General features: G+C 43.3%; 171 protein-coding genes and 1 tRNA gene (2 of these 172 only partly in view). 93 read left to right on the top strand and 79 right to left on the bottom strand.

All coding sequences use genetic code 11. From position 1 onward, the window contains the following. Positions 1-973: the 5' portion of a nucleoside recognition domain-containing protein gene (locus tag KO473_RS05355; RefSeq protein ID WP_005822610.1), read on the bottom strand. It extends 260 nt beyond the left edge of the window; only the first 973 of its 1,233 coding nucleotides appear in the window; it begins with the start codon at positions 971-973; its stop codon lies off the left edge, out of view. Between the two features lie 106 nt (positions 974-1,079). On the opposite strand from KO473_RS05355, the gene KO473_RS05350 reads away from it, so the two are divergent. The 5 genes from KO473_RS05350 (at position 1,080) to KO473_RS05330 (ending at position 8,119) form a co-directional block, all read left to right on the top strand. Further along, complete coding sequence (locus KO473_RS05350) at positions 1,080-1,778, top strand: DNA alkylation repair protein (RefSeq protein WP_005822612.1); 699 nt, start codon at positions 1,080-1,082, stop codon at positions 1,776-1,778. Positions 1,779-1,970: 192 nt separating this feature from the next. Then, positions 1,971-2,999 (top strand): Holliday junction branch migration DNA helicase RuvB, encoded by a 1,029-nt coding sequence (ruvB, locus tag KO473_RS05345; protein WP_005779612.1) that lies wholly within the window; start codon positions 1,971-1,973, stop codon positions 2,997-2,999. Positions 3,000-3,014: 15 nt separating this feature from the next. Beyond that, a complete protein-coding gene (locus KO473_RS05340) occupies positions 3,015-4,511 on the top strand; it encodes an oligosaccharide flippase family protein (RefSeq protein WP_005822615.1) in 1,497 nt (498 codons plus the stop codon). A gap of 2 nt (positions 4,512-4,513) precedes the next feature. Further along, a complete protein-coding gene (locus tag KO473_RS05335; RefSeq protein WP_005779608.1) occupies positions 4,514-5,881 on the top strand; it encodes a TIGR00341 family protein in 1,368 nt (455 codons plus the stop codon). Between the two features lie 51 nt (positions 5,882-5,932). Next, complete coding sequence (locus tag KO473_RS05330) at positions 5,933-8,119, top strand: S46 family peptidase (protein WP_005822618.1); 2,187 nt, start codon at positions 5,933-5,935, stop codon at positions 8,117-8,119. A 9-nt stretch (positions 8,120-8,128) separates the two neighbouring features. Here the strand turns inward: KO473_RS05330 and KO473_RS05325 are convergent, their stop codons facing one another. The 6 genes from KO473_RS05325 to KO473_RS05300 all read right to left on the bottom strand — a co-directional run bounded on the left by KO473_RS05325 (position 8,129) and on the right by KO473_RS05300 (position 14,919). Continuing rightward, a complete protein-coding gene (locus KO473_RS05325; RefSeq protein WP_005822620.1) occupies positions 8,129-8,992 on the bottom strand; it encodes a DMT family transporter in 864 nt (287 codons plus the stop codon). 646 nt (positions 8,993-9,638) lie between these two features. Beyond that, on the bottom strand, positions 9,639-11,549 hold the full coding sequence (locus KO473_RS05320; RefSeq protein ID WP_005822622.1) for a DEAD/DEAH box helicase: 1,911 nt from the start codon (positions 11,547-11,549) through the stop codon (positions 9,639-9,641). 94 nt (positions 11,550-11,643) lie between these two features. Continuing rightward, positions 11,644-12,699 carry a tyrosine-protein phosphatase gene (locus tag KO473_RS05315; protein ID WP_005812323.1) on the bottom strand — a complete coding sequence of 352 codons (1,056 nt, stop codon included), beginning with the start codon at positions 12,697-12,699 and terminating at the stop codon, positions 11,644-11,646. A gap of 176 nt (positions 12,700-12,875) precedes the next feature. Continuing rightward, positions 12,876-13,796: a carbohydrate kinase gene (locus KO473_RS05310; protein ID WP_005779597.1), complete on the bottom strand. Its 921-nt coding sequence runs from the start codon at positions 13,794-13,796 to the stop codon at positions 12,876-12,878. Then, positions 13,784-14,389 carry an SIS domain-containing protein gene (locus KO473_RS05305; RefSeq protein ID WP_005779596.1) on the bottom strand — a complete coding sequence of 202 codons (606 nt, stop codon included), beginning with the start codon at positions 14,387-14,389 and terminating at the stop codon, positions 13,784-13,786. The genes KO473_RS05310 and KO473_RS05305 overlap by 13 nt, the downstream gene beginning before the upstream one ends. Beyond that, complete coding sequence (locus KO473_RS05300; RefSeq protein WP_005812321.1) at positions 14,389-14,919, bottom strand: TIGR00730 family Rossman fold protein; 531 nt, start codon at positions 14,917-14,919, stop codon at positions 14,389-14,391. The genes KO473_RS05305 and KO473_RS05300 overlap by 1 nt, the downstream gene beginning before the upstream one ends. 128 nt (positions 14,920-15,047) lie before the next feature. Between KO473_RS05300 and KO473_RS05295 the strand changes: the two genes are divergently transcribed. Continuing rightward, on the top strand, positions 15,048-16,268 hold the full coding sequence (locus KO473_RS05295) for a pitrilysin family protein (protein WP_181996014.1): 1,221 nt from the start codon (positions 15,048-15,050) through the stop codon (positions 16,266-16,268). 168 nt (positions 16,269-16,436) lie between these two features. On the opposite strand, the gene KO473_RS05290 is transcribed toward KO473_RS05295, so the two are convergent. Beyond that, positions 16,437-16,811 carry a hypothetical protein gene (locus KO473_RS05290; protein ID WP_005812317.1) on the bottom strand — a complete coding sequence of 125 codons (375 nt, stop codon included), beginning with the start codon at positions 16,809-16,811 and terminating at the stop codon, positions 16,437-16,439. 165 nt (positions 16,812-16,976) lie between these two features. Continuing rightward, positions 16,977-18,134: a DUF5009 domain-containing protein gene (locus KO473_RS05285; protein WP_122130123.1), complete on the bottom strand. Its 1,158-nt coding sequence runs from the start codon at positions 18,132-18,134 to the stop codon at positions 16,977-16,979. A gap of 110 nt (positions 18,135-18,244) precedes the next feature. On the opposite strand from KO473_RS05285, the gene KO473_RS05280 reads away from it, so the two are divergent. Further along, positions 18,245-18,775 carry a GNAT family N-acetyltransferase gene (locus KO473_RS05280; RefSeq protein WP_122130124.1) on the top strand — a complete coding sequence of 177 codons (531 nt, stop codon included), beginning with the start codon at positions 18,245-18,247 and terminating at the stop codon, positions 18,773-18,775. Between the two features lie 134 nt (positions 18,776-18,909). Here KO473_RS05280 and uxuA read toward each other — a convergent pair whose 3' ends face one another. From uxuA to dapB, 6 genes are all read right to left on the bottom strand, one after another. Then, positions 18,910-20,115 (bottom strand): mannonate dehydratase, encoded by a 1,206-nt coding sequence (uxuA, locus tag KO473_RS05275; protein ID WP_122130125.1) that lies wholly within the window; start codon positions 20,113-20,115, stop codon positions 18,910-18,912. 84 nt (positions 20,116-20,199) lie between these two features. Continuing rightward, positions 20,200-21,012 carry an SDR family oxidoreductase gene (locus KO473_RS05270; protein WP_005779582.1) on the bottom strand — a complete coding sequence of 271 codons (813 nt, stop codon included), beginning with the start codon at positions 21,010-21,012 and terminating at the stop codon, positions 20,200-20,202. A 129-nt stretch (positions 21,013-21,141) separates the two neighbouring features. Beyond that, complete coding sequence (locus KO473_RS05265) at positions 21,142-21,786, bottom strand: WbqC family protein (RefSeq protein ID WP_032541098.1); 645 nt, start codon at positions 21,784-21,786, stop codon at positions 21,142-21,144. A 62-nt stretch (positions 21,787-21,848) separates the two neighbouring features. After that, positions 21,849-22,784, bottom strand: coding sequence for a signal peptidase I (lepB, locus tag KO473_RS05260; protein ID WP_032541096.1), 936 nt, complete (start codon positions 22,782-22,784; stop codon positions 21,849-21,851). A gap of 6 nt (positions 22,785-22,790) precedes the next feature. Continuing rightward, positions 22,791-24,275, bottom strand: coding sequence for a S26 family signal peptidase (locus tag KO473_RS05255; RefSeq protein ID WP_005779578.1), 1,485 nt, complete (start codon positions 24,273-24,275; stop codon positions 22,791-22,793). Positions 24,276-24,279: 4 nt separating this feature from the next. Further along, positions 24,280-25,008 (bottom strand): 4-hydroxy-tetrahydrodipicolinate reductase, encoded by a 729-nt coding sequence (dapB, locus tag KO473_RS05250; protein ID WP_005812312.1) that lies wholly within the window; start codon positions 25,006-25,008, stop codon positions 24,280-24,282. 95 nt (positions 25,009-25,103) lie between these two features. Between dapB and KO473_RS05245 the strand changes: the two genes are divergently transcribed. After that, positions 25,104-26,372: a DUF2851 family protein gene (locus tag KO473_RS05245; protein ID WP_032541095.1), complete on the top strand. Its 1,269-nt coding sequence runs from the start codon at positions 25,104-25,106 to the stop codon at positions 26,370-26,372. Between the two features lie 93 nt (positions 26,373-26,465). Continuing rightward, positions 26,466-27,026, top strand: a complete 561-nt coding sequence (locus KO473_RS05240; RefSeq protein ID WP_005812309.1) for a DUF4348 domain-containing protein — start codon at positions 26,466-26,468, stop codon at positions 27,024-27,026. Between the two features lie 299 nt (positions 27,027-27,325). Here the strand turns inward: KO473_RS05240 and KO473_RS05235 are convergent, their stop codons facing one another. Together KO473_RS05235 and KO473_RS05230 are read right to left on the bottom strand one after the other, a co-directional pair. Beyond that, positions 27,326-28,261: a tRNA-dihydrouridine synthase family protein gene (locus KO473_RS05235; protein WP_122130126.1), complete on the bottom strand. Its 936-nt coding sequence runs from the start codon at positions 28,259-28,261 to the stop codon at positions 27,326-27,328. A gap of 6 nt (positions 28,262-28,267) precedes the next feature. After that, complete coding sequence (locus KO473_RS05230; protein WP_005812304.1) at positions 28,268-29,488, bottom strand: hypothetical protein; 1,221 nt, start codon at positions 29,486-29,488, stop codon at positions 28,268-28,270. A 230-nt stretch (positions 29,489-29,718) separates the two neighbouring features. Here KO473_RS05230 and KO473_RS05225 point away from each other — a divergent pair, with 230 nt between their 5' ends. Then, complete coding sequence (locus KO473_RS05225; protein ID WP_005779568.1) at positions 29,719-30,360, top strand: carbohydrate-binding family 9-like protein; 642 nt, start codon at positions 29,719-29,721, stop codon at positions 30,358-30,360. 97 nt (positions 30,361-30,457) lie between these two features. Here KO473_RS05225 and lpxA read toward each other — a convergent pair whose 3' ends face one another. The 5 genes from lpxA to KO473_RS05200 form a co-directional block, all read right to left on the bottom strand. Continuing rightward, positions 30,458-31,228 (bottom strand): acyl-ACP--UDP-N-acetylglucosamine O-acyltransferase, encoded by a 771-nt coding sequence (gene lpxA, locus KO473_RS05220; protein ID WP_005812302.1) that lies wholly within the window; start codon positions 31,226-31,228, stop codon positions 30,458-30,460. A gap of 19 nt (positions 31,229-31,247) precedes the next feature. After that, positions 31,248-32,639 (bottom strand): efflux transporter outer membrane subunit, encoded by a 1,392-nt coding sequence (locus KO473_RS05215; protein ID WP_005779564.1) that lies wholly within the window; start codon positions 32,637-32,639, stop codon positions 31,248-31,250. A gap of 16 nt (positions 32,640-32,655) precedes the next feature. After that, positions 32,656-35,859, bottom strand: coding sequence for an efflux RND transporter permease subunit (locus KO473_RS05210; RefSeq protein WP_005779563.1), 3,204 nt, complete (start codon positions 35,857-35,859; stop codon positions 32,656-32,658). A gap of 21 nt (positions 35,860-35,880) precedes the next feature. Next, positions 35,881-37,041 carry an efflux RND transporter periplasmic adaptor subunit gene (locus KO473_RS05205; protein WP_005812297.1) on the bottom strand — a complete coding sequence of 387 codons (1,161 nt, stop codon included), beginning with the start codon at positions 37,039-37,041 and terminating at the stop codon, positions 35,881-35,883. Between the two features lie 340 nt (positions 37,042-37,381). Next, positions 37,382-40,489, bottom strand: coding sequence for a glycoside hydrolase family 2 TIM barrel-domain containing protein (locus tag KO473_RS05200; protein WP_005812290.1), 3,108 nt, complete (start codon positions 40,487-40,489; stop codon positions 37,382-37,384). 105 nt (positions 40,490-40,594) lie between these two features. Between KO473_RS05200 and KO473_RS05195 the strand changes: the two genes are divergently transcribed. Both KO473_RS05195 and KO473_RS05190 read left to right on the top strand, forming a co-directional pair. After that, positions 40,595-42,517 carry an Ig-like domain-containing protein gene (locus KO473_RS05195; RefSeq protein WP_005822637.1) on the top strand — a complete coding sequence of 641 codons (1,923 nt, stop codon included), beginning with the start codon at positions 40,595-40,597 and terminating at the stop codon, positions 42,515-42,517. Next, positions 42,453-43,334 (top strand): DUF3108 domain-containing protein, encoded by an 882-nt coding sequence (locus tag KO473_RS05190; RefSeq protein WP_032530739.1) that lies wholly within the window; start codon positions 42,453-42,455, stop codon positions 43,332-43,334. The genes KO473_RS05195 and KO473_RS05190 overlap by 65 nt, the downstream gene beginning before the upstream one ends. Here the strand turns inward: KO473_RS05190 and KO473_RS05185 are convergent. From KO473_RS05185 to KO473_RS05165, 5 genes are all read right to left on the bottom strand, one after another. Further along, complete coding sequence (locus KO473_RS05185) at positions 43,324-43,728, bottom strand: PaaI family thioesterase (RefSeq protein WP_005779558.1); 405 nt, start codon at positions 43,726-43,728, stop codon at positions 43,324-43,326. The two genes, KO473_RS05190 and KO473_RS05185, sit on opposite strands and share 11 nt — an antisense overlap. A gap of 110 nt (positions 43,729-43,838) precedes the next feature. After that, on the bottom strand, positions 43,839-45,314 hold the full coding sequence (cysS, locus tag KO473_RS05180) for a cysteine--tRNA ligase (RefSeq protein WP_005812284.1): 1,476 nt from the start codon (positions 45,312-45,314) through the stop codon (positions 43,839-43,841). Between the two features lie 554 nt (positions 45,315-45,868). Further along, positions 45,869-46,705: a Cof-type HAD-IIB family hydrolase gene (locus KO473_RS05175; RefSeq protein WP_005822640.1), complete on the bottom strand. Its 837-nt coding sequence runs from the start codon at positions 46,703-46,705 to the stop codon at positions 45,869-45,871. Positions 46,706-46,768: 63 nt separating this feature from the next. Then, positions 46,769-47,446, bottom strand: a complete 678-nt coding sequence (locus KO473_RS05170) for a response regulator transcription factor (RefSeq protein WP_005822642.1) — start codon at positions 47,444-47,446, stop codon at positions 46,769-46,771. 9 nt (positions 47,447-47,455) lie between these two features. Further along, positions 47,456-48,808 carry a sensor histidine kinase KdpD gene (locus tag KO473_RS05165; protein WP_216035089.1) on the bottom strand — a complete coding sequence of 451 codons (1,353 nt, stop codon included), beginning with the start codon at positions 48,806-48,808 and terminating at the stop codon, positions 47,456-47,458. Between the two features lie 358 nt (positions 48,809-49,166). Between KO473_RS05165 and KO473_RS05160 the strand changes: the two genes are divergently transcribed. From KO473_RS05160 to KO473_RS05140, 5 genes are all read left to right on the top strand, one after another. Continuing rightward, positions 49,167-50,552, top strand: a complete 1,386-nt coding sequence (locus tag KO473_RS05160; protein ID WP_005822648.1) for a radical SAM/SPASM domain-containing protein — start codon at positions 49,167-49,169, stop codon at positions 50,550-50,552. Further along, complete coding sequence (locus KO473_RS05155) at positions 50,549-50,893, top strand: hypothetical protein (protein ID WP_005812276.1); 345 nt, start codon at positions 50,549-50,551, stop codon at positions 50,891-50,893. The genes KO473_RS05160 and KO473_RS05155 overlap by 4 nt, the downstream gene beginning before the upstream one ends. Then, entirely contained in the window at positions 50,890-51,561 is a 672-nt protein-coding gene (locus tag KO473_RS05150) for a nucleotidyltransferase domain-containing protein (RefSeq protein WP_005822650.1), read from the top strand. Before KO473_RS05155 ends, KO473_RS05150 begins: the two co-directional genes overlap by 4 nt. Positions 51,562-51,565: 4 nt before the next feature. Further along, positions 51,566-51,859, top strand: coding sequence for a hypothetical protein (locus KO473_RS23350; protein WP_005822653.1), 294 nt, complete (start codon positions 51,566-51,568; stop codon positions 51,857-51,859). Positions 51,860-52,064: 205 nt separating this feature from the next. Next, positions 52,065-53,345 carry a kelch repeat-containing protein gene (locus tag KO473_RS05140; RefSeq protein WP_005822654.1) on the top strand — a complete coding sequence of 427 codons (1,281 nt, stop codon included), beginning with the start codon at positions 52,065-52,067 and terminating at the stop codon, positions 53,343-53,345. A gap of 52 nt (positions 53,346-53,397) precedes the next feature. Here KO473_RS05140 and KO473_RS05135 read toward each other — a convergent pair whose 3' ends face one another. Next, positions 53,398-54,690 (bottom strand): retropepsin-like aspartic protease, encoded by a 1,293-nt coding sequence (locus KO473_RS05135; RefSeq protein ID WP_005822656.1) that lies wholly within the window; start codon positions 54,688-54,690, stop codon positions 53,398-53,400. Between the two features lie 665 nt (positions 54,691-55,355). On the opposite strand from KO473_RS05135, the gene KO473_RS05130 reads away from it, so the two are divergent. Both KO473_RS05130 and KO473_RS05125 read left to right on the top strand, forming a co-directional pair. Continuing rightward, complete coding sequence (locus tag KO473_RS05130) at positions 55,356-56,156, top strand: hypothetical protein (protein WP_005822658.1); 801 nt, start codon at positions 55,356-55,358, stop codon at positions 56,154-56,156. 34 nt (positions 56,157-56,190) lie between these two features. Next, positions 56,191-57,525, top strand: a complete 1,335-nt coding sequence (locus KO473_RS05125) for a carboxypeptidase-like regulatory domain-containing protein (protein WP_005822660.1) — start codon at positions 56,191-56,193, stop codon at positions 57,523-57,525. 10 nt (positions 57,526-57,535) lie between these two features. On the opposite strand, the gene KO473_RS05120 is transcribed toward KO473_RS05125, so the two are convergent. Then, positions 57,536-60,577, bottom strand: coding sequence for a DEAD/DEAH box helicase (locus KO473_RS05120; protein ID WP_005822663.1), 3,042 nt, complete (start codon positions 60,575-60,577; stop codon positions 57,536-57,538). 54 nt (positions 60,578-60,631) lie between these two features. On the opposite strand from KO473_RS05120, the gene mnmA reads away from it, so the two are divergent. Continuing rightward, the gene (mnmA, locus tag KO473_RS05115; protein WP_005812267.1) at positions 60,632-61,723 is read left to right on the top strand and encodes a tRNA 2-thiouridine(34) synthase MnmA; all 1,092 of its coding nucleotides are present in this window, start codon (positions 60,632-60,634) and stop codon (positions 61,721-61,723) included. A 55-nt stretch (positions 61,724-61,778) separates the two neighbouring features. Here mnmA and KO473_RS05110 read toward each other — a convergent pair whose 3' ends face one another. After that, complete coding sequence (locus KO473_RS05110; protein WP_005779518.1) at positions 61,779-63,290, bottom strand: GH3 auxin-responsive promoter family protein; 1,512 nt, start codon at positions 63,288-63,290, stop codon at positions 61,779-61,781. 169 nt (positions 63,291-63,459) lie between these two features. Here KO473_RS05110 and KO473_RS05105 point away from each other — a divergent pair, with 169 nt between their 5' ends. After that, positions 63,460-64,470: an ATP-dependent 6-phosphofructokinase gene (locus KO473_RS05105; protein ID WP_005779516.1), complete on the top strand. Its 1,011-nt coding sequence runs from the start codon at positions 63,460-63,462 to the stop codon at positions 64,468-64,470. Positions 64,471-64,488: 18 nt separating this feature from the next. Here KO473_RS05105 and rnc read toward each other — a convergent pair whose 3' ends face one another. The 3 genes from rnc to KO473_RS05090 are packed head-to-tail and all read right to left on the bottom strand — an operon-like array spanning position 64,489 to position 66,880. Further along, on the bottom strand, positions 64,489-65,361 hold the full coding sequence (gene rnc, locus KO473_RS05100; RefSeq protein ID WP_005812257.1) for a ribonuclease III: 873 nt from the start codon (positions 65,359-65,361) through the stop codon (positions 64,489-64,491). A gap of 4 nt (positions 65,362-65,365) precedes the next feature. Further along, positions 65,366-66,628 carry a beta-ketoacyl-ACP synthase II gene (fabF, locus tag KO473_RS05095; protein ID WP_005779512.1) on the bottom strand — a complete coding sequence of 421 codons (1,263 nt, stop codon included), beginning with the start codon at positions 66,626-66,628 and terminating at the stop codon, positions 65,366-65,368. A gap of 15 nt (positions 66,629-66,643) precedes the next feature. After that, a complete protein-coding gene (locus KO473_RS05090; protein ID WP_005779510.1) occupies positions 66,644-66,880 on the bottom strand; it encodes an acyl carrier protein in 237 nt (78 codons plus the stop codon). A gap of 98 nt (positions 66,881-66,978) precedes the next feature. On the opposite strand from KO473_RS05090, the gene purN reads away from it, so the two are divergent. Beyond that, a complete protein-coding gene (gene purN / locus KO473_RS05085; RefSeq protein WP_032537628.1) occupies positions 66,979-67,605 on the top strand; it encodes a phosphoribosylglycinamide formyltransferase in 627 nt (208 codons plus the stop codon). A gap of 128 nt (positions 67,606-67,733) precedes the next feature. Here purN and pdxB read toward each other — a convergent pair whose 3' ends face one another. Next, complete coding sequence (gene pdxB, locus KO473_RS05080) at positions 67,734-68,777, bottom strand: 4-phosphoerythronate dehydrogenase PdxB (RefSeq protein WP_005822669.1); 1,044 nt, start codon at positions 68,775-68,777, stop codon at positions 67,734-67,736. Positions 68,778-68,909: 132 nt separating this feature from the next. Between pdxB and KO473_RS05075 the strand changes: the two genes are divergently transcribed. Further along, complete coding sequence (locus KO473_RS05075) at positions 68,910-69,626, top strand: glycosyltransferase family 2 protein (RefSeq protein ID WP_005779502.1); 717 nt, start codon at positions 68,910-68,912, stop codon at positions 69,624-69,626. Between the two features lie 4 nt (positions 69,627-69,630). Next, complete coding sequence (locus KO473_RS05070; RefSeq protein WP_005822673.1) at positions 69,631-71,085, top strand: glycosyltransferase; 1,455 nt, start codon at positions 69,631-69,633, stop codon at positions 71,083-71,085. Here the strand turns inward: KO473_RS05070 and KO473_RS05065 are convergent. Then, entirely contained in the window at positions 71,076-71,957 is an 882-nt protein-coding gene (locus KO473_RS05065; RefSeq protein ID WP_005822675.1) for a glycosyltransferase family 2 protein, read from the bottom strand. The two genes, KO473_RS05070 and KO473_RS05065, sit on opposite strands and share 10 nt — an antisense overlap. 33 nt (positions 71,958-71,990) lie before the next feature. Further along, complete coding sequence (locus tag KO473_RS05060) at positions 71,991-72,842, bottom strand: alpha-1,2-fucosyltransferase (RefSeq protein WP_005822677.1); 852 nt, start codon at positions 72,840-72,842, stop codon at positions 71,991-71,993. A 273-nt stretch (positions 72,843-73,115) separates the two neighbouring features. On the opposite strand from KO473_RS05060, the gene KO473_RS05055 reads away from it, so the two are divergent. Both KO473_RS05055 and KO473_RS05050 read left to right on the top strand, forming a co-directional pair. After that, a complete protein-coding gene (locus KO473_RS05055) occupies positions 73,116-74,135 on the top strand; it encodes a glycosyl transferase family 90 (RefSeq protein ID WP_005812245.1) in 1,020 nt (339 codons plus the stop codon). Positions 74,136-74,152: 17 nt separating this feature from the next. Continuing rightward, entirely contained in the window at positions 74,153-75,067 is a 915-nt protein-coding gene (locus KO473_RS05050; protein ID WP_005822680.1) for a glycosyltransferase family 8 protein, read from the top strand. Between the two features lie 21 nt (positions 75,068-75,088). Here the strand turns inward: KO473_RS05050 and KO473_RS05045 are convergent, their stop codons facing one another. Then, positions 75,089-76,087, bottom strand: coding sequence for a glycosyltransferase (locus KO473_RS05045; RefSeq protein WP_005822682.1), 999 nt, complete (start codon positions 76,085-76,087; stop codon positions 75,089-75,091). Between the two features lie 143 nt (positions 76,088-76,230). Between KO473_RS05045 and KO473_RS05040 the strand changes: the two genes are divergently transcribed. After that, entirely contained in the window at positions 76,231-77,397 is a 1,167-nt protein-coding gene (locus tag KO473_RS05040) for a glycosyltransferase (RefSeq protein ID WP_032537629.1), read from the top strand. 38 nt (positions 77,398-77,435) lie between these two features. Here KO473_RS05040 and KO473_RS05035 read toward each other — a convergent pair whose 3' ends face one another. After that, complete coding sequence (locus KO473_RS05035; RefSeq protein WP_005822686.1) at positions 77,436-78,434, bottom strand: glycosyltransferase; 999 nt, start codon at positions 78,432-78,434, stop codon at positions 77,436-77,438. Positions 78,435-78,659: 225 nt separating this feature from the next. On the opposite strand from KO473_RS05035, the gene KO473_RS05030 reads away from it, so the two are divergent. Next, positions 78,660-80,495, top strand: coding sequence for an ABC transporter ATP-binding protein (locus tag KO473_RS05030; protein ID WP_122130129.1), 1,836 nt, complete (start codon positions 78,660-78,662; stop codon positions 80,493-80,495). A gap of 227 nt (positions 80,496-80,722) precedes the next feature. Here KO473_RS05030 and KO473_RS05025 read toward each other — a convergent pair whose 3' ends face one another. Beyond that, positions 80,723-81,358: a viroplasmin family protein gene (locus KO473_RS05025; RefSeq protein ID WP_005779394.1), complete on the bottom strand. Its 636-nt coding sequence runs from the start codon at positions 81,356-81,358 to the stop codon at positions 80,723-80,725. 120 nt (positions 81,359-81,478) lie between these two features. On the opposite strand from KO473_RS05025, the gene KO473_RS05020 reads away from it, so the two are divergent. The 10 genes from KO473_RS05020 (at position 81,479) to KO473_RS04975 (ending at position 93,136) form a co-directional block, all read left to right on the top strand. Further along, the gene (locus tag KO473_RS05020; protein WP_005779392.1) at positions 81,479-82,081 is read left to right on the top strand and encodes a nitroreductase family protein; all 603 of its coding nucleotides are present in this window, start codon (positions 81,479-81,481) and stop codon (positions 82,079-82,081) included. A 599-nt stretch (positions 82,082-82,680) separates the two neighbouring features. Then, a complete protein-coding gene (locus KO473_RS05015; protein ID WP_122130130.1) occupies positions 82,681-83,220 on the top strand; it encodes a shikimate kinase in 540 nt (179 codons plus the stop codon). Between the two features lie 147 nt (positions 83,221-83,367). Next, complete coding sequence (locus KO473_RS05010) at positions 83,368-85,866, top strand: tetratricopeptide repeat protein (protein ID WP_122130131.1); 2,499 nt, start codon at positions 83,368-83,370, stop codon at positions 85,864-85,866. 7 nt (positions 85,867-85,873) lie between these two features. Further along, on the top strand, positions 85,874-87,640 hold the full coding sequence (locus KO473_RS05005; RefSeq protein ID WP_005779385.1) for an HSP90 family protein: 1,767 nt from the start codon (positions 85,874-85,876) through the stop codon (positions 87,638-87,640). 8 nt (positions 87,641-87,648) lie between these two features. Next, on the top strand, positions 87,649-88,728 hold the full coding sequence (locus KO473_RS05000) for a hypothetical protein (RefSeq protein WP_122130132.1): 1,080 nt from the start codon (positions 87,649-87,651) through the stop codon (positions 88,726-88,728). 57 nt (positions 88,729-88,785) lie between these two features. Further along, on the top strand, positions 88,786-90,678 hold the full coding sequence (speA, locus tag KO473_RS04995; protein ID WP_005779381.1) for a biosynthetic arginine decarboxylase: 1,893 nt from the start codon (positions 88,786-88,788) through the stop codon (positions 90,676-90,678). 133 nt (positions 90,679-90,811) lie between these two features. Then, positions 90,812-91,585, top strand: a complete 774-nt coding sequence (gene argB / locus KO473_RS04990; protein WP_005822695.1) for an acetylglutamate kinase — start codon at positions 90,812-90,814, stop codon at positions 91,583-91,585. A gap of 61 nt (positions 91,586-91,646) precedes the next feature. Continuing rightward, positions 91,647-92,156 (top strand): RNA polymerase sigma factor, encoded by a 510-nt coding sequence (locus KO473_RS04985; RefSeq protein ID WP_005822698.1) that lies wholly within the window; start codon positions 91,647-91,649, stop codon positions 92,154-92,156. Next, entirely contained in the window at positions 92,146-92,655 is a 510-nt protein-coding gene (locus KO473_RS04980; protein WP_032537728.1) for a hypothetical protein, read from the top strand. Before KO473_RS04985 ends, KO473_RS04980 begins: the two co-directional genes overlap by 11 nt. A 4-nt stretch (positions 92,656-92,659) precedes the next feature. Then, the gene (locus KO473_RS04975; protein WP_032537630.1) at positions 92,660-93,136 is read left to right on the top strand and encodes a DUF4252 domain-containing protein; all 477 of its coding nucleotides are present in this window, start codon (positions 92,660-92,662) and stop codon (positions 93,134-93,136) included. Positions 93,137-93,323: 187 nt separating this feature from the next. Here KO473_RS04975 and KO473_RS04970 read toward each other — a convergent pair whose 3' ends face one another. Together KO473_RS04970 and KO473_RS04965 are read right to left on the bottom strand one after the other, a co-directional pair. Further along, positions 93,324-94,103, bottom strand: coding sequence for a head GIN domain-containing protein (locus KO473_RS04970; RefSeq protein WP_005822704.1), 780 nt, complete (start codon positions 94,101-94,103; stop codon positions 93,324-93,326). Positions 94,104-94,121: 18 nt separating this feature from the next. Beyond that, a complete protein-coding gene (locus KO473_RS04965; RefSeq protein WP_005822706.1) occupies positions 94,122-94,856 on the bottom strand; it encodes a head GIN domain-containing protein in 735 nt (244 codons plus the stop codon). Positions 94,857-94,976: 120 nt separating this feature from the next. Here KO473_RS04965 and KO473_RS04960 point away from each other — a divergent pair, with 120 nt between their 5' ends. Next, positions 94,977-95,675 carry a SprT family zinc-dependent metalloprotease gene (locus KO473_RS04960; protein WP_005822709.1) on the top strand — a complete coding sequence of 233 codons (699 nt, stop codon included), beginning with the start codon at positions 94,977-94,979 and terminating at the stop codon, positions 95,673-95,675. Positions 95,676-95,872: 197 nt separating this feature from the next. Here KO473_RS04960 and KO473_RS04955 read toward each other — a convergent pair whose 3' ends face one another. Further along, positions 95,873-96,271, bottom strand: coding sequence for a hypothetical protein (locus KO473_RS04955; RefSeq protein ID WP_005783889.1), 399 nt, complete (start codon positions 96,269-96,271; stop codon positions 95,873-95,875). 227 nt (positions 96,272-96,498) lie between these two features. Here KO473_RS04955 and KO473_RS04950 point away from each other — a divergent pair, with 227 nt between their 5' ends. From KO473_RS04950 to KO473_RS04860, 19 genes are all read left to right on the top strand, one after another. Next, positions 96,499-97,479, top strand: coding sequence for a GntR family transcriptional regulator (locus KO473_RS04950; protein WP_005822716.1), 981 nt, complete (start codon positions 96,499-96,501; stop codon positions 97,477-97,479). A gap of 72 nt (positions 97,480-97,551) precedes the next feature. After that, entirely contained in the window at positions 97,552-99,324 is a 1,773-nt protein-coding gene (gene fucI, locus KO473_RS04945) for an L-fucose isomerase (RefSeq protein WP_005822718.1), read from the top strand. An 18-nt stretch (positions 99,325-99,342) separates the two neighbouring features. Then, positions 99,343-100,497 (top strand): lactaldehyde reductase, encoded by a 1,155-nt coding sequence (fucO, locus tag KO473_RS04940; RefSeq protein WP_005822720.1) that lies wholly within the window; start codon positions 99,343-99,345, stop codon positions 100,495-100,497. After that, positions 100,494-101,132 (top strand): class II aldolase/adducin family protein, encoded by a 639-nt coding sequence (locus KO473_RS04935; protein WP_005779358.1) that lies wholly within the window; start codon positions 100,494-100,496, stop codon positions 101,130-101,132. The genes fucO and KO473_RS04935 overlap by 4 nt, the downstream gene beginning before the upstream one ends. Before the next feature lie 20 nt (positions 101,133-101,152). Continuing rightward, on the top strand, positions 101,153-102,565 hold the full coding sequence (locus KO473_RS04930; protein ID WP_005822727.1) for a rhamnulokinase family protein: 1,413 nt from the start codon (positions 101,153-101,155) through the stop codon (positions 102,563-102,565). Between the two features lie 11 nt (positions 102,566-102,576). Continuing rightward, entirely contained in the window at positions 102,577-103,908 is a 1,332-nt protein-coding gene (fucP, locus tag KO473_RS04925; RefSeq protein ID WP_005822729.1) for an L-fucose:H+ symporter permease, read from the top strand. A 13-nt stretch (positions 103,909-103,921) separates the two neighbouring features. Continuing rightward, a complete protein-coding gene (locus KO473_RS04920; RefSeq protein WP_005822731.1) occupies positions 103,922-105,025 on the top strand; it encodes a hypothetical protein in 1,104 nt (367 codons plus the stop codon). Between the two features lie 170 nt (positions 105,026-105,195). Continuing rightward, positions 105,196-106,347, top strand: coding sequence for a 6-bladed beta-propeller (locus KO473_RS04915; protein ID WP_005822733.1), 1,152 nt, complete (start codon positions 105,196-105,198; stop codon positions 106,345-106,347). After that, complete coding sequence (locus tag KO473_RS04910) at positions 106,347-107,561, top strand: 6-bladed beta-propeller (RefSeq protein WP_005822735.1); 1,215 nt, start codon at positions 106,347-106,349, stop codon at positions 107,559-107,561. The genes KO473_RS04915 and KO473_RS04910 overlap by 1 nt, the downstream gene beginning before the upstream one ends. Positions 107,562-107,698: 137 nt before the next feature. Then, positions 107,699-108,166 (top strand): ribosome assembly cofactor RimP, encoded by a 468-nt coding sequence (gene rimP / locus KO473_RS04905; RefSeq protein WP_005783918.1) that lies wholly within the window; start codon positions 107,699-107,701, stop codon positions 108,164-108,166. Between the two features lie 2 nt (positions 108,167-108,168). Further along, positions 108,169-109,431, top strand: coding sequence for a transcription termination factor NusA (nusA, locus tag KO473_RS04900; RefSeq protein ID WP_005822737.1), 1,263 nt, complete (start codon positions 108,169-108,171; stop codon positions 109,429-109,431). A gap of 120 nt (positions 109,432-109,551) precedes the next feature. Beyond that, entirely contained in the window at positions 109,552-112,602 is a 3,051-nt protein-coding gene (infB, locus tag KO473_RS04895; protein WP_005822740.1) for a translation initiation factor IF-2, read from the top strand. A 74-nt stretch (positions 112,603-112,676) separates the two neighbouring features. Beyond that, on the top strand, positions 112,677-113,180 hold the full coding sequence (locus tag KO473_RS04890; RefSeq protein ID WP_005812179.1) for a CvpA family protein: 504 nt from the start codon (positions 112,677-112,679) through the stop codon (positions 113,178-113,180). A 5-nt stretch (positions 113,181-113,185) separates the two neighbouring features. After that, entirely contained in the window at positions 113,186-114,640 is a 1,455-nt protein-coding gene (gene sufB / locus KO473_RS04885; RefSeq protein WP_005779339.1) for a Fe-S cluster assembly protein SufB, read from the top strand. Beyond that, positions 114,640-115,386, top strand: coding sequence for a hypothetical protein (locus tag KO473_RS04880; protein WP_005812177.1), 747 nt, complete (start codon positions 114,640-114,642; stop codon positions 115,384-115,386). Before sufB ends, KO473_RS04880 begins: the two co-directional genes overlap by 1 nt. 23 nt (positions 115,387-115,409) lie before the next feature. After that, the gene (gene sufC / locus KO473_RS04875; protein WP_005779335.1) at positions 115,410-116,162 is read left to right on the top strand and encodes a Fe-S cluster assembly ATPase SufC; all 753 of its coding nucleotides are present in this window, start codon (positions 115,410-115,412) and stop codon (positions 116,160-116,162) included. A gap of 8 nt (positions 116,163-116,170) precedes the next feature. Next, positions 116,171-117,514, top strand: coding sequence for a Fe-S cluster assembly protein SufD (gene sufD / locus KO473_RS04870; RefSeq protein ID WP_005779333.1), 1,344 nt, complete (start codon positions 116,171-116,173; stop codon positions 117,512-117,514). Between the two features lie 11 nt (positions 117,515-117,525). After that, positions 117,526-118,737: a cysteine desulfurase gene (locus KO473_RS04865; RefSeq protein ID WP_005822747.1), complete on the top strand. Its 1,212-nt coding sequence runs from the start codon at positions 117,526-117,528 to the stop codon at positions 118,735-118,737. Between the two features lie 261 nt (positions 118,738-118,998). Further along, positions 118,999-119,319: a heavy metal-binding domain-containing protein gene (locus tag KO473_RS04860; RefSeq protein ID WP_005822750.1), complete on the top strand. Its 321-nt coding sequence runs from the start codon at positions 118,999-119,001 to the stop codon at positions 119,317-119,319. A 150-nt stretch (positions 119,320-119,469) separates the two neighbouring features. On the opposite strand, the gene KO473_RS04855 is transcribed toward KO473_RS04860, so the two are convergent. The 6 genes from KO473_RS04855 to KO473_RS04830 all read right to left on the bottom strand — a co-directional run bounded on the left by KO473_RS04855 (position 119,470) and on the right by KO473_RS04830 (position 131,360). Beyond that, a complete protein-coding gene (locus KO473_RS04855) occupies positions 119,470-121,668 on the bottom strand; it encodes an alpha-N-acetylglucosaminidase (protein WP_005822757.1) in 2,199 nt (732 codons plus the stop codon). Positions 121,669-121,770: 102 nt separating this feature from the next. Next, entirely contained in the window at positions 121,771-123,621 is a 1,851-nt protein-coding gene (locus tag KO473_RS04850) for a RagB/SusD family nutrient uptake outer membrane protein (RefSeq protein WP_122130133.1), read from the bottom strand. A gap of 10 nt (positions 123,622-123,631) precedes the next feature. After that, on the bottom strand, positions 123,632-127,024 hold the full coding sequence (locus KO473_RS04845; protein WP_122130134.1) for a SusC/RagA family TonB-linked outer membrane protein: 3,393 nt from the start codon (positions 127,022-127,024) through the stop codon (positions 123,632-123,634). A gap of 165 nt (positions 127,025-127,189) precedes the next feature. Further along, positions 127,190-128,338, bottom strand: a complete 1,149-nt coding sequence (locus KO473_RS04840; RefSeq protein ID WP_122130135.1) for a FecR family protein — start codon at positions 128,336-128,338, stop codon at positions 127,190-127,192. Between the two features lie 49 nt (positions 128,339-128,387). Next, a complete protein-coding gene (locus KO473_RS04835) occupies positions 128,388-128,966 on the bottom strand; it encodes an RNA polymerase sigma-70 factor (RefSeq protein ID WP_122130136.1) in 579 nt (192 codons plus the stop codon). Positions 128,967-129,200: 234 nt separating this feature from the next. After that, positions 129,201-131,360 carry an alpha-galactosidase gene (locus KO473_RS04830; RefSeq protein ID WP_122130165.1) on the bottom strand — a complete coding sequence of 720 codons (2,160 nt, stop codon included), beginning with the start codon at positions 131,358-131,360 and terminating at the stop codon, positions 129,201-129,203. A gap of 241 nt (positions 131,361-131,601) precedes the next feature. On the opposite strand from KO473_RS04830, the gene KO473_RS04825 reads away from it, so the two are divergent. From KO473_RS04825 to KO473_RS04815, 3 genes are all read left to right on the top strand, one after another. Further along, positions 131,602-132,156 (top strand): hypothetical protein, encoded by a 555-nt coding sequence (locus tag KO473_RS04825; protein ID WP_005779307.1) that lies wholly within the window; start codon positions 131,602-131,604, stop codon positions 132,154-132,156. A 121-nt stretch (positions 132,157-132,277) separates the two neighbouring features. Then, positions 132,278-134,482, top strand: coding sequence for a sodium-translocating pyrophosphatase (locus KO473_RS04820; RefSeq protein ID WP_005779303.1), 2,205 nt, complete (start codon positions 132,278-132,280; stop codon positions 134,480-134,482). Between the two features lie 580 nt (positions 134,483-135,062). After that, positions 135,063-135,668, top strand: coding sequence for a ribonuclease HII (locus KO473_RS04815; RefSeq protein WP_005822775.1), 606 nt, complete (start codon positions 135,063-135,065; stop codon positions 135,666-135,668). A gap of 11 nt (positions 135,669-135,679) precedes the next feature. Here the strand turns inward: KO473_RS04815 and KO473_RS04810 are convergent, their stop codons facing one another. Further along, positions 135,680-136,606 carry a magnesium transporter CorA family protein gene (locus tag KO473_RS04810; protein ID WP_005779298.1) on the bottom strand — a complete coding sequence of 309 codons (927 nt, stop codon included), beginning with the start codon at positions 136,604-136,606 and terminating at the stop codon, positions 135,680-135,682. A 287-nt stretch (positions 136,607-136,893) separates the two neighbouring features. Between KO473_RS04810 and gpmI the strand changes: the two genes are divergently transcribed. Genes gpmI through KO473_RS04795 form a run of 3 tightly spaced genes read left to right on the top strand, consistent with a single transcriptional unit; the run spans position 136,894 to position 142,013 of the window. Beyond that, the gene (gene gpmI / locus KO473_RS04805) at positions 136,894-138,408 is read left to right on the top strand and encodes a 2,3-bisphosphoglycerate-independent phosphoglycerate mutase (protein WP_005812161.1); all 1,515 of its coding nucleotides are present in this window, start codon (positions 136,894-136,896) and stop codon (positions 138,406-138,408) included. 60 nt (positions 138,409-138,468) lie between these two features. Further along, positions 138,469-139,050: a DUF3109 family protein gene (locus tag KO473_RS04800; RefSeq protein WP_005779295.1), complete on the top strand. Its 582-nt coding sequence runs from the start codon at positions 138,469-138,471 to the stop codon at positions 139,048-139,050. Continuing rightward, a complete protein-coding gene (locus KO473_RS04795; RefSeq protein ID WP_005822776.1) occupies positions 139,047-142,013 on the top strand; it encodes an AsmA family protein in 2,967 nt (988 codons plus the stop codon). Before KO473_RS04800 ends, KO473_RS04795 begins: the two co-directional genes overlap by 4 nt. A 95-nt stretch (positions 142,014-142,108) precedes the next feature. Here the strand turns inward: KO473_RS04795 and gyrB are convergent, their stop codons facing one another. From gyrB to KO473_RS04780, 3 genes are all read right to left on the bottom strand, one after another. Further along, positions 142,109-144,067 (bottom strand): DNA topoisomerase (ATP-hydrolyzing) subunit B, encoded by a 1,959-nt coding sequence (gene gyrB / locus KO473_RS04790; RefSeq protein WP_005779291.1) that lies wholly within the window; start codon positions 144,065-144,067, stop codon positions 142,109-142,111. Positions 144,068-144,247: 180 nt separating this feature from the next. Continuing rightward, positions 144,248-144,502 (bottom strand): 30S ribosomal protein S20, encoded by a 255-nt coding sequence (gene rpsT, locus KO473_RS04785; RefSeq protein ID WP_005779290.1) that lies wholly within the window; start codon positions 144,500-144,502, stop codon positions 144,248-144,250. 39 nt (positions 144,503-144,541) lie between these two features. Further along, a tRNA-Glu gene (locus tag KO473_RS04780) sits at positions 144,542-144,613 on the bottom strand. A gap of 298 nt (positions 144,614-144,911) precedes the next feature. On the opposite strand from KO473_RS04780, the gene recO reads away from it, so the two are divergent. Further along, positions 144,912-145,640 carry a DNA repair protein RecO gene (gene recO / locus KO473_RS04775; protein ID WP_005779289.1) on the top strand — a complete coding sequence of 243 codons (729 nt, stop codon included), beginning with the start codon at positions 144,912-144,914 and terminating at the stop codon, positions 145,638-145,640. Between the two features lie 165 nt (positions 145,641-145,805). On the opposite strand, the gene KO473_RS04770 is transcribed toward recO, so the two are convergent. The 16 genes from KO473_RS04770 to KO473_RS04695 all read right to left on the bottom strand — a co-directional run bounded on the left by KO473_RS04770 (position 145,806) and on the right by KO473_RS04695 (position 163,506). Next, positions 145,806-146,255, bottom strand: coding sequence for a GatB/YqeY domain-containing protein (locus KO473_RS04770; protein WP_005822777.1), 450 nt, complete (start codon positions 146,253-146,255; stop codon positions 145,806-145,808). A gap of 83 nt (positions 146,256-146,338) precedes the next feature. Continuing rightward, complete coding sequence (gene ftsZ / locus KO473_RS04765) at positions 146,339-147,649, bottom strand: cell division protein FtsZ (RefSeq protein WP_005779287.1); 1,311 nt, start codon at positions 147,647-147,649, stop codon at positions 146,339-146,341. Positions 147,650-147,675: 26 nt separating this feature from the next. Further along, positions 147,676-149,106, bottom strand: a complete 1,431-nt coding sequence (ftsA, locus tag KO473_RS04760; protein WP_005822778.1) for a cell division protein FtsA — start codon at positions 149,104-149,106, stop codon at positions 147,676-147,678. 76 nt (positions 149,107-149,182) lie between these two features. Then, the gene (locus tag KO473_RS04755) at positions 149,183-149,923 is read right to left on the bottom strand and encodes a cell division protein FtsQ/DivIB (RefSeq protein WP_005779283.1); all 741 of its coding nucleotides are present in this window, start codon (positions 149,921-149,923) and stop codon (positions 149,183-149,185) included. Between the two features lie 31 nt (positions 149,924-149,954). Beyond that, positions 149,955-151,349: a UDP-N-acetylmuramate--L-alanine ligase gene (murC, locus tag KO473_RS04750; protein WP_005779282.1), complete on the bottom strand. Its 1,395-nt coding sequence runs from the start codon at positions 151,347-151,349 to the stop codon at positions 149,955-149,957. After that, on the bottom strand, positions 151,346-152,488 hold the full coding sequence (gene murG / locus KO473_RS04745) for an undecaprenyldiphospho-muramoylpentapeptide beta-N-acetylglucosaminyltransferase (protein ID WP_005822779.1): 1,143 nt from the start codon (positions 152,486-152,488) through the stop codon (positions 151,346-151,348). The genes murC and murG overlap by 4 nt, the downstream gene beginning before the upstream one ends. A 1-nt stretch (position 152,489) precedes the next feature. Beyond that, on the bottom strand, positions 152,490-153,785 hold the full coding sequence (locus KO473_RS04740; RefSeq protein WP_005779278.1) for an FtsW/RodA/SpoVE family cell cycle protein: 1,296 nt from the start codon (positions 153,783-153,785) through the stop codon (positions 152,490-152,492). Positions 153,786-153,843: 58 nt separating this feature from the next. Continuing rightward, a complete protein-coding gene (gene murD, locus KO473_RS04735) occupies positions 153,844-155,178 on the bottom strand; it encodes a UDP-N-acetylmuramoyl-L-alanine--D-glutamate ligase (protein WP_005812148.1) in 1,335 nt (444 codons plus the stop codon). Between the two features lie 140 nt (positions 155,179-155,318). Beyond that, the gene (mraY, locus tag KO473_RS04730; RefSeq protein ID WP_005779275.1) at positions 155,319-156,587 is read right to left on the bottom strand and encodes a phospho-N-acetylmuramoyl-pentapeptide-transferase; all 1,269 of its coding nucleotides are present in this window, start codon (positions 156,585-156,587) and stop codon (positions 155,319-155,321) included. Positions 156,588-156,671: 84 nt separating this feature from the next. Next, positions 156,672-158,129 (bottom strand): UDP-N-acetylmuramoyl-L-alanyl-D-glutamate--2,6-diaminopimelate ligase, encoded by a 1,458-nt coding sequence (locus tag KO473_RS04725; protein ID WP_005822780.1) that lies wholly within the window; start codon positions 158,127-158,129, stop codon positions 156,672-156,674. A 17-nt stretch (positions 158,130-158,146) separates the two neighbouring features. Beyond that, the gene (locus tag KO473_RS04720) at positions 158,147-160,246 is read right to left on the bottom strand and encodes a penicillin-binding protein (RefSeq protein WP_032531123.1); all 2,100 of its coding nucleotides are present in this window, start codon (positions 160,244-160,246) and stop codon (positions 158,147-158,149) included. Between the two features lie 27 nt (positions 160,247-160,273). After that, on the bottom strand, positions 160,274-160,615 hold the full coding sequence (locus KO473_RS04715) for an FtsL-like putative cell division protein (protein WP_005779267.1): 342 nt from the start codon (positions 160,613-160,615) through the stop codon (positions 160,274-160,276). Positions 160,616-160,643: 28 nt separating this feature from the next. After that, positions 160,644-161,558: a 16S rRNA (cytosine(1402)-N(4))-methyltransferase RsmH gene (gene rsmH, locus KO473_RS04710; protein ID WP_005812144.1), complete on the bottom strand. Its 915-nt coding sequence runs from the start codon at positions 161,556-161,558 to the stop codon at positions 160,644-160,646. Between the two features lie 20 nt (positions 161,559-161,578). Continuing rightward, the gene (mraZ, locus tag KO473_RS04705) at positions 161,579-162,031 is read right to left on the bottom strand and encodes a division/cell wall cluster transcriptional repressor MraZ (RefSeq protein WP_005812142.1); all 453 of its coding nucleotides are present in this window, start codon (positions 162,029-162,031) and stop codon (positions 161,579-161,581) included. Positions 162,032-162,137: 106 nt separating this feature from the next. Next, positions 162,138-162,638: an HU family DNA-binding protein gene (locus KO473_RS04700; RefSeq protein WP_005822781.1), complete on the bottom strand. Its 501-nt coding sequence runs from the start codon at positions 162,636-162,638 to the stop codon at positions 162,138-162,140. 361 nt (positions 162,639-162,999) lie between these two features. Continuing rightward, positions 163,000-163,506: an RNA polymerase sigma factor gene (locus KO473_RS04695; protein ID WP_005779258.1), complete on the bottom strand. Its 507-nt coding sequence runs from the start codon at positions 163,504-163,506 to the stop codon at positions 163,000-163,002. 602 nt (positions 163,507-164,108) lie between these two features. Between KO473_RS04695 and KO473_RS04690 the strand changes: the two genes are divergently transcribed. The 4 genes from KO473_RS04690 to KO473_RS04675 all read left to right on the top strand — a co-directional run bounded on the left by KO473_RS04690 (position 164,109) and on the right by KO473_RS04675 (position 168,880). Then, on the top strand, positions 164,109-166,268 hold the full coding sequence (locus tag KO473_RS04690) for a TonB-dependent receptor (protein ID WP_005822783.1): 2,160 nt from the start codon (positions 164,109-164,111) through the stop codon (positions 166,266-166,268). Next, on the top strand, positions 166,265-166,753 hold the full coding sequence (locus tag KO473_RS04685; RefSeq protein ID WP_005822784.1) for a DUF4625 domain-containing protein: 489 nt from the start codon (positions 166,265-166,267) through the stop codon (positions 166,751-166,753). Before KO473_RS04690 ends, KO473_RS04685 begins: the two co-directional genes overlap by 4 nt. A 264-nt stretch (positions 166,754-167,017) precedes the next feature. Further along, entirely contained in the window at positions 167,018-167,836 is an 819-nt protein-coding gene (locus KO473_RS04680) for a 1-acyl-sn-glycerol-3-phosphate acyltransferase (RefSeq protein ID WP_005812123.1), read from the top strand. A gap of 30 nt (positions 167,837-167,866) precedes the next feature. Continuing rightward, complete coding sequence (locus KO473_RS04675) at positions 167,867-168,880, top strand: GNAT family N-acetyltransferase (RefSeq protein WP_005822786.1); 1,014 nt, start codon at positions 167,867-167,869, stop codon at positions 168,878-168,880. Here the strand turns inward: KO473_RS04675 and KO473_RS04670 are convergent. After that, complete coding sequence (locus KO473_RS04670; RefSeq protein WP_032531048.1) at positions 168,852-170,180, bottom strand: deoxyguanosinetriphosphate triphosphohydrolase; 1,329 nt, start codon at positions 170,178-170,180, stop codon at positions 168,852-168,854. The two genes, KO473_RS04675 and KO473_RS04670, sit on opposite strands and share 29 nt — an antisense overlap. A gap of 101 nt (positions 170,181-170,281) precedes the next feature. Between KO473_RS04670 and dut the strand changes: the two genes are divergently transcribed. From dut to KO473_RS04645, 5 genes are all read left to right on the top strand, one after another. Further along, positions 170,282-170,716, top strand: coding sequence for a dUTP diphosphatase (gene dut / locus KO473_RS04665; RefSeq protein ID WP_005822787.1), 435 nt, complete (start codon positions 170,282-170,284; stop codon positions 170,714-170,716). 30 nt (positions 170,717-170,746) lie between these two features. Continuing rightward, complete coding sequence (locus KO473_RS04660) at positions 170,747-172,504, top strand: tetratricopeptide repeat protein (protein WP_005822788.1); 1,758 nt, start codon at positions 170,747-170,749, stop codon at positions 172,502-172,504. A gap of 8 nt (positions 172,505-172,512) precedes the next feature. After that, the gene (locus KO473_RS04655; protein WP_371820589.1) at positions 172,513-173,088 is read left to right on the top strand and encodes a DUF4292 domain-containing protein; all 576 of its coding nucleotides are present in this window, start codon (positions 172,513-172,515) and stop codon (positions 173,086-173,088) included. Next, entirely contained in the window at positions 173,085-174,398 is a 1,314-nt protein-coding gene (locus KO473_RS04650; protein ID WP_005822790.1) for a murein hydrolase activator EnvC, read from the top strand. Before KO473_RS04655 ends, KO473_RS04650 begins: the two co-directional genes overlap by 4 nt. A 70-nt stretch (positions 174,399-174,468) precedes the next feature. After that, on the top strand, positions 174,469-178,458 hold the full coding sequence (locus KO473_RS04645; protein WP_005822792.1) for a hybrid sensor histidine kinase/response regulator transcription factor: 3,990 nt from the start codon (positions 174,469-174,471) through the stop codon (positions 178,456-178,458). 311 nt (positions 178,459-178,769) lie between these two features. Here KO473_RS04645 and KO473_RS04640 read toward each other — a convergent pair whose 3' ends face one another. The 5 genes from KO473_RS04640 to KO473_RS04620 form a co-directional block, all read right to left on the bottom strand. Then, the gene (locus KO473_RS04640) at positions 178,770-179,846 is read right to left on the bottom strand and encodes a family 43 glycosylhydrolase (protein WP_005822795.1); all 1,077 of its coding nucleotides are present in this window, start codon (positions 179,844-179,846) and stop codon (positions 178,770-178,772) included. Between the two features lie 192 nt (positions 179,847-180,038). After that, positions 180,039-181,205: a glycoside hydrolase family 76 protein gene (locus KO473_RS04635; RefSeq protein WP_032536501.1), complete on the bottom strand. Its 1,167-nt coding sequence runs from the start codon at positions 181,203-181,205 to the stop codon at positions 180,039-180,041. Positions 181,206-181,490: 285 nt separating this feature from the next. Further along, positions 181,491-183,275, bottom strand: coding sequence for a glycoside hydrolase family 2 protein (locus KO473_RS04630; protein ID WP_122130139.1), 1,785 nt, complete (start codon positions 183,273-183,275; stop codon positions 181,491-181,493). 116 nt (positions 183,276-183,391) lie between these two features. Then, positions 183,392-185,428 (bottom strand): beta-L-arabinofuranosidase domain-containing protein, encoded by a 2,037-nt coding sequence (locus tag KO473_RS04625; protein ID WP_101604150.1) that lies wholly within the window; start codon positions 185,426-185,428, stop codon positions 183,392-183,394. 36 nt (positions 185,429-185,464) lie between these two features. Then, positions 185,465-187,528, bottom strand: a complete 2,064-nt coding sequence (locus tag KO473_RS04620) for a beta-L-arabinofuranosidase domain-containing protein (RefSeq protein ID WP_122130140.1) — start codon at positions 187,526-187,528, stop codon at positions 185,465-185,467. 277 nt (positions 187,529-187,805) lie between these two features. Between KO473_RS04620 and KO473_RS04615 the strand changes: the two genes are divergently transcribed. The 3 genes from KO473_RS04615 to KO473_RS04605 all read left to right on the top strand — a co-directional run bounded on the left by KO473_RS04615 (position 187,806) and on the right by KO473_RS04605 (position 193,431). Further along, a complete protein-coding gene (locus KO473_RS04615; protein WP_005822801.1) occupies positions 187,806-188,912 on the top strand; it encodes a family 43 glycosylhydrolase in 1,107 nt (368 codons plus the stop codon). Positions 188,913-189,013: 101 nt separating this feature from the next. Then, on the top strand, positions 189,014-190,828 hold the full coding sequence (locus tag KO473_RS04610) for a glycoside hydrolase family 2 protein (RefSeq protein ID WP_005779224.1): 1,815 nt from the start codon (positions 189,014-189,016) through the stop codon (positions 190,826-190,828). 95 nt (positions 190,829-190,923) lie between these two features. Continuing rightward, a complete protein-coding gene (locus KO473_RS04605; RefSeq protein ID WP_122130141.1) occupies positions 190,924-193,431 on the top strand; it encodes a glutaminase domain-containing protein in 2,508 nt (835 codons plus the stop codon). A 148-nt stretch (positions 193,432-193,579) separates the two neighbouring features. Here the strand turns inward: KO473_RS04605 and KO473_RS04600 are convergent, their stop codons facing one another. The 3 genes from KO473_RS04600 to KO473_RS04590 all read right to left on the bottom strand — a co-directional run bounded on the left by KO473_RS04600 (position 193,580) and on the right by KO473_RS04590 (position 200,312). Continuing rightward, positions 193,580-195,979 carry a TonB-dependent receptor plug domain-containing protein gene (locus KO473_RS04600; protein ID WP_005822804.1) on the bottom strand — a complete coding sequence of 800 codons (2,400 nt, stop codon included), beginning with the start codon at positions 195,977-195,979 and terminating at the stop codon, positions 193,580-193,582. A 164-nt stretch (positions 195,980-196,143) separates the two neighbouring features. Beyond that, positions 196,144-196,551 (bottom strand): hypothetical protein, encoded by a 408-nt coding sequence (locus KO473_RS04595; RefSeq protein ID WP_005822805.1) that lies wholly within the window; start codon positions 196,549-196,551, stop codon positions 196,144-196,146. A 140-nt stretch (positions 196,552-196,691) separates the two neighbouring features. Next, positions 196,692-200,312, bottom strand: coding sequence for a glycoside hydrolase family 38 C-terminal domain-containing protein (locus tag KO473_RS04590; RefSeq protein WP_005822806.1), 3,621 nt, complete (start codon positions 200,310-200,312; stop codon positions 196,692-196,694). A 344-nt stretch (positions 200,313-200,656) separates the two neighbouring features. On the opposite strand from KO473_RS04590, the gene KO473_RS04585 reads away from it, so the two are divergent. The 14 genes from KO473_RS04585 (at position 200,657) to KO473_RS04520 (ending at position 224,321) form a co-directional block, all read left to right on the top strand. Further along, positions 200,657-203,860: a TonB-dependent receptor gene (locus tag KO473_RS04585; RefSeq protein WP_005822807.1), complete on the top strand. Its 3,204-nt coding sequence runs from the start codon at positions 200,657-200,659 to the stop codon at positions 203,858-203,860. 7 nt (positions 203,861-203,867) lie between these two features. Then, positions 203,868-205,754, top strand: a complete 1,887-nt coding sequence (locus KO473_RS04580; protein WP_032537634.1) for a RagB/SusD family nutrient uptake outer membrane protein — start codon at positions 203,868-203,870, stop codon at positions 205,752-205,754. 19 nt (positions 205,755-205,773) lie between these two features. Next, the gene (locus KO473_RS04575; protein ID WP_005822809.1) at positions 205,774-206,481 is read left to right on the top strand and encodes a DUF3823 domain-containing protein; all 708 of its coding nucleotides are present in this window, start codon (positions 205,774-205,776) and stop codon (positions 206,479-206,481) included. Between the two features lie 93 nt (positions 206,482-206,574). After that, complete coding sequence (locus KO473_RS04570) at positions 206,575-206,997, top strand: hypothetical protein (protein ID WP_122130142.1); 423 nt, start codon at positions 206,575-206,577, stop codon at positions 206,995-206,997. Between the two features lie 91 nt (positions 206,998-207,088). Continuing rightward, positions 207,089-208,066 carry a family 43 glycosylhydrolase gene (locus tag KO473_RS04565; protein WP_005822811.1) on the top strand — a complete coding sequence of 326 codons (978 nt, stop codon included), beginning with the start codon at positions 207,089-207,091 and terminating at the stop codon, positions 208,064-208,066. 681 nt (positions 208,067-208,747) lie between these two features. Then, positions 208,748-209,866, top strand: a complete 1,119-nt coding sequence (locus KO473_RS04560; RefSeq protein ID WP_005822812.1) for a glycoside hydrolase family 76 protein — start codon at positions 208,748-208,750, stop codon at positions 209,864-209,866. Positions 209,867-209,894: 28 nt separating this feature from the next. Further along, positions 209,895-212,057: a hypothetical protein gene (locus KO473_RS04555; RefSeq protein ID WP_005822814.1), complete on the top strand. Its 2,163-nt coding sequence runs from the start codon at positions 209,895-209,897 to the stop codon at positions 212,055-212,057. A gap of 26 nt (positions 212,058-212,083) precedes the next feature. Then, complete coding sequence (locus KO473_RS04550; protein ID WP_005822815.1) at positions 212,084-214,564, top strand: glutaminase domain-containing protein; 2,481 nt, start codon at positions 212,084-212,086, stop codon at positions 214,562-214,564. 118 nt (positions 214,565-214,682) lie between these two features. After that, positions 214,683-216,968 (top strand): GH92 family glycosyl hydrolase, encoded by a 2,286-nt coding sequence (locus KO473_RS04545; protein ID WP_122130143.1) that lies wholly within the window; start codon positions 214,683-214,685, stop codon positions 216,966-216,968. 43 nt (positions 216,969-217,011) lie between these two features. Next, positions 217,012-218,478: a glycoside hydrolase family 125 protein gene (locus KO473_RS04540; protein WP_122130144.1), complete on the top strand. Its 1,467-nt coding sequence runs from the start codon at positions 217,012-217,014 to the stop codon at positions 218,476-218,478. A 142-nt stretch (positions 218,479-218,620) separates the two neighbouring features. Continuing rightward, positions 218,621-219,757, top strand: coding sequence for an aldose epimerase family protein (locus tag KO473_RS04535; protein ID WP_216035088.1), 1,137 nt, complete (start codon positions 218,621-218,623; stop codon positions 219,755-219,757). Positions 219,758-220,122: 365 nt separating this feature from the next. After that, the gene (locus KO473_RS04530; protein WP_032536448.1) at positions 220,123-221,091 is read left to right on the top strand and encodes a glycoside hydrolase family 43 protein; all 969 of its coding nucleotides are present in this window, start codon (positions 220,123-220,125) and stop codon (positions 221,089-221,091) included. A 738-nt stretch (positions 221,092-221,829) separates the two neighbouring features. After that, positions 221,830-222,876 carry a hypothetical protein gene (locus KO473_RS04525; protein WP_122130146.1) on the top strand — a complete coding sequence of 349 codons (1,047 nt, stop codon included), beginning with the start codon at positions 221,830-221,832 and terminating at the stop codon, positions 222,874-222,876. Between the two features lie 65 nt (positions 222,877-222,941). After that, positions 222,942-224,321 carry a PepSY-like domain-containing protein gene (locus tag KO473_RS04520; protein WP_032541666.1) on the top strand — a complete coding sequence of 460 codons (1,380 nt, stop codon included), beginning with the start codon at positions 222,942-222,944 and terminating at the stop codon, positions 224,319-224,321. Here KO473_RS04520 and KO473_RS04515 read toward each other — a convergent pair. Beyond that, positions 224,313-225,290: a substrate-binding domain-containing protein gene (locus tag KO473_RS04515; RefSeq protein WP_044299818.1), complete on the bottom strand. Its 978-nt coding sequence runs from the start codon at positions 225,288-225,290 to the stop codon at positions 224,313-224,315. The genes KO473_RS04520 and KO473_RS04515 overlap by 9 nt on opposite strands. Before the next feature lie 210 nt (positions 225,291-225,500). On the opposite strand from KO473_RS04515, the gene KO473_RS04510 reads away from it, so the two are divergent. After that, positions 225,501-227,588: a glycoside hydrolase family 127 protein gene (locus tag KO473_RS04510; protein WP_032531064.1), complete on the top strand. Its 2,088-nt coding sequence runs from the start codon at positions 225,501-225,503 to the stop codon at positions 227,586-227,588. Between the two features lie 28 nt (positions 227,589-227,616). After that, the gene (locus KO473_RS04505; RefSeq protein ID WP_181996011.1) at positions 227,617-230,016 is read left to right on the top strand and encodes a family 16 glycoside hydrolase; all 2,400 of its coding nucleotides are present in this window, start codon (positions 227,617-227,619) and stop codon (positions 230,014-230,016) included. A gap of 369 nt (positions 230,017-230,385) precedes the next feature. Here KO473_RS04505 and KO473_RS04500 read toward each other — a convergent pair whose 3' ends face one another. Continuing rightward, positions 230,386-230,686: the 3' end of a M20 family metallo-hydrolase gene (locus tag KO473_RS04500; protein WP_032531066.1), read on the bottom strand. The gene runs 761 nt beyond the window's last position; 301 of the gene's 1,062 nt are visible here — the last part of the coding sequence; its start codon lies off the right edge, out of view; the stop codon is at positions 230,386-230,388.

Below are 230,686 nucleotides of genomic sequence, written 5' to 3'. Positions count from 1 at the left end.
TCGGCAGTGCACCTACAAAACCGGTGTCAAGTCCACAGAATGCCACAATGGAGCCGATACCTCCAACGAGTATATCCATAGCCCCCGAAGTACGGAAAACCGCGATTCCAACGAGGAATGCCACCAGGTAAGGAATGATGCGGACTGCTGTGGTGAAGCCTTCTTTGGCACCTTCTACAAAAGAATCGTATACGTTGATTTTTCTTCGAATGCCTGTGCCGATAAATAATATGATGACAGAAAACAGGATCACATTGGCTGTCAAGGTGGAATAAATTCCCATATCTTCGCGTGAAAGCGTAGCCGTCAGGTAAATGATTCCGCCAAAAAAAAGGCTCAGGCAACCCATAAGTGTCAATATCGCTTTGTTTATCAGATTGATGCGCTGGGAAATACTGACAGCGATGACTCCTACCAGTGTGGAGATAAAGGTACTTAGCAAGATGGGGATGAAAATATCCGTTGGCTGTGCAGCTCCCATCTGTGCCCGGTAGACCATAATGCTGATAGGGATGATGATCAATCCGGAAGTATTAATCACCAGGAACATAATCATGGGGTTACTGGCGGTGTCTTTCTTAGGGTTCAGTTCCTGTAACTCTTTCATGGCTTTCAGTCCCATGGGGGTAGCGGCATTGTCGAGTCCCAGCATATTGGCAGACATATTCATAAAAATAGAACCCATGACTGGATGTCCTTTCGGAATGTCCGGAAACAAGCGGCAGAAGACCGGACTCAGCCAGCGTGAAAGGGCATTGATCAGTCCGCTGTTTTCACCGATTTTCATTATTCCGAGCCAAAAGGACAAGACACCGGTGAGTCCGAGGGAAATCTCGAATGCTGTTTTAGAAGAGTCGAAAGTAGAATTGATAATCTCCGTGAATATTTGGGTATCGCCGAAGAACAGGAGTTTGCAGACGGCAACTACGAAAGCAATCACAAAGAACGCAATCCAGATATAATTTAGAACCATAAATATGCCCGTTAATTTTCCTACAAAATTAAGAATATGTTTCTATTCATTGTGGCTTTTTTGCCTATTTTTGTCAGGATGTAACTTTATAAACTCAATTGTCTCGATGAAATCGATAGAAATTCAAAAGGAGCTGGAGACTTATGTTGATCCGGTGAAGCGGGAATATCTTCCCGGATTCTTTAAAACCGGAAAAGGGCAGTATGGCGAAGGTGACAAGTTTCTTGGGGTAGTAGTGCCCAATACTCGTATTGTGGCTAAAAGGCATAAGGACATCCCTTTTGAGGTAATGGCTGAATTGCTTCAGTCGGAGTGGCACGAATGCCGGTTGTGTGCATTGCTGATGATGGTGGAACGGTTTAAAAAGTCCGACGAGAAAGAGCGGGAGGCTATCTATCGTTTCTATCTGTCTCAAACGGAACGTATTAACAACTGGGATTTGGTAGACCTGTCGGCTCCTTATATTGTAGGCGAATATCTGAGAGATAAATCACGTGACGATCTTTATCGGCTGGCTAAGAGTAATCTGCTGTGGGAGCAGCGCATCGCGGTAGTGGCTACTGTTACTTTGATCAGAAATAACGATTTCACCGATATTCTTCGTCTGGCAGAGTTGTTGTTGCAGCATAAGCACGACCTGATGCAGAAGGCTATAGGCTGGATGCTCCGTGAGATGGGAAAGAAGGACCGGGACTTGCTGTTGCAATTCTTGGATAAATACAGGATGGTGATGCCACGAACTATGTTGCGTTATTCGATAGAAAAACTGACGGAAGCCGAACGAAAATATTACATGAAGCGTTAATTGGGGCATTGCAGGATTGGCTACAGGGATCCGGGGAACCGAGAGATTTAATCTCTTGCTTATAGGGATGTCATCCTCTGTGAACTCTGTGTCCTCTGTGGTGAACTTCTCGTTTCAAAGGAAAAACTCTGTGAAACGCTGTGCTACTCTGTGATGAAATCTATATCTTTGCTACCTATTTATAAAAAAGAAATGGAAGAAGATTTTAATATACGGGATCATCAACTGACCAGCAGAGAACGGGATTTCGAGAACGCCCTCCGTCCATTGAGCTTTGAAGACTTCAACGGGCAGGACAAGGTGGTCGATAATCTCCGCATTTTTGTCAAGGCGGCTCGCCTGAGGGGTGAAGCACTGGATCATGTATTGCTGCATGGACCTCCCGGATTGGGAAAGACTACTTTATCGAATATTATCGCTAACGAGTTGGGTGTGGGATTTAAGATAACTTCCGGACCGGTACTCGACAAACCGGGTGATCTGGCCGGGGTGCTGACCAGTCTTGAACCGAATGACGTGTTGTTTATCGACGAGATTCACCGTCTTTCACCGGTAGTGGAAGAATATCTCTATTCGGCCATGGAGGACTATCGTATCGATATCATGATCGATAAGGGGCCCTCGGCCCGTAGTATCCAGATTGATCTGAGCCCGTTTACACTGGTGGGGGCAACAACCCGCAGCGGTTTGCTGACGGCTCCTTTGCGTGCCCGTTTCGGTATCAACCTGCATTTGGAGTATTATGACGACGATATATTAAGTGGCATTATCCGCCGTTCGGCAGGTATACTCGACGTGCCTTGTTCGTCTCAGGCAGCCGGTGAGATAGCTTCAAGGAGTCGTGGAACCCCTCGTATAGCCAATGCGCTGCTGCGCAGGGTGCGCGACTTTGCACAGGTGAAAGGTTCTGGGTCTATCGACACGGAGATTGCCAACTATGCGCTTGAAGCACTGAACATCGATAAATACGGACTGGATGAAATTGATAATAAGATTCTCTGCACCATTATTGACAAGTTTAAGGGTGGCCCGGTGGGATTGACAACGATTGCCACTGCCCTGGGTGAGGATGCTGGAACGATTGAGGAAGTATACGAGCCATTCCTTATCAAGGAAGGGTTCCTGAAGCGTACTCCCCGGGGACGTGAGGTGACGGAACTGGCTTACAAACATCTTGGGCGCAGCCTTTACGATAGTCAGAAGACACTGTTTAATGATTAGATACACAAAAACAACATGGCCGGATTAAAGTCATTGGTAAAAGATACAGCCCTGTATGGGCTGAGTAGTATGGTTGGTAGGTTTCTGAACTATCTGTTGGTGCCGTTATATACAGCGGTCTTACCTGCCGCATCCGGCGGATATGGGGTTGTCACCAACGTATATGCCTGGGCGGGGTTGATTATGGTACTGTTGACGTTCGGGATGGAGACCGGTTTCTTCCGTTTTGCCAATAAGTCGGAAGAAGATCCGGCAAAAGTATATGCCAATTCATTGATTTCGGTAGGAGGTATTTCACTTATCTTTGCCGTCCTTTGTCTGACATTCCTTCAGCCTGTCTCTAATTTTCTGGACTATGGCGATCATCCTGACTTCATCGGGATGATGATAGTGGTCATGGCGCTCGATTCTTTCCTGTGCATCCCGTTCGCTTATCTGCGTTATAAAAAGCGTCCCATTAAATTTGTTGCCATTAAGTTCGTTTCCATCATTGCCAATATCGTTCTGAACCTGTTCTTCCTGTTGCTTTGCCCGTGGTTGCATGTGCATTTTCCCGCATCGGTGGATTGGTTCTATAATCCGACCTATCTGGTAGGGTACATCTTTGTCACCAATCTGATAACAACCTGTTTGCAACTTTTTTGCCTGATTCCCGAGCTTCGTGGCTTTGCCTATCGGGTGGACAAGGCACTGTTGAAGCGGATGCTTGTCTATTCTTTTCCGATATTGATTTTTGGCCTGGTAGGCATTTTGAACCAGACGGTGGATAAGATTATCTATCCTTTCCTCTTTACCGATCGTCAGGAAGGGCTGGTGCAACTCGGTATTTACGGTGCTGCCACCAAGATTGCCATGGTGATGGCTATGTTCACTCAAGCTTTTCGTTATGCCTATGAGCCGTTTGTGTTTGGTAAGCAAAGAGAAGGAGACAATCGCCGGATGTATGCCCAGGCGATGAAGTATTTCCTTATTTTTGCCTTGCTTGCCTTTCTGACAGTCATGTTCTATCTCGATATTTTGCGTTATATGGTGGCACCCGATTATTGGGCTGGACTTAGTGTGGTAGCCATCGTGATTGGCGCGGAAATATTCAAAGGCGTCTATTTTAACCTCTCGTTCTGGTATAAGCTGATCGATGAAACTCGTTGGGGAGCTTATTTCTCCATGGTCGGATGTGCTATTATCGTCGGAATGAATGTACTGCTGGTTCCCATTTACGGATTCGTGGCCTCGGCATGGGCTTCGGTAGCCGGATATGGGGTAATTACGGTTCTGTCTTATTGGATCGGACAGAAAAAATACCCTATCCATTATGACTTGAAGCACCTCGGTATGTATGTGTTGCTTACAGCAGTGCTCTATGCGGCAGGAGAACTGGTACCTATTCAAAATGTGGTACTTCGCCTGGCTTTCCGTACCGTTTTGTTACTGATATTTGTGGCTTATGTTATCCGGACGGATTTGCCATTGAGCCAGATTCCTGTGATTAACCGATTTATTAAGAAGAAATAGTTATGAAGGCAGACAATCGAAACATTTTTGCCGTTAAGGCATTTCTCAGAGAATATCTGGACCTGAGAAAGGACAAAGACAACGAACTGGCAACGGTTGATTCCATCCGGAAAGGTGTGGAGTTCAAAGGGGCTAACCTCTGGATTCTGATTTTTGCTATCTTCATGGCCTCACTCGGACTGAATGTCAATTCGACGGCCGTCATTATTGGTGCCATGTTGATTTCACCGTTGATGGGACCAATCATGGGAGTGGGGCTATCGGTAGGGCTGAACGACTTTGAGTTGATGAAACGCTCTCTGAAAAGCTTCCTGATTACTACGGCGTTCAGCGTGACGACGGCTACTATTTTTTTCCTGTTTACTCCCATTGCCGAAGCGCAGTCGGAGTTGCTGGCACGCACGTCACCGACAATTTATGACGTTTTCATCGCACTTTTCGGCGGACTTGCCGGAGTGGTTGCCCTTTCTACCAAAGAGAAAGGAAATGTAATTCCGGGTGTTGCCATTGCTACTGCATTGATGCCACCTCTCTGTACGGCAGGTTATGGGTTGGCTTCCGGCAATCTGATCTATTTTCTGGGAGCATTCTATCTCTATTTCATCAATTCCGTATTTATCAGTCTTGCCACGTTTATCGGTGTACGGCTGATGCACTTCCAGCGGAAAGAGTTTGTAGACAAGAACCGTGAAAAGAAGGTACGTCAATATATCGTATTCATCGTGATTCTGACTATGTGTCCGGCTATTTATCTTACGATGGGAATTATACGGAGTACCTTTTTCGAGACGGCGGCCAATCGTTTTGTCTCCGAACAACTCAACTTTGATAATACCCAGGTTCTGAATAAGAAGATCCATTACGAAGGAGATTCATGTGAGATCCGTGTCGTGCTGATCGGTCCGGAAGTGCCGGAAGCTTCCATCGCCATTGCCCGCAGCAAGATGAAAGACTATAAACTGGAAAATACGAAGCTGATTGTTTTGCAGGGAATGAACAATAACGATGCGATGGACCTCTCGTCAATTCGTGCCATGGTAATGGAAGATTTCTATAAGAATAGCGAGCAACGTTTGCAGGAACAACAAGTCAAGATAACCACACTCCAGAAGAGCCTTGAACGATATAAGTCTTACGATGAGATGAGCCGGAAAATCATTCCGGAACTGAAAGTACTGTATCCTTCGGTGACGGCTTTATCTATTTCGCATACGATTGAGACGACGGTCGATTCGATGAAAACAGATACAATTGCACTTGCCGTGCTGAAGTTTACCCGCCATCCGAAGAACGATGAAAAGGAGAAAATCAGTGCGTGGCTTCAGGCGCGGGTAGGAGCCAAGAAACTCCGGTTGATTGTTGAAGAATGACGGGAAGCATATGGCCGGAGAAAAGAAGATGAATAAACATGATTAATATAAATGAATAGAAACAAAGTAATTAACTCTTTCTGTAGCAGAAAGAGATGGGGGGAAGTTCTGTGTCTGGTTTTGCTTTTTCTCTACCCGGCTTCATTGCATGCCGATGAAGGTATGTGGATGCTGGGCAATCTGAATAAAGAAACCCGTAAAGCGATGAAAGAACTGGGATTGCAGATGCCTGCCGACCGGCTTTACAGTACGAAGCGTCCGTCGCTGAAAGACGCTGTGGTCAGTTTCGGAGGATTCTGCTCGGGAGTAGTCGTTTCCGAGGATGGCCTGGTATTTACCAATCATCACTGCGGGTTCAGCAGCATACAACAACATAGTTCGGTTGACCACGATTATCTGAAAGACGGGTTCGTGGCGCATAGCCGGGAAGAAGAGTTGCCCAATCCCGAGTTGTATGTCCGCTTCCTGCTACGTACAGAAGACGTTACCCGCCGGGTCCTGAAAGCTACAACACCTGGTATGACCGAAGCTGAACGAGGTTTAGCCATCGATTCGATGATGATATTAATAGGGGATGAAGTCTCGAAAAAAGACTCCACATTGGTTGGCATTGTAGATGCTTATTACGGAGGCAATGAGTTTTGGCTTTCCGTTTACCGCGATTTCAACGATGTGCGTCTGGTGTTTGCGCCACCATCCTCTATCGGTAAGTTCGGATGGGATACGGACAACTGGATGTGGCCCCGTCATACAGGCGATTTCTGTGTCTTTCGCATTTATGCCGATAAGGAGAACCGCCCTGCGGATTATTCGCCCGATAACGTGCCCTATCACCCCGAATATGTAGCTCCGATTACGTTGGATGGATATAAAGAAGGTTCGTTTTGCATGACGTTGGGCTATCCCGGCAGTACAGAACGTTATCTTTCTTCGTTTGGTATCGAGGAAATGATGAACGGGATGAATCAGGCTATGATCGACGTCCGCGGAGTGAAACAGGCCATTTGGAAACGTGAGATGGACCGGAGAGATTCTATTCGTATCAAATATGCGTCGAAATATGACGAAAGTTCCAATTACTGGAAAAACAGTATCGGGACCAATAAAGCCATACGTAAACTAAAGGTGCTGGATAAGAAGCGTCAGGCGGAAGACGCGCTCCGAAAGTGGATTCAGAAGACTCCGTCAGAACGGGAGAAGTTGCTGCACCTGATGTCGTCGCTCGAACTGAACTACAAGGATCGTAAAGAGGTGAACCGGGCGATGGCCTATTTCGGAGAGTCGTTTATTAACGGTCCTGAATTGGTGCAATTTGCGCTGACCATCCTGAACTTCGACTTCGAAGCGGAACAGAAGCAGGTGGTGGCTCAGCTCCAGAAGTTGCTCGATAAATATGCAAACTATGATGTGACCATTGATAAAGAAGTGTTTGTAGCCATGTTGAAGGAGTATCGGAGCAAAGTGGACCAGGCATATCTGCCCGATCTTTACCAAACCATAGATACGCTTTACGGAGGCAATGAGCAGATGTATGTTGATTCATTGTATGCTCATTCTGAGATCACTTCTCCACGCGGCTTGAAGCGTTTCCTGGAGCGCGATACTACTTTCCATATGGTTGATGACCCTGCAGTTTCGCTCGGCATTGATCTGATTGTGAAATTTTTCGATATGCGTAGTCAGATGGCTGAGGCTTCTGATAATATAGAAAAGGACGAACGCGAGTTTAATGCCGCCATGAGAAGGATGTATGCCGACCGCAATTTCTATCCGGATGCCAACTCGACAATGCGGCTGAGTTTCGGTACCATAGGCAGCTATTCACCTTATGACGGTGCCGACTATGACTATTATACCACGGTAAAGGGAATTTTCGAGAAGGTAAAGGAGCACAGTGGTGACCCCGACTTTGCTGTACAGTCGGAGGTCCTGTCCCTGCTGGCATCAGGTGATTTCGGACGTTATGCCGACGAGAAGGGAGATATGAATGTATGTTTCATCTCAAACAATGACATTACGGGTGGCAATTCCGGCAGTGCCATGTTCAACGGCAACGGTGAATTGCTGGGGTTGGCATTCGACGGGAATTGGGAAGCGATGAGTAGCGATATCGTTTTCGAACCCGAAGTACAACGCTGTATCGGGGTCGATGTACGATATATGCTCTTCATTATCGAAAAGTTCGGAAAAGCAAGCCAGCTGATACAAGAACTGAAAATAGAAGACCGAAAGGAGTAAGCCCTTACCCTAACGTCTCAGTATGATTACGATTACTGCTGAGATTATGAGCAGAATGCCGATTCCGATGCTCCGGGTAAAGGGTTCGCCGAACATAAAGATACCTACACAAACAGCTGTTACCGGCTCCATGGCTCCAAGTACGGAAGTAAGCGTGGAGCCGATGCTTTTTACGGCCTGTACTAATGCCAGGTTAGAGATTACGGTTGGAATCAATGCCAGCAGCAACAGATTTCCTCCCGTATGCCAGTCGGGAATAGCTTGAATACCCGTGGTCGCGCCTATCCCCACCAGCAGGAAAAGCGCACCGAACAGAAAAACATAGAAAGTAAGCCTTAGCCCTTTCATCTGTCCGATCTTGAGTTGACTCACCGTAACCAGGTAAAGCGCATATCCCAAAGCCGACAGGAGAACGATGAACAATCCGATAGCAGTAATTCCACCGGAACTGTCGCCGTAAGAAAGGCAGGAGACACCGACTACGGCAAGAGCGATGGCAAAGAAGCGCCAGGCTGACTTCTTTTCGCGGAAAAAGATCATCATAATCAGCGTGGTCAGTACCGGATACATGAAATGGATGGTAGTGGCTACCCCGCTTGCCATGAATTTATATCCCCAGAACAAGAAGACTGCGGACATCAGATAGAGGAAGGCAAGTAGCGACAGCGGAGGGATTTCTTTGCGGCTGATACGGAAAGACTGTTTGTCGAGCAACAGGATACATCCCAAAGCTAAGCAGGCGAACAGGAACCGATAAAACAGGATGGATTCGAAGTGCATTCCCTCACGCATGGCAGGGATGGTGAAAAGAGGAATCAGCCCGAAGGAGGCCGATGAAAGCAGACCGTAAAGGAAACCATTAAATTTGTTCATACCCGAAAACTATTACCTGTTTTTTTTAATTCACGCAAAGGTAGTGTTTTTGGGGACAATATAAATAAGAGAACCCTGACTTAATCTTTTCTTATCATTTTGACTTTTTGCTTTTCTGACCCTCCCAGAATCGTTTATTTCGGGCCTCTCTCCGGTCGGTGTGAAAAAAACGTCCGGAATTTGCATTAGGCTCGCGATGTGCTGTCTTTGATTCGATTGATCTGCTTTCTCTTTTTAGGAGTATGCTGGGTAATTACAAACAAATAGTTTCTTAATCTCTTTGTTTGAGCTCTTTTTGGTAGTTTCCGGTTGCTGCTCTATTGAAATGAACCAGCTTGTGAACAGAAGCTTTTTCGGAAAAAGTGGGAATAAAGAAAGTCTCTTCCTCCGATGGAGTAAGCATTTGCTCCGGATGGAGTAACCTTTCGGGGGAAATGCAGGTTGCATTTCGTCCGGAAGCCTGCTCTTCGGAGTGAGAAAGCCCGGCTCTTCACCCCGCTCAGACCGTTGCTAAGTGAAGTGAAGAGCCGGGCTTTCATCCGGCTTCTCTCCGAAAGAGAAATTTTATAAGAAAGGGAAGTAAGCAGGGAACGGCTAATCTGGTCTTTTTGAAAGTTGACAGGCCGTTCTTCCTATCTTTTTGTCCTTAGCTCTTCTTGGGTTTTCTTCTTGCCCATCCCTCTTCGCTGAAGTCGGGTTCGGCATCTTTAAAGAACTGCTTCCATTCATCTTTACCTTTGGGACCACGTGCTGCGGAATATCCGCGTTCCTCGCGGCTGGGCTTTTGGGCTTTCCGGGTGTCCGCCTGTTTTCCGTCTTTACCGGCTCTGCCTTTATCCTTGCGGTCGGCCGATGCGGCTGTATTTCTTCCTTTGCCGCCCTGGTCACTGCCTTCATTCCGTTTTCCGCGTCCTCTGCGTTCCGTAGGTGCCTCTTCTCCGGCAACCTCTACCGTAACCTTGCGTCCGTTCCAGTTTGTCCGGTTCAATGCTTTTACTACGTTCTGCGCTTGTTTCTCTTCTACTTCGAAGAACGAGAAGTTCTTCATCAGGTCGATACGTCCCAGTTCCACTCTTCCACGGGTGTTATTGTTGAGCAGGGTAATCAGTTCATGGGGGAAGAAGTTATCCATCTTACCCAGGTTGATGAAAAGTCGGGTGAAGCCCGGTTCTGCCTGGCGGCCACTCTTGCCGTCACGGCTTTTTACGGCACGTTCGCTGCGGCTGTCTGTCGGCACCTCTATTTCTTCACGATTGCGATAATAATCCACGAACCGGTTGAACTCGTGCGATACCATGCGCTTGATAAGGTCCTCCTTGCTCAGCCATTCCAGTTTACGATAAATTTCGGGCATGAAATCGTTAATGTCTTCCTCGTTTACCTTTACTTTTTCAAGGTCATCAATCACTTTAAGAAGCTGTTTCTCGCAAATCTGTTTGCCGGTAGGCATTTCGCCGGCAATGAACTTCTTGCCGATGATACGCTCTATTTCGCGCATTTTTCCCTTTTCACGCAGGTTGATAATCGCAATCGATGTACCTGTCTTACCGGCACGTCCGGTACGTCCGCTGCGGTGTGTGTAGCTTTCCGTATCATCCGGCAACCCGTAGTTGATGACGTGTGTCAGGTCGTCTACGTCCAGTCCGCGTGCGGCAACGTCTGTGGCTACCAGTATCTGGAGGTTGCGAATACGGAACTTCTGCATCACCGTGTCACGCTGTGCCTGCGAAAGTTCTCCGTGCAGTGAATCGGCGTTATAGCCTTCCTGCATCAGTTTATCGGCAATCTCCTGGGTCTCTTTACGGGTACGGCAGAAGACGATACCGTAAATCTGCGGATAATAGTCTACGATGCGTTTCAGTGCAGCATATTTATCTTTTGCGTGTACGGTATATACCACATGCTTCACATTGCTCGTACTTTCGTTTTTGCGTCCGATGGTAATCTCTTTTGCATCGTGAAGGTAGTTCTTCGAAATACGGGCTATTTCGGGGCTCATCGTAGCCGAGAAAAGCAGTGTGTTGCGTTCCTGCGGAACATCGGCCAGGATAGCGTTTATGCTCTCTGTAAAGCCCATGTTAAGCATTTCGTCCGCTTCGTCCATTACCACGTTGGTGACAGTGGCAAGCGATACTGTTTTGCGTTCCATCAGGTCGAGCAGACGTCCCGGTGTGGCAACAATGATGTGTACACCCCGTTTCAGGCTGCGTATTTGGCTGTCGATGGACGAACCACCGTATACGGGCAATACTTTCAGCCCGTCAATGTATTTGGAGTAATCGTTCAGATCGCCCGCTATCTGGAGGCAAAGCTCACGTGTAGGGCATAGAACGAGTGATTGGGGGATTCTGTTTTTTACGTTAATTTTTTGGATGAGGGGCAAGCCAAACGCTGCGGTCTTACCCGTTCCTGTCTGTGCAAGAGCTACTACATCATTGTTCTCTCCTAAAAGGTATGGAATCACTTCCTCCTGTACCGGCATGGGATTCTCGTATCCCATCTCTTCAATAGCTTTACGTATCTCCGGAGAAACGCCAAGCTCTTCAAATGTCTTCATTAAATCTCTGTATATCTTTATATTCGGGTGCAAAGATACGGATTAATTGTGAATTACGAATGATAACAATAAATAATGATGGACAAAAAATGCGTTATTCCAGCAAGATGTTGCGTAGTCTGTGTGTGTCCTCGGGCTGCAGACCGATTGCTTTCTGCAGATAAGTGGATACATCACCGTATTTGCGCTCTATCTCGTCTTTGGCTGCATTAAGGAAATCTTCTTTTGCCGAGAAAAGAGTGGTAATGGCCTCCTGCGAGTTGGCGGGCAGGTTATAAGCGTACTTGGACGCTTTGGGGATATTAAAGTAATCGTTGCTCAGACGGTAATCTTCCATAATGATATCCCCATTAATATCTAAAGCAGCCAGTATCAGGGCAGATACGATGCCGGTCCGTCCTTTTCCCGACGAGCAGTGAATCACTACCGGATAGCTGTTTTTGTCGAGCAGGATGTCGAATATTTCCTTGTATTCCTTCTGGTATTTTACCACCAGTTCGCGGTTCATCCCTTCCACCATGTGGTAAATGGTATCCGTCTTGATCTTCTCTTGTTGTATGCCGTGCAGGATATGTTCCATATCACCCGTACTGATAGGGATATGCACCACATTGAATCCTTTTTGCAAAGGAGGTGTATTATGGAGTTCGCTTTCGGAGCGCAGGTCCAGAATGGTTTTGATGCCCAGATTCTGTAGTTTTCTGAAGGCAAAGCAATTCAGGCTGTCTATCTGTGCCGAACGGTAGAGCTTGCCCCAGCGTACGTGCTTTCCTGTAGCGGATTTGTATCCTCCCAAGTCGCGGAAGTTCTGTATGCCGGGCATATTTACATTGCGGGGAGCCACTTTTACACGGTATTTGTCATTGAATACCATTGTATAATAGGAGCGTTTGGAAGGATCGTTGGTCACAATCGTTATCCGTGCGTCAGAGATGTTAGCCATAGCGACGGGATTGTCTTCGGGTATGAACTCCGGATTGTCGGATGCATATACTTTCACCTGCCCCTTGATGAGAGGGGTTGTTTCCCATTTAAGAATACAGTTTCCTATATTATTCTCTTCGCAAACCACCGAAATGTTAGGAGACATATCTGTGCACGAAGGCAGAATAAGTAAAATAGTTAGTAAATTGAACAGGTTTTTGTACATAGTTCGTATTTGTCTGAGAGCACTATTTGCAAAGATATGGATTCTTGTTACATGGTATAATTACTTTGCTATAATTAGACAACGTTAATAGTAATTAGCTACGGGCTACACGCTACGGGTAATTATGCCGGATGATGCACATTTACTTGTTGCTTGTAGCTCGTAACTGACAAGCATTAACGGTAGTTTGCCGCAAACTCCTCCGATACGGAGTTGCTGAAACTCTTGCAGACTTCTGCGGAGAAATCCTGACCGCATTGTATCACCTTATCCCAGGTCTCCTCACTCAGATTTTGCAAGTCGCGGTAACGGACATCATATTTTAACATGCCGTAGATCAGGCCGGCATTGAAGTTGTCTCCTGCACCGATGGTACTGACTGCTTGCAACGGGGTGACAGGATACTCTTTCGATATTGTGTTGGTACGCAGCGAGATTTTCTCCGCTCCGGCTGTACAAAGGAATAGCGGACAATAGAACTTGATTTTATCCTTGTAGATCTTCTCTGCGTCTTTGATTCCGTACATGTAATAGAAGTCTTCCAGAGATCCCCTTACGATGTCGGCATATTCCAGATTCTCGATAATGGTTGGAGCTAACTTCATAGCCTCGTTCTTATGTGAAGAACGGAAATTGGGATCATAATATACAATCGCTTTTTTCTCTCTCGCTATGTCCAGCAGTTCCAGAATCTTGTCGCGTAAAACCGGATTCAGGGCATAGTATGAACCGATGACAATGATATCATCTTCGTTGATGGGAGGGAACAAAACGTCCAGCCGCTGTTTGGGATAGTCTTTATAGAAGATGTATTCCGCGTCGCTGTGTTCGTTCAGGAAAGCCAGGGATACGGGCGATTTGCCATCCGGGAACACATTGACGTGATCCGTCGGGATATGATTGTCACGCATGAATTGCAAGATGATGTTTCCAACATGGTCGTTGCCCGTTTCGCTGATGAAACATACATTGACTCCCATGCGTCCTAAAGAAACGATGCCGTTGAAAACAGAGCCTCCGGGAACGGCTGCCGAAGGCTGGTCGTTCCGGAAGATGATATCGAGTATAGTCTCTCCGATGCCGATTACTTTACGCATAGTTTTCTTGATTTTTCACCCAGATAACCACCGTGATGGCGTTTGGAGTATTCTTCGATAGTGAATTCAGTCCTTTTCATTGTTTGTACCACGAGGATATCGCCGATGACGGTCATTACCGTAGTCGAGGTAGTAGGGGTCATACCCAGTGTACAAACCTCGGCAGGGTGCCCTGTACTCAGGCATACATCTGATTCGCTGGCAAGCGGACTGTCGGGGTTTCCGGTGATAACGATGAATTTAAGGCCCGGATTCAGGTTGTGGGCCAACTGCGTTAACTCTACGATTTCACGGGTTTTGCCCGAGTTTGAAATCAACAGCAACAGGTCGTTCTCTTGCAGGATGCCCAGATCGCCATGTTGCGCTTCGCTGGGATGCAGGAAGACAGAGGGAATACCGGTCGAACAAAACGTAGTGGCGATGTTCATCGCTATTTGTCCGGCTTTACCCATGCCGGAAGTTACAAGTTTGCCTTTTTTTCTGTGTATTTGTTCCACAATCAACTCAACCGCCTTTTCGTAGGCATTGGTCACGGGAATATTCAGCACGGCTTGTGCTTCCTTTTGCAGGAGTTCTTGAATCGATTCAATCATTATATCTTAGTTGTTAATTCATTAAATGTGTTTGCTACTTCATAATAGGAGGACAGCGGATGGCGGGCAAATCCTCTTGCCTGTAATTCGCTGAGTACGGCAAGCAACGGGCTATAAAAACCATTTGCGTTGTAGAAGATCACTTTCTTCTGGTGATAACCGATGGAAGCGGCTGCCATGACATGAAATACTTCATCCAGCGTGCCGATACCGCCGGGGAGAGCCACCAATACATCCGACTGTTGCAGGATGATATCCTTGCGGTCACTCAGATTGTGTGTGCGGATCATTTCATCGAGATATGTACTCACTTTGCCGTTCTCTTCAAGTTTGGAGGGTACTACACCGATGACACGTCCCCCGCTTTCTTTGACTGCCTTTGCCACACATTCCATGAGTCCGAGGTTGGCACCACCGTAGATAAGTGTCTTGCCGTTTCTTCCCATCCATTCGCCAATCTGATGGGCTGCATCGAAGAATGTCGGGTCGATGCTGTCGGACGCGGAACAGAAAATTCCTATCTTTTCCATAAGGGTTATTGATGTTATAGCTTACAAATATCTGCAATTTTCTATAAACGACAATAAGTTTTATTGTATTTTTGTATCCTCAACCTAACTTAATAGTAAGAATGAAGCAGTTAAGTACCCGTGCAGAAATGCAATATAATATACATACCCTGTCCAACGGTCTTCGCATCATCCATGAGCCTTCGCTTTCAAAGGTGGCTTATTGTGGATTTGCCGTAGATGCCGGCACCCGTGATGAGGCTGAAAACGAACAAGGAATGGCCCACTTTGTGGAGCACCTGATTTTTAAAGGTACCCGGAAACGGAAGGCATGGCATATCCTGAATCGTATGGAGAATGTAGGAGGCGACCTGAATGCATATACCAATAAGGAAGAGACGGTGATCTATTCGGCATTCCTGACCGAACATTTTGGGCGGGCACTGGAATTGCTGGCAGATATTGTTTTTCACTCCACTTTTCCGCAGAACGAGATAGAAAAGGAGACGGAAGTGATTATCGACGAAATACAGTCATACGAAGATACTCCTTCGGAGCTTATTTTCGATGACTTTGAAGATATGATTTTCCGGAATCATCCGTTGGGACGCAACATTCTGGGCAGGCCGGAATTGCTGAAGCAATTCCGAAGCGGGGATGCGGTTGCTTTTACTTCCCGGTTCTATCAACCTTCCAATATGGTATTCTTTGTTTTGGGCAACTTCAACTTTCAGAAAATAGTCCGCCAAGTGGAGAAACTGTTGGCAGACCTTCCGTTGATTGGAGTCGATAATCACCGTACTCCGCCTCCCCTTTACGTACCGGAGCATCTGGTTGTCCATAAGGAGACCCATCAGGCGCATGTGATGATTGGCAGTAGGGGATACAATGCTTATGATAATAAACGCACCGGCTTGTATCTGTTGAATAATATTCTGGGTGGTCCGGGGATGAACAGTCGCCTGAATGTTTCTCTCCGCGAGCGAAGAGGATTGGTCTACACTGTGGAGTCCAATCTGACATCGTATACGGATACGGGAGCTTTCTGCATCTATTTTGGAACCGATCCTGCGGATGTGGATACTTGTCTGCGGTTGACTTACAAAGAACTGAAAAGGATGCGGGATGTGAAAATGACCTCTTCGCAGCTGATGGCTGCTAAAAAACAACTGATCGGGCAGATTGGAGTTGCTTCGGATAATAATGAAAATAATGCGTTGGGGATGGCAAAGACCTTCTTGCATTACCACAAGTATGAATCATCCGAATCTGTTTTCCGGCGAATCGAAGCATTAACTGCAGAAGGGTTGCTGGAGGTAGCCAATGAGATGTTCGCAGAGGAATATCTTTCTACACTGATCTACAGATAAGAAGAAAAGGAAGAGGGTGCATCTGAGGATTGACATTACTATTAGACACACAATTAATACTTATATAAATCTTTACGATGCACTCTCTGACCTTGGAATATATAAACTAAAAAAACATCATAATCAGGGCTATATCGAATCGCATAGACACCCGTAGTACAGAAAGTGCTAAATAAGAATATGCCTGAGCGCAAATACATAGTATTTTGGTGCAGGCTTAACTCTGTTATGAAGAGTATAAAAAGAAGTGTATTCTTTGAATGTTATTAATTTCTGAGAGTCCGTCTTGGCAGCCGGATGGAGGTTATTGCTTTGTTTATACGGGTTGGCCGAATCCGAAACAGCCTTTTTGACCAGTATCCCTTGATTAAAGTCGAATAGGTCGTGTCCTGAGTTATCAAAAGAAGGTATGTTGTGAGTATGGCTTTTTACGGCAGTAGTGACTGTCACCCCGTTATTGGCGGGTTGTAGAGCACTGCTTTTCTGGGTACCGAATACCAAAAATAACAGGCATAGCATTAATAGTTTGATGTATGCTGTCATAATTGGCGGCAAATGTATGGATTAATACGGATCTTTACTTCGGGTGGCTTTGCTTTTTCTCGGGTTATTAATTATTTTTAATAATAGGAGATTGAACCGTCCAAAGGAGCTGACCGGCAGTGGGGCCATTAGTCACCTTGGATGGTTCAGTCTGCGGAGTTTGATTTATACTTTTAGTTTAATCTTAGCTTTGACCAGTAATCCTGTGATACCGACAATAATCAGTGAGAATATGGCCGATTTCATTAATCCCGGTATGCCGCTACCCAATGCGGTGGGGTAGTGTAATCCAAGTAGTTGTTGCATTGCATACCAGATATATGGAATGATATAGCAGGTAAGGGTTGCGGTTCCTGCCGGTTTGATAATATCGAACCAGCCGGTTTTGCCTTTTATGTCAGTCAGCCAATAGAAGAAGCCGAATGACGGGAAGAAAGCTGCCGTGCAGAAGAAGAACCAGCTTGGAGTGGCTTGTATCTTTGAGATAATCCAGAAAGGATGTGAGGCAAAGCCGGCTGCCAGCATAAGGAGGCCCAGACCGCATAATATCTCTATAAACTTTCCGGGGCGCTCGGGGCTGGCATATTTTTGCATCAATAGTGAAGTTAGCATGCCCGATATTCCGAATGCGTGTAATGTCATATCACTTGGTATGAATGGAAGCGGCAGGACGTCTGCATGATTCAGCAATGCCAGAATGATAAACAGTACCCAGACGAAAAGGTTGCGTACCAGGCTTTCCCGGGTAAATAAATATACAGAGGCACAGATTACATAGGTCCAGCCAATAAGGCCCAGAATTCCCCACCATTTCTGCTGGAAAGGTGCTCCATGAAATCCTTTGTAGAGGATCAGGAAAGTCAACAGTAAAATACCTGCTGTCTTCATTCCCGTATAGAGATATTTTTTTCGGGTGGTTATCGGTTTAGGGTATACTCCCCAGATCAGGAAGAAGCCAATCACCATAATGATAGAGAACCAGGGATGGGAGAGTCCTGCCACTCCTCCGCTGTTTACAGAGAAAAGTCCCATAACAACCAGTGCCACGGTTCGCCAGAAAATATGCATAATCACTTGGAGCGGTGAATCGCCCTTTTGGTATCGGTTTTGTACCGCAAACGAAATAGACATGCCCATGCAGAACAGGAAAGCCGGGAAAATAGTATCGGAGAAGCCTAACATGTCTTCTGTCATTGCTGCGTGTCCAAGCCAATGGGGGATGTTTCTGAGTCCGGGAATATCATTCACAAAAAGCATAAGGAACATGGTGAGTGCACGGAATACATCGACCGCAGCGACTCGTTGAGGGGATGAGGTTTTCATAATGTGTTAAATTAATCAGGGGTTATGCTCACAAAGATAGCGTAAAAATGTTTAAAGTCTGCTGTCTTCCGGCTTATTCCGCTTATCTTTGCCTGAAAACCTAAAAAATTATGATGATATTAAGCCGTATTACGAGTGCTGACGATTCACGTCTGAACCGTTTGATTCCTTTGTACGAGGAGTCTTTTCCCGAAAGTGAGAGAAGAAAAATCGGGCAGTTGAAACGAATGATTGAGAACCATACCCCCATGTATTTCAATGCTATTGAATGTGATGGAGAGTTGAGTGGAATGTTTGTATACTGGGATATGGGTGACTTCTACTATTTGGAACACCTGGCTGTATTCCCGGAAATGCGGAATAAAAAGATAGGGCAGCAGGTGCTTGATTATGTGGCCGGACACCTGAAAGGACTGCGCCTGCTGGAAGTAGAGCCTACGGAAGATGAAATGACTACCCGGCGCGTGAACTATTATCAGCGTAACGGATACAAGGTGCTCGATAAAACCTATGTACAGCCTTCTTATCATGCTATGGAGAACGCCTGTCCACTTTGGATTATGGGAAATGAAGATTCTCCCCGACTGTCTGAACAGGTGGAAAGAATTAAAGAGGAAGTGTATAGGCAGCAGATAGGATGAGGCCTTATAAATGTGTCAAAACTATCGCTGGCTCCACAGAAAAACAGAGATCGAGTAGGTCTCGGTCTTAATTTCTGTGTTAATCTGTGGAGGCAGCGGTGGGTGAAAAGGTCTTTTACTGCCTTTTCGTGTTTTTAAAAGATTGATTTTGCAATTCCCATTTCCAGTCCTCTTAGCTCGGCAAGTCCGCGCAGGCGTCCAATGCAGGAGTATCCCGGATTGGTTTTCTTCTTTAAATCGTCTACCATTTGGTGTCCATGATCCGGACGCATGGGGATAGATACTTTTCTTCTCTGTTGTAATTCAAGGAAAGCTTTCATGACCCGGTACATATCTACGTCTCCTTCCAGGTGGTTGGCTTCGTAGAAATTTCCTTCGGAATCTCGCTGAGTGCTTCGGAAGTGGACAAAATTGATACGATCGCCGAATTGTTTCATCATACCTTCCAGGTCGTTGGCACTGCTTACTCCAAGTGATCCGGTACAGAGACAGAGCCCGTTCGATTCATTAGGCACAGCATCGATCAGTGTCTGAAAATCGGCCGCACAACTCATGATACGCGGTAAACCCAGAATGGGGCAGGGTGGGTCGTCCGGATGAATCACCAGCTTTACACCGGCCTCGTCTGCTACCGCAGTCACTTCTTTCAGGAAGTAGATTAAGTGGGCACGTAGCTTATCCGCGTCGATACCTTTGTAACGATTCAGTTCCTGTTGAAACTGCTCCAGCGTGAAACTCTCTTCCGAACCGGGAAGTCCGGCAATCATATTACGGACAAGGAGTTGTTTCTCCGTTGCGTCCATCTGTTCGAAACGAATTTTTGCTTTGGCTTTTTCTTCATCGGTATAGTCGTTCTCTGCACCCGGCCGTTTCAGTAAGAAAAGATCGAAAGCGATAAAAGCGGCACGTTCAAAACGAAGTGCTTTGGAGCCATCGGGTAGGGTATAGGCAAGATCGGTGCGAGTCCAGTCGAGTACGGGCATAAAATTGTAGGTAACGATATGAATGCCACATTTACCGAGGTTACGTAAGCTCTCTTTGTAGTTTTCGATGTATTTTCTGTAATCGCCTGTCTGGGTTTTGATGTGTTCGTGTACCGGGACACTTTCTACTACCGACCATCGCAGACCGACGGATTCGATCAGTTCCTTTCGTTTCATAATTTCTTCTACAGTCCATACTTCGCCATTAGGGATGTGGTGGAGAGCGTTGACAATTCCCGTAGCTCCGGCTTGTTTAATGTCCCAAAGGCTGACAGGATCATCCGGTCCATACCAGCGCCAGGTTTGTTCGGAAAGAAAGAGTTTATTCTTTGATGAAGTGATATAAGGTTGATTCATAAGTCATTTTTTACTTTTGAAAGTAGGTTTAATCATTCTGTTTGTTTTACCTCTGGGGAGGGAAGATGTATGGGAGAGGCCTCTTTACATTGCAAAAGCATTGAATCCGCCGTCCACTATGGCCACAGTGCCCGTTACGAAGCTTGCTGCGTCGCTGATCAGGTATTGTATTGTGCCGCATAACTCTTCAGCGCGTCCCATACGTCCGAATGGGGTTTGGCGGATGACATCCTGTCCCCGTTGAGTATATGTTCCGTCCGGATTGGTTAGTAAAGTGCGGTTCTGCTCTGTCAGGAAGAAACCGGGGGCAATGGCATTTATACGGATTCCTTCACCAAACTTTTTGGCAATTTCTGTGGCCATAAATGCGGTAAAGTTGGAAATGCCTGCTTTGGAAGCCGAATAACCGGCCACACGTGTCAAAGGCCGGAAAGCTGCCATTGAGGAGAAATTGACAATAGCTCCGCTTTTCTGCTCTGTCATCGGTTTTAGAAATACTTGTGTCGGCAATACGGTACCGGTCAGATTAAGATCCACTACCTTCTGAAATTCATCTATTTTCAGATCGAAGATGTCACTTGCCGGTGCAATCGTAGCTCCCGGCATATTGCCGCCTGCCGCATTGAGCAATGCGTCTACCCGCCCATAAGCTTTCAATATATCTGCCAGGTTCTGTTCAAGGATGTTCCGGTCGAGTACATTGGTTGCCAGGAACAGAGCTTCGCCCCCTTTGGCGCATATTGTTTTTACTATCTCGTTGCCCACTTCGGCTTTACGTCCGAGGATAACGACTTTGGCACCTTCTTCTGCCAGATGGACTGCAATTGTTTTTCCCAATACTCCTGTTCCACCGGTAATGACCACTACCTTATCTTTTACACTAAATAAGTTTGCCATACTATTATATTTTAAGTTTAAACTTCTTCTTCTATAGCTCCGTTATCGCACACGCAGCATGCAAATATAGTTATAAAGTTGATGGAACGGTTCAAAAAAGGAAGGAAATTAATTTTTGGTCAACTCCTTTTATCGGGGATTGGCTATTGTTTGTTGCAGTATTAACAAACTTTCCGGTCCCATATTGAATAAGAGGTCGATGATACTCAGGTTGGGCAGGAATCCGTGGCGGGTTTCGAAAACCTGATAGTAAGGTTGGGGAATAAATTCCGGATCGGCTTGGCGGAAATTCTTTTTGGGATGGATGGCTTCCCGGAAGTCTATTTCGTTCGGGGCGAAGTCCGCTTTATATTCGGTGGTTCGTTCCGTATCAGGTTGTATATCTATCAGCTTGCATACAAGCCGGCACAATTCTTCATTGAAATCTGTGAGGAATTCATATTTCTTTTCATAGAAAGGGCGAAAATCGTCTTTATAATATTCAAAAAAAGGGGTGCTGTTATAGGCCGATTCCATTGCATTCCAGTGCAGATGCCTCCAGTTGCCATGGTCGGAAATCCGGATATCCTTCATCGGACATTTCGGGTTTTCCGGTTTTACGGTAGGAACAGAAAGTGCCAGTTCTCCCTCCGGACCTGCAATAGTACAGCGGTTCCGGTAGGTCTGTTTCATGTAATGATCGTGCTGCTCGATGAATATTTTATCGTAATTCAACAGTTTACTATAATATTCTACGGGTGCCAGATAGGCAGAAGAGAGATAAGCGACTTTCATGGGTAGTTGATACTTTGTGATTACTTGGTTGCTGATATATAATTTGTGGTTTGTGGGACTGACTACTTCACCGGTTGGAAGAATCGGTTCCAGCGGTATCCGTTGAAGATTCCCGTATGGTCTTTCTTTGAGAACCAGATTCGCGAAGCTTTCCCAATGACATGATCTTGCGGCACAAAGCCGAACAAGCGGGAATCGGAGAGATTTACCGAGTTATTGGAAGCCATCCAGTAATAATCTTTGGTAAAATAGCAATGCTGTGAAGGGTGACCTTCAATGTAGAGCGTATCGTTCCGGATTTCCGCTTGTTTGCCTTCATGCAACACCAGCGTATTCCGCAACAGGGTCCTGTTCCACGGATAAACTCTGACGGCCTTTCCCTTGCCAGGGATGATGAGCGGTTTAGTTTCTTCCTGCCGGCTTTGGCTCAGAGGTTGTATCCAGCTTTTTCCGTTCATCGCCTGTTCAAGCAGATAATATTCGTAACGGCTGAAGCTTCGTACATTCTTGCCTTCATGCTGCCCCATCAGTTCATTGGAGCCGATGGAAAGAATGGAAAGTAGTGAGTCTAACTGCTGTTCCTTGGTCTGTGGATAAGTGTAGAGTTGTTTCCGGTCCGGTCCGAGTTGTGTGTTGCGGTCTACTACATTGAATAGTGAATCGATAAGCAAAGTATCTCCCGGTACACCGATACACCGGCTGATATAGATTTCTCTCCGGTCGATGACCGGTTCTTTGATAGCCGCGGGATTATTGAATACGACGATGTCGTCTTTATCAATGCGCCTTGGATTCCAGCGGTGGTAGGAGAACAGTGACATATAAGGTGCCCGAAGTCCGTAGCTCCACTTATTGACCAGAATACGTTCGCCTTGGAAAAGGGAGTTCTCCATGCCCGATGAAGGTATCAGGCATGAGGTAAAAGCAAAGCCGCGGAGCAATAATACGATAACTATTGCTCCGGCAAATGCTATAATCCATTTAAATCCCTTTCTCATTACTACTTAGTCTACCCACTTAAAGATGCGGTTCCAGCGGATTTTACCGTCAAACCAGCCACGGTCTTTATCCAATGACAGCCATACGACGATCGGTTTACCTACTACGTGGTCTTCGGGTACGAATCCCCAATAACGGGAATCAGCCGAATTATGCCGGTTATCACCCATCATCCAGTAATAATCCAACTGGAAAGTATACTGGTCTGTCTTCACACCGTTAATGTAGATTCCGTCTTCTTTCTGTTCCAGTTTATTGCCTTCGTAGGCAGTGATGCAACGTTCGTAGATAGGCAGATTATCCGGAGTCAGCGTGATAGTGGCTCCCTTTGCCGGAATCCAGATAGGGCCGTAATTGCTGCGGTTCCAGTGAGTATATAAATTCAGAGGATACATGTCTCCGGCATAATCTTCCGGCTCTATCACGATTTTGCTGATCAACTTTTTGTTGGCGGACAGAGTATCATACATTTTTTTTGTGAGCGGAAGGTGATATACAGGATTCAGCCTGCCTTGGGCGTTTCGTCCATCCATTCCTAACTCAACCAACCCTTCTTCATAACCTGCTCCTTCGGGAGTTAATCCCTGGTCGGCTTTACTGATCCCCAGTTCGCGGAACATCTCTTCTGTGATATACGGACCCGTAGTTTGCACAAAGTAGTTGAATTGCAGGTTCTCAGGGTTTTCTATTGCCTTCCCGTCAATCATCACCTGACCGTTGATAATTTGGAGTGTATCGCCCGGCAGCCCTACACAACGTTTTACGTAATTCTCCCGGCGGTCCACCGGACGGGTGACAACTTTGCCATACCGTTGGGGATTGGACATTATTTCTTTTCGTCCGGCATTGTAATATAAATCGTATACTGTTTTCTGTTGTTCCCGGGTCAGACTGTCCATATTGATCGGATTCGGATAAATCTGCTTCCCGATGTTGTATGCCAGTGTATAAAAGTCGGCATCCGGAAAGTTCAGCGCAACAGTGTCTCCTGCAGGGAAGTTAAACACTACAATATCGTTCAGTTTTACTTTACCGAACCCGGGCACACGTTTGTATTTCCACTGAGGCCACTCAATGTACGACTTGGTGTTCAGTATCGGCAGTGTATGCTGTGCCAATGGCATCGATAGCGGAGTATTCGGTACACGGGGACCATAGCTCATCTTGCTTACATACAGGAAGTCTCCCACCAGCAATGATTTTTCCAGTGAGGAGGATGGGATCTGATAATTCTGAAAGATATAGATGTTCACGAAATATACTGCCACCAAAGCGAAAACGATGGCATCTACCCAACTCATTACGCTTCGGACAGTCGGGTTCTTTGACTTCTTCCAGAATGACCAGGGGATTTTCTTGGTAATGTAAACATCGAAAATAAAAGGAACCACAATCAGTCCCCACCAGCTTTTCACCCAGATCAGAAAGATCAGATAAAGAAGAATGGCAATGGAACACTTTATCCATTGAGTACGTGTTGCTTTTCTCATGATGTTAGTCTTTTAAGAATGGGAATAAATCGCTCATACCCAGATAGCCTTCATGGGTTGCTGTGTATTCTGCGGCAAGTACCGCACCCAAAGCAAAACCTCCCCGGTTTTTGGCATCGTGGGTGATGGAGATACTGTCCGCCTCCGAATCGTAACGGATGGTGTGGATACCGAATACTTCGCCTTCACGGATGGAGTGAATCGGCAACTCGTTCGCTGAGTGTGCTTCCTCTTTTACCCAAACGTTTTTACGTTCCATGTTTTCAAGAATACCTTCTGCCAGCGTGATGGCCGTTCCGCTTGGTGCATCGAGCTTGTGCACGTGGTGGGTTTCACTCATGGTCACGTCATATGCTGGGAACTGGTTCATTATTTTAGCCAGATACTTATTGACTGCCGAGAAGATGGCTACGCCCAGGCTGAAATTGGATGACCAGAACAGGGTTTTTCCACCTTTGCTGCATAGTTCCTTTACTTCATCGCCGTGCTCTGCCATCCATCCGGTACTGCCCGAAACTAACTTTACACCTGCTTTGAAAGCTCTCATATAATTGCTGTAGGCTACCATGGGATTAGTGAACTCAATAGCCACATCTGCCGATTTAAACGCTTCGGATTCGAAATCATCCTGATTATTGATGTCGATAATGCTGACAATTTCGTGTCCGCGACTGAGGGCTACTTTTTCGATTTCCCTGCCCATTTTTCCGTAACCTATTAATGCTATTTTCATTGTTTTACTGACTTTATAGACTTTATATCCAAAATATTAGTCGCAAAGATAGGATTTTTATTACATTTGTCGAGCACATTAACGTCTTGTTAACAATGGAACACCTCCTACACTATGTGTGGAAACACAAAATCTTTCCTCTTCATGAACTGCAAACAACCACCGGGCTGCCTGTTGAAGTGATTGATACGGGACTGCCGAATCCTAATGCAGGCCCCGATTTTTTTAATGCCAAACTAAAGATTGACGGTACGCTTTGGGTAGGTAATGTCGAAATACATGCAGTCTCTTCCGATTGGTTCCGTCACGGGCATGATCATGATATAGCCTATGACTCAGTGATTTTACACATTGCCACGGAAATAGATTGTGAGATATACCGCACCAATGGTGAACCTGTCCCGCAACTCCGGTTGGCTTGTCCCCGCCGGGTGAAGGAACATTATGACGAGCTTTGCCGGGCAGACGTACATCCACCTTGCTATTCGATCTTGGAAACTCTTTCCAAACTAACGGTTCATTCCTGGCTGACAGCTTTACAGACCGAGCGTTTCGATCAGAAGAACCAGACCATATCCCGGCGGCTTCAGCGCTGCAACCAACATTGGGAGGACGCCTTTTTCATCACGCTGGCACGTAATTTTGGTTTCGGACTGAATGGAGATGCTTTTGAAGCCTGGGCGAATCTGCTTCCGTTCCGCTCCATCGATAAGCATCGTGACGACCTGACACAAGTGGAGGCTTTCTTCTTTGGACAGGCCGGTTTGCTGGAGGGAGAACCTGTTGACGATTATTTCAGTTGGATGCAGAAGGAATTCCGTTATCTGCAACATAAGTTTGAACTTCCGCCGGTGATGAATGCTTCTTTGTGGCGTTTTCTCCGTCTTCGTCCCGGCAATTTTCCACATGTGAGGCTGGCACAACTGGCTTCCCTATATTACAAAGAGCGTTCCCTGTTTTCACGTGTCATGGAAGCGCAAACCCTGAAAGAGTTAAAGTCGATCTTCTCCGGTCATACTTCTGCTTATTGGGAGGAGCACTTCATGTTTGGCAGGACCTCTCCCCGGAAGGAGAAAAGCATCGGTTCCGGTGCAAGGGAACTGATCATTATCAATACGGTCATACCTTTTCTGTATGCTTACGGTTTGCATAAGGCAGACGAAAGGTTGTGTGAACGCGCAGCTTCATTGCTTGAAGAGTTGAAAGCTGAAAACAACTACGTCACCCGCATGTGGAGCGAAGCCGGAATTCCTGTCCGGACAGCAGCGGACAGTCAGGCGTTGTTACAGTTACAGAAGGAATATTGCGACAAGAAGAAATGTCTTTATTGCCGCTTCGGATATGAATACCTGAAACATAAATAATTCTGTCCTTCCCGATTGGATATTAGGAAGATATATTATCTTTGCCCGCTGAAAATGCGGGGTGGGATTCCCCGTCTTAATAACCCATTCATTATGAAAGTGAAAAGATTTGTGCTTTGTCTGTTTATGCTTACCCTGATGGGAGGCATTTGCTTTATTTCCTGTGGAAATACTTCGAAAGCGAAGGCAGAGAGTGCCGCTACTGCGGAAACGGCTGATGAACCTTTCCAGACGTTTCTGAAGAAGTTCACCTCAAGTGCTTCTTTCCAGTATACCCGTGTGAAGTTTCCGTTAAAAACTCCCATCACTCTGATGACGGACGATGGAAATAGCGAGAAAACCTTCCCCTTTACACAAGAGAAATGGCCGTTGCTGGATGGCGAGACTCTAAAAGAGGAACGCATTACCCAGGAGGAAGGAGGAATCTATGTTTCTAAATTTACGGTGAACGAACCTACCCATAAAGAGTTTGAAGCTGGGTATGAGGAGTCGGAAGTTGACTTACGTGTGATATTCGACTTGATTGACGGTAAATGGTATGTAACCGATTGCTATACCGGGTGGTATGGATACGATCTGCCGATTGACGATCTGAATGAAACTGTGAAGCAGGTGAAAGAAGAGAATCAGACTTTTAAAGAATTGCATCCATAGAGAATCTGGTATCAGGGGGAGGATCACTCAGGGACTCCCTCTCTTTTAAAGAAAAGATAGGTTACTGCTCCAAGATATGCAAGTCGACTAACATCGCCGTGTACTGGTCAAGATTTTACGTACCGGAGTAAATGGTTTTACGTACCGAGGTAAATGGCTTTACATGCCGACGTAAAAGCCTTTACATGCCGGGGTAAATGCTTTTACATCGAAAAGAAAATACAGGTAAATATAATTTGCTGACTATCAGTGATAATGAAACGGATGCCAAACTACGCATTGTCCGGATGAACTTTCTGTCAGAATACCGAACGGACGGCAATGTTGTATTTGGTGAGCGTAGTGCTTTTATGGATAGCTTTCCAACTTTTCCGGTCGATCTGTGGAGCCAGATACTCCCAGAATGTTTTCATCTTGGTTACCAGTTGCGCTTCGCCACCTTGTATCTGCTCTTCATAATGAAGTAAAACGGCTGTGTGCAGTGCCTTAAGCTTTTCATGCCACTCTTCGGGAGAAAGCTTTCTGCCTTCTTTGTACTCCCAGCCTAATGCAGGGTTTGTCAGTAATCCGCGTCCGATCATCACTCCGGCAAGGCTTGGGAACCTGTCGGTAATGCGGTGGATGTCTGTTACGGTCAGGATATCTCCATTATAGACTACAGGATGTCTGCATGCTTCGTAGAAAGAGGTAAATCCCTCCATGTCTACCTCGCCTTTGTATTGCTGGATGCCCAACCGGGGATGGAGTGTGATTTCGGTCAGGGGAGCAGCGTTAAGCAACGGTATCAGTGACAGGCATTCATCCGGTTTTTCCCATCCCAGACGCATCTTTACCGAAAAGCGTATGTCGGGAAATTGTTCCGTTTGTTTTAGCAATGCCTCCACCTTGTCGGGATAAGGCAGCATGCCGGACCCGCATTGTCGTTTTGCCAACATCGGGAAAGGACAGCCGAGATTGATGTCTATCTCCCGATAGCCCTGTTCGATGAAGAGGGCGATCATACGCTCTGTTTTATCCGCTTCGGAGGCTATGAGTTGCGGGATAAGGCGGGCCACCCGGTTGTTTTCGGGTAGAATGTCCCGAACGTCTTTGTGGCGGAACTCTCCCCGGTCTACTCGTACAAAAGGAGTATGATAGACATCTATGCCGCCGAAAACGGCGGCATGGGCATTACGATAGGCTGCCTCAGTATATCCCTGAAGCGGAGCGAAGTGGATAGGTAATGTATTATTCATCTGTTTTTAAAACATAAACATGGCTACACCTACGATACGGTTGTTACCGATGGAATGCGTATCGATGATTTTGCCGTTTTTAAGATTCAGTGAACCGTAAGCAGCGGAAGTATAGGTATATTCCACTCCAAATTTCCAGTGATTGACGTTGTATGTCAGTTCGGCTCCGGCAGTTACTACCTGGTCTACATTGGTTCCTGTTCCGTACAGTTGACCGGATGCTAAAGCATCACTTGTCCCCAGATTCTTGACATATCCCAGGAAGATGCCCGGTTTCCATTTTTGTCCGTATACAACGTTCAGCCATGAACTGGATACCCGGATCGGTGTATATTTCTGTTCTCCGGTCTGCTTATCGATCGATTTGATTCCGAATCCACCGAGCATCGAAGTTTGTGTCAGATTAGAGCCCAATACGGTTTTGGCCCCTACAAACCAGTCTTTATTGCTGTATTTTACATGTCCTTCATAAGATAAAGTGGTGATGCGTTCGTTCACTTTATAAACTTTATCATCTATTTTAGACTCTGTACGGGGTTTCAGGGAGAGAAGTTCTATGCCTGCTCCGGCTATCCATCCGTTGGCTTTATAATCGAGTCCCAGATAGAATTCGGGGACACAGCTGTTCTTTATATAAGCCTGGCTCTTGCCGGCAATGCCTTGCGATAAATACTGCGATTGCCAGATTGCGGCTCCTGTCAGTTGGAATCCCTTATGTGTATAGCGATAGCGAATTTGAGGGGCACGGCTGAATGGCTGGAAAGGTGCACCCACCGAAAGATTCAGTATTTGTGGTGATACATCACCGAACAGCGGATGCCAGGTTTGGCCGAGTAAGAGAGCTGAACGTCCCCAATCCAGGTTCAGGTAGGCATGGCGTAAGCGGATGGTGGAGTAGGAAGTTCCTGAGCCGCGGAAGTCCACTTCTACTTTGGCAGAAGTCATGGCACGTCCCAATTTAGGGCCGGCTACGTCTATTCCCAGGCGGGTATATAAGGTATAAAAGCTACCGTTGGCAGTTGCGTTCAGGTCCTTGCCGTTTTCATCGAGTACTTCGTCTTTGGGATACATGTAAAACAATCCGTCTACTGTCTCTTCGTTAGCACGGCTGTTGTAATAAAGGTCTGTGCGAATCTGTCCGTAAAACTTATAACTAAAGTCTTTCTTTTGAGCAAAACTGCTTACTGCCATCATCAGGCAGGCAGATAAAATTAGATGCTTCTTCATTTTTTGTGTTATTTGTTAGATACAATGGGGATTTACCCGTTGAAGTTATTATCTTAAATCAATGTAAGATGGTTGTTTCACGCTGCAAAGGTAAGGAAATCATCTGACTGACCATGAAAAAGGATAGCCGAAAGTAAACGTTTTCGGAAAAGGTTGTAAAATAGCACCGGATGGAGAATGAAATACTGGAATAAAGTATATATTTTTGCAAGATAAAAATAGAATAGACCATGAAAGTAAAAAAGATCAGTATTGCTAATGTGGAGGTCGATGCACTTCCCGAATTACTGGATAAAGAAAAGATCGGTTTCCAGACTATTGATAATGTGAATTGGGAAGCTTATCCTTATCGTCCGAAAGTGGAGTTCCGTATAGCCCATAGCGATGATGCTGTTTTGTTGCACTTTAATGTGAAAGAGGCCAGTGTGAGGGCTAAGTACGGAGAGGACAACGGGTCTGTGTGGACGGACTCTTGCGTGGAGTTCTTTTCTGTGCCTGCCGGTGACGGTATTTATTATAACATCGAATGCAACTGTATCGGGACGATTCTTATAGGTGCCGGAGCAGAACGTAACGACCGGGAGCGTGCCTCTCAGGAAGTGATGGATCAGGTAAAGCGTTGGGCCAGCCTGGGACGCCAGCCGTTCAATGAACGCATTGAAGAGTGTAACTGGGAAGTGGCGCTGATCATTCCATATACAGCATTCTTTAAACACAATATTACTTCTCTGGACGGAAAAACGATTACTGCGAACTTCTACAAATGTGGAGACGAATTGCAGACCCCGCATTTCCTTTCATGGAATCCGATTAAAATAGAGAAACCGGATTTCCATCGTCCCGATTTCTTCGGTACCTTGGAGTTTGAATAGAATGAACCTGCCCGTGTAAAAGCATGGAAAATAATAAAAGAAAGGTGTAGCCATCCCAGGATGACTACACCTTTTCTTTATCGGCAGATGATTGTGCCTATTTTACGATTCCACGTTTTGACTCCTTGACGAATGCAACGATATTTTCTATCTCTTCGCTCATGGGAACCTGGTCTACAATTTTTTGTACTGCATCCTGCAGGCTGAAATTGCCCTGATAGATCAAACGGTAAGCATTGGCAATATGTCGCAAGACCCTTTCGCTCGTATTTTTATGTTGTTGTAATACTACAGCGTTTACTCCGTGATATTCTACCGGATTTCCGGCCATAATAACATAAGGAGGTACGTCTTTTGATATGCGGCAACCGCTCTGAATCAACGTCCATTGTCCTACATGGCAATATTGATGGAGTGTGACGTTTCCACTCAGGATCACGCAATCGTCCAAGGTACATTCTCCGGCAATTGTAGTACCGATACCGGCTACGCAATTGTCACCGATTTGTACGTCATGACAGACATGAACCTTGTCCATCAGGAAGTTGCCGTTGCCGATCTTTGTGGCGTTTCCGCCGAAAGTGGCCCGGCTGATGACTACATTCTCGCGGATATGATTGTTATCACCGATGATCAGTGAACTTTCTTCTCCTTTGTAATGGAAATCCTGTGGCTCCGCTCCGAGTACGGCGTGTTGATGCACTTTGTTACCTTTTCCCAGCTGCGTGCCATTCAGTATGCTGGCATAAGACATAATGATGCAGTCGTCCCCTATTTCGACATTATCTTCAATGTAAGCGAACGGTTGAATGGTGACATTCTTACCGATTTTTGCCCCGGGGGCTATCGATGCTAATGGACTAATCATAATTGTATTGTATTTAAAGTTAATCTTCTCTTCCGCCGCCTAATGCCTGATAAAGGCTTACTACAGCCTGCATCCGGTCGAAAGTATCGTTTACCTGAGATAAACGGGCACTGAGCAAAGATTGTTCGGCCGACAATACCTCCAGATAAGTAGACGTCCCTAATTTAAACAATTCTTTTGTATATTCAGATGCTTTCTCTGATGATTCCACTTGCATTTTGCGGGAAGCTGTTTTTTCGGAAGCACTCTGATACTGGTACAGTGCATTGCTTACTTCACTTCCTGCATTCAGTATACTCTGTTGGAAGGCCAGTTTAGCTTCTTCCTGTTGTGCCTTGGCTATCTTCAGACGGGCGATGTTTGCACCCCGGTAGAACAACGGCTGAGTAAGTGAACCAAGTACGGATGCCAGCAGTTTACCCGGGTTGACAATGGCGCTACCGGCACTGTTGGTCCATCCGGCTGACCCACTGATTGTGATCTGCGGATAGAAGGCGGCACGGGCTGAGTTTGCATTGTAATAAGTGCTGGCCAGAGCCATTTCGGCTGCTTTTACATCCGGACGGTTAGAAAGTAGCTGCAAAGGAACACCTACTGAAAACTCTTCCGGCAATTGCTGTTCTTCAAGGACTCCCCGTTGAATAGTCTGCGGCGCCTGTGCCAGCAGCATAGACATGGCATTTTCGGTTTCGCGGATACTCTGCTGAATGGCTGGGATAGAGGCCAATACTTGTGCATAGGCAGCTTTGCTTTGTTCCACTCCGGCAGAGGTCGTGTTGAACATGGCGGCATCCTTCATAGCTTGCATAGTTTCAACATTACGTTTCATGATGTCGGCGGTCTGTTCGGTGATGTCGAGCTGACGGTCGAGCATTAATAACGTGTAGTATGTATTGGCAATTCCCGAGATGATCTGGGTCTGTACAGCTTGGCGATATGCTTTCGTTTGTAACAATGCTACTTGTGCACCCCGTTTGGCATTCAGCAGTTTGCCGAACAAATCGATCTCCCAACTGGCAGTTGCAGGCAGTGAATAAGTTTTCGTTGCCGCATGTTTGTCGAAACTGCTGATGGTTCCTTGTGGTGACAATCCGAGTGAAGGAGCATAAGCCAAGCGGGCTGACATCAGCGATGCCTGTGCCTCTTTCACTTTCAGTGCGGCAGTCAGCAGGTCAGTATTGTGAGTCAGTCCCTGTTCGATTAACGCTTGTAACTGAGGATCTGTGAAGACCTCTCTCCAAGGCAGATTTCCGAAGTTGGCAGTATCGGATACCAAAGTATCGGCAACAGATACTGTATCCCGGTAAAGCCCGGAAGCTTCTATATCCTTAGGTCTGTCATATGATTTATAGATGTGGCAGCTGCTCAGGAGAGCAGTTGCACACAACATACCTATAATTTGTTTCTTCATATTCTTTTCTTTATTCCTATTTAGCGTATTGTTCAATTTCTGTTTCTGCATCTGTATTATCGATGTCTTCCCATTCGATAGGTTTCACCTTCTCCTGTAAATACTGGAAGAGAACGAACAAAGCAGGAACCACAAATATCTGGCATATCATACCGATAAACATACCGCCTACCGCAGCTGTACCCAAAGCACGGTTACCATTGGCACCTACTCCCATGGCAAGCATCAACGGAATCAAACCTACTACCATTGCTAAAGAGGTCATCAGAATAGGACGGAGACGTGCACCTGCTCCCAATACGGCAGCCCAGGTGATGCTCATACCCATCTTACGACGGTCGAGGGCAAATTCGACAATCAGGATCGCATTCTTTGCTAACAAACCTATCAACATAATCAATGCAATCTGCATATAAATGTTGTTGGTAGCTGCTCCCAAAATAGGGATGATATTATTGGCCAATCCCATCAGGTGGGCAAAGATGAAGCTGCCTGCCAGACCGAAAGGAATAGAAAGCAATACAGCCAATGGTAAAATATAACTTTCGTACTGGGCACTCAGCAACAAATAAACGAATACGAAGCAAAGAACGAAGATCATAGCTGTGGAGCTGCCACTAGAGCTTTGTTCTTCGCGGGTCATACCCGAGAATTCATAGCCATATCCTGTAGGTAAAGTCTGTTCGGCTACTTCCTGCATTGCCTGGATGGCTTGACCGGAACTATAGCCGTCAGCGGGAGAACCGTTGATGGTCATAGCGGTAAACATGTTGAATCGCTTGATATTATCCGGTCCGTAGATGCGCTTAATATTCATAAACTGAGTGATAGGCGCCATTTCGTTACCATTACGTATCTTGATTGACTTCAGCGACTCGAGGTTGGTGCGACTGTTCGGTTCCGCTTGAATCATTACGCGATACATTTTACCGAAGCGGTTGAAGTTTGAAGAATACAAACCACCGTAGTAGCCTTGCAAAGTGGTCAGAATATCGTTAGGTGATAGTCCGGCTTTCTTACAGGCAGCTGCGTCGATGTCTATCATGTATTGCGGGAAGTTCGGATTGAACGATGTTTGCGCTGATTGAATTTCGGGACGGGCCTGCAATTTAGAGATGAAATCCTGAGCCACCTCATAGAATTTGTCAAGGCTACCTCCCGTTTTATCCTGTAGGTTCATCTCAAAACCGTTGGACACACTATAACCCGGAATCATCGGTGGAGCGAACAACAGTACACGGGCGTCTTTAATCACTTCACGAGCTTTGAGGTATAACATGCCCGAAACAAAGTCTGAACGTTCTTTGATGGATCGCTCATCCCAGTTTTTCAGTTTACAAATAAATGAACCGTAGCTGGGTCCCTGTCCTGCTATGAAGCTATAGCCTACAATCATCGTACGGCTGTCGATTGCCGACTCTGAAGCTATCAGGCTGTCTACCTGTTGCATCACCGCTTCGGTACGTTCTTTAGAACTACCCGGGGGCATGTCGACAACAGCCATGATGGTACCTGTATCTTCATTCGGAACCAAACCGGTCGGGGTGATATTCATCAGGAAAATCATCAGGGCAAAGCCGGCTACTACCGCACTGATTGTAAGCCAAGGTTTCTGGATGAAGAATAGTACCCTTTTCTTATATTTTTTCAAAATCGTATCGTATGCCGCATTGAATGAAGCATGGAAACGTTTGGCAAGCGTCACTTTTTCTTTTTTGTTCGGATCGTGTGGTTTCAGTAGGATGGCACACAGTGCAGGACTCAATGTCAAAGCATTCAAGGCCGAAAGTGCAATAGCGATAGCCATTGTCAGACCGAACTGGCGATAGAATGTACCGGAAGTACCGGACATGAAACTTACCGGAATAAATACAGACATCATTACCAATGTGATAGAAACGATGGCACCTCCCAATTCATTCATGGCGTCGATGGAAGCCAGACGGGCTGATTTATAGCCTTGGTCAAGTTTTGCATGGACGCCTTCCACGACGACGATCGCATCATCGACCACAATCGCTATGGCAAGTACCATGGCACATAGTGTCAGAAGGTTGATACTGAACCCAATCAGATATAAGACAAAGAACGTACCGATCAATGCAACCGGGATGGCAATAGCAGGAATCAATGTAGAGCGTAGATCCTGCAGGAAAATGTATACCACAATGAATACAAGAATAAATGCCTCGATCAATGTCTTGACTACCTCATGAATAGAGGCGAACAAGAAGTCATTGGCATTCTGTGATACATTTACTTTGACGCCCGGTGGGAAGGTAGAAGCTGATTTATCCAGTAAGGCGAGGATGTCGTTGATAATAGCTGTCGCATTCGAACCGGCTGTCTGGAATACGATGATGGTTACTGCCGGATGCCCGTTCACTTTATTGGTAAATCCGTAAGTCAGACGTCCCAATTCTACACTGGCGATGTCTTTCAGTCGAAGTACCTGTCCGTCTTCAGTAGCACGGATTACAATATTCTCAAATTCTTCTTGACTTTGCAGGCGCCCCTTGTATCTCAGAGTATATTGAAAAGTCTGGTTACCCTCTTCACCGAATGCTCCCGGAGCAGCCTCAATGTTCTGTTCGGCCAACGCTGCGGAAACATCGGTAGGCATCAGGTGATATTGGGCCATGATATCCGGTTTCAGCCAGATACGCATTGAATAGTCTGCACCAAGCACCATGGCGTCACCTACACCCGGTACGCGCTGCACTTCCGGCACCAGATTGATCTTGGCATAATTTTCCAGAAATTCGTTATCGTATTTGTCGTCGGAACTATATAAAGAGAATACCAGCAACATACTGGTCTGCCGTTTTGAAGTGATGACGCCTACTTTGGTTACTTCGGCGGGCAGCAGACCTTGTGCTTTGGCTACACGGTTTTGAACGTTTACCGCGGCCATATCCGGATCGGTGCCTTGTTTAAAGTATACGTCAATACGGGCTTCACCGGTATTGGTTGCTGTGGAACTCATGTACATCATGTTTTCCACACCGTTGATTTGCTCCTCCAGCGGGGCGACTACACTGTTTAATACCGTTTGTGCATTAGCACCCTGATAAGTGGTCGAAACGCTTACCGTAGGTGGGGCAATATCCGGATATTGGGAAATAGGCAGCGAAATCAAGCCCAGAATACCCAAGATTACTATAACGATGGAGATCACCGTAGATAGTACCGGACGATTAATAAATCTATCTAGTTTCATATTTAACTTGCTATGCTGATTTTATTTTCCTTGTTTTTTCTCTTCAAGTGCTTGTTGGAAATTGGCTTTAGCCTGTTCCGGAGTAACTGGTTTGATTGCCTGTCCGTCTTTCAGGGTGCTGGCATTATCCAAGACCACTTTTTCACCAGCTTTCAAGCCGGAAGTCACTACGTAATCGTGTCCGTTATCCACATTGAAAACATTTATTTCAGTCATCTTTACAGTATTGTCCGGCTGCAATACGAAAGCAAATTTCTTGTCTTGTATTTCCGTTGTAGCTTTTTGCGGAATAACAATTGCATTTTCCAGATGATAGGGTACGATCAGGTTGGCCATACCACCGCTTCTCAGCAAATGTTCTTTGTTAGGGAAAGTGGCCCGAATACTTACTGCTCCGGTATTTTGGTTGATGACACCACTAATGGTGGACATTTTACCTTTATCGGCGTAGGTGGTTCCGTCCGATAGCTCAAGCCCTACCTCCGGATAAGACTCTACAGCTGAAATCTGAGAACCGTCTTTACGTACCAGTGCCAATAGATCTTTTTCAGTCAGTGAAGAGTAGACATACATTTCGTTAATGTCCGAAACGATGGTCAGCGGAGTTTGGATAGAAGGGCTGACAAGGCTTCCCAGACGATAAGGAATTGTGTTGACAATACCATCTGAAGGGCTTTTTACATTGGTGAAGGTTAAATTTTGTTCTGCACTTATCAGTTGTGCCTGTGCGGAAGCCAGTTGTGCTTTGGCAGATGCCAGAGAGTTTTCTGCCATCGCCAGGTCGTAATCACTGATGATATTCTTTTTATTCAATTCACGTTTGTTGTTCACTGTGATTTCTTGTGTGTTCACTCCGGCTTTTGCAGTAGCTACAGCTGCTTTGGCCGAACGGACAGCGGCTTCATATTGTACCGGGTCGATGATGAACAATATCTGTCCTTTGCGTACCATAGAACCTTCGTCTACGCAAACTTTTGTGATGAATCCCGATACTTGCGGACGGATTTCTACGTCTTGTTTACCTTTGATAGTGGCCGGATAGGAACTCTTCAGATTTACTGTAGTGGGTTGCAGCACCTGCACTGCGCATTCCGGGGTTCCCCCGCTCAGGTCAAATCCCTTTTTGCCGCAACTCGACAGGAGGGCTAAACAAAATGCAAATAAAACAATTTTACTTTTCATACCTTCTTTATATTCAATTTATAATGATGTCCATTTTGTGGTAATGTGATTTATCGTGCTAACCCTTCAATGATAAGGGAGAGAAAACCGAATGTACTTAATCAGTTTTCTGCGCAAAAGTACTCTTTTTTCCATCTTGATGTTCTTTGAATAGCTGTTTTTTAACTATGTTTTTCTCTAATTAATATAGGTGTTGCGTAAAAAGCTGTCAAAAGGTATCTGTCATTCTCGTTGGAAAGACTGCATAAGTGGAGCGGGAGAAGGTATATATAAAAACAGTGATCCGGAACACTCCGGATCACTGTTTGATTGTTGCTTTGAGGAGCTTCTTTTTAATTCCTTACATGTTGACTTTATGACGTACAGGTGTCAGGATGAAACTGAATTCATAATCCTGATAAGGTACGCGGTACTTTTCAAGCGGAAGTGTTCCCCAACTGTTGACACATCCTAATCCCATCTGCACCTTGTCAATGCACAGATTGGTGAAAGGAGCTTTCGGCACTTCAGGAGAGTGACGTTGGTCTTTCTGTGCTCCGTCATCCAAAGATTCGATGCTGTAGTTCAGGGCAGAAGCAGAGAAAGGAGTATCGCCTACGAACTGCAAGCCGTTTCCGCTGACGTTCAATACTCTCCACCAACGTAAATCGGTCTTGGTTCCGGTTTCCTGCGGTCGGATATATGGATAGAATTGTTCGGCAACTGTCTGGCGATATTTGCCAAGCATGGTAGAGTGATTACGGTCGGCGTAATTTTCTATCGGACCGCGGCCATAATATTCTACTTCATTAAAGTTCTCGGGCATTTGCATTTGCATGCCAAAGCGGAACATATCAGAAACTTTCTCTTCTTTGCCGGCTTCCATCTTTTGAGTTACTTTGATGGCGCCTTCATTGTTGATGACGTAAGTCAGGAACAATTTACCCTTTACGGCTTTCATGTCATATTCTGCCTGAATAACCGCCTGCTCGTTTTCAATATTCTGTTTCAGAGAAGTTAACTTCAGTCCCGGATTTTTCCATACGGCATACCGGTGCTGCAATCCTGCTCCATAGTCGTTGTCGGTAGGAGCACGCCAGAAGTTGGGAGTCAGTTGGGCTCCCTGATTCAATAACTGTATGCCGTCTGCTTCGTAGCGAGAAAGATAGCCATTGTGTTTATTGAATTCAATAATGAAGTTTTCACCTTCTACAATCAGGTAGTTATGATCGTTATCTTTGATAACCGGTACATGAACGGCAATGTTAGATGCCTTCCGGTTCTTTAATTCCGGAGTTTGGGCTTTGTACGGACGGATGGTCAACTGGTCATATGCCACTGTACTTCCTGCCGGCATCAATGTTTCGGCGGATTTCAGTTTGTAAGCTACGTTGAGTAGCAGTTCTTTGCATGGGCAGATATTTTCCGTATTCAGATTCAGTTTAAGGGTAGCTGTTTGTTGTGGAGCCACGTTCAGGTCCTGAATCACTCCGGCTTGCATTACTTCGCCGTCTGCCAGTAATTGCCACTCCATATAGTATGCAGACAAGTCGCGGAAGAAGTTTTCATTATATACTTTTATTTCTCCTTTGGCAAGGTCTGCGGGAGTGGTCCAGATGGACTGATAGAAATATCCTACTTCATGGGCATGCGGATTCGGACGGCGGTCGGGACTGATCAAACCGTTATTATTAAAGTTATTGTCCGAAGCGTCATATTTATTGAAATCGCCGCCGTATCCGTAAATATCTACACCGTCTTTATTCTTCCAGTGGTTGGCTTGGTCAACAAAGTCCCAGATGAATCCGCCCTGGTATTTCGGATATTTACGTATCAGATCCCAATATTCTTTGAAACCACCCTGTGAGTTACCCATGGCGTGGGCATATTCGCACTGAATCAGGGGTTTGTCTATGTTGCCTTCACAATATTTCTTGCAGGCATCATAATCGTAATACATCGGGCAGAAAATGTCTGTGAACTGATTGGTGCCTGCCTGTTCGTATTGTACGGCACGCGTTTTGTCTTCATTCTTGATCCATGTGTAGCATTGTTCGAAGTTCGGACCGTATCCGGCTTCGTTCCCTAAAGACCAGAAGATGATGGAAGGATGGTTATACCCTCTTTGTACGTTGCGTTGGTTACGTTCCAGATGTGCTTTTTTATAAGATGGATTTTTGGCAAGTGTCTCTTTGCCATATCCCATTCCGTGTGATTCTACATTGGCTTCCGCCACTACGTAAATGCCGTATTGGTCGCAAAGGTCGTACCACAGATTGTCGTCCGGATAGTGACAGGTACGCACGGCATTGATGTTCAGCTGTTTCATTCGTAAGATGTCTTGCAGCATGCGCTCACGTGAAACAACATATCCGCCGTCCGGATCTATTTCATGACGGTCGGCGCCTTTGAAAAGCACCGGCTGACCGTTTACCAGGATTTGTCCGCCTTTCAGTTCTATTTTGCGGAAACCTATTTTGACCGGGATCACTTCCAAGGTGGTATTGTTACCACTTTTCAATGTTGCAGTCAATGTGTATAAATTGGGTGTTTCTGCGGTCCATTTTGCGGGATTGTCTACGTTCATGCCAACAGACTTTTTACCGTTTCCGCTAACTTGGGCTGTGGCTACGTTTTTCCCTGTCGGATCTGCCAGATTCAGTTCTACCGTTCCGCTTCCGTTCAGGTTGAGTGCTATATCCAGTGTACCGTTTGTATAATTGGCGTCCAAATCAGGCGTTACACGGATGTCCTGAATATATTTCTTATTGCGGCTGTATAGGTAGCAGTCACGTCCTACTCCGGAATAGCGGAAAAAGTCCTGATCCTCCAGATATGTTCCATCACACCAGCGGAATACTTGGAAGGCGATCAGGTTTTTACCGGGTTTCAGATAATTGGTCAGGTTAAATTCGGCTTCCAGTTTACTGTCTTCGCTATAGCCTACATATTTACCGTTGACCCATAAATACATATTTGAGGTTACCGAGCCGAAGTGAGCGAATATCTCTTTTCCTGACCATTCGGCAGGGATGATGATCTCTTTCCGGTATGAACCTACATGATTGTTTTCTATGGGTACAAAAGGCGGGTTGTTTTTGTATTGGTTTCTCCAGGCATAACCTACATTCACATAAATAGGATCACCATAACCGTTCATTTCCCATACACCGGGAACTTTCATTTGTCCCCATCCTTTGTCGTTATAGTCAGTCCGGTAGAAGTCGGTCGGACGTGCATCGGCATCTTTCACCCAGTTGAAGTTCCAGATTCCGTTCAGGGTTAAAAAGTTACTTGAGTTTTCTTTGTCAGCTTTCGCTGCTTCTTCACTTGAAGAGTAAGCAAAGTAATTGGTGTGCATCGGTGCACGGTTTACCGCATTAATTTCGGGGTTTTTCCATTCGTCATGTTGAGCCATGGTTGCGAGGCTACATATCGCCAGGCAGCAAGTCAGCAGTTGTCTTTTCATGGGGTTAATCTTATTAGGTTTGTAAATTGTTGGTCAAAGATACGTTTTTTGTCTTGTCAAGCAGACTCTTTTTGAATAAATTAGTGTAAAGTATAGCATTAATTAATGGATAAGGTTTATTTTTGCAGCATGTTAAAAGACAGTATACATAGAAAAAAACGATTCATCCGTAGTCTGTTGGGCGTCGCTATTTTGATGGCTACTCTTTATTCTTGTGCCAGTATGGGGCGTCCGGATGGAGGACCTTTTGATGAAACGCCACCCCGCTTCATCGGCAGTGCGCCGGCAGCAGGAGCTGTAAATAATAAAAAGTCAAAGATTGTTCTTGATTTCGATGAGTTCATTAAGCTCGAGAAGGCTAATGAAAAGGTAGTGGTTTCGCCCCCCCAATTGCAACAACCCGAAATAAAACCCGGAGGAAAGCGGATCACCGTAAATCTTCTCGACTCTTTAAAACCCAATACAACTTATACTATCGATTTCTCCGATGCCATTGTTGATAACAATGAAGGTAACCCGCTTGGTAACTTTGCGTTTACGTTCTCTACGGGAGCTTCCATTGATACGATGGAGGTGTCGGGCACATTACTTGAGGCTTCCGATCTGGAGCCTATAAAAGGTATGTTAGTGGGGCTTCATTCCAACCTGAATGACTCGGCTTTTACCAAATTACCTTTTGATCGTGTGGCTCGCACCGATAGTCGTGGGCATTTTACGATTCGTGGAGTTGCACCGGGTAAATATCGTATTTTCGGTTTGATGGATGCCGATCAGAACTTTTTCTATAATCAGAAAGCCGAAGCTGTAGCTTTCAATGATTCATTGATTATTCCCCGCTTTGAAGAGAGAATACGTCAGGATACCACATGGGTCGACTCACTGACTATCGATACTATTGTTGAACAGAAGTATACTTATTACCTGCCCGATAATATTGTGCTCCGTTCGTTCAAAACACCTTCTGTTTCACAATATCTGGTTAAGAGTGAACGCCTTACTCCCCAAAAGTTTTCTTTGTATTTTTCGGCTCCGGCGGACTCTTTACCTGTACTGAAAGGACTGAACTTCGATGAAAAGGACGCTTTTATTGTAGAAAAAACATTCCGTAACGATACTATCCATTATTGGATACGCGACTCGTTGCTCTATAAGCAGGATACGCTTACGTTGAGTTTGAACTATTTGTACACAGATACGTTAAATCAGTTGGTCCCACGTACAGATACGCTGAGGTTGGCTGCGAAGAAAGTGAAGAAAGAAGAACCTAAAAAGAAAAAGAAGAAAGACGATGAGCCCGAACCTACCAAGTTTTTGTCGGTAAATACTCACGCGCCTTCATCTATGGACGTATTCGATTATATTACCCTGACTTTCGAAGAACCGGTCGCGCGCTTTGACAGTGCCGCTATCCATCTTCGACAGAAGGTAGATACGATATGGACGGATGTTTCTTTTGAGTTCGAACATGATTCACTGGATGTGCGCCGCTATAATCTCTATTATGACTGGGAACCCGGGGGAGAGTATGAGTTTGCCGTTGACTCTACAGCTTTTCATGGTATTTATGGTTTGTTTACCAATAAAATAAAACAAGCTTTCAAGGTTCGCCAGATCGAAGAATATGGTAACGTGTTCCTCAATATAACCGGAGCAGATTCTATTGCTTTTGTCGAACTGTTGGATAATCAGGATAAAGTGCTTCGACGGCGTCCGGTGGTTGACGGGAGGGCGGAGTTCTATTATCTGAATCCCGGCAAATATGGAGCCCGGTTGATTAATGACACCAACGGTAACGGAGTATGGGATCCCGGTGACTACGAAAAGGGTATACAGCCGGAGATGGTATACTACTATCCGCATATCATTGAATTTAAAGCGAACTGGGATGCCACTCAGGACTGGAATGTGACGGCTGTGTCTCTGGATAAGCAAAAGCCGGACGAACTTAAAAAACAGAAACCAGATGAAGACAAGAAGAAAAAGACCCGAGATAGTCAAAATGCTAACCGTAACCGCCGTAACAATTAGGCGGAAAGAGTTGGTATGTCTTATTATTGCTCTGCTTTTTGCTTTCCCATTGTCGGGTAACGCACAATGTGAAGCGAAAAACGATGCGTTTAAATCCGGTGAGCACGTCATGTACGAACTCTATTTCAACTGGAAATTCATCTGGAAGAAAGTAGGCTTGGCCAGTCTGACTACCAATTCCACAACGTATCATTCCGAACCTGCCTATCGGGTCAATCTGCTGGCCATCAGCAGTAAGGAAGCCGATTTCTTTTTTAAGATGCGGGATACCTTAACGAGTGTCATGACGGAGAAACTCGAGCCACGTTATTTCAGGAAAGGTGCCGAAGAAGGAAAACGTTATACCGTTGATGAGGCCCGTTTTTCTTTCCGTAACGGGATGTGCTACGTCAACCAGAAACGGGTGCGTAAGGATGGGAGTGTCACAGAGACAGAGCAAAGCGATACCCGGTGTATTTATGATATGTTGAGTATTCTGGCGCAGGCCCGTTCGTTCGATCCGAAAGATTACACCGTCGGCCAACGTATTCAGTTTCCGATGGCGACAGGGCGTAAGGTAGAAGAGCAGACCCTCATTTACAGGGGTATCAAGAAGATTACTGCCGAAAACGATACGACCTATCGCTGTCTGATATTCTCACTGGTAGAGTACAATAAAAAGGGAAAGGAGAAAGAGGTTATAACGTTTTATGTAACAGACGACCGGAATCATCTTCCGGTACGGTTGGATATGCACCTTAACTTTGGTTCGGCCAAAGCATTCCTGCGGAGTGTCAGCGGTTACCGTCATCCCCAGACCTCTATCATTACAAAGTAAACGGAACTTCGTCTTTTTTTCGGAATACGCTTGACTCAAAGGTGGCTATCAGCCTGCCTTCCTGATCGGTTACATCTATCTGATAGTAACCCGTGCTGCGTCCTGTATAGCGTTCTCGTGCTTCGGCATAAAGCGTGTCGCCCGGTCCGCTGGCCCGTAAGAAGGTGATGTTGGAAGAAAGGGAGAAGGCCAGTGTGCCGTGTGAATTGGCTGCCGCTGCCAGTGCCAGGTCAGCCAAAGTAAAGATGGCACCTCCCTGTGTCCGTTGTCCTGCATTCAGATGTTCGGGCTTGATTTCCAGTTTTGCTTTACTGTATCCTTCCCTTATTTCAATCAACTCTACACCTGCGTTGGTGGCAAAAAGGTCATTTTTAAAGAATTCTTGTGCTGTCATTTTAATATCTGTTCCGATTTATTACAAAAGGACGCGGAGTATACAGAAAAAGTTATCAGTCCTGTTCCCTCCGCGTCCTTTGTGGTGCTTTTAAATAATTTTCTGAGATTTTATTTATTCAGTTTCCACTCAAATCCGTCCTTAGTATCTTTAATTTCGAATCCCAGTGCAGTCAGTTCGTTGCGGATCAGGTCACTCGTAGCCCAGTCTTTGTTAGCTTTTGCTTTCACCCGCTGTTCCAGCAGCATATCGACCACTTTCCCATAAGCGGCTTCACGTCCGTCCGACGAGCCGATTTCTTCTTTCAGGCCCAGGATATCGAAGCAGAATGTATGGAATACTTCTTTCAGTTCTTTCAGGTCATCGGCAGAGATGGTATTGTTTCCGGCAATGATATTATTGATCATCTTGGCTCCGTCAAAGAGATGTGAAATCACAATCGGAGTGTTCAAGTCATCATTCATCGCTTCAAAGCATTTCGTGCGCAAGCTTTTTACGTCGACGTTCGAAGTAGCTGCAGGAGTGATTTTCTCCAAACCATCCACTGCTTCCATCAGTCGGCTCAGTCCTTTTTCTGCTGCCTGTAATGCTTCGTTGCTGAAATCCACCGGACTGCGGTAGTGTGCCTGCAAGATAAAGAATCGTATGGTCATCGGGCTGTAAGCCTGAGTCAGCAATTTGTGTGAGCCGCTGAAGAATTCATCCAGCGTGATGAAGTTTCCGAGACTCTTGCCCATCTTGGTGCCGTTGATGGTGATCATGTTGTTGTGCATCCAGTAGTGAACCATATCGTCACCCTGTGAAGCTACCGACTGTGCGATTTCGCATTCGTGGTGCGGGAAGATAAGGTCCATGCCTCCTCCGTGAATGTCGAAGTGTTCGCCCAGATACTTACGTCCCATGGCTGTACACTCGGCATGCCAGCCGGGGAAACCGTCACCCCATGGCGAAGGCCAGCGCATGATGTGTTCCGGTTGTGCCCGTTTCCAAAGGGCAAAGTCGGCAGGATTATGTTTTTCTTCCTGTCCGTCCAGTTCGCGGGTTGTATTCAGTACATCGTCCAGATTGCGTCCCGAGAGTTTACCATAGTGGTAGTCTTTATTGTATTTGGCTACATCGAAGTATACCGAACCCTGGCTTTCGTATGCATAGCCGGCATCCAGAATCTTTTTTACCAATTCGATCTGCTCGATGATATGTCCCGAGGCATGTGGTTCAATGCTGGGGGGAAGTACGTTCAGTGCCTCCATGGCTTTATGGTACCGGTTCAGGTAGTATTGCACTACTTCCATGGGTTCCAGTTGTTCCAGACGGGCTTTCTTGGCAATTTTATCTTCCCCTTCGTCTGCGTCATGTTCCAGGTGGCCTACGTCGGTAATGTTACGCACGTATCGCACTTTATAGCCCAACCGGGTGAGATAACGGAAGAGTACGTCGAACGTGATGGCCGGACGGGCATGTCCCAGATGTGCATCGCCATATACCGTCGGTCCGCAGACATACATGCCCACATGTGGAGCGTGCAAAGGCACAAACAGCTCTTTTTTTCTATCTAAAGTGTTGTAAATCGTCAGTTGATGTTCCATAACGTTTGAGATTTATTCTGTTTTAAACCACAAAGTTAGAATAAATAATTTGAATTGGGACGTGTTCTGCCGGATTATTCTCTGTAAGTATATGTGTCTGATGTAAGATCGGACCATTCATACGAAAAATGCATTCCGATCTTCCATCTTCCACCTTTTTCTGTTTATTTGTCTAATTATCAACGAAATGAATGGGTGGAAGATAGCGTTTTCAAGCCGTTTATCTTCCACCTTTATCTTCCATCTTCCACCCACTGTTTTTGATGGATAAGGTATTGATCTGTAATTGTATATAGCGTGTTATCTATCTGTTTATGCCGTTTAAAGCATTTCCTTTTCCTTAGTATCTTTAGTGAAAATGGTCCGGACTTTATCTCGTCCCGCATGCCCGGGCCCATAAGCCCGCATACCTGTGCCCATGAGCCCGCATACCCGGGCCCACCGGCCCGGGTATACGGGCTGAGATAAGTTTAGTATGATGAATGATAATATACTTATATATAACGCGTTAATATCATGGAGAAATCAACTTGCTTTCTTATTAATTTCTGTGTTTAAGCTGTTGTCTCCCCCTTCTCGGGTGCTTTTGTAAAGAACTTGTTTACGACCGCAGCTACACCGTCCTCCTCGTTGCTAAGGGTAATGTAGTCGGCGGCTTTCTTTACCGGTTCCTGTGCATTGCCCATGGCTACACCCAATCCGGCAAATTGAATCATTGAAAGATCGTTGTAGCCGTCGCCTACAGCCACCATCTCTTCCCGGTTCATGTTCAGCTTGTTAAGTAAGACAGATAAAGATTGTGCCTTGTCTATTCCCTGTGGCACCAGTTCGAGGAAGAAGGGCTCCGAGCGGTAAACATTCAGTTGACCTTGCAGTTCTACCGAAAGTTCGGCTTCAATGGGAATCAGACGATGTGGCTCACCCACAATCAAGCACTTAGGAAGCGGCAGACGGATATCTTTCAGAAAATCCTTGGAAGGATATATCTGCATTTTATTGAGGAAAGCCTCTTTCCGGACATACACGTCATCGGGATATTCAGTGATGATATATTGCCGGTCGTAAGTCAGGATAGGGAGTTGGTTGCGTGTGGCGCATTTGTATAGCCGAGGTATCACTTCGTCCGGCAATACATTGGCATAAACGATCTCTCCGGTACTCCAGTCAATAATTTCTCCGCCGTTATAGGAGAGGATAAATCCGCCGAACTCCTTCATGTGCAGTTCGTCGGCCAAGGGTGCAATACCAAAGGTGGGACGTCCCGATGCAAGTATCAGTTTCACACCCTGTTGTTGTACACGTATCAGTGCTTCTCGGTTGCGTGGAGTTATCTCTTTTTTAGCGTTGGTCAGTGTTCCGTCCAAGTCGAGTACGAGGAGTTTGTATTTCATCAGTCGCTTTTGTTTGGGTTTTGAGGGTGCAAAGGTAGTGGTTTTTCTGAGATGAATATTGAATTAACTTAGATTTACTGAGAGCTTATAACCATTTCTGGGTATAGTTACGAGTTCTATGGTAGGGTCAATAGACAGGTATTTGCGTAGTTTTGATATTAAATTATTTATTCCTTGTTCATTTCCATTTGCTTTCCCCCATAGTTCTTCTTCTATTTGCCGACGTTCAACAAGTTGTTCTTTATAAGCAACCAAAAGTTTAAGTAGTTTGTATTCTGCTTCGCTCAGTTGTTTAATAACTTTCAATTCTTTAGTGCATAGCAATTGGGTGTCTGCGTCTAATAAAAGAGAACCTATCTTTATTTGATATGGATGTGAAATTGCATATCTCTTGATATATGCAATTAATTCATCAATTTCAAAAGGTTTTTTCAGATAAGCTACTGCACCTGCACTTAGTGCTTGGACTATCAATTGGCTATTTGTGTGTGAAGATATAAATAATATAGGAGTATTAGGGGCTATTGCCTTCAATTCCGGTACAGCCTCAATGCCATTTTTATTTCCGATTTCTACGTCGAGTACGATCATGTCTGGATGTGTTTCAACGATACAAGCCTTTGCTCCGTTTAGTGAAGTTTGATAAAGGACTTCATAACCTTCTTCCTGCAGAATCATGGTATATATATGTCCAAGTGCGATATCGTCATCAATAAAAAAAATTTTGAGTTTTTCTTCCATCTTTTTATCTTATTTTGAAATATAAAAAGTAAACGTACTTCCTTCATTTTCTCGACTTCTTAACCGTATTTTTCCACCGTGTGCCTGAATTATATATTTAACGTATGACAATCCTATGCCATATCCTTTCTGGATTTGCGATGTTTCTCGGGGAACCTGATAGTACTGACTAAATATCTTCTTTTGGTATTTAGGAGCGATTCCCCAGCCATTGTCTTTTACTTCTATTTGTATGCCTTGACTAATTTCAACTATTTTTATTTGTATTTTCACTCCATCATTAGAGTACTTCAGAGCATTTTCTATTAGGTTCTTTATGGCATTCTCTATGTAGAGTTGATCAGCTAAACACTCTATGTTTGATGACTCGTTCACTATTTCAATACTATGTGGTTTTGAACTTAAGTCTATACAGATATTTCCGATGGCTGTTTTAATTACTTCTTCTATGTTTATTTTTGTCTTTTGTAAAATGATGTGCTGTGTTGTACCTCTGGCACAGATTAATATGGACTCAATTTGTGTTGTTAAGTGTTTGGCTCGTTTGATAACTTCGTTCATTAGTTGTTTCTTTTTGTGGTCTGATTCATTTTTTGTGAGCCAACAAGTTAGAGTTATAAGTGCATTTAATGGTGATTTTAGATCGTGGACTATTCCATTTACACTTGCTTCGCGATTTTTTAATATTTCGTTCTTTTTACGAATGACGGTTAGCTGAAAAATAAGGCATCCTAATACTATAGCGACAATCAATATGGATGCTATTAGAGAATAGAGCATTTGAGATAAGATCGTGTCATTGGGAAGTCCTGATTCTATTTGTATGTAGAGGAGTCCTTTGGTGCCAATTGGCTTTTGGTTTGTAATGATTTGAAAATGGGATTGTAGATGAGCGTTTCCAACAGAATCTATTATTTGTTTTTCTTTATTACGTAGAGTAATATAGTGATTAATGTTTAGGTCGTAGAGTTCATCTTGAAAAAGACTATCAATGATTGATAGAATCGGAGGTTTTTGAATCGCTAGTAATCTATCTTGCTTAATTTGTGTAAGGAGTTCAGAGACGTTTCGTGCTACTCCATTTTGTTCTAAATGCACTAAATCAATGGTGTCTCCTTTATATCCGGCTCGTTCTTCTTCGGACATATATTCAACAGATTTTATAAAGATTGTAGAGTGCTTTGATTGTTCTATATGCATGGAACGAAGGCCTACTTCCTTTTCGATGGCGTTAAGAAATGCTTTATTTATTTTTTCCGTATATTGATTCTCATATTTCTGATACATACTGTTTATCCAGAAAACTTGAAGAAGGATTAAGGCTATAGAAGCTAAGATGGTAAGCAGTAGTTCTTTTTTCATGATTTTTTTTGTTTGAAGTGTGACAAAGATATAAATAGATATTTAATTGATGAAAGAAATGGTTTCTAATAATTTATATAATTAAAAAATATAGTTTTGAGTATATAGGTATTAGGTGTTTGTTATAAAGAATTAAAGGATATTGCACTATGTTTGCAACATACCAAAATTATAATAAGATGGAAAAAATATTAGAAAAATTGTCACCAGAAGAATTAGATTCTATAAAAGGTGGAACTTGGGTTTTGACTGATACGGGATGGGTTTGGATTGAAGGAACAATTTAAAATAGTAGTGCCGAGATCCAGAAATTTGTGAGTGATGAAATTCCAATACTATAATCTTATAATAAAATAATATGAGAACATCATCTTATAATATATTAGTGAATGTAGATAGTAAGCTAAACTTATTCGCTATTTTAAACGGATATACTCAAGCTTTTGACATAGTAAATGAAGATGTTTATTGGGCTCTGAAAACTGGACAAAAACTGGAAGACTTGCCTGATGTTATTCTAAGTAAATTGAAGAAAAGAGGATATGTGACACCATTAACAAAAAGTGAAGAAATAAAATTGGTTCAAGGTCTGTCCGATAGAGCTCGTGAGAATCATTTATTTCAAAAATATAATTTTCATTTTATAGTTTCATATGCATGTAATTTGAGGTGTATATATTGTTATGAAGATAATATATTAAATGGGTGTAATTCTTTATCTAAGAGGACGATGACTTTGGAACAGGTTGATAAAGCCTTTGAAATAATTACTGAAAAGGATAAGGTAAATCAAAGTTCTAAAACAATAGCATTGTACGGAGGGGAGCCCCTTTTAAGAGAAAACTATGATGTCATATCATATATAGTGGAAAAAGGAAAGCGGATTGATCATACTTTTAGGGTTACTTCTAATGGATATGATATAGATGCTTATGCTTTTATGTTACAAAAAAATAGTAATTTATTTTCGTTTCAGATAACTGTTGATGGAGTTGAAGAAATTCAAAATCAGAGAAAACCTCATTTTAAGAATAGCGATTCTTTTATGAAAATAACTAATAATATTGATTTTTTATTAAAGTGCGGTATTCCTGTTAATGTGCGGATAAATTCTGATTTGTATACAATCAATAAGATTCATGACTTACTCAGTTTTTTTGAAGATAAAGGGTGGTATAAATATAAAAATTTCAGAGCTTATTGTGCCCTTTTACGTCAGGAGGTTGATGTTAAACAACAAATTCAACATTCTCAAATGGGGCAGTTGGATTTATTGAAATACTATAATGATAAAATAAAGAACAAAGAGATAACTGAACGAAAGATCTTTTGTCAAGACTGTGGGACTTTGGCTCTGTTGAAAAATTTATTATTGAATAGAAAACATTCATATAAGGGGAGTTTCTGTGGAGCTCAGACAAATAATATTATTTTTGATCCTTTTGGAGATTTATATTCTTGTTGGGATGTAGTTGGTTTGCCAGAACATAGGGTTGGAAGATATATACCTGATTTTTGTATTGATGATACTAAATCGATTAAATGGTTTGGCCATAGAGTTAGCGATACAAAATGTATACAATGTAAATTTGTACTTTTTTGTGGTGGTGGGTGTTTGGTCAGATCTTTAAGAAAATCTGGTGAAATAAGTTTTGGAAATTGTAATGAGTATCCACAAAGTTTCAAATATTTGATGAAAACAGTTTGTAAGGAGATTCTAGAGAATAATTATGATGTTTTATGAAGGTGGATATTTCTACTATTGTTATGTTGCTGACGGAAGAGGATCTATTAGAAAAATGTGCTATTTCTAATTTCGAGTTTTGTATAGAGAATGTATTGAGGTATATAGAGAATAGAGATTTATTTAATCCTGACTTTTTTTTATTTCAATTGGAAAAGCAAACTGTGAAATTATTAAATTGTATTGAATCGGATTTGATAGATCAATCTAGTGCTATTCGCCTTCGGGGATTATTGCAAGAAGATTTTTCAGAAGCATCTGTTATTTTATTATTAGATATTCTTGAAGATATGAACTATAAAAATAGGAAGAGACCAATAATTGTGAAGAAAATAAGATGAAGCACATAGAAATTGCACATGAAATTATTGATTATTTGCATTTAGTTTTTCCGAATGATTCCATAGCCATAGCAGGTTCTGTTGCAGATGGAACTTTCAAAAAGAATAGTGATATTGACTTACTATTATTGTCAGAAAGACTGAAATGTTCATATGCGGTGAGCTTTTTATATAAAGGAAAGAGTATCAGTATATTTGTGTTTTCTAAGGCTTGTATTCGACGGAATATGGATAAATATTTATATAGTTATCATAATATGCCTCTAAGATATGTCTATTCTTCGCAGTGTGTATATGATAGTGGAAATATGTTGAATGCTATATGTTGTGAAATAGATGATGCTTGTTTGAAAAGGCAATTGTTCAAGAGTATATTATCCAGAGAAATAAAAGATCATATTTTACATCTATTGAACAGAAACAATTTAGATATTATTCATAGAAAGGAGGTGTTGTATTTGGTTGTAAATAAGATAGTTACTCTCTTTGTCCTGAAAGAGTATTCTAACAAGGTTACATCTAAGATAGAAGGACGAGATCCTTTTACTTTGATTAAAAAAAAGGATGCATATTTATATAATTTGTTGAAAGTGTGTCTACCTTATCATGGTAATTCATTGTTTTTGATGCGCTATTATTTTGAAAATTATATATTAATTAATTATTGAAATCATGAAAAAAGATAAAATGTTTTCATTAAATACTCAAATAGTTGAGTTTAATGATGAGATGGGTCTTGAAGAAAGACTTGAGTTATTGAGTATGCAAGATCTGCAAAACATGAGAGGCGGAGGAGATTGTACTTTAATGGACTCTTGCAAGTGTGCTTTACAAGGTATGACAATTTGTCCAACGGAAAGTTGTGATCCTTATTTTGTTGGTTGTGGCATTGATGAACATCAAGGATGCAATTCGGATTCTTTTTGTTTAGGAGATGACTTTGATCATTGTATGGCAATGACATAATCGGGTATCTATATTATTAAAGTGTATAAAAGATAATTTCTATATTCCTCTTGTGCATCTTTGCTGACAGGCATTTATTATTTATATATGTATGTCCCCTCAGCTTGAATATATGTTGCTAAATATAGGTAGTTAACCTTGGATCATTGCATTGGAACCTATAAATGTTATGGTTCAAGGTTGATTTTTATTTAATATTTGTTATATGAGAAGTCTGTTTTTAATATTCTTTTTTTGCTATGTAACTGGGAAAGCCCAGGACAGAGCGTGTGTCGTGAGTGAAAAGGATAGTATTCCTCTTTCAAATGTATATATCTGTTTGAAAGATAGGAGAGTCATAGCTATCAGTGATGAAAAGGGTGTGTTCTCATTAGAGAAATATGATTCGTTGTCATTGAATGATACTTTATATTTTTCTCATATTAATTATTTGCACAAGAAATTGTCTTATGGTGATTTAATTAAAAATAGATGTACCGTTTTTTTGATAGAGAATAATCGGGTTTTGGAAGAAGTATCTATTTTTAGCAATAGGCATTTAAATCGCTTTTTGCATTATGAAATATTGTCTCCATTGAAAAGAGGAGTCTATTCGTTTGCTTCGGTCTTGGTAGATGGGCAGATTTATATTGTAGGAGGGAGTACGTCGTGCGGTCCCTTTCAGAGTAATATACGTTCTACTCTATTTTGGGAAAAATATAGTAACATGATGTATAGATATGATATCAAGCAAGATAAGTGGGAGACGATCAGGCATAAGTTTAGAGAAAGGGCATATCATACGGCGGGTTATTATGATGGAAAAATTTTTATTTTAGGGGGAAAGAGATTGTCTGAAACCAGAATTGTTGATTATCTGGATAATGCAATAGAAATATATGATATTAAGCGTGATACCGTTTGGACAGATTATACTAATCCGCATCAAGCGACTCTATTGGGATCCGTTGTGTATAAAGATAATATGATTGTTTTAGGCGGTGTTAAAAAGGTTTTGCAAAATAATGAAGGAGTCTATTCGGATGAAATGCATTTATGGAATTTAAAATCCGGCTACTGGTATGAGTTGGGAAAAATGCCGATTAGGCAAGCTCCTGATGCAATTCTGGTTGATCATTGTATTTATTTAATCGGAAATAGTAACGGTGGCGGCTGGAGTATTGAATGTTATAACTTATTGACAGGCGCATGGACCAATGCCGGACATTTGTTATATCGGCTTGGCTGGCCCAGTTTAGCTTATCATAATGATATAATTTATATTTTTGAACAAGGTGTTGTGCAGACGTTCAATATAAAAAGCAGGCAAGTTCGTTCGTATATGATAGATCTGAAATTGAAATCTCCAGCTTTGTATTACTTTGATGGGAAATTATATATTTTGGGAGGATTTTATATGGGAGATCCCTCGCGCAATGTATATAGTATTGATCTGAAAGAATTTGATAAAACAGAAATCGATTATTATTATAACAATAAAAGGTAAGCATTCGGTGAATCCTGTCTATTGTATAGAAACTGAACTTTATTGTTTTTTCTTATTCTACCATTATTATCATATTTTTAAAATCTAAAAGTATCTCTTTGCAATTTTTGAAACAGTCAACTCCTAAATAGCCATTGTATTTGCGATTAGCATTCTTCATGATAGAAAACTTATGCATATTTGTTTTGTGTTTATCAATAATTAAAGGGAAATCAGATATTGAATAGCTTTTATTAACTATAAATCCACTTATTCCACCAGCCTTGACAGAATCTTCTTTAAGTTTTAGCTCTCCCAATTTATCTTTATTTTGTTGATAGAAATCATAATTAATATATCCTTCCATAGTCATACCTGTATCACAGAATAAAAGTAAACGAAGATTATTATAGAAAGCTTCTACTCCAACACTACCCATGAAATTAATCATATTAGAAGGTCGTTTTTGGATATTTAAATCTTGTGAAAGAGATGGGAATATTATTTTCTGTTCTTTAGGGTATATTATTGTTTGACCTATAGCTTCCATGAAAGGATTACCTAATACAGCTTCCATAATATATACCAACGAATCTGTTTTGGGAAAAATATTGTCAAGTATATTAACTTTTACATTAGTGTAGGTAATATTACCTATTCTGAGTGTATCTACAACTCCCACTTTTGAATAGACAATGTCACCTGATATACCTGTTATGGACATGGAGTCTGCTACAACCTTTATGTGGTGCTTTTTTGCAAATGAGGTCGAAACCATATGAATTGCTGCTCCGGTATCAAATATAAAAGGTTCTTTTGTTCCATTTATTTCTACTGGAATGTACCAATAGTGTTTTGCACCTTTTATGTCTGTAATCATGTCTATAATAACTTCAGAGTTAGGAGATTGTCTTATGACTTCGCTCTTAGGCGTATTGCTTAGATTTTTGTACCCTTTGTAGTAATTATATATCATTGTCTGCATTTCTGCGTCTTTATCGTAGTCGTTCACTTTTTTTAGAGTTTCAGCAGCCTCTTTATATTTTCCTATTTTAGATAATTGTTCCGCCTTTATTATTGTATAAGCTATAACCGCAGATGAACCCAAATCTGCTGAATAGTTATTTAATAAAGAATCAAGTAGGCTTATAGCCTCATGTGGTTGATTAAATGCGCAATTTATACCAGCTTCAGCCATTAATCCTATCATTGGATATGCTAAACTATCCTTTATAGTAGGATAGACCCTTTTTAGTTCCAAATAATCGTACGTGTTGATCAAATCTGCAACTTTTTGATCAGTATATTGAGCATATGATGAAAAACATAGACTCAGAATTACTAAAATCAAGCTTGTTCTTTTCATAATATTATGGTGTTGTTTACAAATATGGTAAGTCTTATAGATGATAGCAAATATTCTTTTCCAAAATTTGTTAATCTTGTTTGGGGTGCTTGAAGTATTTTAAATTAATATGGTAGAATATTTATTTGGATTTTCTTTTGATTAAGAAGGACCGAAATGAATATATGTTATAATACCCGGAAAATAAGAAAATAGAATGCTTCCATATAAAAAACACGTTATAATGAAGAAAAATTTAAGCAAACAATAAATAAATTAGAAAAAACTAAAGATGAAATCTTAGTACTAAAGCAACATTATAAGAATATATTCAATAATAACTTTGATTATTTAATCGAATTAAAAGCCAAGTACTCTGAAAGTCTCATTGATCTTGGAGAATCTTCTTTAGCTAATCCCCTGCATTGTACTTTCACTTTGAAGAATATTGGTGAAAATTTTAGGAAAACCATCACAGTATATTGTAATGTTCCTGATTCTCCTCTATGGCTGAAAATAACTGGAGATGCTCAATGATTTAGAGAGGATAAAAAATAAAATGATTGGTATAAGGCTGTTTCAAATGATTTCTTAGATGATAATCCTCTAAAAAAGAAGAAAATAAGTTCTTCCTAAACAAAAAAAACATATATTTGTCGGATAAGTAACTATAAAAATACAAAAACATGAAAACTCAGGCATTACGAAGCAATCTATGCTTTATTTTACTGGCGACAGCCTTTCTGTTAGGTATGGCGGGCTGTGATAAGGAGGAATCCGATCCGTTGAGAATCGGGGATGATTCATTTAATAATATTGAAAATGGTGTCTGGACTGCTTATTATCCGAATACAAATCAGACGTGCATCACCATTTATGGTGGGGAAAGACCTTATACGGTAAGTAGTAATTCTGATATCCTCAAAGTGAATATGGATAAATTCCCGAATGCTTTCAACTACGAAATTCTGGGCGTTGGCGATGCGGAAGTGACAATTACCGATGCGAAAGGAGAATCTGCAGGTCTCAAAGTGAAAATAGATTATCGGTCTGATAAAATGAAGATTGTTAAGCTGGATGCCTATGTAAAAGGCGACGGGATGACGGTGGCTGCACAAAAGGAATTGAAAGAAAAAGCTTTGGCTTCCATTCCTGTAAAAGTAGGGGGTGGTTATCGATTTATATATACAAAGGATCAAGGAGGAACTGCGTATGTCTATCCGGATAAATACGGCGAGAAATATAAAGAGGGGACTTTTACCCGTAGTTCTTTTGAGGTGGGGAATAGTTCATATCGAAAATATGAAATAAAGTTGGATGGCGTTGAAAGGACGTATATTGTTCAGAGGTATTATCCATTACAGACAAGGAGCGAGGCTATGGTGCCTTATGGCTTTTACGAGAATCTCCTGGATCAGTTTACAGATGAATACCCGGAAGTGGAGAGTGTATATACAGTGCAGGTGATCAGTGCAGTATCTCAATAGGGTAGGAATACCATGGGACTTAATTTGAAATCGGATGAAAAGTCATGTATGTAAGTTTACCGTTGTTTTATTTCTTCTCAGTTATACGGCCTGCCTGTCGGCACAGATAAACGGGAAGATACTGGATGCAAAGACCGGGCAACCTCTGTCCGGAGCGAATATTTATTCGGATAAGGGGGTGAGCATTACCATGTCTGATGAAAAAGGTGAGTTCATCATTAAAGACGGAGAACTTCTGCAGGGGATTGATACAATCTGTATTTCTTTTGTGGGCTATCTGACCAAACGCTTTCCTGTAAGGGATTTATTGAAAAAGAAAAACTCTATCTCATTGGAAGAGGCGCCGATAGAATTGGAGGAAGTGACTGCTTATGGAGTCAGGAAGTTCTATTTGCGTGTGCCGTATACGCAAATATCTTCAATGCCGGTACCTTTATATTCGTTTGCAATGGTCCCATGCGGAAATAAATTATACGTTACGGGTGGAGACCGGTCGCAGGTGAAACCTCCTACTGACTATGATTTGACAGGTTCCGGTGGACTTCCCACAGGATTTATTTATGAAAAGTATAGTAATAGAATATATATTTATGATATTACATCGAATACTTGGACTGTTTCAGGCCAAAAGTTGAGGGAGCGTGCTTATCATTCGGCCCTTTACAATGATGGGAAAATCTATATTATGGGTGGGAAACGTTTTTCAACTAATCGGAAGATTGAGTATCTTGATGAGACGGTAGAGATATATAATATACATCAGGATACATTATTAACAGACCCAGTGAATCCGCATCAAGCCGCTTCTGCTGCTGCGTTTATTTATGATAATGAATTAATAGTCTTTGGAGGATCTACCTATCAGGCAGAAAACGGATGGCAAAAATATTCAGATAAGATACACATGCTTGATTTGAAAAAAGGCATTTGGTATAAGGTAGGAAAGATGCCTTTAGGAATGGAAACAAATGGAATTCTTATGGGTCATACTGTTTTCTTGTTTGGTGGATATCGACAAAGGCCCTTATCGGCAATACTCACTTATGATCTGACTACCGGTATTTGGAAGAATAGAGGAAATTTGTGGTTTTCAATAAGTAAGGCGGCTATGACTCGTGGTGGGGATAAGGTTTATATTCTGGAGAACGGTGTGATACAGGTTTATAATCTTTGTAGCAATGAGGTAAAAGCTTATCAGATTGATTTGAATTTAAGGGCAAGCGGGCTGTATTGTACGGAGAACAAGTTGATTATTGTAGGAGGATGCACTGAGGATATGGATGGCAAGCTGGGAGATGCAGGTATTTACGAGGTGCAATTGTCTGATTTTGAACGTACGGAGTTACATCTGATAAACCGGGAAAAATAGAGGGGGAAGTTTACAAAAGTCCCGCCCACTCCTGGTTGGTTAGTGTGGGGAGCTGATCTGTTTCTGTGATGAAAGTTTCCGCCAGTTTTCGTTTTTCCTCTTGTAGCTGTATGATTTTCTCTTCTATGCTTCCTTGCGTGATGAAACGGTAAGCAATTACTTGTTTGTCTTGTCCGATACGGTGCGCGCGGGCAATGGCCTGTGCTTCGGCTGCCGGGTTCCACCAGGGATCGATGATGAACACATAGTCTGCTTGTGTCAGGTTGAGGCCCACTCCTCCGGCTTTTAGTGAGATAAGGAAAGCTTGTATTCTGGGGTCACGGCTAAAGCGTGCAATCTCTTCCGGGCGATTGGTAGAAGAGCCTGTTAGAAGAGCATAATCCCATTGACGTTTACGAAACTCATCGGCCACCAATTCCAGATGTTTAACGAAAGAAGAAAAGATCAGGACCTTATGGCCTTCGCTCCGGAGTGTTTCGAAGGTCTCTATAATCAGGTTTAGTTTACCGGATTCACCGATGAAACCGGGTAAAATCATCTGCGGATGGCAGGCGAGTTGCCTTAAACGGAGAATCCCGTTGAGTACTATGAGCGGTTGCTGACCCTTCTCTACGGTCTGTTCCAGCAGAATGTTCCGGAGACTGTTCTTTTCATGTTGGTAGAGCTCGTTCTGTTTCTTTGCCATGTCGCAATAAATCACTTCTTCGGTTAATGACGGTAGTTCCGGAGCTACTTCCTGCTTGCTTCTGCGTAGTATAAATGGGGAAATGAGTTGTCGTAAACGAAACTTCATCCGTTCGTCACCTTGACGGATGGCGTTGACGAACTGTTTGCTGAACGCTGTCTCGTTTCCTAAAAGTTCAGGCTGTAGAAAATGAAACTGTGCCCAAAGATCCTTCAGGGAATTCTCAATAGGAGTTCCTGTCAGAATTAGCCTGTGTTTACTTTGTAATTGTATCGCTGAACGGAATGTAAGTGATTCGCTGTTTTTTATGTTTTGACTTTCATCGAGAACTATGTACTCAAACTTATATTGGGATAAAGTCGCAATATTATTGCGCATCGTGCCATAAGTGGTAAAGACCAGATGATATTGGTCGAAGTGCTTTGACAAACGATTGATTTCATTGGTGGAGTTTCCGTTATATTCCGTTATTGACAGGCTGGTAAAACGGGATGCTTCCCGTTTCCAGTTATGCAAAAGCGAGGTAGGCACAACAATAAGGGTGGCATGCAGACGTGGTGTCTGGCTTTTCTTTTGATTTAGTACAGCACATTGCAAGTCGTTTTGTCCGCTTCGGGAGGCGTTGAGGGCTTCGGTTTTTACCGGAAAAAGTGATAACTGCCCCTTTTCATCGAAGAAAGCTTCCTTTTGCACAGGAGAGTCTTGGGTGTTTTCTTTCTCTTCCAGGCTGTTTGTTTCCTGATTTGTTGAGGCGGCTGTTCCCGGTTTGTAGATGTATTGTAAAAGTGTAAGAGTTTGCAAGGTCTTTCCAAGGCCCATATCATCGGCCAGACATCCTCCGAATTTTTCGAGGTATAGGTTTGCCATCCATGAGAAACCTTTCTGCTGATAGGAGCGAAGATTGGCCTTGAGCCCTGCAGGTACAGGGATTGGTTTCTCCAATCGGACGCCGGTTGCTATACCTGGACCTTTTTCCAGGATCGATTTTATTACACCCACAAAAGGACGCTTCAGTCGGATGTTCTTACCTGATTCTTTACCTATCTCAAGCAGATTGGCGTATTTGGTGAACCATTCTTCGGGGAGGAGGATAATGCGTCCGTCAGAGAGGGGATATTCCCTGTTGTTGTCCAGTATATTTTTGCGGAATCGGCTAAAGGGAATTTTCTGATTGTCTATGACGACATTGATATGTAATTCGAACCAGTCGGGGCCATCTTCGTAATCCTGTTCTATCCGGATATCCGGAAGATAGTATGGCTTCTTGTGCGTATCACTTGATAAGATAAACTTTTCCAGTAGCATTTCCCGGTGACGGCTGACCCACTCGGTAATGTTTTTTTCGGGAGCGATAGGCGATAGTTTGAAATGGGAATCACTGACACATTGTAATCCGGCTTTTTGAAGCAGACGGATTGCCTGCTTCTCGGCAGTTGAGTTACGTTGGAAATAGTGGATGACAGTTTGTCCATTCTCTTGCTCCCGGAAGATGATTTTCTTGATTCCATCGGAACCATGAGGTGAAAAAGTCCGGTCTCCATAACGAAAATCAAGCCGTAACAAAGTATCATTATAGATTGTATCTTCAAGGTAGAGATAAGCATCACACGGACGTCTTTCTCTGATCACTTTGACTCCTTGAATATTGATTTCATGGTAATATGCAAGGGGAATCATGATATTGTCTATGTATTTTTCAGTCAATGAAGCGTCCACGCTGATACGTTCTTTCTTGGTGAAAGGCAGTAAGCGTGAGGCTTCAATATGGGGGACAGTGAATAAATCCATACCCAGCAATAAGGTGGCAGGATTGGAGGTGAGGACAGTGACAGGTTTTTGTTCCATCAGTGAAACCGGCAGGTCGTCATAGTAGCATTGCAGTTGATAGCTGAAATGTTCCTCGGTTACTTTAAAAGAGAAATGGGCTTCTAAATCGTGGGGATGGACACGGTATGCATGGTGTTCATAGAGTTGCTTGCTTCCACTTGGTTTCTGATAAAACGGAAGTTGCCTGGTGCGTATCAGTTCTAACATCTCCAACAGTTTCTTCTCTATGAAAGGACGGATTTGTTCTTTAAGTTTGTTATTGTCCTCGGCCAGTTTGCGGAGGAATTTAGGGACTGTTTTTTCACGGGAATAGACTCCCATCAGATATTTTTCAGTATAATGAGAAGCAATGTCAATGGCTTTTTGTTCTGCTTCATTCATTTTTTTGATCGCATCGGGAGAGGCATGGAAAGCTTGTTCGATCACTTCCAACGTGTTGTCAGGGGTTCGGCTGACAGTGTAGGGGATGAGTAATATCCCCAGAACAGGGTGCTCTACGAGTACAATGACAACTTGGTTGGTGGAAAGTGCTTTTTTCATTCTGTCCGGTTTGGAAGGTCAAAGATACGGGATTTTATGTAATTTTGCGGTATGATGGAGGAAAACAAACGAGTCTTATTGGGAATGAGCGGTGGTACGGATAGCTCTGTGGCTGCCATGCTATTACTTGAAGCCGGTTATGAAGTAACGGGAGTTACCTTTCGTTTCTATGAGTTTAATGATTCTACGGAATACTTGGAAGATGCCCGTGCATTAGCAACTCGCTTAGGTATCGAACATATCACTTATGATGCGCGCGAGATTTTCCGGAAGAAAATTGTTGATTACTTTATCGATGAATATATGGCCGGACATACTCCGGTCCCCTGTACTCTTTGCAACAACTGGTTAAAATGGCCTTTGTTGGCCAAGATTGCCGATGAAATGGGTATTTTCTATTTAGCTACCGGTCATTATGTGAGAAAGAAATGGATGGACGGAAGCTATTATATTACGCTTGCCGCAGATCCGGATAAAGACCAGTCATTTTTTCTGTGGGGATTAAAACAGGATATTTTGCAACGTATGTTGCTTCCGATGGGTGAGATGACTAAACCTGAAGCACGTGCTTATGCTGCCGGAAGAGGTTTTGAGAAAGTTTCAAAAAAGAAAGATAGCATCGGGGTTTGTTTCTGTCCACTTGATTACCGTAGTTTTCTGAAAAAGCATCTTTGCGATGCGGGAGGTGACAGGAGCAATAAAATAATCCGGGAAGTGGGCAAAGGCAGATTCCTCGATGAAAGCGGCAATTTTATTGCCTGGCATGAGGGATATCCTTTTTATACTATAGGGCAACGCAGGGGGTTAGGCATCCAACTGAACCGTGCTGTTTTTGTAAAGGAGATCCATCCTGAAACCAATGAAGTGATATTGGCTCCTTTAAAGTCCCTTGAAAAGTCAGAGATGTGGTTGAAAGACTGGAATATAATCAACGAATCCCGCCTGCTGGGCTATGATGATATTATTGTGAGAATACGTTATAGGAAACAGGAAAACCATTGTTCTGTCACAATCACTCCGGAGGGATTATTACATATACAACTACACGAACCTTTGTCCGCCATTGCAGAAGGACAAGCAGCCGCTTTTTATAAGGATGGTTTGCTGTTGGGAGGAGGGATTATAACGATGAATGATGAACGATGAATAGTATGCGGATAGCACACAGCCCATTCATCGTTCATCGTTTATCGATTATCGTTCATTGTTTATTCAAAGCAATCATTTCTTCAATGTAGTCTCTTGTATTGCTGAGTCTCGGTACTTTATGCTGACCACCTAATTTCCCTTTTTGAGCTAACCAGTCATGGAAAAGTCCTTTGCGTGCGACAATCACTTCCAATGGTTGGAGAGCGATATCTTTCCATCGTTTTGCTTCGTAGTCGGAGTTTACTTCTTTCAGTGTAGTATCCAGTACCGCCGCAAATCTTTCGATGGAATCGGGCATTTTGGCAAACTCAATAAGCCATTGATGACGGCATTTGGCATTTTCATCCATAAATACGGGGGCAGCGGAATATTCGCTGACTTGGGCACCAGTTTCAGCACATGCTTTGGCAAGCCCTTTTTCTGCATTATCTACGATCAGCTCTTCACCAAAAGCATTGATGAAGTGCTTGGTACGTCCTGTAATGACGAACTTATACGGATTCTTTCTGGTGAATTTCACAGTATCCCCGATCATGTACCGCCATAATCCGCAGGAAGTGGAGATCACCATAGCATAATTTTTATTTAGCTCTACTTCTTCAAGGCAATAGGTGCGGGGATTCTCTTTTTCCACATCCTCCAAAGGAATAAATTCGTAGAAAATACCATAGTCAATCATCAATAACATAGATGGGTCGGAGAAATCGTTTTGTGTCCCGAAATAGCCTTCCGATGCATTGTAGGTTTCGACATAATGCATTTTAGAAGAATGAATGACTTGCTTATATTGTTCACGGTAAGGGGTAAAAGCGACGCCTCCATGGAAGAATACTTCCAGATTGGGCCATACTTCTTCCAAGGTCTGCTTGCCTGTTTTTTCAAGAATACGTTTGATTAAGACCAGCATCCAGGAAGGAACACCCGAAAGATTGGTTACATCTACCGGTATGGTGCTGTTGGCGATAGCTTCAATTTTGGTTTCCCATTCGTCCATTAATGCTATTTGCTTGCTTGGCACACGTATCAGGTTGATCAGCGGACTTACATTCTGGATCAATATGGCTGAAAGGTCACCTACCAGACTATGGTTGGAGTTCAGGTTCGGACTATGGCTGCCTCCCAGAATCAGTCCTTTACCGGAAAAAAAACGGCTGTCGGGATTCATGCGGAAGTAGATTGCGGCCGCGTCTTTTCCTCCCCGGTAATGAATATCCTGCAAGGCCTCTTTGCTAACCGGAAGAAACTTGCTTTTATCGTTTGTGGTGCCCGAGGATTTTGCAAACCAGCGTATTTCTGAAGGCCACAATAGGTTTTGTTCGCCTGCACGGAGACGTTCCACATAGGGCTTTACTTCTTCGTAGGTTTGTATGGGGAGTCGGTTTTTAAAGTCTTCGTAATTGCGGATAGATTTATAATCATACTTCTTTCCCCATTCAGTATTTTCTGCCTGTTTTACGAGACGGGTCAATACCCGGTGCTGTATATCTCCGGCTTGTGTATCATAAAGATCTATGGCTTTTAAACGGGAATCAAATACTTTGCTTATAATCTTTGTAATATTCATTGCTCTTTAACATATAATGTTTAGTCGTGCAAAAATAGCCTTAATTATCTTTTTTTTCTATCTTTACGACGGAAATAATAGTTAAAAGTGAAGATATGTCATGCTTTTGCAGACAGATGGGTAACTTTTTTCTTTTAAATACGTAATATTCAATAAAAAAAGAGCAGCAATGAAGATCGGAATTCTTACATCCGGAGGAGATTGCCCCGGCATAAACGCTACGATTCGCGGGGTGTGTAAAACGGCCATTAATCATTATGGAATGGAAGTTGTGGGGATTCACAGTGGTTTTCAGGGATTGCTGACGAAAGAGGTAGAATCGTTTACTGAAAAATCCTTGTCCGGATTGTTAAACCTGGGTGGTACTATGTTGGGAACTTCACGCGAGAAGCCGTTCCGTAAGCAAGGTATTATTTCGGATGTGGATAAACCGGCGCTGATACAACGTAATATTGCTGAATTGGGACTTGATTGCGTGGTGTGTATCGGTGGAAATGGTACGCAAAAGACTGCCGCAAAATTTGCAGCGATGGGAATTAATATCGTTTCTGTTCCTAAGACGATCGATAATGATATCTGGGGTACGGATATCTCTTTCGGATTCGATTCGGCAGTGAGCATTGCTACAGATGCTATCGACCGGCTTCACTCTACGGCAAGCTCTCACAAGCGGGTGATGGTAATCGAAGTGATGGGGCATAAAGCAGGATGGATTGCTCTATACTCGGGTATGGCAGGAGGAGGAGATGTAATCCTGGTTCCGGAGATACCTTATAATATAAAAAATATAGGGGATACTATTTTAAATCGTTTAAAAAAGGGGAAACCTTATTCGATTGTGGTCGTTGCCGAAGGTATCCAGACTGATGGGCGTAAGCGTGCTGCCGAATACATCGCCCAGGAAATTGAATATGAGACAGGTATTGAGACGCGTGAAACGGTGCTTGGCTATATTCAGCGCGGTGGCTCACCTACACCTTTCGACCGTAACTTATCTACCCGAATGGGAGGGCATGCAACGGAGCTGATTGCTAATGGGCAGTTTGGACGTATGATTGCATTGAAAGGTGATGAAATATCTTCCGTTGCATTAGAAGAAGTGGCCGGAAAGTTGAAATTAGTGACTGAAGAACATGACCTTGTTGTACAAGGGCGCAGGATGGGAATATGCTTCGGATAATAATCGGAGGTGTTTAGATTATATACTGATATTTTCAGTTGATGTTATTTTATCAACTTGCGGAGATTCCTCTGTCTGGTTTATTTCAGGATCGTCGGGTGTATCTTCTGTGGAGATATTATTCTGTACTTTGGCTTCTTGTACACCTGCCATGAACTCAGGATCTCCTTTGATTTTTTTGAGGGCCATCTGTGCGGCATTCTGTTGTGATTCCTTTTTGGAGTATCCTGTACCGGCTCCTCCGAGTATGCCTTCAATCCGGACTTCTGTCTGAAACACGGGATTATTCTCTTTGTCAAGGAACTGTTCTATTAATTCGAAAGAAACTTCCATCTTGTTTTTCTGGCTCCATTCAATCAGTTTAGACTTGAAGTTCACCTCTTTGCGTGAGAGTTTGTCCAGATCTATATAGGGCTCGATGATTTTCTTCTGCATAAACTGTTTGCAACATTCATATCCCCGGTCAAGATAAATGGCTCCAATAAAAGCTTCGAACGCATTCCCATACATATAGCTGTTGTGGGAAGAAGAACGTGTAGAATATTTGATAAGTTTGTCCAGGCCTATTTCGACTGCCAGTTTATTTAATGTTTCACGCTGAACTATTTTAGAACGGGTGTTTGTCAGGAATCCCTCTCTTTTACCTTCGAAATGTTGATAGACAATATCCCCTACGATGGCGTCAAGAATGGCGTCACCAAGGAATTCCAGGCGTTCGTTGTTCAACGGACGTCCTTTCTCCGAACGTACAGCTGTCGATTTATGCAGGAGAGCCTGCTCGTATAGCCGGATGTTGCGTGGATAGAATCCAAGTATGCGATAAAAACAAAAATAAGACTCTCTATCCTTACAGAACAGGAGCCTTATCTTATCTATTTTATTACGTAACACGACTTTATTCAGCGTATTTCTTGAAGATTACACAAGCATTGTGACCACCAAATCCGAATGTATTCGAAAGGGCAACGTTAACTTCACGTTTCTGTGCTTTGTTGAACGTGAAATTAAGGTTATAGTCGATGTTCTCGTCGTTATCACCTTCGGCATGATTGATAGTCGGAGGAACGATGCCGTTCTTGATGGCAAGGATACTTGCAATAGACTCTACCGCACCGGCAGCACCCAACAAGTGACCTGTCATTGATTTGGTTGAACTGATATTCAACTCAAAAGCATGTTCGCCAAATACTTCCTTGATTGCTTTGGCTTCCGATATATCACCCACCGGAGTGGATGTACCGTGAACGTTGATGTAATCCACTTCTTTAGGATCCATTTCTGCATCTTCCAGGGCATTCATCATCACCAGTTTTGCACCAAGTCCTTCCGGATGAGATGCTGTCAGGTGGTGAGCGTCAGCAGACATACCTACACCGGCTACTTCTGCATATATTTTTGCGCCACGGGCTTTTGCATGTTCAAGTTCTTCAAGAATCAGACATCCTCCACCTTCACCCATTACAAAACCGTCGCGGCTCGCGCTGAACGGACGAGATGCTGATTGTGGTTCGTCGTTACGAGTTGACAATGCATGCATAGCGTTGAAACCTCCTACACCGGCTGCTGCGATAGCGGCTTCCGAACCACCGGATACAATCACGTTTGCCTTACCCAGACGGATCAGGTTGAATGCATCGGCGATGGCGTTAGTAGAAGTTGCACATGCAGAACAAGTTGCGTAGTTCGGGCCGTGGAAACCATACATAATAGAAATCTGTCCGGCAGCAATATCTGAAATCATCTTAGGGATGAAGAACGGATTATACTTAGGACCGTTTTCTTTGTGAAGGGCATAATTGCTTGTTTCCTCCTCAAATGTACGTATACCACCGATACCGGCACCAAAAATAACGCCGATTCTGTTTAAATCCTCATTTTCGATATCAAGACCCGAGTCTGCAACCGCTTCTTTGGCAACGGCAACGGCATACTGTGTGTACAAGTCCATTTTACGTGCCTCTTTGCGGTCGATATATTGAGTTACATCGAAGCCTTTCACTTCACATGCAAATTGAGTCTTGAATTGCGATGCATCGAAATGAGTAATAGGTCCTGCTCCACTAACCCCGTTCACGAGGTTTTCCCAAAATTCCGGGACAGTATTGCCAACAGGAGTAATGGCGCCCAGACCTGTTACTACAACTCTCTTTAATTCCATACTGATGAAATCGAATTACTTAGCGTGTTCTTCGATGTAAGCTACAGCATCCTGTACTGTGCCAATCTTTTCAGCTTGGTCATCAGGAATAGAGATACCGAATTCTTTTTCGAATTCCATGATAAGTTCTACAGTGTCAAGAGAATCAGCTCCCAGGTCGTTAGTGAAGCTTGCTGTTTCTGTAACTTCTGATTCTTCTACGCCCAATTTATCGACGATAATCGCTTTCACTCTTGATGCAATTTCAGACATAACTTTAAGTTTTTAATTAATAATTAGTTTTATTTCTTTAAATTTGCGGTGCAAAGGAATAAATATTTATCGTCCTGCGCAAATTTTTGATTAAATAAATGCAATCTTTTGCACATTTTTCACTGTTTTGTGCACTAAAAGGTCTGATTATGGAGAAAAACATCGCTATTTTTGCTTCCGGCTCTGGTACAAATGCTGAAAACATTATCCGGTATTTCGAGGGAAATGATTCAGTCAGGGTAAAATTAGTTCTTTCTAACAGGAAGGACGCGCATGTTTTGGAGCGTGCACATCGTTTAGGAGTGCCCTGTAGGGCTTTTCCGAAGTCTGATTGGGAAATAGCGGAATCCATCTTGGATTTGCTGCGTGAACATCAGATTGACCTGATAGTGTTAGCCGGCTTCTTGTTGCGTATACCGGATGCACTTTTGCATGCTTATCCTAATAAAATTATAAATATTCATCCGGCTCTTTTACCTAAGTTTGGGGGAAAGGGGATGTATGGCGATCGGGTGCATGAGGCGGTGGTAATGGCAGGAGAGTCCGAAAGTGGTATTACTATACATTATATAGACGAGCATTATGATGAGGGAAGTATCATTTTTCAAGCTAAATGTTCAGTACTTCCCGGAGATACCCCTGCGGAAGTGGCTAAAAAAGTTCATGCATTGGAATATGAATGGTTTCCCAGGATCATAGAACAAACCGTAAATACCTTCTTATAGAGCTGGTTTTCTGAGGAAATGTTTTATAGTATCGTATGAGGTTGTGTCGAAACTCTTTTCACCACAGCCTCATGCGATATTTAATATCCTCTTATTGAGGATCGGCATTATCAGGGTTAAATAGTAAATCAACCGATATTAATCTTATATGCTCCTTCTTCTCTCCTTAATGGGTAATCTCCCCGGAGTTGTTCAAATAGCTTCGGATGGGTCTTTAGTGTATCGCTGTCCCGTCGGGGATCGTAAATTTGCAGGGAGGCCGCTTCATAAGTTGTTGCGGAAATTATTTTGTTTTCCGGTTCCGGAGGAACAATCTGATAGCCGGCTTCAATCCGGAAGAACCGGCATAAGGCTTCAAGTGACATTCGGGTTGCGTTTGCTTTTCCGTCTGCGGAATATCCGGCGATGTGAGGAGTGCCTATAATTACTTTCTCTAATAATTTAAGATTGATATCCGGTTCATGTTCCCATACATCAATGACAGCATCGGACAAGGTACCTGACTGAAGAGCATCGAGCAGTGCCTCTGTTTCGATAACTTCACCGCGTGAGGTGTTCATGACTATCGCCCCCTTTTTCAGTGAACGGAAGAAGTGCTTGTCTGCCAAATGATAAGTTTTATATTTTCCCTCCTTATATAAAGGTACATGAAATGTGATTATGTCACACTCTTTGGCTATATTCTCTAAAGTAGTGAACATTGTGCTTTCTTCTTTTTCTGCTCTGGGAAGATCGTTCAGCATTACTCGCATTCCTAATTTTCGGGCTACATCAGCTACTTTGCTTCCTACATTTCCTACGCCTACGATGCCAATGGTCATTTGATGCAACTTCATTGCATGGGTTTGTTGTAAAATGAACAGGGCAGATTGGATATATTGTGCAACGGATGCCGAATTACATCCCGGGGCATTGGTCCATGTGATACCTGCTTCCCGGCAATAGGCTGTGTCGATATGATCGAATCCTATTGTAGCGGTTGCGATAAATTTTACTTTGCTTCCGGCAAGCAGTGGACGGTTACAATGCGTACGTGTGCGGATAATTAATGCATCGGCATCATGTATCAGTTCCGGGGTGAAATCTTTTCCCGGAGCATATACTACTTCATCGGCTATTTGCTCAATAGCCTCTTTGATGTAAGGTATTTTGTTGTCTACAATAACTTTCATGATTGATCAGGGGTTTGCATGCAAAGGTAGGAAATAAAAAGCAGGAAAGATTGGCTATATGGAAAATATTGCATAGATTTGTCCGGTAATGCGCATTACGATAAGTTTGAACTTAGACAATTTATATCAATAATGAAGTGTATCCACATTATTACTCCGGTAAAAGATTCTATTGAGTTGACGTTGCAAACAGCTGAGGCTATTTTAAAATCAGATTTCACCGTTCCTTTTCATTATACTATTTATAATGATTTCAGCACCGATGAAAACACGAAACGACTGAAAGAAGCATCCCTGGCGATGGGATTTGAGTTAATTAATCTGTGCGAGATCACTTCTCATCCTTCTCCCAATTATTTGCTGGTGCTTCAGATGGCACAAGAAAAGGCTGTTGCCGCTGAAGCAGGCTTGCTGATCGTTGAATCTGATGTAATTGTGAAAAAACACACTTTGCAGGCTCTTTTTGATGGTGCGCGGTCCAGAAAAAACTGTGGAATAGCTGCTGCTGTGACAGTAGATGAGAACGAGGTAATTAATTATCCCTATTTATATGCGAAAGGCAAAGAAAATCAGGTGTTTCCGGAAAAGAAACATCTTAGTTTCTGCTGTTCTTTGCTGACAACCGACTTTCTGCGTGCTTTTGATTTTCATTCTTTGAATCCGGAAAAGAACTGGTTTGATGTAACTATTTCCCATCAGGCACTTGAAAAAGGTTTTGTCAATTATCTGTTTACTACTTTGACTGTATGGCATCGCCCGCATAGTAGTCGTCCATGGAAACAGTTGAAATATACGAATCCGCTTAAATATTACTGGTTGAAGTTCACTAAAGGATTGGATAAAATTTGATGGTATGGCAAAGCCGTTAGTATCTGTAGTTATTCCTGTATATAATATGGAGGAGTTTCTGGAGGAGACACTGGATTCTGTCCTGTCTTCTGATTATCCGAACTTTGAGGTGATTGTGATGGATGATGGTTCGAAAGACCGTTCTCTTGAAATTGCCGAAAGCTATAAGTCCCGGTATGAAAATGTAAGGGTTTACACACAAGTAAATAGTGGCGTTGCCACGGCTCGTAATCATGCTATTTCTAAAGCAGGTGGAGTATATATTTTGCCGGTCGATGCTGATAATCGTATTAGTAAAGAATTGATTCATTCTGCTGTAGATATACTGGAGTCGGATCCGGAAGTAAAAGTGGTCTGTCCACGTGCCGAGTTTTTCGGAGACCGTTCGGGCGAATGGGTATTACCACCTTTCTCGCTATCATTGCTTGCTCGTAAAAATATGATGGATACTTGTGCTGTTTACCGTAAGTCCGAATGGGAAAGAATTGGAGGATACTGTGCGGAGATCGTGGCTCGTGAAGATTGGGAATTTTGGATCTCAATGTTAAAGGATGGAGGAAAGGTTGTAAAGTTGCCGGAAATAGGTTTGTTTTATCGGGTGCGCGAACAGTCTAAACGTGTTACTGACCGTTTGCTAAAAAAGCATGTGATTGACGTTCTAAATAGACGGCATCCTGATTTCTTTGAGCGGGAATTGGGAGGGCCGTTACGTTATCAGCGTTCCTGGTCAAGGTTAATCAATCGGATTTCCCGAATAATCCACCCTCGGAGAGTCTTCGTTGGAGATGATTTTCAGGACTTATCCTCTTTTGTACGTGTATTACCTGTGCATTTTGAGAATGGAGGAACGTTGATATATGAAGGAAGAAATAAATTGAAAGAGTTTGAAATACATGGTAGAAAGTTGATAGTGAAGTCATATCAACTTCCTCACCTGATTAATCGAGTTGTTTATAATTCTTTTCGTGCCTCTAAAGCCCGCCGTTCTTATCAATACGCACAGATGCTGCGTAAAGCAGGTATTGGCTCTCCTGCTCCTGTTGGATTTTATTCTACGGGAACATGGTTGTTGTTTGGCCGTAGCTACTTTGTGAGCCTAAAGTCCGAATGTCCTTATACGTATCGTAATCTGTTAGAGGAGACTTTTACCGGTGACAAAGAAAAGGTGTTACGTGCTATAGCCTGTACCACAGCAGCTTTACACGAAAACGGTTTTCTACATAAAGATTACTCGGGAGGGAACATTCTTTTTAGGGAAACGGATAAAGGCATTGAAGTGGAAATCATTGATTTAAACCGCATGCGTTTTGGTAAAGTCGACATAGAAACCGGTTGTAAGAACTTTGAGCGCTTGCCCGGAACACACGAGATGTTTGTTATCTTGGCAGATGAATATGCCAAAGTGAGGGGATTCGATGCCGATAGATGTCTGGAACTGATTGAGAAGAGTCATTTATGACGCATTGATTGAGACAACCCTTTGCCTAAGATTATGGTGGGCAGTATATACCAACGTCTGAAGTGGAAACATAATTTGATTATAATGATCCATTTATATATGATATAGAATAAAAAATTGGAATGCTTTTTATATACATATAATTTTGAAATAAACCTTTCTTTGTAAGCCAACGCATAAACTTTTGTAGATTCACCTTGGAGGTGTAAAAATCTATAGGTTGGCAGAACCGTTGACTGATAGTTGTGATAAGATAACCTTGTACAGATATCATACTCTTCATAATAGAGGAATATATTAGTATCAAAGCCTTTGATTTTGAAGAAGACTTCTGAAGGAAACATCATAAATGCTCCGTTGATCCATGGAGCATGTATAGGAAACTGGTATACTTTCTTTTTTCGTTTGGGGTAGCGGGCGGGACATAATCTTTCCGGGATGTCGTTTCCTAAAATCTCATATAGAATACCGATTGGATGATTGAATGAGGGTACTGCCTTCAGGTGTTTGTTGTATTGCTGTGGTGTAATGCATCCTGTTTGAGGATTTTCTTTCAGGTAGTTGCATAATGGGCTAATGCAGTCCTCTAATAGCTCAGTGTCATTGTTTAGAAAGCAGAGGTATTTCCCTTGGGCTATGTTTGCGCCAACCATATTCCCTGCCCCGAAACCACTGTTTATTTTGTTGCGTATAATAGTAATTTCCTGACCGGAAAGATTTTCAGTAAGGTGTTGATAGTCTGTTTCCTGGCTGGCATTGTCGACAACTATTATTTCGTAAGTGCCATTAGGCAGGTATTTGTGTATACTGTTAATGCAGTTTAGGGTTAATCGGGAGGTATTATAATTCAGGATGATAATTGATACTTTCATAGTGGTATGGGGTTTATTTAATTATTATTGGGGTTATATATCTATCGAAATCCAGCTTTCCGGAAGTATGTGAGGTGTCTTCTTGACGTTTGACCAGCGTGAAGGTGCGATAACAGTTTTATCCTTATAGGCATTTAGCCATGCTCCCCACCAACTGAAACTGCTGTTGGCTATTATATTATGACGACACAGGCTCATCAACATCATGTCCTGCCAACTGTCAGGGCCCTTATTCCAAGATATATATTGATGGGGTAAATGATGTATCTTCAAATGTGCTTTCGTCCATTCCACATCATCAGAAAAGATATGGAAGAATGCTTTCGGTTCTTTTTTTAGTATGATTGAGATTGCCTTTTGATAGTATTCTTCTGTGCATATATTTCCATATTTTATTTCGTTTTTGACTGATGTGTAATCTCCTCTTCGGATATGAATTGATACGCTCGAACGTTGTTCTTTAATTATCTTTGCCCATTCTTTCGTTCTGAAATTGGCATTTTCTATGTTGAAAGAAAAAATATCTCTTATGGTATCTGAAGATTCTTTGAAGAAGAGCTCAGATTGAAAGAATCCTTTGTAATATACTAATGGCCATCTTTTATGTTGTATGTATTTATGAATGGATAATTCTTCTTCGGATTTTTCTCGTATAATCGAAAAGAATGCATACACAATTACTCTTTTAAGCCATTTATGGGCAGATATTGTTTGGGGACGGATCGAAAATACATCTTCCAATTCATATCCGTTATGTAATTTATATTTCTTCATTTCAGACATATCTATCCGAAGCTCCGGAAATATTGTTTTCATTTGTATATAGAAGGCGTAAATGAACATTTGATTCCCTAATCCGCCTGTCATTCGTACTAATTTCATCATTCTTTGTTTTGATATGTTTTTTTAAACGTACGTTTAAAAAACATCATATTTTAACCTGTTATTTATTTTTATATGTTGTGAAATATGGATTATATTGTATGAGGTGTAAAAGGCTTATTAAAGGTTTGTTTAATCTTTATCTCCGGTTTTCTTAATAAAAAACTGTAATTAGTTTTTTCAAGTAGAAAATAAGTCTTATTTTTGTTTCATTAAACGTACGTTTAATGAAACAAAAATGAAGCTGAAAGACGTTTAGCTTAACTGCTTAATGATATGAATGATAGTCTTTTATATAAACTTTCCAGTGGCAAGCCTCCTAAGTTTATTTATTTTATAAGTAATACTTTGAAGATGCTTATTCCGAATGCTTTTTATCGGTATAAGTTGAAAAGTACATTGGCTCAATTACAGTATCGTTCGGATAAAGACTATATCGAAGAGAGAGTGAATTATTATAATAAGCTGTCTTCTCCTTCTTCTTTGCCGGAAAAGTCTTTTATAAAGAATGAATTTCGGTATTTGATCTTTTTAGGGACTCTTGCGGACAATAAAAAATCTCTTTTTCATACCGCATATTTTTTTGATACCAGGGAATATACCCGTTGGTTTAAACAATCTCTTCGGTGGGGATATTGCCCGGGCGATGTATATTTTACTCCGGAATTCCCGTCTATTGTGAAAAGCCGTTTACTGACCGATTCCAATGATAACTCTGTTGTTATGAAACTGGATAAGTTCAGGCATTTTATGTTTGTAAATGATACAATGCCTTTTTCTTCTAAAAAGGATATGGTTATCTTCAGAGGGAAAATACGACGAAGCCGTACCCGTAAATTATTTTTAGAGATGTATATGGACCATCCGATGTGTGACTGTGGAGTCGTTGGTAAGGATGAGGGAGTACCGGACGCATGGATGACTCCTAAAAAAACGATTCGTCAGCATTTGGATTATAAGTTCATAATGGCATTGGAGGGGAATGATGTTGCATCAAATCTGAAATGGGTAATGTCTTCTAACTCGATAGCAGTGATGCCGCGTCCCACTTGCGAAACTTGGTTTATGGAAGGGAAATTGATTCCTAACTATCATTATATTGAGATTAAACCCGATTTTACGGATTTGGAGGAACGGTTGAAGTATTACATCGAACATCCGGAAGAGGCTCAACAAATCATAGAGCATGCTCATGAATATGTGGCTCAGTTCAGAAATCCTCGTCGTGAAAAGTTAATATCGCTGTTGGTTCTGGATAAATATTTTCGGATGACAGGTCAAAATATTGAAGATTGATAAAACTCTATTCTCCTATGATACATATAGCATGTAATATTGACTCTAATTTTACGGTACACTGTGCAGTAACTTTGGTTTCACTGTTCGAAAATAACCGTGAATCTGAGTTTTGTATCCATATTGTGGCCTCTACACTGCCTTCTGAAGATAAGGAAGTACTAAAAACAATAGCAGGTCGTTATGGCAATGAAGTACGCTTTTACTTTCCTCCGGAAGACTTGTTGCATAATTTTTCTATCAAGAAGTTTGGTAAGCGCATTTCTATGGCCACTTATTACCGTTGTATGTTCTCGGCCATTTTACCGGAAGAGGTGGATAAAGTGCTTTATCTGGATTGTGATATTGTTATTCTTGGAGATATATCAGAGTATTGGAATACAGATATGAGTAATTATTCGGTTGCTTGTGTCGAAGATATCGGCAGTAATGAAGATGAACGTTATGATATCTTGAAATATGATAAGTCATTCTCTTATTTTAATGCGGGAGTACTACTTATCAATTTGCGCTATTGGCGTGAGCATAAAATAGATGAACAATGTGAACAGTATTTTTTACGATATCCCGAGCGTATCCGCTTTAATGACCAGGATCTTTTGAATGCTGTTCTGCATGAATCTAAACTTTTTGTTCCCTTGAAATGGAATATGCAGGATGGTTTCTACCGTTATGGGGCGGATAAAGGAGTGAAAGATAAGAAGCAATTGCATCAACAATTGCTCCATCCTGTTATCCTGCATTATACTAATAAAAAACCCTGGAATTATGATAGCATGCATCCTTTGAAAGGAGAATACTTTAAGTATCTGGATATGACTCCCTGGAAAGGCAAACGACCTTTATCTACTTTTAAAGCTCGTTTGTCCTGGTGGTTGAAGTTGCTTCCTTATGCAATGCGGTTCCGTAAGCCCAAGTATATGAAGCTGTAAATACATTGATCAAAGCATTTGCTATCTGTTGCGTCTTTTTTGTACAATTTTCCGGTACATAATCATTCCAATTGTATATAGCTTGAAATGATTATATATGCAGTATCGTCTGATCGCTTTTGATAATCCGATGTCTTTCAGACTGAGATAGTCATAATGGTGACAAATCTCCATTGTAGCTGCAATTATTTGGTCATTAAGGGGGGAAGGCCTCATGATGATGATATGATTGATTAAGTGGAATGCTTTTTTTAGTAGTTTTAATGGCTTTTCCGATATAGCTTGTTGCTGTTTGACAAATTGGTATTGATCGTGCAGGGCCTGAACTAACTGAAACTCTTTTATTGGATTAAATGTTGTATTTGTGAGACTGCCTGAACGGATCCTATAATGATATTTAGGTGCTTGTATCAATACGGTTTTGTTAGCTCTATAAAATATCTTGTAACTGAGAGCAGCATCTTCAAAACTTTTTCCTACAGGAAAGCGGAGGTTATTGAATAGTTCCCGTTTATATAACTTTTCCCAAACATAGTTTCGTATAATCTTATCTTTGATGAGAGCCATCATGGCATCTTTGTGGTTAAATGTGATTATCTCTTTAGATTCAAAAACAGCTTTTGTCTTGGTTCCATATTCTATATAGTGTGCACAGGCAGATATGTCCGCCTGATACTTATTTAGAAGATTATAAAGCGTTTCGTACATATCATTTTCAATCCAATCATCACTATCCACAAAACCTATAAAATCACCGGATGCAATGTCAAGACCCGCATTACGAGCGTCACTTAATCCTCCGTTCTTTTTGTGTATGACTTTGATTCTTGTATCCAATTTAGCAAACTTATCACAAATAGCAGGGGACTCATCTGTCGAGCCGTCATCAACGATGATTACTTCTAAGTGAGTATATGTCTGGTCTAAGACCGATTGAATGCATTGGCTTAAAAAGGGGGCTACATTATATACCGGAATAATAATACTTATTAATGGAGACTCATCGATTTTTTTCATCATTAAGTAGTTTATTTAGTTAAGTCTAGGATAGTTTTTACATATATGGATGCAAATATAGTATAATAGTAGTACATATGTGCTCTTTTAACCTAAAAAATGTAAATGTAATCCGTTTGTTGTCTTGCCTATACATACTTTTGTATATGATAAAGAGAAGAATTTTATTTTTTCATAGTGAGTTTCCTGCTGGAGGAGCTGAAAGAGTTACAATGGATATTGCCGATTTTGTAGCTCAATATGGCTATGAAACATATGTTATTACACATCAGATTAACAGTGGAAGTTATTCCAATATTAAGGTTATTGAGTTTCAAGGTGGAGGCGATGTTGACAGTCAGGAGAATGCTGACTTTATCATTCATACTCTCAACTCGTTGAAAATTGATATCTTTATTCTGCCTATTTGTCTTTTAAGCAGGTTGGATTTTATTAAAAGTAAAGTTGATAGTAAATTGATCTTTGCTTGTCACAGCATTCCTTTCTGGGAAATAACAGCCCGTCTACATAGGAGAAGGGGTAGAGCGCGTGGTTCTTTCTTTAAAATGTTGGAATGGGGGTTATTAACTTATCCAAAGATAGTATGGTTAAAGAAATATGACTCTTTTTTTATTAATCAATATAAGTTTGTTTATGATCAAGTTGATGCTTTTACTGTTTTGTGTGAGGAATATAAACAAATACTGCTTAATAAAATGGGAGTATCACTTGATGAGCAGAAAGTACATGTTATATATAATTCTGAGAGACAATGTCCGAATGTTAATTTGAATAAGAAAAAGCAGATTCTCTTTGTTGGGCGTATGAGTTATTATGATAAGCGGGTTGACCGTTTGTTGGATATTTGGGGAATGATATATAAAAAAGTACCGGCTTGGGAATTGATTTTAGTAGGAGGTGGAAAAGAACTTCCTCTACTTCAAGCAAAAAGTCAAAAGATGAAACTTCAACGAATACGTTTTGCGGGACATAGCGATCATGTCGATGATTTCTATCGTGATGCTTCTGTATTATGTTTGACTTCAGCTTTTGAGGGATGGCCACTATGTTTGACGGAGGCTCAGGCGAATGGTGTCGTACCTGTAGCTTTTGATTGTGTAGCCGGGATACGCCAGATTTTGTCGCCTTCAGGCGTTAATGGGTGCCTTGTACCTTCTTTTAGTTTACATAAATATGCTGAGATGTTATTGTCTCTGTTGATGGATTCGGAAAAGTTACAAAAGATGCGAAATAACGTGATTTTGAAGTCAAAAGAGTACTCTCCTGAAATTGTCGGACAAAAATGGCTCGGTTTGTTCGAATCATTGTTATAATCTCTTTTGTATGAATACCTTTTTAGGAGAATATAAGTTTAAACTTTTCTCTTCTTGGGAATCAGTTTGCGATAAAGTGTCATTCCTATTTTATATATTCTGAAATGATGATAAATGAAATATCGTTTGATGGTTCTTGACACTCCGATATCTTGTGGTTTTAGATAATCATATTGGTGCATAATCTCTAATGTTTTGTCAATGACCTCATTGTTGAGTGTTGAGGAGGGTAGTATAATCGTGTGATTGATTAAGTGGATGCTTTTTTTTATAATCATTACAGGTTTGTCATTGATTAGTTGACGTTTTTTCATGAATTGGTATTGTTCGTGTATGGCTTGCACATATTGTATTCCTTTGAGAGGGCTGAACGAAGAATTAGTAGTGCTTCCCAAACGAATTCTGTAGTGATATTTAGGTTTGTATTTTAATACTGTTTTGTTGGATCTATCAAATATCTTATAACTTAGGGATATGTCCTCAAAAACTTGTCCAATAGGGAAATATAATCCGGTAAATAGGTCACGTTTATATAATTTTTCTACGACATAATTTTTTATAATCTTATCTTCAAACAATGTTTTCATAACATCTGCATGGTTGAAAGTCATTATTTCCTCTTTCGATCTGTAGACAGTTGGTCTGCCATCCTCATATTCCAGATAATGTGTGCAGGCAGATATATCTGCTCCGTATTGACTGATTAGATTATAAAGTGTCTCATACATATCGTTATCAATCCAATCATCACTATCCACAAAACCGATATATTCTCCGGATGCTGTGTCTAAACCGATATTGCGGGCAGCACTTTGTCCACCATTTTTTTTGTGTATCACTTTCACACGAGCGTCTAAGGCTGCAAAATGGTCACAAATAGCAGGTGAATGGTCTGTGGAACCATCATCTACAATAATAATCTCCAGGTTAGTATATGTCTGATCCAAAATTGATTGCAGGCATTGATGTAGATATGCCTCTACATTGTATACAGGCACAATAATGCTGATAAGGGGGAGTGTTCCCGATTTTTCCATTTTTATTTAGGTTTAGTAATATGCTATTGTCTTTGTACGTTGCAAAGATAACATATTGTTTTTGTTTTTCTGAATATATATTTGATAGCTTTATGGGATGCGTGGTTGTTTTTGCAGTATTAAAAGAGATATCTACTTAATTCACCACTGACTTTCTACTCTCTGAATAGTAACTTGCTGAATATTTTCTGTTATCTTTGCAACTTAATCATTTAATAGTAAGTAATGAAGGAATTTTTTCAACTTATGCGGCGTTTTGTACCGCCTTACAAGAAGTATGTAATATGGGCGTTGATACTGAATTTATTCTCGGCCATTCTGAATATATTTTCTTTTTCTTTGATAGCCCCCATTCTACAGATATTATTTAAGGTTGATAAAGATGTATATGAGTTTATCCCATGGGATACTGCTTCAATTAGTACAAAGGACCTTCTGATAAATAATTTCTATTATTATGTTTCGGATATGATCCAGATCAACGGCGCTTCTTTTACTCTGATGTTGTTAGGACTCTTTTTAGTGGTAATGACTTTCTTTAAAACATTCTGCTATTTCGCTTCGTCAGCCGTGATGATTCCTTTGCGTACCGGTGTGGTACGGGATATTCGAGTGATGGTCTATGATAAAGTGATTCGTTTGCCACTTGGATTCTTCTCGGAGGAGCGAAAAGGAGATATCATAGCCCGTATGAGCGGGGACGTGGGAGAAATAGAGAACTCGGTTACCAGTTCATTGGATATGTTGGTAAAGAATCCGATCTTGATAATCGCTTATTTTACTACGCTGCTTATAATAAGTTGGCAACTAACCCTTTTCACTTTATTGGTTGTACCATTGATGGGATGGGTGATGGGTACGGTAGGCAAAAAACTGAAACGTCAATCCCTTGAAGCTCAGGCAAAGTGGAGCGATACGATGTCGCAACTGGAAGAAACATTAGGAGGACTTCGTATCATTAAGGCTTTCATTGCTGAAAATAAGATGATGAATCGTTTCCTGAAATGCAGTAACGAGTTTCGGGAGGCAACCAATAAAGTGGCGACCCGTCAGGCATTAGCCCATCCGATGAGTGAGTTTTTAGGTACGACCATGATTGTAATTGTGCTTTGGTTTGGCGGTTCACTGATTTTGAGCAGTCATTCTTCTATTGATGCTTCTACTTTTATGGTATATCTGACCATCCTTTATAGCGTAATCAATCCTTTGAAGGAATTTTCAAAAGCCGGGTATAATATTCCTAAAGGTTTGGCTTCGATGGAGCGTGTGGATAAGATTCTGAAAGCGGAAAATAAGATTGTGGAGATTCCTGAACCGAAGCCGCTGAATGGGTTAAAAGAGAAAGTAGAATTTAGGGATATTTCTTTCAGCTATGATGGAAAGAAAGAAGTGCTTCAACATATTAACCTCACTATACCTAAAGGTAAGACCGTTGCTTTGGTTGGACAGTCCGGTTCAGGGAAATCTACATTGGTAGATTTGTTGCCCCGTTATCACGATGTACAGGAAGGAGCGATTACTATTGACGGAGTCAGCATTAAAGACGTTCGCATCTCCGACTTGCGCAGCCTGATCGGGAATGTCAATCAGGAAGCCATCTTGTTTAACGATACTTTCTTTAATAATATAGCTTTTGGTGTAGAAAATGCTACGATGGAGCAAGTGATTGAGGCTGCCAAGATTGCCAATGCTCACGATTTTATCATGGAGAAAGAAGACGGCTATCATACGAATATAGGTGACCGAGGCAGTAAACTTTCCGGAGGCCAGCGTCAGCGTATCAGTATAGCACGGGCTATCTTGAAGAATCCTCCGATTTTGATTCTTGACGAGGCTACTTCTGCTTTAGACACTGAGTCGGAACGGTTGGTACAGGAGGCATTGGAGCGTTTAATGAAAACACGTACCACCATTGCTATTGCCCACCGTCTCTCTACCATCAAGAACGCAGATGAAATATGTGTACTATATGAAGGAGAAATAGTAGAACGTGGAAAACACGAAGAATTATTGGCTAAGAACGGTTATTATAAACGACTGAATGACATGCAGTCGTTGTAAGCATGGCAGAGAGATAGTGAACTCCCTCACTCATCTGCTTTTTGATAATAACTTTTTTACTAAGGCGGGTAGGGCAAGGTGGATTTGCCCTACCGAGGTTATAGGCTAATTCGATATCAGAAGAAAGAATCTTTGAGGCGGTTGAACGTTATCATGTTTGAAAGAAATTTTTTCGGTAGTATTCCTTTCGGGATTTATTCGTTATTGGGGGTGATACGATACAATCCTTATTTCCTTCCGAAGTCTGCCGGGATTTCTCCCCATTGCTTGGTTTCCCACTTCAATATTGGGGTGGAATATTTATTTTCTTTAAGCCATTTTTCTGCACGTTCTATCAATCCGAACAATTTTTCTGTTTCAGCGGTCCGGGGAAGTTTTGTCTTGCATTTTTTTTGTTTTACCCAGCTGATTGCATTTGCGCTATCGCTATAGATAGGCATGTCGAATCCTTTCTGTTTCAGTAAAGCGAGTCCATGTACCAATGCCAGAAATTCGCCAATATTGTTAGTCCCCTTCATCGGGCCGAAATGAAAAATCTCTTGTCGGCTTGCGACGTGAACGCCACGGTACTCCATAGGTCCAGGATTACCACTGCATGCTGCGTCTACTGCAAGGCTGTTTTCAATGACCGCTGCCGGGAGTGTGTCTGGGGGGGTAGGGGAATCAGCTGTTTTCTTCTTAGCATTCTTGCCGATATAAGCATAAGGTGATGAAGCAAAAGCACGTTCTGCTTCCTCCCGGTTATCGAAAGATTTATATTTGGCACTATCATATCCTTTCACCTGCAGCTGACATTCGGTCCAGGATGTATAAATGCCGGGAGTTACTCCATCCCATACAACGTAATATTTTTGTTTGGCCATACTTGGTGTTTTCAGCTTATTGGGCAGTAAAGGTACGAATATATTCTATTACCGAACAACTTTCGTTTATAGGTTGTTTTAATTTCAAAGAACCAATGTAAAAAAGAAAGGAGTATTTTTATGAAAAAATCCTTCGAAGAGGCCCTCAAACATAGAAGGACCTATTATTCGATAACAAATCAGTCTCCGGTTTCTGATGAGGAGATAGAGCGGATTGTCAATCTTGCTGTAACCCATGTGCCCTCTGCATTTAACTCTCAGTCCACTCGTGTAGTGCTGTTGTTGGGTGAGAATCACAAGAAACTATGGCATATTGTAAAAGAAACATTGCGAAAGATTGTTCCACCGGAAGTTTTTAAAACGACTGAAGCTAAAATTGATAATTCTTTTGCCAGTGGTTATGGAACTGTTTTATTCTTTGAAGACCAGTCGGTTGTGAAGGGACTCCAGAATGCTTTCAGTAGTTATAAAGATAATTTTCCGGGGTGGTCGTTGCAAACGTCTGCGATGCATCAGTTGGCGGTTTGGACAATGTTGGAAGATGCCGGTTTCGGGGCTTCCCTGCAACATTATAATCCACTAATTGACGAAGAAGTGCGTCATACCTGGCACCTACCGGAAGAGTGGCACTTGATTGCCGAAATGCCGTTTGGACTTCCTGTGCAAGGACCGGGTGATAAGGATTTTAAAGATCTGGATTCCAGAGTGAAGGTCTTTAAATAAGGTATATTCATTTAACCGGAAGGATTAATATCGTTTTATTTTTGGTAAGAACTTACTGAGTAGCGTTACATGGCTTTGTCTGCAATGTGTTATGATTAAGTTTGTTATGAAGAAGAACAGTGTCCTTATCCCGGCCCGGGTAGCTGTGCCCATGGGCCCGCATACCCGGGCTCATGGGCACAGGTATGCGGGCTCATGGGCCTGCGCACCCGGGCTGGGATAAAGAAAGAAGCATAAACAGAAGAGGTATTAAGGAAAATAAAATGGTATAATAGGCGAATATAGATAGGGAACTAATGGTATGCTATTGGGAATCAGTGGAATATTCCGAGTTTTACCTAAAAAAAGAGGGTGGAAGATGGAAGATAGAGGTGGAAGATAAATGCCTTGAAAATGCGATCTTCCACCTCTTTAATTTATTGATAGCCACCTGCTAATGTTCCGAAAGGTGGAAGATGGAAGATCGAAATGCATTTCTTGTATGAGGGGTACGTATAGGATTGTCTTTATTTTCATGCTTGCATGCGCAAAGTTACCATCCGGGTTATTGGTTGTTCTATTAATAAATATCTATCTTTGCATCAAAATGCCGTTTGCTTATGATTCGTATATTTCTGACCGGCTATATGGGGGCCGGGAAAACTACGTTAGGAAAAGCTCTCGCACGAGAACTACATGTCCCATTTATCGATCTGGACTGGTATATTGAAGAACGTTTTCACAAGGCGGTCGGAGAATTATTTACCGAGCGGGGAGAGTCCGGCTTTAGGGAACTTGAAAAGAGCATGTTACATGAGGTTGGTGAATTTGAAGATGTGGTAATCTCTACAGGGGGAGGAGCGCCTTGCTTTTTCGACAACATGGAGTATATGAACCGGGTTGGTACTACTGTTTTTTTGGATGTAGACCCCAAAGTGCTGTTTCGTCGGTTACGGGTTGCCAAGCAGCAGCGCCCCATACTGCAAGGAAAGGAAGATGACGAACTGTTTGATTTTATAATACAGGCGCTTGAAAAACGTTCATCTTTTTATCGTCAGGCTAAATATATTTTCTGTGCTGACGAATTGGAGGATCGCAAGCAGATTGAAACTTCCGTGCAACAATTGCGCAAACTTCTGGATTTGCACATAGTAAGCTAAACTCTAAGAAAACTTATTTTCTGATTCGGCAATCATTCTTTTTCTTCTCTATTTTTTGTTCAGTCGACCAATATTACTATCTTGCAGTCGCTGTGAGGTTTTGTGCCTTCCGGTATCTTACAACCCAAATAAAACGATCAGACAATTATGGAAACTTTAAAAGAGAAATTTGAAGCCTTATCCCGTCAAGTCCGGGCATCCGGGAAACCTGCCGCCGCATGGTTCCCTCAGTTTACACCTGCTACATTGCTGAATGCCGACAACTGGTGGGAAGCACTTGCTGTATGTGAGTACGCATTGGATACACAGGAAGATGAAACGCTTACAGCTGACTTTTTTGAGCTGATATTCAGTGCATACGATTGCAATGTAGAGGTGGATCTTAATGAAGAAGAGTATGCTTATTGGTGGGAGAAGGTGATAAGTATATGCGATCGTGTAGCTGTATTTAACGGTGCCGGTTGGTCGCAGAAAGGTGCGCAATATTCAGAAGCCCGTTATGGGACACGTGATATCAGTCTCTTATTTCCTTATTATGAGAAGGCGGCAGCTATGGGAAGTCCGGAAGCTGAGGCAACCGTTGCCTATTGGCGTTATATGGGCTTCTATTGTGAACAGGATAAAGCGGAAGGAGAGCGCCGCTTTGAGGCTCTGTCTTCACCCGAGGCTGTGTTATGGGGAAAATACTACCGGGCCTATGCCGAACAACACACCGGTAGTAAAGAGAAAGCTTTGCTTATGCGGAAAGAACTGCTTGGTGAACTCCCTGAAGGACACCGTCTGCGTGCTCATGTTTATGCCGCTATGGGCGATGCACTGGACGTAGAAGAAGGAAATGTGGCCGAAGAGGCAGCATGCTATGAGAAGTCTCTTGAACTTGTTCCTAATTTATATTCTCTCAAGAATCTGGCTACGCTCTATTTCCGTTATCCGGAACTTGGTAAAAAGAAAGAGTTGGCGTTTGAGTTATGGGAGAAAGCCTGGCATGCCGGTGTATGGTCTGCAGCCAATTTCCTGGGGTATAATTATCAGGAAGAAGAGTGGCTTGACATGCCTAAAGCCATTGAATGGTTGGAGAAGGGAATGCTTTACTGCGAATCGTATTGCGCTTATGAATTAGCTCTGATTTACCTTTATAATGATGAGTATAAAAATGTAGAACGTGGTTTGATGTGCCTGCAGCGTTGCATTGACGATAATTATGTAGAGGCTTTTGAGACTCTTGCTAATATTTACTTTAACGGTGAATTGGTGGAAGAAGATATCCAACGTGCACGGCAGTTGCTGGAGAAAGCTATTGAATTGGGGTCCGGTAATGCGGCCTACCGTATCGGTTGGATGTATGAACGTGGATTACTTTCCGAAGATCCGGATTACCTGAAGGCTATGGAGTATTATGAGAAGGCGGCATCTATGAATAATGCTGACGGATACTCCCGGGCGGCTCTTTATCTGGCTAACGGATACGCCGGTGTTACGGATGCTGAGAAGTCAAAAGCCTATTATGAAAAGGCTGCGGGGTTAGGTTCATGCTTTGCATTGGTAGAGTTAGGATTCTTATATGAAAATGGAGATGTGGTAGAACAGAATTATGGGAAAGCTTTCGAATTGTTTCAGAAAGCCGCTGAGGAGGAGTACCCTTATGCGATGTATCGTGTAGGTCTTTATTTGGACAGAGGAATCATCGGCGAACCACACCCCGTAGAGGCATTCGCTTGGTATGAAAAGGCGGCCGGAAGGGGAGACGGAGATGCAATCTTTGCTCTCGGACGTTGCTATAAGAATGGGATTGGTACGGAAGAGAATCCGGATAAGGCTCTGGAATGGTTTGCTAAAGGGGCGGAGAACAACGAACCGCGTTGCCTTACGGAGTTAGGGCTGGCTTATGAATATGGCAGTGGGGTAGAAGAGAATCCGCATCAGGCAGTTGAATATATGACCAAAGCGGCCGAACAGGATTATGGATACGCTCAGTTTAAGATGGGAGATTACTATTTCTTTGGTTATGGCGCTTGTCCGGAAGATAATAAACAGGCTGTGGAGTGGTATGAGAAGGCGGTCGCCAATGATATTCCCTTAGCTATGCTGCGCATGGGTGAGTATTATCTCTATGACTATGACAAACTAAATGAATCGGAGAAGGCTTTCAACTATTTTAAAAAAGCTGCTGAGGCAGAATGTTATAACGAAGGGCTGGGAATCTGCTACGAGATGGGAATCGGGGTGGAGGACAATGAAACCGAGGCGTTTAAATATTACACGTTAGCTGCGGACAGTGGAAATGTCATGAGTATGTACCGCACCGGATTGTGTTATTACAATGGAGTCGGTGTAAAACAGAATTATGCAGAAGCCTACCGTTGGTTTAATGATGCTGCCGGAAATGAGAATGTGGCTTCTTACTATTATTTAGGCAAAATGCTGATGTACGGTGAAGGTTGTGTGCCCGATGCGGAAACCGGTATTCAATGGCTGATGAAGGCTGCGGAGCATAACAGTGATAAAGCACAGTTCGAATTGGGTAATGCTTATCTGATGGGAAACGGAGTAGAGGAAAATGATGAGATTGCCATGGAGTGGTTTGAGAAGGCTGCTGAGAATGGAAATGAGAAAGCCTTGAAGATTACAGGAAGAAGACAACGTTAAAAACAGAATGGAAAAAGAAGGTAATAATCTGTTTCAGGTCAATCTAAAGGGGATGATTGCCCTGTTATCAGAACATATTTATAGTAACCCGAATACTTTTGTCAGAGAATTGTTGCAGAATTGTGTAGATGCTATTACCGCACTTCATAATATCGACGAAAGTTATGCCGGGCGTATTGATGTTTTTCTGAAAGAGGACGGTTCGGTGGTCTTTCAGGACAATGGGATCGGCTTGAAAGAAGAGGAAGTCCATCGTTTTCTTACGGTTATTGGTGAAAGCTCGAAGAGAGATACCCCCGATGCAGACGATTTTATCGGTCGGTTCGGCATAGGCTTGCTGTCTTGTTTCGTGGTGACCAATGAAATTAGGGTAGAGAGCCGGTCGGCAATGGGAGGAAGCCCCGTCTGCTGGTGTGGAAAGGTGGATGGCACTTATCAGACCACTTTTCCCGAAGAAGAGTGGGCGATAGGTTCAAGGGTCGTGTTGTGCCCCAAAAGTGAGTGGACTCATTTGTTTGAGTATGAAGTGTTCAAGAAAATACTGATCAGTTATGGAGAGGTGTTGCCTTACCCGATTTATCTGCATCGTGGAGAGGAAGAAGAACTGGTTAATACCCCGTCACCGGTCTGGCTGAATCCGAAAGCTACCCGAAAAGAGTTATTGGACTATGGGACGAAAGTTTTTCAGTCATCTGCTCTTGATGTCTTTCGTATCCGTACAGAGAGCGGGCGGGTAGAAGGCGTACTCTACGTATTGCCTTATCGTACACAATTTTCTGTACGTAACTCGCATAAGGTGTATTTGAAGCGGATGTTGTTGAGTGAAGATGATTGTAACCTTTTGCCCTCATGGGCATTCTTCATTCGATGTCTGGTAAATGCCGACGGGCTTCTTTCTACTGCGTCGCGCGAGTCGTTTGTCAGCAATGATTTATTGAAAGATGCCCGCAAAGAGATCGGGGTTGCTATTAAGGAGTATCTTCGAGGATTGGTGCAGAACAATCGATCGGTGTTTGACAAAATACTGGATGTCCATCATTTCCATATTAAAGCCATAGCTTCGGAAGATAATGAACTGCTACGTTTGTTTATGGATTACTTGCCCTTTGAAACGAACAGGGGAATACGAAGTTTCGGGAGCATCCGTTCGGCGGGGAATACCATTGGCTATACACGTAATCTGGAAGACTTCAGGCAAGTACGGAGAATAGCCGGTGCACAAGGCCGGTTGGTGATCAATGCTGCCTATACATTTGATGAAACGCTGTTAAAGAAGTATGCCCGTCTTAATCAGGAACTGACTTTGGAGGAGATCTCACCCGCTCGTCTGTTGGAGCAGTTTGCTGAAGTGGAAGGTAACAAAGAACACCGGGCCTTTGAGGCAAAAGCCAGTGAGCTGTTGAAACGTTTTGGCTGTATCTGCCGCTTGAAACATTTTACACCGGTGGATACTCCGGTTATATTTGTGGCCGAAGAGAAAGAAGAGAACAGCAAAGTCGCCAATAATCCGTTGGCAGCAGTACTGGGTTCGGTAAATGCTAAAAAACGCTTACCGCCTACATTGACTTTCAATGCCGATAACGAGATGGTACAGACATTACTGCAAATTCAAGGAGACAATAAACTGTTTCAGCATGTAGTGTGCATTCTTTATGTACAATCGCTGTTACAAGGCAAATATCCTGTAAACAGTGAGGAAATGGAACTTTTCAATCACTCTCTTTCTGAACTGATGACTACTAAAATGAATGATTTTATAAACTTCCTCAATTAAACAAAAGTATGAAATACACACTTGAGATACAAAAGCTACTGTTGCAGGCACAAAATGATAACCTGCATCCCCGTGAGAAAGCCAATCTACTGAAAGAGGCTGTTCGCATTGCAGATGAGAATGAAGATATACAATGGGCTGTAGAGATGAGGCTGGACCTTATCTATGAATTGAATCTCCTCTCGGAAGATGCTGAAGAGATCGCGGTGTTCTCTAAAATCCTGGACAACTATGAAAACCATAAGGATTTGATTAATGAGGATGATATCTTATGGAAATACAAATGGATATGGTCTTGTACCTTTGATCTTCCCAGTATACCGATGGAGCAGGTGGAAGCGGTAGGTGAAGATTATAAAACCCGTATTTTGCGCAATGGTTATTCATTGCGTACATATTATCACCGGTTGTCTGTGGAATACACTAAAATGAGGGAATATACGAAAGCCAAAGATTACATAGATAAGATGCTGGCGGAAAAGATGGATGACCTGACTTGTGAAGCTTGTGAGCTGAACTTCATGTTGGATTATTATCTTGAAACTGGACAGTTTGAAGAGGCCTATAATCGTGCGCAACCTTTAATTTCCAAGCAAATTTCTTGTTACGAAGCCAATCTGAGAGCTTATCTGAAATTGGCATATTATGCTTATAAAGCCGGGAAGCCGGAGATAGCGGCGGATATGCGTGCACGGGCCGAAGAAGCTTTGGCGGGAAGAGAAAAAGATGAATATCTGCTTCTTTATCTTGGACTATTCATTGCCTATTATTTTATGACTGATCCGGACAGAGGCTGGGAGTATGTAGAACGTTGTATCCCATGGAGTCTGAATACTAATATGCAGAAAAGATACCGTTTCTCGTGTGATATGGTGGAGGCTCTAAACTACGAGCAGCGTGAAGAGGTCAGTCTGGCTTTACCGGAGGATTTTCCACTTTACCGGGTTGACGGAGTATATTCTGTGGCTGCGCTACGTAATTATTTTTATAGACAAGCGGATGAATTGGCAGGCTTGTATGATGCGCGTAACGGAAATAGCGGATATCAGGAACGATTATTTAATATCAATTTAATTGGCAACCTGTAGATTAATACGTATTTTTGCCGTCCAATTATTTATTAAAAACAACTGAATAACAGAAAAATGAGAAAGTGGCGTATTGAAGATTCTGAAGAACTTTACAACATCACAGGTTGGGGGACTTCATACTTTGGTATTAATGACAAAGGTCATGTTGTTGTTACACCGCGAAAAGATGGCGTAGCCGTCGATTTGAAAGAATTGGTCGACGAGTTGCAGTTGCGTGATGTGGCGGCTCCTATGCTGGTGCGTTTTCCGGATATTCTGGACAACCGTATTGAAAAGACTGCCTATTGTTTTAAACAGGCATCCGAAGAGTATGGATACAAAGCCCAGAATTTTATCATCTATCCGATTAAAGTGAATCAGATGCGCCCGGTTGTTGAAGAAATTATCAGCCATGGCAAGAAATTTAATTTGGGCCTTGAAGCCGGTTCCAAGCCCGAACTGCATGCAGTGATTGCTGTCAATACGGATTCTGACTCTCTTATTATCTGCAACGGCTATAAAGACGAAAGCTATATTGAGCTTGCTTTGCTGGCACAGAAGATGGGTAAACGTATCTTTCTGGTAGTTGAAAAGATGAATGAGTTGAAGCTGATTGCCCGCATGGCAAAGCAGCTGAACGTACAGCCTAATATTGGTATCCGTATCAAATTGGCTTCTTCAGGAAGCGGAAAGTGGGAAGAGTCAGGAGGGGATGCCAGTAAGTTCGGACTGACTTCCAGTGAGTTGCTTGAGGCACTTGACTTTCTGGAAAGTAAAGGCATGAAGGATTGTCTGAAACTGATACACTTCCATATCGGAAGTCAGGTGACAAAGATACGCCGTATCAAGACAGCATTGCGTGAAGCTTCTCAGTTCTATGTGCAGCTCCATGCGATGGGTTTCAAAGTGGAATTTGTTGATATTGGCGGTGGTCTTGGAGTTGATTATGACGGCACCCGTTCGTCAAGTAGTGAAAGTAGTGTCAATTACTCTATTCAGGAGTATGTCAACGACTCTATTTCCACGTTAGTGGATGCCAGTGACAAAAACGGTATTCCCCATCCCAATATTATCACTGAGAGTGGCAGGGCTCTGACTGCACACCACTCTGTCTTGATTTTTGAGGTACTTGAGACGGCTACTTTGCCGGAATGGGATGATGAAGAGGAGATTGCTCCGGATGCGCATGAACTGGTACAGGAACTTTATGGCATTTGGGATACATTGAATCAGAACAAGATGCTTGAAGCATGGCATGATGCCCAGCAGATACGTGAAGAGGCACTCGATCTGTTCAGCCATGGTATCGTAGACCTGAAGACACGTGCTCAGATAGAACGTCTTTACTGGTCTATTACTCGTGAAATCAATCAAATTGCCGGTGGACTGAAACATGCTCCCGATGAATTCCGCGGATTGTCTAAATTGTTGGCTGATAAATATTTCTGTAACTTCTCACTTTTTCAGTCGCTTCCGGATTCTTGGGCGATCGACCAGATATTTCCGATTATGCCCATCCAGCGTTTGGATGAAAAACCGGACCGCTCGGCTACCTTGCAGGACATTACCTGTGATTCCGATGGAAAGATAGCCAATTTTATCTCTACCCGGAATGTAGCACATTATATGCCGGTACATAGCCTGAAGCAGAAAGAGCCTTACTATGTAGCGGTCTTTTTGGTAGGGGCTTATCAGGAAATTCTGGGAGATATGCATAATCTGTTTGGAGACACGAATGCGGTGCATGTTTCTGTCAATGAGAAGGGGTATAATATCGAACAGATTATTGACGGGGAAACGGTCGCAGAAGTGCTCGATTACGTGCAATATAACCCGAAAAAGCTGGTTCGTACTCTTGAAACATGGGTAACAAAATCTGTAAAAGAAGGGAAGATTTCTGTAGAAGAAGGAAAAGAGTTCCTTTCCAATTATCGTTCGGGCTTGTACGGATACACATACCTTGAATAAATAAAAAGAACTATCATTTTATAAATGACGAGCTACAAGTTACGAATACTGCACATGATATCAGTCTCGTTTCTTGTAGCTCGTGGCTTGTAACCTGATGGAGTATAAATCGTAATTTGTAAATAGAAAGAATATGAAGGAAAAACTGACAGTCATTAAAGTTGGTGGCAAAATCGTAGAAGAAGAAGCTACATTGAAGCAGTTACTGGATGATTTTGCTGCCATTGAAGGGCATAAGGTACTTGTTCATGGAGGGGGACGTTCGGCTACAAAGATAGCTGCCTTACTGGGGATTGACAGTAAAATGGTCAATGGACGCCGTATAACCGATGCGGAGACACTGAAGGTTGTGACGATGGTCTATGGTGGGTTGGTAAACAAGAATATTGTAGCCGGATTGCAAGCCCGTGGGGTCAACGCCTTGGGGCTGACCGGAGCGGATATGAATGTAATCCGTTCGGTGAAGCGCCCCGTAAAAGAGGTCGATTATGGATTTGTCGGAGATGTAGAGAAGGTAGATGCCACATTGCTTTCTGATTTGATTCATAAAGGAGTGGTTCCGGTGATGGCACCGTTGACACATGACGGGCAAGGGAATATGTTGAATACGAATGCAGATACCATTGCCGGAGAGACAGCTAAAGCTCTTTCTGCCATTTTTGATGTGACCTTGGTTTACTGCTTTGAGAAGAAGGGGGTTCTTCGTGATGAAAACGATGATGAGAGTGTCATTTCTCAGATCAACCGTGCCGAGTTTGAACGATATATTGCCGAAGGCGTTATTCAGGGAGGCATGATACCGAAACTTGAGAATTCTTTTGAAGCAATAAATGCAGGTGTGTCTGAGGTGATAATAACCTTAGCGTCAGCCATTCACAAAGGTGGAGGAACCCGGATAAAAAAATAATTCAAAAAAAAGAGGAATACATCTGTAACTTTTCACCCACTCACCCGTCAACTTAATAGAGATGCAAGAAATCAGCTTCCGAGACGACATATTGCCATTGAAAGATAAACTCTTTCGTTTGGCACTCCGAATCACCTTCGACAGGGCCGAAGCAGAGGATGTTGTTCAGGATACGATGATTAGAGTGTGGAATAAACGTGAAGAGTGGACACAGTTCGGATCTATTGAGGCTTACTGCCTGACTGTGGCGAAGAATCTGGCCATAGACCGAAGCCAAAAGAAAGAAGCTCAAAATGTGGAACTCACACCGGAAATGGAGGAAGAATCCGAGGCATCCGGGCCTTATGATCAGTTGATTAATAATGAACGGATGTCGATTATCCATCGTCTGATTAACGAACTTCCTGAGAAGCAACGGCTCATTATGCAGTTGAGGGATATAGAAGGAGAGAGCTATAAAGAAATAGCAAAAATCTTGAATCTGACAGAGGAACAGGTAAAAGTGAATCTTTTCAGAGCAAGACAAAAGGTAAAACAAAGGTATTTAGAGATTGATGAATATGGATTATAAGTATATAGAACAGCTTTTAGAGCGATACTGGCAATCTGAGACTTCTCTGGAAGAAGAATCGGAATTGCGCTCTTTCTTTTCGGAGGAAGAGGTGCCTGCTCATTTGCTCCGTTACAAAGAACTGTTTGTTTATCAGACTGTTCAACAGGAGGCAGGGCTGGGAAAAGACTTTGATGAACGTATTCTGGCTCAGGTAGAGGCACCTGTAGTAAAAGCAAAACGTCTGACGATGATTGGAAGGTTTATGCCTTTGTTTAAGGCTGCCGCTGTGATTGCGTTAATTTTGTCATTGGGTAATGTAGTGCAACATACATTCTTTGCCGATGAGGCTTTGGATTATAATTATGATGCTTATAAGGACACGTACGATGATCCCGAAGTGGCTTACAAACAAGTTTCTTCTGCGTTGATGATGTTGTCTGAAGGTATAAATAAATCGCAGGATCAGGTCGTAAGAGACAGTGTGAAGGTCGAACCGGTTCGTGTGATGAAGGAATAGAATAATGAAGAGCGTTCTTTTAATGTGCTGGATGGCATTGCTGTCTGTGGCTGTTTCGGCTCAGGACTTTGCTTCACGTTTTATGGCTGAACATAAGGCGGATTCTAATCTGACTTGTGTTACGATCAGTCCGAAAATGATGGAGGAGATCATGAAGAGCGATGCTGAGAAGGATAAAGAGGTATTGGACATAATCTCTAACCTCAAAAGTATGCAAGTGCTTACTTCCGATGTGGAAGGAAAAAAGTATTTTGATGCAGCTTTGAAGGTGGTTGAGAAGAATACCGGACGGTTTGAATCGTTTCTTTCTTTCAAGGATAAATCTGAGAATTGTCAGATTATGGTTCGTAAAAAGAGGGATACGATTGTTGAACTGGTGATGCTGATGCATGAAAAGAACCATTTTGCTGTAATAAACTTTACCGGAAATATGAGTCCGGAGTTTATTGCACAGATAAAGAGACATTTTCATTTGCTTTAAACATATAATATAGTTAGTGTGCTTAATTAAAACAACTTTTTGATTTGAGGCTGTGAAGTTTCAATTCTCTCAATTTCAATAAAAAACTAACTAAATAAATGGGCTACCGCGTGATGCAGTAGCCCTTTTATGTTTATCATACGTCGTCTTCATAGAGCGAAGTTAAACTAAGAGAGAGTTTTTATATTTAGAGTTTTCGTAATCCTCTTTTTGAAAAGTTTGTTTGCGGGTTACCTTTGTATGACACACTTCCACTTCCACTGACACCTCCTGTCAGATTTTCAATAGCATGACATTTTATGCTGCCCGAGCCACTGATACGCGCATTAACATCTTTTGTCTTTAAATCTATGGCATTAATATCTCCCGAACCTGAAATACGATACTCGGCTTTGCCCGATTTGCCGTTCAGCAACACATTTCCCGAGCCTGAAATATTTGCTTCTGTGCATGATACATCAATTCTTTTCAAGTTGATGTTTCCTGAACCGTAAATATGTGTTGACAGTCTTGTACAAGAGAAATTGCTTCCATTGATGTTCCCCGATCCGTAAATGCATATTTCCAAATCGTCGTTGCTCTTCATCCCATTTGTAAAGGTTGTATTTCCTGAACCATATATGGATAAATGGTTTAATGATGGAGAAGATACTCTGATTTCCAGTTTTCCACTATTGCGGATGGAGGTATTCTTTTTAAATTTAACCACCAGTGTTTTTCCTTCAACAGTGGTTTCCAATAACTGGACGATGTTGTCGGGACCATAAATCTGTACAGTGGGAGTTCCTTGCTTTTGTGTATAAACAATATCCGAACTACTCATTGATTTAATTTTGCTGAAAGAACCGACTCTTATGTCTTTAGTGATATAGTTTGAACTTCCACTTACGTACTTTGTCTGTGAACAGGCCCCAATGATTAATAACAGCATGGAAATTGTAAGGCATGACAATAATTGTTTTTTCATGGTCTTGTGATTATTGTATTAGATATTCTTAATAGTTCCCACTCCTTTTTTATTGAGTGATTTTATGGTAGGATTACCTTTATACTTAATGCTTCCCACTCCCCGTACAGCTGCATTGATGGATTCCACTGCGTTGCAGGTAATATCTCCTACACCCTGTGAACTGGCTTCTACTATATTGGCCTGCAGGTTTCCGGCTTCTATATTGCCTACCCCTTTAGAGTGAAGAGTAGCTGCCTGAACTGTTCCTTCAAGTTTTACATTTCCTACACCCATTGATTGCACATTTAAACTACTGCAGGTCAGTGATTTAATTTTTACATCACCTACTCCTTTGCTTTCCACATAGAGGTTGTCGGTAGTCAAACCGTTATCAATATGTACATCACCTACTCCTTTGAAGGAAATACTGTTTAAAGTTGGAGATGTAATTGTTATCTTCATCTTTTTGAAGTTGCGTACCTTTTTCGATTTATCGATGCTTAACAATAAGGTACTATCTTTTACAGCCACCTGTATTAACGCTACAATGTTATCCGGCCCATAGATTTGTACGTCTGTTTTTCCATCTGCGGATTGTGTGTAATAGATGTCACCTACGGTCCCCGCGTCAATTTTGTTGAACTCCTTCACTTTATAATCTCTCGTGATGAGTTTCTTACTGGGTTGAATACCTTCACCCATATATACGCAACTGCTCAATAACCCTGCTGTTAACAGTAATGCCGACAACATTTTAAAGATTGTTTTCATTTTATTTCGTTTTTAGAGGTTTCTATCAGTTTAGACGTAGGTTGAGTAGGAAAAGTTGCATCTATCTTTCTTTTTTCTGCAAAATAATCCGTTTATTTGTATTTATAATTAAGAACAACATTGGATAAGATTATTGAAGATAAGGAGTTAGGACGTCTGATCGTACGCGATAATGTGCGTGGCAAGAGACTCGTTTTTCGTACAAAAGCTGATGCGATCTATGTTAGTATACCTCCGGGAGTTACGATGAAGGAGGTAAAGGAGGCGATAGAAAAATTACGTTCCAGATTGTTGGATTCCAGGCAGAAGTTGATACGTCCTCTGATTGACCTGAACTATCGGATCGATACAGAATACTTCAAGTTATCATTGGTCAGTGGTAAGAGGGAGAAATTCTTGGCTCATTCCGAATTGGGAGAAATGCGGATTATTTGTCCCCCGACGGCCGATTTTACAGATTCTAATTTACAGGACTGGCTCCGCAAAGTAATTGAAGAAGCTTTGCGGCGGAATGCAAAAATCATTTTACCTCCCCGTTTGTATATGCTTTCAGAGCGGTATGGGTTGCCTTACAAAAGTGTTCAGATAAATTCAAGTCGTGGACGATGGGGAAGCTGCTCTTCCCACAAAAAGATAAATCTCTCTTATTTTCTTGTATTATTGCCAAAGCATTTGATAGATTATGTTCTTTTACACGAACTTTGCCATACTTGTGAGATGAATCATGGTGATCGCTTTTGGGATTTGCTTAATGGTTTCACCGGAGGTAAAGCTTTAGAGCTGCGCGAAGAGTTGAAAAAATATAAGACTGAGATTTAACATTGCAATTACAAAACAGGTGTTGCAAGAATCCTTTCCATCAAAGATTACACTGATTGTTACAGATTGATTGCCGGCATTGATAATTGGTGTTAGGCTTTTCATCTGTGCGAATCGGAATAATTCTGTAGTGTCTTTTGATATCTCCCTTTACAGTCTTTATATACCCTATCCGGTAAGGAAGAAAAAACGTCTTTCTATTTTTGTGGTAGCTGTTTGATACCGTCAATATCCTTTTCAAAACGATAAGTGCCTCCTTTCTCACTTAGGTCAAATGCGGCTACTGTTTCAGTTTGATTGTTTACAATCATCAGTGCACTTTGCTCTGCGAAGCGTCCGACTTCGATGGCAGTAGGTTCCTCTTTGATCTGTTTATTCATGATCAAGCTGTCATTGACAAACAGTGAAATAGAATCACCCACGAAGCCTTTTGTCAACTGAATGGAGTATGTTTCACTAAAATGACGATTAGCTTCTTTTTCTCGTTGTAATCTTAAACTCATATATACAAAGATGACCACGACAAATATGACGGCAAATGCTAAAATGCCGTTTCCTACCATAAATTGCTTGTTAGTGTTAAGACGATGTGCCATAATACTATATTCTTTAATATTCGGGGTAAAGATAGCAAATCTTTTTGTATCTCATTTGTTTTTGTGTAAGTATAAAAGTTACAAAAAAATAACGAGATCTCTGAATTCTAATCCTTTTGTGTTATATAACATATCAGTTTACATTGTTCGTGCAGAATAAATTATCTTTCTTTGCATCGTGATAGTTCAGCATAGCTATCTGCAATTAAAAACCTTTATTGATACGTATGAAAATAACTTTTGGACAACAAACGACCAAAGTAAAGCAATTGGCTGACAAGATTAGCTTTGATATCTCGATGGGAGTATATAAATCGGGAGATTCACTGCCTTCGATCAATCAACTTAGCCATGCGTATGAGGTTTCCCGAGATACTGTATTTAAAGCTTTTCTTGATTTAAAAGAGAGAGGAATTATCGATTCTACTCCTGGGAAAGGGTATTATGTGGTTGGAAGATTGAAAAATGTACTTCTTTTGCTTGATGAATATTCACCTTTTAAATATGCGCTTTATAATAGTTTTGTAAAGCGTTTGTCTATCCGTTATAAAGTCGACTTGTTGTTTCATCAGTACAATGAACGTTTGTTCAATACCATCATCCGTGAATCGTTGGGGCGGTACAATAAATATATTGTGATGAACTTCGATAACGAAAAACTGTCTCCTAATCTTTATAAGATAAATCCATCTAAACTTCTTCTTCTTGATTTCGGTAAATTTGAGAAAGAGGAGTTCTCTTATGTTTGTCAGGACTTTGATCAAGGATTCTATAATGCGCTACTTCAACTGGCAGATCGATTGAAGAAATATCAAAAACTCGTTTTTGTGTTAGTGAATGATAGCATGCATCCCCGGAGTAGCCGTGACTTTTTTGAGAAATTCTGTGCCGATCAACATCAGGGTTGTGAGGTAGTGAGTGATATTGAAGGACTTCAGGTTCGCAAAGGAGAAGTATATATAGCGATTCGTCAAATAGACGTGGTGAGTATTATTAAGAAAAGTCGTATTGAGGGCTTACAATGTGGGGTTGATTTTGGCTTAATAGGGTATAATGACACACCAGCTTATGAAGTGATAGATCAGGGAATAACTGCATTAAGTGTAGATTGGGAGAAAATGGGTGATAAGGCTGCCGAATTTGTTCTGCAGGGAAAAGCCATACAAGATTACCTGCCTACGGAAGTCAGGCTGAGAGCTTCTTTATAAAAGAGTTTTTCAGAATTGTGTGTCAGCACAGGTCAGCATGGAAAAATTGTCTAATGAATTTAATAATATAGTATGAAAAAGTATCCGAAAATCGGGATTCGTCCCACCATCGATGGACGCCAGGGCGGTGTTCGCGAAAGCCTTGAAGAAAAAACAATGAATCTGGCAAAAGCTGTTGCCGAGTTGATTACTTCTAATCTCAGAAATGGCGATGGAACTCCTGTGGAGTGTGTGATTGCAGATGGAACTATCGGACGTGTTGCCGAAAGTGCTGCTTGTGCAGAAAAGTTTGAACGTGAAGGGGTAGGGGCTACTATTACTGTCACCTCATGCTGGTGTTATGGGGCTGAGACAATGGATATGAATCCATATTATCCGAAAGCTGTTTGGGGATTCAATGGGACGGAGCGTCCGGGAGCGGTGTATCTGGCTGCTGTGCTGGCAGGGCATGCACAGAAGGGATTGCCTGCATTTGGTATTTACGGTCGCGATGTACAAGACTTGAATGATAACTCTATTCCTGCGGATGTGGCAGAAAAAATTCTGCGTTTTGCCCGTGCTGCCCAGGCTGTAGCTACGATGCGTGGGAAGTCTTATCTTTCTATGGGTAGTGTTTCTATGGGTATTGCCGGTTCTATTGTAAATCCGGACTTCTTCCAGGAATATTTGGGTATGCGTAATGAGTCGGTCGATTTGACAGAGATAATTCGCCGCATGGCCGAAGGCATTTATGATAAGGAAGAATATGCCAAAGCGATGGCTTGGACTGAGAAATATTGCAAAAAGAATGAAGGGCATGATTTCAATGTGCCTGAAAAAACAAAGACACGTGCACAGAAAGATGAAGACTGGGAGTTCATTGTCAAGATGACTATCATCATGCGCGATTTGATGCAGGGTAATCCGAAGCTAAAAGAACTTGGATTTAAGGAAGAGGCTTTAGGACACAATGCCATTGCAGCGGGTTTCCAAGGACAGCGTCAATGGACGGATTTCTATCCGAATGGTGATTTCTCGGAAGCATTGCTCAATACTTCATTCGACTGGAATGGTATTCGTGAAGCATATGTAGTGGCCACTGAGAATGATGCTTGTAATGGTGTAGCTATGCTGTTCGGTCATCTGTTGACGAATCGTGCACAGATTTTCTCGGATGTACGTACTTATTGGAGTCCGGAGGCTGTGAAACGTGTTACGGGTAAGGAACTGACAGGTATGGCTGCTAATGGTATTATTCATTTGATTAATTCGGGAGCAACAACCCTTGACGGAACAGGGCAGCAAACGGATGTCAATGGAGAACCTACCATGAAACCTTGTTGGGAGGTTACGGAAGGAGAAGTTGAGAAATGTCTGGAAGCTACTACTTGGTATCCCGCCAATCGTGATTATTTCCGTGGAGGAGGTTTCTCTTCTAATTTCCTTTCGAAAGGAGGTATGCCCGTAACTATGATGCGACTGAACCTGATTAAAGGTCTTGGACCAGTGCTGCAGATAGCCGAAGGCTGGACAGTAGAGATTGATCCGGAAATTCATAAATTACTTGATGAACGTACGGACCGTACATGGCCTACTACTTGGTTTGTTCCTCGTTTATGTGATAAACCTGCCTTTAAAGATGTATACTCCGTGATGAATAATTGGGGAGCTAACCATGGTGCAATCAGTTACGGGCATATTGGTCAGGATGTGATTACACTGGCTTCCATGCTTCGTATTCCGGTTTGCATGCACAATGTGGAGGATGATCAGATTTTCCGTCCGGCGGCCTGGAATGCCTTCGGTATGGATAAAGAGGGAGCCGACTACAGAGCTTGTACTACTTATGGTCCTATTTATAAGTAACCTTTAGAAGAACGCAATATGATCAATCGATTTATATTAAACGAAGTTTCTTACTTCGGTCCGGGAGCACGTGAAGTGCTCCCTAAGGAAATCTCACGTTTGGGACTACACAAAGCATTTGTCGCAACCGATAAAGATTTGATAAAATTCGGAGTGGCGGACAAAGTGCTTAAGGTGCTGGATGCTGCTAAGATTCCTTATGTGATATTCAGTGAAATTAAGCCGAATCCTACAGTATCGAATGTAAAAGCCGGTGTGGAAGCATTTGCGGCATCCGGTGCGGACTTTATCCTGGCGATTGGCGGTGGCTCTTCTATGGATACGGCAAAGGCAATTGGGATTATTACTAATAATCCGGAATTCAGTGATGTCGTTTCATTAGAAGGTGTGGCTGATACCAAGAAGAAATCCGTACCTATCATCGCCTTGCCTACTACTGCCGGAACAGCAGCAGAAGTAACTATCAACTACGTGATTACGGACGAACAGAACCAAAAGAAAATGGTTTGTGTGGATCCGAATGATATTCCGGCTATAGCGATAGTAGATGCCGAGCTGATGTATACACTTCCTAAAAGCTTGACTGCGGCTACGGGACTTGATGCACTGACACACGCTATTGAAGGGTTGATAACCAAAGGTGCATGGGAGATGAGCGATATGTTCGAAATTAAAGCTATTGAAATGATCAACCGTTATCTGGTGACTGCCGTTGAAGAACCGTCAAATGCGGAGGCACGTAACGGTATGGCAGTAGCCCAGTACATTGCCGGTATGGCTTTTTCGAATGTAGGCTTAGGGGTCGTTCATGGTATGGCACATCCGTTGGGAGCTATATTCGATATTCCTCATGGCGTAGCCAATGCGTTGTTATTACCTATTGTTATGGAGTTTAATGCTCCGGCTGCTCTTGACAAATATGTAGAGATAGCTAAGGCTATGAACGTGTATTCTGCAGGTATGGCTAAAGAAGAGGCAGCTAAAGCAGCCGTAGATGCTGTAAAAGCACTATCTTTGAGGGTCAATATTCCACAGCACTTGTCCGATTTGGGCATTCAGGAAAGAGACCTTGACCGCCTTGCTACAGCTGCGTTTGCTGATGTCTGTACGCCGGGTAACCCACGGGAAGTAACAAAAGAAATTATTCTTGATTTATATAAGAAAGCATTATGATAACTAATGAACATATCGAGCAGTATCTTGCTCAGGCACATCGCTATGGCGATGCTAAATTAATGTTGTGCAGCAGCGGTAACCTTTCATGGAGAATCGGTGAAGAAGCACTTGTTTCCGGAACGGGTTCTTGGGTACCGAACCTGCAGAAAGAAAAAGTATCTGTTTGCAATATTGCTACGGGTATACCCCAGAATGGAGTAAAACCTTCTATGGAAAGTACTTTTCATTTGGGAATCCTTCGTGAACGTCCGGATGTAAATGTAGTTCTGCATTTTCAATCGGAATATGCTACAGCTGTTTCCTGTATGAAAAACAAACCATCAAATTTCAATGTAACTGCTGAGATACCTTGTCATGTCGGTAAAGAGATTCCTGTCATTCCTTACTATCGTCCGGGTTCGCCTGAACTGGCTAAGGCTGTTGTGGAAGCGATGAAAGAACATAACTCTGTGTTGCTGACCAATCATGGACAGGTGGTATGTGGCAAAGATTTTGATCAGGTGTATGAACGGGCAACTTTCTTTGAGATGGCTTGCCGGATTATTGTTCAATCCGGAGGAGACTATTCGGTTCTGACACCGGAAGAGATTGATGATCTGGAAATATATGTGTTAGGAAAGAAAACAAAATAGAAAATAATGACGACCAGCTTATGAGTACATACTTAGCAGCTGACTTTGGTGGGGGTAGTGGCCGTATTATGGCCGGTACTCTCACTGAAGGTAAGCTAATACTGGAAGAGGTATATCGTTTTGGTAATCGGCAAATTAGACTCGGAAACCATGTCTATTGGGATTTTCTCTCTCTCTTCGAAGAAATGAAAAACGGACTTCGTGTCGCTGCCCGAAAAGGTTATCTGGTGAGAAGTATCGCTATAGATACCTGGGGAGTTGATTTTGGACTGATTGACAAAGATGGTAATCTGTTGGGTAATCCGGTCTGTTACCGAGATTCTCGTACTAATGGTATGCCTGAGCGGGTGTTTAAGCAGATTGATCAAGCTGCCCATTATGCAGAAACAGGCATCCAAGTGATGCCTATCAATACTCTGTTTCAACTATATAGTATGAAGCAGAACAATGATGTACAACTCCGGGTAGCTGATAAACTATTATTTATGCCTGATTTGTTCAGCTATTTCCTTACAGGAACAGCGAATAATGAATATTGTATTGCTTCTACTTCTGAGTTACTTGATGCTTGTCGGCGCAACTGGTCGGATAACTTGATTAGTGAATTAGGATTACCCCGACATCTTTTTGGTGACATTGTGCTTCCCGGGACTATTCGCGGTAAATTGAAACAAGAAATTGCGGATGAAACCGGTCTAAGCTGTATTGATGTCGTTGCCGTCGGTTCACATGACACAGCCAGTGCCGTATTTGCCGTTCCTTCCAATGAGCCGGATCGGGCTTATCTTAGTTCGGGAACCTGGTCCTTGCTCGGAACAGAGATTGACCAACCGATTTTGACGGAGGAAGCACGTTTGGGAGGATTCACGAATGAGGGTGGCATACAAGGCAAGATACGCTTTCTGCAGAATATAACCGGACTTTGGATTTTACAACGTCTGATGGCTGAGTGGAAGGAGCGGGGTGAAGAAACCAGTTATGATCGTGTGATAGCCGAAGCAACGCTATCAGATATCCGTTCGGTAATTGATGTAGATGATTCTTCTTTTTGTAATCCCGACTGTATGGAAGAGTCGATCGTTATGTATTGTCATAAGCATCATTTGAGAGTGCCGGTTTCTCAGGGAGAGTTTGTTCGTTGTGTCATTGAATCATTGGCACACCGTTATAAATTAGGAGTCGAACAGATGAATCGCTGTCTGCCGGTGCCGATTAAACAACTCCATATTATCGGAGGAGGCTGCCAGAATCGTTTGCTAAACCAACTTACTGCAAATGCTTTAGGCATTCCGGTATATGCAGGTCCGGTAGAAGCGACTGCTATCGGCAATATCTTAGTGCAAGCGAAAGCTCAAGGTGAAATAGATACTTGGGAAGAGCTAAAAGAAATTATCATAAACAGTGTAAAACCTCAGGTATATTATCCTGAATAACCCGACAACCCATGAAAAACACCAATCGTTCCATTCTTCATAAAGATGGAGTTAGTTACATCCTGCCATTTATTTTAGTGACTTCTTGTTTTGCCTTATGGGGGTTCGCTAATGATATTACCAATCCAATGGTAAAGGCCTTTTCGAAAATATTTCGTATGAGTGTCACCGACGGGGCATTGGTGCAGGTCGCTTTTTACGGAGGTTACTTTGCGATGGCCTTTCCTGCTGCAATGTTTATTCGTAAATACTCTTATAAAGCCGGTATCCTGCTGGGACTGGGGCTATATGCTTTGGGTGCCTTGCTGTTTTTCCCTGCAAAGATGACAGGTGACTATTACCCTTTCCTGCTCGCTTATTTTATTTTGACGTGTGGACTCTCGTTTCTGGAAACAAGTGCTAACCCGTATATATTATCAATGGGTACGGAGGAGACGGCAACCCGACGATTGAATCTGGCGCAGTCGTTTAATCCAATGGGATCATTATTGGGAATGTATGTAGCCATGAACTTCATTCAGGCGCGCCTGAATCCCATGGATACGGTAGAACGCAGCCAATTGTCTCCGTCTGAGTTCGAGGTATTGAAAGAGTCGGATTTGTCCGTGCTGATTGCCCCTTACCTGATTATAGGATTAGTGATTCTTGCCATGCTTTTTCTGATACGTGCCGTTAAAATGCCTAAGAATGGTGATAAGAATCATAATATTGATTTTATACCAACGCTAAAGCGTATTTTTAAAGTTCATCATTATAGAGAAGGAGTCATAGCGCAATTCTTTTATGTGGGGGCACAGATTATGTGCTGGACTTTTGTTATCCAATATGGAACACGCTTGTTTATGTCGCAGGGAATGGAGGAGAAGGCTGCTGAAGTGCTTTCCCAGGAATATAATATAATTGCTATGATTATTTTCTGCATAAGCCGTTTTGTGTGTACATTTATTCTTCGCTACTTGAATCCGGGCATGCTTCTCAAGATTCTTGCGATTGCGGGTGGCGCTTTTACGTTAGGTGTGATTTTTTTGCAAAATATATGGGGATTGTACTGCCTGGTAGCTGTTTCGGCTTGTATGTCACTAATGTTTCCCACGATTTATGGCATTGCTCTTCGTGGTTTGGGTGATGATGCCAAGTTTGGGGCTGCCGGTTTAATTATGGCAATTCTGGGAGGTTCTATCTTACCACCGCTACAGGCTTGTATTATTGACCAACATACATTGTTGGGTATGCCTGCTGTAAACTTGTCTTTTATACTTCCTTTTATCTGTTTCGTAGTGATTATCATTTATGGGCATCGTACGTGTGCACGTGTAAGAAAGATAAAAGCAACACAAAAGTAATGTTGAGAATCGGATGCGGTGTTTGACGATTCTTCTGAGCAACTGTTTCCTTCTGCTTGTGTCATTCGTTTCTTGTGGGAAAGTGTCATTAGCGGAAGAAGCAGTGTTTACTATACCGGTGGATACGGCGTTCATGAAGCTTCGTCAATGGGAATGGCATTGCCAGAAACGGGCTGACAGTTGCCTGGCAGAGAATAATTATCAGGAAGCTTTATCTTGGCTGGATTCTGCTCGTAGCCAAGTGGAACATTACGGACGTCCTTATTATATGCTGGCACGTGGAAATGTATATTATTCTATCCATCAATATGATTCCGCCCGTTGTTATTTTAGTATGGCAGCCCATTCCATTCATCCGCATATTGCTATCGAAGCTTGGAGGAAACTTGCAGAACTGGAACTTATGGAAGGAAATGAGAAGCAAGTGTTCTACTCTACGCAGAAGGCAGATGCGCTTTTCCGGGTGGAGATAGGCCATGTGCAGAGTGATAACAGTGAAGCTCTATATCAGGAAGAGAGGTTGAAAAACGAGTTAAACCAATTGAAGATTGCCAAACAGAATCGGGAAATTGCCATGTTAACTTTGAGCCTTTGTCTGCTTGTACTGGTTGCTTTGTTTGTTTTCTACCGGCAAAATAAGATAAAGTGTGAAAAAGAGCGTCTGCTTCTTGAAGAGAAAGCCAAGTTGGAGCAAGAGAACCAAATACTGAAACAAACTGAAGAGTTAAGTGCTTTGAGAGAGAAAGAGGCGGTTTTGCGCGAGTCTTTGTTCCGTAAGGTCGATGTTTTGCGTAAAATACCCTCCCTCAATGAAGAAGAGCAGGAGAGTGGTGAACATCGCATAGCTTTGTCGGAAAGAGAGTGGGAGGAAATTCGTCAGACGGTGGATAATGCTTATGATGGGTTTTCACAACGGTTGCTTGCACGCTTTCCTTTGTTGACTTTAAAAGATATTTATTTCTGCTGCTTGGTGAAGATCAATGTCAGTATAAAGGACCTTTCCGATATTTATTGTATTAGTCGTACCTCGGTTAGTAAAAAGAAATTTCGCATCAAGCGAGAGAAGCTTGGAGCAGAGGATTCGGACTCTTTAGATGACTTTTTGCGTGGTTTTTAGTTCTCGGAAACTTGTTTGTCCATGCTATTTTAAGAAAGGGACTGTCTAATGCGTTGGTATATAGTGCGATAGTGTGTTTCTTTTTGAAGTGCTTTGTCTATATCCCTTTTTGTTTTTCCTGTGCCCGATGGTTAATTTTGCAATATCAAAACTTTAAAAATGTATATGATATGTTGAATCGACTGAACTATTTCATTATGTCGGCAGGGCTACTTGTTTTAGTAGCATGTTCGTCTAATTCCGGAAAACAGGTAGAGATGGCAAATACTCCTTTTGTTTACGATGGATTAAAAGAGTATCCGATAAAAGAGTTGAAACTGTCCGATCTGGCAGTTAGTGATTATGTGTTATTAAAAGACAATGAAAATTCATTGTTGGGTAGGTTACCGACAAATCCCTGTATGCAGGTCACTGAAGACCGGATTTATATTCAGGATGAAGAGCAACAGGCTATATTTATTTTTGACCGTCAGGGAAATCCATTATTGCAAATGCGTCATAAAGGAGGCGGCCCTCAGGAATGGGCATCTTTGAACTCTTTCTATGTGGACTGTCCTAATAAAGAAATTATAGTGTTGGACCGGGCTAAAAAGTTTATAGTTTATGATTTGAATGGGAAATTTAAACGAAGCTTCCCGACGCCCGGTTGCTCTTGGAAGTTTGCTAACTTGAATGATGAGGCCGTACTGATATATTGTCCTTTTACGAATCGTAATAACGGAGAGGCAGTTTGCATCCTTTCTAAAAAAGATGGCAAAAAGTTGCATGTGTGTCCTATTACGATAGATAATTTTGTGTGGGATAGCGAGGGACGTATTGGCTATGAACCATTGAAACCGGCTTATGGTGGAATTTTATTTTCAGATTTATCATTGAAAGGTGTGTATTTTATTGATGCTGAAACATATGAAGTAAAACAGGTTATTGATGAAGTAACAGAATATAAATTTGAAAATGCAGAGTTCGTTAAGCTACATCCGGCGATCGATGCTAAAGATTATACTTTGTATACTACGCTCGGTACGAAATGGTTGACTCCGGATATGCCAATAAACTATTATTATTTCGATAAGAAGGAGCAGAAAATGTATACTTTGAAAAATGAAACTGGATGGGCTGTTTTAAAAGATGTCTGCAATGTACAGAGAACCCGTACAACGAATACTCCAGGTATAGGTATTGGTTATTATTGGCCTTCTACTATGAAAGGAGAGTCGATGCAAGCTGAGAAAGAGCAGTTTGACCCTCGTTTCCGGGCAATAATGGACTCTATACCTGAAGAGGGTAACCCTGTATTACAAATAATGAACTTCAATAAATAATGAAGCTGTTCCGCAAAATATTGATTATTTGTCTTCTTGGGAAGTTAATGGCTTGTTCGTCATTAGCTTCCGGGGAGATAAATGATGTTTGGGGGCATAAGCAAGTGGCTACGGTTGAAATGGCAGGCTCTGATAGCGTTTGGGTCTGCCACTTGTCTATGTTGAAGGATACGGTTACTGTACCTCTTAGTCATTTTGTCGAGGAACTGGAAATGGTTAAACTTGATAATCGGGATGCTGCATTGGTGTCTCCTTCCAAAACAATTATTGGCAAACAGTATATTTTAGTACATAAAATGGGGCATGTCCCTTTCAAACTTTTTACTAAAAGAGGGGTCTATTTGAGGGATATCGGTTCTTTTGGTCAAGGTGCGGGTGAATATGGCTTAGCTTACGATGTACAGATGGATGAGGAGAATAACCGGCTTTATGTGTTGTGTTGGCAGGCCGATCATATCTTGGTATTCGATTTACAAGGAAATATACTTCAACCGATTCGATTGGCGCATTGGTCACCTAAAGGGGTGTTTCATGTAGAAACGGAACGGGGACAGGTGAGTGTTTGTGCTCTGTCTTTTAATCGTGACTTTGTAGGTGACCGGCATTCGCCTATGATCTGGACGCAAAGTTTGGATGGCAAGATTATAAAAGAACTTCCGGCAGGGTATTTGGCTGTGAATGATTATGGAAATGAAATCGAATCTCTGAATAATGGTACGATGATGGACATTGGTTTCTGGTTTGGAGGGCGATATCGTAACGATTCATTATATCATTATGATAACCGGGAGTTTAGGCTTATTCCCCGTTTTACGCTTGATTATGGAGGACATGAGTTGACCCCACACAGCTTTGGAGAGTTGCCGAATCACTTCTGGGGAGAAATATCATACCCTGTAAAACTAAGTCCATATTCGTCAACTACCACTCCTCCGAAATATTATATGGTTGAAAAACATACTTTACGAGGTGCTTTTGTTGAAATATACAATGATTTCTTAGGTGGGATTCCCGCTGACTGGTTCTTTTCATCTCATGACGGATATTATGTTTGGAATGTTGAACCTGTCCGATTGAAGCAAATGGTTGAGGATCGTTTGTCCTCAAGTGAGATTATTTCGGATTCGGACCGAAGAAAGCTGACCGAACTGTTTGGGAGTATTAAAGAAAACGATAACAATTATATTTTCTATGGTCGATTGAAATGTAGATAGTTCCTGTTTTTTTCTTATCATTTCTTTTTTTTCTCTAATATTTTGTAGTCGAACAGATTATTTATATCTTTGCACCCGAAACGGATGAAAGGTGGAGGGGCGATTAAGCTCCTTTTTTTGTTCTTAATAGTTAATCAATGATAGAAAAAAGAACTGTTTGTCAGATTGTTGAAGAATGGCTGGAGGATAAAGACTATTTTCTGGTAGAAGTGACCGTCAGCCCTGATGACAAGATTGTGGTCGAAATTGACCATGCAGAAGGTGTTTGGATTGAAGATTGTGTGGAACTGAGCCGTTTCATAGAATCGAAACTGAACCGTGAAGAGGAAGATTATGAGCTGGAAGTTGGCTCTGCCGGAATCGGACAGCCATTTAAAGTATTGCAACAGTACTATAACCACATCGGCCTGGAGGTGGAAGTGCTGACTAAAGGCGGACGCAAACTGAGCGGGGTCTTGAAAGATGCCGATGAAGAAAAGTTTGTTGTGACCGTACAAAAGAAAGTAAAACCCGAAGGAGCCAAACGTCCTCAGTTGGTAGAAGAGGATGAAACCTTCACCTATGATGATATAAAATATACTAAATACTTAATTAGTTTTAAATAATTATGGCCAAGAAAGAAGAAACAATCAGCTTGATTGATACATTTTCGGAATTTAAGGAACTGAAGAATATCGATAGAACCACGATGGTAAGCGTGCTCGAAGAGTCGTTCCGCAGTGTGATCGCGAAAATGTTTGGCACTGATGAAAATTACGACGTAATTGTCAACCCGGATAAGGGAGACTTTGAAATATGGCGTAACCGTGAGGTAGTGGCAGACGAAGATTTGACTAATCCCAATATGCAGATTTCGTTAACTGAAGCACAACAAATCGATGCTTCTTACGAGGTAGGTGAGGAGGTTACTGATGAGGTAATTTTCGCTAAGTTTGGTCGCCGTGCTATTCTGAACCTTCGTCAAACACTGGCTTCTAAGATTCTTGAGCTTGAAAAGGACAGTATTTATAATAAATATATTGATAAAGTAGGTACTATCATCAATGCAGAAGTATACCAGATCTGGAAAAAAGAGATGTTGTTGCTTGACGATGAAGGAAACGAGTTATTGTTGCCGAAAACAGAGCAGATACCAAGCGATTTTTATCGTAAAGGAGAAACTGCCCGTGCAGTGGTGGCACGCGTGGACAACAAAAACAACAATCCGAAGATTATCCTCTCGCGTACTTCTCCGGTTTTCCTGCAGCGCTTGTTCGAGATGGAAGTACCTGAAATAAACGATGGCTTGATTACAATCAAAAAGATTGCCCGTATTCCCGGTGAACGTGCTAAGATTGCGGTAGAATCTTATGATGACAGAATTGATCCCGTAGGAGCCTGTGTAGGTGTAAAGGGAAGTCGTATTCATGGCATCGTACGTGAACTTCGCAATGAAAATATTGATGTGATTAATTATACATCAAATATTTCATTGTTTATCCAGCGTGCTTTAAGCCCGGCCAAAATCTCTTCTATTCGGTTGAATGAAGAAGAGCGTAAAGCTGAGGTATTCCTGAAACCGGAAGAGGTATCGTTGGCTATTGGTAAAGGCGGTTTGAATATCAAACTGGCCAGTATGTTGACCGAGTACACTATCGACGTGTTCCGTGAGTTGGATGAAAACGCGCAGGATGAAGATATTTATCTGGACGAGTTCAGAGATGAAATCGACGGATGGGTGATCGATGCTATCAAAGCTATTGGTATTGATACAGCTAAGTCTGTATTGAACGCACCTCGCGAAATGCTGATTGAAAAAACGGATCTGGAAGAAGAGACGGTGGACGAGGTATTACGCATTTTGAAATCGGAGTTTGAAGATAATGAATAATAGATCAATGCGATGATGTGCCGATATGCCAATAAAAAGAAAGGGCGTATAGGAATTGGCACATTGGCATATTGAGCGATTATCAAATTATTCTTTCTCCATTATTCTTTAAATTAAAATATGACGATAAGGTTAAACAAAGTTACAAGAGATTTAAATGTAGGAATCGCGACGGTAGTTGAGTTCTTGCAAAAGAAAGGGTATACCGTTGAGGCAAATCCGAATACGAAAATTACCGAGGAGCAGTATGCTATGCTCGTGAAGGAGTTCAGCACAGATAAGAACCTTAGACTTGAATCGGAGCGTTTCATTCAGGAACGTCAAAACAAAGATCGCAATAAGGCATCTGTTTCTATTGATGGTTATAATAAGAAAGAACCGGAGAAGGCCGTTGCTGACGATGTGATTAAGACGGTCATTCCGGAAGATGTACGTCCGAAGTTTAAACCTGTCGGAAAAATAGATTTAGATAAACTGAACCGGAGAACTGAAAAAGAGCCGGTGAAAGAAGAACCGAAACCACAACCTGTAGTAGCTACTGAAGAAAAGAAGGTAGCGGAAGAGGTTAAGCCTGTTGTAAACGAAGTGAAAAAAGAAGAAGTCGCTACGGCTCCTGTTGCTTCGGAATCGAAACCGGTGAAAGAAGAACCGAAACCGGTGGTGGTTGAAAAGCCTGCAGAAACAGAGAAGAAAGTGGTTGAGGAAGTCAAGAAAGAAGAACCCAAAGTCGTGGTATCTCCAGAAAAAACAGAGAAGAAAGAAGAGAAACCGGTAGCAGAAGCACCGGCTACTCCAGTAGAGAAGGAAGAGGAGGGCGTATTTAAGATTCGTCCGACTGAGTTTGTATCTAAGATTAATGTTATCGGACAGATTGACCTGGCTGCATTGAATCAGTCGACCCGTCCGAAGAAAAAATCGAAAGAAGAAAAACGGAAAGAGCGTGAAGAAAAGGAAAAACTTCGTCAGGATCAGAAGAAACAGATGAAGGAAGCCATCATCAAGGAAATCCGTAAAGAAGATAATAAACAAGCTAAAGTAGCCGGTAAAGAAAATCTTGATCCCAACGGTAAGAAGAAACGTAATCGCATCAACAACAATAAAGAAAAAGTAGATGTGAACAACGTTGCTTCTAACTTTGCGCATCCCACTCCAAACAGTGAGCGTACCAATAATAACCGTGGAGGAAATCAGCAAGGTGGCGGCGGGCAAAACAGAAATCGTAACAACAATAATAAAGATCGCTTTAAGAAGCCTGTAGTGAAGCAGGAAGTGAGTGAAGAAGATGTAGCAAAGCAGGTAAAAGAAACTTTGGCTCGTCTGACAAGTAAAGGTAAGAACAAAGGAGCCAAATATCGCAAGGAGAAACGTGATTTGGTATCGAACCGTATGCAGGAACTGGAAGATCAGGAGATGGCAGAAAGCAAGGTACTGAAATTGACAGAATTCGTGACTGCCAATGAATTGGCCAGTATGATGAATGTATCTGTTAATCAGGTTATCGGAACTTGTATGAGTATAGGTATGATGGTTTCTATCAACCAGCGTCTGGATGCGGAAACAATCAATCTTGTTGCTGAAGAATTCGGATTTAAGACCGAATATGTCAGTGCGGAGGTAGCTCAGGCCATTGTTGAAGAGGAAGATGCTCCGGAAGATCTGGAACACCGTGCTCCGATTGTTACAGTAATGGGTCACGTAGACCACGGTAAAACTTCATTGCTTGACTATATCCGTAAGGCAAATGTAATTGCGGGTGAAGCCGGAGGTATCACACAGCATATCGGTGCATATCACGTTACATTGGAGGACGGACGTAAGATTACATTCCTTGATACTCCGGGTCACGAAGCGTTTACTGCAATGCGTGCCCGTGGTGCGAAGGTAACGGATATCGCGATTATTATCGTAGCTGCCGATGATGATGTAATGCCTCAAACTAAGGAAGCTATCAATCATGCTGCGGCTGCGGGTGTTCCTATAGTATTTGCTATTAATAAGATTGATAAACCCCATGCTAATCCGGAGAAAATTAAAGAGACACTGGCTCAGATGAATTATCTCGTAGAAGAGTGGGGGGGTAAATACCAGTCGCAGGATATTTCGGCCAAGAAAGGTCTTGGAGTACCCGAACTGATGGAGAAAGTCCTTTTGGAGGCAGAAATGCTTGATTTGAAGGCAAATCCGAACCGCAATGCTACGGGTTCAATTATTGAATCAACTCTGGACAAGGGACGTGGATATGTTGCTACTGTATTGGTTTCCAATGGTACGCTGAAGGTAGGTGATATTGTGCTTGCCGGAACAAGTTACGGCCGTGTAAAGGCGATGTTCAATGAACGTAATCAACGCGTAACACAAGCTGGACCTTCGGAACCGGTATTGATTCTCGGTTTAAATGGGGCTCCTGCCGCGGGTGATACATTCCATGTGATTGAGACTGATCAAGAGGCCCGTGAAATTGCCAATAAGCGTGAACAATTGCAGCGTGAACAGGGATTGCGTACTCAGAAGCTGTTGACTCTCGATGAAGTGGGACGTCGTATTGCTTTGGGTAACTTCCAGGAATTGAACGTAATTGTGAAAGGTGATGTGGACGGCTCTATCGAAGCATTGAGTGATTCGTTGATCAAGTTGTCTACCGAACAGATTCAGGTTAATGTGATCCACAAGGCTGTAGGTCAGATTTCAGAATCAGATGTGACATTGGCAGCTGCTTCAGATGCTATTATCATTGGATTCCAGGTGCGTCCGTCAGCTTCAGCGCGCAAGTTTGCCGAGCAGGAAGGAGTAGATATACGTTTGTATTCTGTAATTTACGCTGCTATCGAAGAGGTGAAGGCTGCTATGGAAGGTATGCTTGCTCCGGAAGTGAAAGAGGTGGTGACTGCTACTATCGAAGTGCGTGAGGTATTCCACATTACTAAGGTGGGTACTGTGGCCGGTGCCGTTGTGAAAGAAGGCAAGGTGAAACGTTCGGATAAGGCTCGTCTGATCCGTGATGGTATCGTAATCTTCTCAGGTTCTATTAATGCCTTGAAGCGTTTTAAAGATGATGTGAAGGAAGTAGGTACAAACTTTGAATGTGGTATCAGCCTTGTCAACTACAACGATTTGAAGGTAGGGGATATGATTGAAACTTACGAAGAAGTAGAAGTGAAGCAAACTTTATAATTCTCACGAAACTGAAAATATACGGAGGCACAGAGTGATTACAACTCCGTGTCTCCGTTTTCGTTTTACATAGAATGACTACCATAGATATTATCATACTGATTGCCCTTGGAGCCGGTGTTATTATCGGATTTATGAAAGGCTTTATCCGGCAGCTTGCCTCCATACTTGGATTGATTGTGGGGTTGCTGGCGGCAAAAGCTTTGTATACATCACTGGCTGTAAAGTTATGTCCTACAGTGACAGATTCCATGACTGTGGCACAGATATTGGCATTTGTCATTATTTGGATAGCTGTACCATTAATCTTTACGTTAGTGGCTTCAGTGTTGACAAAGGCGATGGAGGCAGTTTCGCTTGGCTGGCTGAATCGTTTGCTTGGAGCCGGACTTGGAGCCTTGAAATATCTTTTACTGGTGAGTCTGGTTGTCTGTGTCATTCAATTCATAGATACAGATAGCCAGTTGATTAGTCAAACAAAGAAGGAGGAATCCTTGTTATATTATCCTATGGAAAGGTTTGCGGGAATGTTCTTTCCCGCAGCAAAAGAGGTTACACAACAATATATACTCAAATAAAAATGATGCAACAAGAAGAACCCAATAAATATGTAAAAGAACTCACGCAGGAGAAGTACAAATATGGCTTCACTACGGAGGTACATACAGATATCATAGAGAAGGGACTCAATGAAGACGTAGTGCGGCTTATCTCGTCTAAAAAGAACGAGCCGGACTGGTTGTTGGAATTCCGTCTGAAAGCCTATCGTCATTGGCTGACACTGGAGATGCCTACCTGGGCACACTTGCGTATACCTGAGATTGACTATCAGGCCATTTCGTATTATGCCGACCCTACAAAGAAGAAAGAAGGTCCGAAGAGTATGGATGAAGTTGATCCGGAACTAATAAAGACATTCAATAAACTGGGTATTCCTTTGGAAGAGCAAATGGCACTGAGCGGTATGGCTGTGGATGCAGTGATGGATTCAGTATCTGTGAAAACGACCTTTAAGGAAACACTGATGGAGAAAGGTATTATCTTTTGTTCGTTCAGTGAAGCAGTGCGTGAACATCCCGACCTGGTGAAGAAGTATCTTGGATCTGTAGTAGGTTATCGGGATAACTTTTTTGCAGCATTAAATTCTGCGGTATTTTCAGACGGTTCTTTCGTTTATATACCCAAAGGGGTACGTTGTCCGATGGAACTTTCCACATACTTCCGTATCAACGCAGCCAATACCGGGCAGTTCGAACGTACATTAATCGTAGCAGATGACGATAGCTATGTTTCCTATCTGGAAGGTTGCACCGCCCCAATGCGGGACGAGAATCAATTACATGCCGCTATTGTCGAGATTGTGGTACACGATCGTGCAGAAGTAAAATACAGTACCGTTCAGAATTGGTATCCGGGTGATGCCGAAGGTAAAGGTGGAGTATACAATTTTGTGACGAAACGTGGTAATTGTAAAGGAGTAGATAGCAAACTCTCGTGGACTCAGGTTGAGACGGGATCAGCCATTACCTGGAAATACCCTTCTTGCATTCTCTCCGGTGATAATTCTACCGCTGAATTTTATTCGGTAGCAGTGACAAACAATTACCAACAGGCAGATACAGGAACTAAAATGATTCATTTAGGTAAGAATACCCGTAGTACGATTGTCAGTAAAGGTATATCTGCCGGAAAAAGTGAGAACTCTTACCGTGGGCTGGTTCGTGTAGCCGAAAAGGCGGATAATGCCCGTAATTATAGCCAGTGTGATTCATTGTTGCTGGGTGATAAGTGTGGTGCACATACTTTCCCCTACATGGATATTCATAACGAAACAGCAGTTGTTGAACATGAAGCAACTACCAGTAAGATTAGTGAGGATCAGATATTCTATTGTAATCAGCGTGGCATTTCCACTGAAGATGCCATTGGGCTGATTGTAAACGGCTATGCAAAGGAGGTACTTAATAAACTTCCGATGGAATTTGCTGTAGAAGCTCAGAAGTTGCTTACGATCTCTCTTGAAGGTAGTGTAGGATAATGGGGTGCAAACGAATTGGTTGGTTATTGATATTCCTGCTTTATGTAGGTATAGCGTTTGCACAGAATCTGGATGATCAGGAGAGAAGATGGGCAATCAGTGGCTCTTGGGGAGGAGACTGGCCGATAGTAACAAAGAACACACTTTCGGGAAAAGCTGTTTCTACAGGCCATATACATACTTTATTGCTGGAGTATTATATTCCTTATACCCGCTTCTCTTTGAAGGGCGGTTATACAGGTGAAGAGATAAAACTGAATCCCGGTATTTCTGCCTCACTGAGCAATCTGGAAGTGGGAGGGCGATACTATTTCCTGCCACAACGTTTTGTGATTCAGCCTTACGGGGGACTCTCCACAGCATGGAATCTGTCTCCACGTCGACAATACGGTATAACCAGTGGCAGTTACTACGATCCTTCAAGACAGGAATTTCGTAAAGACTACGATTGCCGATATCAGGTAAAAGAACCGCTATTCACTATCTCTCCGGTGATAGGGGCCGATATATATTTTCTTTCGTGTCTTGCTTTCACCCTGGAGTATAATTTCCGGATGGGCATTGCCGGAAGAATGAATGGAGAAGTAGAGAAGACTAATTCCCGGGGGACCGGGATAGTGCGTAGTAGCGGGATGCGTCAGACATTAAGCGTAGGAGTGAAAGTGAATTTTCCTTTTACTATTACGCAGACAGACGGCAATTCCATACTGCAATTGTTGGACGAAGTTATTTTTGGAGAAGAATAGATAATGAAATAATTGATAAGATCATGTTAGAGATAAAAGACCTGCATGCCAGCATTAACGGCAAAGAGATATTGAAAGGCATCAACTTGACGGTGAATCCGGGCGAAGTACATGCCATTATGGGACCCAATGGTTCAGGTAAGAGTACGCTTTCTTCTGTTCTGGTAGGTAATCCTGCTTTTGAAGTGACGAAAGGGAGTATTACATTCTACGGTAAGAACCTTTTGGAATTAAGTCCTGAAGACCGTAGCCACGAAGGTATCTTCCTTAGTTTTCAGTATCCGGTAGAGATTCCGGGTGTGAGCATGGTTAACTTTATGCGTGCTGCTGTCAATGAACAGCGTAAATACAAAGGTTTGCCTGCTCTGACAGCCAGTGAGTTCCTGAAGCTGATGCGTGAAAAGCGTGCAGTAGTTGAGTTGGATAACAAATTGGCAAACCGCTCGGTAAATGAAGGCTTCTCGGGTGGAGAGAAAAAACGTAACGAGATTTTCCAGATGGCTATGCTCGAACCCCGTCTTAGCATTCTGGACGAGACGGACTCCGGACTCGATATCGATGCGCTTCGTATTGTAGCCGAAGGAGTAAACAAATTGAAGACACCCGATACCAGTTGTATTGTCATCACTCACTACCAGCGTTTGTTGGATTACATAAAGCCGGATATCGTACATGTGCTCTATAAGGGACGTATTGTGAAGACAGCAGGTCCGGAGCTCGCTCTTGAGCTGGAAGAAAAAGGATACGATTGGATTAAGAAGGAATTAGGAGAATGAGTGTGATTATGAATGTAGAACAGCAATACATAGATCTTTTTGCTCAGTGTGAAGCGATGATCTGTCGTCATAGTGCCGAGCCCATGAATGCTCCCCGAGCGGCAGCTTTTGCTGATTTCGAGCGTCAGGGATTTCCTACGCGGAAGCAGGAAAAGTACAAATACACGGATGTCAGTAAATTCTTCGAGCCGGATTACGGCTTGAACCTGAATCGTCTACCCATTCCGGTGAATCCTTATGAGGTGTTTAAATGCGATGTTCCGAATATGAGTACCTCATTGTTTTTTGTGGTGAACGATGCATTCTACAATCAGGCACTTCCTAAGTCCGGATTACCTGAGGGAGTTATTTTCGGCGGTCTGAGAGAAATGGCTGAGCAACATCCGGAACTTGTAAAAAAGTATTATGGTAAGTTGGCAGATACTTCGAAGGATGCAGTAACGGCCTTTAATACAGCTTTTACTCAAGACGGAGTACTGATGTATGTTCCGAAGAATGTGGTTGTTGATAAACCCATCCAGTTGGTTAATATACTTCGTGCAGATGTCAATTTCATGGTAAACCGACGTGTGCTGATTATCCTTGAAGAGGGAGCTCAGGCCCGTTTGCTGGTTTGTGATCATGCCATGGATAATGTGAACTTTCTGGCAACGCAAGTCATTGAAGTGTTTGCGGAAGAAAACTCTGTTTTCGATCTTTACGAACTGGAAGAGACCCATACCAGCACAGTGCGTTTCAGCAATCTGTATGTGAAGCAGGGAGCGAATAGCAATGTACTGCTCAATGGGATGACACTTCACAACGGGACAACCCGTAATACGACAGAGGTTACCCTTGCCGGTGAAGGTGCCGAGATTAATCTTTGTGGCATGGCCATTGCCGATAAAAACCAACATGTGGACAATAATACTTCGATAGATCATGCTGTGCCGAATTGTACCAGTAATGAGTTATTCAAGTATGTACTTGATGATCAGTCAGTGGGTGCCTTTGCCGGATTGGTACTTGTACGTCCGGATGCACAACATACCAGTTCTCAGCAGACAAACCGTAACCTCTGTGCCACTCGTGATGCCCGTATGTATACTCAGCCACAATTGGAGATATATGCCGACGATGTAAAATGCTCCCATGGAGCCACAGTAGGTCAATTGGACGAAAATGCTCTCTTCTACATGCGTGCTCGTGGTATTGCAGAGAAGGAAGCCCGTTTGCTGTTGATGTTTGCTTTTGTCAACGAGGTGATTGATACCATTCGTTTGGAGGCATTGAAAGATCGCCTGCATTTGTTGGTTGAAAAACGTTTCCGTGGTGAACTGAATAAGTGCCAGGGGTGTTCTATTTGCAAATAATCAGTGATAAAATGAATATTCAGAAGATACGTGAAGACTTTCCCATACTCGGCCGTACGGTATATGGCAAGCCTTTAGTTTATTTAGATAACGGAGCGACTACTCAGAAGCCGCGCTTGGTGATTGACTCGATTGTAGATGAATATTACTCGGTCAATGCGAATGTACACCGTGGGGTTCATTTCCTGTCTCAGCAGGCGACGGAGCTGCATGAGGCTTCACGTGAAACTGTACGTCAGTTCATTAATGCCCGTAGTACTCGTGAGGTCATTTTCACTCGAGGGACAACGGAAAGCATTAATTTAATTGTTTCCAGTTTTGGTGAAGAGTTCATGCAAGAGGGGGATGAAGTGATTGTTTCAGTGATGGAACACCACAGTAATATCGTACCTTGGCAGTTGCTGGCAGCCCGTAAAGGGATTGCGATTAAAGTCATTCCGATGAATGATAAAGGTGAGCTGTTACTTGATGAGTACGAAAAGCTTTTTTCTGAGCGTACTAAGATCGTCAGCGTAACCCAAGTGTCCAATGTACTGGGAACAATCAATCCGGTGAAAGAGATGATTGCCACGGCGCATGCTCATGGAGTACCTGTTATGATTGACGGTGCTCAATCCATTCCTCACATGAAGGTGGATGTACAGGATTTGGATGCTGACTTCTTTGTTTTCTCTGGTCATAAAATATACGGGCCTACCGGAATAGGCGTCTTATATGGAAAGGAAGATTGGCTTGAGCGTCTTCCGCCTTATCAGGGTGGAGGAGAGATGATCCAGTCCGTCTCATTTGAAAAGACTGTCTTCGGTGAATTACCATTTAAATTCGAGGCTGGAACTCCCGATTATATTGCTACTACCGGACTTGCCAAGGCTTTGGATTATGTCACAGGCATTGGTTTAGATCATATAGCTGACCACGAACATGAGCTTACCATCTATGCTATGCAGCGATTGAAAGAGATCTCGGGTATGCGTATCTTTGGTGAGGCTGCACATAAAAGTAGCGTAGTTTCTTTCTTGGTAGGTGACATACATCATCTGGATATGGGGACTCTGCTCGATCGGCTGGGTATTGCCGTTCGTACCGGTCATCATTGTGCAGAACCATTAATGCACCGTTTGGGTATTGAAGGTACAGTTCGTGCATCTTTTGCTATGTACAATACAAAAGAAGAAATTGATGACCTTGTAGCCGGCATCGAGCGGGTTAGTAAGATGTTCTAAGCCAGTGTGTGTATTCTGACAAATATTAAAGTGTCGTGAAAGTAATGGGTTTTCACGACACTTTTTTTATAATATCCGAGTGTTGAAATTATATTGATAAAAGGCGAGTCTTCGAGTATATCATTAGATGTTAAGTGGATAAAGTTTCATTTCCGAATGTAGCTTTTGAGAATATACAAATAATAAATAGCCGGTTCCTTGTAACTTTTCGCCTCTTTTTGCGTCTAATAATAATATAAACCTTATAAACAGAAAAGAATTATGTTATTAGCAACCACTCCAATTATCGAAGGAAAACGAATAACCACTTATTACGGCATTGTGTCTGGAGAAACAATTATAGGTGCCAATGTCTTTCGTGACTTTTTTGCCAGTATTCGTGATATAGTAGGCGGACGTTCCGGTTCATACGAAGAAGTGCTTCGTCAGGCAAAGGACACTGCTCTGAAAGAAATGTCTGAACAGGCTCGCCAAATGGGCGCTAATGCTGTGATCGGAGTTGATTTGGATTACGAAACAGTTGGGGGAAGTGGTAGTATGTTGATGGTAACTGCCAGCGGGACAGCTGTATTTTTGGAATGAAAATATAATTATATGTCTATGATAATGGCGAGCTTTTCAGAAAAACTCGCCATTATTTTCATTATAGCTTTGTATTTTTATCTTTCTATTGAACGATAAGGTTGAGATGAAGCTCTCATATGATAAAATACAAACTGTTTCGATCTTAGTTTATTTTAAATAAGCTTGCTTTATTTCGTTAGCATAATTGTGATAAATCGTTTTAGCTATCTCTATTTCTTTCTTGATAGGTACTGCAGAAAACTCCTTCTTGCTTTCTACCCAATCGGTTTCCATCGTGAAGAAGTCAATTTCTTTTGGATTTTTTCCTTCTAATTTAGTGCGAAGGTAATCGAAGTATGCTTTCCAACGCGGAGCATATAGAGTACCCAATATTCCGTTCCATTCTTTATGTGCATATTCATGTAGGCTTGAATTTACAGAAGCCCAAGTTGTAATCTGACGTTTTGCATTATTTATAAACATCCTTTTTTCCATCGGATTCGAACCGCATGCATCTGCTTGTCTTATGAATTTTCCTAATAGGAACTCTTTGCGTGTACTCAATAGCAAATCTTGGTCAGAAATCATTTGAAGAAACTTTGAAGTGTAAAAATCAAATTTTTCTGTGTCTTTTCCATAGTAAGCATCTGCTATGCATTTATGAATATATTTTCCATAATCAGCTAACATTTGGCGAGTAACATCTACTACATCGTAGCGGTAGGTGTCGATTTCTTTTAACTCATTCTCTGCTTTTAGCAGATGTTCCAGTGCTTGGAGGACATTTATAGGCTGATAGTACAGATGAGCTGTTCCCCAAGATGATGTGCGATCTATTTTTAATGATGGACGGGCACAAAAATAAGACTCTTGTGGACCATCTGCTGCCCATGGACAATTGTATACAGAAGTGGATAATTGCTGCATGGCTGCTTTCGCATTATTGTTTGGAGAACCATAGCGGTAGGTTGTATAATTGGCTATCCAGCTTTTTACGTCTATACTGTCTGTTCTCCAGGCCATATCGTATACCATATCATAATCAATCGGGTTTGTTCCGATACCTTCCGGGGTAGTTCCCACTCCACATACGTATTTTCCTTTGGGATGATGCTCTGCTCTTATAACGCCTGTAGCGTAGCTCTGAAGTTTTCCATACATTCCGATACGTCCGCCAAAGTTAGGTAAAGCGCACCAGATCCAGTTATGATCCAGGTAGCCGTCTTCTCTATGGGATTGTGATGAAGGATCGCCACCCCATTGAGGACGGGCGCATGACATTAGGTCGAGTATTAGCGCTTCGCCCTGTTTAAGCCCCTTTAATAGTGCATACGAAGGATTTGCACCCCAACCTTGGAGCACCCATATAGCATCTGGATTGTTGGCTTTCATTGCTTTATATATATCAGAGGCTGCCTCTGTTATATTAATCCCTTCTGAGTTGCCTCCTTCATGAAAAGGGTCTCCACCATAGTAGCGGGACTTTCCAAAGAGTTTCTCTTGTTCTTCATAGAATATTTGCGCAACTTTGGCAAATAGAGGATCTGAAGGAACTAAGAATGCTGGACGCTGGTAGGTGATCCATTTACCTGCATCTCGTATGTCTGCATTAGGGAATTTAGTGATCATACTGTTGGGTACCATGCCATAGAAACCTTGTAGCACAGGTTCCATACCGTATTCTCTCATCCGGTCTATCATCTTCTTTTGAAGCTGTGTTTGCCGATCAATGAATTGTTGTGAAACCGGACCACCGAATTTTTCAAGATTTCCCATTAACCACCATGCTTCGTAACCGGCTCCCGGTAAAAAGTCCAATATTTCTTTCTCTGAGTATCCCAAGCGTCGAAGTGTGTTTTGCCAGACTGCATACTGCCCAATAACTGCTACTAATGGCATATTGATGCCTTGCATAGCCATACGGTCTATTTCATCTTCCCATTGTGTCCAGTTCCAAAAAGCCATAGAGTAACTATATGTGCAATAATTCAAATAATATCTTAATGGCAACGTAGCATTTACATGTATTTTTTCTTTTATTATGGGCAAAGAAGATGTATATGATAGATTATGTCCCGTCCAACTTGTAGTGCTGTGCAGATAATAACGCATATAATGGTTTAGTCCACGGGCCATGGAAATGCCGTTATTCCCTCGAATAATTAACTTTTTGCCTTTGGTCTCTAACTCAAAGAAGTCAGTTTCGTTTACAACTCTTTCAAAGACGATGTTTTTTGCTTGGTTAGGTACCATTTTGTTGGCAAGACGTTGTAAGTTACTCTCTTTTGCGTGTATCATAGTGGTACAGAGACAGAATATAAATAGTATAAAAAACGTTGTGTTTTTACTTTTTATGTACGACATCATAAACTATTTTGCTTTTAAAATTTTAAAAAAAAGAGGGTGAATCAATTTATATTAAACCCATTCACCCTCTATTATATAATTACTCTATCGAAAACATTTTATTTACCATCCTGGATTCTGAATCAGATTCGGATTGATGTCAATGTAATCCTGTTTGATAGGATATAAATATTGCTTTTGGGTAAAGATTAACGGTCGTTCAGGCAAAACTCTTGCTGTATAGAACTCTTCTGCTGTTGCACCGGCTGAATTCAAGCCTCTCATACCATTAGCGTCTTTCGCAAAGAACCTCTCAGCTTCTTTCCAACGTTTCAGGTCATATAACCAATGTCCTTCAAAGATTAATTCGTTCATTCTTTCACGGCGTACCACTTTTACTAATGCGTCACCGGTTGGATTGCCAAAAGATTCGGCAAGTGTCGGTAAGCCTGCTTTTTCGCGAATGGCATTAAAGTAACGGGTTGCGTCAGCATCCAGTGTTCCGTTATATTCAGCGCATGCTTCTGCATAGTTGAGATATAATTCTCCTAAACGGATAATCGGGAAAGGATATGTGTCAATAGTGAATGTTCCTGAATTTAAAGCTTGGTCAGAAGGGCAGACGCCTTTCTTTAAAGCGTATCCGCCATAGAGGTGGTCAGCATTCAAGTCGGCTTGCGCTACACCGTTTTGTTCTCCAAAGCGAAGTCTCAAGGTTACGGTATCACTATTTATTTCGTATGGACCACGGTCGTATCCTACAAAGGCGTAAAAACGAGGTTCACGTTTACGGTGCAGATAAATTGTGGAGTCATTAGGCATGATCTTCATGCGGTCTTCCCATTTATAGCTCGGATCTTGGTCACATGGAATCCCGTTTTCGGAATAGAAAAATTCCACAGCCTCTAAAGAAGGACCGATACCGCCAATGGGAGCCTGACCTCGTGGACAAAATCCTTTAGGGATAACCAGCACCTGAAAAAAGTTCTGATTAGTAGCATCTTCTTTTACGCCACTGTATCCCCAGATAAGTTCTTTATTCCATGGATCTACCATTGTATAGCGTTGATTAGCTACAGCCTGATCAAATTTGCTAAGTGGTCTACTGCTTGCATATCGGTATAATTCATTACCAGCTTGCTCGGCTAAAGTGATTGCTTTTTTAGTCTCATCCATCGCAGTCTTCCATTTAGCTTTGTCATATGTCTGATTGATAAATGGGGTTCCGTTTTGATCTTTAAAATCTGAGTAGAATTCACTATTGCCATTGTATAATGGGCTAGCTGCAAATAGATACATTCTTGCTTTTAATGCTTGGGCAACAACTTTGGTAGCACGTCCAAGGTCACTACTGGGGACAGTTAAAGGTAAATCTGCAATTGCTTTATCAAACATTCCTCCAATTGTCGTGACACATTCGTCGTATGGCTTACGGGGACGGAAAAATGTGTCTCCCTCTCCGTCCAATGGAATGTCTGAATCGACAATCACTACCGGACCGTAGTTTTGTAGCAGTACCGAGTGGAAATAGGCTATCAGGAAGTTGGTTTCTGCAAGCCATACTTTCTTTTTAGCTTCGTATTCAGCGGCCGAGATCGTCATAGGAACTACCTTGTCGATATTACTTTGAAATATATAGCATTGTTTGATGCCTTTATAACACTGTTGCCAAATATCCAGAACCGGATTACTGGAACTATATTGTAGCTGCTGCATCTGCAAAAAAGAGAACCACTGTAATCCCCAGTGTTTGGAACAAACTGTTTCGTTTGACATCAGCCAACCGAAATTAGTGCGGCAGTTGTTATATTGAGGGATAAAAGAGTAACAAGAATAAATGAAATTCTCTGCTGTTGTTTCGTTTTTAAAAGCGTCTTCCAATGTGGCGGTATCATCTGGCACTATATCCAAATAGTCACAGCTATGGAAGAGAACTGCAGTAAAGAGTGTAAGAATAAATATTAACTTTTTCATATAGACTCATTTAAAATGTTAATTGTAAACCGATTGTTGCAACACGTAAGTTTGGATAAGTTAGTCCTTTTCCTCCACCAAGTTCCGGATCCCAGTGCTTGAATGGAGAGAAGGTTAACAAGTTCTGGCCTGATATAAAGAGGCGCGCTACTTTGTAGGTATAACCTATTTCTACATTTTTCAGACGCAAGAAAGCGGCACTTCTTAACCAGTAGGTCGAATTCATAAAGTTATTATGTGAGTCGAGATTGCTGATTAAACGAGGATATTCTGCGTTTGGATTAGGATTCTCTTCTGTCCAATAATCTTTTGCTATAAAATCGAGCAAGGTTGTCTGGTCGGATGTAAACGGATGAATGTTTTGCATCATTAGGCTTGTTTTGGCGACTCCTTGAAAGAAGACAGAGAAGTCAAAGCTTTTGTATTGTACAGAGCCTCCGAAACCGTATACAATTTGAGGGACCGTTGGATCACCTATTTCAGTCATGTCATTGCTGTCGATTTTCCCGTCTCCATTTAAATCTTTGTATTTAATGTCTCCTGGTTTCAGGTTCGGAGAGAAAGTCTGTTCCGGGCTATTCTCAACATCTGCTTCATCTTTAAATAATCCCATTGCTATCAATCCGGTATAACGATTCAGCGGTTTGCCGATTTCGGAACGGTAGGCTTCTTCTTCCGGATAGCTGGGTTCGTCTGCTTCAAGAAGTGTGTTCTTTGCGTATGTAAAGCTACCTTTTAATGATGCAATCAGATCTCTGGAGAAAGCTTTATTATACTCAATATTTAGGTCGACACCTTGATTTTTCACTTTCCCTAAGTTAGCGTATGGGCGTAAATCCCCCGTAATACCTGATTCTGCCGGTACGATGTTTCTGCGCATGAAAATGTCTTTACGGGTTTCTGTAAACCAGTCAAAAGTGATATTTAATGAATTGAACAAATTCAACTCAACTCCCATATCGGCTTTTATACCGGTTTCCCAGCGTGCGCCGGCTGCACCGTATCTTGTGATTATGGCGCCTGTTCCCTTATTCTGCCAGTTGTTACCGAATATATAGGATGCTCCGGACAGATTTACGTAGGTCAGATAAGGGAAACGAGAATCAGTTGACGAGTTACCTACTTTTCCATAAGAACCTCTGATTTTCAGATTAGAAATGACTTTTCTCAATGGAGTGAAAAAGTTCTCGTTAGAAATGTTGTATCCGATAGCTACTGAGGGGAAGAAACCGAAACGTTTACCTTCTCCAAAATTCTCACTACCATTATATCCAAAGTTGGCTTCAATCATGTATCTGTCATCATACCCATAAGTAACACGCCCTGCGATACCTTGGTTACGTACCGGTAGAGTAGCGTAAAAGTCAGCTGGTGCATTCTGGTTGTAATCTCTTTGCAGATATACTAACATTGCTCCAACATTGTGTTTGTCTGCAAAGGTCTGTGCGTAGTCCAATGAAAGTTGGTAGTTAAGCAAACGGTCGCCTCCATTAGATGTACTTGTGGAAAGAGCTTTACTACCTTTTGTGATAGCCTCGTAGGTATAAGTGTATTCACCGTTGGCTCCTTGTTCGTAGTCTTTGATTCCGTAAAAATAAGGGTCGAAAGAACGTACTACGTTGGTTGTAGCCCAGTTTTTGAAAGATATCAATCCTTTGGCTTTTAATCCTGGAACAATGAATTTGAGGTCTTGTTCAAGATCGAGGCTCGCGATCATAGTAGATTCGTTTTTTTCGGAATATCCTCTGACCATTTCAGCATATGGGTTACGGTATCTACCGGAAACCGGTCCACCGTTACGGTTACCAAACAGAATATAGTCTTCGCCATTTTGTGCGGGAAGTACCGGAGCAAACATAACGGGAGGGGCTTCGAAAATGCCTTGATAGATTGCGTCGGTTCCAGCGGCAGAACCTGAGTAATCCAGTACCTGAGCGTTTAGTCGCACATTAGCCTTAGTGGTTGATGTCAAATTGACACCCACATTTGCTTGTAAGGATAAACGTAGCTGATTGATGTTGTTGTCAAAGTTGTTTTTGGAGTCTTTCTTTAGCATACCGTTATCATTGTTTAGGGTACCGCTAAGGAAATAAGTGACACGTTTACCACCACCGGTAACATTTACATTGGCAGATTGAGTAGTGGTGAAATCTTTAAATAGATAATTCTCCCAATCTACATTCGGATAAATGTATGGATTTAGTTGCTTACGTGTTCCTTCAATAACCTCTTCAGAATAATAAGGTTGCGCATTCGGAGTACGGTTTAGTACTGCATCGTTTCTTGCAATCATATAGTCTATACCATCTGCTACTTTTACGGTTTTGGTAGGTTGCGTAAAGGAATTTTGCACACGGATGTTGATTCGTGCCTTTTCCATGTCTTTACCATTTCTGGTTGTAATCAACATAACTCCATTGGCACCTCGTGCACCGTATAATGCCGTGGCTGTTGCATCTTTTAGAATCGAGAATCCTTCAATTACTTCCGGAGAAAGGGCATTCAAATCACCGATAGATACTTCTACATTATCAATAAAAACGAGTGGAGATGTGTTGCTGGCGAAGGTTGAAATACCACGTATCCAGAAATTTGCTCCATCGGCACCTGGTTCGCCACCACGCTGCACTGCTACTACACCGGCGATACGTCCGGCAAATGAATTACTTAGTGTACTTGATGGTGAACGGAGTTCACTGGCTTTTACCGTTTGCACAGCTCCTACGACACTCGCTTTCTTTTGGGCGCCAAATCCGACAACGACCACTTCGTCGAGTTGTTTAGCATCTGGAGCTATTTTTAAAATGACGTTTGTTTTGCCGTTTAAAGGAAATTCGGTAGGGGTATATCCGATAAAACTGGCTACCAAGACCGTATTAGCTGGGACTGTGAGAGTAAAATTACCTTCTATATCTGTCATTGTGCCTTTAGTCTTATCACCTTTCACCACAACATTGGCTCCAGGAACTCCTTCATCATTTTCGTCAAGAACTTTTCCAGTAACTTTTATTTCCTTTTTCTCCTGCTGCGGTGCTTCTGCCGCAACTTTGGTAACTGTGATCTGACGGTCGTTAATGTTATACTTCAATCCTGCTTCTTTAGATAAAATATTCAGAATCGATTCAACGTCCTGTTTATCTATCGAAATGGATACTTTTTTCTGTAGTACAGGAAGGAGATCTTTTGAGTACAGGACGACAAACTCACTGTTTTCCTCGATGTATTCAAACACTTCTTTCACGGTTTTATTACTTGCGTGAAGCGTGAAAACAGTTTGCTGAGCATAAGTCTTTGCAGCGTAAACCGGAGTAGTGATACTCGGCATTAGTAAAAAAATACTAATTAATAAAAAAAAGGACGTAATCCTCCCTGCCTTATGACAAGGAATTGCTTTCTTTTTCATACATTTACATTGATTTTAGTTAATCATTAAAAGTTTGTGATTTAATAAAAAGTCATTAGAGTCGGATAATATGGGCGTATTATCCGATTTTCTTTTTTATCTACTTTCTTTTCTACATAATGGTGTGTTTTTTTAAGGTTAAACATTGGTTGCTTTAAACTTGTATTATTCTATATAGATAACATTGTTTTTCATTGTATATTCAGCAGGTAAAATAGACAGAATTGACTTCATTACCTGATTTAGATCATCATTCAAGTAGAGTTTACCAAACATTTGCTCGTCCTCTACTGCAGTGGCACATCGTATGTCTTGACCGTAATAATCTCGTAAATGTTGCAAAACTTGTTTCAGGCTTTCTCCCTGCAAAGTCCATATCCCATCAATCCAACTGATATAGTCACGGGCATTTACTTTCTCTTTTCCCGATATACCTTTCTCATTAAGTTCCACTTTCTCATTAGGCACCATTTTTATATGGTGATTTTGCTGGTCTTTTACATTGACCGAACCATCCACCAGTACGACTGTGGCTTTTTCCTGATTTTTGTAGGCCGATATGTTGAAAGATGTACCCAAAACGCGTACTTCAAATCCGGAAGTATTCACAATAAATGGTTTCGAAGCATCATGTGTCACATTCAGATACACTTCTCCTTCCACATAAATTTCTCTATATTTCCCTTCAAATGTGCGGGGATAAATAACTTTACTTCCGGAATTGATCCATATTTTACTGTTATCGGCTAAGACAATCTGCGAGCGTTTGCCTTTCGGAACGATAATCTGGTTGTACTCCTCTTTACTGTCATCTTCTGCAAGTTTATTAGAGTTGACCTGCACTTGGCCCGTCGCGGAATAGACGACTTGGGCATTGTTATCCAATTCTATCTTTTTTTGATCTGAAACGACCAGTGTTACTTCTTTAATTTCGTGTGGAATTTCCGTTTGCAGACTTTGCGCGATCTTATTTAAGTCATGCCTTTCTTCGTCATTCAACAGAAGAAAACAGCTTATTCCTATCAACAGGACTACAGAAGCCGCAACTGCCGAATATCTCAGGATACTGAACAGTCGTGTCGTTTTATTAATCTTTGAGGTAAGACGGACCGGTGTGTTGCCGGCATTTATCTTTTCCCGCACTTTTGCCCATATATCCGGTTCACTCATTTCTTCGGAGTGACATCGGTTCCAGAGAAAGTCGAGCTTATCATATTCGGCCTGCTCTTCCGGAGACTTAAATGATATCTTTTCCGGATGGTCGCCATCCTTATTCAGGCGTGAGGCAAATGATTTAAACTTATTCTTTCTCATTACTTTAATAGGGTTACATAAATAAAGACGCAGTTTACCCGGGAATGTCCTATCCGGATTCCATCTTTTTTAGATTATTTTCTGATTTATTTTTCAGACCGCTCGAGATGATCTCTAATGCTTTGGCAACGTGTACATTAATGGTCTTTATTGAGATGTTCAACATTTCGGCTATTTCTTTATAGGGTAGGCGTTCTATCTTGGCAAGAACGAAGACTACCTTGCATTTGGGAGGAAGTGTTTGAATGAGGCTATTGATTTGGGCTATCTCTTCTTTACTGATCATCTGTTCGTCGGGAGTTTGCAGATTTCCGATTATCTGGAAGCTGTCTATTTCTTCCCAAGAGGTTATTCCATTTGAATTTTCCGCTTTTCGCAGATAAGAGATGGCTTTGTTGTGAGTTAATGTAAGCAACCAGGCTTTTATATTCTTGATTTCTTCTATTTCTTCCCGGTGCCTCCATACATCCAGAAAGACATCGCTGACTACTTCTTCAGCAGTTTCTTTGGTTCGTACGAAACACTGTGCATAGTAGAACAAGTCTTTCGAGTAGCTATTCACAAAATGACGGAAAGAAGCTTCTTCTCCTTTCTTTATCTTGCTGATATATTCGATGTCGTTGTTCATATATAGAGTAATGGTTGCTATATGTGTGCTGCAAAAATATAAAATATAAACTTCTTTTCTTTATATTTATTATATTCTTTCGTTCTTTAATTTAATAATATGTGGTATTTAAAGGTTGGATTAACTTTTCCTGCTTTTATTTGCATGTTTTGTGTTAACCATAAATGAAAGGCGGGATACTGTCAAAGTGCCCCGCCTTTTGCATCTGTGTTTTGTGGGTTGATAGTAATAAGTTTATTCTGCCACCAGTTCTATTACTCGGCTATTGGTCTGTGAAGTAGTGAATGCATTCAACCCAACTTTCATAAGGTAATCACCGGAGAAAGTTTTTTCATTACCCGGTAGATTCGATTTCCGGCCCGGCATTAGATTAATTTCTTTCACCCGGTACATTTTTCCGGCATCAAGTCCCTGGAGCTTAATCGGGAGCAGTTTCTCGCCAAAGCGGGGATGGATATCATATGCGAAGAGAACAGCTTTCGAAGCATCCGGTGCGGCATACATAATCGCCATGTGATTGCTTTCATATGGAGAGATGAGGCGGTATTGATCACCATCCAGTATGACAGGCTTCAGGCGCTTATAATTTGCCACGGCTTCTTGGCAATAAGTCAGTTCGTCCGCTTTCATATCTTTCAGGCCGATGTCGAATCCCAATTTACACATGCTGGCAACATCGGTACGGAACTTTACACTCGTCCTGCTGTTCCAACTTGTAACATGGGCACACATGGCTTTGGAAGGGAAGAATTGTGAAAAACCCCACTGGATGAACAAACGCTCTATCGGATCGGTATTGTCCGAACACCAAAACTCTGTGAAGTATTTCAGTGCTTCGTAGTCGCAACGTGCACCACCGCCGGAACATAGCATCATCGGAACATTGGGGTATTTTTCTTTGACCCGTTTCAATACATTATATATACCGCGTACATGATCGATATAGAGTTGTCCTTGTTTGTCTTTCAGATAGGGAGAATAGATATTGGTGATGGGGCTGTTGCAATCCCACTTAAAGAAAGCTACATCAGGGTTTTCCGTCATAATCTTATCGACTACGCCGAATACGAAATCCTGTACTTTGGGGTTGCTCAGGTCGAGTACCAATTGATTACGGTAATAATAAGTTTCACGGTTCGGATAATGGATTGCCCAATCGGGATGTGCTTCGAACAGATCACTTTGAGGATTCACCATCTCCGGTTCTATCCAGATACCGAATTTGACACCAGCTTCTTTCGCTTTCTCTACTAATGCAGGGATACCTCCGGGAAGTTTGCTTTTCATTGCTTCCCAATCGCCCAGGCCGGCATGATCGTCGTTGCGTGGATGTTTATTCCCAAACCAGCCATCGTCGAGCAGAAACATATCTACACCCAGATGTTTGGCTTCTTTCATCAATTTACCCAATAACTCTTCATCGAAAGTGAAATAAGTGTTCTCCCAATTATTGAGGAGAGTCATCCGGTCTCCCTGGCCATCTTTCAGTTGGTAGTTGCGTGCCCAGTTGTGTAAATTGCGGCTGGCTTCTCCCGTACCGTTGTTACTCAGGGTAAAGATAAATTCCGGGGTAGTGAATATTTCGTTTGCTTTTAATTGATAATCCGAAGCATACGGGTTGATGGCAGGGATTACCCGCAAGTTCCCCTCGTTGTCTACCTCAAAAGTAAACTGGAAGTTGCCTGTCCAGCCAATGGTACCCAATATTACTTGTCCCTGATGTTCTTGTGCAGGCTGTTCCAGTCCGAGTTCGAAGAAAGGTTGCATGTGCATGGCTGCGCGGCTTCCTAATTTTGTATCGAGAATTTTTTTGCCCGGTTGCAGCTGTTGTGTACTCATCTGTACCTCTTTGGCCCAGTCACTGCTGAATTCGGTGAGATAATATTTTTGGTTTGCGAAATAAAGCATCGTTGAAGCATAACGCCATAGAGTGACCGGTTTCTTCTGTTGATGCGTGATCTCACTCCATGTCTTGATTACATTTTGTTTAGGATAAGATACATAGTGCAACGTCACATCTACCGGATACTGGTCGTCTTTCATCCGGATGATGGTCTCTGTCCCTCCTTCTACTGTTTTCTGTTCCGAGGACACATAACGCAGGATGGTACTGGGGTTACCGTCGTTGTTTGTAATGGCTACAGCCGGTTCGAAATAGTCTTCCCCACCGGATCCCGGATATACTTCCCATCCGCGGGATCGCCCTGAAAGGTGGCTCAGGTCCCGGTCGTTTAATAGTTTGTCACCCAGATAAGCCTGATATAGACGTCCGTTCGGAGCGACTTCTAAAATAAGGTCTGTCCGTTCTGTCGAGATGCGAATCTGCTTCGATTCTTGTGCACTTACATGGAGGCAGGCTGTAAGAACCAATAGTGTTGCAAGTAATTTTTTCATGGTATTATTATTGATGTTATAAAATATGCATTGTGCATGCAAAGTAAAGGAAACTTCGCTATATTCACAAATGAAACGAAAGGAAACAAACGGGAATCCATACTTCTGTTTGTTAAGTGGTTCTCCGGCAAGTAGTGCAACTTTCAGGGCAGATTCCTTTATTGCGGGAATTATCGTTCCGCTACTTTGTTTTTGCATAACATAAAATTGTGTAATTTTGGAGAGCTAAAAATAAAGGAGGATGAAAACAAGTCTGAAACTAATTCCGGGAGCTATGCTTGTGCTTCTTTTTCTGATTACCGCCTGCAATCTCTACAGGCGACCGATTCCCGATGAGATGATAGGAGAGCATAGGATTCACCGTGCTGACGGCTTCATGACCCAGGACTATCGTTTGGCGATTAATCCGGTCAATGATTCGGTATATGATATTAAGTTGTGGGAGAAAAAGAGCTCCTCAAGAAAGCCGGAGCAGATATATTATGATGGATTACGTTTCCATTACCGGGATACTGTGCATATTTCCACGAAACGCGTCACGAGCGGTACGGAAACTTATCGGGTAAATAAAAGACGGGTAACACGAGATAAGAATCCTCGTACGTGGTATACTATTCGGCTGAGCAGTGGCGGATTTGTAATGTCTGATTCATTGATAGAGCGGCAAGGCGTTTCCGACGAGCAACACCGGAAGTGGCTTTACAAACAGTATGGCAAATTGACTTTCCGCGAAGGGAAAATTGTTTTTCTGAACAGTCGTTGTCCGGCGTTTTATTTAAAGAAGCAGGAGAGATGAAGCGTTTTGTATCTGCTCCCATTTTTCGGGACTGGCAGCAGCAAAAGGCAAAAATATTTGGTTATCTCGTTTAGATTCAATACTTTTAGGCTTTCGTTAAACCTTTAAATATTGTACGTCTATGGATAGCATCCTTTTCTGGCTTGTTCCGCTTGCCTCTGTTCTGGCTCTCTGTTTTGCGCTCTATTTTCATAAGCAAATGATGAAAGAGAGCGAAGGTACTCCGCAAATGATTAAGATTGCCGCTGCTGTACGTCGGGGCGCTATGTCTTATCTGAAGCAACAGTATAAGATTGTTGGCTGGGTCTTTCTGGGACTCGTGATTCTGTTCTCTGTAATGGCTTATGGTTTTCAGGTACAGAATGCCTGGGTACCGATAGCTTTTCTGACCGGGGGCTTTTTCTCCGGACTTTCGGGTTTTCTGGGAATGAAAACTGCCACTTATGCTTCGGCACGTACTGCTAACGCTGCGCGTACGTCACTGAATGCCGGACTTAGGATTGCCTTCCGAAGTGGGGCTGTGATGGGACTGGTGGTAGTAGGGTTGGGGTTGCTCGACATCTCTTTCTGGTATTTGTTGCTTAACTGGGCGATTCCTGCTGATGCACTGACACCTACCCATAAACTCTGTATCATTACCACTACGATGCTCACTTTCGGTATGGGTGCCAGTACACAGGCGCTCTTTGCCCGTGTAGGCGGGGGAATTTATACAAAGGCCGCTGATGTGGGAGCCGATCTTGTAGGTAAAGTTGAGGCCGGCATTCCGGAAGACGATCCGCGTAATCCTGCTACCATTGCCGATAATGTAGGTGATAATGTAGGCGATGTGGCAGGTATGGGTGCCGACTTGTATGAATCTTATTGTGGTTCTATTCTGGCAACGGCTGCTTTGGGTGCTGCCGCCTTTATTCATACGGGTGATACGGTGATGCAGTTTAAAGCTGTGATTGCCCCGATGCTGATTGCTGCTATCGGTATCATTCTTTCCATTATCGGTATTTTCTCTGTCCGCACCAAGGAGAATGCCACCATGAAGGATCTGCTTGGTTCGTTGGCTTGGGGAACAAATCTGAGCTCGGCTTTGATTGTAGTGGCTACTTTTTTCATCCTATGGCTCTTGCGACTGGACAACTGGATGTGGATTTCGTGTGCGGTAGTTGTAGGGCTGGTTGTGGGTATTGTCATCGGTCGTTCGACGGAATATTATACTTCTCAATCCTATCGTCCTACTCAGAAGTTGAGTGAAAGCGGTAAAACCGGTCCCGCCACAGTTATTATTTCAGGTATCGGGCTTGGTATGTTATCTACGGCTATTCCGGTGGTTGCGGTGGTGATCGGCATCATTGCCTCCTATTTGCTGGCTTCCGGTTTCGACTTCGACAATGTAGGAATGGGGCTTTATGGCATCGGTATCGCTGCTGTCGGTATGCTTTCTACATTGGGTATCACGCTTGCTACGGATGCTTATGGCCCGATAGCAGATAATGCCGGTGGCAATGCAGAAATGTCCGCTTTGGGTAAAGAGGTCCGTAAACGTACCGATGCGCTCGATTCGCTGGGAAATACAACGGCGGCTACCGGAAAAGGGTTTGCCATTGGTTCGGCAGCTCTGACAGGATTGGCATTGCTGGCATCTTATATCGAGGAGATCCGTATCGGACTGACCCGTTTGGGTAATCTGGAACTGACCTTCCCGAATGGAGATACCATTACTACGGCTAATGCCACCTTTGTAGACTTCATGAATTACTATGAAGTAAACCTGATGAATCCGAAAGTACTTTCCGGTATGTTCCTCGGTTCGATGATGGCATTCCTGTTTTGTGGACTGACTATGAATGCAGTCGGTCGTGCGGCCGGACACATGGTAGATGAAGTACGACGTCAGTTCCGCGAGATGAAAGGTATCCTGACCGGAGAGACCGAACCGGATTACGAGCGTTGCGTCGCTATCTCTACGAAAGGAGCACAACGTGAAATGGTGGTTCCTTCTCTGATTGCCATCGTTGCGCCGATTCTTACCGGGCTGATATTTGGTGTCCCCGGTGTATTAGGCTTGCTGATTGGCGGATTGAGCAGTGGGTTTGTACTTGCCATTTTCATGGCCAATGCCGGCGGAGCATGGGATAATGCGAAGAAATATGTGGAAGAAGGGAACTTTGGCGGTAAAGGCAGCGAGGTACACAAAGCTACAGTGGTGGGTGATACTGTCGGTGATCCGTTTAAAGATACGTCCGGTCCGAGCCTGAATATCCTGATTAAACTGATGAGCATGGTTGCTATCGTCATGGCGGGATTGACTGTTGCCTGGAGCCTGTTCTGAGTTCTAAAAAAGATCGTTTTATCCTTCTCCTACAGAAAATGTGTTTCGATCTTCCATCTTCCACCTTTTAATGACCAATTGCTTGTATCATTGTGTGTTAACAAGGTGGAAGATGCGTTTTTAAGGCCGTTTATCTTCCACCTCTATCTTCCATCTTCCACCCTCTTTCAGGGAGGTTGGTTTAATGTTAAATATCTGGGAGTTAGATAGATGAAACTGCTTTTCTATGGATAAATGTCAGTAATAGCATTTTGCTTTCCTTCATACCTTTAGCGATTATGGTTTGAAGTTTATCCCGGCCCGCATACCCGGGCTCATAAGCCCGGGTATGCGGGCCCATGGGCACAGGTATACGGGCTCATCAGCCCGGGTACAAGGGCCGGGATAAAGTTACGGTAACAGATGCTTGTTCTCTTATTCTTAATGTGTTATAGATGCTATGACGGATGCTTGCTTTCTTCTTAATCTTTTTGCAGAAAAGGTAGATGTTCCTATTCCGGATAGTAAGATGAGATTCGGTTTGTTCTGTTGTTCATTTCCGTTTAATTGATTACATTTGCCATGTTAAATAAAAGAAACGATGCTCTTACCCTGGTTAAACGAAGAACTGATAGAAGCCGGTTGTGATGAAGCCGGACGTGGTTGTCTGGCGGGTGCGGTTTATGCCGCTGCTGTGATCCTGCCCAAAGATTTTGAGAACGAGTTGTTGAATGACTCCAAGCAGTTGTCCGAGAAACAACGTTATGCTTTGCGCGAAGTGATTGAACGGGAAGCCATCGCTTGGGCAGTCGGCATTGTTTCACCCGAAGAGATTGATAAGATAAACATCCTGAATGCTTCGTTTCTTGCCATGCACCGGGCAGTAGATGGGCTAAAAACCCGTCCTCAGCATCTGCTGATCGATGGAAACCGTTTCAGGAAATATCCCGATATTCCCCACACCACCGTCGTAAAGGGAGACGGCAAGTATCTTTCGATAGCTGCCGCCTCTATTCTTGCAAAAACGTATCGTGACGACTATATGAATGGGCTGCATCAGGAATTTCCATGTTACGGCTGGGACCATAACAAGGGGTACCCGACGAAAAAACACCGTGCGGCTATTGCCGAAAACGGTGTTACTCCTTATCATCGTATGACCTTCAACCTGTTAGGCGATGCACAGCTGGAGTTGTTTCCTAAATAGACGATTCTTTATCAGAACCACTTTATTTTCCTGAAGATAACAAAAGAAAGAGCCGACAGGAGTACGGATATCAGAATAATCAGCATGAAGGCATGAGGCATCTCTTCCAGGTGTATATCCACATTCATGCCATAAAAACTGGCTATTAACGTGGGGATCATCAATGTGATGGAAAGGCTTGTCATGCGTTTCATGATGGCGTTCACATTGTTTGAGATGATAGACGCAAAGGCATCCATCGTCCCTGTGAGAATATCGCTGTAAATGTTGACCGTATTGAACGCCTGCTTCAGTTCAATGATAACGTCTTCCACCAACTCTTCATCCAGAAAGTCGGTATCTTGAAAGATGGTTTTCAGTTTACCGATCATCACTTCGTTGCCGCGGATGGAGGTGTTGAAGTAGACCAGTGTCTTCTGCAACTTCATCAAGCGTAGCAAATCTTCGTTACGGATGCTGCGTTCCAATTCCTTTTCGGCAGCGGTGATGTCAATATTTATCTGTTTCAGGTACTTCAGGAACCAGACTGCCGAGGAATAAATCAGGCGGAAAATCAGATCGAGTTTGTTGCGCACTTCGATTCCTTTCCGGCGGGTATGCTCGATGAAATCCGGAATCATATCCGTCTGATGGTAACATACCGAAACAATGATTTCATTGTTGGTGATGATGCCGATGGGGACGGTGATGTAGGGGAGGCTGCTTTGAGTGTTCTGTACCGGTATGCGCAGAATGGTCAGCAGCCAGTTACCTTCGGTTTCCGTTCGCGGGCGTTCATCGGTATCGGCTATATCGTTTAAAAAAGATTCAGGGACTTTCAGCGTTTCGGTCAGGAATTTAAAATCACTGCTGTCCGGGCACACTACGTTGACCCAGCTGTTCGGAAGCCATTGTGCTTTTTCCACAAAGCCGGCTTCACAATAAAGATATGTTCTCATCTTATTGCCTCCTTTCGTTTGTTGATGTCCGAGCAGAGGCATTACCGCAGAATGACTCTGTTCGTGTTAGTTAATACTGTTGCACGTTCGCGGGTTTGAATCGTCCATATTCTGTTTTTTATTTTTAAAGCGGCGCAAAAGTAAGGAAATCATTTCAAATCCACTGCATTTTTTCTTCCTTTTTGTCTGATAGGGAGATAGCTTAACATAGATTAAACGTGTTCGTAATTAACTTTTTTGTACCTTTGCACCCGAAAATCAGAACGACAATTAAATTTTAGAATATTATGAGTAAGAAAGCCCTTTTAATGATTCTTGATGGTTGGGGATTAGGCGACCACGGGAAAGATGACGTAATCTTCAACACTGCTACTCCGTACTGGGATTATCTGATGGAGACCTATCCTCACTCTCAGTTGCAGGCCAGCGGTGAAAACGTAGGTTTGCCCGACGGACAGATGGGTAACTCAGAAGTGGGTCACCTCAATATCGGTGCAGGACGTGTAGTTTATCAGGATTTGGTAAAGATCAACCTCTCTTGCCGTGATAACAGCATCCTGAAGAATCCGGAAATCGTTTCAGCTTTCTCTTATGCAAAAGAAAATGGAAAGAATATCCATTTCATGGGATTGACTTCAGATGGCGGTGTGCACAGTTCTCTGGATCACCTGTTCAAACTTTGTGATATTGCTAAAGAATATAATATTGAGAATACTTTCGTTCATTGCTTTATGGACGGACGTGACACAGACCCGAAAAGCGGTAAAGGCTTTATCGAACAGTTGGAAGCACACTGTGCCAAGTCTACCGGTAAAGTAGCTTCTATTATCGGACGTTACTATGCCATGGACCGTGATAAACGTTGGGAACGTGTGAAAGAGGCATATGACCTGTTGGTAAACGGTATTGGTAAGAAAGCTGCTGACATGGTGCAAGCTATGCAGGAGTCTTACGATGAAGGTGTAACGGATGAGTTCATCAAACCGATTGTGAATGCCAGTGTAGACGGTACCATTAAGGAAGGCGATGTCGTTATTTTCTTCAATTACCGTAATGACCGTGCTAAGGAACTGACAGTCGTTTTGACGCAACAGGATATGCCGGAGGCGGGTATGCACACTATTCCCGGGTTGCAGTATTACTGTATGACTCCGTACGACGCTTCGTTCAAAGGTGTACACATTCTCTTCGACAAGGAAAATGTTGCTAACACACTTGGAGAATATCTGGCTGCTAAAGGAATGAAACAGCTTCACATTGCCGAAACAGAGAAATATGCTCACGTAACATTCTTCTTTAACGGCGGTCGCGAAACTCCGTACGATAACGAGGAACGTATCTTGGTTCCGTCTCCGAAAGTTGCCACTTACGACTTGAAACCGGAGATGAGTGCCTATGAAGTAAAAGATAAATTGGTGGCTGCCATCAACGAGAATAAATACGATTTTATCGTTGTGAATTATGCAAATGGTGACATGGTAGGCCATACCGGTATCTACGAAGCCATTGAGAAAGCGGTAGTTGCGGTAGATGCTTGCGTGAAAGATACCATTGAAGCTGCCAAAGCCCAGGGTTACGAGGCTATCATCATTGCTGACCACGGTAATGCTGACCACGCTCTGAATGAAGACGGTACTCCCAATACGGCTCACTCTTTGAATCCTGTACCCTGTGTATATGTGACAGAAAACAAAGATGCAAAGGTAGCAGACGGACGTTTGGCAGATGTGGCTCCTACTATCCTGAAGATTATGGGATTGGAAGCTCCTGCTGAAATGAACGGTCAAGTTTTAATTAAGTAAAAGCCTGATAAACAGATAGGAGGGCGGAGTTCTACTCCGCCTTTTTTATAGGATAGAATTATGATTCAGATAGATGACGTTGTTGTAAGCCTGGATGTGCTTCGCGAAAAGTTTATATGCAACCTGGATGCCTGCAAAGGTGAATGTTGCATTGAAGGAGATGCCGGGGCTCCGGTAGAACTGGAGGAAGTGGAGAAACTGGAGGAAGTGCTTCCGGTCGTTTGGGACGAATTGTCACCCGAGGCGCGTGCCGTGATAGACAAGCAGGGAGTGGTGTATACCGATCCGGATGGCGATCTGGTGACTTCCATTGTGAACGGAAAGGACTGTGTGTTTACCTGTTATGACGAGAAAGGATATTGTTATTGTGCCATCGAGAAAGCATACCGGGAGGGAAAAGTAAATTTCTATAAACCGGTCTCTTGCCATCTGTATCCCATACGGGTAGGTAATTATGGACCTTATAAGGCGGTAAACTACCATCGGTGGGATGTGTGTAAGGCTGCTGTATTGTTGGGCCGGAAAGAGAATGTGCCTGTCTACCGTTTCCTGAAAGAACCGTTGATTCGCAAGTTTGGTCAGGAGTGGTATGATGAACTGGAAATTGTGGTAAAAGAGTTACAGGATAGAGGGATGATATGAACAGACAAGTAAAGAAGATACTCAAGATCAGTGGCATCACATTGGGCTCTGTACTCTTGGTGCTGCTTGTAGCCATTGCTTTCGTGATTAATTTTATCGTAACTCCGAAGAAACTGACTCCGGTCGTGCTGGATGCTGCCAATCAGACTCTGAATGCACACTTGGATATGGAAAGCGTAGAATTGACTTTCTTTTCGACTTTCCCACAATTTGGACTGAAAGTTAAGAACGGCTCTCTGGTGTCCAGAACTTTGAATGATAGTAATTGGTGTAAAACCGATTCATTGCTTTCTTTCAAAGAGTGTGTGCTGACTGTAAACCCGGTGGCATATTGGACGGAGAATCGTATCGTCGTTCATAATCTCTCTTTGGACAAAGTATCAGTGTATGCCTACCGGGACAAGGCCGGACAGGCAAACTGGGAAGTGACCCGTGCTTCGGCAGATACGATTCCGGAGGATACTGTGTCTGCTGACTTTAATAGCGAAATTGATATCCGGAATATCGAACTTAAACATGCCAATCTCATTTTCGATGACCGGAATACGGATATCTATTCGCGGATAGATGATGCTAATCTGAAGTTGAGACTTTCATTGACAAAAGGTGTTTCTACCCTGGGACTGAAGTTCGACAATAAGAATATACTTTTCTGGCAACAGGGGGAATTGCTGGTCAATAAGATAGCTACTTCTCTTCGGACGGATATTACGGTGGATCGTCAGACTGCTGTCTGGAAACTGAAAGATACGGAGCTTAATGTAAATGGGATTCAATTGGATGTGAACGGGGCATTCCGTCGGGATACTGTGGCAAAAACGATCGGTATGGATCTGGAGTATGGCTTGCATGCTCCATCTATGGAGACAGTACTTCGAATGATTCCGAAAGCATATGTGAAAGACAGTAAAGTCTCGGCCAAAGGGGAGGTTACTGTCAGTGGCAGGGTGAGAGGCGTATATGGTGACAAAAAGTTACCGGCTGTGTCATTGAAGATCGGTATTAAAGAGGCTTCGGCACAATACAAGGGTTTGCCGTATGGCATTGATGAGGTGACGGCGGATTTTGATGCGTATGTCGATCTGATGCGTCATCAGCCTTCTTATCTGAATCTGAAAATCTTCCACTTTAAGGGGGCGCATACCGAAGTACTGGCCGATGCGAAAGTAGACGACTTGTTGAATGATCCGTTGATCACTTTTCATACCAAGTCGACCGTTGACCTGGATGCACTTGCCAAAACCTTTCCGTTACAGGAAAGTGTGACGATCCGGGGTAAACTGGATGCGGATATGAGAATGAAGTGTCGTCTTTCTACTTTGAAGAAGCAGGACATCGGACGTATGAAGTTGGGAGGCAAGCTCGAACTGAATGATTTTGAATTGAAAGATACCGCTAAAGATTTCAATTTCCTGGGTAATGCGACTTTCCGTTTCCGTGATAACGAGACTTTGCAGGCTCAGGTGGATATCCGGAAACTGGTGTTGAGAAGCCGTTTGGTTTCTTCTGATATTGAACGGTTGGTTGCCAACGTAACTTCTACTAATCCGCAGGATACTACCCGTATCGTTTCTTTGCAGTGCGATATGGAAGTAAGTAAGCTTCGTGCTTCGATGGGAGATTCGATAAAGTTATACAGTGCCCGTGCTAAGGCCCAAGCGGCTTTGGAACCTCAGGAAGCGGATGTAACAAAGCCGGCAGTTGATTTCTCGCTTCGTGCCGATTCGCTTTTCTTCAGTGCGGCGGAGACTCGTATGGCTATGAATGTGGCCGGCATCAAGATGAAAGCTGAGAAATTGAATGACTCTTTGTGGGTGCCTAAGGGAATCGTTGGTTTCGACCGTTTGCGTTTCCGTACACCGGAGTTCGGATTGCCCATCCGTATGGCAAAGACAGCGGTAACAGTCGATGGGCCGAAAATCAGGCTGAAGAATGCTTCTGTCCGTATCGGACGTTCTGACATGACGGCTACCGGTGATATGGAGGGCGTTTACAGGGCTATGACGAAAGGCGAGAAGCTGACAGCGCATTTATCCCTTACTTCCAATCTGATAGATTGCAATCAATTAATTAATTCATTGTCTTTCCCTCAGGACACTACGGAAGTGCTTACCGACAGTGTGCCTTCGGAGATGAAGTTATTCGTGATTCCCCGAAACATAGATTTTGAACTGCAGACAGATTTGAAAAAGGTAGTTTTTGAAAAAATGCTTTTTGAAAATGTGCATGGTGCGGTGGATATTAAAAATCAGGCCATACATCTGGAAGACCTTTCGATGCGCGCTCTCGATGCGGATATGAAAGCGGTAATGGTTTATAAGGCCAGTAGCCCGCGTGGTGGATATGCCGGTTTCGATCTCAAAATCCGGAATATCAATATTGCAAAGCTGGTTGATTTCGTGCCTTCACTCGACACGATAGTGCCCATGCTTCGTTCTTTTAAAGGGCGTGTTATGTTTGATGTGGCAGCCGATGCCCGCTTGGATTCGGCTATGAATATCCGTATCCCGACTTTGCGCTCGGCTATTCATATCAAAGGGGACAGTCTGGTTCTGATGGATGGAGAAACCTTTGCTGAGATTTCGAAGATGTTGATGTTTAAGAATAAGAAGGAAAATGTATTCGACAGTATTTCTGTCAATGTGACGGTACATGACGGTAATGTGACCGTTTATCCGTTCCTCGTAGAGATAGACCGTTATAAAGCGGCTATCGGCGGTGAACAAGGACTGGATATGAATTTTAATTATCATATTTCCATTCTTAAATCGCCATTGCCGTTTAAAGCCGGAGTAAATATTACAGGTAATCTGGATAAAATGAAATTCCGCATTGGCAAGGCTAAGTATAAAGATGCGGTTACCCCCGCTGCAGTGCATCGGGTGGACAGTACCCGTGTGAATATGGGTAACGAGATTGTTAACCGCTTCCGGAGAGTAATTACCGGACGAAGGCCCAGATAAAAAGATAATCAAAGAAAAGCGCCGGTCCGAAGGATTTTCCTTCAGTACCGGCGCTTCTTCGTTGTAAGATGTGAGGTTGGTGTTTATATTACGAATTATGCATCGATATTTGCATACGTTGCATTCTCTTCTATGAATTCGCGGCGTGGTCCTACATCTTCACCCATTAACATGGAAAAGATATAATCGGCTTCTGCTGCGTTGTCAATATTAACTTGTTTCAGCATACGGTTTTCAGGGTCCATGGTTGTTTCCCACAACTGCTGGGCGTTCATTTCACCCAAACCTTTGTAACGTTGTGTATGAATTGCATTTTCCGAACCGCCACCGTAAGTGTCGATAAACTTCTGGCGTTGTGCATCTGTCCAGCAATACTCTTCTACTTTACCTTTTTTGCAGAGATAGAGTGGGGGAGTTGCGATATAGAGATACCCATTCTGTATGATTTGCGGCATATACCGGAAGAAGAAGGTCATGATCAGTGTGTCGATGTGTGAACCATCGACGTCGGCATCGGTCATGATGATGATCTTGTGATAGCGCAACTTATCGATATTGGCAGCCTTACTGTCTTCTTCAGTGCCGATGGTAACGCCTAAGGCGGTGTAGATATTGCGTATTTCTTCACTCTCAAGAGCTTTGTGATACATTGCTTTCTCTACGTTCAGAATCTTACCGCGTAGTGGAAGGATGGCTTGGAATGCACGGTTACGGCCTTGTTTGGCTGTACCGCCTGCTGAATCTCCCTCGACGAGGAACAATTCGCACTTTTGCGGGTCTTTATCCGAACAGTCAGCCAGTTTTCCCGGTAGCCCGCCTCCTGACATGGGGGATTTGCGTTGAACCATTTCACGTGCTTTACGTGCAGCGTGGCGGGCAGTGGCAGCCAGAATCACCTTGTCTACAATGGCTTTTGCTTCTTTCGGGTGTTCTTCCAGATAATAGTTCAGTACTTCACCTACAGCCTGGTCGACAGCACCCATCACTTCGTTGTTTCCCAACTTGGTTTTAGTCTGTCCTTCAAATTGAGGTTCAGCAACTTTTACAGAGATCACGGCTGTAAGTCCTTCACGGAAGTCATCACCGGAGATTTCTATTTTGACCTTTTCCAGCATTTTGCTGTCTTCTGCATACTTTTTCAGTGTACGGGTCAAGGCACGGCGGAAACCTGCCAGATGCGTACCGCCTTCTATTGTATTGATATTATTGACATACGAGTGGATATTCTCAGAGAATCCGGTATTATACATGATAGCTACCTCGATGGGGATGTTCTGCTTCTCCGTGTTCAAATAGATCACATCGTTAATCAAGTGTTCGCGTGACGATTCTATGAAGCGTACGAACTCTCTTAAACCTTCTTCCGAGTAGAAAGTTTCGTGTTTGAAGCTACCGTCTTCGTTTATTACACGTCGGTCTGTCAGTGAGATGCGTAATCCCGCATTCAAGTAAGCCAGCTCACGTAAGCGTGAAGCCAGAATCTTGTAGTCATAGACTGTTTCGGTAAAGATACTGTCGTCAGGCCAGAATTGTTGTTTGGTTCCTGTATGGTCGGCTGTTCCTACTTCTTTGACTGCATAAAGGGGCTTGCCGATTTCGTATTCCTGCTGGTAGATTTTACCGTTACGGAATACCTGGGTGGTCATGTGTGTAGACAATGCATTTACACAAGACATACCGACACCGTGCAAACCTCCGGATACTTTATACGAGCCTTTATCGAATTTACCTCCGGCATGTAGCACAGTCATGGCAACTTCAAGGGCAGATTTCTGCTCTTTTTCGTGGAAATCTACGGGGATACCACGGCCATTGTCCTGTACGGTGATAGAGTTATCTTCGTTGATAGTTACTTCGATATGGTCGCAATAACCAGCCAATGCTTCGTCGATAGAGTTGTCGACAATTTCATATACCAAGTGATGAAGTCCCTTTACGCTGATGTCACCAATGTACATAGCAGGGCGTTTTCTAACTGCTTCAAGTCCTTCCAATACTTGGATACTATCTGCTGAATAAGACCCGTTATTGGTGGGATTCTGTTCTTCGCTCATAATTTGATTCCTAATTATAATAACAGAGCAAATATAGTGAAAATATCTGAGTTAGAGAAGAATGAAGAGTGAAAAAAGAAGAATTTAAAGTAAACCGGATGGGATGGTTTTAAACATGAAAAGCCGAACTAAAAAGTTCGGCTCTCAATATTGTATAGAGTCTGTTATAAGTCTTATTTCTTAAGCAAGCTTATTGATGTAAATAGCCAACTTAGATTTCAAGTTGTTAGCTTTATTCTTATGAATAACATTTGTTTTAGCTAACTTGTCTACCATCTTAGTGATGCTTGGGTACATAGCAGTTGCTTCTGCTTTGTCAGTAGTTGAACGAAGTTTTCTAACAGCATTTCTCATGGTTTTACCATAATATCTGTTGCGAAGTCTTCTGCTTTCTTCTTGTCTGATTCTCTTGATTGATGATTTATGATTTGCCATCTCGACTAATCTGTTTTAATTCGTTTATTTTTTTAATTGTAGCCCGTGGGGGAATCGAACCCCCCTTTCAAGAATGAAAATCTTGCGTCCTAACCGATAGACGAACGGGCCATCCTGTATTGAGCATTTCTGCTCTTTTTGTTTCGCTTTGCTTTCGTTCTGTATCGTTGTTTCCCGATTGCGAGTGCAAAGGTAGACCTTTTTTTGAAACTACCAAACTATTTGCAGAAAAAAATTCCAATTATTTTTGATAGATATATTATTTTTCTTTGTTTATTTATTGATAATCAGTGATATATGTTCTTTTTACGTTTTGTTCGGGATATAAACTTTTTTTTGAGATAGGAGTCTTTGATTGTCTATTCACACTTTTTTCGTAGCTTTGTTACCCGAAAGAAAAGTTAGAGATATGCTGCAAAAAACAGTTGGAATCGTTCTTCATATACTAAAGTATAACGATACTTCAAATATCGTTGAGATGTATACTGAGCTTTCAGGACGTGCATCTTTTCTGGTTGCTGTGCCACGCTCTAAGAAGGCTGCTGTCAAATCAGTACTATTCCAGCCGTTGGCGCTGATTGAGTTTGAGGCAGATTATCGGCCGAATACTTCGCTTTTCAGAATTAAGGAAGCTAAATCCTTTAGTCCGTTCGCCTCCATTCCTTATGATCCTTTTAAATCGGCTATAGCTCTTTTCCTTGCGGAATTTCTTTATCGTGCCATTCGCGAAGAGGCGGAGAACCGCCCATTGTTTGCCTATTTACAGCATTCTATCTTGTGGTTGGATGCTTGTAAGATTAGCTTTGCCAACTTTCATCTGGTGTTTCTGATGCGTCTTTCCCGCTTTCTGGGATTGTACCCCAATCTGGATGATTATCATACGGGTGACTATTTTGATATGTTGAATGCTAACTTTACTTCGGTTCGTCCTCAACTTCATTCTTGCTATATCCAGCCTGATGAAGCTGGGAGATTACTGCAATTGATGCGTATGAACTATGAAACAATGCACCTTTTCGGAATGAACCGTACGGAAAGGGCCCGATGCCTGGCTATTATTAATGAGTATTACCGGTTACATCTTCCTGATTTTCCTGTACTGAAATCATTGGATGTATTGAAGGAATTATTTGATTAGTATCTCTTGCCCATTTCTGTGTACTTCATTTGGCTTTGGTAATCCGTGTCTGTAAACAATCTACCCCCGGATGTAATTCTGATGTACATCCGGGGGTAGATTTCTTGTAAAAGAGAGTGTAGCTATTGTGTAGCTTCTCTTATAAGCAGGATTTATACGTTGAGATTATCCCAACAACTCTTTTACTTTAGTTGAAATAGCGCGTCCTTCGGCCAATCCGGCAAGTTTCTTGGAGGCTACTCCCATTACCTTTCCCATATCTTTACCACTGGTAGCACCTACTTCAGCAATAATCTCTTTCAGTGCAGCTTCCAGTTCTTCGGCAGTCATTTGTTTCGGTAAATAGGTTTCCATGACTTGTACTTGTGCCAATTCTGCATCGGCTAAGTCCTGACGACCCTGTCCTATATATATTTCTGCAGCATCTTTACCTTGTTTTACCAGTTTTTGCACGATTTTCAGTGCATCTGCGTCTGTAAGGATGTCATTGGCTCCCGGAGCAGTTTTAGCTTCCAGAAAGAACTTCTTTACATTTCTAAGGGTTTCAAGGGCTACTTTATCTTTCGCTTTCATTGCGTTTTTAATGTCTTCGCTGACTCTTTCGAATAAATCCATGATGTTATGTTATATTATGATTTAACGATTTACGGTTTATAATTGGTAAATCCGGGTTAATGATCGATATATTTAGCTATTTATTAAAATGTGATAACTCCACTGTCATCTATAGCTTCTTCAGTAGCTATCTCTTCTTCCAATGCGGCTTTTGCTTTGATCTTACCCAAAGTCGTTTTGTCGCGAAGGTAAGTAGGAGAGTCTTCTACCATGGCGATGATATCATCATTGTCCAGATCTTCCGGATTGAAGAGATAGATATGACGGCGTTTCCGCAGGTTGCGTGTTCCGATGCCACTGGCACTTTCACCATATGCTTTACGAATGCGCTCTTTGTTCTTTTCCTTCTCTTCTTCCAGCTGCAACTGACGTTCTTCTTCTTCCTGGCTGCGTTTCTCGTGTAGGTCGTCCATACCTGGTACGTCTTCCACACCGAAACCGGTAGCAAGCACAGTGATCTTCACTTTCGTATCCAGTGAGGTATCCATAGCCACACCCCAGATCACTTCTACACCTTCGCGGAATTTGCTCATAAACTCGTGCACTTCATTCATTTCCTCCATCATCAGTTCGGAAGCAGGACAGAACGAAACATTCAGCATGACTTTCTTCGCATTGAAGATGTCATTGTTATTGAGTAACGGTGAATGGAGTGCGTCGTCGATTGCTTTGGTTACGCGGTTTTCTCCTTCACCGAATCCGGTACTCATGATGGCTACACCACCGTCTTTGAGGATTGTTTTTACATCAGCGAAGTCCAGGTTTACCGTACCCCGCATGGTGATGATTTCGGCAATACTTTTGGCTGCGATTGACAGTGTGTCATCTGCCTTGCCGAATGCGTTCATAAAGGTCAGGTCGGAATAAATTTCACGCAGGCGTTCGTTATTGATCACCAACAAAGCGTCTACATGTTGGGCAATGCGTTCTACTCCATCCAGAGCCTGGATAATTTTCTTTTCGCCTTCAAAGATAAAAGGGATGGTAACGATTCCGACAGTCAGGATATCCATCTCTTTAGCGATACGGGCGATGACGGGGGCTGCTCCGGTTCCGGTACCTCCGCCCATTCCGGCAGTGATAAATACCATCTTGGTACCATCATTCAGCAGGTTTTTTATGTCTTCGATGCTCTCTTCGGCAGCATCACGTGCACGCTCCGGACGGTTTCCGGCACCGAGTCCTTGCGTGATGGAACGTCCCAGTTGCAGTTTGACCGGTACAGGAGACTCAGCCAATGCCTGGTTGTCGGTATTGCAGAGAACGAATGTCACGTCGTGTATGCCTTCCCGGTACATGTGGTTGACGGCGTTACCTCCACCACCTCCTACACCAATCACTTTGATGATTTTCGGCGAATCTGTAGGGAAATCGAATTGTACTATCTCGTCCATATTATATTGTATTATGAATTATCACTTTATTTCATATCTTCATCGGAGAAAATCTCATTAGAAAGTTTGTCGAAAGTCGATTTAAACCAATTCGGTTTGTTTCTTCTTTCTTCTTCTCTTCTTTTTTTCTCCTCCAGTTTACGTTGCTTTTCTTCTTCTTTCCGTCTTTTTTCCTCTTCCTCTTTTTTCTTTTTGGCAGCACGTGCAGCGGCTTCCTGTTCTTTCAGACTCTCATCTTCTTCAAACATATTCACCGGTTCGGGTTGAGGCTGAGGTTGTACATGCGGCTGGGGAGCAGGTGTCTCTTGCAGGCAACAGTTTTCATTGCCGGCAGCAAGCAGTCCGAATAAGGTGTTCTGTGTACCGTCTTTCTTCACAACATCTTCGTCTGCATGAATGGTGTTGCGTACGAATCGTGCGCTTCTCACCTTTTCTATCTTACTTCGTTTACGGAGAGCTTCGTCCAGGTTTTTCAGATTGGAGGCTCCTCCTGTAATGATAAGTCCGGCCAACAGTTTATCATCATACCCTGAAAGTTGAATCTGATTCCATACGTTTGCGATAATTTCTTCAGTACGCGCCTCGATGATATTATTCAGTTTGCCGAGTTCTACGGTTCTACCTCCTTCTTCCAGTTGGCAGGTAGCAGGTTCTTCGCCTTCTTCCTCTTCGTAAAAGGCGTTACCATATCTGATTTTCAGGCGTTCGCCTTCTTCCTCTTCTATCTGAAGGGAAACGAGATCATGAGTAATGCTGTTTCCTCCTAATGGCAGTACGGTAAGGAATCGGAGAATGTTATTCTTATAGATGGAAATAGTCGATGTGTCGGCTCCGAAATCAATCAGTGCACAGCCGGAACGTCTCTCACTTTCCGTCAGCACTGCATCTGCAGTAACCAGCGGGGAGATCAATAAATCTGCTATTTCAATTTTAGCTTGTTCGAAACAGCGTTCCAGGTTTTTCTTGAGCGAAGCACGTGCCACAATGTTCAGAAAGCGTCCTTCAATATGGCTTCCTGCCACACCGACGGGATCTGCCTGGAGATTGTTTCCAATTTTGTATTCTTGCGGAGCAACGTCCAGTATATCCATATCGATCAGTGGTATCTCAAGATTTTCATCACAGATGGAGTCGACTAATTCCTGAGAGATAATGGTCTCCTCCTCAAGATCGCGACTAACTACATTGCGTACCGTACGGAGCGATTGCCCCCCGATACCCACATAGATCTTGGCAATTGAGTTGTTGAGAGCACCCTCCAGCTTATTGATGATGGAGGTCAGGCTCTGTGCCGTTTTATCCAGATTGTAAATCACTCCTTTCCGGATGAATGAAGACGAATCCTCCCTGGCATAAGCTAATACCTGTATGCTTCCATCACTATTCTTCTTTCCGGCTATACCGGCTATTTTCGATGAACCCAGTTCAATAGCGGCGATAAAATCTGTTGTTGCCATATAAAATTCTATTTTATTCCCTTTTGTATTATAGACTCATCTCTTTAACACAAAGGTACGTTTAGCTGTTTACGAATTATTGTTTCTTTTTTGTGCAGATAATCTGATTACCGAATTCCAGGCTGATGCGTGAATATTTGTTCCATCCCACCTGGTTCAGCCCTTTTTCGTAAAAGGTCTTCAATCGTCCCAGTTTATCCTCAAAATGTTCTAACTTGCCCAGATAGATAATATGATTACCTACACGGGGAATCAATTCGATCTCTTTCCCGGGGAGCACGTTTATTTGCACAATCTGGGCTTCCCAGAACGGATTGTTTTGCAAAAATACACCAAACTTATATAAATCCTTCATTGCAAACGACTTTTCTACATTTCCGGTGACAATTGCCCGGTGTGCTACGCATTTTGCATCGGGAGGCATCACTTTACCTTTGTTATCCAGATAGTAGTTTTCACCATTGTTGCTCATGATGCGGAGAATCGGTACACGTTGTGTCACTTCCACGCAAAGTTTGCCGCTTGGAGTTTTATAGCATTGTGCTTCATTGATCAGCGGATGCTTGTTCAACTCTTTTTCCAGCGTTTTGGTGTGAATGCGGTCCATTTTCTTTCCAACGGGATAAATGCCTTTCTTTTGCAGGATGGCAGCTACCTCGTTTTTAGTGACGAAACCGGCATTGAGCGTATCCTTTATTACTAATTCCATGTCGCGGCAGACCTGATGGGCAGGTTTGCTGTTGAATACTGTCACAGCCGCTACGAGATAGGCTATGAGAAGTAACATGACGATGGTCAGAAGGATTCTTTTTATCATGAGGAAATTTATTGTTTTGACGATTTACAAATTAATTGTCCGATGGAGTTATCCTTCGGGTCAATAGTTCACAAATATCCGGGACATAGCTATCTATGTCTCCTGCTCCCAACGTGATCAACACCTCGATATGCTTCGTTTTCAGCACATCGAGTATTTCCTCTTTCTTACACATGCTTTTTTCAATACCCGGACGTAGGTTATCATATATCAGTTGACTGGTTACCCCTGGAATAGGCTGTTCACGCGCCGGATAGATATCTACCAGTATTACTTCGTCGAGTAGCGACAAGCTATCGGCAAAGTCTTTATAGAAGTCCCGTGTACGGGTATAGAGGTGTGGCTGAAAAACAGCGGTGATCTTTTTATCCCGGTAGAGTTCACGCATGGACATCACACTCTGTTTGATTTCGGAGGGATGATGAGCGTAATCACTCAGGAACACGATCTGGTCGTTTTTGATCTTGAAGTCGAATCGACGGTCCACACCTCGGAAACTTGCCATTCCTTGTTTGATTTCTTCGGCGGTCACTCCATTGAGATAGGCAAGTGCCATGGCAGCGACTCCATTCTCTATATTGATACTTACGGGCACTCCCAGCTGAATGTTGTCGATGCGAATATCCGGTCCTATAAAATCGATGAAGATTTCTCCGTTTCCAATGCGAATGTTTTCAGCATGGAAGTCTCCTTTATCGCGTGAATAGGTGTAAATCTTGACACCCTCTTGCACTTTAGGCTGAAGAGAAATGCCTTCGCGGATGATCAGTGCCCCTCCCGGCTGGATTAATGTGGTATAGTGCTCAAAGCTTTCCAGATAAGCCTGTTCGGTTCCATAAATATCCAGATGATCCGGATCGGTTGCGGTAATGACAGACATATATGGAGACAGCCAGTGGAATGAACGGTCGAATTCGTCAGCTTCGATTACGGTATACGGACTGCTTGGAGAGAGTAACAGATTCGTTCCATAATTTTTGGAAATACCTCCCAAAAAGGCAGTGCAGCCTATATGCGAGTGATGAAGCAGATGGGCCGTCATCGTTGATGTAGTGGTTTTACCATGTGTACCGGCTACACAAAGCCCTTTACTGGAATGGGTGATGGTGCCTAATACTTGTGCACGTTTTTGTATTTCGAATCCGTTGTCACGGAAGTAGGTCAATTCGGCATGTTCCTGAGGTACGGCAGGAGTTAAAACGACCAGTGTCGTGGCCGGGTCTTTACAGGCATCCGGGATAAGATTGATATTTTCTTCGTAATGAATCTGTGCTCCTTCTTCTATAAGGTGTTGAGTCAGTTCACTGGGGGTACGGTCATAGCCTGCCACTACCTTCCCTTTAGAAAGGAAATAGCGTACGAGGGCACTCATTCCGATACCTCCTGCACCGACAAAATATACAGATTGAATAGTTTCTATGTTCATGGCTGTTGTGCTAATTTTATAACTTCTTTTGCTATCACGATGGCAGAATCTGGTAGGGCCAGGTGAGCGATGTTTTCACTAAGTTCTTTTAGTTTTCCGGAATCTGCTATGGTTTCTAATGCCACGGATAATAATTTCTCTTCCGCTTCTGCGTCCTTTACGTAGATGGCAGCTCGTTTGTTCACCAATGCCAATGCATTTTTGGTTTGGTGATCTTCTGCTACGTTGGGAGACGGAACCAGGATAACTGCTTTATTCAACAGGCAGAATTCGGAAATGGAGCCGGCACCTGCACGCGAAATAACCAAGTCGGCAGCAGCATAAGCGGCAGCCATATCTTTAATGAAGTCTGTCACATACAGATTAGGAATGTTTCCGGCAACTTTTACGGCTTCCGTTACTTGCTGGTAATAGATTTTTCCTGTTTGCCAGATGAATTGTACATTTTTAGTCTGACGAATCAGCTGCAATCCGGCAATCAATGTATTATTGATTGTGCGGGCGCCCAGGCTTCCCCCCAGAATCAGAATGGTTTTCTTCTCCGGATCCAGTCCGAAAGAGCGAATAGCTTGTTTTTGTTCCGGCTTCTCCGTTAACAGATTCTGACGTACCGGGTTGCCTGTCATAATGATTTTGCTGCCCGGAAAGAATTTTTCCATCCCATCATATGCTACACAGATTTTCCGTGCTTTCTTTGCCAATAGTTTGTTGGTTACTCCGGCATATGAGTTTTGCTCCTGTATTAAGGTGGGTACACCCATCATTCCGGCCATTTTTAATGTCGGACCGCTTGCATATCCGCCTACTCCTACTGCTACCTGTGGACGGAACTGACGGATAATGCTGCGCGCTTTCCATTGGCTGCGTGCCAATTTCAGTAATACGGCAACATTTTTCCACAAATGTTTGCGATCGAATCCTGCTACGGGTAATCCGATGATCTGATAGCCTGCATCCGGTACTCGTTGCATCTCCATTCTTCCTTCGGCTCCTACAAACAGGATTTGTGCATCGGGACGTAATTCTTTTATGGCGTTTGCAATGGATATAGCCGGAAAAATATGTCCTCCGGTACCACCGCCACTGATGATGATCCTTAAAATGTCATCCCGTCCCTCTTTATTATTTTCCTTATTCATATCACTCTTCAAATTTAGCATCACTGTTTAAGACTTCCGCTGTAGGCTCAGCTGCTGTTTGGGCTTCGCTTGCAACGGTTTCACTCCCTTCTTCTCCGGTAAGGAGGGGAGCGGGATTATCTTTTTTCTCTTCCAGATAAGCGGTATAACGGCTGACACTCAATATCATTCCGATATAGGCGCAGTTGATCAGGGTACTTGTCCCTCCTTTACTGATTAGTGGTAAGGGCTGTCCTGTGACAGGAAACAAACCGACAGCTACCATCATGTTCAATATGGCTTGTGATACCAGCATCAAGGCGATTCCCATGACAAGGAATGCCGGAAATGTACGTTCACATTTCTGGGCGATTCGGCCTGTTCGAACCAACAGCCAGATGTAGAGAATAACCACAAAGGCTCCTCCTACCAGCCCCAACTCTTCAATGATAATGGCAAAAATGAAATCGGAGAATGCCTGACTCAGGAAATCGCGTTGAATCGAGTTTCCCGGAGCTTTACCTATCACGTTACTGGTAGCAATGGCTATACGTGCATGGGCTATCTGGGCATCTTTGTCAATATCGAACTTTGCAGCCGGTACTTCCTCTTTCTCAGTGAAGTTGGTGATACGGCTTTTCCAGGTATCAAAGCGGTGGAGGAACGGAATGTCGGTGTCTTTAGGTATGGCCAGCAGGAAGATTACTCCCAGACACCCAGCCAGTGCCAGTCCACCTAATAACATAGCTAACTTTTTGAAGGCGACACGCCCGATGAACATCATCAGTACTACGACTCCGAACAGCAGCATAGCTGTCGAAAGATTTTCCGGAGCAATGAGCATGCACACCAGTCCGGTCAGTATCATTATATATTTAAAGGCTTTTGGATTGGCTCCTTCATCATCCTGTTTTTTGGAAAGAATAAAGGAAACCGCAATGATTACTGCCATCTTGGCCAGTTCCGAAGGTTGAAACTGTAATCCCATAAAACTCATCCAGCGGGCAGCCCCATTTACACGGTCGCCTGTGATGACTCCCATCAATGTGACGAAAGCTAACAACACTACCGAAATGGGGTACAGGAAGACCGGGAACACCTGAAACCATTTATAAGGGATGTTGTGCATCAAAACCACCACGATTGCACCGATCATCAGGATGATGGAATGCTGTGTGATGGGTCCCCAGTGATCACCACTTTTATAAGTCAGTGTACTGGCAGCACTAAACACCTCTATAATAGAGATGAGGCAGAGGCAAAGGAAAATGATCCAGATTACCTTATCACCTTTGAATATGTTCTTTAATAAATCCACGGCTTTTAGTTTTTAGCTCTTAGGAGTCCTGCCTTTTTAAAGCTCAGAGACTCTTATTTCATAATTCTCTTACATACTTCTTAAATTGGTCACCCCGGTCCTCATAACTCTTAAAAAGGTCGAATGAAGCACAGCACGGGCTTAACAATACCGTTTCACCTTTTTTTGCCAGTTTGTAGGCTGCTTCTACAGCATCCTTCATGCCGGTTTGTACTTCTGCTACGGGAAGTCCCAGGCGATCAAAGAACTCATGGAGTTTTTCGTTGTGCAATCCAAGGTAAACCAATGCCGAGCATTTTTCCCGAACCAGCTCCTCTATTTCCGTATAATCATTCCCTTTATCTTTACCCCCGAGGATCAACACTGTTTTGGTGGTCATACTTTGCAGAGCGTACCAGCAAGAGTTGACGTTGGTTGCTTTGGAGTCGTTGATAAAATCAATCCCCCGTACACGTGCTACTTTTTCCAAACGGTGCTCTACCCCTTGAAAATCGCTGAGCGCCCTTCGTATATTCTCTTTGGTAATGCCGGCCAGATTTGCAGAAATCCCGGCAGCTAAAGAGTTATAAAGGTTATGTTGTCCCGTCAAAGCCAATTGTTCCTGCTCCATGTTGAAGGCAATTGGTGCGGTAATCACTACTTCATGGTCTTCTACATAAGCGATAGACCCTTCTTCTTTAATTGCCGAGAATGGATACAGGTGGGCACAGATGCCGTGTTTATCCAGTTCACGTTTGATGATAGGGTCATCATTCCAGAAGATAAAAGCGTCTTCTGATGTCTGGTTCTGTGTAATACGGAATTTTGCGTTGATATAGTTCTGCATGCAGTGATCGTATCGGTCCAGATGGTCTGGTGTGATATTCATCAGCACGGCGATATCCGCACGGAACTTATACATATTATCCAGCTGGAATGAACTCAGTTCAATTACATAATAGTCATGCTCCTCTTCCGCTACTTGTAATGCCAGGCTCTTACCAATGTTGCCGGCAAGTCCCACATTTAATCCGGCACTTTTAAAGATGTGATAGATAAGTGAGGTCGTAGTTGTTTTTCCGTTCGAACCGGTGATACAGATCATCTTTGCATCAGTGTATCTGCCGGCAAATTCTATTTCAGAGATAATAGGCGTACCCTGCTCTTTCAATTTCAGAATTAGGGGGGCGTCATTAGGAATTCCGGGGCTCTTCACCACTTCATCTGCATTCAGAATCCGTTCTTCTGTGTGCCGGCCTTCCTCCCAGGCAATGCCATGGCTGTCAAGGAGAGTTTTATACTTATCCTTGATGGCAGACATATCCGATACAAAAGTATCGAATCCTTTTACTTTTGCCAGAACGGCTGCTCCCGCACCGCTTTCACCGGCTCCTAATACTACAATTCTTTTCATGATTTTTAGTTATGGTTTATCAACCGGAGTTTTGTGTACGGTCGGTAAATCCTTTGTCTCTATGCTACAAGTTTGAGGTTCATACTCAGTGATCGGCAGCAGGCACTTGTAGCTTGTAGCCTGTTACCTGTCACTTTGGGTTATCTTATCTTTAGTGTTATAATCGTAATGGCTGCCAACACGATGGTTACAATCCAGAAGCGGACTGTAATCTTGGATTCGTGAAACAGTTGATCCGGTTTTGTAAATTTCACACTGCATCCCGGTTCCACCAGGCTCATCGAAGTACGGAAATGGTCATGTATCGGTGCCCGTTTGAAAAGACGTTGTTTTACCCCCTTTCTTTTGCCTGCTTTATAATAGAAGCGTTGCAGGAGTACTGACAGGTTCTCAACCAGGAATATACCACAGAGAATCGGAATCAGCAATTCTTTGTGGATAATAATAGCAAATACTGCGATGATTCCTCCAATGGTCAGGCTGCCTGTATCACCCATGAATACCTGTGCCGGATAAGCATTGTACCATAAGAAACCGATTAATGCGCCGATAAAGGCACATATAAAAATTACCAATTCTTCACTTCCCGGAATATACATGATATTCAGGTAACCGGCGAATTCAATATGGCTCGATACATAGGCCAGTATACCCAGTGTCAGTCCGATGATGGCTGAATTGCCTGCTGCCATACCATCCATACCATCATTCAGGTTGGCACCGTTGGATACGGCTGTTACGACGAAGATAGTGATAATGACAAACAAAATCCATCCGGCCGTTTGGGCATGTTCTCCCATGAAGCCCACAAGGTCTGCATAGTCCAGGTTGTTGCTTTTGAAAAATGGAATCGTGGTCTGGGTTGATTTCAGGTCGTGGGTGCCATGTATCACTTCGATTTCGTTTTCTGATTTCTGAATCTCTATATTCTCGCGGATTACTACATTAGGGCTCAGATATAGAGTCAGTCCGACAATCAGCCCGAGTCCCACTTGTCCGATGATTTTGAATTTGCCATGGAGGCCTTCTTTATCTTTCTTGAATATCTTGATATAGTCGTCCGCAAACCCCAAAGATCCCAGCCATACAGTAGTTATCAACATCAATATCATATAGATGTTATGCAGTTTTCCCAGTAATAAACAGGGAATCAGAATTGCTACAATAATGATCACACCTCCCATACTGGGTACGCCTACTTTATTAACTCCAAACGGATCGATCTTAGCGTCACGCTGCGTTTCGGTGATTTGTTTCCGTTTCAGCAGATTGATGAATTTGTCTCCCCATATACTGGAAATGAGTAGCGCCAGGATGACAGCCATCAATGCCCGGAACGAGGTGTACCCAAACATTCCGGCACCCGGAAAGTTGAGTTTATGTAGCCATTCAAACAAGTAGTATAACATAACTTTATTTACAATGAGACGATTTATGGTTTACGATTGAAGGAATCAGGCATTTGGCATCGGAATTACTTCAATCATTGTCCGTTAAATAGTCAATGAAAAAATCTCTTTTAAAACCTCTTTATCATCAAAGTGATGTTTCACCCCTTTGATTTCCTGATAATTCTCGTGTCCTTTTCCGGCAACCAGAATCACATCTCCTTTTTCAGCAAGCATGCAAGCCGTGCGTATAGCTTCCTTACGGTCTGCAATGCTCAGTGTTTTTTTCTTGTCTTCGTTGTCCAGTCCGGCCAACATGTCGTTGATGATGTCCTGTGGCTCTTCGAAGCGTGGATTGTCTGAGGTGATGATAACCCGGTCGCTTGCCTTGGCTGCTTCTTTTGCCATGATGGGACGTTTGCCTTTATCCCGGTTGCCACCGGCACCGACTACAGTAATCACTTTGCCCTTTCCTTCAAGCACTCCATGTATGGCGTTCAAGACGTTGACCAAAGCATCCGATGTGTGTGCATAGTCTACGATCGCTGTATATCCTTGCGGGGAGCGTATGGCATCGAAACGTCCGGCAACAGGATGCAACGTACTAAGTGCAACCAATACCTCCTCTTCCTTCTTACCCAGTAAAACGGCGGCGCCGAATACGGCCAATAAATTCGAAGCATTGAATCTTCCTATAAACTGTACTGCGAGCTCATGGTTGTTGAAGTCAAGAAGCATTCCCTCAAAATGTGACTCCAGTACTTTCCCTTTGAAGTCACTCAGGCTGCGGAGAGAATACGTGTATACTTTCGACTTCGTATTCTGCGTCATCACGAGTCCGTTTTTGTCGTCCAGATTGGTGAGGCTGAAAGAACTTTTAGGCAGTTCATCGAAGAATTTCTTTTTTGCTTTCAGATAATTCTCTACTGTTTTATGGTAGTCCAGATGATCGCGTGTCAGGTTCGTAAAGATGCCGCCGGCGAACTTCAGTCCGCTGATTCTTTTTTGCGCGATGGAGTGCGAACTTACTTCCATGAAAGCATATTTGCAGCCTTCGTCTGCCATACGTCCCAAAAGACGGTTCAGCGTAATCGGGTCAGGAGTGGTGTGTTCGGTAGGGATGGCTTCATCGTCTATATAATTGCATACCGTAGAGATAAGCCCCACTTTGTAACCGAAATACCGGAATGTATTATATAATAAGGTGGCAATCGTCGTCTTTCCATTTGTACCGGTGACACCCACCAGTTCCATTTTCGAAGTCGGGTCTCCATAGAAAGCCGTAGCTACTTTACCAACAGCATCTTCACTATCGGTTACCTGAATGTAGGTAATTTCTTCGTTTAGTTCTGCAGGTAACTCTTCGCAGAGAATGGCTATGGCCCCTTTCTCAATTGCTGCCGGGATATAGGCATGTCCGTCGGTTTGTGTACCGCGCATGGCCATAAACAAATGGCCGGACCCTACCTGTCTGGAGTCGATGTCAACTCCGGTTATTTCGATATCCTGATTTCCGGTTATTTTTACCGGATGGATAAATGTTAGAATCTCTTTTAATTTCATACCTTAATCTATAATAATCAATTCAGATGGATACTGATGGTTTGTCCTTTCTTTATTGTAGTACCCTGGGGCAACGATTGGCTTCTCACTTTGCCAACTCCCGACAGAGCCACTTTCAATCCTTTGCTTTCCAGCAGGTAAACAGCATCTTTGGCTCCCATGCCGATAACGCTGGGTACAAAGTTCCGTAATTGTTCCTTTCCCTGCAGGATCACTGCTTTGGGAGCTGCCTGTGCATGTCCCCAAACTTCTTTATTCTTTTTAGTTTTAAACTCTGCCTGAGTCTGAATATTCAATCCTTCCAATACTTGTCTGGCCTCTGTCATTTCGCCTGCTTTAACATCGGGAATCACTACCGTATTGGTATCGATTGCGTTCCGAATGTCCAAACGTAGGTCTTTGGCATACACTCTTTCGGCAATTTTGCTGAAAACGCTACCGGCCATCAAGCCTCCGGAGGCAGGAGGATTTGGCTTTTGTATGGAAACGATACAGCTATACTTTGGAGCTTCTGAGGGAAAGTATCCGCAGAAACTGACCAGATAGTTCACTCCTCCCGATGTATATCCGGCAGCACCTTGTGAGATCTGCGCCGTACCCGTCTTACCCGAAACGGCAAATTGTTTGGAGCCTGCCGGGGCTGCCAGACCTTCATGCACAACCTTATAAAGAATCTCCTGTATTTGTTTCAGGGTCCGTTCCGAACAGATTCTCGGATTGATAATTTCTGTCGGATATTCTTTCACTATTTCACCATTTTTTATGGCTGCTTTCACAAATTTGGGACGCACCATAACACCGTTGTTGGCAATGGCATTGTAGAAAGTAAGGATATTCATCGGTGGTACCTGGGTCTCATAGCCGATGCTCATCCACGGCAGAGTGGTTTTTGCAAAGTAACGCTCTTTCGGACCTTTGATATTAGGCTTACCTTCTCCGGCTATTTGCAATTGGAGAGGCTGATCGATACTCATTCGTTTCAGTCCGTCGACAAACTTTTGTGGGTTACTACCATAATATTTATCAATAATGCTGGATGTACCCACATTTGAAGATACTTCCAGTATTTGTGTAACTGTCAATGGACCATATCCGCCTTTGCGCCAATTCCAATCTTTCATGGGACGACCGTACATCATCTTGACACCATTGCCTGTGTCTATTACATCTTCCGGTGTGATTTTACCGTCTTCAAGTGCCACCATGATAGAAGCTGTCTTAAAGGTAGAACCCGGCTCGAGCATATCACTGATGGCATTGTTTCTCATTTCATAATAGTTGCCGTCTCCGGCTTTCATCATGTTTACGATGGCTTTAACCTCTCCGGTCGCTACTTCCATCAATACGGCTACTCCTACTTTGGCATTCAGCTCTTTCAGTTTATCGGTCAGGGCCTTTTCACAAATATCCTGCATGCCTACATCAATCGTAGAAAGAAGGTCACAACCATCTACCGGAGGAATATCTACAATATTCAGGTATTTATTCATCACTTTTTGCCGGTGGGTAATCCCGTCATGCCCCTTCAGTATGGAGTCAAAAGCTAACTCTATGCCATTCTTGGCACCTTGGGCGGTGTCAGCATATAAGTCCCCCAGTGTGCGGGCTGCAAGTGAACCAAAAGGTTTTTTTCTTTGGTTATAAGCTAACTCGTGGAAACCGCCTTTGTATTTATTCAGGTTGAATACCGGCAGGCGTTTGGCTTCTTTATATTGGATGTATGAAATACGTTTTGGATAAATCAGATAGTTGCGACTTCCCTGTTTCCGTCCTTTTTTAAGGTGCGCTTTAAATTCCGAAGCACTTTTATCAGGGAATATCTTATGGAGTCCTGCACATATTTCGTCCAGATGATTCATCAGCATGGTGTCCTTCTTTACTCCACCGGCTTTGAAATCCATATAAATGCGATATTCCGGCAGCGAACTGGCCATTAGTTTGCCGTCGGAAGAGATGATGTTTCCGCGGTTGGGCTTTACCGTTACATTCTCTTTGACGAAACGGTCGGCCACATCCTGCCAATATTGACGTTCGGCAAACATCGTGATGCCTGCTTTGACAACAATGGCTACTCCAATCAATCCCATCAGCAGGATGACGAAGAAGTAACGGGTCATTATATTTTTCTTGTTTACAGCCATCTTTTATTTCGTTCTGATTAAATAAGGTGGATTGGTCGATGTCTGCAAATCACTTTCTTTGGTGGATATATAGTCCTCTATTCGTGACTGGCGGCTTTTTTCCATCAGTTCCGAACTTCGGGTCAGTGCATCGTATTTGATGTCAATCAGCTCTTTTTTCAACTTGTCTATTTCGATTTGCTGTTGTTGGCTTGCGTAACGATTATGAATGTAGAAAATGACAAGCACCATAATCAGTACCAGCAATTTAGTCTGGCGGCGAAAAAAATCCGTTGCCAGAATATCACCTCCCAGAATACTTTTCAGGGAATTGCTTTTCTTCTTTTTTGCTTCTTTATCTTCCATTTCACTTCTCTTATTTCACTCTGTTCTCTTACTTCTTTTCGGCTATTCTCAGTTTGGCACTGCGTGAACGCGGATTGCGTGCTATCTCTTCTTCATCGGGCACAATTACTTTGTTGTTTACCAGGCGGAAGGGAGTTTGCAGGTTGCCGAAAAAGTCCTGCGTTGTTTTACCTTCTACATTACCGGTTTTCATGATGTTTTTCACCATGCGATCTTCCAAAGAGTGATAGGTGATTACCACCAGCCGTCCTCCTGGCTTCAATGCTTCTGTTGCTGCCATCAGCATTTCCTTCAGTGCTTCCATTTCCTGGTTTACTTCAATGCGGAGTGCCTGAAATACCTTTGCCAATTCTTTCTTTTCGCGTTCGCGTCCGAAAAGCGGTTTCACTACTTCAAGAAATTCACCGATCGTTTCTATTTTCTGTCCGCTGCGTGCTTTGACTATGACGGAAGCCAGTTTGCGGCTGTTTTTCAGTTCACCATATAGGTAAAAAATATCTGCCAGGCGTTCTTCTTCGTATGTATTTACCACATCGGCCGCTGTGATGCCTGCACGCTTATTCATGCGCATATCCAGTTTTCCGTCAAAGCGGAAAGAGAATCCCCGTTCACTGTCATCGAAGTGATGTGAAGATACTCCCAGATCAGCCAATATGGAATCTACTCCTTCAATATCGTGGTAGCGCAGAAAATTATGCAAATAACGGAAATTGCTCCGTACAAAAGTGAAGTGCGGGTCGTTTACAATGTTACGTTCGGCATCCTCGTCCTGATCGAAACCCAACAGGCGTCCGCCGTTTCCAAGACGCGAAAGTATTTCGCGGGAATGTCCTCCCCCGCCGAAGGTAACGTCTACATACGTCCCGTCCGGGGTAATGTTCATGGCATCTACGCTTTCCTTCAGCAGTACCGGTACATGATATGTTGTTTCTTCTTCTTTCATTTTACCTCTTTGTTCGTTGTTCACCGTTCTTCTTTCATAATTTCCTCCAGGGCTGCACCAAATGCATCGGGGGGCATAAAGGGCATTTCCGTACGTTCCTTAGCCCATATTTCTATCTTGCTGTCTACACCGATAAAGCGCACGTCGCTTTGTATGCCGGCTATTTGCAGATAGCGTTTGGGTATTAATATCCGCCCGTTTCCGTCTATCGTGATAATTTCTACATCACTGACGAATTGGCGGAAGATAAGTTGGTGGTTAGCGTTCCATTTATTTAGTCGTTGCCGGAGTTCATTCAGCTCTTCATTCCAGACTTCTTCCGGATAGAGTACCAAGCAGTCTTGAAATACGTCTTTGCGCATGATGAGCTTGTCTTCAGAACCGGCTTGTAGCTGCCGTCTGAATTGGGCGGGGATAAAAACTCTTCCTTTCGCGTCCGCCTTAGCTTCAATATTGCCTAAAAAACGTATCATTTCACCTTATTATAATAAGCGACCGTAAAAGTAGGTATTTCCCCACAATTCCCCACAATTTTCCACCAAAAACTTTCGGAGAAGTTTTCAACCGATTGTTAATTGCTTATTCGTCTGATAATGAATTATGTTCGGAGATGCTTTGCTGGTGGGGGATAGAGTCGGTTGTATCCTTCCCGGAGCTGTTTTGTGGCTTTGTGGGCTTCCGTCCGTATTTTAGTTGCAGACTGACAAAATCGGTTTTCCTCACGTTGTTCAGGAAAGTCGGGGCGGCTTTGAAGCAAATGCGGGATACCCATACTTTGTTGGCGGTACATTCTTCCGGTTTATCCACCGCTTCACTGGTGATGCTGGGATAAAAATTGCCCAATCCATCGATAGAAACGGTACGGCCTTCTTTCAAGTGGGCGGCAATAATGTCCGATAGTTGAGTAAGTGCAGAGAGTACGTCTCCGTTTTGAAGAGAACTTCTTTCTGCGAGCTGATTAGCAATCTGTACACTGTTTACAGGCTTTTTCTGTAAAGCTCGTGTTGTGGCATAATATCGTTCTTTGACGACACCTTTACTTTTGTCTACTTTCTTAGTGACTGCGTAGTTGATGGACATTAGTACTTCGTTTTTTTTATGTGTATACTTTCTCTGTCTTTCTCTTATTGTGTTAATCTATAACATCTATATCTAATGATTAAAAACATCCGGATGTTTATGAATAAAACATCCGGGTCTTTTATAGAATAACATCCGGATGTTCTATATTAATACATCCGGATGTTTTTAATCATAAATTTTAAGCAAAGATATGCTAAAGTGAGAATATTAGCAAGGAAATATGGGACGTTTCTTTGTTTTATGTTTCAAATGGTGCGAAAGAAAAGGAGCAGGAAAAGAGAATCTCTCTTCCTGCTCCTTGATACACAACTAAAAATCTGCACTAAAATGATTTATTGAAATCGACAATGTATGTGGCCTATTGTCTAAAGTCTTTCAGTTCTTCCTGTAGACGCTGGCGAGTGAAAAAGATGCGGCTTTTTACTGTTCCGAGCGGCAGGTCCAGTTTCTCGGCTATTTCTCGGTATTTGAATCCGGAAACATGCATGGAGAAAGGTACTTTATATTCTTTGGGTAATGAATTGACAATGCGGTGCATTTCTTTCAAGTCATAACGGCTTTCGGTGCTGTCGAATCCGGACTCTTGCGGAAGGCTCAGGTGATAGAGGTTATCGGTCTGATCTACAAAAGTCTGATCGCGTACCACTTTACGGTAGTTGTTAATGAAGATGTTGCGCATGATAGTGTACATCCATCCTTTAAAGTTAGTGTCGGGAGTATATTTATCTTCGTTATCTAACGCTTTAAGAGAGGTTTCCTGCAACAAATCGTTTGCTTCTTCACGGTCGGTTGTTAGTTTGTATGCAAAGCGAAGTAGTTCTTCCTGAACTCCAATTAAATCTTTTCTGAAGCTTAAACTTTTCATAACGTTGCTTTTTAAATTGTGAATATTCGTTGTTTTTCGATGATGCAAGTTTACGGCATTTTTTTAATTGTGATGGGGGAAATTTAGGCTTAAAACAGGGCGAAAACTGTCAAATGATAGTTTTTAGGTGTATTTTGATAGTTTTTGGGTGTTTTTGAGACAAGAGGTTTTCTATCTTTGCGTCGGTTTAAATATGAATGGGCATGAGGAGAAATACTATACATAGGATTTGGCTTGCATGGATGTTGCTGATGACATTCATGCCCTTGTCCGTTGTGAAGGTTTTTCATAATCATTGCGATGAAACATCGGCAACCTGCACAAATACGCAGCCCGGGAAAACACATCACGCATGTGACACCTGTCCCATTTGCCAATTCATGCTTTCTCCATTCATCGAGACGTCTCCTGCTCTTTTGACTTATATACCTTTCTATATAAGATGGGAGACCGGAACTTTTCAGGATAAGAAGCTTGCTACTGCTTTTTATCCGCATTATCTTCGCGGACCTCCTTCCAATTTTCGTCATATCGTATAATTTCTCGGGCAGATATCTGTTGTTTGCCCGTTTATCAGTTTTATCTAACTAAAACGATTAAGTATGCGTATCGGATTTATTTCGGGTATGCTGGGTGGATTGTGTTTAACCTCTACCTTGCATGCCCAGGAGCCCGATTCACTGAAAGCTGTGTCCTTATCCGAAGTGGTGGTGACGGAGAGTTACCGACATCTGAAGAATAAGAATTCGACATGGCATATGGAAGTGGTAGGGAAGGAGTTTTTGCGTGAACACTTCACTGGCAACTTGATACAGACTCTTGGAACGATTCCGGGAATACATTCGATGGATGTCGGTTCGGGCTTTTCTAAGCCGATGATCCGGGGAATGGGATTCAACCGGATTTCGGTTGTAGAGAATGGAATCAAGCAAGAGGGACAACAGTGGGGAGCCGATCATGGGCTGGAACTGGATGCATTCAATGCAGGACAGGTGACTATCCGTAAAGGACCTGCTTCACTGCTCTATGGCAGTGATGCTATGGGAGGTGCTATTGAATTGGCTCCATTACCATTACCCACCAGTAGCCAGTTGTTTGGTGAAGCGGACTTGCTGGGAAAGTCTGTAAACGGAACGTTGGGAGGCTCGCTGATGCTTGGAATAAAGAAAGACGCCTGGTATACCTGGGCGAGATATTCGGAGCAGCATTTTGGCGATTATCGTATTCCTGCAGATACCATTGTGTATCTTACCCAACAGATGCCTGTCTATCACCGGAAACTGAAAAATACGGCAGGTTTTGAGCGAGATGTCAGTTGGACAGCCGGTTTCAGGTATGGACGATACAAGTCTTCCTATTCAGTAAGTAATGTTTTTCAGAAAACCGGTTTCTTTCCCGGAGCACACGGTATTCCTGATATATCGCGTTTGCAGGATGATGGGAACAGCCGCAATATAGAACTACCTTACAGTCAGGTGAACCATCTGAAGGTATCTGCCCAGCAGAGCTTCTTGTGGGATCGATCGGCATTGATATGGGATATCGGCTATCAGAAGAATCATCGTGAGGAATGGAGCCGGTTTCATACTCATTATGATACTCAGCCCGTTCCGGAGAAGGATCCTGACAAAGAGTTGGCTTTTATATTGAGTACTTATAGTTCGGCTGTTAAGTTGAAGTTGTTTGGAGCTGCTTCGTGGCAACATATAGCAGGTTGGGATATACAGTATCAGAGGAATACTATTTCCGGATATTCATTCCTTTTGCCTGCTTACCGGAGATTTACCACAGGGGCTTTCTGGATGACAACTTACCGTCCGGGTCCTGCTTTGTCAGTCAGTGGGGGCTTTCGCTATGATTACGGAAAGATAGATGCATCTGCTTATACTGATCCTTATCTTGCGATTTATCTGCGGGAGCAGGGATATGATGATGATTTTATCCGGAAATATGAGTGGCGTAGCTATGCTGTCCATCGCCATTTTGGTGACTATTCCGGTTCGCTGGGAGTGGTGTGGACCCCTTCCGGAGGACACATGCTTCAAGTGAATATCGGGCATAGTTTCCGCTTGCCGGGGGCCAATGAACTGGCATCGAACGGTGTTCATCACGGTACTTTCCGTCATGAACAGGGAGATGCGGCTCTTTCGTCCGAGCGTGGTTGGCAACTGGATGTCTCGTATACCTATGAGAATGGTCCGTTATCGGTCAATTTTTCGCCATTTATCAGTTGGTTCAGCAATTACATCTTTCTTCGGCCTACCGGAGAATGGTCGGTGTTGCCCCATGCCGGACAGATTTACCGTTATACCGGTGCGGAAGCGTTGTTTGCGGGTGGTGAGGCGACAGTGGGAATTGACTTTTTACGTCATTTCAACTATCGTGTCAGTGGAGAATATGTCTATACTTATAATTGTGACGAACATATTCCTCTGAGTTTTTCCCCTCCGGCTTCCCTTCGCAATACGCTGACATGGAGGTATAAAAACTTCAGTATTTATGGTGAGTTACAGCACATTGCCGCACAACACCGGGTAGCACGGAATGAGGATCCTACTCCCGGAGCGCAGTTACTGAATGCCGGGATATCCGCCAATCTCCGAATGGGAGGCGTATTAGCAGAAATTACTTTATCGGGGCGGAATTTATCCGATACCAGATATCTTAATCACCTTAGTTTTTACCGGAAAGTTGAAATCCCGGAACCGGGACGTAACTTTCAGATTTTAATTAAAGTACCATTTAAAAGTTTATTAAAATGAAAACCAGAATTTATTTATCAATAATCGGCCTGATGGCTTTTTCTTTCTTGTTTGTGTCCTGTTCAAAAGATGACGAAGGCGATACGGTAAAGCCCGTTATTAATCTGTTGGAGCCTGAAGAAGGTGCAGTGTTGAAGATCGGAGATGCTAACGGAGTGCATTTTGAGATGGATATAGCTGATAACGAAGCAATTGCTTCCTATAAGATTAATATTCATAATAATTTTGACGGCCATTCGCATACCAGGGCTTCAGAAGGAGGAACAACCAAACCTTTTGCTTTTGAGAGAACATATACGGATAAGGCAGGCCAAAAACAGGCGCGTGTACATAACCATGACATTAAGATACCGGCAGATGCCACTCCGGGAAATTATCATCTGATGGTATACTGTTTGGACCGGTCTGGTAATGAAACTCACGTAGCACGTAATATCGTATTAAGTACGACAGGCGGTGTAGAGAGTGAGCATCACCATGATTAAGTGGAATACCTGAACCTGAATATGGACAGGGCCATACCGACGGATGGGAAGTTTAAACTCCCGTCTTCGGGCATGGCCCTCTTTTGTGTATTGTTCTTTATCGCTTGATTATTAGCACTCTTTCTTCTCTTTTTTCTTCTCCATTTTCTCATAAATCGCCTTCTTTTTCTTTTTTTGATAGGACAAAATCTGTATTTTCTACCGATTTATTGCGATTAATAAAAAAGAACAGTTAATTTTGCGCAATCATTTCATCTAAAAAGAATGGCTGACGACTCTTTATTTTTAATAGATATTGATAAGATACTTCAGACGAAAGCTCCGAAGCACTCCAAGTACATACCAAAGTTTGTCGTCTCCTATCTGAAGAGAATCGTTCATCAGGAGGAGCTAAACGTTTTTCTGCGCGACTCAAAAGATAAAGTGGGAGTGGATTTTCTGGAGGCTTGTCTTGAGTTTCTGGATGCAAAGCTGGATGTGAAAGGACTGGAAAATATTCCGAAAGATGGTTTATATACGTTTGTGTCCAATCATCCGTTGGGAGGACAGGACGGAGTTTCTCTCGGGTATATTTTGGGACGCCGTTTTGACGGGAAGGTGAAGTATCTGGTAAATGATTTGTTGATGAATCTTCGCGGATTGGCACCCTTGTGTATTCCTATTAATAAAACGGGCAAGCAGGCCAAAGATTTTCCGAAGATGGTAGAAGCCGGATTCAAGTCGGATGACCAACTCATTATGTTTCCTGCGGGACTCTGTTCCCGGCGTCGGAATGGAGTGATCCGGGACCCTGACTGGAAGAAAACATTTATCGTAAAAAGTGTCCAGTTCCAGCGTGATGTGGTTCCTGTCCATTTTGAGGGTCGTAATTCTGATTTCTTTTATAATTTGGCTAATGTCTGCAAGACACTGGGGATCAAATTCAATATTGCTATGCTTTATTTGGCAGACGAGATGCTGAAAAATCGTCATAAAACATTTACTGTCACTTTCGGTAAACCCATTCCATGGCAGACTTTCGATAAATCGAAAACTCCGGCAGAGTGGGCACAGTATGTGAAAGATATCGTGTATAAACTGTAACAGATTAAGGAACAACTACTAACAAAGTATATGGAAGAAGTTATTGAACCGGTAAGCAAGGAGCTGATTAAAGCTGAGTTGACTGAAGACAAGCGGCTACGTATGACCAATAAGAGTAATAACCAGATATACATTATTACTTATCAGGATTCTCCCAATATTATGCGGGAGATCGGGCGTTTGCGTGAGATTGCTTTTCGGGCAGCAGGAGGCGGTACGGGATTATCGATGGATATCGATGAGTATGACACCATGGAGAATCCGTATAAACAATTGATTGTCTGGAATCCTGAAGCAGAAGAAATTCTGGGAGGTTATCGGTACATTCTGGGGACAGACGTACGTTTTGACGAGCATGGTGCGCCGGTTCTCGCTACTTCACACATGTTTAATTTCTCGGATAAATTTGTGAAGGAGTTCCTGCCTACGACTATTGAACTTGGACGTTCGTTCGTTACGTTGGAATATCAGTCAACCCGTGCCGGAAGCAAGGGATTATTTGCCTTGGATAATTTGTGGGACGGATTGGGAGCATTGACAGTAGTTATGCCGAATGTGAAATATTTCTTTGGTAAAGTAACCATGTATCCCAGTTATCACCGTCAGGGGAGAGACATGATTCTGTATTTCCTGAAGAAACATTTTGGGGATAAAGACGGACTCATTACCCCGATGAAACCGCTTGAGATGGAAACAGAAGAGGCGGAACTGGCGAGAATCTTCTGCAAAGATTCATTTAAAGATGATTATCGGATACTGAACGGTGAGATCCGTAAGCTTGGCTTTAATATCCCCCCTCTGGTAAATGCTTATATGAGTCTGAGCCCGACTATGCGTATGTTTGGCACGGCTATTAATTATGGATTTGGAGATGTGGAGGAAACCGGTATCCTGATTGCTGTAGATGAAATTCTTGAAGAAAAGCGCATGCGTCACATCGAATCGTTTGTTAAGAACGATCCGGAAGACTGCCAGATAACTTCCGGTGTAAATAAAGTTTTCACTCCGAAAGTGGTTACACCGCAGGAAGACTGTTCCCGTTAATTTTACGATAAAGATCCAGGGCAAAGACATCGGTCATGCCCGAAATATAATCAAGCACCGCCTGTACTCTTTCGTAGAGTGCAGGCGCTTTTATATTATATTGCCCTGATACGCGGTTAATAAGCAGCTGTGAATAGGCTTTCTCCGGCGAAGTGACAGCATCTATCATTAATTCAAGGAGCGTGTTGATGACCCGGAAACCTGCTAACTCAATGTCCAGTACGTCCCGTGAACGGTAAATCTTCTTAAACGATACTTCCGAGCAATGTTTGTATGCTTTTTCCGGACGCTCCGAGATGTGCTTGATAAGAGGTCCTTCAAATGTGCCGGAAAGGATTTCGGTTTCGTTATCTAAGAATGCCCGGGTACATTCCTTGATCAGCAGGCCAATGACAGAAGAACGGAGGTAGGCTATCTGTTCGTTTGTGTCGTTGACAATGTTGAATGTTTTACGAATACGTGATTGGCGTTCCTCTGTGAAATAAGCCAGAAGCAGCTCCTTAGTTTCTTCCGTAGTCAGGATTTTCAACTTGTGGGCATCCTCGATATCCATCATTTGGTAACAGATGTCATCGGCTGCTTCTACGAGGTAAACTAATGGATGGCGTACGTATTTTAATGGCTGGTCACTAATCTGGATAAGTCCCAGTTCCGTTGCGATGCGGCGGAATCCTTCTTCCTCGGTCGTGAAAAAACCGAACTTGGACTTGTTTCCTGCAAGGCTCGATGAAAAAGGATATTTGACAATAGAAGCCAGGGTAGAATAAGTCAGTACGAATCCCCCTTTCCGGCGTCCTTCAAACTGGTGTGTCAATAAGCGGAAAGCGTTGGCATTTCCTTCAAAATGTGTCAAATCATCCCATTCCATCGGTGAAAGCTGATCTTGCAGCCGTGTTCCTTTACCTTCCGAGAAGAAAGTGGAAATCGCTTTTTCGCCGGAGTGTCCAAAGGGAGGGTTGCCCAAATCGTGTGCCAGGCAGGCGGCAGAAACAATAGAGCCTATCTCCGGCAGAAAAGAGTCTTGTAATTGGGGTTGCCGTGTGAGGATCGCTTTTGATACATCATTGCCCAAAGAGCGTCCCACGCAAGATACTTCAAGACTATGCGTCAATCGGTTGTGAACAAATATACTGCCCGGGAGCGGAAAAACCTGTGTTTTGTTCTGTAACCTTCTGAAAGGGGCAGAAAAAACAAGGCGGTCGTAGTCCCGCTGAAATTCCGAACGGTTTTCCTGACGCTCCTCGTGAAACTCTTCCATGCCGAAACGTTTAGCTGAAATCAATCTTTTCCAGTCCATCATGATCTTTACAATTGGGTATTTGCACATTATTTAACTGCAAAAGTATGAATTTTAGGCTCAAATTGCGTATTTTCGCCCGTTAAATAGTAAACATACTGAATATGAACGTACAAGTAATCAATAAATCGAAGCATCCGCTTCCGGCATATGCAACCGAACTTTCTGCAGGAATGGACATCCGCGCTAATATTTCCGAACCGATTTCTTTAGATCCGATGCAACGGTGTCTGGTTCCTACAGGACTGTTTATCGCTCTTCCACAGGGATTTGAAGCGCAAATTCGTCCTCGGAGCGGACTGGCTTTGAAGAAAGGGATTACTGTCTTGAATTCTCCCGGAACAATTGATGCCGATTATCGTGGGGAGATTTGTATTATCCTGGTGAATCTTTCGGCTGAGACGTTTGTCATTGAAGATGGGGAACGTATTGCACAGATGGTGATTGCACGTCATGAGCAGGCGATATGGCAAGAAGTAGAGATCTTGGACGAAACGGAACGGGGTGCAGGTGGCTTCGGGCATACCGGAAGAGGATAGAAGTTCGATTGAATCAATAATTGTAGTAAAATGAAGATAGATAAATTGCTTTTCGGAGTGCTGTTGCTTCTGTTTGCCTCCTGTGGTTCATCCCGTAAGGTGGAGAAACCGTCAGGGCAATCTGCCGTTCAGGAGATAAAACTCGCTCCGGAGCAGCAACGTAAATATGACTATTTCTTTCTTGAAGCATCGCGTCTGAAAGTGAAAAAGGAGTATACGGCCGCCTTCGACCTGTTACAACATTGTTTGGCTATTAATCCAACCGGTTCGGCAGCTCTATACGAGATTTCCCAGTATTATCTTTTTCTTAAACAAGTGCCGCAGGGGCAGGAAGCATTGGAGAAAGCAGTTGCTTATGCTCCTGATAATTATTGGTATAGTCAGGCATTGGCCAGTCTGTACCAACAGCAGGATCAGAAAGAAAAAGCGATCGGAATACTCGAAAAGATGGCGACACGTTTTCCCGCTAAACAAGATCCGTTGTTCAACCTGCTCGATTTATATAATCAGAAGGAAGACTATGGCAAAGTTATTTCTACCCTAAACCGTATAGAGGAAAAAATGGGGAAGAATGAGCAGATTACAATGGAGAAGTTTCGTATCTATCTGCAAATGAAGGATGACAAAAAGGCTTTTGAAGAAATAGAGAGTCTGGTCAATGAGTATCCGATGGACTACCGCTATCAGGTGATTCTGGGCGATGTCTATATGCAGAATGGCAAGAAGCAGGAAGCTTATGATACTTATAAGAAAGTACTTGCCGCCGAACCGGACAATCCGATGGCATTGTTTTCATTGGCTTCGTATTACGAGCAGACCGGACAGAAAGAACTGTTTGAACAACAGATGGATACTTTGCTACTGAACCGGAAAGTTCCTTCGGATACAAAGGTGAATGTGATGAGGCAGTTTATCGTCCAGAGCGAACAGGAGGGAAAAGACAGTACACAGGTTATCGGACTGTTTGACCGGATGATGCAAATGGATATGGACGACGCGCAAATTCCGATGCTTTATGCACAGTATCTACTATCCAAAGGGATGGAGGCACAGTCTATTCCGGTATTGGAGCAAGTAGTACAGATAGATCCTACCAATAAAGCTGCACGCATGACTTTATTAGGTTCCGCCATCCGAAAGAATGATTATGAACAGGTGATTAAGATCTGTGAGCCGGGGATTGAAGCAACTCCGGATGCCTTGGAGTTTTATTTTTATCTGGCTATTGCATATAATCAGGCCGAACGTTGGGACGATGTACTGGAAGTCAGCCTGAAAGCACTGGAACATGTCACTCCAGAGAGTGACAAGCAAATGGTCTCCGATTTCTATACAATTACGGGTGATGTATATCATACCAAAAAGTTGATGAAGGAGGCGTATGCAGCGTATGATTCGGCTTTGGTATACAATCCGTCCAATATCGGTGCACTAAATAATTATGCTTATTATTTATCGGTAGAGCGCAGGGATCTCGATAAGGCGGAGGAGATGAGTTATAAAACCGTAAAAGCCGAACCGAGCAATGCTACTTATCTGGATACTTATGCCTGGATTCTTTTTGAGAAAGGAAACTATGCTGAGGCCCGTATCTATATTGACGATGCCATCAAGAATACCAAACCGGAAGAAGAGAGCAGCGTGGTGTTTGAACATTGCGGGGATATCTATTTTATGACCGGTGACGTAGAAGGTGCCTTGAAATATTGGAAGAAAGCACTCGAACTGGGTACTGAATCGAAAACACTTAAACAGAAAATAGAAAAGAAGAAATACATTGCGGAATGAAAGGATGTATGTTTAAGAAATCTGTTATCAGACAGTCATACCTGCTGCCTTTACTACTTTTGGTAATGCTGCTTGCGGGTTGTAAAACATCGAAGGTTGTCAAGACCGCACCGGTGGAACCGGCTTACCTTTCGTCTAAGCTGCAGCTGACAGTGCCTAACAAAAACGGCAGTATTACTGTAAGTGGCAGTATGAAAATGAAAAGTGGCGAACGGATTCAGCTGTCTGTCCTGATGCCGGTGTTCCGTTCGGAAGTAATGCGCATGGAGGTCACTCCGGATGAAGTATTGCTGATAGACCGTATGAATAAACGTTATGTACGGGCAACCCGTGATGAACTGAAAGAGTTATTGCCTGAGAATGCCGATTTCGACCGGTTAGAGAAACTTTTGTTCAAGGCTTCCCTTCCGGGAGAGAAGAAAGAGCTTACAGGACGTGAACTGGGGATTCCTTCTTTGGAGAAAGCCAAAGTGAGACTGTCTGATTTTTCGACCGCCGAACTTGAATTAATCCCCACCGAGGTATCATCCAGATATACTCAGGTGGCATTGGAAGACTTGCTAAAAATGCTGATGAAACTATGAACCGCTTTCTTTTGATTCTGGTAAGCTGTCTTTGTTTGACAACTGTTGTTTCAGCTCAGTCCAATAAACTGATTAAGGAGCTGGAGAGTAAGCGTGGTGCCTTGCAACAACAGATTGCGGAGACTGAGTCATTGCTGAAGAATACGAAGAAAGATGTAGGCAGCCAGTTGAACGGACTTGCCGCCCTTACCGGACAGATAGAGGAGAGAAAGCGCTATATCATTGCCATGAACAATGACGTAGAGGCTGTCGGTAGAGAAATCTCCGGATTGGAGCGTCAGCTCAGAGGGCTTCAGCGTGACTTAAAAGATAAAAAGAAGAAATATGAGTCATCCGTACAGTACTTGTATAAGAATAAATCGGTTGAAGAGAAACTGATGTTTATTTTTTCTGCGAAAAGCCTTGGACAGACTTATCGGCGCCTCCGTTATGTGAGAGAATATGCCACTTATCAACGTCTGCAGGGAGAAGAGATCTTGAAGAAACAGGAACAGGTGAACCGTAAGAAGAAAGAACTTCAGCAGGTGAAAGCCGCTAAAGAAAACTTGTTGCGTGAACGGGAGGGCGAAAAGGCTAAACTGGAAGCACAGGAGAAAGAGAAACGTGAGATGGTGGCCAGCCTTCAGAAGAAACAGAAGGGGCTGCAAAGCGAAATTAATAAAAAACGGCGTGAGGCTAACCAACTGAATGCAAAAATCGACAAGCTGATCGCAGAAGAGATAGAGCGTGCCCGCAAGCGTGCCGAAGAAGAAGCTCGCCGGGAAGCAGCCGCCCGCCGGAAAGCGGCTGCCAAAGAGGACAAGACCTCCTCAACGGGAAGCGGCACTGCTCCGGCAAAGAAAAAGGCGGCGCCTCTGGAACGTTTCACTATGAGTAAGGCCGACCGGGAACTTTCGGGTAATTTCGTGAGCAACCGTGGCAAACTGCCGATGCCTATCACAGGTCCTTACATCATTACCAGCCATTACGGACAATATGCCGTGGAAGGGTTACGTAATGTGAAACTCGATAATAAAGGAATTGATATACAAGGCAAGCCGGGTGCACAGGCACGTGCTATCTTTGATGGTAAAGTAGCAGCCGTGTTCCAGTTGAACGGGCTTTTTAATGTACTCATACGTCACGGGGATTACATTTCGGTATATTGTAACCTCTCGTCTGCTTCTGTGAAATCCGGTGATACGGTAACCACCAAGCAGGCTATCGGTCCGATTTTCTCAGACGGTAGTGACAATGGACGGACTGTCTTACATTTCCAACTGCGCAGAGAGAGGGATAAGCTGAACCCCGAACCGTGGTTGAACCGGTGACGCTTTCATTGGGTAAATAGGCACATACATAACAACAAGTCGTTTTTTTAATCTTAAATGAATACAACACATGCGAATCATCACTCTACTAATTACTTTATTTGCTTTTGGGATAACACCGTTGCAGGCATTCTCCTATTTCTCTTTTAAGAAGTATCAGGTAGAAGACGGATTATCACATAACACAGTCTGGTGTGCCATGCAAGACAGCTATGGCTTTATCTGGCTGGGCACGAGCGACGGGTTAAATTGTTATGACGGGCGAGGCAACAAGGTTTACAGAAATATCCTGAATGATAAATTTTCGTTAGAGAATAACTTTGTGCAGGCGCTTTTTGAGGAAGAGAACCAGAACATTTGGGTCGGAACCAATTGGGGACTTTATATCTATGACCGGGAACATGATCGTTTCACCAATTTCGACAAGAAAACCCGGTATGGGGTCTTTATCAGCAGTGAGATTAAGAAAATTATAAAGACCGAGAGCGGATTAATCTGGATTGCCACTTTAGGACAGGGATTGTTTATCTATGATCCCAAGACCGATGTGTTGACACAAAACAGCCTTCAGACTTCTTTTATATGGGATGTCTGTGAAAGTAACTCCCGCCACATTTATGCTTCTTCCTTACAAGAAGGTCTGCTTTGTTTCGATGAGAACGGCAAATTTCTGCAATCTTATCCTCTTATATCCGTGGGGAATAATCCCGATAATTACCGTATTAACTGTTTACTTGATATTCGCAGCGATATCTGGTTCGGAGCCGGAAGCAATCTGCTGTATTGTCTGAACGAGCGCACCGGAAAATTGGACTGTTATAATGCTTCCCATCTGAATTTTGGTGTTATTCGTTGTCTGTTAAGTTATTCGGAAATAGAACTTCTGGTAGGTACTGACAACGGGCTTTACCTTTTTGATTTGCGTGATAAGACTTTTTCGCGGATCGATAACCCATCAGATCCCAGAAGCTTGAGTGACCAGTCGATCAATGCGATGATGCGTGATGCAGAAGGGGGAATTTGGGTGCTGACTAATCTCGGAGGAGTAAATTATCTGGCTAAGCCTACCAAAAGATTCGACTATTATCCTCCTGTCTACCGGGATGGGGGAGTAACTGCCGGGAAGGTGGTAGGCCCTTTTTGTGAGAATGCTGCCGGAAATATCTGGGTGGGTACCCGCGACGGTTTATGCTTCTTCGACGTGTCCACTCATCAGTTGACCGCTTATCCGATCGGTGGGAGAGCGGATAAAAAATATGACATACGCTCTTTGTTGCTGGATGGTGACCGTCTGTGGATAGGCACTTATGCCGAAGGGTTGAAGGTACTCGACCTCCGGACCGGGCATGTGAAGTCGTACAATCATCTGCAGGACACCCCGAACACGATTTGCAGTGACGATGTTCTGGCTGTCTACAAAGATCGCAGCGGAGATATTTTTGTCGGGACCAGTTGGGGGCTGTGCCGTTACAATCCTCAGGAAGATAACTTTTCAACCATCACTACGGTAGGATCGATGGTATCTGTGGTCGATATTCTGGAGGACATGTATGACAATTTGTGGATTGGCACATCCAACAGTGGGGTGTTCCGCTTTAACACACGGAACGGACACTGGAAACATTTCCAGCACGAAAGGAATGATTCGACTACCATTACCAACAACTCCGTGATTACACTGTTTGAGGACCTGAAAGGTACCATGTGGGTTGGTACGAACGGTGGAGGACTTTGTTCATTTGATCCGAAGACGGAGACATTCGTTGACTTTGATCCGGACAATACCATATTGCCCAATCGGGTCATCTACTCCATCGAGCAGGATAAGACGGGCGATTTCTGGATATCAAGCAATGCGGGACTGATAACGATTAACCCGATCACCAAGCAGCATTTCCGCCAGTTCACGGTCAATGACGGTCTGCAAGGTAACCAGTTCACTGCCCAGTCATCTTTGAAGACGGCAAGCGGCAAGCTCTATTTCGGCGGAATCAGTGGGTTCAATTCTTTTGTTCCCGACCAGTTCATGGATAACCAGTACATCCCTTCTGTATATATCACCGAAATACGTCTGCCCTATACGACAGATGAACGGGTGGTACAGGATATTCTTCATCTGGAAGAGCCTCTTTATCGTGCCAAGACCATTACGTTGCCTTACGAATATAATACTTTCTCGGTTAGCTTCGTTGCCTTGAGTTACGAAGATCCGTTGAAGAACCGTTATTCCTACCGCTTGAAAGGGGTGGACAAAGAGTGGGTGGTCAATTCAGAACTGAATACGGCTTCTTACACCAATTTGCCTCCTGGCAAATATGTGTTCGAAGTAAGAGGCTCGAATAATGATCATAAGTGGAATGACCAGACTACCTCTCTCCTGATTGTAATCACGCCTCCATGGTGGCTGACTACATGGGCATACTGCATCTATACGCTTCTTCTGATCGGACTTGCCTATTATGCAGGCTGGCGATGGAACCGGCATGTGAAGAAGAAGTATAAACACCGGATGGAAGAGTATCAGACTGCGAAGGAGAAGGAAGTCTACAAATCAAAAATTAGTTTCTTCATCAATCTGGTGCACGAAATCCGCACTCCGTTGAGTCTGATCCGTCTTCCTCTTGAAAGGTTGCTGGAAGATAAACGAGAAGGACGGGATGCCAAGTACCTGTCGGTGATCGACCGGAATGTCAATTACCTTTTGGGAGTCACCAATCAACTGCTTGATTTTCAGAAGATGGAGAACGGCGGAGTACAGTTGAATCTGAAGAAATGCGATATCAATCAGCTGGTAAGCGATGTTTATGGGCAGTTTACAAGCCCTGCCGAACTGAAAGGCATCTCGGTGATGCTTGATCTCCCGGAAGGTGAGATCTTTGCCTCGGTGGATCGCGAAAAGGTCTGTAAGATTATTGTCAACCTGATAGGTAATGCGGTGAAATATGCCCAGAGCCGTATCGACATTAAATTGGTATCTTCCGGTGAAGGTTTCCGGGTTTCGGTGAGCGATGACGGTCCGGGTATTCCGGATGGAGAGAAGCAGAAAGTGTTTGAGGCCTTCTACCAGGTGAAGGACGGTAAGTCGGGTGCGGTGGGCACAGGTATCGGACTGGCCTTCTCCAAGTCGTTGGCCGAAGCACATCATGGTACGTTAAGTCTTGAGGACAGCGTGTATGGCGGTTCTTCTTTCGTGCTCACTTTGCCTTGGGGCGAGGAGGTGGTTTCTGAAGAGTCCGAAGTGCTGATACCGGAAAGTCAGAATCCGGTTGCCGAAGGATCGGTTGCCGAGGCGCCGGGCAGTAAGTTTACCATCCTGCTGGTAGAAGATAACGTAGATCTGTTGAATCTGACGCGGGAGTCACTGAGCACCTGGTTTAAAGTCCTGAAAGCCCAGAACGGCCGGCAGGCGCTTGAAGTGCTTGCCAATGAAACGGTAGACGTGATTGTCAGCGACGTGATGATGCCTGAGATGAATGGTTTGGAGTTGACGGCTAAAGTCAAGACAGATATTGAATACTCCCATATTCCTGTCATCCTGCTGACGGCAAAAACTACGTTGGAAGCTAAGGTTGAAGGTTTTGAGTATGGAGCGGACGTGTATATCGAAAAGCCGTTCTCCATCCGCCAGTTGCACAAACAGATTGAAAACCTGCTGAAGTTGCGCCAGTCGTTCCATAAAATGATGACCGAATTGTCCGGCAACAGTGGAGCTTCGCCCGTCAGTCTCGTAGAATATTCCGTTTCGCAGAAAGATTGCGAACTGATGGCTAAAGTGCGGGCAGCTGTTGAGGCGCAGCTCTCTGATGAGCATTTCTCTGTCGACACATTGGCGGAGTCCCTCAATATGAGCCGTTCCAACTTCTATCGCAAGATAAAGGCACTGGCCGGCATGCCGCCCAATGACTATCTGAAGACGATCCGCCTGAACAAGGCTGCCGAATTATTGAAAAACGGGGTACGCATTACTGACGTGTGTGAGCAGATCGGTTTCAGTTCTTCGTCTTATTTTGCCAAATGCTTTAAGATTCAGTTTGGAGTGTTGCCCAAGGATTATCATTGATCATCTTCTGCGATGAATAATATTTTACGAAAATATTTGCTGAAAGATGGCTTGGTCCGGCCTTTCGGAGACCTCCCGGAGAAGGGGGGATTTCCGTATATGCGCAGGCAAGTTTCCGCATATACGCAGATTTATTTCTGTCTATGCGTAAATCCGAATCCTTCAGAAAGGTTGCTTTGGGGCGTTTTGGAGAGAGAAAGAGTGATCGGAGCGGAGCGGGGAGTAGCGGTACCCCCTGTTCCGCTTTTATAGATAGAAGTCGGGATGATTCTTAATTTTTATAAATTAAATATCGGGCGGAGAGGTGTCTTTCACTTCTCATTGATCCCTTCTTCGCGAGGTTTTCCCAGGAGAGGCATTCCATCGGTATCCCAGCTTATTTTTTGCAGGCGGGGACTGCGTGAGTCTGTTGCGCCCGGAGCGTCATTCGGGATTCTTCGGGCATGATAAAGCATATACCATTCCTTTCCGTCCGGCGAAGGTACGAAAGAAGGGCTGCCCGGTCCGAAGACACTGTCTTCGGGTTGTTGTTCAAAGACAGGCGTGTCCAGCTTCTTCCACGATGCTGCGTCTGTCAGGTCGCTGCCGGCATCGGCAGTCAGCAGTCCGATGCAGTAATAAGGGGTCCAACTTCCACTTGCACAGTAGTATATCAGCACTTTGTCCTTGTTTTTCGACTCAAAGAACTGTGGGGCTTCGTTGACGTGGATCGGATAGGCCGTTTTACTGCCGTCGGGCGAAATCCATTGACGTTCCCATTCATACTCCGGTTCCGAAATCATCACCCTGTCCGACGAGAGTGTCCATGGATTCTCCATCTTGGCTATGTAGATGCATTGGGTTTCGGCCTCGATCCGTCGTTTGGGCCATCCGCACCAGATGAGGTAGCGTTCACCCCGGTGCTCAAACGTACTGGCATGGATTGCCCAGTTATCGTCTTTGTCCGTTTTGATCCGCCCTTTCATCACGAACTCACCCTCCAGCGGGTTGGCTGAGACATTTTCGATCACATAGATGTGGTGATTGTCCATATTGCCGTCGTCCGCGGCGAAGTATACGTACCATTTTCCGTCAATCCGGTGTATTTCCGGTCCCCAAAGGTGATACGAGCTGGATACCTCCTTCGGTATCCACACCTCTTTCCGGGTTGCATGCTCCAGATCGGTGATATCATTCGTTTCCCAAAGGATGATTTTATTCTCGGCTCCTTGTGTATAGTAATACTTGCCTTCATGAAAAACAGCCCATGGTTCTGCTCCCACGGGCAGTAGGGGGTTGGTATAGGTGGCTCCGGAAGGGACCTCCTTGGATACGGGAGCTTTTTTGTTTTGACAAGCCGGACAGCAGATGAGTGCCAGCAAGAGCAACGGGATATGTATGAGTTTCATAGGCTTGGGGTTTACAACAACGTTACAAATATAGATACCTTTTGAGGGGGCTGAAGGCGGAGAGGGGCAAGTTTAGGCTATTTTAACGTGAATCGGTCAACCACGCAGAGGGCACAGAGTCCCACAGGGAATCTATTTCTTAGTAAAACAAGAGATTAAAACTTTGTGGAACTCTGTGGTGGGCCGATGGCGTCAGAGCTCGCTGATTTCCGAATACAGCTCAATCATACAGGAGTTTTCCAGCAAGCTTTTGAACTTGTCTTTACGGTTGCCCGACCAGTCATTGTTCAGCAATCCGTTTTCGTCACGGGTATACTGCCAGGCATAGTCCGCATTGTCTATCATGGCTTTCACGTATGTATCATTTTTATCAACCTCGTAAAGAGCTTTCAAGCCGCGGAAGAGGATGACGTTGAACCACGGACTTGACGGAAAGAACTTCATTTCCCCTTTTACCGTAGGCTGCGGTTTCAGGAAATGCCGGCAGGCACCTTTGGCCGTCTGCTGTGCGTCTTTCAGGTACTGTTCGTCGCCGGTAGCCTGATAGAGCAGTACGCCTGCTTGGATCATCTGTCCGCTGTTGTACGTATATTTGGCATAACCGATTTTTCCTTGCAGATTTTTATTGTCCCAGTAGACAAAATCAGACGGGTCACGAAGGTTATCACGTGTCCACTGGTAAGTTGCCTTGGCTTGGTCGAGGTATTTTTTCTCCTTGGTCAGTTTGTAGAGCTTCATGCAGAGAACTGTTGCAGGAGCATTCGAACAAGTATTCTTTGATTCCTTTTTCTGTTCGCACCAGTAGATACCGCCTCCCAGATCGTCCGACCATCCAGAATAGATGTAATCGTGCAAGGCAATGGCCTTCTTCAGGTATTCCTTATTCTTTGTGGCTGCGTAATAGTCGCAGAAGTCAATCGCTACCCAATCATTGTCGTCGTAGTAACGGTCATTCTGGCCGGCAAAGGCGGGATAAGACTGATAACACTCCGGTTGGCGGGTAGTATCCCAGTACAAGTCGAGTCCGGGCTTGATTTGTTTGTCCATCAGTTTCTTGTACTTTTTGTCGCCGGATGTTTTATAGAGCGATACACAGCCTGACACCATTGCCGAATAAGGCCACAGGAAGGATACTTCTTGTTGGGTAACCTCTGAGCCGGTGTTGGCTGTATACGTAATTTGTTGATTCGGATTTCGTGGATAAGTTTCCATCAGCAATCCATACTTTTTTACCTCATAGAGAGACAGTACCCGTTGGAGGAGTGAATCGGCTCTTTGAAGGTAGACTTTACCTCCCAACTGTGCCGACAAACAGGCAGGAACCAGCAAGAAGGTGAGGGCAATGAATGATTTTCTCATACTTATATTCAAATAATGGCGATCGGTGGTCGGGCAGGTGGCACGGCGTTCATAGGCGTTAATCCGGTGAGCGGGCTGTGCGACTTGACAATAACTCAACTACTGATTCGCATAAACAGTAAAATTGTAGATTGCAGTCGAGAGCTTCCCGGGGTGCAAGGACCTTTTCACCACAGGTAACACAGGTTATTCATGTTGACCATTCGTGACTTAGAAGTCACTCTGTGTAACCCTGTATCCTCTGTGGTGAGTTTGGACACATCCCCGGGCGCGAGGCTCCCTTCTTTACTTTATTTTCTCGAAGATAGCTTTGATCCGTTTCATATCCAGTTTGGGAGTACGGTCGTAATAGTAGATACCGTTCTTCTCCTGTTCCACGTCGGTCAGCTGTGTATAGCAGAATCCCGTCACGTGCGGTGAGTCGATAAAGGCATCGATCTGACCTTCCAGACGTTTGTAGAATGCTTCTGCATTTTCCGGCATGCCTCCGTATCCCCATGAATTTTTCCGGTCTTTCTCTGCCATCCAGGGGATACCTCCGAACTCGTCAACCATGTAAGGTTGTCCTTCGTAAACAGCCAGAAAGTCTTTGTCTCGTGCATTACGATAAGGCTCTTTGCCCTCTTCCATCTTTAACTGTTCCGTCAGTTTGACACGATCCTGTTCGTAGTTGTGTACACTCCAGATATCTGTTATCACGTGATTGTCACCACTGGCATCATTTACCGGACGGGTCGGGTCGATGGCTTTCGTGATGTTGTATACGTCGCGGATCAGGCGAACATAAGCATCCGGACCGCCACCCCAGGTTTCGTTAAAAGGAGTCCAGGTCACCAGCGAAGGGTGATTCCGGTCACGGACTACGACTTCACTCCATTCGCCCAGGAAGTTACGGGCAGCCAGTTCCTTGTTTACATCCAGCATCCAGCTTGCCGATTCTCCCCAAGTGATGTAGCCTAACTTGTCGGCCCAGTAATAATATCTCTCTTCGAAGACTTTCTGGTGGAGGCGTGCCCCGTTGAAACCGGCTTCTTTACCCAGTACGATATCGTTCTTCAAAGCTTCGTCACTCGGAGCTGTCCAGATACCTTCCGGATAGAATCCCTGATCGAGTACCAGACGCTGGAAATAAGGCTGGTTATTCAGGTAAAAACGTCCGTTGGCTGTGTGTACTTTACGCATACCGGCGTACGATTTTACTTCATCCACTACATTGCCTTTGGTATCCTTTACCTGATAAACGAGGTCGTACAGGAACGGAGATTCCGGCGACCACAGTTTCATATTCTTAACCGGCAGAACCACTACTGAACTATTGGCACAGTTTACGCTCTTTTTGGCCACGGTTTTGTTTCCGTCTTTTAGAGTGACTTCCAATGTGTTGGCTGATTCATTGTAAAACTCCGGTTCGATGACCAACTGCTTTTGGTCGATGTCCGGACGGACGAATACCGATTTCAGTCCATTGGCTGAAACGGCCTCCATCCATACGGTTTGCCAGATACCGGTAGTACGGGTATATGAGCAACCTCCCGAATAGTAGTTACCACATTGTTTTCCTCCGGTCTGGAGTCCGGAGCGGAGGTCGTCCTGCACAAATACTACCAGGTTATGAGTCTTTCCGGGTGTAACATAACGGGTCAGGTCTACAGCGAACGAAGATGAACCGCCGAAGTGACGCTGTACGAACTTACCGTCGATAAAAATCTCTGCGCAATAATCTACGGCACCGAAGTTCAGGAAGATTTTCTTTCCATTCCAGTCCGATGGAATGGTGATGTTGCGCTGGTACCACATCTGTTCGATGAAATCGGTATAGCCCACTCCCGAGAGTTTGCTTTCCGGACAGAAAGGTACCGTAATGTTTTTATCAAATTTCTCTGCCGATTGCAAGCGGCGGTCTTTTCCCGACTTTCCAAAATCAAAATCAAATGTCCAGGTACCGTTCAGGTTGATCCACTGTTCTCTTTCGAACTGTGGACGGGGATACTCCGCTCGCGGAGTATCTGCGCTGAAACAAGACCAACTGTTCAGCATGAATAGCATTGCTGCTGCTAAAAGTTTTTTCATTGTAATTGTGTGTTTGAAGCCTCTTTCCCTCCTTATCCCTTCCCACAGGGAGAAGAGGAAAGAAGGCTTATGTGTGAATATTAAGTTGTTTTTGTTATCACTGTTTGTTGCGGAAATCAATGGGAAGCTCCTACTACCGGAAATTCCGTTATTCTTAAGGTAGTGCATCCGTAAGGAATCAATGTGATCTCCGTTTCCGGTCCCTCACCTCCACTACAGAAAGAATAGGGTTGAGGCCCTGCCATCTCGTTGTAAAGTTTCCATGACGGTATCAGCCTTGCCTTCATCCGTATCTCTATCGGAGCATTTTCTTTATTCCAGGGGAATATGGAAGATTGCTTTTCCGGATGAATCGTTACCCGGGCATGTTCATTCGCTTTGCTGCGGTTGAAGTCCACCAGACCGTAATTCCATGGTTCTGTTGGAGTCACTGCATAATAATACGGGCCGTACCAAGGTTCCTCAAACTTTTTCTTTTCCCATTTCTCTTCCATCTTCAGGGCAAATACCAATGGGCCACGTTCAATGGCTACCGAATTTTCATACCAGGTATCGGCAGTGACTTCCATCGGCAGGTGTAGTTCCACGCGGTCTCCTTTTTTCCAGATACGGTCTACAACAGCCATCCGTCCACCTTCCACATGCTGAAGAAGCTGGCCGTTGACTGATATACCGGCTTGTTTGCACCATTTGGGGATGCGTAACTGAAGGGCAAAGTTGACTTCTTTCCGTTTCTTGTCCATAGATTGGAGTGTGAAACTGATTTTATCATCCATCGGATAGTAAGTGTCTTCACAGAAAGTCACCATGCAGCCTTCTGCTACCTTGGCCGTCACCTCCGATGGGGCATATGCTGTAACAGCCAGTCCGCCATCCGGTGTGGCATACCAAAGGCTCTGCGTGAATTTGGGCCATCCTTGGTGCATGTTCGATGCGCAACAAGGATATCCTGTCAATAGTCCGAAACAGTTGTCCGTTCCTCCATGATCCTGATCGAAGTTGCGGCGGTGGCGTGTCACCATTACCTGATTAGCTTGCTGGAAATATTGTTTCGTCATGAAATCGTCAGAAATTTGGGTAGGCAGTGCATTGAATGCAATCCGTTCCAGATGGTCGGCGAAGTCGATATCACCTGTGATCTCTACCATTTTCTCCAGCGAATACATCAGTTCCACTGCCGAACAAAGTTCGGAACCCTGAGTTGGATTATTGCCATGCAAAGCTTCGTCACCGCCATACATTCCCTGGGGCTGACCGTGAAACTGGCGAATATCACTGAAAGCACGTTTCACTGCATCGAGATATGCCTTGTCCGGTTCTTGTTGATAATAGATGACAGGTTCTTTGATGCCTTGCGCCAGGTTGACGCAATGAATTGTGTTGATGCGTCTCAGGTCACCCCGGTTCACCATGTCTACAAAACTAAAACTCTGTTTATGGATCAGTTTGCCAAGATCAAGGAGGAACGAATCTCCGGTGATATTATAAAGCCAATACACAGCCTGAAGATTATCACAAGCACGGAATTCTGCCCAAAAGGTCCAGTTGCCCAGTGGTTTTTCCGGTAAAGTTTTCAGTTGGTAGCGGAAATAGTTGGTCATGAACCTGATAACCCGCTGGTCATTGGTGGCGGAATAATATTGTTGAAGTATCTTTAACATTACCATGCGTGGCCACCAGTCGTGTGAGTTGTCCCGTTGTATGCCGGCTTCTCCCGGATAGTCTTTGGCCGGGCCAAAGAATCCGTCTTCCCGCTGGCTATTTAAAGCCCATTCTATCCAGGGTTGTACTTTGGCCTTCAGCTGTGTGTCGTCCAGAAGGTATGCCAGTGGGAGTAATCCGTCAATCCAATACGGTCCTCTTTCCCATTGGTCACCGTCGCCGCCGAGCCAACCGTTGCGTTCGCCCATCACTAACGGATACAGTTTGTCCATTTGCCCGGTTGCCCCGTTTTTCTGTCTGACCAGCATTTCCTGCAGCCATCCTTTAGCTTTGATACTGCCCAATGGCAGTTCCATAAAAGGTTTGCGCACCAGCGGATAGCGGTTGTTGGTATAATTTTCGGGGGTATCGGCCCGGAGCCCGCTTCCTAAAGAAGAGAAGCAGAGGCCCAGTCCGATAAGCAGATATGTAAACGTATTCTTTTTCTTCATGAGTGTTTCTCTATTAATGTTTGGGTACAGAAAGTTTTATTCTCTGGTGTTCGGGAAAGCGGAAACACGCAGCCTGGCTGCTCCCATCGGTATCAGTGTAATTTCCTCTTTCTCTCCTTTCGGTGCATCCATTTCAGGGAGTTCGCTGCACAAATCGTATTGGTCGATGATCCATGAAGGAACTTTCCGTCCGATGGCTTTTACTTCAATCGGTGTACTTGCTACGGTGAACGGGAAGTTATCTGCCGGCCATTCTTTGCGTACTACTTTAAAGTCTTTCAAAGGTTTGTCCTTGCCGAGTACCAATGCGTAGTTCCAAGGAGTTTTTGCATAGATCTCGTATGTCGGCCATTGGCTGGCGTCGGCGCCTTCCTGCCATTTAGAGTCACCGATAGCCGTAGCGCGGCTGTCCTTTTTCACATAATCTTCGTTAATTTTCAGTGACATTGTCAACGGACCGTAGTCTACGCTTACACTGTTTTTGTTCACTTGCCATGTACGCATCGAAAGTTGCATCGGCAGCTGAATTTCCACTTGGTCATTGTCTTTCCATTCGCGATGGATGCAGGCATATTGTCCGGCTTCGGGGTTGGCCGCTACCTTTTTGCCGTTAACAAAGATAGTCGCACTCTCTGTCCATGAAGGAATTCTCAGATAGAAGGGGAAACTTACTGCTTTCGGAGTATTTACCGTAAACCGGATCGTTTCCTCAAAAGGATAGTTAGTCTGTTCGTGAAGAGTTATTTCGTTTCCGTCACCCACTTTCACTGTTGCTTTGCAGGCAGCATACATAGCGGCTGCTATACCGTTATCCGGACTGGCCAGAATCAGATGTTCGGCATAGTAAGGCCATCCCTGTGCATGATTGTGCTGGCAGCAACGGCTACTGAAGGGATTCATTGCCAGGAAAGGTCCCCGGTTGTCGATGCCCGGATGATGGTTCTTTGAGTCACTGACAGTTTGATTGGGACAAGTGATATAACGCAAACCCTTGAAGTCCGGCATTACGGCAGCCGGATAACTGTTGAATGCCACCTCTTCGCAGTGTTCTGCCCAGAAAGGATCGCCGGTCATACACAGCATCAACTCGTCCGAGGCCATCTGTTCCACCAATCCGCAGGTTTCTACTCCCTGGCGCGGGTCAATTGATCCCATACGTGCATTTTCATCGGCACCGAACATACCGCCCGGCACTTGTCCGAAAGTACGGCGGATCAGGTTGTGCACATTATAAGATGCTTTCAGCAGGGTCGAGTCTCCCGTCATCATATAATAGGTAGCCGGTTCGCGGAAACACTGCGCGATGTTCACGTTGTGCCAGTTTGGCAATGCCGACGGACGGGTCCAGTCTGCTGTGTTCCAGTGTATCTTCTCAGCCAGTTCCAGTAAGAACTGATCTCCTGTACGGTTATAGAGCCAATATACGCTTAACAGGTTGTCCCCGCCACGGCTGTTTTCCCAATAATCTTCCAGAAACTGTTCATCCGGTACACTCAGCTGCCATTTGAAGTAATTGGTCATCAGGTCAATAACCCGTTGATCATTTGAATATTCGTAATAGGATTGAAGACACCAGAGCATGATCATCTGTGCCCACAACTCTCTTTTTCCGTTTCGTTCGTTGATAGGACCGAAATATCCGTCAGGCTGTTGGCTGGCAAATGCACCTTCAAGCCATATCTTGGCCTCGTCGATCATTTTCTGATCCTTTAATATATAGGCCAGGTTTCCATATCCTTTCAGCCAGTAGGGAACCTCTTCCCATCCATGGTCTCCTCCTTGGGTCAGCCAGGCATTGTTCTCCTTACCCAGCCATGCGCTGATTTCATTCAGATGCCCCGTCAGTCCATCTTTCTGTAGTTCCAGATATTTCTTTAACCATCCTTCGGGTTGGATACTTCCTACAGGTAGTTTAATGAAGTTCATCGGTTTCAGTGGCAGGCGGTTTCCTACATAATTTACGTTGGTTTGTGCACAGTCGGGCCGATTCACTATAGCTACTGCCGACGATGATTGATCGGAAGTGCACGATGCTGCCAGTAATCCGGCGGTAATCAGGATTCCTGCCAGGCCTCCTTTCAGATTTTTCATCTTTTTCATGTTTGGGTGTTTTTACTTATGGTTATTATTTAGGGGTTATTTCGATACAAATCAGTAGCTTCGTCTGATATCATGCTACAAAGTTTGTGAATTCTGCATGAAATGTGTGAAACAAACTATTCAATAAATAGCAATTACTGACCAATAAGATGTGAAATACAGGTTCAGTGAACAATAGGAGCATAAAAAGAACAGTTTCTTTTGTTTATTGAGCAGTATTTATCCCTTTATTCAACGAAAATGTTTTTTCTTTGTAGCATCTTAATAACGAAAAGCTATGAAAACAAAGATCTACCTGCTATTTATTACTACCTTATTCTTCTGCGCCGGTTGTGGAAACAAGAACGGCGGACAGAAACAGAGGTCGGTAAGTGCAGCAAAGGATACATATGTAAATCCTTTGTTTCCGGAAGGAGCCGATCCGAGTGCTCTGTTCCATAATGGCAAGTATTATTATACACATGGGACAGAAGATAAAATCCTGCTTTGGGAAACGTCTGACATTACCGATATGGCTCACTCTGTTTGTAAAATGGTGTGGCGTCCGGAAGATCCGTCCAATTGTTGTCACCTCTGGGCACCGGAGATTCATTATATAAATGATAAATGGTATATTTATTATGCTGCCGATGATGGCAATACGGACAACCATCAGTTGTACGTACTTGAAAACTCTTCTCCCGATCCCATGCAGGGTAAATTTGAAATGAAGGGGAGCATTATGACCAATCCCGAATGGAATTGGGGGATACAAGCCACTACTTTCGAACATAAGGGAGTTCGTTATTTAGCCTGGTCCGGTTGGCCCAAGAGAAGAACCAATGCTGAAACTCAATGTATCTATATTGCCCGGATGAAAGACCCGTGGACACTTGACTCTCCTCGTGTCTTGATATCCAGACCCGAATATGAGTGGGAACGCCAGTGGGTAAATCCGGATGGTAGCCGTACGGCTTATCCTATTTATGTGAATGAAGGACCTCAGTTCTTCCATTCGAAGGATAATAAGACATTGATTCTCTATTATGCCGCCAGTGGTTCATGGTCACCTTATTATTGCATCGGAATGCTGACTGCCGATGCCGAAAGTGATCTGCTCGATCCGGCCTCTTGGACAAAAAGTCCGGTTCCGGTATTTCAGCAATCGTTGGAAAACGAAGTATACGGTCCGGGTGGTCTCTCGTTTGTTCCGTCGCCCGATGGCACGGAGTGGTATATGATTTACCATGCCCGTCAGGTAACCAACGGAGATACCGGTAGTCCTGAGACCCGCAATCCGCGGATACAGAAAATAGGATGGGATGCTAACGGAATGCCCGATTTAGGGATTCCGGTTCGTGCAGGAGTCGCCTTGCCGAAGCCTTCGGGTATTCCCTTGAAATAAAATAGTTATTTAGAACGTTTTTCCTTAGTTTGACAGGTAGCCGACTACCTGCCCCGGGGAACGTATTGCGTAATCAATAGGTTAAACATAATTTTAAGACAATGAAAAAGAGCATTTTAATTGCAGTTCTGACAGCGTCGATGGCTACTTCCGCTTTTGCACAATGGAAACCGGCAGGAGACAAAATCAAGACAAAGTGGGCTGAACAGGTAAATCCTGAGAATGTACTGCCCGAGTATCCGCGTCCGGTAATGGAACGGGGAGAGTGGAAAAACCTCAATGGTTTGTGGAATTATGCCATCACAGAAAAGGGAGCCGTTCCTTCGGCTTATGAAGGACAGATCCTGGTTCCTTTTGCCGTAGAGTCCAGCCTTTCAGGTGTTGGTAAGAAAGTAAGTCCCGATGAGGAACTCTGGTATCAGCGTAACTTCACTGTACCTGCCACTTGGAAAGGTAAAAAGGTGATGTTGAATTTCGGTGCTGTAGACTGGAAAGCCGATATTTGGGTGAATGATATTAAAGTAGGGCAGCATACCGGCGGATTTACTCCTTTCTCGCTTGACATTACAGCTGCTTTGGCTGCTAAGGGAGACAATAAGCTCGTAGTGAAAGTATGGGATCCGACAGACCGCGGACCTCAGCCTCGCGGCAAACAGGTGAACCGTCCCGAAGGTATCTGGTATACGGCCGTGACAGGTATCTGGCAGACTGTTTGGATGGAACCTGTGGCCGAACGTCATATAACGAATGTTCGTACTTCTTCGGATATCGACCGAAAGAAACTGACCGTAGATGTTGCTACCAGTACCGGTTGTCCTTCCGAAGTTATTGAAGTGAAAGTGTTCGATGGCAAACAATTGGTTGCTACCGGAAAAGGACTGAATGGCCAGACCATCGACATTCAGATGCCTGCCGATGCAAAATTGTGGAGTCCTGCCTCTCCGGCTCTCTATTCCATGCAGATAGCTCTGTTGAATAATGGTAAAGTGACTGATAAAGTAGACAGTTACACAGCTATGCGTAAATATTCTACCCGTCGTGACAAAAACGGAATTGTACGCCTGCAACTGAATAATGAAGATGTGTTCCAGTTTGGTCCGCTCGATCAGGGTTGGTGGCCCGACGGGTTGTATACAGCTCCGACAGACGAGGCATTGGTGTATGACATCCAGAAAACCAAAGACTTCGGATTCAATATGATCCGTAAGCATGTGAAGGTGGAACCGGCACGTTGGTATACACACTGCGATAAACTGGGTATCATTGTATGGCAGGATATGCCGAACGGTGACCGTGAGCCGGAATGGCAGATGTATAATTACTTCACGGGTAACGAGCTGAACCGTAGTGAAGAGTCGGAACAGATTTATCGTAAAGAGTGGAAAGAGATCATGGACTATCTGTACAACTATCCTTGCATCGGCGTATGGGTTCCGTTCAATGAGCGTTGGGGACAGTTCAAGACCGAAGATATTGCGGCATGGACAAAGAAGTATGATCCTTCACGCTTGGTGAACCCGGCAAGTGGCGGCAATCACTTCCCTTGTGGTGACATTCTCGATTTGCATCATTATCCCAATCCGTCCCTCGACTTCTATGATGCCGGACGTGTTACTGTATTGGGTGAATATGGCGGTATCGGACTGGCATTAAACGAACACCTTTGGGAACCGAATCACAACTGGGGATACGTAAAGTTCAATTCTCCGGAGGAAGTAACGAAACAATATGTTGAGTACGGCAATGAATTGTACCGGTTGATTCAGCGAGGTTTCTCGGCTGCTGTCTACACACAGACCACTGATGTGGAAATGGAAGTGAACGGACTGATGACATATGACCGTAAGGTGATTAAGGTGAATGAAGCCCAGGTGAAGGCTATCAATACCAAGATATGCAATTCTTTAAATAAGTGATTAGAGTAGGGTGTCGATAGGTACACAAGTTTTTGATTAAGGTATAGATTGTTGAAGGATACGATTTTGAGTGAAACATACAAATAAATAAAATAATGAAAAAACTATTTGCAATGGCTTTAGCAGTCGGTATGCTATGTAATGCACAGGCAGCTGATTTGTACAAAGCGAGTAAAAATGTAGCTTTGCGTGCTCCGGCAGTGCCTCTCATCACTTCCGACCCTTATCTGTCCATCTGGTCGCCCACAGATGCACTGAATGAAAGCAGCACGATGCATTGGACCGGAACGGAACATCCTTTGTTGGGTGCCATACGTGTGGATGGGAAAACCTATCGTTTTATGGGCAAAGATAAGTTGAACCTTGAGACTCTTGTTCCGATGACGGATACCGATACCTGGCAGGGAAGTTATACTTTTGACCAGCCGGCTGCGGGATGGAATACCCTTTCGTTCAATGCTGCCGGATGGAAAGAGGGACAAGGTGCTTTCGGTACTCCCGATATGCCTCGTGTCCAGACTCGCTGGACTACTCCGGATATCTGGGTTCGTCGTGAATTTCAGATCAATGACGACCTGAACGGAGAAACCATCTATCTGAAATATTCGCACGACGATGTATTCGAACTCTACCTGAATGGTGAAAAGCTGGTTGCTACGGACTATTCATGGAACAACGACGTATTACTCGAACTATCGGACGCAGCCAAGAAGAAGCTGCAAAAAGGAAAAAACGTACTTGCCGCACACTGTCACAACACAACAGGAGGTGCTTATGTAGATTTCGGCCTTTATCGCCTGAACAAACAGACGACGGGCTTTGAGACGGCAGCCGTCCAGAAATCGGTAAGCGTACTCCCCACACAAACTTACTACACGTTTACTTGCGGTCCGGTGGAACTGGACCTGGTGTTTACCGCACCTTTGATGATGGACGACCTCGATTTGTTGTCTACTCCCGTTAATTATATTTCTTACCGCGTTCGTTCGCTGGATAAAAAACAGCACGATGTGCAGATGTATGTAGAGACCACTCCACAGCTTGCCATCAATGAACTGACGCAACCTACCCGTTCGAAAGTGATCCGTCGTAACGGTATCAATTATGTGCAGGCGGGAACCATCGATCAGCCTATCCTCGGACGAAAAGGAGATGGAATCTGCATTGACTGGGGATATGCTTATCTGGCCGGAAATATAGGTGCCAATACGGCTGTAAGCCTGGGTAACTATTATGGTATGAAGAACGAATTTGCGACTAAGGGTACTTTATTGCCCACGCAAGCCGAATGCGTGACCCGTCGTGCCGACCAGATGCCGGCTATGGCCTATACCGATAACCTGGGCAAAGTAGGTGCCGATGGCAAATCCGGTTTCCTGATGTTGGGATATGATGATATCTCAGCTATTGAATACTTCTATCAGCCTCGTATGGCTTACTGGAAACATGACGGTAAAGTGACTATCTTTGATGCCTTCGAACGTGCCAAGGCCAATTATGCATCTGTCATGGAACGCTGTCGCGTTTACGACCAAATGATTCTGAACGATGCAGAAAAAGCAGGTGGCAAAGAATACTCTGAACTGTGTGCGCTCGCTTACCGCCAAGTGATTGCCGCCCATAAGCTGTTCAAGGATGCGGATGGTAACTTGCTCTTCTTCTCTAAAGAGAACAATAGTAACGGTTGTATCAATACCGTCGACCTTACCTATCCGTCTGCCCCTCTCTTCCTGGCTTATAACCCCGAATTGCAGAAAGGCATGATGACCAGTATCTTTGAATATAGTGCCAGCGGACGTTGGAACAAACCTTTCCCGGCTCATGACATAGGTACATATCCTATTGCGAATGGACAGGTTTACGGAGGAGATATGCCGATTGAAGAGGGTGGAAACATGGTGGTCCTGACTGCTGCTATTGCCAAAGTAGAAGGAAATGCCGATTACGCCAAGAAGTATTGGGATTTACTGACTATCTGGACGGATTATTTGGTAGAATACGGACAAGATCCCGAAAATCAACTTTGTACCGATGACTTTGCCGGGCACTGGGCACACAATGCCAATCTTTCGGTAAAAGCCATCATGGGAGTAGCCGGTTATAGCGAAATGGCCCGTATGCTCGGTATGGATGATGTAGCCGACCGGTATGCCGCTAAAGCCAAAGCCATGGCCACCAAATGGGAACAAATGGCACGCGAAGGCGATCATTACCGTCTGGCTTTCGACCGTGAGAATACCTGGAGTCAGAAATACAATATGATTTGGGACAAAATGTGGAATCTGCACCTCTTCCCCAACAATGTGATGGAGAAAGAAGTCGCTTACTATCTGACCAAACAAAATCTTTATGGTCTCCCGTTGGATTCCCGCAAAGAATATACTAAGTCTGACTGGATTATGTGGAGTGCTGCTATGTCTTCGGACAAAGCGACTTTTGAAAAGTTCATTTCTCCCGTATATAAGTATGCCAACGAAACCGTATCACGCGTTCCGCTGAGTGACTGGCATTATACCGATAGTGGTAAATTTGTCGGTTTCAAGGCACGCTCTGTAATCGGTGGTTATTGGATGAAGGTATTGATGGATAAAATGCAGAAATAATAAGAACCGGTATATAATAGAGTTTACTGTTAAGGGTTGTATCCAAAGCTTGTTCAGCTTGGATACAACCCTTTCTTAATTTCCCTATAGAAGATACTGCGCTGGCTGTTCTACTTAAGCCGGTGCCGATTTAAGTAAAGATTGGTTGTTAAGGGTGTTCTGGTATCTCTGTAACCCGGAAGTCCGTACCAATTAAACCCTCTTCCGAATGGCCTTCACAATGGATCACGTATTCTCCGTCTTCCTGATCGTTTAAAAAGAAAGATATTTGTGCTTTACCTTCTTTGTCGGTTTTTACAGTAGGATTCCAGTACAGTGTATTTCTTTGTTCCGAATGTTCGAAGAATGAATGATCGGAAAGAGTCGGAGTATAAAATTCTTTTGTCTGGTTATAACCTATCCACTGGCAGATTTTATTATTCGTTGCTATAACTTCTCCTTGTATCGGACGGCTATATAATACGATAGTACCTCCATAGTTTCTAAATCCTCCGAACTGAGTGGACGTCTGTTGCAGGACTTCTACCCGTTCGATTCTGGATGCCTCCATGCTATACACTACTTCAGGATCTTTGGCAATATACCCATCCAGTACCAAGGCAGCTACTGTTCCTCCGGGAAGTCCGTTGATGTGAGCATACTGTAAATTACTCTTTGTTTTATCCGGATTAGGAACCATGGTGATGCCGGGCACTGTTCTCAGTAATTGACGGACATCTCCAAAACTGTTGCTTGCTTTCACTTGAGTACTTGTTTTCACGAATCCTTCACTATAAGGACGCCGCTTTTCAATCGGATCTTTTTTTCGTGCGGTTACTTTCACTTCTCCTAATTCGAATAGCTGTTTGTCAATTTCCTTTTGGGGGATGTAGGACTTGGTAATATCCCATTGTACATGAAAAGAACTATCAGGTGCAAAAGGAGAAGGCATATATTTCACCGATGGAACCGGAATGGAATCATCAAGTTTGATCGGATAGGTTTTCCCATTCTTGTCGGTGGCTGAGAGCATGACTTCCTTTGTTCCTTCAAAAGAGATTCCCGATAGGCTGAAACGTTTTTGTCCATCCAACGGACAGGTAATAAATTGTTTGAGTGAATCTTGACGTAGGATAGCCTGAAGCTCAACAGATTTAGCCTTCTGTTTATTTATATTTTCCACTTTTCCTGATAAGGTGAGAGATTGTTCCATAGGATATCGGGGGAGATTATCGGGCTGGTTGAAAGCTTCAAGTGAGTAGCGTCGCCATCCTTGTGTCAGCAATAGCAGTTCTATTTTAGACAGGCTTTCAGTATCTTCCGGATTCCAGTAGCTTAATGGTTGTTCCGTTTGCCCTTTCAGGTTGCTACTAAGAAATAAGTAGGTACTGAAGTTGTCACGGATCGTTGGTTGCTCTAAAAAAGTTTGTGCGACTGCCAGCGAGAAAGAACCCGGTTGGGGAATTCCTTTCTTATCAGTACTACGGATATTCACCGACATTTTTCGATGTCCTTCTTGTACCGAAATAGTAGATGAAAGTTTTAGGTTGAGTGTTTCGGGAAAGTGAGTAAATACCAGCCTTTCACAATAGGCATGATAGTCTTCATCGATCAGGGTTAGTGTGAAGACACCCGTAGGAAGTTTATCTAAAGGCAAATCGAAAAGTGTACGCGGTTGCGAACCATCGACGGGTAGTATGGCAATCAACCGTCCTTCTTGATGGAGGATAAGTGAATAAACCGAGTTTTTGGTTGAAGGGCCAATATTTTGAGTCAATAAGATACGTAATGCTTCTTTCAGGTGTTTAACAGTGATTACAAACCCCTGCTCGCTTATCGAAGGTATTTTAAAGTCTGTGTTATCTCCTGCTAGACGGGCAATGTATTTTTCTTTTTTCTGTGGGATGAAAAAAAAACTTCCTTTACCCAAGTGATTGGTAGCAAATTTACGGATACTGTCTCCGTGGGCATTCAGTATGACCCCTTCTGTTTGAACCCCTTTTCCGGTGTTGGCATCCACTACTTCGAATGCTATTCGGGAGGTGAGTTCATTGATCAGATTTCCTCCTTCCGGGAAGAATCTCAGTTTAAATTTTGTTGTCTGCTGGGGTATTTTGTCTTTCTCTGAATCTCCATAAATCGTTAGTTCACGATGGAAGAAAAACTCCGGATCAAAATTCTGCATCCATCGGGTATAGGCACGAAGTTGATAATGGCCGGCGTGTAGATGTTCTGGGATCGAAAGGCTACCGGAGGCTGCTCCGTCTGCCAAAGGATACTTGACTTGTTTTACAATATCTCCTTTACTATTTGACAGATCTATGTATACAATCCTGCTGGCTTCGGTTGCTGGGGCAGAGAGTGTTTGATACACTTTAAACCAAATGGTTTCTCCTGCATAATAATTGGTACGGTCTTGATGCAGATATAATTTCTCAATCGGATTTTCACGGGCGTATTGGTTGAACCGGGCTGACAAAAGAGTATCGCTTACGGCTTTTTGTGGGGCTGCTGCGCAATGGATGGTGCATACCAGACAAAGAATGGTTAATGTTGAATGTATTTTCATACGTAAATATAAATTATATTCCTTATCTAAAGCGAGCTGTTTTAAATCATTAATAAATTGATTTTGTAATGTTATATCAAAATTTCTTTGAATAAAAGTAGAAACAACTATTCGCTATTTATATTTTTATTCAAAGGAATAATTAGATATTTTTGAGATTATATTTATCTTATTACAGTATAACACCGAGTTTCATACCGATAGGATATATCACTCATGTCAGCACTTATATTTGTTGCTTCTACACTAATAATAAATTTGTCTGTTGAAAAGTATGGGATATCGACATAGTTACTATAATTCGAAGGTGTGTATATCTCTATATAAGTTTTTGTTCCGGATTGCCAATCAATTCTTACACGTTCAACAGACGGATGGAGACGAATGCGAAAGGAATAAAATTGATTTGAAAAATCTCCAATCTCTACAGCTTTTATTAGTCCACTCCCAGATTGGTAGACTAGGTTTAAAGATACTGCATTAATCTCCAGATTGTTCTCAATCAGTGAAGATGCTTTGGTGTTAAAGATAAAGCAACTGATTAATAAAATGATGAGATGAATTTTTTTCATAATAGTAATAATTTAAAAGTTAAAAATAGGACATTGGTTTTCTTTATAAACTTTTCTAATATATAGAAAAAATGATTCTGGAAATATTTAGTTCAGAGTTATTTAATATTAAATAACTCTGAACTAAATAAACATAGCTGTTATTTATAAACTTCCAGTTCGTAAATACGTGTATCTCTGCCTCCGGTGCTTTGTGTAGGACGAGTCACAAGCAGACGGATGTAACGTACTTTTCCGTCATAGTTCAGCGGACGTGAAATGACATTTGCATGATTACCGTCGATAGCATCCAGAGTAGTCCATTCGTCACTCTGATTCATTTTCCCTTGCAGGAAGCAACCATTGGTGATGTATGAGTGACTTTCCTGTCCGGCGTTCACCATCTTCCAACCACTGATGTTTTGTGCTTCACCCAGATCGAAGTCTACGTAGTTCGGAGTCTGCGAAACGTCACACCACTTCGTATCCGTTTTACCATCCAGCAGGAAGTCCGGTTTTTCTTCATCGTTGGTGTATCCGGAGCAAGCAATGATTTTAGCTCCTTTCAGGATATTTTCGTGTACTGCTTCTTTATCATTTCCGGCAGTAGCTGCATTGCCTACGTTATTAGTGCGGAAAAGAGTGCCGGCAACGGTTGTAGCCGGTTCATTTTCGGTAACCAGGGTAGCAGCAAACAAAACCACTTTCTCATTTCGGGGCAAGATTACGCTGGTAGCTCCCTTCGGAATATCCATACCAAATTTGAACATATAAGTGAATTCATAAGGCTGATCACCGTTGGATGCATGGCGGTGTGTACCTACATAGGCAATCTCGGCGTCTTTCAGATATCCTTCGGTGTGTCCTTTATGTCCCCATTGGCCGATGAAGCCGGTATAAGAAGGTACAACGAATGAAGCGGCCTGCTTGCCAATGCGGAAGTCGGCCTGATTGTCTCCTTCGGTAGAGGCGGCGAGGATATAGAGACGGTTGTATTTGTTTCCCGCAGGCAGTTGCAAGGTATCACCTTCACAAGTCATTCCGTTCGCAATCTCTTTTTCTCCCAAGCGGAAAGTGATCTGACCGGCTATCAGTGAATCCGGCAGAAGTTCGGCTGCAAAAGAATAGCCCGATTCGAAATCGCCTTCTCCACGGAATTCATTATAAGAAGCACATTTGCGGTCGTAGTCAAGCGGTAAAGCGGCATATTCGATCGGAGACGCCTCACGTCCCGATGGTTTGAGGCGTACTTTGTAAGTTCTTACAGAATAAGGAGTGATGTTTACCTGCAACTTGTTTCCTTCGAAAGTTGCATTGCCGATTGTCTTTTCTGTACCGTTGGCTTCGCTGGCACTGATGATTTCCCCTGCAAAGGTCAGTGTGGCGCTCTGTGCTTTCCGGCCTTCGGTTTCGTATACGCGCACTACATACTCATCGGTTTCTTCCGCTTTCTTCAGTGCCTTGATCAATACATTGCGGTTGTCCGAAGCGACAAACGAGAACGATTTTCCGGCATTTCCTTTGTGCTTTTCCGTACGGAAGGCTTTCAGTTGCTGGTTCAGCTTTTCGGCTTTCTCTACAGTGGCGGGTTTATCCAAGGCTCCCTGATGTGGTATCAGGCTGTAGGTGAAGGTATGATGGCCGAAATCCTGGTGATCCTGATATGCATAACCGTTGCGTGTTTCCGGTGTGTGAAGCAGTGTGAGGCGGATCGTATGGTTATCCGGCTTGTCCCATCCATATTTGCTGTCGTTCATCACCGATACACCATAACTTCCGTTACGGTCGGTCAGGTCGGCCCAATATTGTGCATATACTTCGTAAGCCGTTTCGGTATTGTTGCCACGTTCGATGCTTCCGATGCCCAAGTCATACGTAGCCTTTTCGTTTTCAAGATTGAGCGGGAATTCGGCTTTCAGCAGTGCGTTGGTCGATTGCCAGTCTATTTCGTTATAGAAGTCGATGCGTTCTGCACGGCTACCTTCATACAGACGTATGTATTGACGGAAGACAGATTCTCCGTGACGTTTCTCGACACAAAGCGATTTACGTAAAGTTCCGTCTTCAACCAAAGATATTTTCACGTCATCCGTAATCGAAACCGGAGTGCGGTCGGTTGTTTCTTTCAGCACTTCCCATGCCGGCCAATTGTATGACTTGTTCTGAGTGAAGAGTGCCAGGCGGATTGCTTTCCCGGCTTTCACCAGTTCTTTGCCGTTCTTTTTGTCAGTCAGAGAGACGATATCTCCGTTTTTATCCAATGTGATCTTGTACAGAGAGTTTTCCAAGGTATTGACGTTCGTTGAGACGTTGCTTGCACCAGTTCCTGATGTGCGTACGTCATATACCACATATCCTGTAGCCGGAACTGTTGCTTCTACCAGGATGCGTGCCTTTCCGTCGGTATAAGAAATGAGCTGGGCCGATACTTTTTTGCCCTTTTCATCGTACACCGTTATCCCTTTGGGAGCTTTCGGAAGGTCAAGTTCTATTTCCGCAATATCTGTAACCGCAAATCCGAGTGCATTATAAAGGATTACCGGAATACCGCTGACCCGTGTATCCAATTCCCTGCCGATACCATGAATGGAAGAAGTCAGTACATTGGAGAACTGTTTCAGTGAGATCAGTTCGTCATTCCATGAAAATTCATAGGCACGCGGTATACTGGTTCCTGTCAGGTCATCGTGGAACTGATGATAAATGAAGCGTTTCCATGCTTCATTGATGGTGCTTCCCGGATATTTGGCCTGATTCAGCCATTCGGCAGTTACGGCAGCTCTTTCGGCAGCATCTCCCAGCAATTCGTTCTGGCGGTTGTACAATTTCATGGCAGCCTGTGAGGTGTAGCATCCTGTACCGTGAACATCCATCAACAGTTCACCGTCGAATACCGGTAATTCCGGATGATTCTTATAAGGAAGGTAATCTTTGTAAAGCTGGTCGCTGGTTGCACTGACAATTTCTACCGGACCGTTTCCGCGAAGTCCTTTTTCCACTGAACGGACAGAGGCCAGTGTCGGTGATCCGCCGATATCGCCTGTACCGTAATATCTGTATACTGTATTATTAAGAGGTGTACGGCCTGCCAGCTCTTTCAGTTGTTCGTTTTCTGAAAGGTCTTCGTCGTTCCATCTTCTGCCATAATCATATCCATGTGCCAGCATGATAGACGATCCGTCTATTCCTTTCCACAAGCCGATTGTAAACGGATGCTTGCTCTTACCATAGAACGGATGCACACGCCAGTCCAGCTTTTGTGAGGAGAAACCAATCAGGCCGCAGTGCGAAGCGACAGTAGGCAGTGTCCAGCCAAATCCGAAACAGTCGGGCAGGAAGATGTCCGTGCTTTCCACTCCGAATTCTTGTCTGTAATACTGTTGTCCCAGCATAATGTTGCGGATGAACGATTCAGTCGAGGGTACCAGAGCGTCCGTTGCGTCCCAGCTACTTCCGGAAATGTGCCAGCGGCCTTCCCCGATGTACTTCTTCATTTCTTCGTATTGTGCAGGATAGTACTCTTTCATCCAGGCATATTTCACTCCGCCTTCAAAGTTGAACACATAGTTCGGATACTTTTTCAGCAGAAACAGGTTCTGGTTGATCGTGTTCCATACATACTCTTTAATGGTAGTCTGTACATCCCAGTTCCACTGAGTGTCCAGATGGGCATCTGCCACCATATAGGCTTTCGCCTTTTTCTCCTGTTTGTTCCCTTGGGCGTACGAGGCTCCTCCGGACAACAGCAGGGTAGCTGCCAGCATAGCAATGTGTAATTTCATGTTTGCTTATTACATTATTTAATTAATAAATGAGGAATTATACAAAGGTGACCAAATTCGTAGAAAGGAGATGAAAAATACTGTTCAATAAATAGCAGAATCTGTTCAGATGTGCTTTTTGAGCTCTGTGAATAGGGTTGAAATATTGAAAAAGAACAGATTTTGTTGTTTATTGAACGAAAATTATCGTCTTATTAGCTAAATATAACTTTCCTTTGCAATGTTTCGAAACCGTAAGAGCTATACTATGAAATACATCCCGTCTTATATCCCGGGGATTATTTCCATAACGATGCTTTTATACATTAAAGATTTATAGAACCTGTTTTTTAAATTTATGTACTATGCGTAAAAAAGAACAAATGTTTTGGCTCGCAAGTCGTAGCAGAATGTGGCGCATACCACTTTGTATGGCTGCCTTTTCGCTTTTGCCAAGTGCCTACAGTTTCGCCAGCGCCGAAAACCCGGCAGCAGAAACTGTATGGGCTGTGAACTCCGTTCAACAACAACGGACCGTAAAGGGTATAGTTATCGACGCCAATGGCGAAGCGGTAATTGGTGCTAATGTAAAAGAGCCGGGAAGTACGACTGGTACCATCACCGATATTAACGGTGAATTCTCGCTGAGTGTTGGCCCTAAAGCTACACTGGAAGTCTCATTTATTGGTTACACAACACAAAAAGTAAACGTAGGAGCATCAAACACAGTTAAAGTTATTCTAAAAGAAGACACAAAAGTACTCGATGAAGTCGTTATTACCGGTTTCGGTATGTCACAGAAGAAAGCTACTTTGACAGGTGCCGTTGCTGCAATTGCTTCTACTGACATCGAACGTTCCAATGCAACGACAGCTTCAGGTGCATTGGTTGGTAAGATTGCTGGTATCAATACCCGTCAGAATGATGGACGTCCGGGCGCTTCTACACAATTGCAGATCCGTAATATGGGAGCTCCATTGTATGTAATTGATGGTGTTGTATCTGATGATGGACAGTTTAATAATATGGATTTTAATGATATAGAATCTATCTCTATATTGAAAGATGCATCTGCTGCAATTTATGGTGTGCGTGCTGCCAATGGTGTAGTAGTGGTTACATCAAAGAAAGGACATCGTAATTCTAAAAACTCTGTATCTGTTAATGCTTATTATGGTTGGCAACATAATTCACGTTATGTTCAGCCTGCTAAAACTAAAGACTATGTGACTGCTTATGTCTCTGCAGAAACTTGGGCTAAAAAGGCGGACAATGATCGCAGGTACAACAAAGAAGAATATGCGAAATGGATGGCCGGTACTGAGAAAAATTACCAGGGTTTTGACTGGAGCGACTATATTTGGATTACTGCTCCCCAATCGTATATTAGTGCGAATCTTTCAGGAGGTACCGATAAGGCTAATTATTATGTAGCAGTTTCTCATATCGATCAAGAAGCGACTGTGCGTGGTTACGGTGGATTCAGACGTACAAATGCCCAGATGAATATTGATATGAATATTTCTGATCGTTTCAAGATTGGTGCTACGATGAATGGACGTATTGAAGATCGTCACCATCCGGGTGTTCCTGGTTCGGATGATACATGGTTACCTCGTTTTGCAACTATGAAGAATCAGCCGACAAAGCGTCCGTATGCCAACGACAATCCTTTATACCCACAACTTGTTTCTGACCAGAAAGAGACAAATTTTGCTCTTTTAAATTATGAAACCAGTGGTAAGGTATCCGATGTATGGCGTGTTCTTCAAATGCAGACAACTGCCGAATATGAGATTCTGAAAGGATTGAAGGCTAAAGGTATGTTGGGCTATTATTATGCTTACAATGAACTGGATAATCAGGAATACACATTCAAGTTGTATGGATACAATGAGAAAACGGGTGAGTATTATGAAACGGCTTCTATGGATAATCCTTATCGCGAACGTAATCGTGAGAAGGTGGAGGATCAATTTGCTAATTTCCAGTTGAACTTTGATCGTAGGTTTGGTAATCATTCTATCAATGCTGTTGCTTCTTTTGAGGCTACACAACGTAAACGCCCCAAATCATGGGTGCATTCAGTTCCGGTTGCCAACGGTATGGATCTGATTCGTTTTAAGGAGATTGTAGAGTATAATGATACTGGTAACAATACGGAAGCTCGTATGGGATGGTTAGGACGTATCAATTATAGTTTTGCTGATCGTTATCTGATCGAATTAATTGGTCGTTGGGATGGTTCTTGGAAATTTAAACCGGAAAATCGTTGGGGATTCTTCCCTTCTGCCTCTTTGGGATGGAGAATCTCTGAAGAAAATTTCTGGAAAGAAAGTAAGATTGCCAACGTGTTTTCTAATTTGAAGATACGTGGTTCATACGGTGTGGTTGGAGATGATAATGTGAGTGATTATGCTGCATTCGATTACCTGCCTGGTTATAAATACAATAACGGTGGTGCTGTATTGGATGGCGATTGGGTTGTTGGAACTGAGACTCGTGGTTTACCTAATAAAACTTTATCATGGATGGAATCTAAGATCCTAGATATTGGTGTAGATATGGGCTTCTTTAATAACCGTTTGAATGCTCAGGTAGACTTCTTCCAGCGTATTCGTGATGGAATTCCTGAATCTCGCTATGACGTGTTGATTCCAAATGAAGCAGGTTTCTCTTTACCAAAAGAAAATTTGAAATCGGATAAACATGTTGGTTTTGATGCAATGGTTAGTTGGGCTGATCATATCAATGACTTTAATTATAGTGTTGGTGCGAATATGACCTATTCTCGTTTCTGGGATTGGGAACAATATGACACACGTCACAGCAACTCTTGGGATGTGTATCGTAATAGTATTTGGCATCGTGTAGGTTATGTAAATTGGGGATATGAAGCTGTTGGACGTTTTACAAGTTGGGAACAGATTGCTACTTATCCGATAGATAATGATAGAAAAGGAAATAAAACGGTTGTTCCGGGTGATATTATGTATAAGGATGTCAACGGTGACGGTGTAATCAACTATATGGATGAGCGTCCTATCGGTTATCGTAGTGACAGTACTCCTACGCTGAACTTTGGTATCAATTTGGCTGCAAGCTGGAAAGGATTTGACTTGGCAATGGACTGGACGGGTTCGGGTATGACATCATGGCAACAGCAATATGAAACGGCACGTCCGTTCCAGAATGACGGTAACAGCCCGGAAGAGGTGTTTAAAGATGCTTGGCATTTGGCAGATATCTGGGATGCAGACAGCCAGTTGATTCCTGGAAAATATCCGTTAATCCGTTTGAATAATGAAGAAACAAGTGCTTATGATAAGAGTACATTCTGGCTGCATAATGTGAAATACATTAAGTTGCGTAATCTGGAGTTTGGTTATACTTTGCCCAAACGGATTGTTGCTAAAGCAGGTATCAGCAATTTGCGTTTATATGTATCCGGAACCAACCTGTTCTCTATAAGTAATATACCTTTTATGGATCCGGAATGCATCGATTCAAATGGTTTGGACTATCCGACGATGCGTGTGGTTAACTTAGGTATTAATCTCAAATTTTAAGTAAACAATGAAAAACAGATATTTTTTAATGGCTCTTGCTGCTGCGGGGGTATTATCGTTGAGTAGCTGTAATGGCTTTCTGGATACGAAGCCAAACGACATTATGACACAAGATCAGGTGTATGCTGACCCGGCGTTGGTGAAATCTGTTCTGGCTAATTTTTATGGCCGTATCACTATTGGTCAGCGTAACGAAGCTGTAGAAGATTATTTCATGCTGGATGAGGCCATTCATTATGATAACAATAGTGAGGAGAATATAGATAGAAATAAATGGCGTTCTTATGACTATACATTGATTCGTAATTTGAACCAATTCTTACAGGGTATTAAAGGATCTACCGCTGTAGATGAGGAGACTAAGAGACTTTATGAAGGTGAAGTTCGCTTTATTCGTGCTTGGACTTATTTTTGCATTGCCCGTGGGTTAGGTGGTATTCCAATTGTAGGAGATGACGTATTTGATTATACCGGTGGTATGGATATTACTACAATTCAGGTTCCCCGTTCTACTGAAGCTGAAACTTATGACTACATTATTAAGGAGTGTCAGGAAGCGGCTGCTATGATGAGTAAGCAGACTAATAAGAACAATTCTCGTGCAAACTATTGGGTAGCAAAAATGTTGGAAGCGCGTGCAGCAATTACAGCAGCATCATTGGCTACATACAATACGGTGGCCGAACATCCTCAATTGAGAACTGCCGGTGGTGAAGTAGGTATACCGGCAGATAAAGCAGAAGGGTACTATCGTACAGCTTTAGCTGCTGCAAAAGAGGTTATCGAAGGATCTGCAGATGGTACGGCTTCTCCATATAAGTTGATGTTAGCTGCTGATAAGACTTCAGAAGCTTTGGCTGATAACTTCTTTAAAGCTGTTTGTGAGAAAAGTGGTAATACCGAAGTTATTTGGACACGCGACTACACTACTCCTGGTTATGGTCATGATTTTACAAAAAATTGTTTGCCAAAAAGTATCGAACAAGATACTGGTAGCGATAGAATGTCTGTATTGTTGAATTTGGTTGAGGCTTATGAATCAACAGATGCAACGGAATCAGAACGTGGTAAAGCTGCGAAATTTGATATAGGTACATTAGATGATCCTAAATTCTTTGATGATCCGATGGATTTGTTTGCAGACCGTGATCCACGCTTGGCGGCTACAGTTCTTTTACCGGGATCTACTTTTGACGGAAAATTAATAGAACTGCAAGCAGGTCAATTAAATAAAGTGGATGGACGATGGACCGAGAGAACAGGCCGTAGAAATGAAACGGATGCCCAAGGACGATTGATTACTGCCAATAATGGTCCGTTCGGAGGTAATGAACGTGAAATTAACCGTACAGGATTCTTCGTTCGTAAATATCTGGATAAAACACCTTTGGCCGGTACTCAAGGTACAAAATCGGCTATGTGGAATGTATATTTCCGCATTTCAGAGGCTTATCTGATTGCTGCTGAGGCTTCTTGGGAACTGAGTCATAATAACAGCGATGTAGAAGCTTTGAAATATATCAATGCCGTTCGTGAACGTGCCGGTATTCAGCCTCTAACTTCTATCGATCACCAGAAAATTATGCATGAGTATCAAGTTGAATTTGCGTTCGAAGGTCATCGTTGGTGGGATTTGAAACGTTGGATGGAAGCAGATAATATCTGGACTGGAAATGAAAATGATCGCACAGCACAGCGTCTTGGCTTATGGCCTTACCGCGTAGTTGCAGAAGGTGATGCTAATAATGGTAAGTGGGTATTTGTAGAAAAGAATATGCAGACATTAGATTTATGGCGTAAACCGCTGAAGTGTACTGATGTTCAGTATTATTCAGAAATCGACAATGGCTGGATTAATAATAATCCGAAATTGGTTAAAAACCCGTATCAATAATCTAAAATTAGAAGAGACAATGAAAACAATATCAAAGATTTTTTCAGTATTGCTGTTAGGAGCGATGATGTTTACCAGTTGTATGAAAGACAACTATGATGCTCCGGAGTCAATGTTGACAGGTCGTGTGATGTATAATGGTGAAGCATTGCAACTTCGTGGCAATGAAGCTGTACAATTACAGCTTTATCAACATGGTTATGCTAAACACGATCCTATCAATGTGTATGTTAATCAGGATGGTATGTATTCTGCTAATTTGTTTGATGGTGAATATCAGATGATAACAAAAAGTGGAAATGGTCCTTGGTCTTCAGAAGGTCGTGATACTATCAATGTAACTGTTGCTGGCAATACAGTGCAGGATGTTGAAGTAACTCCTTATTATTTGGTAAGAGATGCACAGATGACCATAGAAGGTAATAAGGTTAATGCATCTTTTAAAGTAGAAAAAGTTGCAGGTGGAGGAATTGACCGGGTATTTTTCATGTTAAGTACTACTCAGTTTGTGAATGATGCAGAACATAATGTAGACCGTTATGATGAAACTGACAATATGGGCGCTTACGATGAAACAGGTAAATTATACACTTTTGCCACAAGAGATTATACGGATAATAGTATGTTTCAAACTGCTTTGAAAAGAGGCACATTGTTCGGTCGTATTTGCATCTGGCCTAAAGGCTCTGATCAGGGTATTTACTCTAAAGTAATCCGACTGAAATAATTCATATCAATGTTTAATGTGGGAAGGGTGTCGGATTTCCTGACACCCTTTCTGTTTAAATAAACTTTTTATAAACTTTTAAATTATTGTATTATGAACAAAACGATTTTGTTAGTATTGGCATTTGTGTTTGCGGGGATAACAAGTGTAATGGCTAATACATCGAAGGATGAAAAAGCTGAAGTAAGCAGTGTTGATAAAAAAGCTGCTACAGAGTATTATTTGGAGATTGGCAGCCAGAGTGGTTCCGGAGTTTTTTCTACGATTGAATTAATAAATCCATTTGAAAGAAAACTTAGGGTAGTGACTCGTGGACGCTCTACAGTTGAGATAAGCTTTCATGAAGAGGGGACTATTTATGGTCGAAGACTTTTTTATACTCCAAATACTGATGGACAGGTTATTACCGATGAAATTAAATCTGGTGAATTTACCATTAGTACCAGTTACAATGAGAGTAGTAGTAGCTCTACTATTAAATATGAAACTCGGTATTATTATATCAGAGAAAGATAATTTGATAACTGGTTAAAACTAAAGTCTCCTATATTTGGGTTTATTTCTGATAAACTGAATAAGGGGACTTTTCTTAATTTATATATTCAGCATGAAGAAACTTTTATTTTCCCTTTTTACTGTTTTTTCTTTCTGTGTTCCTTCCATTGCACAGCAGTATTCCAATCCCGTTATTAATTACAGCCTTCCCGACCCTACGGTTATCAAGGCAGATGACGGCTATTATTACCTGTACGCAACGGAAAATATCAGAAATCTTCCTATTCACCGATCAAAAGATATGGTAAACTGGAGCTTTGTGGGTACGGCTTTTACCAATGAAACCCGCCCTACATTCGAGCCGAAAGGAAATCTTTGGGCGCCGGATATAAATAAAATCGGTGATCGGTATGTGATGTATTACTCCATGTCTGTTTGGGGTGGAGAGTGGACCTGTGGTATCGGTGTGGCTGTCGCAGATAAACCCGAAGGGTCTTTTACCGATCATGGGAAACTATTCCGCAGTAACGAAATCGAAATTCAGAACTGTATCGATCCTTTCTATATAGAAGATGGCGGCAAGAAATATCTTCTTTGGGGGAGTTTTCATGGCATTTATGGAGCCGAGTTGAGTGATGACGGACTCTCACTGAAAGGAGGAATGAAACCACAGCAGGTGGCAGGCACAGCCTATGAAGGAACTTATATTCACAAGCGGGGAGGTTACTACTATTTGTTTGCTTCCATCGGGCGCTGTTGTGAAGGGTTAAAGAGTACCTATACCACGGTAGTGGGGCGGTCAAAACACTTATTCGGTCCTTACGTAGATAAAAAGGGGGCATCGATGCTGGAGAATCACCACGAAGTGCTGATTGATAAAAATGCAGCATTCGTGGGCCCCGGGCATAACTCTGAAATCGTAACAGATGATAAAGGAGCGGACTGGATGTTTTATCACGCTGTCAGTGTAGCCAATCCTGAAGGAAGAGTGTTGATGCTCGACCGTGTAAACTGGAAAAAAGGATGGCCTGTTGTAGAGGGGAATACACCATCGTTGCAAGCAAAAGCCCCTGTTATCCGGCACAAATAAGGGGGTAAACATCAGTATTCCGCTATACTTCTAATGGTCTGTATACCGATATGCTACGTCTTATTCCGTTATCTCTATCTCGTCCCGCATGCCCGGGCCCGTCAGCCCGGGTATGCGGGCTCATGGGCACAGGCACGCGGGCTCATGGGCCCGGGTATACGGGACGGGGTAAACATCGCACCATTTTCAGCTAAGTAATAGGGAAAAACAAAATGCTTTATACGGCATATTTGCTTAGAAAACTCGACTTTATTCTTTGTGAATCAGTTCTTTATTCTGAATTATTCTCCTAAAACAGTGGGTGGAAGATGGAAGATATAGGTGGAAGATAAACGGGCTGAAAACGCGATCTTCCACCAAGTCATCCTGCTGATTATTAGAATGATAATCGTTGAAAGGTGGAAGATGGAAGATTGGAATGCATTTTTTGTATGAGAGACGGCATAGCGAGAACTACAAATGAATTCTTTTCATATTGCTGAATGTGTTTCTTGGTCACGCAGAATATGGAATGAACAAATTCAGGTCAAAAGCCTGCTACAAATGTTCCAATATTGATATTAAGTGTTCTATCCCTTGTTTTTGGTCAGTTTTTGCTATTTATTGAATAATAATTATCCTCCTTTCTCCAATATTTCCCCAATCTTTGTAACATCAAAATTTAAAATCTGAGGCAAAGACATGAAAAACAAAGTACTGACCCTGGTAACTATCTTATTAATTCTTCCCTGTACACTCGCATGGGCTGCTCAGCCCGGGGATGGAAAACTGAAGCACTTTACGAAGAAAGACGCAACGACGGCAATCGATGCTTTTCATTCTACTTTTTATAATCCGGAGATGAAACTGTATGCCATTTCTTCGGATATGAAAGGAAGAGCTGCCATCTGGGTACAGGCTATCTATTGGGATATGATTATGAACGCGTATAAACGTACGAAGGCTCCTGAATATCGCCGGTTGATAGAAGAGGTGTATCAAGGGGGATACGAACAATACGATAAATACAATTGGGACAATAAAATCGAATGGTTTATTTATGACGATATGATGTGGTGGATTATTTCGTTGGCGCGTGCTTACGAAATCACCGATGATCCGAAATATCTGGCACATGCCTCTTCGGGATTCTACCATGTCTGGAAAGAGTCGTACGATAAAGAGCGGGGTGGCTTGTGGTGGAATTTCAAGCACGATGGCAAGATGGCTTGCATCAACTATCCGACTACAGTAGGTGCCATGACTCTTTATAATGTAACCAAAGATCCCGATTATCTGGAAAAGGCTAAAAACGTATATGCATGGTCGAGGGATGTTTTCTTCGATAAAGAGAAAGGTCGTATAGCAGACAATATGCACTATCATTTCCAGAGACAGAATGGTATGGATATTGACTGGACCACCCAACTTTATAATCAGGCTACATTCATCGGATCGGCAGTGATGCTTTACAAAGCAACCGGCGAAAAGTCTTACTTGGACGATGCCATTCTGGCTGCGGACTATGTTCGCAACGAGATGTGTGATTCTGACGGACTGCTGCCGTTCAAGAACGGAGTGGAACAAGGTATTTATGCCGCCATCTTTGCACAGTACATCATTCGCTTGATAGAAGATGGCAATCAGCCTCAGTATATGGATTGGTTACGCCACAACATAGACGTGGCGTGGAACAACCGGGATGTGAAACGCAACGTGACATTCAAAGATGCAGCCAAACCCTGCCCGGCAGGTGTGATGGAAAGCTATGATGCCAGCGGATGTCCCGCTTTGATGCAAGTGATTTCTCCATTCAAATAACAACACAAACACGTGACAACACAAACACATGAGTAAGAGGGTATTAGTTTTGATTGGTTTGTTTTTGGCCTGTGGCGGCGTCTATTCTCAAACCGCCACAGGCACAAAAACGAATTTCCAGACAGCAGAGCCGTGGAAACCGGAAACAGATGTGCGTGCCGATGCCGTGATGGTATACGGAACGCTGGATAAGAAAGGCGTTACTTTTGAGCAACGCGTACAATCGTGGAGAGACAAAGGATACCGGGCCGAGTTTATGACAGGGGTGGCCTGGGGAGATTATCAGGATTATTTTCTTGGAAAATGGGATGGGGTGAAAGACCACCTCAAAGAGGGGCAGCGTGACCGCGAAGGACGGGAAATTGCGCACGGGCACCTGATTCCTTATATCGTACCTACCGAGAGCTTTATCCGTTACATACAGGAAAAGCAGATCAAACGGGTGATCGATGCGGGCATTACTTCTATTTATCTGGAAGAACCGGAATTTTGGATGCGGGGCGGATATAGTGAAGCTTTCAAGTCCGAATGGCAGAAATATTACGGATTTCCCTGGAGAGATCAACAGGAATCTCCTGAGAATACGTACTTATCGAATAAACTGAAATATTATCTTTATTATAACGCTCTTAACGAGATATTTACGTATGCCAAAGCATATGGAAAATCGAAGGGGCTGGATGTGAAGTGCTTTGTGCCTACACATTCACTGGTCAATTATACGTCGTGGCAGATTGTAAGCCCCGAAGCGAGTCTGGCTTCGCTGGATTGTGTAGATGGATATATAGCGCAAGTCTGGACAGGAACTGCCCGCGAACCGAACTATTATAACGGAGTGAAGAAAGAGCGGGTATTTGAGAATGCTTTTCTCGAATATGGATGTATGAAATCGATGACGGCTCCGTTGAACCGTAAGATGTATTTTTTGACGGACCCTATTGAAGATCGGGCGAAGGACTGGCTTGACTATAAGATAAACTATCAGGCTACTTTTGCTGCCCAACTGATGTATCCGACAGTAGACACGTACGAGGTGATGCCTTGGCCGGATCGCATTTATCAGGGATTGTATCGTGTGGCGGGGACAGACCGGAAAGAACGTATTCCGCGTGACTACTCTACACAAATGCAGATCATGGTAAATACGCTGAACGATATACGGACTTCGGAAACCCGGGTAAGCGGTACGCACGGCATCGGAGTGCTGATGGCAAATTCACTGATGTTCCAGCGCTTTCCCGACCACGATGGTTATGACGATCCGCAATTCAGCAGTTTCTATGGGCAGACCTTGCCATTACTTAAAAGGGGAATACCGGTAGAATTGGTACATATGGAGAATACTCCGTTTGAGGAGACGTTTGAAGGGTTGAAAGTGTTGGTCATGTCTTATTCGAATATGAAGCCGATGGAACCCCGTTACCATGATTTCCTGGCAACCTGGGTGAAAAAAGGGGGAGCCTTGATTTATTGTGGTGAAGATATTGACCCCTATCAGTCAGTACTGGAATGGTGGAACTCCAATGGTAACCGGTATAAAGTCCCTTCGGAACATTTGTTCGAAAAGCTGGGACTGGATAAGTCGCCTGTCAACGGGACTTATTCTTGTGGGAAAGGAACAGTGACCGTCCTGCGTGAGGATCCGAAACATTTTGTGCTGAAAAGTGGGAATGACCAACGATATTTTGACACGGTTTCGGCTGCTTACAGAAAGACTGCCAAGAAAGAAATAGAACTGAAAAATAGTTTCCTGCTTGAACGGGGACCCTATACCATTGCTGCCGTATTGAACGAAAGCGTCTCTGATGCTCCGATGGAACTTTCGGGATTATATATCGATCTGTTTGATAAAGATCTTCCGGTGCTGACTCGTAAAGTAATTCGTCCCGGTGAACAGGGTTATTTATATAATGTCAATCGGGTTCCGGGCGGGACAAAGGCAAAAGTCCTTTGCGGTGCTTCCCGGATATATGATGAAAAGATAGGAAAACGCAGTTATTCATTTGTTGCGAAAAGCCCGTTGCATACGACCAATGTTTCGAGAGTGCTTCTTCCGAAACAACCGCGACGGGTTTGTGTGAACGGGAAAGAAGAACTTGAACCGGGAAAATTGTGGGAAGAGCGTTCGGGTACCTTGCTGTTGAGGTTTGAGAATGATCCCGCCGGCGTGCAAGTAGATATTGAATGGTAAAAACTATAAAAAAAGAATCTGAAGTTATGAAACTTAAACTATCGACTCTGTTCTTAGGTGCAGCCGCCATGCTGAGCAGTTGTGGTGCACCGCAGGACATCAAGAGTGACAAAAATGAGTTGCGTGCGCCGGCTTATCCGTTGGTGACAATTGACCCTTATACCAGTGCCTGGTCGTTTACGGATAATCTGTATGACGGACCGGTGAAACACTGGACGGGTAAGGATTTCCCGTTCCTGGGTGTTGCCAAGGTAGACGGACAGATTTACCGTTTCATGGGAACGGAAGAACTGGAACTGCTCCCGCTGGTAAAGACCTCGGAACAGGGCAAGTGGACGGCTAAGTATACAACAACGAAACCGGCTGACGGCTGGCAAAATGCCGATTTTAATGATGCTGCATGGAAAGAAGGCGAGGGCGCTTTCGGTACTATGGAAAATGAAAGTACAGCCAAAACCCAATGGGGAGAAGAGTATATCTGGATACGCCGTAAAGCGGATATTAAAGACAACCTGCAAGGTAAAAATGTATATCTGGAATATTCTCACGACGATGACGCCATCATCTATGTAAATGGCGTGAAAGTGGTGGATACCGGTAACTCGGCTAAAAAACACATGCTTGCCAAATTGCCGGAAGAGGCTGTGGCTGCACTGAAGCAAGGGGAGAATCTGATTGCAATTTATTGTAACAACCGTGTTGCCAACGGTCTGATCGATTGCGGTCTGTTGGTAGAGAAGGACAATACACAGAACTTTACTCAGACAGCCGTGCAGAAATCAGCAGATGTGCAGGCAATGCAGACCAATTACGAATTTACTTGTGGACCGGTGGATCTGAAACTTATCTTCACTTCACCTCTCTTTATGGACAATCTCGATTTGATGGCTCGTCCGGTAAACTACCTTACATATGAAGTAGCTTCGAATGATGGAAAAACACATAACGTAGAACTTTATTTTGAAGCCGGTCCGCAGTGGGCACTCGACCAGCCTCATCAAGAAGCCGTAGCCGAAAGCTTTACCGAAGGTGATTTGGTATACCTCAAGACAGGAAGCCGCAATCAGGAAATATTGGGTAAAAAAGGCGATGATGTCCGCATTGACTGGGGATATTTCTATCTGGCTGCTGACAAGGAAAACAGCACTTGTGCAACCGGAGATGGAAAGACACTGAGAAAGAGCTTCATCGACGGACAACTGACTTCATCGAAAACCGATGGAAGTGATAAGTTGGCATTGGTTCGTTCACTGGGTGAAACGAAGAAAGCAGAAGGACATCTGCTCCTGGGATACGATGATTTATATTCTGTTCAGTATTTTGGAGAGAACCTCCGTCCGTACTGGAATCGTACCGGAACCGAAACCATTCTGTCACAGTTTGCAAAAGCCGATAAAGAGTACGATGCATTGATGGATAAATGTGCCGCATTCGATGCCAATCTGATGAAAGAAGCCACCGAGGCCGGTGGGCGTAAATATGCCGAGCTCTGTGCGCTGGCTTATCGCCAGGCTATCGCTGCCCATAAGTTGGTGGAAGCTCCGAACAAGGACCTGTTGTTCCTTTCAAAAGAAAACTTCAGCAATGGTTCAATCGGTACGGTAGACATCACTTATCCTTCTTCTCCTTTGTTCCTTATGTACAATCCGGAATTGGCAAAAGGTTTGATGAACCACATCTTTTATTATAGCGAAAGTGGAAAATGGAACAAGCCGTTTGCAGCACATGATGTAGGTACTTATCCGTTGGCTAACGGTCAGACATACGGCGGCGATATGCCGGTAGAAGAATCGGGAAATATATTGGTACTGACTGCTGCTGTCGCTGCTGTTGAGGGGAATGCCGACTATGCTCAGAAACATTGGGATGTACTGACCACCTGGACGGATTATCTGGCAGAATACGGTCTGGATCCGGATACCCAGTTGTGTACAGACGACTTTGCCGGACACTTTGCACACAACGCCAACCTGTCTATCAAAGCCATTCTGGGTGTAGCGTCTTATGGCTACCTGGCTGATAAGTTAGGCAAGAAAGAAGTGGCTGAGAAATATACACAGAAAGCCAAAGAAATGGCTGCCGAATGGGTGAAGATGGCAGATGACGGTGATCATTACCGCCTAACCTTTGACAAGCCCGGAACTTGGAGCCAGAAGTACAATCTGGTATGGGATAAACTGATGAATCTGCAGATATTCCCTGAAACAGTTGCGCAGAAAGAGATAGCTTACTATCTTGGCAAGCAGAACAGATATGGATTGCCGCTGGATAACCGTGAAACTTATACCAAGACCGACTGGATTATGTGGACTGCTACACTGGCACCGGATAAAGCCACATTCGAGAAGTTTATCGACCCGGTTTACCTGTTCATGAACGAGACTACCGACCGTGTACCGATGTCTGACTGGGTATTTACCGATCGTCCCAACCAGAGAGGTTTCCAGGCTCGTTCGGTAGTAGGCGGATACTATATCAAGATGCTTGAGAAGAAGTTGAAAAAATAAGATTCTGTCACAGGTTACACGGATTTTCACAGGTTAATCATTTTTCCCATTGATATTGAAGATTAAAAAATCTGTGTTAATCCGCGTAATCTGTGGTGAATTTAAAACCATTATTATCATGAAGAAATTAGCGCTATTACTTGTTGGCGTACTGGGTACTGCTCTTTGTACTTTTGCAAAGAACACAACAGAGCCGGTGGACTATGTGAGTCCGTTGGTTGGTACCCAGTCAAAACATGCTTTGTCTACCGGAAATACATATCCGGCTATTGCCATGCCTTGGGGGATGAACTTCTGGGTGGCACAAACCGGGAAAATGGGTGACGGATGGGCTTATACGTATGATGCTGATAAAATCAGAGGGTTTAAACAAACTCACCAGCCCAGCCCGTGGATTAATGACTACGGGCAGTTTGCCATTATGCCTGTTACGGGAAAGGTGGTATTCGATCAGGATCAGCGCGCAAGCTGGTTCTCGCATAAAGCTGAGGTTGCCAAACCGTATTATTATAAAGTATATCTGGCCGATCATGATGTAACTACCGAGATTGCTCCGACCAGCCGTGCGGCTATGTTTCGTTTCACTTTTCCTGAGAGTAAAGACTCTTATGTAGTGGTAGATGCTTTCGACAACGGTTCGTATGTGAAAGTGATTCCGGAAGAGAACAAGATCATCGGCTACACAACCAAGAACAGTGGAGGAGTGCCGGAGAACTTTAAGAATTATTTTGTACTGGTGTTCGATAAGCCGTTCACTTTTACCGCGGCAGTTACCAACGGTAACATCCGTCCGGGTGAGCTGGAATCGAAAGATAAACATGCAGGTGGTATTATCGGGTTCTCTACACGTCGCGGAGAGACGGTCAACGTACGAGTGGCTTCTTCTTTTATCAGCCCCGAGCAGGCAGAACAGAACCTGAAAGAGCTGGGTAAAGACAATCTGGAAGCTGTTGCAGCCAAAGGACGCCAGGAATGGAACAAGGTTCTGGGACGTATTGAGGTGGAAGACGATAATACCGATCATCTCCGTACATTCTACTCTTGCCTCTATCGTTCGGTACTTTTCCCGAGAAGCTTCTACGAACTGGATGCCAAAGGGAAACCGGTACATTACAGTCCCTACAACGGTAAAGTGCTGCCGGGATATATGTTTACCGATACCGGTTTCTGGGATACATTCCGCTGCCTGTTCCCGTTCCTCAACCTGATGTATCCTTCGATGAACGAAAAGATGCAGGAGGGACTGGCAAATACTTACAAGGAAAGCGGATTCCTTCCCGAATGGGCGAGTCCCGGTCACAGAGGCTGTATGGTAGGTAACAATTCCGCTTCGGTAGTGGCTGATGCCTATCTGAAAGGATTGAAAGGTTACGATATAGAAACTCTTTGGGAAGCTGTGAAACACGGTGCAAATGCTGTTCATCCACAGGTTTCTTCTACCGGACGTCTCGGTTATGAATATTACAATCAACTGGGCTACGTACCTTATAATGTAGGCATCAATGAAAATGCCGCCCGTACGCTGGAATATGCTTATGATGACTGGTGCATCTATCAGTTGGGTAAAGCCTTGAACAAACCCGAAGAGGAGATAGCCGTTTATGCACAGCGTGCCATGAACTACAAGAACCTGTACGATAAAGAGCATAAGCTGATGCGTGGCAAGAATAAGGACGGACAATTTCAGTCACCGTTCAATCCGCTGAAGTGGGGCGATGCCTTCACCGAAGGAAACAGTTGGCACTATACCTGGTCTGTATTCCATGATCCTCAGGGACTGATCGACCTGATGGGCGGACAGCAAGGGTTCAATCAGATGATGGATTCTGTCTTTATCCTGCCTCCTGTATTTGATGACAGCTATTACGGTGGTGTGATTCACGAAATCCGTGAAATGCAGATTATGAATATGGGACAGTATGCACACGGTAACCAACCCATCCAGCACATGCTATATCTGTACAATTACTCGGGACAACCGTGGAAAGCACAGCATTGGATTCGTGAAGTGATGGATAAACTCTATACACCCAATCCCGACGGTTATTGCGGTGACGAAGATAACGGACAGACTTCGGCATGGTATGTATTTTCTGCTATGGGATTCTATCCCGTTTGCCCCGGAACGGATCAGTACGTGATGGGTACGCCGTACTTCAAACAGATGAAGCTGCATCTGGAAAATGGCAAGACCGTGCAGATCAGCGCACCGGGCAATAGCGATGAAAACCGTTACATTGCGTCAATGACCGTAAACGGTAAAACATTGACTCGCAACTACCTGACACATAAAGAACTGATGAACGGAGCGAAGATTACGATGAAGATGTCGTCTACTCCGAACAAACAGCGTGGAGTACGCGAGTCGGATTTCCCGTATTCGTTCTCTAAAGAGGTACGTTGAGGCTGGACAGAAACAGATTACTTAATAAAAACCAATCAAGATTATGCCAGGAAAAAACTCAAAGAAAATGATCGGAGCATGTGTCGTTACTGCGGCACTGCTCTGTGCGCCTTCAGCACTGAGGGCCGAAGGTATGTTGTCGCATTATACTTGTGTGGCAGATGCTATTCAGAAAGACAATCGTCCGGAACCCGCTAAGCGTCTGTTCCGTTCGCAGGCTGTAGAAAACGAAATCATACGTGTACAGAAACTGTTGCGTAACTCAAAGCTGGCCTGGATGTTTACCAATTGTTTCCCCAATACACTGGATACCACCGTACACTTCCGCAAAGGCAAAGACGGCAAACCCGATACTTTTGTATATACAGGAGATATTCATGCCATGTGGCTCCGTGACTCGGGGGCTCAGGTATGGCCTTATGTACAACTGGCCAATTCCGATCCGGAACTGAAAACGATGCTTGCCGGAGTTATCAACCGGCAGTTTAAATGTATCAATATCGATCCGTATGCCAATGCATTCAATGATGGTCCTAAAGGGGGTGAATGGATGAGCGACCTGACGGATATGAAACCTGAGTTGCATGAACGCAAATGGGAGATCGACTCGCTTTGCTATCCGTTGCGCCTGGCTTATCAGTACTGGAAGACAACAGGGGATGCCAGCATCTTCGATGAAGAATGGATACAGGCAATCACCAACATATTGCGTACTTTTAAGGAGCAACAGCGCAAAGACGGTGTGGGTCCGTATAAGTTCCAGCGTAAGACAGAGCGTGCTCTCGATACAGTGACCAACGACGGACTGGGTAATCCGGTAAAACCTGTCGGACTGATTGTTTCTACTTTCCGTCCTTCGGACGATGCCACGACATTGCAGTATCTGGTTCCGTCCAACTTCTTTGCCGTATCTTCACTCCGCAAGGCAGCCGAGATACTGACAACCGTGAATAAGAAGACAGCTTTGGCCAATGAATGCAAGGCTTTGGCAAACGAGGTGGAAACAGCCCTGAAGAAATATGCCGTTTACAACCATTCCAAATATGGAAAGATTTATGCTTTCGAGGTGGACGGTTTTGGTAACCACATGCTGATGGACGACGCCAACGTTCCGAGCCTGCTGGCAATGCCTTATCTGGGTGATGTGTCGATTGATGATCCGATTTATCAGAATACCCGCCGTTTTGTATGGAGTCTCGACAATCCTTACTTCTTCAAAGGTAAGGCAGGCGAGGGCATTGGCGGACCACACATCGGATACGATATGGTATGGCCCATGAGTATCATGATGAAAGCTTTCACCAGCAAGGACGATGCGGAGATCAAGTCGTGCATCGAGATGCTGATGAACACGGATGCAGGTACAGGCTTCATGCACGAGTCTTTCCATAAAGACAATCCGGAGAAATTTACCCGTGCCTGGTTCGCATGGCAGAATACTTTGTTCGGTGAGTTGATCCTGAAACTGGTGAATGAAGGTAAAGTGGATATGCTGAATAGTATACAATAAGAATATAACGAAACAGAAAAGAATACGATTCACCACAGATTACGCGGATTACCACAGAATTTTTGATATAAAGTCTCAATAGGACAATTTATTAATCTGTGGAAATCTGTGTAATCTGTGGTGGACTCAAAACAGTTTAATCATGAAGAAATTAGCTGTATGGGCACTTGGTGCCCTCTTTGTAGCCGGTTGTGCAAAGACAGAACAGACTACTACGGATTCCGGTTTGGTGAAGAGTAACTTCCGGACTGAAGTGAACGGAAAGAAAACCGATTTATACGTACTCCGGAATCAGAACAACATGGAGGTTTGCGTCACTAACTTTGGCGGACGCATCGTTTCGGTGATGGTTCCCGGTAAAGACGGGGTGATGCGTGATGTGGTACTTGGCTTCGATTCCATTCAGGATTATATCAGCAAACCTTCGGATTTTGGTGCGAGCATAGGCCGTTATGCCAATCGCATCAATCAGGGAAAGTTTACGCTGGATGGTGTTGAATACCAGTTGCCGCGCAATAACTACGGACATTGCCTGCATGGTGGTCCGAAGGGATACCAGTATCAGGTATATGATGCTCTTCAGACCGGTCCTCAGGAACTTGAACTGACCTATCGCTCAAAAGACGGTGAGGAAGGTTTCCCCGGTAACATTACTTGCAAAGTAATCATGAAACTGACAGACGATAATGCGATTGATATTCAGTATGAAGCCGAAACTGACAAACCGACTATCGTCAACATGACCAACCACTCTTATTTCAATCTGGATGGTGATGCCGGCAGCAACGCAGATCATCTGCTGACTATCGACGCCGATTCTTACACTCCGGTGGACAGCACCTTTATGACTACAGGTGAGATTGTGACAGTGGAAGGTACTCCGATGGACTTCCGCACACCGACTCCGGTTGGTGCACGTATCAACGATTTTGATTTTGTTCAGTTGAAGAATGGCAATGGCTACGATCATAACTGGGTGCTGAATGCCAAGGGAGATATTACCCGGAAAGCCGCAACTCTCGAATCGCCCAAGACAGGTATCGTACTCGATGTATATACCAACGAACCGGGTATTCAGGTGTATGCCGGCAAGTTCCTCGATGGTTCGCTGACCGGAAAGAAAGGCATTACTTACAATCAACGTGCTTCTGTCTGTCTGGAGACTCAGAAATATCCCGATACACCGAACAAGCCCGAATGGCCTTCGGCTGTGTTGCGCCCGGGTGAGAAATATAACAGTCATTGTATATTCAAGTTCTCGGTTGACAACGGCAAATAATCACAAGCGTTTTTAGTTGTATTGGCATAAGGAACATAGGATCCGACGGGTCTGATTCTATATCCTTATGCCTTTTTTAATTCCTTATGTTCATACCATAACACATACACAAACTAAAGGTAAGATTGATACCGATAACCTGTTGAAGTTAGACTGGTTTCAGTTTAATAAGCGCCGAAGAAAATAGTCGGTTGGCTTAATACTGATCAGAAACGAATACGATTCACCACAGAGGACACAGAGAACACAGAGGACACAGAGTTTTAATCTCTTGTTTATTAAGATGTTTAAGAGAAAGATATTCTCTGTGTCCTCTGTGTCCTCTGTGTCCTCCGTGGTGAATTAAACTCAAAACCCTTACAGTTATGAAAAAGAAAATGATTATTGGCGGGACAATGTTGCTGGGATTACTGATTACGTTTTGTTCGTATACAGGAGTTACTGAAAAGCCGGACATCCCCGAAGTGAAAGCTATGGGAGAGTCGGTTCCATTGGGTGATCCATTCATTCTGTTGCACGACGGCGTTTATTATGCCTATGGAACGCATGCGGCAGATGGCATTGAAGTCTATACTTCAAAGGACTTGAAGAGGTGGAAACTGCATGGGCTGGCACTGAATAAAGAAGATGTGTGGGCGGATAGCCGCTTCTGGGCACCTGAGATTTATGAGATCCATGGTAAGTTTTATATGTATTATACGGCGGACGAACACATCTGCGTAGCGATTTCCGATTCACCCGTAGGACCGTTCAGGCAGAAGGAAAAGAAACCAATGATAGCTGACGAGAAAATGATCGACAGTTCGTTGTTTATTGATGATGACGGGAAGCCGTATCTTTTCTTTGTCCGGTTCAACGACGGCAACAACGTGTGGGTAGCCGAACTGGAAAATGATTATATGACGATCAAAGCAGAAACCATGCGTCCTTGCGTTCATGTGTCCCAAGCATGGGAAGAAGTCTGGCCCCGGGTCAACGAGGGCTCTTATGTGCTTAAACACAAGGGGCTGTATTATATGACCTATTCCGGCAATAGCTTTGAAAGTCCGTTCTATGGGGTAGGCTGTGCTACGGCAACCGATATAATGGGCGAATGGACCAAATATGATGAAAACCCTATTTTGCAGAACCCCGGTACTTTGCAGGGTGTAGGGCATAGCGCTATGTTCAAAGATAAAGAGGGTAAACTTCGTATCGTTTATCATGCACATAAGGATAAAGAGCATATTCATCCGCGTGGAATGTATATTGGTTCTGTCAGCTTTCAAAAGGTGAATGGTGTGGACCGTATGCGCATTAGCAAAGATTATATTACTGCAGAGCTGGTAAAGTAAAGCAGAGAGAGTGATTTGATAATATGATCCTGTTTTCCTGTATCAGCTTTCAAAAAGTAACTGAAATGCTTTTTCTGATAACTGCCTCTTCCTTTCTTTCTGTTCAACCGGAAGGATAGGAGGGCGATAGCCGGGGTAAATGCAATGAAAAGCCGGACTTTTGGGACTCTGAAGCCGGCATTTCCCGGAAAAGAAGTAAGCATCCGGCACAAAAGAAATAAGTATTTACTCTAAAAGAAGTAAGCAATTTCCGAAAATGCTTACTTCTTTTTTGAAAATCTCCTAATGTTTTGCCCGATTACATATATTGTTCCGGAATAGAGAGATTATTTTCTTCCTTTCTTTTCTGGTTGACAAGTACAGGAGATCTCTCTCTGACTTTCTAAAAGCACTTTCTTTTTACGAAAAACAAACATGAGTGCTCTTGGTTCCCCCTTTGGGCATTCATTGTGTTGTGAAAACGTCCGGATTCCTGCAATATGATAAACAGAAAAATGAAATGGAGACGATTTTTAGTACGAACCTGGCTAATGTACTGAAATAATCGAACCTGAGAAGGGCTGTTTAGCAAACTGTCAAAAAGCTATATGGCATGTTTCTTTTGATGCCGAACTAATTTATAAAGGAGCAGATTTCATTTGTTTCTTTCGTAATTCTGATTTGAGGTTGTTATCTTTGTTGCGATAACTTTAAAGGGCAGTATTAAGAAAATACACATTCTTCATTTTAGACGCGATTATGGTTAAACTCTTATTGATATGTCTGGCAGCGATAGTGATGATCTCTTGCGGATCGGAGCAGGAAAAATTAACTGTGTATATTTCCGATACGTGTACGGATACTCTTCAACACGAAATCTTCTTGTCGGAAGAAGAAGGACTGAATATTTTCTATGATTTGTGTGTAACTGATTCTTTTTGTGCTTTTTTGGACGCACGTAATGATACATTATTAAAGATTTTCACAGTTACAGTTCCTCCTGCTTTTGTCGGATTGGGGATGAAAGGAGAGGGGCCGGATGATTTTCTTTTTCCTTTTTTTGAGAAGTCGATAGGCAGGGGAGGCAAGGGAAAGCTATCGTTCATTGAATTGAATAGTTGGAATAAAAAGACTGTTTCGATTCATTCGGCAGCATCTCCCGGTCCTGTCGCTGTTTCTGTTGTTGAGGCACAACAATTGCCGGAGATGCCTGTAGTCAGGGATTATAATGAAACAGACTCTTGTGTATATGGCATTGATGTAGATATGCAGCATGGTTTGTTTTTCATTTATGATAAGCATACTGCCCAGGTTAAGACAGTGGATTATCATCGTGATATTAAGTCCGGATATCCGGAAGGACATTTATCTTATCTATACGAGAGCTGTTTAATGGTAAATCAAGATGCAAAGGCAACTTGTACGGGATTGCTGAACCTGAACTCTCTCTGTTTTTATGATTTAAAAGGAAATCTGATGAAAGAAATAGTGATAGGGAAAGAGCTGAAATACCCGGACTATGATCCTGAGTTTCTTGATTTTCCGAATGTACCTAAATATTTCATTTCTCTTTGTGGCACCCCCAATTATCTTTATGCCCTTTATAACGGTTTCCCGGGTACTTCGGGTAAATCAAAGATTATGGTCTTTACCTGGCAAGGTGCTCCGGTTGCCATTTATCACACAGATGTAAAATTGGAGAGAATTGCCGTTGATCCATCCGGCAGATATGTATTGGGACTGAATATAACGGAAGAGGGAGGGAGTGATGTGTTGAAGTTTGACCTTCCTCTTAATGAAGTTTAACTCTGTTAGGTGCTTATATTCAGCACTATCCTTTAACTTTGCCTGAAACATAAAACCACATGACTATGAAGACTTTTTATTCCGTCTTTTATTTATGCTTCTTGCTCTGCCTGCCTTTTTCCGTGGTGGGATGTTCGGAAGATAATGAACCATCCGGGGAGATTGAAATAAACCAGCTGCCAGGTACTGCGCAGTTCTTTTTATCTAATTATTTTCCGGGACAATCTCCGGAGAAGATAGAAAGAACGATGACCAGGCAGGAGAATGATCAGTTGCTCTACCGGGTTGCTTTTCCCGATGAGGTGAAAGTGGAATTTAATGAAAATGGAGGATGGAAGAGTCTGATGGTTCCAAATCAAAACTTGCCCGAATCACTTCAATCCCTTTTTGGAGGAGTCATCGCATATGTAAAACAACACTTCTCTAATGATCCGTTTGTCGGTGTGGAGAACACCTGCTACGGAGAATGTGTGTTATTGAACAGTGGCAAGAAAGTAGCATTCTACTACGACCAGACCTGTGTCGGATATGAAATGGATATAAAAGGTGAATCTTCATTGCCGCAGCCGGTGCGGGAGTTTACTGAAAAATACTTTCCGGATGGAACCTTTGAGGCTGTGATTGAACATATACCTGATAGGGAGTTTCCTGCCGGTTATACTTTCTGGTTGGAGAACGGATTTAAATGCGTGCTTGATGATCGGGGAGAGTGGACGGAAGTGAATGGAGGAACCGAACTGTTGCCGACTTCGATTCTGGGAACATTACCTGCGAAAGTGACGGAAGATTTGCACCGGAACTATCCGAATGCACAAGTCACCTTCATTCGTCTGGAGGGTACCCGTTATACAATTCAGGTCAGCAAGACTGTGTATGTGACTATCGATCCCGAGAGTAAACCGATAGAGGTACCTCTGATGCAGGCACAGGCACTTGCAGAAGAGTATTTCGGTAAGCAGAGTTCCATCTCTATCAGTCATCCGCTGCATTCGGATGTGCTCAACTTTACCGTCCGCCTGCCGAACGGCTTTAATATGCTTGTTAACGAAGATGCCAGTGCATGGATTAATATAGACGGAAACGGATTTGCGTTTCCGGAGAAGCTCGTGGCATCGTTGCCGGAAAAGATTACCGATTATGTTTCGGGATATTCGAACTCTGAAATTACACGGGTAGACCGTTCGGTGGCAGCTTCCTATTTGGTGGAACTAACCAACGGAGACGGATTGATGTTCGACTCACAGGGAGATTTTCTTGGGAAAGAAAAGATAGAGTTGAGCGCCTCAGAGAAGGTGTACAGGTATATGCGTTATCATTATCCCAATGACCTGGATATGTATCTCGGCTCTTACAGCATAGAGGGTTGGGTATACAAACTGAGTGATGGTTCGCAAGTCAGATTCGACCGGAACGGTAATTTTGTGGAGATCATCTCATTAAAGTGAGTGCCGGATATTCAGTTCCCAGGGGTTCTCTATGGTTTTTATCTCTTTCTGCGTAAGAAGTGAAGCCATGGTTTGCCCCATTTGCTTGAAGTCGGTGGATAAAGTAGTGATACCTCCGGCCAGTATCTCTTTCAGCGGAGTATCGTTGTAAGAGATGATACCGAAGTCTTTACCGGGAACAAACTGCTGTAGTTGCGCCTGTTTAAGCAGATCTACCAAATCCCGGTCGTTGACAGTCATAAATATTTCCCCTTTCTTGATCATCCGGTCCCTTACGGAGTCGGTATATTCGTGTGTAAACTGATGTTCCTCACAGAAAGTACAGAGACCGTTGTATCGTTCGATAGGCTCTTTCTCTTCCTTCTGGACCATGATGATGTGGTCGTACTTTTTCAGGTGCGGGAGTCCGTGTACCAAAGCTTCGTAAGTGTCTTTCTCGAAATTCTGTGCAACGGAGGAGTATTTGCCTGCCAGTTCCGGGTGAAAGTGGTCGAGTAGGAAGACCCGTCCGGATAGGCTCTCCAATAGTGGGGCTATGTTGGTGAACTTGCCCGGCATCAGGATATATGTGGTGTATTTATAGTTGGCTTCATTGATGAGCGTCTCGAAGACTTTGCGGTTATAGTTGTGAAAATAGAGATCTACGTTTGCGGTCTTTTTGATGGAAGACATGAATGAATTGTAAAGATCTTCCTTGAACTCGTTGAATTCGTTGAAAAGGAGGAATACATTTAGCTTTTGCGCAATTCGGGTTGTTGCTATGTAATAACCTACACCCGGGGTGGAATCGATAATTCCTTTTGATTTAAGCTCGCTCAAACCTGCGAATACCGTATCTCTGGATAGATTATAGTTCTTTCTGAATTCATTGATAGAGAGAATCCAGTCTCCTTTCTTATAACTACCATTGTTGATGCCGTCTATAACGTGATTTACTACTTGTTTGTATTTTGATTCATTCCTTTTCATATTCTTGTTTTTGGTGCTGCAAAGATAGGATAAAAAACGTAAAAGGCTATGGATATTCTCCGGATATAGTATATGTTTTGTAACATAATAAAAATACAGACCAGTTCGTATCAGTTTTGATGGCTTTCATTATCTTTGCACTGTTGCTTGGATCATAAGAATCATAAGCAAGAAAGAAAGACGGGAAAACAACAAACTATAAATAAAACAATGAGAACGTACAGATTTATGTTTCCGGTGTTGCTTGCAATGATTGCGACCGGAAGTTTGACGGCAAAGTCGTCTGATAAAGGAGGTTCCGGCATTCAGTTTCCGGAAGTAAGCCAGGTGAAAATAGAAGATGCATTTTGGAAACCCAAATTGGATCTTTGGCAGAAGGTGACGGTGAATGATGTCTTTGACAAGTTTGAAGGGAAGCATCTGGAACATCCGGGAAAATTCTGTAATACGTTTGAGAACTTTGACCGTGTAGCAAAGGGCGAGCGAAATATCGGTCAGCATGCAGGTGCTCCCTGGTTTGACGGACTTGTTTACGAAACAATCCGTGGGGTGGCAGACTTGATGGCAAGACAGTCGGATGTTGCTTTGGAGAAACGTGTCGACGGATATATCGACCGAATAGCTAAGGCACAGGCATCGGAGCCCAATGGTTATATCGATACTTATACTCAACTGATGGAAGCTGACCATCAGTGGGGAGAACGGGGAGGAATGCTTCGTTGGCAACACGATGTGTACAATGCCGGTATGCTGGTGGAAGCAGGGATACATTATTATAATGCAACCGGAAAAACGAAGTTGCTGGAAGTGGCAACCCGCTGTGCCAATCTGATGGCTGGATACATGGGGGCTTTCCCTAAAAAGAATGTGGTTCCGGCCCATTCCGGTCCGGAAGAGGCTTTGGTGAAACTTTATATCATTTATAAAAACAATCCGGAACTGAAAAAGCAAATCAATGTCCCGGTTGCTGAGCAGGACTATCTCAAATTGGCCGAATTCTGGATCGAAGGCAGAGGACATCACTGTGGATTCCCTCTGTGGGGTACATGGGGTAATCCGTCTGCCGAACAATGGATACGTGACCGGAAATATGAAGCTCCCGAATTCGGGAATCATACCCGTCCGTCATGGGGGGACTATGCGCAAGATTCCATTCCGCTTTTCGAACAGAAGACTATTGAAGGACATGCCGTTCGTGCTACTTTGTTTGCTACCGGAGCAACGGCTGCCGCACTTGAGAATCATTCACCGGAATATATCGCTGCCGTTAGTCGTTTATGGGATAATATGATTGGAAAGCGTATGTTCATCACCGGCGGAGTAGGTGCTGTTCACTTTGACGAGAAGTTCGGACCCGATTACTTTCTGCCTACAGATGCTTATCTGGAAACTTGTGCTGCTGTCGGTGCCGGTTTCTTCAGTCAAAGAATGAACGAGCTGACAGGTGATGCCAAGTATATGGACGAATTGGAACGCACCTTATATAATAACGTCCTGACAGGTATTTCTCTTTCCGGCACACAATACACTTACCAGAATCCGCTGAACTCTGCTAAGCATGCCCGTTGGAGCTGGCACGATTGTCCTTGTTGTCCGCCAATGTTCCTTAAGATGATGTCTGCAATGCCCGGATTTATCTACTCGCAGAAGGGAAGTGACGTTTATGTGAACCTTTTTGTTGGTAGCGAAACGGAAATGACTCTGGCGGATCGGAACCGGGTACGTTTGACGCAAAAGACCGGTTATCCGTGGGAGGGTGTTGTCACCATGACCGTTGAACCCGAAAAAGAGAAGACTTTTATATTGAAAGTGCGTATCCCGGGATGGGCGCAAGGTGTGGAGAATCCTTATGGCCTGTATCGTTCGGAGGTACGGTCTGCCGTAAGCCTGAAGGTAAACGGTAAGTCGGTTCCACTAAAAATATTCAAAGGATATGCCGAAATTCAACGGAAATGGAAAAAGGGGGATCAAGTTGAGCTGACACTACCCGTTCAGCCGCGTTTGGTGACAGCCAATGAAGCAGTGGCGGATTTACAGGACAAAGTAGCCATTGCCGCCGGCCCCTTTGTATATTGTCTGGAAGGATGTGATAATGAAGGTTTGGCTGATTTGAAGGTTGATATGCGTTCTCCCCTGTCGATCACTTTTGAAAAGGGATTATTGAATGGAATCAATGTAATTAAAGGTCAGGCACTGGATAAGACAGGAAAGAAAGTACCGGTTACGGCTATTCCTTATTATGCTTTGGGCAATCGCCAGGATAAGGGTTATGCGGTTTGGATTCCGGCAAGTAAATAATGCGAACGAACATAAACACAATTGTAAGATGAGGGTAAACTGTTTGTTAGCTCTGATATTGTCTGCTTCGGTAGTAGCGGCACAGGACGCTGTGATCCGAGTGGATACGGGTAAGGTCGAGAATAAAATAACTCCTTATTTATATGGAGCTTGCATGGAAGATGTAAATCATGAGATTTATGGGGGAATTTATGATCAGCAGATTTTTGGCGAGAGCTTTGAGGAACCTGCCTCCATGGATAACTTTATCGGGTTTACCCGGTGCGAAGGGGTATGGAAGATGCAAGATGATCAACTTTCCGTATCGTCGCATCCGGGGGCGAAATTGGTTTATGATGATGCGGAGTTCTCTGACGGTAGGGTCGGAGTCGATATAAAATTTACCGATGACATTTCGTCTGCCAATAATGCGGGACTTTTGTTGCGTGTCGGTGAATACGGAGGTGGAGCGGATAATTTTGATGGATACGAAGTCAGCCTGTTTGCCGATGGCAAACGCGTGCTGTTAGGTAAGCATCTGCACAACTGGCAGGAACTGAAAACAGTTCCGGTAGATGTAGATCCGTCGCAATGGAATCGTATGGAAGTGAAGATGGAGGGTGATGAACTGGTGATTCTGCTGAACAGTCGTGAAGTATTGCGTTTCGAAGATCATCTTACCACTTTACGTAATGGAAAGGTCGCTTTCCGCAATTGGGGTGCCGGTGCATCTTTCCGTAACCTGACCATCGGAGATGGTACTCCTGTCAAGCTGTTAACCCGATCGGCACCACAGGTCAGTGGCATGTGGGATGCTTTTGCAGATCTGAATGCGGCCGCTTCATATAAACAGGTTGCGGACAAACCTTTTCATGGACACTATGCTCAGCAAGTAGAGTGTCTGGCAGGTATCGGTAAAGTGGGCATTGCCAACCGGAGCTTGAATCGCTGGGGGATCTCCGTACGTCAGGGTGAGAAGAAAACCGGTAGCCTTTATTTGAAAGGGAAGGCGGAAGTATGGGTAGCCCTTCAAAGCGTGGATGGTGAAAAAGAATATGCTGTACAGTGTATCCGTACCGAGTCCGGCGACTGGAAAAAGTATACATTTGAGTTGATTCCGGACAAGACCGATGAAAACGCACGCTTTGCCATTTATTTGAAAGGGAAAGGGCGTTTTCTGGTAGATATGGTCACTTTGATGAACGGTGCCGACCGGCAGTTTCGTGGGTTGCCGTTGCGTAATGATATCGGGCAGGCAATGGTGGATCAGGGGTTGCGTTTCCTGCGCTATGGAGGTACGATGGTTAATGCTCCCGAATACCGTTTTAAGAATATGATTGGTGATCGTGCACTGCGTCCGCCTTATAAAGGCCACTGGTATACTTATTCGACTAACGGTTTCGGCATCGAGGATTTCCTCCAGTTCTGCGAGAAGGCAGGGTTTGTGCCTGCTTATGCAGTGAATGTAGAAGAGTCGGCGCAGGATATGGCGGACATGATTGAATACTTGAACGGGTCGGTAGATACGGAATGGGGGAAGAAGCGTGCCGCGAACGGGCATCCCGAACCTTACGGATTGAAGTATCTGGAGATTGGAAACGAAGAGGTCATCTGGGGGGATATCGAGGCAGACTATCAGCATTACATTGATCGTTTTAATGATATCTATGAAGCGGTTCATGCCAAAGATCCGGAGGTGCAATTTATTCATTCTGCCTGGTGGCGTCCCGAATCGCCTAACATGGAAAAAGTATTTAAAGCCCTTGACGGAAAAGCTGCTTATTGGGATTATCACCCTTGGACGGATGATCTCGGTAGCCGTGAGAACATAGACAGGGAGTTGACGGATATGAAGGCCAAGTTCTTGAAATGGAATCCGAATACAACGATGCGTTGTGCCATTTTTGAAGAAAATGGAAACCTGCATAACATTCAGCGTGCCATTGTACATGCTACCGTTCAGAATGTAGTTCGCCGCCATGGTGACTTCATCCTGACTACCTGTGCGGCCAATGCCCTTCAACCCTATCTGCAAAATGACAATGGTTGGGATCAGGGGCAGGTATTTTTCACACCGGGACAGGTTTGGGGAATGCCGACTTTCTATGCACAGCAGATGTCTGCTGCCCATCACCATCCGTTACGTTTGTGGAGTGAAGTGAAAGGAGAACTGGATGTGACAGCCACAACGAATGAAGCACGTGATGAAGTGATTCTGCATGTTGTGAACACTTCACCTGAGGTACGGCGGAGCCAGATAAACTTGTCCGGTTTCATTCCGGAGGGAAATATGGAAATATATACTTTGAGTGGAGAACTGAATGACGAAAATCTTCCCGATACGCCGACCCGGATTCTTCCGAAAGCTATCTGGATGCAGGCTGCCGGATCTGATTTTACTTATTCGTTTCCTGCTTACTCGTATACGATTGTCGTGCTTGGGAAGTAAGTTATCGTTATGGGAATTAACATTGTTAATACCGCTTCGGAAAGTTTTGCTGACAGATTGTAAACAACAAGTCTTTTGCATGTAAAAGATTTGTTGTTTACAATCAAAACACTTGTTTTAACAGACCGTTAAAACAAGTGTTCCTTCAATGTGATATAAACACTTATAACCTTCTATTTATCAGCCGGAACCTAATCAAAGGACCTTTGTTTCCTAAAGCCTCTGCCTGCATGGCTTCGAGTGATCTACTTGTCAGAATGACAAGTAGAATATAATTGATGAGAAGTTATAGAACCTTTTATGGTCTGGAAATAGCTGATACATTGCACGAATTTGTTCCATCGGCCGACAGCACTACAGACGGAAGGGTCAGATTTCCAAGCCGTCCAGTATCTTCAGATATAACTCCAATGCTTCTTCGATTTCTTTAATCATGATATATTCATCGGCTGTATGTGAACGCGAAGAACGGCCGGGACCCATTTTTACCGAAGGGAAAGACATTAACGCCTGATCAGAAAGGGTAGGGGAACCGAAAGGTATACGTCCCAGTTTTTTTGCTTTTTGTACAAACGGGTGACTCTCTTCGATACGTGAAGAGTTAAGGCGGAACGAGCGGGCTTCGGCTTTGCAGGAAATATGTTTTTGTATTTCGGCAAACAGTTCTTCA

Source organism: Bacteroides sp. HF-4919, assembly GCF_018860125.1.
Note: the sequence above shows the minus strand (reverse complement) of the source record. Positions and strands in the feature narration are given on the sequence as shown.

Excerpts from the sequence above, each read along its gene's own strand:
- KO473_RS05350 (WP_005822612.1), top strand. The coding sequence starts at position 1,080 with ATGAAATCGATAGAAATTCAAAAGGAGCTGGAGACTTATGTTGATCCG.
- ruvB (WP_005779612.1), top strand. The coding sequence starts at position 1,971 with ATGGAAGAAGATTTTAATATACGGGATCATCAACTGACCAGCAGAGAA.
- KO473_RS05340 (WP_005822615.1), top strand. The coding sequence starts at position 3,015 with ATGGCCGGATTAAAGTCATTGGTAAAAGATACAGCCCTGTATGGGCTG.
- KO473_RS05335 (WP_005779608.1), top strand. The coding sequence starts at position 4,514 with ATGAAGGCAGACAATCGAAACATTTTTGCCGTTAAGGCATTTCTCAGA.
- KO473_RS05330 (WP_005822618.1), top strand. The coding sequence starts at position 5,933 with ATGAATAGAAACAAAGTAATTAACTCTTTCTGTAGCAGAAAGAGATGG.
- KO473_RS05325 (WP_005822620.1), bottom strand. The coding sequence starts at position 8,992 with ATGAACAAATTTAATGGTTTCCTTTACGGTCTGCTTTCATCGGCCTCC.
- KO473_RS05320 (WP_005822622.1), bottom strand. The coding sequence starts at position 11,549 with ATGAAGACATTTGAAGAGCTTGGCGTTTCTCCGGAGATACGTAAAGCT.
- KO473_RS05315 (WP_005812323.1), bottom strand. The coding sequence starts at position 12,699 with ATGTACAAAAACCTGTTCAATTTACTAACTATTTTACTTATTCTGCCT.
- KO473_RS05310 (WP_005779597.1), bottom strand. The coding sequence starts at position 13,796 with ATGCGTAAAGTAATCGGCATCGGAGAGACTATACTCGATATCATCTTC.
- KO473_RS05305 (WP_005779596.1), bottom strand. The coding sequence starts at position 14,389 with ATGATTGAATCGATTCAAGAACTCCTGCAAAAGGAAGCACAAGCCGTG.
- KO473_RS05300 (WP_005812321.1), bottom strand. The coding sequence starts at position 14,919 with ATGGAAAAGATAGGAATTTTCTGTTCCGCGTCCGACAGCATCGACCCG.
- KO473_RS05295 (WP_181996014.1), top strand. The coding sequence starts at position 15,048 with ATGCAATATAATATACATACCCTGTCCAACGGTCTTCGCATCATCCAT.
- KO473_RS05290 (WP_005812317.1), bottom strand. The coding sequence starts at position 16,811 with ATGACAGCATACATCAAACTATTAATGCTATGCCTGTTATTTTTGGTA.
- KO473_RS05285 (WP_122130123.1), bottom strand. The coding sequence starts at position 18,134 with ATGAAAACCTCATCCCCTCAACGAGTCGCTGCGGTCGATGTATTCCGT.
- KO473_RS05280 (WP_122130124.1), top strand. The coding sequence starts at position 18,245 with ATGATGATATTAAGCCGTATTACGAGTGCTGACGATTCACGTCTGAAC.
- uxuA (WP_122130125.1), bottom strand. The coding sequence starts at position 20,115 with ATGAATCAACCTTATATCACTTCATCAAAGAATAAACTCTTTCTTTCC.
- KO473_RS05270 (WP_005779582.1), bottom strand. The coding sequence starts at position 21,012 with ATGGCAAACTTATTTAGTGTAAAAGATAAGGTAGTGGTCATTACCGGT.
- KO473_RS05265 (WP_032541098.1), bottom strand. The coding sequence starts at position 21,786 with ATGAAAGTCGCTTATCTCTCTTCTGCCTATCTGGCACCCGTAGAATAT.
- lepB (WP_032541096.1), bottom strand. The coding sequence starts at position 22,784 with ATGAGAAAGGGATTTAAATGGATTATAGCATTTGCCGGAGCAATAGTT.
- KO473_RS05255 (WP_005779578.1), bottom strand. The coding sequence starts at position 24,275 with ATGAGAAAAGCAACACGTACTCAATGGATAAAGTGTTCCATTGCCATT.
- dapB (WP_005812312.1), bottom strand. The coding sequence starts at position 25,008 with ATGAAAATAGCATTAATAGGTTACGGAAAAATGGGCAGGGAAATCGAA.
- KO473_RS05245 (WP_032541095.1), top strand. The coding sequence starts at position 25,104 with ATGGAACACCTCCTACACTATGTGTGGAAACACAAAATCTTTCCTCTT.
- KO473_RS05240 (WP_005812309.1), top strand. The coding sequence starts at position 26,466 with ATGAAAGTGAAAAGATTTGTGCTTTGTCTGTTTATGCTTACCCTGATG.
- KO473_RS05235 (WP_122130126.1), bottom strand. The coding sequence starts at position 28,261 with ATGAATAATACATTACCTATCCACTTCGCTCCGCTTCAGGGATATACT.
- KO473_RS05230 (WP_005812304.1), bottom strand. The coding sequence starts at position 29,488 with ATGAAGAAGCATCTAATTTTATCTGCCTGCCTGATGATGGCAGTAAGC.
- KO473_RS05225 (WP_005779568.1), top strand. The coding sequence starts at position 29,719 with ATGAAAGTAAAAAAGATCAGTATTGCTAATGTGGAGGTCGATGCACTT.
- lpxA (WP_005812302.1), bottom strand. The coding sequence starts at position 31,228 with ATGATTAGTCCATTAGCATCGATAGCCCCCGGGGCAAAAATCGGTAAG.
- KO473_RS05215 (WP_005779564.1), bottom strand. The coding sequence starts at position 32,639 with ATGAAGAAACAAATTATAGGTATGTTGTGTGCAACTGCTCTCCTGAGC.
- KO473_RS05210 (WP_005779563.1), bottom strand. The coding sequence starts at position 35,859 with ATGAAACTAGATAGATTTATTAATCGTCCGGTACTATCTACGGTGATC.
- KO473_RS05205 (WP_005812297.1), bottom strand. The coding sequence starts at position 37,041 with ATGAAAAGTAAAATTGTTTTATTTGCATTTTGTTTAGCCCTCCTGTCG.
- KO473_RS05200 (WP_005812290.1), bottom strand. The coding sequence starts at position 40,489 with ATGAAAAGACAACTGCTGACTTGCTGCCTGGCGATATGTAGCCTCGCA.
- KO473_RS05195 (WP_005822637.1), top strand. The coding sequence starts at position 40,595 with ATGGATAAGGTTTATTTTTGCAGCATGTTAAAAGACAGTATACATAGA.
- KO473_RS05190 (WP_032530739.1), top strand. The coding sequence starts at position 42,453 with ATGAAGACAAGAAGAAAAAGACCCGAGATAGTCAAAATGCTAACCGTA.
- KO473_RS05185 (WP_005779558.1), bottom strand. The coding sequence starts at position 43,728 with ATGACAGCACAAGAATTCTTTAAAAATGACCTTTTTGCCACCAACGCA.
- cysS (WP_005812284.1), bottom strand. The coding sequence starts at position 45,314 with ATGGAACATCAACTGACGATTTACAACACTTTAGATAGAAAAAAAGAG.
- KO473_RS05175 (WP_005822640.1), bottom strand. The coding sequence starts at position 46,705 with ATGAAATACAAACTCCTCGTACTCGACTTGGACGGAACACTGACCAAC.
- KO473_RS05170 (WP_005822642.1), bottom strand. The coding sequence starts at position 47,446 with ATGGAAGAAAAACTCAAAATTTTTTTTATTGATGACGATATCGCACTT.
- KO473_RS05165 (WP_216035089.1), bottom strand. The coding sequence starts at position 48,808 with ATGAAAAAAGAACTACTGCTTACCATCTTAGCTTCTATAGCCTTAATC.
- KO473_RS05160 (WP_005822648.1), top strand. The coding sequence starts at position 49,167 with ATGAGAACATCATCTTATAATATATTAGTGAATGTAGATAGTAAGCTA.
- KO473_RS05155 (WP_005812276.1), top strand. The coding sequence starts at position 50,549 with ATGAAGGTGGATATTTCTACTATTGTTATGTTGCTGACGGAAGAGGAT.
- KO473_RS05150 (WP_005822650.1), top strand. The coding sequence starts at position 50,890 with ATGAAGCACATAGAAATTGCACATGAAATTATTGATTATTTGCATTTA.
- KO473_RS23350 (WP_005822653.1), top strand. The coding sequence starts at position 51,566 with ATGAAAAAAGATAAAATGTTTTCATTAAATACTCAAATAGTTGAGTTT.
- KO473_RS05140 (WP_005822654.1), top strand. The coding sequence starts at position 52,065 with ATGAGAAGTCTGTTTTTAATATTCTTTTTTTGCTATGTAACTGGGAAA.
- KO473_RS05135 (WP_005822656.1), bottom strand. The coding sequence starts at position 54,690 with ATGAAAAGAACAAGCTTGATTTTAGTAATTCTGAGTCTATGTTTTTCA.
- KO473_RS05130 (WP_005822658.1), top strand. The coding sequence starts at position 55,356 with ATGAAAACTCAGGCATTACGAAGCAATCTATGCTTTATTTTACTGGCG.
- KO473_RS05125 (WP_005822660.1), top strand. The coding sequence starts at position 56,191 with ATGAAAAGTCATGTATGTAAGTTTACCGTTGTTTTATTTCTTCTCAGT.
- KO473_RS05120 (WP_005822663.1), bottom strand. The coding sequence starts at position 60,577 with ATGAAAAAAGCACTTTCCACCAACCAAGTTGTCATTGTACTCGTAGAG.
- mnmA (WP_005812267.1), top strand. The coding sequence starts at position 60,632 with ATGGAGGAAAACAAACGAGTCTTATTGGGAATGAGCGGTGGTACGGAT.
- KO473_RS05110 (WP_005779518.1), bottom strand. The coding sequence starts at position 63,290 with ATGAATATTACAAAGATTATAAGCAAAGTATTTGATTCCCGTTTAAAA.
- KO473_RS05105 (WP_005779516.1), top strand. The coding sequence starts at position 63,460 with ATGAAGATCGGAATTCTTACATCCGGAGGAGATTGCCCCGGCATAAAC.
- fabF (WP_005779512.1), bottom strand. The coding sequence starts at position 66,628 with ATGGAATTAAAGAGAGTTGTAGTAACAGGTCTGGGCGCCATTACTCCT.
- KO473_RS05090 (WP_005779510.1), bottom strand. The coding sequence starts at position 66,880 with ATGTCTGAAATTGCATCAAGAGTGAAAGCGATTATCGTCGATAAATTG.
- purN (WP_032537628.1), top strand. The coding sequence starts at position 66,979 with ATGCAATCTTTTGCACATTTTTCACTGTTTTGTGCACTAAAAGGTCTG.
- pdxB (WP_005822669.1), bottom strand. The coding sequence starts at position 68,777 with ATGAAAGTTATTGTAGACAACAAAATACCTTACATCAAAGAGGCTATT.
- KO473_RS05075 (WP_005779502.1), top strand. The coding sequence starts at position 68,910 with ATGAAGTGTATCCACATTATTACTCCGGTAAAAGATTCTATTGAGTTG.
- KO473_RS05070 (WP_005822673.1), top strand. The coding sequence starts at position 69,631 with ATGGCAAAGCCGTTAGTATCTGTAGTTATTCCTGTATATAATATGGAG.
- KO473_RS05065 (WP_005822675.1), bottom strand. The coding sequence starts at position 71,957 with ATGAAAGTATCAATTATCATCCTGAATTATAATACCTCCCGATTAACC.
- KO473_RS05060 (WP_005822677.1), bottom strand. The coding sequence starts at position 72,842 with ATGATGAAATTAGTACGAATGACAGGCGGATTAGGGAATCAAATGTTC.
- KO473_RS05055 (WP_005812245.1), top strand. The coding sequence starts at position 73,116 with ATGAATGATAGTCTTTTATATAAACTTTCCAGTGGCAAGCCTCCTAAG.
- KO473_RS05050 (WP_005822680.1), top strand. The coding sequence starts at position 74,153 with ATGATACATATAGCATGTAATATTGACTCTAATTTTACGGTACACTGT.
- KO473_RS05045 (WP_005822682.1), bottom strand. The coding sequence starts at position 76,087 with ATGATGAAAAAAATCGATGAGTCTCCATTAATAAGTATTATTATTCCG.
- KO473_RS05040 (WP_032537629.1), top strand. The coding sequence starts at position 76,231 with ATGATAAAGAGAAGAATTTTATTTTTTCATAGTGAGTTTCCTGCTGGA.
- KO473_RS05035 (WP_005822686.1), bottom strand. The coding sequence starts at position 78,434 with ATGGAAAAATCGGGAACACTCCCCCTTATCAGCATTATTGTGCCTGTA.
- KO473_RS05030 (WP_122130129.1), top strand. The coding sequence starts at position 78,660 with ATGAAGGAATTTTTTCAACTTATGCGGCGTTTTGTACCGCCTTACAAG.
- KO473_RS05025 (WP_005779394.1), bottom strand. The coding sequence starts at position 81,358 with ATGGCCAAACAAAAATATTACGTTGTATGGGATGGAGTAACTCCCGGC.
- KO473_RS05020 (WP_005779392.1), top strand. The coding sequence starts at position 81,479 with ATGAAAAAATCCTTCGAAGAGGCCCTCAAACATAGAAGGACCTATTAT.
- KO473_RS05015 (WP_122130130.1), top strand. The coding sequence starts at position 82,681 with ATGATTCGTATATTTCTGACCGGCTATATGGGGGCCGGGAAAACTACG.
- KO473_RS05010 (WP_122130131.1), top strand. The coding sequence starts at position 83,368 with ATGGAAACTTTAAAAGAGAAATTTGAAGCCTTATCCCGTCAAGTCCGG.
- KO473_RS05005 (WP_005779385.1), top strand. The coding sequence starts at position 85,874 with ATGGAAAAAGAAGGTAATAATCTGTTTCAGGTCAATCTAAAGGGGATG.
- KO473_RS05000 (WP_122130132.1), top strand. The coding sequence starts at position 87,649 with ATGAAATACACACTTGAGATACAAAAGCTACTGTTGCAGGCACAAAAT.
- speA (WP_005779381.1), top strand. The coding sequence starts at position 88,786 with ATGAGAAAGTGGCGTATTGAAGATTCTGAAGAACTTTACAACATCACA.
- argB (WP_005822695.1), top strand. The coding sequence starts at position 90,812 with ATGAAGGAAAAACTGACAGTCATTAAAGTTGGTGGCAAAATCGTAGAA.
- KO473_RS04985 (WP_005822698.1), top strand. The coding sequence starts at position 91,647 with ATGCAAGAAATCAGCTTCCGAGACGACATATTGCCATTGAAAGATAAA.
- KO473_RS04980 (WP_032537728.1), top strand. The coding sequence starts at position 92,146 with ATGGATTATAAGTATATAGAACAGCTTTTAGAGCGATACTGGCAATCT.
- KO473_RS04975 (WP_032537630.1), top strand. The coding sequence starts at position 92,660 with ATGAAGAGCGTTCTTTTAATGTGCTGGATGGCATTGCTGTCTGTGGCT.
- KO473_RS04970 (WP_005822704.1), bottom strand. The coding sequence starts at position 94,103 with ATGAAAAAACAATTATTGTCATGCCTTACAATTTCCATGCTGTTATTA.
- KO473_RS04965 (WP_005822706.1), bottom strand. The coding sequence starts at position 94,856 with ATGAAAACAATCTTTAAAATGTTGTCGGCATTACTGTTAACAGCAGGG.
- KO473_RS04955 (WP_005783889.1), bottom strand. The coding sequence starts at position 96,271 with ATGGCACATCGTCTTAACACTAACAAGCAATTTATGGTAGGAAACGGC.
- KO473_RS04950 (WP_005822716.1), top strand. The coding sequence starts at position 96,499 with ATGAAAATAACTTTTGGACAACAAACGACCAAAGTAAAGCAATTGGCT.
- fucI (WP_005822718.1), top strand. The coding sequence starts at position 97,552 with ATGAAAAAGTATCCGAAAATCGGGATTCGTCCCACCATCGATGGACGC.
- fucO (WP_005822720.1), top strand. The coding sequence starts at position 99,343 with ATGATCAATCGATTTATATTAAACGAAGTTTCTTACTTCGGTCCGGGA.
- KO473_RS04935 (WP_005779358.1), top strand. The coding sequence starts at position 100,494 with ATGATAACTAATGAACATATCGAGCAGTATCTTGCTCAGGCACATCGC.
- KO473_RS04930 (WP_005822727.1), top strand. The coding sequence starts at position 101,153 with ATGAGTACATACTTAGCAGCTGACTTTGGTGGGGGTAGTGGCCGTATT.
- fucP (WP_005822729.1), top strand. The coding sequence starts at position 102,577 with ATGAAAAACACCAATCGTTCCATTCTTCATAAAGATGGAGTTAGTTAC.
- KO473_RS04920 (WP_005822731.1), top strand. The coding sequence starts at position 103,922 with ATGCGGTGTTTGACGATTCTTCTGAGCAACTGTTTCCTTCTGCTTGTG.
- KO473_RS04915 (WP_005822733.1), top strand. The coding sequence starts at position 105,196 with ATGTTGAATCGACTGAACTATTTCATTATGTCGGCAGGGCTACTTGTT.
- KO473_RS04910 (WP_005822735.1), top strand. The coding sequence starts at position 106,347 with ATGAAGCTGTTCCGCAAAATATTGATTATTTGTCTTCTTGGGAAGTTA.
- rimP (WP_005783918.1), top strand. The coding sequence starts at position 107,699 with ATGATAGAAAAAAGAACTGTTTGTCAGATTGTTGAAGAATGGCTGGAG.
- nusA (WP_005822737.1), top strand. The coding sequence starts at position 108,169 with ATGGCCAAGAAAGAAGAAACAATCAGCTTGATTGATACATTTTCGGAA.
- infB (WP_005822740.1), top strand. The coding sequence starts at position 109,552 with ATGACGATAAGGTTAAACAAAGTTACAAGAGATTTAAATGTAGGAATC.
- KO473_RS04890 (WP_005812179.1), top strand. The coding sequence starts at position 112,677 with ATGACTACCATAGATATTATCATACTGATTGCCCTTGGAGCCGGTGTT.
- sufB (WP_005779339.1), top strand. The coding sequence starts at position 113,186 with ATGCAACAAGAAGAACCCAATAAATATGTAAAAGAACTCACGCAGGAG.
- KO473_RS04880 (WP_005812177.1), top strand. The coding sequence starts at position 114,640 with ATGGGGTGCAAACGAATTGGTTGGTTATTGATATTCCTGCTTTATGTA.
- sufC (WP_005779335.1), top strand. The coding sequence starts at position 115,410 with ATGTTAGAGATAAAAGACCTGCATGCCAGCATTAACGGCAAAGAGATA.
- sufD (WP_005779333.1), top strand. The coding sequence starts at position 116,171 with ATGAATGTAGAACAGCAATACATAGATCTTTTTGCTCAGTGTGAAGCG.
- KO473_RS04865 (WP_005822747.1), top strand. The coding sequence starts at position 117,526 with ATGAATATTCAGAAGATACGTGAAGACTTTCCCATACTCGGCCGTACG.
- KO473_RS04860 (WP_005822750.1), top strand. The coding sequence starts at position 118,999 with ATGTTATTAGCAACCACTCCAATTATCGAAGGAAAACGAATAACCACT.
- KO473_RS04855 (WP_005822757.1), bottom strand. The coding sequence starts at position 121,668 with ATGATGTCGTACATAAAAAGTAAAAACACAACGTTTTTTATACTATTT.
- KO473_RS04850 (WP_122130133.1), bottom strand. The coding sequence starts at position 123,621 with ATGAAAAAGTTAATATTTATTCTTACACTCTTTACTGCAGTTCTCTTC.
- KO473_RS04845 (WP_122130134.1), bottom strand. The coding sequence starts at position 127,024 with ATGAAAAAGAAAGCAATTCCTTGTCATAAGGCAGGGAGGATTACGTCC.
- KO473_RS04840 (WP_122130135.1), bottom strand. The coding sequence starts at position 128,338 with ATGAGAAAGAATAAGTTTAAATCATTTGCCTCACGCCTGAATAAGGAT.
- KO473_RS04835 (WP_122130136.1), bottom strand. The coding sequence starts at position 128,966 with ATGAACAACGACATCGAATATATCAGCAAGATAAAGAAAGGAGAAGAA.
- KO473_RS04830 (WP_122130165.1), bottom strand. The coding sequence starts at position 131,360 with ATGAAAAAATTACTTGCAACACTATTGGTTCTTACAGCCTGCCTCCAT.
- KO473_RS04825 (WP_005779307.1), top strand. The coding sequence starts at position 131,602 with ATGAAAACAAGTCTGAAACTAATTCCGGGAGCTATGCTTGTGCTTCTT.
- KO473_RS04820 (WP_005779303.1), top strand. The coding sequence starts at position 132,278 with ATGGATAGCATCCTTTTCTGGCTTGTTCCGCTTGCCTCTGTTCTGGCT.
- KO473_RS04815 (WP_005822775.1), top strand. The coding sequence starts at position 135,063 with ATGCTCTTACCCTGGTTAAACGAAGAACTGATAGAAGCCGGTTGTGAT.
- KO473_RS04810 (WP_005779298.1), bottom strand. The coding sequence starts at position 136,606 with ATGAGAACATATCTTTATTGTGAAGCCGGCTTTGTGGAAAAAGCACAA.
- gpmI (WP_005812161.1), top strand. The coding sequence starts at position 136,894 with ATGAGTAAGAAAGCCCTTTTAATGATTCTTGATGGTTGGGGATTAGGC.
- KO473_RS04800 (WP_005779295.1), top strand. The coding sequence starts at position 138,469 with ATGATTCAGATAGATGACGTTGTTGTAAGCCTGGATGTGCTTCGCGAA.
- KO473_RS04795 (WP_005822776.1), top strand. The coding sequence starts at position 139,047 with ATGAACAGACAAGTAAAGAAGATACTCAAGATCAGTGGCATCACATTG.
- gyrB (WP_005779291.1), bottom strand. The coding sequence starts at position 144,067 with ATGAGCGAAGAACAGAATCCCACCAATAACGGGTCTTATTCAGCAGAT.
- rpsT (WP_005779290.1), bottom strand. The coding sequence starts at position 144,502 with ATGGCAAATCATAAATCATCAATCAAGAGAATCAGACAAGAAGAAAGC.
- recO (WP_005779289.1), top strand. The coding sequence starts at position 144,912 with ATGCTGCAAAAAACAGTTGGAATCGTTCTTCATATACTAAAGTATAAC.
- KO473_RS04770 (WP_005822777.1), bottom strand. The coding sequence starts at position 146,255 with ATGGATTTATTCGAAAGAGTCAGCGAAGACATTAAAAACGCAATGAAA.
- ftsZ (WP_005779287.1), bottom strand. The coding sequence starts at position 147,649 with ATGGACGAGATAGTACAATTCGATTTCCCTACAGATTCGCCGAAAATC.
- ftsA (WP_005822778.1), bottom strand. The coding sequence starts at position 149,106 with ATGGCAACAACAGATTTTATCGCCGCTATTGAACTGGGTTCATCGAAA.
- KO473_RS04755 (WP_005779283.1), bottom strand. The coding sequence starts at position 149,923 with ATGATAAAAAGAATCCTTCTGACCATCGTCATGTTACTTCTCATAGCC.
- murC (WP_005779282.1), bottom strand. The coding sequence starts at position 151,349 with ATGAACATAGAAACTATTCAATCTGTATATTTTGTCGGTGCAGGAGGT.
- murG (WP_005822779.1), bottom strand. The coding sequence starts at position 152,488 with ATGAATAAGGAAAATAATAAAGAGGGACGGGATGACATTTTAAGGATC.
- murD (WP_005812148.1), bottom strand. The coding sequence starts at position 155,178 with ATGAAAAGAATTGTAGTATTAGGAGCCGGTGAAAGCGGTGCGGGAGCA.
- mraY (WP_005779275.1), bottom strand. The coding sequence starts at position 156,587 with ATGTTATACTACTTGTTTGAATGGCTACATAAACTCAACTTTCCGGGT.
- KO473_RS04725 (WP_005822780.1), bottom strand. The coding sequence starts at position 158,129 with ATGAAATTAAAAGAGATTCTAACATTTATCCATCCGGTAAAAATAACC.
- KO473_RS04720 (WP_032531123.1), bottom strand. The coding sequence starts at position 160,246 with ATGACCCGTTACTTCTTCGTCATCCTGCTGATGGGATTGATTGGAGTA.
- KO473_RS04715 (WP_005779267.1), bottom strand. The coding sequence starts at position 160,615 with ATGGAAGATAAAGAAGCAAAAAAGAAGAAAAGCAATTCCCTGAAAAGT.
- rsmH (WP_005812144.1), bottom strand. The coding sequence starts at position 161,558 with ATGAAAGAAGAAGAAACAACATATCATGTACCGGTACTGCTGAAGGAA.
- mraZ (WP_005812142.1), bottom strand. The coding sequence starts at position 162,031 with ATGATACGTTTTTTAGGCAATATTGAAGCTAAGGCGGACGCGAAAGGA.
- KO473_RS04700 (WP_005822781.1), bottom strand. The coding sequence starts at position 162,638 with ATGTCCATCAACTACGCAGTCACTAAGAAAGTAGACAAAAGTAAAGGT.
- KO473_RS04695 (WP_005779258.1), bottom strand. The coding sequence starts at position 163,506 with ATGAAAAGTTTAAGCTTCAGAAAAGATTTAATTGGAGTTCAGGAAGAA.
- KO473_RS04690 (WP_005822783.1), top strand. The coding sequence starts at position 164,109 with ATGCGTATCGGATTTATTTCGGGTATGCTGGGTGGATTGTGTTTAACC.
- KO473_RS04685 (WP_005822784.1), top strand. The coding sequence starts at position 166,265 with ATGAAAACCAGAATTTATTTATCAATAATCGGCCTGATGGCTTTTTCT.
- KO473_RS04680 (WP_005812123.1), top strand. The coding sequence starts at position 167,018 with ATGGCTGACGACTCTTTATTTTTAATAGATATTGATAAGATACTTCAG.
- KO473_RS04675 (WP_005822786.1), top strand. The coding sequence starts at position 167,867 with ATGGAAGAAGTTATTGAACCGGTAAGCAAGGAGCTGATTAAAGCTGAG.
- KO473_RS04670 (WP_032531048.1), bottom strand. The coding sequence starts at position 170,180 with ATGATGGACTGGAAAAGATTGATTTCAGCTAAACGTTTCGGCATGGAA.
- dut (WP_005822787.1), top strand. The coding sequence starts at position 170,282 with ATGAACGTACAAGTAATCAATAAATCGAAGCATCCGCTTCCGGCATAT.
- KO473_RS04660 (WP_005822788.1), top strand. The coding sequence starts at position 170,747 with ATGAAGATAGATAAATTGCTTTTCGGAGTGCTGTTGCTTCTGTTTGCC.
- KO473_RS04655 (WP_371820589.1), top strand. The coding sequence starts at position 172,513 with ATGTTTAAGAAATCTGTTATCAGACAGTCATACCTGCTGCCTTTACTA.
- KO473_RS04650 (WP_005822790.1), top strand. The coding sequence starts at position 173,085 with ATGAACCGCTTTCTTTTGATTCTGGTAAGCTGTCTTTGTTTGACAACT.
- KO473_RS04645 (WP_005822792.1), top strand. The coding sequence starts at position 174,469 with ATGCGAATCATCACTCTACTAATTACTTTATTTGCTTTTGGGATAACA.
- KO473_RS04640 (WP_005822795.1), bottom strand. The coding sequence starts at position 179,846 with ATGAAACTCATACATATCCCGTTGCTCTTGCTGGCACTCATCTGCTGT.
- KO473_RS04635 (WP_032536501.1), bottom strand. The coding sequence starts at position 181,205 with ATGAGAAAATCATTCATTGCCCTCACCTTCTTGCTGGTTCCTGCCTGT.
- KO473_RS04630 (WP_122130139.1), bottom strand. The coding sequence starts at position 183,275 with ATGAAAAAACTTTTAGCAGCAGCAATGCTATTCATGCTGAACAGTTGG.
- KO473_RS04625 (WP_101604150.1), bottom strand. The coding sequence starts at position 185,428 with ATGAAGAAAAAGAATACGTTTACATATCTGCTTATCGGACTGGGCCTC.
- KO473_RS04620 (WP_122130140.1), bottom strand. The coding sequence starts at position 187,528 with ATGAAAAAGATGAAAAATCTGAAAGGAGGCCTGGCAGGAATCCTGATT.
- KO473_RS04615 (WP_005822801.1), top strand. The coding sequence starts at position 187,806 with ATGAAAACAAAGATCTACCTGCTATTTATTACTACCTTATTCTTCTGC.
- KO473_RS04610 (WP_005779224.1), top strand. The coding sequence starts at position 189,014 with ATGAAAAAGAGCATTTTAATTGCAGTTCTGACAGCGTCGATGGCTACT.
- KO473_RS04605 (WP_122130141.1), top strand. The coding sequence starts at position 190,924 with ATGAAAAAACTATTTGCAATGGCTTTAGCAGTCGGTATGCTATGTAAT.
- KO473_RS04600 (WP_005822804.1), bottom strand. The coding sequence starts at position 195,979 with ATGAAAATACATTCAACATTAACCATTCTTTGTCTGGTATGCACCATC.
- KO473_RS04595 (WP_005822805.1), bottom strand. The coding sequence starts at position 196,551 with ATGAAAAAAATTCATCTCATCATTTTATTAATCAGTTGCTTTATCTTT.
- KO473_RS04590 (WP_005822806.1), bottom strand. The coding sequence starts at position 200,312 with ATGAAATTACACATTGCTATGCTGGCAGCTACCCTGCTGTTGTCCGGA.
- KO473_RS04585 (WP_005822807.1), top strand. The coding sequence starts at position 200,657 with ATGCGTAAAAAAGAACAAATGTTTTGGCTCGCAAGTCGTAGCAGAATG.
- KO473_RS04580 (WP_032537634.1), top strand. The coding sequence starts at position 203,868 with ATGAAAAACAGATATTTTTTAATGGCTCTTGCTGCTGCGGGGGTATTA.
- KO473_RS04575 (WP_005822809.1), top strand. The coding sequence starts at position 205,774 with ATGAAAACAATATCAAAGATTTTTTCAGTATTGCTGTTAGGAGCGATG.
- KO473_RS04570 (WP_122130142.1), top strand. The coding sequence starts at position 206,575 with ATGAACAAAACGATTTTGTTAGTATTGGCATTTGTGTTTGCGGGGATA.
- KO473_RS04565 (WP_005822811.1), top strand. The coding sequence starts at position 207,089 with ATGAAGAAACTTTTATTTTCCCTTTTTACTGTTTTTTCTTTCTGTGTT.
- KO473_RS04560 (WP_005822812.1), top strand. The coding sequence starts at position 208,748 with ATGAAAAACAAAGTACTGACCCTGGTAACTATCTTATTAATTCTTCCC.
- KO473_RS04555 (WP_005822814.1), top strand. The coding sequence starts at position 209,895 with ATGAGTAAGAGGGTATTAGTTTTGATTGGTTTGTTTTTGGCCTGTGGC.
- KO473_RS04550 (WP_005822815.1), top strand. The coding sequence starts at position 212,084 with ATGAAACTTAAACTATCGACTCTGTTCTTAGGTGCAGCCGCCATGCTG.
- KO473_RS04545 (WP_122130143.1), top strand. The coding sequence starts at position 214,683 with ATGAAGAAATTAGCGCTATTACTTGTTGGCGTACTGGGTACTGCTCTT.
- KO473_RS04540 (WP_122130144.1), top strand. The coding sequence starts at position 217,012 with ATGCCAGGAAAAAACTCAAAGAAAATGATCGGAGCATGTGTCGTTACT.
- KO473_RS04535 (WP_216035088.1), top strand. The coding sequence starts at position 218,621 with ATGAAGAAATTAGCTGTATGGGCACTTGGTGCCCTCTTTGTAGCCGGT.
- KO473_RS04530 (WP_032536448.1), top strand. The coding sequence starts at position 220,123 with ATGAAAAAGAAAATGATTATTGGCGGGACAATGTTGCTGGGATTACTG.
- KO473_RS04525 (WP_122130146.1), top strand. The coding sequence starts at position 221,830 with ATGGTTAAACTCTTATTGATATGTCTGGCAGCGATAGTGATGATCTCT.
- KO473_RS04520 (WP_032541666.1), top strand. The coding sequence starts at position 222,942 with ATGAAGACTTTTTATTCCGTCTTTTATTTATGCTTCTTGCTCTGCCTG.
- KO473_RS04515 (WP_044299818.1), bottom strand. The coding sequence starts at position 225,290 with ATGAAAAGGAATGAATCAAAATACAAACAAGTAGTAAATCACGTTATA.
- KO473_RS04510 (WP_032531064.1), top strand. The coding sequence starts at position 225,501 with ATGAGAACGTACAGATTTATGTTTCCGGTGTTGCTTGCAATGATTGCG.
- KO473_RS04505 (WP_181996011.1), top strand. The coding sequence starts at position 227,617 with ATGAGGGTAAACTGTTTGTTAGCTCTGATATTGTCTGCTTCGGTAGTA.